The 230686-nt window shown below is 62.7% G+C and carries 188 protein-coding genes and 2 tRNA genes (2 of these 190 running past the window's edge); 72 read left to right on the plus strand and 118 right to left on the minus strand.

Annotated features, from left to right (window positions below):
* Window positions 1-2396 carry the 5' portion of a GNVR domain-containing protein gene (locus AC4PTT_RS17170; protein WP_492161732.1) on the minus strand. 214 nt of this gene lie to the left of the window's left edge, so 2396 of the gene's 2610 nt are visible here — the first part of the coding sequence; the start codon lies at window positions 2394-2396; the stop codon falls past the left edge of the window.
* Between the two features lie 251 nt (window positions 2397-2647).
* Between AC4PTT_RS17170 and AC4PTT_RS17175 the strand changes: the two genes are divergently transcribed.
* Window positions 2648-3868, plus strand: coding sequence for a lipopolysaccharide biosynthesis protein (locus AC4PTT_RS17175; protein WP_492161733.1), 1221 nt, complete (start codon window positions 2648-2650; stop codon window positions 3866-3868).
* 8 nt (window positions 3869-3876) lie between these two features.
* Here AC4PTT_RS17175 and AC4PTT_RS17180 read toward each other — a convergent pair whose 3' ends face one another.
* From AC4PTT_RS17180 to AC4PTT_RS17190, 3 genes are read right to left on the minus strand one after another with little or no spacing between them, the layout of a single operon-like run.
* Window positions 3877-4749, minus strand: coding sequence for a DUF6492 family protein (locus AC4PTT_RS17180; protein ID WP_492161734.1), 873 nt, complete (start codon window positions 4747-4749; stop codon window positions 3877-3879).
* 2 nt (window positions 4750-4751) lie between these two features.
* The gene (locus tag AC4PTT_RS17185) at window positions 4752-5534 is read right to left on the minus strand and encodes a WecB/TagA/CpsF family glycosyltransferase (RefSeq protein ID WP_299938722.1); all 783 of its coding nucleotides are present in this window, start codon (window positions 5532-5534) and stop codon (window positions 4752-4754) included.
* Entirely contained in the window at window positions 5531-6706 is a 1176-nt protein-coding gene (locus tag AC4PTT_RS17190; protein ID WP_492161735.1) for a glycosyltransferase, read from the minus strand. The genes AC4PTT_RS17185 and AC4PTT_RS17190 overlap by 4 nt, the downstream gene beginning before the upstream one ends.
* 183 nt (window positions 6707-6889) lie before the next feature.
* Between AC4PTT_RS17190 and AC4PTT_RS17195 the strand changes: the two genes are divergently transcribed.
* The 3 genes from AC4PTT_RS17195 to proC all read left to right on the plus strand — a co-directional run bounded on the left by AC4PTT_RS17195 (window position 6890) and on the right by proC (window position 10167).
* Window positions 6890-7888, plus strand: a complete 999-nt coding sequence (locus AC4PTT_RS17195; RefSeq protein ID WP_492161736.1) for a glycosyltransferase family 2 protein — start codon at window positions 6890-6892, stop codon at window positions 7886-7888.
* Window positions 7889-7994: 106 nt separating this feature from the next.
* Window positions 7995-9254 carry an Hsp70 family protein gene (locus AC4PTT_RS17200; protein ID WP_206554757.1) on the plus strand — a complete coding sequence of 420 codons (1260 nt, stop codon included), beginning with the start codon at window positions 7995-7997 and terminating at the stop codon, window positions 9252-9254.
* A gap of 106 nt (window positions 9255-9360) precedes the next feature.
* Window positions 9361-10167 (plus strand): pyrroline-5-carboxylate reductase, encoded by an 807-nt coding sequence (proC, locus tag AC4PTT_RS17205; RefSeq protein ID WP_206544623.1) that lies wholly within the window; start codon window positions 9361-9363, stop codon window positions 10165-10167.
* A gap of 254 nt (window positions 10168-10421) precedes the next feature.
* On the opposite strand, the gene AC4PTT_RS17210 is transcribed toward proC, so the two are convergent.
* Window positions 10422-11741, minus strand: coding sequence for an NAD(P)H-dependent oxidoreductase (locus tag AC4PTT_RS17210; protein WP_492161737.1), 1320 nt, complete (start codon window positions 11739-11741; stop codon window positions 10422-10424).
* 52 nt (window positions 11742-11793) lie between these two features.
* Entirely contained in the window at window positions 11794-12273 is a 480-nt protein-coding gene (locus AC4PTT_RS17215; protein WP_113154206.1) for an Lrp/AsnC family transcriptional regulator, read from the minus strand.
* A gap of 142 nt (window positions 12274-12415) precedes the next feature.
* Between AC4PTT_RS17215 and AC4PTT_RS17220 the strand changes: the two genes are divergently transcribed.
* The 5 genes from AC4PTT_RS17220 to AC4PTT_RS17240 all read left to right on the plus strand — a co-directional run bounded on the left by AC4PTT_RS17220 (window position 12416) and on the right by AC4PTT_RS17240 (window position 19821).
* A complete protein-coding gene (locus AC4PTT_RS17220; RefSeq protein ID WP_492161738.1) occupies window positions 12416-15835 on the plus strand; it encodes an indolepyruvate ferredoxin oxidoreductase family protein in 3420 nt (1139 codons plus the stop codon).
* Window positions 15836-16923: 1088 nt separating this feature from the next.
* A complete protein-coding gene (locus tag AC4PTT_RS17225; protein ID WP_297564143.1) occupies window positions 16924-17943 on the plus strand; it encodes an ABC transporter substrate-binding protein in 1020 nt (339 codons plus the stop codon).
* 43 nt (window positions 17944-17986) lie between these two features.
* Complete coding sequence (locus tag AC4PTT_RS17230; RefSeq protein ID WP_206544619.1) at window positions 17987-18757, plus strand: ABC transporter ATP-binding protein; 771 nt, start codon at window positions 17987-17989, stop codon at window positions 18755-18757.
* A complete protein-coding gene (locus AC4PTT_RS17235; RefSeq protein WP_206554754.1) occupies window positions 18747-19592 on the plus strand; it encodes an ABC transporter permease in 846 nt (281 codons plus the stop codon). Before AC4PTT_RS17230 ends, AC4PTT_RS17235 begins: the two co-directional genes overlap by 11 nt.
* A gap of 153 nt (window positions 19593-19745) precedes the next feature.
* Window positions 19746-19821, plus strand: a tRNA-Phe gene (locus AC4PTT_RS17240).
* 78 nt (window positions 19822-19899) lie between these two features.
* Here the strand turns inward: AC4PTT_RS17240 and nikR are convergent.
* From nikR to crcB, 17 genes are all read right to left on the minus strand, one after another.
* Window positions 19900-20310: a nickel-responsive transcriptional regulator NikR gene (nikR, locus tag AC4PTT_RS17245; RefSeq protein WP_113154182.1), complete on the minus strand. Its 411-nt coding sequence runs from the start codon at window positions 20308-20310 to the stop codon at window positions 19900-19902.
* Between the two features lie 60 nt (window positions 20311-20370).
* Window positions 20371-20958: an ABC transporter ATP-binding protein gene (locus tag AC4PTT_RS17250; RefSeq protein WP_492161739.1), complete on the minus strand. Its 588-nt coding sequence runs from the start codon at window positions 20956-20958 to the stop codon at window positions 20371-20373.
* Window positions 20951-21748: an ATP-binding cassette domain-containing protein gene (locus tag AC4PTT_RS17255; RefSeq protein ID WP_492161740.1), complete on the minus strand. Its 798-nt coding sequence runs from the start codon at window positions 21746-21748 to the stop codon at window positions 20951-20953. Before AC4PTT_RS17255 ends, AC4PTT_RS17250 begins: the two co-directional genes overlap by 8 nt.
* Window positions 21745-22611, minus strand: coding sequence for an ABC transporter permease (locus AC4PTT_RS17260; RefSeq protein WP_492161741.1), 867 nt, complete (start codon window positions 22609-22611; stop codon window positions 21745-21747). The genes AC4PTT_RS17255 and AC4PTT_RS17260 overlap by 4 nt, the downstream gene beginning before the upstream one ends.
* On the minus strand, window positions 22604-23623 hold the full coding sequence (locus tag AC4PTT_RS17265) for an ABC transporter permease (RefSeq protein ID WP_224873272.1): 1020 nt from the start codon (window positions 23621-23623) through the stop codon (window positions 22604-22606). The genes AC4PTT_RS17260 and AC4PTT_RS17265 overlap by 8 nt, the downstream gene beginning before the upstream one ends.
* Window positions 23616-25190: an ABC transporter substrate-binding protein gene (locus tag AC4PTT_RS17270; RefSeq protein WP_492161742.1), complete on the minus strand. Its 1575-nt coding sequence runs from the start codon at window positions 25188-25190 to the stop codon at window positions 23616-23618. Before AC4PTT_RS17270 ends, AC4PTT_RS17265 begins: the two co-directional genes overlap by 8 nt.
* Window positions 25191-25445: 255 nt before the next feature.
* Window positions 25446-26795, minus strand: coding sequence for a H(+)/Cl(-) exchange transporter ClcA (gene clcA, locus AC4PTT_RS17275; protein ID WP_492161743.1), 1350 nt, complete (start codon window positions 26793-26795; stop codon window positions 25446-25448).
* Window positions 26796-26867: 72 nt separating this feature from the next.
* Window positions 26868-28112 (minus strand): ArsB/NhaD family transporter, encoded by a 1245-nt coding sequence (locus tag AC4PTT_RS17280; RefSeq protein ID WP_492161744.1) that lies wholly within the window; start codon window positions 28110-28112, stop codon window positions 26868-26870.
* Between the two features lie 167 nt (window positions 28113-28279).
* Window positions 28280-29278, minus strand: a complete 999-nt coding sequence (gene yut / locus AC4PTT_RS17285; protein WP_297562047.1) for an urea transporter — start codon at window positions 29276-29278, stop codon at window positions 28280-28282.
* A gap of 21 nt (window positions 29279-29299) precedes the next feature.
* On the minus strand, window positions 29300-30235 hold the full coding sequence (locus tag AC4PTT_RS17290) for an urease accessory protein UreD (protein ID WP_113154175.1): 936 nt from the start codon (window positions 30233-30235) through the stop codon (window positions 29300-29302).
* A gap of 4 nt (window positions 30236-30239) precedes the next feature.
* Window positions 30240-30890 (minus strand): urease accessory protein UreG, encoded by a 651-nt coding sequence (ureG, locus tag AC4PTT_RS17295; protein WP_113154174.1) that lies wholly within the window; start codon window positions 30888-30890, stop codon window positions 30240-30242.
* 27 nt (window positions 30891-30917) lie between these two features.
* Entirely contained in the window at window positions 30918-31598 is a 681-nt protein-coding gene (locus tag AC4PTT_RS17300; protein ID WP_206554348.1) for an urease accessory UreF family protein, read from the minus strand.
* A 48-nt stretch (window positions 31599-31646) separates the two neighbouring features.
* Complete coding sequence (locus AC4PTT_RS17305) at window positions 31647-32216, minus strand: urease accessory protein UreE (protein WP_113154173.1); 570 nt, start codon at window positions 32214-32216, stop codon at window positions 31647-31649.
* Window positions 32217-32386: 170 nt separating this feature from the next.
* The gene (locus tag AC4PTT_RS17310; RefSeq protein WP_113154172.1) at window positions 32387-34105 is read right to left on the minus strand and encodes an urease subunit alpha; all 1719 of its coding nucleotides are present in this window, start codon (window positions 34103-34105) and stop codon (window positions 32387-32389) included.
* Between the two features lie 37 nt (window positions 34106-34142).
* Window positions 34143-34550: an urease subunit beta gene (locus AC4PTT_RS17315; protein WP_113154171.1), complete on the minus strand. Its 408-nt coding sequence runs from the start codon at window positions 34548-34550 to the stop codon at window positions 34143-34145.
* Between the two features lie 26 nt (window positions 34551-34576).
* Complete coding sequence (locus AC4PTT_RS17320) at window positions 34577-34879, minus strand: urease subunit gamma (protein WP_113154170.1); 303 nt, start codon at window positions 34877-34879, stop codon at window positions 34577-34579.
* Between the two features lie 352 nt (window positions 34880-35231).
* Window positions 35232-35636 (minus strand): fluoride efflux transporter CrcB, encoded by a 405-nt coding sequence (gene crcB / locus AC4PTT_RS17325; RefSeq protein WP_113154169.1) that lies wholly within the window; start codon window positions 35634-35636, stop codon window positions 35232-35234.
* A 450-nt stretch (window positions 35637-36086) separates the two neighbouring features.
* Between crcB and AC4PTT_RS17330 the strand changes: the two genes are divergently transcribed.
* Window positions 36087-37547, plus strand: a complete 1461-nt coding sequence (locus tag AC4PTT_RS17330; RefSeq protein ID WP_492161745.1) for a sensor histidine kinase — start codon at window positions 36087-36089, stop codon at window positions 37545-37547.
* A complete protein-coding gene (locus AC4PTT_RS17335; protein ID WP_113154167.1) occupies window positions 37544-38251 on the plus strand; it encodes a response regulator transcription factor in 708 nt (235 codons plus the stop codon). Before AC4PTT_RS17330 ends, AC4PTT_RS17335 begins: the two co-directional genes overlap by 4 nt.
* 29 nt (window positions 38252-38280) lie before the next feature.
* Here the strand turns inward: AC4PTT_RS17335 and AC4PTT_RS17340 are convergent, their stop codons facing one another.
* Complete coding sequence (locus AC4PTT_RS17340; protein WP_492161746.1) at window positions 38281-39411, minus strand: transporter substrate-binding domain-containing protein; 1131 nt, start codon at window positions 39409-39411, stop codon at window positions 38281-38283.
* Window positions 39412-39441: 30 nt separating this feature from the next.
* Window positions 39442-40533, minus strand: coding sequence for a calcium:cation antiporter (locus tag AC4PTT_RS17345; protein ID WP_206544609.1), 1092 nt, complete (start codon window positions 40531-40533; stop codon window positions 39442-39444).
* 545 nt (window positions 40534-41078) lie between these two features.
* Here AC4PTT_RS17345 and AC4PTT_RS17350 point away from each other — a divergent pair.
* The 10 genes from AC4PTT_RS17350 (at window position 41079) to AC4PTT_RS17395 (ending at window position 52913) form a co-directional block, all read left to right on the plus strand.
* Complete coding sequence (locus AC4PTT_RS17350) at window positions 41079-42518, plus strand: TolC family protein (RefSeq protein ID WP_283800170.1); 1440 nt, start codon at window positions 41079-41081, stop codon at window positions 42516-42518.
* A 50-nt stretch (window positions 42519-42568) separates the two neighbouring features.
* On the plus strand, window positions 42569-44026 hold the full coding sequence (locus AC4PTT_RS17355) for a metal-dependent hydrolase family protein (protein ID WP_113156173.1): 1458 nt from the start codon (window positions 42569-42571) through the stop codon (window positions 44024-44026).
* 2 nt (window positions 44027-44028) lie between these two features.
* The gene (locus tag AC4PTT_RS17360) at window positions 44029-44844 is read left to right on the plus strand and encodes a DUF481 domain-containing protein (protein WP_492161747.1); all 816 of its coding nucleotides are present in this window, start codon (window positions 44029-44031) and stop codon (window positions 44842-44844) included.
* Window positions 44845-44942: 98 nt separating this feature from the next.
* A complete protein-coding gene (locus AC4PTT_RS17365; protein ID WP_492161748.1) occupies window positions 44943-45239 on the plus strand; it encodes a YtcA family lipoprotein in 297 nt (98 codons plus the stop codon).
* 3 nt (window positions 45240-45242) lie between these two features.
* Window positions 45243-46292 carry a multidrug transporter subunit MdtN gene (gene mdtN, locus AC4PTT_RS17370; protein ID WP_206546949.1) on the plus strand — a complete coding sequence of 350 codons (1050 nt, stop codon included), beginning with the start codon at window positions 45243-45245 and terminating at the stop codon, window positions 46290-46292.
* A complete protein-coding gene (locus AC4PTT_RS17375; protein WP_492161749.1) occupies window positions 46279-48003 on the plus strand; it encodes an FUSC family protein in 1725 nt (574 codons plus the stop codon). Before mdtN ends, AC4PTT_RS17375 begins: the two co-directional genes overlap by 14 nt.
* Before the next feature lie 166 nt (window positions 48004-48169).
* A complete protein-coding gene (locus AC4PTT_RS17380) occupies window positions 48170-49285 on the plus strand; it encodes a linear amide C-N hydrolase (RefSeq protein ID WP_492161750.1) in 1116 nt (371 codons plus the stop codon).
* A 126-nt stretch (window positions 49286-49411) separates the two neighbouring features.
* Window positions 49412-50791, plus strand: a complete 1380-nt coding sequence (gene gad / locus AC4PTT_RS17385; RefSeq protein ID WP_297562013.1) for a glutamate decarboxylase — start codon at window positions 49412-49414, stop codon at window positions 50789-50791.
* Window positions 50792-50828: 37 nt separating this feature from the next.
* A complete protein-coding gene (locus tag AC4PTT_RS17390) occupies window positions 50829-51707 on the plus strand; it encodes a hypothetical protein (RefSeq protein ID WP_492161751.1) in 879 nt (292 codons plus the stop codon).
* A gap of 135 nt (window positions 51708-51842) precedes the next feature.
* Window positions 51843-52913, plus strand: a complete 1071-nt coding sequence (locus AC4PTT_RS17395; protein WP_492161752.1) for a siderophore-interacting protein — start codon at window positions 51843-51845, stop codon at window positions 52911-52913.
* Between the two features lie 90 nt (window positions 52914-53003).
* Here the strand turns inward: AC4PTT_RS17395 and AC4PTT_RS17400 are convergent, their stop codons facing one another.
* From AC4PTT_RS17400 to AC4PTT_RS17430, 7 genes are all read right to left on the minus strand, one after another.
* A complete protein-coding gene (locus AC4PTT_RS17400; protein ID WP_492161753.1) occupies window positions 53004-53732 on the minus strand; it encodes a histidine phosphatase family protein in 729 nt (242 codons plus the stop codon).
* Window positions 53725-54849: an ABC transporter ATP-binding protein gene (locus AC4PTT_RS17405; protein ID WP_492161754.1), complete on the minus strand. Its 1125-nt coding sequence runs from the start codon at window positions 54847-54849 to the stop codon at window positions 53725-53727. Before AC4PTT_RS17405 ends, AC4PTT_RS17400 begins: the two co-directional genes overlap by 8 nt.
* A 1-nt stretch (window position 54850) precedes the next feature.
* Complete coding sequence (locus tag AC4PTT_RS17410; RefSeq protein WP_113154157.1) at window positions 54851-56578, minus strand: ABC transporter permease; 1728 nt, start codon at window positions 56576-56578, stop codon at window positions 54851-54853.
* Between the two features lie 136 nt (window positions 56579-56714).
* Complete coding sequence (locus AC4PTT_RS17415; RefSeq protein ID WP_492161755.1) at window positions 56715-58070, minus strand: extracellular solute-binding protein; 1356 nt, start codon at window positions 58068-58070, stop codon at window positions 56715-56717.
* A gap of 172 nt (window positions 58071-58242) precedes the next feature.
* Window positions 58243-59604 carry a sigma-54-dependent transcriptional regulator gene (locus AC4PTT_RS17420; RefSeq protein WP_492161756.1) on the minus strand — a complete coding sequence of 454 codons (1362 nt, stop codon included), beginning with the start codon at window positions 59602-59604 and terminating at the stop codon, window positions 58243-58245.
* A complete protein-coding gene (locus AC4PTT_RS17425) occupies window positions 59601-61604 on the minus strand; it encodes an ATP-binding protein (protein WP_113154155.1) in 2004 nt (667 codons plus the stop codon). The genes AC4PTT_RS17420 and AC4PTT_RS17425 overlap by 4 nt, the downstream gene beginning before the upstream one ends.
* Window positions 61601-62923: an ABC transporter substrate-binding protein gene (locus AC4PTT_RS17430; RefSeq protein ID WP_317089451.1), complete on the minus strand. Its 1323-nt coding sequence runs from the start codon at window positions 62921-62923 to the stop codon at window positions 61601-61603. The genes AC4PTT_RS17425 and AC4PTT_RS17430 overlap by 4 nt, the downstream gene beginning before the upstream one ends.
* A 261-nt stretch (window positions 62924-63184) precedes the next feature.
* Between AC4PTT_RS17430 and AC4PTT_RS17435 the strand changes: the two genes are divergently transcribed.
* Window positions 63185-63610 (plus strand): acyl-CoA thioesterase, encoded by a 426-nt coding sequence (locus AC4PTT_RS17435; protein WP_206544598.1) that lies wholly within the window; start codon window positions 63185-63187, stop codon window positions 63608-63610.
* A gap of 4 nt (window positions 63611-63614) precedes the next feature.
* On the opposite strand, the gene AC4PTT_RS17440 is transcribed toward AC4PTT_RS17435, so the two are convergent.
* Window positions 63615-64574 (minus strand): LysR family transcriptional regulator, encoded by a 960-nt coding sequence (locus AC4PTT_RS17440; RefSeq protein ID WP_206544597.1) that lies wholly within the window; start codon window positions 64572-64574, stop codon window positions 63615-63617.
* A 129-nt stretch (window positions 64575-64703) separates the two neighbouring features.
* Between AC4PTT_RS17440 and AC4PTT_RS17445 the strand changes: the two genes are divergently transcribed.
* The 9 genes from AC4PTT_RS17445 to AC4PTT_RS17485 all read left to right on the plus strand — a co-directional run bounded on the left by AC4PTT_RS17445 (window position 64704) and on the right by AC4PTT_RS17485 (window position 73204).
* Window positions 64704-65486: an ABC transporter substrate-binding protein gene (locus AC4PTT_RS17445; protein WP_113154151.1), complete on the plus strand. Its 783-nt coding sequence runs from the start codon at window positions 64704-64706 to the stop codon at window positions 65484-65486.
* A 71-nt stretch (window positions 65487-65557) separates the two neighbouring features.
* Window positions 65558-66205: an amino acid ABC transporter permease gene (locus AC4PTT_RS17450; RefSeq protein WP_113154150.1), complete on the plus strand. Its 648-nt coding sequence runs from the start codon at window positions 65558-65560 to the stop codon at window positions 66203-66205.
* An 11-nt stretch (window positions 66206-66216) separates the two neighbouring features.
* Window positions 66217-66876 (plus strand): amino acid ABC transporter permease, encoded by a 660-nt coding sequence (locus tag AC4PTT_RS17455; RefSeq protein WP_065815904.1) that lies wholly within the window; start codon window positions 66217-66219, stop codon window positions 66874-66876.
* Entirely contained in the window at window positions 66873-67637 is a 765-nt protein-coding gene (locus AC4PTT_RS17460; RefSeq protein ID WP_281431869.1) for an amino acid ABC transporter ATP-binding protein, read from the plus strand. Before AC4PTT_RS17455 ends, AC4PTT_RS17460 begins: the two co-directional genes overlap by 4 nt.
* 4 nt (window positions 67638-67641) lie before the next feature.
* Window positions 67642-69279 carry a N,N-dimethylformamidase beta subunit family domain-containing protein gene (locus AC4PTT_RS17465; RefSeq protein ID WP_492161757.1) on the plus strand — a complete coding sequence of 546 codons (1638 nt, stop codon included), beginning with the start codon at window positions 67642-67644 and terminating at the stop codon, window positions 69277-69279.
* 12 nt (window positions 69280-69291) lie between these two features.
* The gene (locus AC4PTT_RS17470; RefSeq protein WP_206544594.1) at window positions 69292-70656 is read left to right on the plus strand and encodes an aminotransferase family protein; all 1365 of its coding nucleotides are present in this window, start codon (window positions 69292-69294) and stop codon (window positions 70654-70656) included.
* An 8-nt stretch (window positions 70657-70664) separates the two neighbouring features.
* On the plus strand, window positions 70665-71633 hold the full coding sequence (gene kce, locus AC4PTT_RS17475; protein WP_162742241.1) for a 3,5-dioxohexanoate:acetyl-CoA acetone transferase: 969 nt from the start codon (window positions 70665-70667) through the stop codon (window positions 71631-71633).
* Between the two features lie 30 nt (window positions 71634-71663).
* Entirely contained in the window at window positions 71664-72182 is a 519-nt protein-coding gene (locus AC4PTT_RS17480) for a GNAT family N-acetyltransferase (RefSeq protein ID WP_206546940.1), read from the plus strand.
* Between the two features lie 2 nt (window positions 72183-72184).
* Window positions 72185-73204, plus strand: coding sequence for a histone deacetylase family protein (locus AC4PTT_RS17485; protein WP_113156166.1), 1020 nt, complete (start codon window positions 72185-72187; stop codon window positions 73202-73204).
* 46 nt (window positions 73205-73250) lie between these two features.
* Here the strand turns inward: AC4PTT_RS17485 and AC4PTT_RS17490 are convergent, their stop codons facing one another.
* Both AC4PTT_RS17490 and AC4PTT_RS17495 read right to left on the minus strand, forming a co-directional pair.
* On the minus strand, window positions 73251-73970 hold the full coding sequence (locus tag AC4PTT_RS17490; RefSeq protein ID WP_492161758.1) for a copper homeostasis protein CutC: 720 nt from the start codon (window positions 73968-73970) through the stop codon (window positions 73251-73253).
* Window positions 73954-74856, minus strand: a complete 903-nt coding sequence (locus AC4PTT_RS17495; RefSeq protein WP_492161759.1) for an ROK family protein — start codon at window positions 74854-74856, stop codon at window positions 73954-73956. Before AC4PTT_RS17495 ends, AC4PTT_RS17490 begins: the two co-directional genes overlap by 17 nt.
* Before the next feature lie 70 nt (window positions 74857-74926).
* On the opposite strand from AC4PTT_RS17495, the gene AC4PTT_RS17500 reads away from it, so the two are divergent.
* Entirely contained in the window at window positions 74927-75928 is a 1002-nt protein-coding gene (locus AC4PTT_RS17500) for a LacI family DNA-binding transcriptional regulator (protein WP_065815699.1), read from the plus strand.
* A gap of 65 nt (window positions 75929-75993) precedes the next feature.
* On the opposite strand, the gene AC4PTT_RS17505 is transcribed toward AC4PTT_RS17500, so the two are convergent.
* The 9 genes from AC4PTT_RS17505 to AC4PTT_RS17545 form a co-directional block, all read right to left on the minus strand.
* Window positions 75994-76788, minus strand: coding sequence for a transporter substrate-binding domain-containing protein (locus tag AC4PTT_RS17505; RefSeq protein WP_113154146.1), 795 nt, complete (start codon window positions 76786-76788; stop codon window positions 75994-75996).
* Window positions 76789-76807: 19 nt separating this feature from the next.
* Entirely contained in the window at window positions 76808-77725 is a 918-nt protein-coding gene (locus AC4PTT_RS17510) for an isoaspartyl peptidase/L-asparaginase (RefSeq protein ID WP_492161760.1), read from the minus strand.
* A gap of 3 nt (window positions 77726-77728) precedes the next feature.
* Window positions 77729-78463 (minus strand): amino acid ABC transporter ATP-binding protein, encoded by a 735-nt coding sequence (locus AC4PTT_RS17515; protein WP_492161761.1) that lies wholly within the window; start codon window positions 78461-78463, stop codon window positions 77729-77731.
* A gap of 1 nt (window position 78464) precedes the next feature.
* On the minus strand, window positions 78465-79136 hold the full coding sequence (locus tag AC4PTT_RS17520; RefSeq protein WP_206546935.1) for an ABC transporter permease subunit: 672 nt from the start codon (window positions 79134-79136) through the stop codon (window positions 78465-78467).
* A complete protein-coding gene (locus tag AC4PTT_RS17525; RefSeq protein WP_222473790.1) occupies window positions 79133-79807 on the minus strand; it encodes an amino acid ABC transporter permease in 675 nt (224 codons plus the stop codon). The genes AC4PTT_RS17520 and AC4PTT_RS17525 overlap by 4 nt, the downstream gene beginning before the upstream one ends.
* Before the next feature lie 351 nt (window positions 79808-80158).
* Window positions 80159-80965: an amino acid ABC transporter ATP-binding protein gene (locus AC4PTT_RS17530; protein ID WP_113154141.1), complete on the minus strand. Its 807-nt coding sequence runs from the start codon at window positions 80963-80965 to the stop codon at window positions 80159-80161.
* Entirely contained in the window at window positions 80962-81909 is a 948-nt protein-coding gene (locus tag AC4PTT_RS17535; RefSeq protein WP_206544586.1) for an amino acid ABC transporter permease, read from the minus strand. The genes AC4PTT_RS17530 and AC4PTT_RS17535 overlap by 4 nt, the downstream gene beginning before the upstream one ends.
* A 38-nt stretch (window positions 81910-81947) precedes the next feature.
* A complete protein-coding gene (locus tag AC4PTT_RS17540; protein WP_475080470.1) occupies window positions 81948-82805 on the minus strand; it encodes an ABC transporter substrate-binding protein in 858 nt (285 codons plus the stop codon).
* 111 nt (window positions 82806-82916) lie between these two features.
* Complete coding sequence (locus AC4PTT_RS17545) at window positions 82917-83933, minus strand: isopenicillin N synthase family dioxygenase (protein ID WP_206544584.1); 1017 nt, start codon at window positions 83931-83933, stop codon at window positions 82917-82919.
* 97 nt (window positions 83934-84030) lie between these two features.
* Here AC4PTT_RS17545 and AC4PTT_RS17550 point away from each other — a divergent pair, with 97 nt between their 5' ends.
* The 6 genes from AC4PTT_RS17550 to AC4PTT_RS17575 all read left to right on the plus strand — a co-directional run bounded on the left by AC4PTT_RS17550 (window position 84031) and on the right by AC4PTT_RS17575 (window position 89432).
* A complete protein-coding gene (locus AC4PTT_RS17550) occupies window positions 84031-84975 on the plus strand; it encodes a nucleoside hydrolase (RefSeq protein WP_113156163.1) in 945 nt (314 codons plus the stop codon).
* A 176-nt stretch (window positions 84976-85151) separates the two neighbouring features.
* Window positions 85152-85802: a TetR/AcrR family transcriptional regulator gene (locus tag AC4PTT_RS17555; protein WP_113156162.1), complete on the plus strand. Its 651-nt coding sequence runs from the start codon at window positions 85152-85154 to the stop codon at window positions 85800-85802.
* Between the two features lie 164 nt (window positions 85803-85966).
* Entirely contained in the window at window positions 85967-86164 is a 198-nt protein-coding gene (locus tag AC4PTT_RS17560; RefSeq protein WP_113154138.1) for a hypothetical protein, read from the plus strand.
* Between the two features lie 174 nt (window positions 86165-86338).
* Window positions 86339-87301: a helix-turn-helix domain-containing protein gene (locus tag AC4PTT_RS17565; protein WP_206554304.1), complete on the plus strand. Its 963-nt coding sequence runs from the start codon at window positions 86339-86341 to the stop codon at window positions 87299-87301.
* A 148-nt stretch (window positions 87302-87449) separates the two neighbouring features.
* Window positions 87450-88967, plus strand: a complete 1518-nt coding sequence (gene adh, locus AC4PTT_RS17570) for an aldehyde dehydrogenase (RefSeq protein ID WP_492161762.1) — start codon at window positions 87450-87452, stop codon at window positions 88965-88967.
* Between the two features lie 105 nt (window positions 88968-89072).
* Window positions 89073-89432, plus strand: coding sequence for a DUF779 domain-containing protein (locus tag AC4PTT_RS17575; protein ID WP_113156161.1), 360 nt, complete (start codon window positions 89073-89075; stop codon window positions 89430-89432).
* Window positions 89433-89435: 3 nt separating this feature from the next.
* Here the strand turns inward: AC4PTT_RS17575 and metH are convergent, their stop codons facing one another.
* The 8 genes from metH to AC4PTT_RS17615 form a co-directional block, all read right to left on the minus strand.
* The gene (metH, locus tag AC4PTT_RS17580; protein ID WP_492161763.1) at window positions 89436-93218 is read right to left on the minus strand and encodes a methionine synthase; all 3783 of its coding nucleotides are present in this window, start codon (window positions 93216-93218) and stop codon (window positions 89436-89438) included.
* A 147-nt stretch (window positions 93219-93365) separates the two neighbouring features.
* On the minus strand, window positions 93366-96407 hold the full coding sequence (locus AC4PTT_RS17585; RefSeq protein ID WP_492161764.1) for an aminotransferase class III-fold pyridoxal phosphate-dependent enzyme: 3042 nt from the start codon (window positions 96405-96407) through the stop codon (window positions 93366-93368).
* A 166-nt stretch (window positions 96408-96573) separates the two neighbouring features.
* Window positions 96574-97221 carry a cysteine hydrolase family protein gene (locus AC4PTT_RS17590; protein WP_113154133.1) on the minus strand — a complete coding sequence of 216 codons (648 nt, stop codon included), beginning with the start codon at window positions 97219-97221 and terminating at the stop codon, window positions 96574-96576.
* Window positions 97212-98006 (minus strand): N-formylglutamate amidohydrolase, encoded by a 795-nt coding sequence (locus AC4PTT_RS17595; protein WP_492161765.1) that lies wholly within the window; start codon window positions 98004-98006, stop codon window positions 97212-97214. Before AC4PTT_RS17595 ends, AC4PTT_RS17590 begins: the two co-directional genes overlap by 10 nt.
* Window positions 98003-98896, minus strand: coding sequence for a branched-chain amino acid ABC transporter permease (locus tag AC4PTT_RS17600; RefSeq protein ID WP_113154131.1), 894 nt, complete (start codon window positions 98894-98896; stop codon window positions 98003-98005). Before AC4PTT_RS17600 ends, AC4PTT_RS17595 begins: the two co-directional genes overlap by 4 nt.
* A complete protein-coding gene (locus AC4PTT_RS17605; protein ID WP_492162622.1) occupies window positions 98896-99603 on the minus strand; it encodes an ABC transporter ATP-binding protein in 708 nt (235 codons plus the stop codon). The genes AC4PTT_RS17600 and AC4PTT_RS17605 overlap by 1 nt, the downstream gene beginning before the upstream one ends.
* Window positions 99604-99622: 19 nt before the next feature.
* Entirely contained in the window at window positions 99623-100777 is a 1155-nt protein-coding gene (locus tag AC4PTT_RS17610; RefSeq protein ID WP_113154129.1) for an ABC transporter substrate-binding protein, read from the minus strand.
* Between the two features lie 35 nt (window positions 100778-100812).
* Window positions 100813-102594: a branched-chain amino acid ABC transporter ATP-binding protein/permease gene (locus AC4PTT_RS17615; RefSeq protein ID WP_113154128.1), complete on the minus strand. Its 1782-nt coding sequence runs from the start codon at window positions 102592-102594 to the stop codon at window positions 100813-100815.
* Window positions 102595-102711: 117 nt separating this feature from the next.
* On the opposite strand from AC4PTT_RS17615, the gene AC4PTT_RS17620 reads away from it, so the two are divergent.
* The 3 genes from AC4PTT_RS17620 to AC4PTT_RS17630 are packed head-to-tail and all read left to right on the plus strand — an operon-like array spanning window position 102712 to window position 106238.
* Window positions 102712-103566: a MurR/RpiR family transcriptional regulator gene (locus tag AC4PTT_RS17620; protein ID WP_113154127.1), complete on the plus strand. Its 855-nt coding sequence runs from the start codon at window positions 102712-102714 to the stop codon at window positions 103564-103566.
* Window positions 103556-104869, plus strand: a complete 1314-nt coding sequence (locus tag AC4PTT_RS17625; protein WP_245447748.1) for a glutamine synthetase family protein — start codon at window positions 103556-103558, stop codon at window positions 104867-104869. The genes AC4PTT_RS17620 and AC4PTT_RS17625 overlap by 11 nt, the downstream gene beginning before the upstream one ends.
* A gap of 52 nt (window positions 104870-104921) precedes the next feature.
* Entirely contained in the window at window positions 104922-106238 is a 1317-nt protein-coding gene (locus AC4PTT_RS17630) for an aspartate aminotransferase family protein (RefSeq protein ID WP_492161766.1), read from the plus strand.
* A 20-nt stretch (window positions 106239-106258) separates the two neighbouring features.
* Here the strand turns inward: AC4PTT_RS17630 and AC4PTT_RS17635 are convergent, their stop codons facing one another.
* The 11 genes from AC4PTT_RS17635 to AC4PTT_RS17685 all read right to left on the minus strand — a co-directional run bounded on the left by AC4PTT_RS17635 (window position 106259) and on the right by AC4PTT_RS17685 (window position 117788).
* The gene (locus AC4PTT_RS17635; RefSeq protein WP_492161767.1) at window positions 106259-107680 is read right to left on the minus strand and encodes a hypothetical protein; all 1422 of its coding nucleotides are present in this window, start codon (window positions 107678-107680) and stop codon (window positions 106259-106261) included.
* Between the two features lie 7 nt (window positions 107681-107687).
* Window positions 107688-109295, minus strand: coding sequence for a GMC oxidoreductase (locus AC4PTT_RS17640; RefSeq protein ID WP_492161768.1), 1608 nt, complete (start codon window positions 109293-109295; stop codon window positions 107688-107690).
* Complete coding sequence (locus AC4PTT_RS17645; protein WP_206544573.1) at window positions 109292-109720, minus strand: hypothetical protein; 429 nt, start codon at window positions 109718-109720, stop codon at window positions 109292-109294. Before AC4PTT_RS17645 ends, AC4PTT_RS17640 begins: the two co-directional genes overlap by 4 nt.
* A gap of 50 nt (window positions 109721-109770) precedes the next feature.
* Window positions 109771-110466, minus strand: a complete 696-nt coding sequence (locus AC4PTT_RS17650) for a phytochelatin synthase family protein (protein WP_113154121.1) — start codon at window positions 110464-110466, stop codon at window positions 109771-109773.
* Window positions 110448-110750 carry a c-type cytochrome gene (locus AC4PTT_RS17655; protein ID WP_113154120.1) on the minus strand — a complete coding sequence of 101 codons (303 nt, stop codon included), beginning with the start codon at window positions 110748-110750 and terminating at the stop codon, window positions 110448-110450. Before AC4PTT_RS17655 ends, AC4PTT_RS17650 begins: the two co-directional genes overlap by 19 nt.
* A complete protein-coding gene (locus AC4PTT_RS17660) occupies window positions 110731-112269 on the minus strand; it encodes a multicopper oxidase family protein (protein ID WP_492161769.1) in 1539 nt (512 codons plus the stop codon). The genes AC4PTT_RS17655 and AC4PTT_RS17660 overlap by 20 nt, the downstream gene beginning before the upstream one ends.
* A 77-nt stretch (window positions 112270-112346) precedes the next feature.
* Window positions 112347-113858, minus strand: a complete 1512-nt coding sequence (locus AC4PTT_RS17665; RefSeq protein WP_113154119.1) for a hypothetical protein — start codon at window positions 113856-113858, stop codon at window positions 112347-112349.
* A gap of 272 nt (window positions 113859-114130) precedes the next feature.
* A complete protein-coding gene (locus AC4PTT_RS17670; protein WP_432515892.1) occupies window positions 114131-114889 on the minus strand; it encodes an iron ABC transporter ATP-binding protein in 759 nt (252 codons plus the stop codon).
* Window positions 114886-115854 (minus strand): iron chelate uptake ABC transporter family permease subunit, encoded by a 969-nt coding sequence (locus AC4PTT_RS17675; RefSeq protein ID WP_420507142.1) that lies wholly within the window; start codon window positions 115852-115854, stop codon window positions 114886-114888. Before AC4PTT_RS17675 ends, AC4PTT_RS17670 begins: the two co-directional genes overlap by 4 nt.
* Window positions 115847-116830, minus strand: coding sequence for an ABC transporter permease (locus AC4PTT_RS17680; protein ID WP_245447746.1), 984 nt, complete (start codon window positions 116828-116830; stop codon window positions 115847-115849). The genes AC4PTT_RS17675 and AC4PTT_RS17680 overlap by 8 nt, the downstream gene beginning before the upstream one ends.
* A 25-nt stretch (window positions 116831-116855) precedes the next feature.
* Window positions 116856-117788 (minus strand): siderophore ABC transporter substrate-binding protein, encoded by a 933-nt coding sequence (locus AC4PTT_RS17685; RefSeq protein WP_206544568.1) that lies wholly within the window; start codon window positions 117786-117788, stop codon window positions 116856-116858.
* A gap of 175 nt (window positions 117789-117963) precedes the next feature.
* Here AC4PTT_RS17685 and AC4PTT_RS17690 point away from each other — a divergent pair, with 175 nt between their 5' ends.
* A complete protein-coding gene (locus AC4PTT_RS17690) occupies window positions 117964-118245 on the plus strand; it encodes a DUF2218 domain-containing protein (RefSeq protein WP_113154114.1) in 282 nt (93 codons plus the stop codon).
* A 101-nt stretch (window positions 118246-118346) separates the two neighbouring features.
* Here the strand turns inward: AC4PTT_RS17690 and AC4PTT_RS17695 are convergent, their stop codons facing one another.
* The 5 genes from AC4PTT_RS17695 to AC4PTT_RS17715 form a co-directional block, all read right to left on the minus strand.
* The gene (locus tag AC4PTT_RS17695) at window positions 118347-120485 is read right to left on the minus strand and encodes a TonB-dependent receptor domain-containing protein (protein WP_492161770.1); all 2139 of its coding nucleotides are present in this window, start codon (window positions 120483-120485) and stop codon (window positions 118347-118349) included.
* Window positions 120486-120748: 263 nt separating this feature from the next.
* Entirely contained in the window at window positions 120749-123892 is a 3144-nt protein-coding gene (locus AC4PTT_RS17700; protein ID WP_492161771.1) for an efflux RND transporter permease subunit, read from the minus strand.
* A gap of 12 nt (window positions 123893-123904) precedes the next feature.
* Window positions 123905-124981 (minus strand): efflux RND transporter periplasmic adaptor subunit, encoded by a 1077-nt coding sequence (locus tag AC4PTT_RS17705; protein WP_492161772.1) that lies wholly within the window; start codon window positions 124979-124981, stop codon window positions 123905-123907.
* A gap of 116 nt (window positions 124982-125097) precedes the next feature.
* A complete protein-coding gene (locus tag AC4PTT_RS17710) occupies window positions 125098-125712 on the minus strand; it encodes a TetR/AcrR family transcriptional regulator (RefSeq protein WP_475080434.1) in 615 nt (204 codons plus the stop codon).
* Window positions 125713-125914: 202 nt separating this feature from the next.
* Window positions 125915-127513: a GMC family oxidoreductase gene (locus tag AC4PTT_RS17715; protein WP_492161773.1), complete on the minus strand. Its 1599-nt coding sequence runs from the start codon at window positions 127511-127513 to the stop codon at window positions 125915-125917.
* A 290-nt stretch (window positions 127514-127803) separates the two neighbouring features.
* Here AC4PTT_RS17715 and AC4PTT_RS17720 point away from each other — a divergent pair, with 290 nt between their 5' ends.
* Complete coding sequence (locus AC4PTT_RS17720; RefSeq protein ID WP_206544563.1) at window positions 127804-128229, plus strand: DUF983 domain-containing protein; 426 nt, start codon at window positions 127804-127806, stop codon at window positions 128227-128229.
* A 4-nt stretch (window positions 128230-128233) separates the two neighbouring features.
* Here the strand turns inward: AC4PTT_RS17720 and AC4PTT_RS17725 are convergent, their stop codons facing one another.
* The 6 genes from AC4PTT_RS17725 to AC4PTT_RS17750 all read right to left on the minus strand — a co-directional run bounded on the left by AC4PTT_RS17725 (window position 128234) and on the right by AC4PTT_RS17750 (window position 136598).
* Window positions 128234-129985: a M14 family metallopeptidase gene (locus AC4PTT_RS17725; RefSeq protein WP_492161774.1), complete on the minus strand. Its 1752-nt coding sequence runs from the start codon at window positions 129983-129985 to the stop codon at window positions 128234-128236.
* Window positions 129982-130830 (minus strand): ABC transporter permease, encoded by an 849-nt coding sequence (locus AC4PTT_RS17730; RefSeq protein WP_113154109.1) that lies wholly within the window; start codon window positions 130828-130830, stop codon window positions 129982-129984. Before AC4PTT_RS17730 ends, AC4PTT_RS17725 begins: the two co-directional genes overlap by 4 nt.
* A gap of 14 nt (window positions 130831-130844) precedes the next feature.
* Window positions 130845-131768, minus strand: a complete 924-nt coding sequence (locus AC4PTT_RS17735; protein WP_206544561.1) for an ABC transporter permease — start codon at window positions 131766-131768, stop codon at window positions 130845-130847.
* A 171-nt stretch (window positions 131769-131939) separates the two neighbouring features.
* The gene (locus AC4PTT_RS17740) at window positions 131940-133469 is read right to left on the minus strand and encodes an ABC transporter substrate-binding protein (RefSeq protein ID WP_492161775.1); all 1530 of its coding nucleotides are present in this window, start codon (window positions 133467-133469) and stop codon (window positions 131940-131942) included.
* A 40-nt stretch (window positions 133470-133509) separates the two neighbouring features.
* The gene (locus AC4PTT_RS17745) at window positions 133510-135348 is read right to left on the minus strand and encodes an ABC transporter ATP-binding protein (RefSeq protein WP_222473784.1); all 1839 of its coding nucleotides are present in this window, start codon (window positions 135346-135348) and stop codon (window positions 133510-133512) included.
* Window positions 135349-135845: 497 nt separating this feature from the next.
* Window positions 135846-136598, minus strand: coding sequence for a sulfite exporter TauE/SafE family protein (locus AC4PTT_RS17750; RefSeq protein ID WP_432515886.1), 753 nt, complete (start codon window positions 136596-136598; stop codon window positions 135846-135848).
* Window positions 136599-136887: 289 nt separating this feature from the next.
* On the opposite strand from AC4PTT_RS17750, the gene AC4PTT_RS17755 reads away from it, so the two are divergent.
* A complete protein-coding gene (locus tag AC4PTT_RS17755) occupies window positions 136888-138111 on the plus strand; it encodes a GGDEF domain-containing protein (RefSeq protein ID WP_492161776.1) in 1224 nt (407 codons plus the stop codon).
* A 64-nt stretch (window positions 138112-138175) separates the two neighbouring features.
* On the opposite strand, the gene AC4PTT_RS17760 is transcribed toward AC4PTT_RS17755, so the two are convergent.
* The 6 genes from AC4PTT_RS17760 to AC4PTT_RS17785 form a co-directional block, all read right to left on the minus strand.
* On the minus strand, window positions 138176-138967 hold the full coding sequence (locus AC4PTT_RS17760) for an FAD binding domain-containing protein (protein ID WP_492161777.1): 792 nt from the start codon (window positions 138965-138967) through the stop codon (window positions 138176-138178).
* Window positions 138968-138978: 11 nt separating this feature from the next.
* Entirely contained in the window at window positions 138979-141342 is a 2364-nt protein-coding gene (locus AC4PTT_RS17765) for a xanthine dehydrogenase family protein molybdopterin-binding subunit (RefSeq protein WP_206546890.1), read from the minus strand.
* Between the two features lie 12 nt (window positions 141343-141354).
* A complete protein-coding gene (locus tag AC4PTT_RS17770; RefSeq protein ID WP_113154102.1) occupies window positions 141355-141834 on the minus strand; it encodes a (2Fe-2S)-binding protein in 480 nt (159 codons plus the stop codon).
* A gap of 515 nt (window positions 141835-142349) precedes the next feature.
* Window positions 142350-143432: an ABC transporter substrate-binding protein gene (locus tag AC4PTT_RS17775; protein WP_206554278.1), complete on the minus strand. Its 1083-nt coding sequence runs from the start codon at window positions 143430-143432 to the stop codon at window positions 142350-142352.
* Window positions 143433-143610: 178 nt separating this feature from the next.
* On the minus strand, window positions 143611-143967 hold the full coding sequence (locus AC4PTT_RS17780; RefSeq protein ID WP_113152804.1) for a hypothetical protein: 357 nt from the start codon (window positions 143965-143967) through the stop codon (window positions 143611-143613).
* Between the two features lie 122 nt (window positions 143968-144089).
* A complete protein-coding gene (locus AC4PTT_RS17785; protein ID WP_492161778.1) occupies window positions 144090-156845 on the minus strand; it encodes a DUF5801 repeats-in-toxin domain-containing protein in 12756 nt (4251 codons plus the stop codon).
* A gap of 357 nt (window positions 156846-157202) precedes the next feature.
* Here AC4PTT_RS17785 and AC4PTT_RS17790 point away from each other — a divergent pair, with 357 nt between their 5' ends.
* Window positions 157203-158186 (plus strand): transglutaminase-like cysteine peptidase, encoded by a 984-nt coding sequence (locus tag AC4PTT_RS17790; protein ID WP_492161779.1) that lies wholly within the window; start codon window positions 157203-157205, stop codon window positions 158184-158186.
* Between the two features lie 2 nt (window positions 158187-158188).
* Here AC4PTT_RS17790 and AC4PTT_RS17795 read toward each other — a convergent pair whose 3' ends face one another.
* The 7 genes from AC4PTT_RS17795 to AC4PTT_RS17825 form a co-directional block, all read right to left on the minus strand.
* Window positions 158189-158803, minus strand: a complete 615-nt coding sequence (locus AC4PTT_RS17795; protein WP_113154100.1) for a ribbon-helix-helix domain-containing protein — start codon at window positions 158801-158803, stop codon at window positions 158189-158191.
* A 5-nt stretch (window positions 158804-158808) separates the two neighbouring features.
* Window positions 158809-160086 carry an HlyD family type I secretion periplasmic adaptor subunit gene (locus tag AC4PTT_RS17800; protein ID WP_113154099.1) on the minus strand — a complete coding sequence of 426 codons (1278 nt, stop codon included), beginning with the start codon at window positions 160084-160086 and terminating at the stop codon, window positions 158809-158811.
* Between the two features lie 60 nt (window positions 160087-160146).
* Entirely contained in the window at window positions 160147-162321 is a 2175-nt protein-coding gene (locus tag AC4PTT_RS17805) for a type I secretion system permease/ATPase (RefSeq protein ID WP_297561082.1), read from the minus strand.
* A 29-nt stretch (window positions 162322-162350) separates the two neighbouring features.
* Window positions 162351-163796: a TolC family outer membrane protein gene (locus tag AC4PTT_RS17810; protein ID WP_492161780.1), complete on the minus strand. Its 1446-nt coding sequence runs from the start codon at window positions 163794-163796 to the stop codon at window positions 162351-162353.
* A gap of 245 nt (window positions 163797-164041) precedes the next feature.
* Window positions 164042-164713 (minus strand): L,D-transpeptidase, encoded by a 672-nt coding sequence (locus AC4PTT_RS17815; RefSeq protein ID WP_492161781.1) that lies wholly within the window; start codon window positions 164711-164713, stop codon window positions 164042-164044.
* On the minus strand, window positions 164710-165216 hold the full coding sequence (locus tag AC4PTT_RS17820) for a hypothetical protein (protein WP_113154096.1): 507 nt from the start codon (window positions 165214-165216) through the stop codon (window positions 164710-164712). Before AC4PTT_RS17820 ends, AC4PTT_RS17815 begins: the two co-directional genes overlap by 4 nt.
* 165 nt (window positions 165217-165381) lie before the next feature.
* Window positions 165382-166173: a GGDEF domain-containing protein gene (locus AC4PTT_RS17825; RefSeq protein WP_206546882.1), complete on the minus strand. Its 792-nt coding sequence runs from the start codon at window positions 166171-166173 to the stop codon at window positions 165382-165384.
* 374 nt (window positions 166174-166547) lie between these two features.
* Here AC4PTT_RS17825 and AC4PTT_RS17830 point away from each other — a divergent pair, with 374 nt between their 5' ends.
* Entirely contained in the window at window positions 166548-166766 is a 219-nt protein-coding gene (locus AC4PTT_RS17830) for a hypothetical protein (protein WP_113154094.1), read from the plus strand.
* 23 nt (window positions 166767-166789) lie between these two features.
* On the opposite strand, the gene AC4PTT_RS17835 is transcribed toward AC4PTT_RS17830, so the two are convergent.
* A complete protein-coding gene (locus AC4PTT_RS17835) occupies window positions 166790-167113 on the minus strand; it encodes a hypothetical protein (protein WP_224873493.1) in 324 nt (107 codons plus the stop codon).
* A 406-nt stretch (window positions 167114-167519) separates the two neighbouring features.
* On the opposite strand from AC4PTT_RS17835, the gene AC4PTT_RS17840 reads away from it, so the two are divergent.
* The 6 genes from AC4PTT_RS17840 (at window position 167520) to AC4PTT_RS17865 (ending at window position 174416) form a co-directional block, all read left to right on the plus strand.
* Window positions 167520-168542, plus strand: coding sequence for an ABC transporter substrate-binding protein (locus AC4PTT_RS17840; protein ID WP_113154093.1), 1023 nt, complete (start codon window positions 167520-167522; stop codon window positions 168540-168542).
* A gap of 157 nt (window positions 168543-168699) precedes the next feature.
* A complete protein-coding gene (locus AC4PTT_RS17845; RefSeq protein ID WP_492161782.1) occupies window positions 168700-170205 on the plus strand; it encodes a sugar ABC transporter ATP-binding protein in 1506 nt (501 codons plus the stop codon).
* Window positions 170202-171194 (plus strand): ABC transporter permease, encoded by a 993-nt coding sequence (locus AC4PTT_RS17850; RefSeq protein ID WP_390881186.1) that lies wholly within the window; start codon window positions 170202-170204, stop codon window positions 171192-171194. The genes AC4PTT_RS17845 and AC4PTT_RS17850 overlap by 4 nt, the downstream gene beginning before the upstream one ends.
* On the plus strand, window positions 171191-172147 hold the full coding sequence (locus AC4PTT_RS17855) for an ABC transporter permease (protein ID WP_113154090.1): 957 nt from the start codon (window positions 171191-171193) through the stop codon (window positions 172145-172147). The genes AC4PTT_RS17850 and AC4PTT_RS17855 overlap by 4 nt, the downstream gene beginning before the upstream one ends.
* The gene (locus tag AC4PTT_RS17860) at window positions 172144-173163 is read left to right on the plus strand and encodes a LacI family DNA-binding transcriptional regulator (RefSeq protein ID WP_492161783.1); all 1020 of its coding nucleotides are present in this window, start codon (window positions 172144-172146) and stop codon (window positions 173161-173163) included. Before AC4PTT_RS17855 ends, AC4PTT_RS17860 begins: the two co-directional genes overlap by 4 nt.
* A gap of 14 nt (window positions 173164-173177) precedes the next feature.
* The gene (locus AC4PTT_RS17865; protein WP_113154088.1) at window positions 173178-174416 is read left to right on the plus strand and encodes a Gfo/Idh/MocA family protein; all 1239 of its coding nucleotides are present in this window, start codon (window positions 173178-173180) and stop codon (window positions 174414-174416) included.
* Between the two features lie 52 nt (window positions 174417-174468).
* Here AC4PTT_RS17865 and ampC read toward each other — a convergent pair whose 3' ends face one another.
* From ampC to fmdA, 4 genes are all read right to left on the minus strand, one after another.
* Entirely contained in the window at window positions 174469-175668 is a 1200-nt protein-coding gene (gene ampC / locus AC4PTT_RS17870) for a class C beta-lactamase (protein ID WP_492161784.1), read from the minus strand.
* A 196-nt stretch (window positions 175669-175864) separates the two neighbouring features.
* The gene (locus AC4PTT_RS17875) at window positions 175865-176170 is read right to left on the minus strand and encodes an FmdB family zinc ribbon protein (RefSeq protein ID WP_007007627.1); all 306 of its coding nucleotides are present in this window, start codon (window positions 176168-176170) and stop codon (window positions 175865-175867) included.
* Window positions 176171-176232: 62 nt separating this feature from the next.
* Complete coding sequence (locus tag AC4PTT_RS17880; protein ID WP_206544545.1) at window positions 176233-176745, minus strand: AmiS/UreI family transporter; 513 nt, start codon at window positions 176743-176745, stop codon at window positions 176233-176235.
* 139 nt (window positions 176746-176884) lie between these two features.
* Window positions 176885-178111 carry a formamidase gene (gene fmdA / locus AC4PTT_RS17885; RefSeq protein ID WP_007007629.1) on the minus strand — a complete coding sequence of 409 codons (1227 nt, stop codon included), beginning with the start codon at window positions 178109-178111 and terminating at the stop codon, window positions 176885-176887.
* Window positions 178112-178487: 376 nt separating this feature from the next.
* Between fmdA and AC4PTT_RS17890 the strand changes: the two genes are divergently transcribed.
* Window positions 178488-179225: a response regulator gene (locus AC4PTT_RS17890; protein WP_297561097.1), complete on the plus strand. Its 738-nt coding sequence runs from the start codon at window positions 178488-178490 to the stop codon at window positions 179223-179225.
* Here AC4PTT_RS17890 and AC4PTT_RS17895 read toward each other — a convergent pair.
* Window positions 179210-180409: a sensor histidine kinase gene (locus tag AC4PTT_RS17895; RefSeq protein ID WP_206554266.1), complete on the minus strand. Its 1200-nt coding sequence runs from the start codon at window positions 180407-180409 to the stop codon at window positions 179210-179212. The two genes, AC4PTT_RS17890 and AC4PTT_RS17895, sit on opposite strands and share 16 nt — an antisense overlap.
* Window positions 180406-183036, minus strand: coding sequence for an ATP-binding protein (locus AC4PTT_RS17900; protein WP_492161785.1), 2631 nt, complete (start codon window positions 183034-183036; stop codon window positions 180406-180408). The genes AC4PTT_RS17895 and AC4PTT_RS17900 overlap by 4 nt, the downstream gene beginning before the upstream one ends.
* A gap of 392 nt (window positions 183037-183428) precedes the next feature.
* On the opposite strand from AC4PTT_RS17900, the gene AC4PTT_RS17905 reads away from it, so the two are divergent.
* Window positions 183429-184535: an NAD(P)/FAD-dependent oxidoreductase gene (locus AC4PTT_RS17905; protein ID WP_317088852.1), complete on the plus strand. Its 1107-nt coding sequence runs from the start codon at window positions 183429-183431 to the stop codon at window positions 184533-184535.
* An 11-nt stretch (window positions 184536-184546) separates the two neighbouring features.
* The gene (locus AC4PTT_RS17910; protein ID WP_113154081.1) at window positions 184547-184897 is read left to right on the plus strand and encodes a RidA family protein; all 351 of its coding nucleotides are present in this window, start codon (window positions 184547-184549) and stop codon (window positions 184895-184897) included.
* Here AC4PTT_RS17910 and AC4PTT_RS17915 read toward each other — a convergent pair whose 3' ends face one another.
* Both AC4PTT_RS17915 and AC4PTT_RS17920 read right to left on the minus strand, forming a co-directional pair.
* Entirely contained in the window at window positions 184898-186121 is a 1224-nt protein-coding gene (locus AC4PTT_RS17915) for a multidrug effflux MFS transporter (protein WP_492161786.1), read from the minus strand.
* Between the two features lie 32 nt (window positions 186122-186153).
* Complete coding sequence (locus tag AC4PTT_RS17920; protein WP_492161787.1) at window positions 186154-186615, minus strand: Lrp/AsnC family transcriptional regulator; 462 nt, start codon at window positions 186613-186615, stop codon at window positions 186154-186156.
* Window positions 186616-186723: 108 nt separating this feature from the next.
* On the opposite strand from AC4PTT_RS17920, the gene AC4PTT_RS17925 reads away from it, so the two are divergent.
* Entirely contained in the window at window positions 186724-188181 is a 1458-nt protein-coding gene (locus AC4PTT_RS17925) for an aminotransferase class V-fold PLP-dependent enzyme (RefSeq protein ID WP_492161788.1), read from the plus strand.
* A gap of 207 nt (window positions 188182-188388) precedes the next feature.
* On the opposite strand, the gene AC4PTT_RS17930 is transcribed toward AC4PTT_RS17925, so the two are convergent.
* From AC4PTT_RS17930 to AC4PTT_RS17940, 3 genes are read right to left on the minus strand one after another with little or no spacing between them, the layout of a single operon-like run.
* A complete protein-coding gene (locus tag AC4PTT_RS17930) occupies window positions 188389-189546 on the minus strand; it encodes an osmoprotectant NAGGN system M42 family peptidase (RefSeq protein ID WP_206544538.1) in 1158 nt (385 codons plus the stop codon).
* A 57-nt stretch (window positions 189547-189603) separates the two neighbouring features.
* The gene (ngg, locus tag AC4PTT_RS17935; protein WP_492161789.1) at window positions 189604-191418 is read right to left on the minus strand and encodes an N-acetylglutaminylglutamine synthetase; all 1815 of its coding nucleotides are present in this window, start codon (window positions 191416-191418) and stop codon (window positions 189604-189606) included.
* A 3-nt stretch (window positions 191419-191421) separates the two neighbouring features.
* The gene (locus AC4PTT_RS17940; RefSeq protein ID WP_492161790.1) at window positions 191422-193197 is read right to left on the minus strand and encodes an N-acetylglutaminylglutamine amidotransferase; all 1776 of its coding nucleotides are present in this window, start codon (window positions 193195-193197) and stop codon (window positions 191422-191424) included.
* Window positions 193198-193287: 90 nt separating this feature from the next.
* Here AC4PTT_RS17940 and AC4PTT_RS17945 point away from each other — a divergent pair, with 90 nt between their 5' ends.
* Together AC4PTT_RS17945 and hemA are read left to right on the plus strand one after the other, a co-directional pair.
* Window positions 193288-193806, plus strand: a complete 519-nt coding sequence (locus AC4PTT_RS17945; RefSeq protein WP_206546869.1) for a MarR family winged helix-turn-helix transcriptional regulator — start codon at window positions 193288-193290, stop codon at window positions 193804-193806.
* A 163-nt stretch (window positions 193807-193969) separates the two neighbouring features.
* Window positions 193970-195247, plus strand: a complete 1278-nt coding sequence (gene hemA / locus AC4PTT_RS17950; RefSeq protein WP_206544534.1) for a 5-aminolevulinate synthase — start codon at window positions 193970-193972, stop codon at window positions 195245-195247.
* Between the two features lie 99 nt (window positions 195248-195346).
* Here the strand turns inward: hemA and mscL are convergent, their stop codons facing one another.
* Complete coding sequence (gene mscL / locus AC4PTT_RS17955) at window positions 195347-195766, minus strand: large conductance mechanosensitive channel protein MscL (protein WP_206544533.1); 420 nt, start codon at window positions 195764-195766, stop codon at window positions 195347-195349.
* Window positions 195767-195970: 204 nt separating this feature from the next.
* Between mscL and AC4PTT_RS17960 the strand changes: the two genes are divergently transcribed.
* Window positions 195971-199459 (plus strand): PAS domain-containing hybrid sensor histidine kinase/response regulator, encoded by a 3489-nt coding sequence (locus tag AC4PTT_RS17960; protein WP_492161791.1) that lies wholly within the window; start codon window positions 195971-195973, stop codon window positions 199457-199459.
* Between the two features lie 11 nt (window positions 199460-199470).
* Here AC4PTT_RS17960 and AC4PTT_RS17965 read toward each other — a convergent pair whose 3' ends face one another.
* Window positions 199471-200148 carry a response regulator transcription factor gene (locus tag AC4PTT_RS17965; protein ID WP_222473776.1) on the minus strand — a complete coding sequence of 226 codons (678 nt, stop codon included), beginning with the start codon at window positions 200146-200148 and terminating at the stop codon, window positions 199471-199473.
* A 228-nt stretch (window positions 200149-200376) separates the two neighbouring features.
* On the opposite strand from AC4PTT_RS17965, the gene AC4PTT_RS17970 reads away from it, so the two are divergent.
* Window positions 200377-200706 (plus strand): hypothetical protein, encoded by a 330-nt coding sequence (locus AC4PTT_RS17970; RefSeq protein ID WP_283801611.1) that lies wholly within the window; start codon window positions 200377-200379, stop codon window positions 200704-200706.
* Between the two features lie 40 nt (window positions 200707-200746).
* Here the strand turns inward: AC4PTT_RS17970 and AC4PTT_RS17975 are convergent, their stop codons facing one another.
* Window positions 200747-201184 carry a hypothetical protein gene (locus AC4PTT_RS17975; RefSeq protein ID WP_492161792.1) on the minus strand — a complete coding sequence of 146 codons (438 nt, stop codon included), beginning with the start codon at window positions 201182-201184 and terminating at the stop codon, window positions 200747-200749.
* Window positions 201185-201320: 136 nt separating this feature from the next.
* On the opposite strand from AC4PTT_RS17975, the gene AC4PTT_RS17980 reads away from it, so the two are divergent.
* Window positions 201321-201668 carry a DUF952 domain-containing protein gene (locus tag AC4PTT_RS17980; RefSeq protein ID WP_113154070.1) on the plus strand — a complete coding sequence of 116 codons (348 nt, stop codon included), beginning with the start codon at window positions 201321-201323 and terminating at the stop codon, window positions 201666-201668.
* Window positions 201665-202756: a quinone-dependent dihydroorotate dehydrogenase gene (locus AC4PTT_RS17985; protein WP_492161793.1), complete on the plus strand. Its 1092-nt coding sequence runs from the start codon at window positions 201665-201667 to the stop codon at window positions 202754-202756. Before AC4PTT_RS17980 ends, AC4PTT_RS17985 begins: the two co-directional genes overlap by 4 nt.
* A 125-nt stretch (window positions 202757-202881) precedes the next feature.
* On the opposite strand, the gene AC4PTT_RS17990 is transcribed toward AC4PTT_RS17985, so the two are convergent.
* The 4 genes from AC4PTT_RS17990 to AC4PTT_RS18005 form a co-directional block, all read right to left on the minus strand.
* Window positions 202882-204225: an MATE family efflux transporter gene (locus tag AC4PTT_RS17990; RefSeq protein WP_492161794.1), complete on the minus strand. Its 1344-nt coding sequence runs from the start codon at window positions 204223-204225 to the stop codon at window positions 202882-202884.
* 10 nt (window positions 204226-204235) lie between these two features.
* The gene (locus tag AC4PTT_RS17995; protein ID WP_492161795.1) at window positions 204236-204499 is read right to left on the minus strand and encodes a DUF6460 domain-containing protein; all 264 of its coding nucleotides are present in this window, start codon (window positions 204497-204499) and stop codon (window positions 204236-204238) included.
* A gap of 98 nt (window positions 204500-204597) precedes the next feature.
* Window positions 204598-204671: transfer RNA gene (locus AC4PTT_RS18000), tRNA-Gly, on the minus strand.
* Between the two features lie 289 nt (window positions 204672-204960).
* Window positions 204961-205842: a LysR substrate-binding domain-containing protein gene (locus AC4PTT_RS18005; RefSeq protein WP_113154037.1), complete on the minus strand. Its 882-nt coding sequence runs from the start codon at window positions 205840-205842 to the stop codon at window positions 204961-204963.
* Between the two features lie 209 nt (window positions 205843-206051).
* Between AC4PTT_RS18005 and AC4PTT_RS18010 the strand changes: the two genes are divergently transcribed.
* The 6 genes from AC4PTT_RS18010 to AC4PTT_RS18035 all read left to right on the plus strand — a co-directional run bounded on the left by AC4PTT_RS18010 (window position 206052) and on the right by AC4PTT_RS18035 (window position 212936).
* Window positions 206052-206843: an HAD-IIA family hydrolase gene (locus tag AC4PTT_RS18010; RefSeq protein ID WP_492161796.1), complete on the plus strand. Its 792-nt coding sequence runs from the start codon at window positions 206052-206054 to the stop codon at window positions 206841-206843.
* Complete coding sequence (locus AC4PTT_RS18015) at window positions 206837-207763, plus strand: ABC transporter permease (RefSeq protein ID WP_492161797.1); 927 nt, start codon at window positions 206837-206839, stop codon at window positions 207761-207763. The genes AC4PTT_RS18010 and AC4PTT_RS18015 overlap by 7 nt, the downstream gene beginning before the upstream one ends.
* Window positions 207764-207766: 3 nt before the next feature.
* The gene (locus tag AC4PTT_RS18020) at window positions 207767-208666 is read left to right on the plus strand and encodes an ABC transporter permease (RefSeq protein ID WP_492161798.1); all 900 of its coding nucleotides are present in this window, start codon (window positions 207767-207769) and stop codon (window positions 208664-208666) included.
* Window positions 208667-208731: 65 nt separating this feature from the next.
* The gene (locus AC4PTT_RS18025) at window positions 208732-210285 is read left to right on the plus strand and encodes an ABC transporter substrate-binding protein (protein WP_113154033.1); all 1554 of its coding nucleotides are present in this window, start codon (window positions 208732-208734) and stop codon (window positions 210283-210285) included.
* Between the two features lie 60 nt (window positions 210286-210345).
* Complete coding sequence (locus tag AC4PTT_RS18030) at window positions 210346-211221, plus strand: metallophosphoesterase family protein (RefSeq protein WP_206544521.1); 876 nt, start codon at window positions 210346-210348, stop codon at window positions 211219-211221.
* A complete protein-coding gene (locus AC4PTT_RS18035; RefSeq protein WP_492161799.1) occupies window positions 211218-212936 on the plus strand; it encodes an ABC transporter ATP-binding protein in 1719 nt (572 codons plus the stop codon). The genes AC4PTT_RS18030 and AC4PTT_RS18035 overlap by 4 nt, the downstream gene beginning before the upstream one ends.
* A gap of 278 nt (window positions 212937-213214) precedes the next feature.
* On the opposite strand, the gene AC4PTT_RS18040 is transcribed toward AC4PTT_RS18035, so the two are convergent.
* Window positions 213215-213658 (minus strand): cupin domain-containing protein, encoded by a 444-nt coding sequence (locus AC4PTT_RS18040; protein ID WP_492161800.1) that lies wholly within the window; start codon window positions 213656-213658, stop codon window positions 213215-213217.
* Between the two features lie 322 nt (window positions 213659-213980).
* The gene (locus AC4PTT_RS18045) at window positions 213981-214502 is read right to left on the minus strand and encodes a hypothetical protein (RefSeq protein WP_297561123.1); all 522 of its coding nucleotides are present in this window, start codon (window positions 214500-214502) and stop codon (window positions 213981-213983) included.
* 166 nt (window positions 214503-214668) lie between these two features.
* Here AC4PTT_RS18045 and AC4PTT_RS18050 point away from each other — a divergent pair, with 166 nt between their 5' ends.
* Complete coding sequence (locus AC4PTT_RS18050; protein WP_492161801.1) at window positions 214669-215712, plus strand: helix-turn-helix domain-containing protein; 1044 nt, start codon at window positions 214669-214671, stop codon at window positions 215710-215712.
* A 187-nt stretch (window positions 215713-215899) separates the two neighbouring features.
* Here AC4PTT_RS18050 and AC4PTT_RS18055 read toward each other — a convergent pair whose 3' ends face one another.
* The 7 genes from AC4PTT_RS18055 to AC4PTT_RS18085 form a co-directional block, all read right to left on the minus strand.
* Window positions 215900-216262 (minus strand): hypothetical protein, encoded by a 363-nt coding sequence (locus tag AC4PTT_RS18055; RefSeq protein WP_492161802.1) that lies wholly within the window; start codon window positions 216260-216262, stop codon window positions 215900-215902.
* Window positions 216263-216695: 433 nt separating this feature from the next.
* Window positions 216696-217787: an ABC transporter ATP-binding protein gene (locus tag AC4PTT_RS18060; RefSeq protein ID WP_492161803.1), complete on the minus strand. Its 1092-nt coding sequence runs from the start codon at window positions 217785-217787 to the stop codon at window positions 216696-216698.
* On the minus strand, window positions 217787-218839 hold the full coding sequence (locus AC4PTT_RS18065; protein WP_299940563.1) for an ABC transporter ATP-binding protein: 1053 nt from the start codon (window positions 218837-218839) through the stop codon (window positions 217787-217789). The genes AC4PTT_RS18060 and AC4PTT_RS18065 overlap by 1 nt, the downstream gene beginning before the upstream one ends.
* Window positions 218840-218847: 8 nt before the next feature.
* The gene (locus AC4PTT_RS18070; RefSeq protein ID WP_492161804.1) at window positions 218848-219693 is read right to left on the minus strand and encodes a carbohydrate ABC transporter permease; all 846 of its coding nucleotides are present in this window, start codon (window positions 219691-219693) and stop codon (window positions 218848-218850) included.
* A gap of 1 nt (window position 219694) precedes the next feature.
* The gene (locus AC4PTT_RS18075) at window positions 219695-220561 is read right to left on the minus strand and encodes a carbohydrate ABC transporter permease (RefSeq protein WP_299940559.1); all 867 of its coding nucleotides are present in this window, start codon (window positions 220559-220561) and stop codon (window positions 219695-219697) included.
* 62 nt (window positions 220562-220623) lie between these two features.
* On the minus strand, window positions 220624-222162 hold the full coding sequence (locus tag AC4PTT_RS18080; protein WP_299940558.1) for an ABC transporter substrate-binding protein: 1539 nt from the start codon (window positions 222160-222162) through the stop codon (window positions 220624-220626).
* Between the two features lie 27 nt (window positions 222163-222189).
* Window positions 222190-223242: an NAD(P)-dependent alcohol dehydrogenase gene (locus AC4PTT_RS18085; RefSeq protein ID WP_299940556.1), complete on the minus strand. Its 1053-nt coding sequence runs from the start codon at window positions 223240-223242 to the stop codon at window positions 222190-222192.
* Between the two features lie 197 nt (window positions 223243-223439).
* Between AC4PTT_RS18085 and AC4PTT_RS18090 the strand changes: the two genes are divergently transcribed.
* The gene (locus tag AC4PTT_RS18090) at window positions 223440-225278 is read left to right on the plus strand and encodes a sigma-54-dependent Fis family transcriptional regulator (protein ID WP_492161805.1); all 1839 of its coding nucleotides are present in this window, start codon (window positions 223440-223442) and stop codon (window positions 225276-225278) included.
* Between the two features lie 76 nt (window positions 225279-225354).
* Here AC4PTT_RS18090 and AC4PTT_RS18095 read toward each other — a convergent pair whose 3' ends face one another.
* Window positions 225355-225828, minus strand: coding sequence for a hypothetical protein (locus tag AC4PTT_RS18095; protein WP_492161806.1), 474 nt, complete (start codon window positions 225826-225828; stop codon window positions 225355-225357).
* A 375-nt stretch (window positions 225829-226203) separates the two neighbouring features.
* On the opposite strand from AC4PTT_RS18095, the gene AC4PTT_RS18100 reads away from it, so the two are divergent.
* The gene (locus AC4PTT_RS18100; RefSeq protein ID WP_492161807.1) at window positions 226204-226638 is read left to right on the plus strand and encodes an HPP family protein; all 435 of its coding nucleotides are present in this window, start codon (window positions 226204-226206) and stop codon (window positions 226636-226638) included.
* Complete coding sequence (locus AC4PTT_RS18105) at window positions 226638-227219, plus strand: TetR/AcrR family transcriptional regulator (protein ID WP_492161808.1); 582 nt, start codon at window positions 226638-226640, stop codon at window positions 227217-227219. The genes AC4PTT_RS18100 and AC4PTT_RS18105 overlap by 1 nt, the downstream gene beginning before the upstream one ends.
* 229 nt (window positions 227220-227448) lie before the next feature.
* Here the strand turns inward: AC4PTT_RS18105 and AC4PTT_RS18110 are convergent, their stop codons facing one another.
* Both AC4PTT_RS18110 and AC4PTT_RS18115 read right to left on the minus strand, forming a co-directional pair.
* Window positions 227449-230583: an efflux RND transporter permease subunit gene (locus AC4PTT_RS18110; RefSeq protein WP_492161809.1), complete on the minus strand. Its 3135-nt coding sequence runs from the start codon at window positions 230581-230583 to the stop codon at window positions 227449-227451.
* A gap of 3 nt (window positions 230584-230586) precedes the next feature.
* Window positions 230587-230686, minus strand: the 3' end of a protein-coding gene (locus AC4PTT_RS18115; RefSeq protein ID WP_492161810.1) for an efflux RND transporter periplasmic adaptor subunit. The gene runs 1055 nt beyond the window's last position; the window shows 100 of its 1155 coding nt (coding positions 1056-1155); its start codon lies beyond the right edge, outside the window; its stop codon occupies window positions 230587-230589.

Raw genomic sequence — 230686 nt, forward strand, 5'->3', positions numbered from 1 at the left:
ATTCCCGGCTGTCCCATCCCCGACTGGCCCATCACTGGCTGAAACGGCGCCATTGCAGGCATCATGCCGGGCTGCATCGCAAGCTGTGGCGTCTGCCACATCTGCTGCGGCGCATATTGCGGCTGTGGCTGGGGCTGGGGCTGAACCTGGGGCTGCGAAGCTGCCGACACCCGCACGCGATGCCGTGGCTCCGCATACCGATCGGCAAGATCATCGATCTCATCGTCCATATGCGCCGTAAACGCATGGTCGAGATCATCTTCATCCTCACGCGCGTCCACACCGGCCATTGCATAGCGCTCACCCGAACGCGGACGCCATTCGCCAGAATGCCGGTCTGATGCAGCATCCCGCAGCCGGTCGTCGGACGCGTGCCGCCAGGATCCGCCACCGGGCGGTGTCGGGTCAGGCTCCGGGTCATAATCGTCATAACCCTGGCTGCCTTCGCCGCCTTCGTCTTCCTCGGCCTGACGCTCGGCCATGTTTTCGCGCAGGCTCTGGATCGCCCCGCCGGCAGCGCCAATGCCCACGCCGAACAGGAAGCCAAGGATCATGCCCGCCATCGCGATCGACGAACGCGACGGGCCGATCGGATCGAGCGGCGGCACGGCCTGCGAAATCACGCTCACATTGGCGGTGTTCAGGCGTTCCTGCTGTCCGGTCTCACGGGCGCGCAGGAGCAGCGATTCGTACACCGAGCGCTTCGCATTCGCCTCGCGCTCAAGCTCGCGAAGCGTCACCTGCTCCGATGCCAGATTGCCCTTCTGCACCTTCAGCCGCGCGAGCTGGCCGGCCAGATCCTGCTCAAGCTGAACGGCGCGCTGCAATTCCACCTGGTTGGATGCCGTCACCCGCCGCAATTCGCGTGCGATCTCCTCACGCGCGCCGGAGAGTTCCGCTTCCACGGCAAGCCGCTCCGGATGACGCGGGCCGAAGCGCACGGCCAGCCTGCCCGCCTGCTGCCGCAGGCTCGCATACTGCGCCAGAAGCTCGGTCATGACGGGCGAGGAGATCTGCTCCGGCAGTGCGCCGCCCAGAACCTCGTCCACGTTCAGCTCACGCGCGGCCGCTGCACGCGCATTCAGCTCCGATGTGCGCGCCTTGGCGTTCGAAAGCTGGTCGTTGAGACGCAGGATCTCCTCATCGGTGATCAGACGCCCCTGCGCATCCACGATGTCATTCTTCGCCTTGAAATCGGCCACGGCCCGTTCGGCCTCTTCCACTTCGGCCCGAAGCGAGGTGAGCTGCTCGGTGATCTCGCGATTGGCGCGGCCCGCCGTTGCAGACTGAAGCTCGCCAAAGGTGGACAGGAACACATCGCGCGTGGTCGTCGCGATCAGCGAGGATTTCTCGGGATCCTCCGTCTCGGCGCCAATGGTGATGATGAAGGTCTTGGCGTTACGGCTCACATCCAGTGCATCTGCGAGGTTCTCGACCGCAATGGAGTGCCGCGCCGTGCCGCCATCCTCATCGCCGCTGCTGAGCAGCGCCGAGATGAGCGCGCGCGGGCTCAACAGCAGGCTCACAATGGAACTGCCACCCGAACCGTTGAATTCCGGGTCATCCGCCAGATCCAGTTCGTCCACCACCCGCGCCAGCACATTGCCGGAGGTCATGATGGCCACCTGGTTTTCGATAAGCGCCAGCGTCGCATCCGAGGGCAGACCGCCCGGCGTCAGATCGCGTTCCACCAGCTGCAGATTGCGCGGATCGAAAATGAGCTGCGTTGCCGCGTAATACATTTTCGGCGTCGACAGCGCGACCATCACGCCAAGAACCGCACCGATGATCGTCGTCAGAAGAATGAGCCACTTGGCGCGAAAAATCCCGCTGATCACGCGCACGGGATCGATCAATGGCCGCCAGAGCCGCTCATCCGCATCACGATTTCCGGTCTGCCTGCGCCGGTGCTGCATGGGCTCGCGACAGGCTTCGGGCTCTTCGTCAATCACGGTTCGCCGCACGGCCACATCGCGCTCGTCGCGCATCGGCGCACGCGCGGGCTCTGCGGTCTGCGCCCCGCGCTGCGGGGCCTCCGGCAGCGGAAACATCCTGTCGAGCAGGCGCTTGTGGAGCGGGGCCTTTTTCGGTGCGGTGCGCGCTTTCCGTACCGGCTCCTCGACCCGGCGCGCAGGCTGTGTGCGCTTCGGGGAAACGTCGTCCCGCGCGCGGTCACCCGCCTCGGCACGACGCAGATAGGCATCCGCCGAGGCTGCCCGCTCCCGGCGCGCCTCGCGCATTTCCGCATCCCTGTCAGAGCGCGTCAATGACGAACGGTCGGCAAGATCTTCCTGCGTTGTCGCACGATCATCACGCGGCGGCTGCATCGACAAAAGCGAGCGCGGGCGCCCGTCTTCCCTTGACCGTTTCCTGTTGGGATTTTCGGCGTCGAACATCGTGTGTGCAGCTTCCGCAAATGATGATGAAGCGGGCACATCAGCCCGCGATTATGTTAACCCAAGCTAAAGAGGCACAGGTAACAAACAGTTAACGGTAAGCTCTGCGTAAGTGTTTTTTGCCCCTGCGTCAGCCAGCAGAACAGCGCATTAAGTTTTATTGCTTATGCTCGCCGCAGAACCGGCATTTCAGGCTCAGAATTCAGGGGCGCCCCATCTCGCTACGCGACATCATCACCAGCCAGCGCCAGGTGCTGCGGGACTACCTCGCCACGATCAGCGGATCGGCGGGCAGGCTCGTCTTTTCGCTCGCCTATTTCGTGATTCTGGCCAACAGCCTGTCCATCGCCGATTTCGGTCTTTTCGCCACCGCCTCCGCCGCTGGCGTGATGGTCGGTCGCATTCTGGCGCTTGGCTTCACCGCCACGCTCTACCGCATCGCCACCGTCAAGCCGCGCCTGCTCGGCACATACGCAGCCGGTTTCCTCGTGCTGACGGTCGCTTCCCTGCCGCTCATCGCACTGGCGAGCGTGGCGCTCTATCTGGTGTTCTTTGCGGGCGACATGAAGGTTCTGCCCTTTGCGCTCGTCATCGCGTCCGACGCCATTGCCTGGCGGCTCACCGAAACGGTGATCGTGGTCAACAATGGCCTCAACCGTTTCGGCCGCGCCGCCGTCATTCTCATCGTCAGCGTCGGCATCCGCGCGCTGGCGGCCCTCCTGTTCACATTCCACGCGAGCAGCGACCTCCTCACCTGGACCGTTTTCTATCTCGCGGCAAACAGCGCGGCGCTCGTCTTCGCGCTCCTGTTCTACTGCCCCCGCCAGCGCCTGCGCCTGCAGAGCGCGCTCTACTGGCGTCGTCTTCCCGACGCGCTCTACGTGGCTGGCGCAGAAGTGCTGTTCTATCTGCAGATGGAGCTCGACAAGCTTCTGGTTCTTGCCCTCGGCAACCCGCAACTTGCCGGCATCTACGCCATCATCATGCGGCTGGTGGACCTGACCGCGATCCCCATCCGCTCCTTCTCCATGCTGCTCGTCCAGCGCATGATGCGCGCACCGGAAATGCTCAACCGCTGGAAACTGCGTCTTGGCATTGAGGGCGCGGTCTTCGCCGTGTCCACGCTGGCGCTGGCGTCGCTGGCGGTGATTCTGCTGTTTTACCCCACGCTGCTGGGGCGCAATGTGGCCGAGGCAGCACCTCTGGTCATTCTGGCGCTTGCGGTTCCGGGCCTGCGCAACCTGACCGAATATCAGGCGGACCTGCTCTTTGCCCGCGGCCAGACCTTCATTCGTGCGGTCAATCTCGGCGTTCTGGCCCTGGGCAAGGCTGCACTTCTCTCGCTGGTTCTGAAAAACTTCACCGAGACACGGGACATCATTCTGTCGCTCAACGCGGTCTTCGCGGTGCTTTACGTGCTGTCGATGGTACTCACCTATCGCGCTCTGGCCAGACCGGCCAAACGCGTCTGATACTGACCCTAACCGATCACACGGCGCAGCGGTTCCAGGCTCGTCTCGGTGAAGGACTGAATGCCGATGGCCACCTGATAGGGCTCCATCCCGGCAATGAAACGCTCAATGCCGGTTTCATCCAGCTCCGGCCCCAGCCAGTAGATGTGGCAGAGCGCGCGGTCGTCGTGGAAGTGTCCTTCCCCGTTCAAAACCTCATCCACATAGCGGCCATAGAGAATGCACTCCGAGAAACGGCGGTCGCTCGCCACCACATTGATCCACGGCCTGCCGTGAACCGTCTCGATACGCCTGAGCATGTCCAGCACGGTTTCGCGCCGCCAGGCGATCAGTGTGGTGATGTAGTCATGCTCGCTGGTCTGCCCGGCAGGAAGGTCAAGCGCCCTGCCCGCATTGGCCAGCCAGTCGCGGTGCCCCATGTCCATCAGCGAATGCATGCCGCCGCTTTTGCGGTATAGCCGCATCTGGCCATCGCGCCAGAAATCGCCACAGTCGAACGGCTTCAGGAACACGACGTCGGAATCGCAATAGACAAGCGCGTCTTCCGTCGCCTTTTCGGCAAAGGCGATGCGCCGCAATTGCTGCACATGCCATCCGCGCAGCGGCGCAAGCCGCGTGCTCAACCAGACATGGCGGCGAAAAAGACTGGTCGGATCGCGCACCGCATGCAGCCAGGATGGCAAGAGATCGCGCTCGTCAACCACCACCCGGCGGTCCGTTTCCAGTGCGCGAAAACGCTCGACATCATGACTGGCGACAAGCAGGTAATGGCGTGTGTAGCCGGTCACATACCGGTCCATACTCTCACACAACAGCCTGCATCGCTCGAAATCACCGGCATAGCTGGGCGTAACGATTGCGGCGTTCTGCTGCGCTCCCATGCCTAGCCTCCGCCTGCCTTGCCGCTCAGCTTCTGACCAAGCACCCGCAGGAGAAACAGCGGATTGCCCACCACATAGCGCCGCCACAGACGACGCGGCTCAAGCCCCAGCCGGAACAGCCATTCAAGCCGCATCCGGCGCATCCACAGGGGCGCGCGCGGCACCGCGCCGCTCAGAAAATCAAGAAGCGCGCCCACGGCAATCGGCACGGTGCAATGCTCGCCCCCAAGCTTCCCGGCAATCCACAATTCCTGACGCGGGACGCCCATGGCCACAAGCAGCACGTCCGGGCGGATTTCCTCCAGCCTGTCGAGGATGGCCTTCTCTTCCGCACCGTCAAAGTAACCGTCATGCAGGAAGACGAATGCGTGTTGCGGCGCATGCTCTGCAAGCTTCTCGGCTGCGGCAAGCGCGTTGTCGCGCCGCGCGCCAAGCAGGCCGACCGTCAGCCGGTCCTTCTGCCGCCTGAGGAATTCCGGCACGAAATCAGTGCCGTTCAGATTGTCGGGAAACGGCTCGCCGTAGAGCATCTTTGAAGCGATATCGACACCAACGCCATCCGCCAGCACCAGAAAGTCCGGCAGGACCTGGCGAAAGCGCGCGTCCGCAACGGCCACATTGGCGTTGTGCGCATTGAGGAACGTCACCTGCGTGAAGCGCCGTTCGGCAATGCTTTCGGCCAGCATCGCAATTGCCGCGTCACGGCCAATTGCCGTCACATCCGTTCCCAGAATGTCGCGCCGCTCGGGCACCGGTGTGATCTTGTTCGGCGCATCCACGTTCATGCGGCCTCGTTCTGCCGGCCAAAGCCAGACTGCTGAAGCCCGTGAAGCACGGCCTTGTCGAGCGCATTGCGCTGCTCCTCATGGAATGTCCGCCCGTCAAGATCGACAGGCGATCCGGCGGCACGCACCAGCGCCTCTGCAAAGGCGCGCGGCTCGTCGGCAAGGGTGCAGTTCTCCGGCTTGTAGGATATGCCGCGCAGTGCGCTCTGCGTGGCAACGCTCGGCAGGCCCAGTTCAAAGGTCTCGATCGTCTTCAGCTGCACGCCGGTTCCGGCACGGCTGATAAGCGGGACCACCTTGCCCGACCGCACAAACTCCACCGCGTCGGGAACACGCCCGACAAAGGCGATGCGGGGGTGTTCCTGCGCCAGGCTCGCCGGCGCGTCACCGGCCACCGCAATGCGAAAATCGTCAGGCAGGTGCGGCACAACCTGTTCCAGAAACCAGTCGAGCCCGATGCGATTGGGCGCCCAGCTCCACGTGCCGATCAGCGCCGCGTCGTAATCCGTCCTGCGTTCATCGCCCGTCACCTCAACCGGCGCATGCGCCACCAGCGGCAGAACTGCCGAGCGCCGGTCATCCGCCACGCCCAGAACCTGCCGGTCATCCTCGGAAAGCGTGTAGATGAAATGCGCATCGGCGCACAATTGCGCTTCCAGCGTTTTCAAAAGCGTCGCCTCACGGCCAAACATGAAACGCGCAATGGGGCTGCGTGCGGCGCGCGCGCTCTGCTCGGCGGAAACATACTCCACATTGTGCGCCACATAGATGTTCGGCAAATGGGCGAAGATCTCGCGGAATGCGCCTGCAAACTGCACGGAATTGAAGATGACGCCATCCACCGGACCAAGGCCGTCGAGTGCGGCGCGAACATGCGCCGGCGAGGCAAGCAGCATCTTGGCGGACGAGAACGTCATGTTGCGCGTCATTGCACGGGCAAGCCATCGCAGCTTCTGAAGACCCCCCGCCGCTTCGGTGCGCGGGTCCATTTCACCCAGAACGACCGTATCGTCGGCAATGTTGCGCGCCTCACGTCCCTGCCAGGCAAAGCCCATGACGGAGACCCGGCACCCCGCGCGCGACAGCGCGCCGAGGATTGCCGCATTGGCAATCTCGTAGCCACTCTTGGGCGTCCCGTCGGAAACGATGGATGTCGCAAAGACCAGATGCATGCACTTTTCCTGTTTGGAACGTTCTGTCAAACAGCAATGAACTCTTCATTAAGGGAGAAGCCGGGGAAACACTTTTGGCGGGCATAACACCATTTCCCTGCCGCAAAAACCTGCCGCACTTAACGCCGCCTTAATTGCCGCCACCGCTTATAGAGCGCGAAACAAGGGGGCATTGGCGGGATCGTGACGCAGGACAGGGCAGACAAGTCGGTTTCAACCGTCGCGCGAACGCCGTCGCTGAGCGTGCAGGACATCGAGTGCGTTGTCACCGTTCCCACCTTCAAGCGCCCCGATCAGCTTCTCGACACGCTCCATTCGCTTGCCGCCCAGAATACCGCGCGCCCCTTTGCCATCATCGTGATGGAAAACGAGGCCGAAGCACATAAAGGCGCAGACGCAGCCGCGCCGCTCTTTGCCGACGGCACGTTCAACGGCCTCGTCATCATCGCCCACCAGCGCGGCAATTGCTGCGCCTACAATGCCGGCTGGGAAACCGCGCTGGCTGAATTTCCGGCCTTTCGCTATCTCGCCGTCATTGACGATGACGAACTCGCCTCTCCGCACTGGCTTGAAAACCTCTGCGCCACGGCGGAGAAATTCGACGCCGATATCGTTGGCGGCCCGCAGGTTCCGGCCTTTGAAAAGCCTGCGCATGAGCGCTGGGCGACCCACCCGGTCTTCGCCCCGCCCTATGATGAAACAGGCCCCGTTGCAGCGCTCTATTCCTCCGGCAATCTTCTTGTGACGCGCCGCGTTCTGGAAGCAATGCCGCGCCCCTTCCTCGATCTTCGATTCAACTTCATGGGCGGCGGCGATTCCGATTTTCTCAGCCGTACGCGCCAGAAAGGCTTTCGCCTTGCATGGTCGGCGGAGGCGGAAACGCAGGAGATCGTGCCGGCGCGCCGGGTCGAACGCGACTGGATCCGCGCCCGTGCGCTGCGCAACGGCGTCATCTCCACACTGGTGGAAAAGAAGAAACGGTCGAACGAAGGCTTCGGCCGGCTGCGTGTCTTCGCCAAGAGCCTCGCGCTTCTGGCCCTCTCCCCGCTGCGTGGAGCCGCCCGGCTTGCAAAGACCGGCTCCATCTCCACCGCCATGTATCCCGTCTATGTCGGTCTTGGCCGCGTCATGGCCGAATTCGGCTACGCGAACGAGCAGTATCGCGAGCCGGAAAAGAACTGACGGCCTTTGCCGCCAACAAAACGCTTCGCCGCTGTCGACTTCCCTTCGGTGATTGTGTATCGGTCCCGCTCCCCTGACCGATCCACATCCCCCAAGGACATAAGCTATGCGAGCGCTGAGCGGCGGCATCGACTTCGGCACGTCGAATTCAACAGCCGGTTTCATGGAAAACGGCCAGCCACGGCTCATCGAGCTGGAGCGTGGCGAGGTCACCATGCCGAGCGCGGTGTTCTTCAATTTCGAGGACAACCGCACCTATTTCGGCCGTAGCGCCATTTCCTGCTACACGGAAAATGCCGAAGGCCGGCTTCTGCGCGCCCTGAAAAGCGTTCTCGGATCGTCGCTGATCCACGAGAAAACGCGCATCAAGGCGCATTCCATCGCCTTTTCCGACATTATCGGCTCGTTCCTGCACTTTCTGAAGGACAGCCTCGAAACCAATCTCGGCGGACCGGTCGACAACATCGTGCTCGGCCGACCGGTGCAGTTCGTCGATGACAATCCGGAAGCCGACCGCCGCGCGCAGGACGAGCTTGAAAAAGCGGCCCAGCGGCGTGGCTTCAAACACATCGAGTTTCAGTTCGAACCCATCGCCGCCGCACTCGATTACGAGCAGCAGGTCAGCGGCGAGGAACTGGCGCTGATCGTCGATATCGGCGGCGGCACGTCCGACTTTTCCGTCGTGCGCGTCTCCTCGGAACGCGCGAAGCAGTCCGACCGCAAGGACGACATTCTTGCCAGCCACGGCGTGCATATCGGCGGCACGGATTTCGACCGCCTCCTGAGCATCGCCCATCTGATGCCGGAACTCGGCTACCGCACGCTCACCAAGGACGGCAAGCGCCAGCTCCCCGCCGGATATTACATCGACCTTGCCACCTGGCAGCGCATCCACATGCTCTACACCAACAAGGCGATGACCGATCTCAGGCAGATCCGCTACGAAGCGGCCCAGCCCGAACTGGTGGAGCGCATGATCGACGTGGTTTCCAACCGGCAGGGCCATGCGGCCGTGGCCGAGGTGGAACGGGCGAAGATCGCGCTGACCGACCTGACGGAGAGCGCCATCGAGCTTCCGCTCACCGAGGAGAAGCTGCATCTGCCCGTTACGCGCGACGAGCTGAACGACGCCATTCGCGTCACCGTCGAGCGCGTTCAGAAGGCCGTCAGCGAAACCCTCGTCAATGCCGGTATCGGGCCTGAGCGGATCACCGCGCTGTTCCTCACCGGCGGTTCGTCTGCCATCCCGCTCCTGCGCGAAAGCGTTCTGGGCATGCTGCCGGCCGCTTCCGTGGTCGAGGGCGACATGTTCGGTTCCGTCGGACGCGGCCTGGCCCTGGACGCCGGGCGCAGGTTCGGCGCCTGAGCCCACTCGTTCGGACCGGGGCGCCAAAACGCCCCGGCCCACATCCTTCTGTTGCATTCGCCGTCCGCACGCGGCATTCCTCTCCCATCATCAAGGGAGAAGTTTCATGGGCAAATCGGTCATTCTCGTCGGCTGCGGAAACATGGGTTACGCCATGCTGAAAGGCTGGATCGCGGCAGGCAAGCTCGCCTCCGGCGACGCCACCGTGATCGAGCCGAATGCGGACCTGCGCGCCCGCGCCGCAGCACTCGGCGTGACGGTTACCGACAGCGTCGACACGCTGGAGCAAGGCGCAGACATGATCGTGTTCGCCGTCAAGCCGCAGGTCATTCGCGACATCGCCCCCGCCTATGCCCGCTTCGCCGACAAGGCCACCTTCGTCAGCGTTCTCGCCGGCACCGGAACGGCCACATTCGAGGAAATTCTCGGCCGTCATGCCGCGGTTATGCGCTGCATGCCCAACACGCCCGCCGCCATCGGCAAGGGCATGATGGTGCTGTTCTCCAACCGCAATGTGAGCGACGGGGCAAAAGCCTTCGCCGGGGAACTGCTTGCCACCAGCGGCGCGGTCACCACCATCGACAATGAAGAGCTGATGGACGCCGTCACCGCCGTTTCCGGCTCCGGCCCGGCCTATATCTTCCACTTCATCGAATGCCTGACGGCTGCCGGCGAGAAGGCCGGCCTGCCGAAGGAAACCGCAAAGCTTCTCGCCATGCAGACAGTCTATGGCGCGGCCTGCCTTGCCAAAGAAAGCGATGACGAGCCCGGCAAGCTGCGCGAGCAGGTGACAAGCCCGAACGGCACCACCGCCGCCGCGCTCTCCGTCTTCATGGATGAGAACCGCCTTCTCGACCTGGTAAGCGACGCCGTCGACGCCGCCAAGAAGCGCTCCATCGAACTGGGAAAGTAGAGGATCGGCGCAGGCCCCTCATCCGCCTGTCGGCACCTTCTCCCCGCGTGCGGGGAGAAGAAAGAAAATCGGAAAGGGAAGCGCCAGCTTCAAGCCCCTCAAGCAACCCGCAAGGCACCGCCTCACCTTCTCACCTCAACCGAGGAGAAGGGAACATTGAAGGTGACGCGCCTTCCGGTTACGACGCGCTTCCTTCTCCCCGCACGCGGGGAGAAGGTGCCGGCAGGCGGATGAGGGGCGAGCACCCCACGCCATCACCCTTCGCCGAACACCATCGCATCCTGCCGCGCCCTGAGCGCCACCAGCCGCGAAGCCGCGTCGGGCGCAACATTCGCATAGGTCAGAAGCGCGCCCTTCTTCACCGGGGCCGTCACCGTGCCGCCCTCAAGCAGCCCGCATGGCACGGCCTTCGCCGTGCGCGCCTCTTCCGCCGTCATGATCCACGAGCGGTAGGAATATTCGCCGATGGCGTCTAGCCGGTCGCCGGGCTTCAGATCCTTCTTCGCCACCGCACAGACTTCCGCAACCGGCCTGTCGAGCGGCACCATGTCCGCCTTGTTGTTGAGCACGGCGCGCGCGCAGGTGAGCGGCACTTCCAGCGAGGTCAGGTGATAGGGCCGGAAGAAGGTGTAATACGGCCCCTCCCCGAGCTTCAGATCGTTCATGCGCTCGCGCAGGCGCGGGTGGTCCATCTCCGCCACCACGAACACGCCCGGCGCAACACCCTTGCCCACCGTGAAGTCGACACAGCCCTTCTTCGAGAGCACGCCGCCATCGGCAATCGGGCAGAGAACGCTGGAAAGCTCCTCGCGGCTCGCCGCCGGGCCATGCATGCCCGGCTTGTCCGGCACGAGGCCCGTGGCATTGGCGATGGCCGCCATCTCCACCATCGTCTTGGAGCCGTCGACGAACTCGACCAGCATGCGCACATTCATGTTGCGCCGTTCCGCTTCCTCGGCGTAGTCGTCCGGCACCGCGTCGATGTTGAGCGGATTGTTCTTGCCCTTGCCGGCGGCAACGATGTCGTGCCCCATGGCCGAGACGAACTCGATCAGCTCCATGCAGGAAGACGGCTCGTCGCCCGCGCCCAGCGAATAGGTCACGCCCAGCCGCGCCGCCTCACGCTTCAGATAAGCGCCGATGGTCACGTCGGCCTCGACATTCATCATGACGAGATGCTTGCCCGCCTCCATGGCCGAAAGCCCGATCTCCGCGCCCACTGCCGGCTTGCCCGTGGCGTCGATCACCACGTCCACCAGATCGTTTTCGGAAACCAGCCGGGAATCGCCCGAAAGCGCCGTCTTGCCGGCGCGGATCGCGTCGCTGATCGCGCCCGCCGTTTCAGCCTCCACCGCGCTCCCGGCAGCGCGTCCGGCAATCTCGATGGCCTTTGCCGCGCGTTCGGGCCGCGTGTCGGCAATGGCCGCCACCTCGATGCCCTTCATGCGCGCCACCTGCGTGACGATGTCCGTGCCCATCTCGCCGCAGCCGATCAGGCCGATGCGCACCGGCCGCCCCTCTTCCGCCCGCTGCTCAAGATCGCGCGCGAGACCCGTAAGCGCCACATTCGTCATCCGATGTCCTCCTCGTTTGGCGACCGAGATAGAAGCGGCCCGGCGCGGTATGTCAACCGCTCTTCACCTGCACCGGAACCGGACTGTTTTTCTTGATATCTTTCAGAACGAGGTTGGTGCGCACATTGGCGATGCCCGGCAGGCGAAACAGGAAATCCTCCAGAAACCGGTTATAGGCCGCCAGGTCCCGGCACACGACGCGCAGATGGTAATCCGCCTCTCCCGTCGTGGAGTAGCAGTCGAGCACTTCGGGCCGCCGCCGCGTCTCGGCGATGAACGTGTCCACATGCCGGTGGTCATGCCGCGTCAGCGACACATGCACGATGGCCTGAAAACCGAGCCCCGCCTTCTCCACGTCCAGCAGAGCCGCATATTGCGTGATCAGCCCCGCCTCCTCCAGCGCCTTCACCCGCCGCCAGCAGGCCGAAGCCGACATGCCGGCCCGCTCCGCCAGCTCCTGGTTCGAGAGCCGGCAATTGGCCTGAAGTGCGTCCAGAAGCCTCTTGTCCTGTTCACTCAGCTTTTCGGGCATAGGTCCAAATCCTGAAAAATTCTCCGATACATCCGTATATATCGGACAATTCTTCCAGAAACCAAATTCCAACCGCCAAATCTGGCACAAAATTCCACCTCTGCCGGTTTAGAATTCTTCCAGTCTGCACTGGAGGAATTGCATGACCGTCCAACCCAAGGCCGGCGAACTCGCGCGCTATCAGCTCGAGGACCGCTACACCCAGGAAAAGGGCCGCGTCTTCATGACCGGCACGCAGGCGCTCGTGCGCGCCGTGCTCGATCAGGCGCGCCGCGACCGCGCGAGCGGCCTCAACACGGCAGGTTTCATCTCCGGCTATCGCGGATCGCCGCTGGGCGCGCTCGACCTTGAGTTATGGAAGGCGAAGGACCGGCTCGACGCCGCCCGCATCGAATTCCTCCCCGCCGTCAACGAGGATCTCGCCGCCACCGCTGTGCTCGGCAGCCAGCAGGTGGAGACCAATCCGAAGCGCGAGGTCGAGGGCGTTTTCGGCCTCTGGTATGGCAAAGGCCCCGGCGTCGACCGCTCGGGCGATGCGCTGAAGCATGGCAACGCCTATGGCTCTTCGCCCCATGGCGGCGTGCTGGTGGTTGCCGGCGACGATCATGGCTGCGTCTCCTCCTCCATGCCGCACCAGTCGGACGTCGCCTTCATGTCGTGGTTCATGCCCACGCTCAATCCGGCCAGCGTGTCGGAATATCTGGCCTTCGCAGAATATGGCTACGCCCTGTCGCGCTTCTCGGGCATGTGGGTCGGCTTCAAGGCCATTTCGGAAACGGTGGAATCGGCAGCCTCCGTCGACATTCCCGCCCCCCGCGCGTTCGAGACACCCGATTTCACACCGCCTCCCGGCGGGCTCCACTATCGCTGGCCGGATCTTCCCGGCCCGCAGATCGAGGAGCGCATGGAGGCGAAGAAGCACGCCGTTCTGGCGTTTGCCGAAGCCAATCCCATCGACCGCCACATCTATGACGTGAAGGATGCCCGTTTCGGCATCGTCACCACCGGCAAGGCCCATCTCGACCTGATGGAGGCGCTGCGCCTTCTGGGCATCGGCGAGGCCGAGTGCCGGAAGCTCGGCATCGACATCTACAAGGTCGGCATGGTGTGGCCGCTCGCCCGCCGCGCAGCACTCGACTTCGTGAAAGACAAGCAGGAAGTCCTCGTCATTGAGGAAAAGCGCGGCATCGTCGAAAGCCAGTTCAAGGAATATTTCTACGACTGGCCCGGCCACAAGCCGCACGCCATGGTGGGCAAGCGCGACGAGGATGGCGAACGCCTCGTGCCGTGGACCGGCGAGCTTTCGCCACGCCTGCTTCTGCCCGTCGTCGCCCGGCGGCTCGAAGGCATCTTCCCCGGCAGCGGCTTCATCGCCCGCGCTGAAAAGATCCTCGCCGCACCGGCCATCACCCTGCAGGTGGAAGGCGCGACCCGCACTCCGTATTTCTGCTCCGGCTGCCCGCACAACACCTCGACCAAAGTGCCCGAGGGGTCCGAAGCGCTGGCCGGCATCGGCTGCCATTTCATGGCGAGCTGGATGGACCGCAACACCACCTCGCTGATCCAGATGGGCGGCGAGGGCGTGAACTGGGCAGCCTCCTCGCTCTTTACCGGCAAGAACCACGTCTTCCAGAATCTCGGCGAAGGCACCTGGTATCACTCCGGCTCCATGGCCGTGCGGCAGGCGATTGCCGCAAAGGCCAACATCACCTTCAAGATCCTCTACAACGACGCCGTCGCCATGACCGGCGGCCAGCCGGTGGACGGCCCCGTCAGCGTTCAGGCGATTGCCCACGCCTCGCGCGCCGAGGGTGTGGAGCGCATCGCACTCGTCTCCGATCACCCGGACAAGTACCAGCCCGGCGAACTGCCGGCCGCCACCACCATCCATCACCGCCGCGAACTCGACGCCGTCCAGCGCGAGCTGCGCGAGGTGAAGGGCGTGTCCATTCTCATCTACGAACAGACCTGCGCCACCGAGAAGCGCCGCCGCCGCAAGCGCGGCCAGATGGAAGACCCGAAGAAATTCGTCGTCATCAACGACCTCGTCTGCGAGGGCTGCGGCGACTGCTCGGTGGAATCCAACTGCCTCTCCGTCGAACCGCTCGAAACCGAGTTCGGCACCAAGCGCAAGATCAACCAGTCGTCCTGCAACAAGGACTTCTCCTGCGTGAACGGCTTCTGCCCGAGCTTCGTCACCGTCGAGGGCGCAACCCGCAAAAAACGCTCCGGCATGGAGTTCGATCTGACGCGGCTTGCCGGCGATCTCCCCGATCCGGAGCCTGCAGCGCTCGACAGGCCCTTCGACCTGATGATCACCGGCGTCGGCGGCACCGGCGTCGTCACCGTTGGCGCGCTCATCACCATGGCCGCGCATCTGGAGGGCAAGGGCTCCAGCGTGCTCGACTTCACGGGCTTTGCCCAAAAGTTCGGGCCGGTGCTTTCCTATGTCCGGCTGGCGTCTGCACCCGACGCCATCCATCAGGTGCGCATCGACCGTGGTGCAGCGGATGCGCTGATCGGCTGCGACATCGTCGTGTCGTCCTCACCCAAGGCGTCGGCCAGCTACCGCCCCGGCATGCGCGCCGTGGTGAACCTTGCCGAGATGCCCACCGGCGATATCGTGCGCAAGCGCGATGCGAGCCTTCACGTGGACCAGCGGCTTGCAGCCATCGAAGGCGTGACGGGCAAGGATGCGCTTGCCGCCATGGACGCCAACCGCCTCTCTGAAAAGCTCATGGGCGACACGGTGTTCGCCAATGTGATGATGCTCGGTTTCGCCTGGCAGAAGGGCCTCGTGCCCGTCTCGCTCAACGCGCTTACCCAGGCCATCGTGCTGAACGGCGTCGCCATTGAGAAGAACCACCGCGCCTTCCTCATCGGCCGTCTGGCGGCGGAAAAGCCCGACGCACTGAAGGGCCTGCTCGACCCGAAGCCGCAGGCCGACGGAACGCTCGACGAGATCGTCACCCGCCGCGAGGCCTTCCTGACCGACTATCAGAACGCGGCCTATGCCGCGCGCTACCGCCATCTGGTGGATCGCGTTCGCGCCGCCGAAGCGCCGTTCGGCAGCGACGCCGTCAGCCGGGCCGTTGCCCGCTCCCTGTTCAAGCTGATGGCCTACAAGGATGAATACGAGGTCGCCCGCCTGCACACGCAAACGGGCTTTTCCGCCCGCATCGCAGAAGAGTTCGAGGGCGACTATCGCATCGTCCATCACCTCGCCCCGCCCTTCCTCGCTTCCGGCACGGATGCGCGCGGACGTCCACTCAAGCGCGAATTCGGCCCCTGGGTGCGCCTGCCGTTCCGCATGCTCGCCCGCATGAAGCGCCTGCGCGGCACCGCCTTCGACCCGTTCGGCCGCACCGCCGAGCGGCGCATGGAGCGCGAACTGATCGGCTGGTACGAAGCGCATGTCGAAAAAGCGCTTGCGCAGCTCGACACCGGCAATGCCGCAACGCTTGCCGAAACCCTGGCGCTGCCCATGCAGATACGCGGCTACGGCCCGGTGAAAGAAGAGGCCGCAAAGCGCATCCGCACCGAGATGGCTGCGCGTCTGTAGACACAGCCTGAAGACCGCACCTCTCTCTTGGGCTCTCCGCTCCTTCGGCAGGCGGAGGAGCCCCCCTTTCCCACCCTCTCCCTCGTCATCCTATGGTCTAGCCATAGGATGACGAGGGAGAGGGTTGGCGCGCTCTCATTCACGCCCCCCCTCATTCCTCTCCGCTCCCTGCGGCAAACCAGGCAGGGGGAAGACGGGCGCTTCCCAATTCACACTCCTTCATCTCTCCCGCCCTCCCTTCGACAAACTCAGAAGGAAGAGAACCCACCCCCACCCGCTCCTTCGTCATCCTCGGGCCTGACCCGAGGATCCATGCCGGAACGCCGAACACAAAGCCCAGCCCCTCAAAGCAAGCCCATCGCTTCCCACGCCGGTGCCGTCGCCACCGCAACGGCATGGATCCTATGGTCAAGCCATAGGATGACGAGGGAGAGGGTTGGCGTGCTCTCATTCACGCCCCCCCCTCATTCCTCTCCGCTCCCTGCGGCAAACCAGGCAGGGGGAAGACGGACGCTTCCCAATTCACACTCCTTCATCTCTCCCGCCCTCCCTTCGACAAACTCAGAAGGAAGAGAACCCACCCCCACCCGCTCCTTCGTCGTCCTCGGGCCTGACCCGAGGATGACGAGGGAGAGGGTCGGCGCGCTCTCATTCACGCTCCCCCCCTCATTCCTCTCCACCCCCTGCGGCAAACCAGGAAGGGAGAAGACGGGCGCTTACCAATTCACGCTCCTTCATCTCTCCTGCCCTCCCTTCGACAAACTCAGAAGGAAGAGAACCCACCCCCACCCGCTCCTTCGTCATCCTCGGGCCTGACCCGAGGATCCATGCCGGAACGCCGAACATAAAGCCCAGCCTCTAAAAGCAAGCCCATCGTTTTCCGCACCTGCGCAGTCGCCACCGCAACGGCATGGATCCTATGGTCAAGCCATAGGATGACGGGGGAGAGGGTCGGCGCCTTGCATGCCAACCAGAGGGCGTGCAGCGCAAACGCGCATGATGCGCGCCATGCTCCTGGCATCCCAATCCCTTGCTCCCGCTTCCTGCGTATGCAAATAGCATTGGTCAAACAGCCAAGGAGGAACCCCATGACCGCCATCACCCGTCGCACGCTCTGCGCGCTAGCCCTCACCACCGCAGTGGCCGGCTTCGCGCTGCCCTCCGCCGCCGCCGACAAGATCAATGTCGGCATTCTGTCGCTCACCTCGCATTCGCCGAGCATCATCGCCGAAGCAAAGGGCTATTTCGACGCGCAGGATATCGATGTCGAGTTCGTGTCCTTCCAGGCTGCGCAGCCCATGGCCGTCGCCATTGCCTCGGGCGATGTCGATTTCGGCATGACGGCCATTTCCGGCGGTCTCATCAGCCTTGCAGACAAGGGCGTGATCAAGGTCATCGGCGGCGCGCTGCAGGAAACGCCCGAGATCGACGGCCAGAAGATCCTCGCCTCCAAGGCTGCGTTCGACGCCGGCGTTAAAACGCCTGCCGACCTCAAGGACCACAGCTTCGGCATCACCACCACCGGCTCCTCCTTCCACTACATGGCGCACAAGATCGCCGACAAGGAAGGCTTTGACCGTTCCGAAATCCACGTGAAGCCGCTGCAGAAGGTGCCGGCCATCATCGCGTCGCTCAAGAGCGGCCAGATCGATGCCTGGTCCATCGTGCCGAACATTGCAGGCGCACTCACCAAGGGGCCTGAAGTCGTCGAGATCGGCAAGATTTCCGACTATGTCGACGATTACCAGGTCACCACGGTCTTCACCTCCACCAAAAATGCGACCGAAAAGAAGGATCTCGTCGAGCGCTTCCTGGCCGGCCTCTCCGAGGGCATCAGCGACTACAACGCCGCCCTGGTCGACAAGACCATGAGCGAGGAAGACACAGCGGCAATCGTCGGGATGATCCACAAATACGTCTATTCCGACCAGCCGCTCGACAAGGCCGATCCGCGCATCCGCGCCGGCGCCATGCGCATCAACGAAGGTGCGGCGCTGAGCGTGGCAAGCGTCGAGGACCAGCTTGAGTGGTTCAAGTCGGAAGGCCTCGTGCCCGATGGCGTGACGATGGAAAAGCTGGTCGACACCAGCTTCGTGGAAACCCGCTAACAGCGAAGCCGCCCCGGCCTGCCGGGGCGGCGTTTTTGGACCGATGCAGCTTCTTCTTCAGAACATCACCCACCACTATGGCGGCACGACCGTCCTCGATGACATCTCGCTTACGGTGGATGACGGCGAAATCGTCTGCATTGTCGGCCCCTCGGGCTGCGGCAAGTCCACGCTTTTGCGCATTGCCGGCGGACTGGAAAAGCCCGATCAGGGTCAGGCGCTTCTTGCCGGACCTGAGCCGGAAGGCTCGCTCAACCCCCTCACCTACATCTTTCAGGATTTCGCCCTGCTCCCCTGGCGCAGCGTGGAAGGCAATGTGAGCCTGGTTCTGGAAGATCACGGCATCGCGGCAGCCGAGCGCAGGGCGATCATCGCCGATGTGCTCGCCCGCACCAATCTTTCCGATTTCGCCAAGGCGCTCCCGCGCCAGCTCTCCGGCGGCATGAAGCAGCGCGTGGCCATTGCCCGCGCGCTCGCCGTCAAGCCGGCCATCATGCTGATGGACGAACCGCTCTCCGCACTCGACAGCCAGACCCGCGAACTCCTGATGGACGATCTGGTTGCGCTGTGGACCCGCGAGCGGTTTTCCGCCTGCTACGTGACGCACAATCTCAACGAGGCCGTGCGCCTTGGCCGCCGCATCATCGTGCTTTCCCGCCGCCCCGGCCGCATCCGCGACGTGGTCGAGATCGACATGCCCCTTGCCGAGCGCGCCGACCGGCTGGCCGAGCTGGAAACCCTGCAGCGCCGCGTCTGGGAAATCATGCGCGAGGAAGCCCGCGAAGCCGACAGGGAGATTTCCGATGTCGCATGACGCCACGCACGAACAACCCGCCGCCAATGCAGCAACAGCCAATGAGAGCGGCCAGCGCCCGGTTCCCTTCCGTGGCGGCGGCTTCGTTCACCGTTCGCTCGGTCCCGTCGCCCCGCTTGTTTTCCTCGCCATTCTGGCGGTCTGGGAGCTGGGCTCGCGTTCGGGCTTCATCAGCCCCATTGCGCTGCCAGCCCCGTCAGAGGCGTTTGGCGCGCTTGTCGATCTTTTTCAGACCGGCATGCTCTGGAAGCATCTCGGCGCGAGCCTCTACCGTCTTGTCGTCGGCTGGACGCTGGGCAGTCTGCTGGGCATCGCCGTCGGCCTGTTCATCGGCCTGTTCTCGCTTGCCCGCGCCGGGCTTCTGCCGCTCGTCTCGGCCCTGTTCCCGGTGCCGAAAATCGCGCTCCTGCCGCTCTTCATCATCTGGTTCGGCATCGGCGAAGGCTCCAAGGTGGCTACGATCCTGTTCGGCACCTTCTTCCCGACCGTGATCGCCACCTATGGCGGCGTCGACAATGTGGACCGCAATCTGATTCGCATGGGCCAGTCCTTCGGCATGTCGTGGCTCTCCATCGTGCGCAAGATCATCCTGCCAGGCGCAATGCCGGCCATCCTGTCCGGCTTCCGCATCTCCGCCTCCATCGCCATCGTGCTTCTGGTCGCCGCCGAGATGATCGGCGCGGAATTCGGCGTCGGGGCCTATATCCTCATGGCCGGCGCGCTTTTCGCGCTGGATCAGCTCATTGCGGGCGTGGCGCTCCTGTCGCTCATCGGCCTCATCATTGCGTGGCTGATCGGCAAGCTGGAGAAGCGTCTGCTTTCGTGGAGAACCTGAGCCTTTTTGCCGCTTGTGAAAAAACTCTTCGCAAATCGACAGAAGGGCGCTTGCCAGCAAAAAATCTCGTGCTATAAACCACGCGCTTCCGGCGGAAACCAACACCGCCTCGCCTTGTAGAAATATCTGCACCGGCACCGTGAAGCAGGGTTTGCCCAGATAGCTCAGTTGGTAGAGCAGCGGATTGAAAATCCGCGTGTCCGTGGTTCGAATCCGCGTCTGGGCACCACTCCCCTTCAGCGTCTCCAATCATCGCAAAGCAACGCACACTTCTCGCAAAGAAGCCGTCCGTCAGCTCTGAAACACCTCAGTCTTCTGATGAATTCGGAATGAGGCTGAGCTTTCCATGCATGACATGCCGTTCGGCGATCACATGCTCTGCAAGCCGCTTAACATCGTCCGGCAGCCCCTTGAGGATGCTGATTTCAAGGCATCGGTCATGGTCGAGATGCACATGCATGCTCGCGACCGAGAGTTCGTGGGCATGATGAAACGCATTGGTCAGCCGCTTCGCCAGATCCCGCGCCTCATGGTCATAGACATAGCTCAGAACGCCGATGCAGCTTTTCTGCGACCCCGTTTTCAAAAGGGTCTGCTGCATGCCCTGCCGTGTCAGGTCGCGAATCGCCTCCGAGCGATTCTGATAACCGCGCTCACGCACGACCTGATCGAGCTCATCCATCAGGTCGTCATCCAGCGTAACGGTTATGCGTCGCATTGCTCGCCCTCATTCACGGTAAAGCCGCCATGCCGGAAAAGGCTGACGGGCGGAAGAAAATCACAGGTCGAGAATGCGGCCTGCGATGCGGCGAAGCAAGGGCCTGTCATGGCTGATAACAAGCATCCCAAGCCCGTTTTTCTGCGCATGCGCTAGCAGGGCCATCCAGATCTGCGCCTGCGTGAGGGGATCGAGCGGTGCGGATATCTCATCGGCAACGAGATAGCGCGTGCCAGGCGCAAGCGCGCGCAGCACGGCGACCCGCTGCAGCTCCCCGCCGGAGATCTCATGCGGATAGCGGTCATACCACGCCTCTGAGACGCCGAAGGCGCGCAGCATGGCTTCGTCAGGACGCCAGGCCTCGCTGATGACCCTGCCGACAGTCCAGCGCGGATCAACCGAGAAGGCCGGCGACTGAGAAAGATACTGAACCGGATTGAACCCGCGCGCATGCGGCTCACCGTCGATGATGACCCGCCCGGACAACGGCCGATAGTGACCTGCGAGAATGCGCCCCAGTGTCGATTTGCCGACCCCGGACCTGCCCGTGAGGCCGACCACCTCGCCGGGGCGAACCGCAAGGCTCACATGATCGAGCACGCGCCCTGCCACGCCGTAGGAGAAACAGACATCCCTTGCTTCAAGCATGTTGCGCCACCTGAAAGCCGTTCTGTGGCAGGGCCTGCCACAGGGCGCGGGCGTATGCGCTGCGCAAGCCCTCTCCCGCGCCATCAAACGCGCAGGCCGCTTCCTCGCCCTCCATCCTTCCATTGCGGATGAGACATACCCGGTCGGCATAGGGCAACGCGGCAGCCAGCGAATGCGTTATCAGAAGCACGCCCTTCTCCTGATCCGCCAGCCCCCGCAGTTTCGACAGCACGATTTCGGCGTTCTCGTCATCCAGCCCGCTGGTCGGCTCATCGGCGATGAGCAGATCCGCGTCGCCAACCGTCGCGATGGCCATCATCATGCGGCGCGCCATGCCGCCGGAAAGCTGGTGAGGGAAGGCTTTTGCCGCATCTCCATCCAGCCCGAAAGCCTCAAGATGGCGCGCAAGCGTCTCCCTGTCGGTGGGCCGCCCCGCCCGCCGCGCCGCCCAGCGCAACTGCTTCGCGCATCGCGCCAGCGGCTCCAGATGGCTGATGGACTGCGGCACGAGCGCCATGCGCCGGCCACGCAATGCGGGGAGAGTGCGCTCGTCCACCGGCTGGCCGTCCAGACAAATGCTCCCATGCATGCGGGCATTGGGCGGAAGAATGCCGAAGGCCGCATGTGCGATCAGGCTTTTGCCGCTGCCGGACGCACCGACAAGCGCCACCACCTCCCCGCGCCCGATGGTGAAGGCAATGTCGTTGAGAACCGGCGTCTCGCAGGAGGCGAGAAGCCCATGATAGCGCCGAAACGACAGGCCGAAGCCGCTGAAGGAAAGAAGCGTCATGTCTGCGCCGTCCTCGGGTCGAAGATCAGCCGCAACCCGTTGCCCACCGTATCGAAGCACAGAACGAACAGAAGCAGGCACAACCCCGGAAACAGGCCAAGCCACCATTTTCCGGCAGTCAGATAGCGCATGGAATCGGCCAGCATCACGCCGATGGCCGGCGAGGTCGGCTCAAGGCCGAAGCCGAGAAAGGTCAGGCTTGCCTCATGCAGGATCGCATGGGGAACCATCAGGACGAACCCCACCAGCATCTGCGGCACCAGCTGCGGCAGAACATGGCCCACTGCGATGGCCGCCCACGACTTTCCGAAATGGCGGGCCGAAATGATGTAATCCGCCTGCTTTATCTGCATGACCTCCGCACGCAGGATGCGCGCAAGGCGCGGCCAGTGCGTCAGCGCCAGGGCGAGCGTCACCGCGAAAGGCCCGCCGCCCAGCGCAAAGCAGATCAGGATCAGCAGCACCAGATGCGGAAGGCCGATCGTGGCGTCGATTGCAAGCGACACCAGCGCATCCATCCAGCGGCCGGACGCGGCTGAAACCAGAACCATCACAACCGCGATGAGAACGGAGCAGGCCGATGCGAACAGGCCGACCCAGAGGCTGGTCGTCAGCGCCTTGGCGGTGCGCGCAAACATGTCGCGCCCCATCTGGTCCGTACCGAACCAGAGGGCCCAGTCCGGCGGGACAAGGCGTGCCGTGAAGTCCGGCGCGACGCCCGCACTTCCAGCCATGAGCGCTGCCACCGGGATCAACAGGATCAAAAGCAGGCACACCGCGGCGGCGGCGAATGAGCGGACACGGTTGTCCATGCGCGGAAGAATCAGCGGTTCAAGGTTCTGCCGCTCACCGAGCTCAGCCATGATCGCCCCCCGTCAAAAGGTCGCCATCGCGAATGCGCGGGTCGACGAGGCGGTACAGCATGTCGGCAATCATGTTGCCCACGGAAACGAACAGCGTCAGGCAAAGCGTGATCGCCAGAAGCAGCGGCACGTCTCCCTTGATGCCGGCGGCAACCGTCGCCTGGCCGAGCCCTGGATAGGAGAAGACCTGCTCCGCCAGAATGGAGCCGCCAAACAACTCTCCCAGCGAGGCAAACAGGATGGTCACGGCGGGAAGCGCGGCATTGCGCAGCCCGTGCCTCAGAACGATGTCCAGCTTCGTCGCGCCCTGTGCGCGGGCATAGAGCGCGGCATCGAGGTTGAGGATCTCGATCATCTTGGCGCGCGTGTGCAGCGCCACCTGCGAAACGCCGAAAACGGTCAGCGCCGCCAGCGGCAGGGCGAGGTGGCGCAGCCGGTCTGAGAAGGTGACGTCCTCCGGCACGACACCGATTGGCCCCGCGCAACACACCGGCGCCCATCCAAGAAAGACAGCAAAGGCGAGCAGCAGAAGGATCGCGATCCAGAAGGTCGGCGCGCAGGAAAGAACATAGGCATAGACGCGGATCACCCGGTCGATCCACGACCCGGAATTCGCGCCGGCCACGACACCCAGCGCAAACCCCAGAATGCCGGACAGAAGCCACGCCAGCCCGACGAGCGGAAGCGAGGTCCAGAAGCGGCTGGCGATCACCTCCGAAACCGGGGCGTTGTAGATCATCGAATAGCCGAGATCGCCCCGGAGGATGTTCTGCGCCCATCGGACGAACTGCGTCAGCGGGGCCTCGTTCAGGCCCCACCGCTCCGCAATCAGCGCCTTCTGTTCCGGCCCGACCCGCGCAATGTCATCGCCGAGATAAGCGTTGACCGGGTCGATGGGAGAGATTTTCGCCAGCGAAAACGCCACTGCCGCGACCAGCAGCAGGACGACGGCAAGCCGCCCCAGCCTGTAGGCCAGCCCGACAGCGAGAGATTGCGCTAAAGGCCTAGTCACACGTCCAGGCCCACTGATCGATCATGGATGTGATCGGCCAGCCATGCCCGTGTGGCTCAATCTGCGTCTTGCCGATATCGAGACACTCATTCGTGAAATAGATGTGGTCCAGATTGACGAGCCACGCCCAGCCGGCAAGGCCGCGCGCCGAAAACCCGGTCTCGCCATCCCACTCCGCCGCCTGCCAGTGGGGATAGGACGCCTCCAGCGTCGCCGCCTGCTGGGCGGCGGCCAGATGCGCGTCCACGACCGTGTCGGAGAAATAGCCCGGATTGTAGAAACCCACGCCGCCCCAGTCGGAATTGTAGAGGCTGTAGACTTCCAGCGGGCTGTGGCTGCCCCATCCCAGCATCACCGGTTCCTGATGGGCGAAACGCTCGATCTGCTCCCAGGACGCGCCGGTGGGCTGCGCGTTGATTCCGAGCGCCTTGAGCTGCTCGGCCACCACGACGGTCAGCGCCTGACGCACCGCATCGGACGCCGGGTAATAGATCTTGAAACCCGCCTTCACGCCATCCTTCGCGCGAAAGCCGTCATCGCCCACCAGCCAGCCGGCCGCATCCAGCATCGCCCGCGCTTCGTCGGGAGCGTATGTCACGGCGGCATCGGCGTTCGACCACGGCATGCCATCGGCCGGTCCGGCTGCGGGCCTGCCGAAACCATTCAGCACCACCTCGACAAGCTGCTCACGATCCACACCGAGATTGATCGCCCGGCGAATGGCGGGATCGGAGGTCACCGCATTGCCCACGGCCTCTCCCTGTGCATTCACCTCGCCCGGCGCCTGCATCGGGAAGGTCAGTCCGCGATTGTCAACGGACATCACCTGGAGGCGCTTGAAGCCGTCGATCATGTCATCGGCCATGAGGGCGGGAACAGACACCATGTCCACCTGACCGGCGCGCGCTGCGGCAAGCCCGGCATCCTCTCCGGTGAAGACGAATGTAAGCCGCTCGAACGGTGATTTCGGGCCGTAATAATCGGGATTGGCTTCAACGATGAGCTGTTCGCCCTCGGTCCACGAAACCAGCCTGTAGGGACCGGACCCGACCGGGTTACGGGCATAGCCCTGCCCGTAACTGTCTGACGGGACGATGCCCAGCGAATAGAAGTTTTCCGAGAACGTCACCCAGGGGCGCTTCAGTTCGATCCTGACGGTCAGATCGTCAACCGCCTCGGCCTTTTCCATCACCGTCAGGTCAAGTGCGCCGCCAGCCGAAGCAGCCTCATTGAACGTGAACGCGACGTCTTCCGCCGTGAGCGGCGTGCCATCGGAAAAGACCACGCCCGGACGCAGGGTCACGGTCCAGACCAGCCGGTCGTCGGACAGTTTCCATTCGGTCGCCAGATCAGGGACCGTGTTCAGATCCGCATCGCGGCGCAAGAGGGTCGACTGGAACAGCGGATGGCCATAACGGCCCCAGCCAAGAAGCGGGTCGTAGCCCGTGTCCGGCTCGCCGCCGATTGCCAGAACAAGATCATTCTTGGCGAATGCCGGAGCGCCGGCAATCAGGGAGCTTGTTGAAAAGAATAAAAGACCGGCCCAGCCCGCGAAACTGCGATTCATCTACAAATGCCCCTCAAATCAATTTCATGCCGGCCTGCAAGCTACCAACAGAAAGTATGACGTCAATAGAAAAACATCATACTTTCTGAATTCGTTTCACGGCGCGTTTTGTTCAGATTTTCATCCATTCCGAGAATTCAGAAAAACGGCTCAAAACGCGCGTAAAAATCAGAAAATCGACAGCGAAATTGGGAATTTTTCTGATTTTTCCGGAATTTCCGATGCGGGTTCATTTCTCAGAAAATCAATTAACCATCACGCCAGACCGGTGCTGTCTTCCCCCTTCTTTCTCGGGTCGATGCCGGCCTGCATGAGTGTCTTTTCAAGAAGCAGATCATAGATCGGCCGCCCGCCAATCCACTGCGCCACCATATTGGCCGTCACGCAGGTGGCGATCAGCGGCATCACCATCGTGTAAGAGCCGGTCAGTTCCAGCGTCAGCGCCACGCCGACGACAGGCGCCCGCACGGAGGCGGAGAACAGCCCGCCCATGGCGGCGATGCCGAAGGCCAGCGGAACCATCGCGTCATGCGGCACGGCGAATGTCATGACCTCACCAAAGGCGAGACCGACACACATGGAAAGCGCCAGCATGGGAGCGAAGATGCCGCCCGGCGTTCCCGCCGAATAGCTGGTAACCATGGTCACGAAACGCAGCACCGCCAGCATCAGCAGGATTTTCAGACCTGCACCGTCTGCCGCCAGCGACTTGATGACACTGTCGCCGCCGGTCACGGCCATCGGCATCACGATGAACAGCGCGCCAATGGCCAGCCCAACGATTGCGGGAAAGAGATAGGATGCGCGGGCATTGACGCGCGCTGCAAACGCGCTGGTCCATAACAGGCCCGCATTGAGCGTGACGCCCAGGACGCCGAGCAGACAGCCGAGCAAAACGAAGGCAGGCAGCATCCAGACCGCCGGGCTGTCGACCAGCATGGACAGGTCCGGCGCGGTGCCGCCGATGATCTGCGTCATGACGGTGGCCAGGAAGGCCGCGACGATCACGCCCATATAGGTGCGGAACGTGTAGGGAAACTGCCGGCGCGTCTCTTCCACGATGAAGAGAACAGCCGCGAGAGGCGCGTCGAACGCGCATGCAAGACCTGCCGCGGCACCTGCGCCCAGCATGCCCCGCCGCTCGATCTCGCTGACCTTGAAGAAATCCGTTATGGCCGCCGAGAACGATGCGCCGATATGGATCGTCGGCCCCTCGCGGCCCAGCACCAGTCCAGAGCCGACCGCAGCAATGCCGGCGAAGAACTTGACCGGCAGAACCCGACGCCAGCGCACGACCCGCAGGCCCTGCATCGCCCCCTCGATTTCCTGCACGCCACTGCCGCCCGCCTCGGGCGCATAGCGGCGCACGACATAAACCGCCAGAAGCGTGATGCACATGGTTATGAGCGCAGCCGCGACCACGAGCGACGCGCCGTCCACATATGCCGAAAGCAGATGAGGCCAGGTCTGCAGCCTGTCGATCATCAGGTGGAACACGGAGCCGACCGCGCCTGTCAGGACGCCTGTCAGGCTTGCCAGAGCGATGTAGCGCATCTGCGCGCCCCGGTGTCCCGGCCGGTCCAGTGTTGCGATTGGGTTATCCATGGCTGCGACTTTGACTCATGTGACTTTTGGCGGCGTTGTTCATCGACGGTTGGAGATGCTGTGTCGTTCCACTCATGTCAGGATTGCGATCCAGATGAGTGCAAGGGCGATACACAGGATCGAGACCGGAATGCCCGCCCGGCAGAATTCCCGCATGCTGATCTTGATGCCAGCAGCGGCTGCGCGCTCCACGACGATAATACCGGCGAGGCTTCCAAACACGATCAGGTTGCTCGAAAAGCCGGTGCCAAGCGCCAGCGCCGCGCCGAGGGCATCCGATTCTCCCGAATGCGGAATGAACGGCACCAGAAGCATGACGGCCGGATTGTTGCCAACCACATTGCTCAGGCCCGTTATGACCAGAAAGAGGGTCGCCGGATCGGAGAAGTCGATGCCGGCTGCCTGCAATTCGTGAATGACCTTTTCCGGCAGCCCCGTCGCCGTCAAAGCGGCGTTCACGACGAACAGCCCGGTGAGGAGCAGCATCAGATTGCCGTCCACGGTTCCCAGAACGTCCTTCGACGCCACACGACGATTGACGAGCATGACCGCTGCCGCCGACATCGCCACCATTTCGCGCGGCCAGTCGGTGAAGACGAAAGCCGCGATGATGGCGACGGTGATCACCGCTGCCTTCAGCGTTTCGAGGCGGTCGAGCGGCGGGTTCTCGACGGGGGCTGTGGTAGGGGTAGCGGGGCCGGCGGACACCGTGTCCAGCGTCCAGCGATTGCGGTAAAGCCACGAGACGGTCGCCCACACAACCGGCAGGGAGATGAGCGCAGGCACGAGCGCGATCTTCATGAAGCCCGTGAAGGAAAGGTTCAGCGTCTGAGCCGCGATCATGTTCTGCGGGCTGCCGAGGATCGTGGCGACGGACCCGGTGTTGACGGCAAAGCAAAAGCCCAGAAGAAACGGGATCGGATTGAGCCCGCGCGACAGCGTGATCGCGACCAGAAGCGGCGTCATGGCCACCACGACCACATCCTTGGTGAGAACCGAGGAAAGCGCGCCGCCCGTGACGATCAGAATGGCCAGCAGGGCTGGCGGCGACACCTGCAGTGAGGCGACCTTTGCCGCCACCCAGGGGTAGAAACCCGAAACCGTATAGGCCCCCGACACGATCATCAGACCGAACAGAAGCCCCAGCGTCTGGTAGTCGATGGCCGCCCACGCGGCCTCCGGCGAAATCCGTCCGAAACCGATCATGGCGAGCGCGCCAATCACCGCCGCACCTGTGCGATCGACGCGAAAGCCCGGAAGATAGCCGAGCATGAGCGCCAGATAGACCAGCAGGAAGATGATGACGGTGATATCCACGATTTCCCCCTGTGGCCCGCCGACGGAAACAAGCCATGGCAGGCAAAAGGACTTGCAGTTTTGAAACAGGACGATGGCCTGACAATCCATCAACCGTCAGGCCATCAACCATCAGGCCATCGCGCCTGATGCTTCGTTGCTGGCGCGGTGCGCCAGACAGGTTTTCTCTACTTCGCCGGTGCGTCCGCCGCCTTGCCGACCAGATGCTCGCGCACACGCTTGTGCGGATGCGGGGCCAGAAGCTTCTTTGGCACGATGAAGAGATAGAGCGTCAGAACATAAGGGGCCGTGAAAGACGGCAGCCCGAGCGGCGACATGAGCACATCATAGGCCCCCTGCAGGAAGACCGTCACAATCGTCGCCAGAAGCGCATAGGCAATGACCTTCGGCGATGTCTTGAGGAACACCACGCCGATCGCCATGGCGGTGAGCACCGCACTGAAACCAAAGAGCCCCTGGCTGACCGATGACGGGTCTGCCCGCAGGACAATGGCGGCGATCATGGCAATCAGAGAGCCAAGCACTGCCGCGATGCCCGCAGGCCGCGAGGCGATGAGAATACCGACGAGGATAATGACGCCACTGATCTCGTTGCCAAGCAGGAAGACCTGACCGATGTTCCGGAAGAAAATCTGAACGAGCTCGACCGAAGACGGGATCATCTCCGCGCCCTGCACATAGTCGGAGACCAGTTTTGGCTGTTCGCTGGCAATGTCGAGCGCACCGAACGCATAGGCGCCCGCCATGAGCAGCCAGCCCGTCAGGACAAACGGCCCCGTCGATCCGGGAATGCCCCAGCTCTTGGTGATGGTCGCGCCCATGGCGGCGGTCACGACCGTGCTCATGGCCGCCCCGACAATCACATAGAACCAGAGTTCCGGCGATGCGGTGATGAAGGTCGGCATGGCGATGCCGATGAGGATGCCGTTAAAGCCAAACAGGCCGGACGTGATGGAGGCTTCGTCGCACTCAAGCAGCCTTGCCGTGAGTGTTGCCACCACCAGACCGACAAGCGCGCCGATGGTCGTCGCCCAGTCTCCGCCCGCGAAGCTCGCATAGGCAATCGCCACCAGAAACAACAGACCCGTCAGCGCGTTCTCCATGAAGAACACCTGCCCTGCACCACGCAGGCACTGAAATAAAAAGCCTTGCCGATTTTCGTTCACAGCAGCCCCCTCACGGATTGATTAGCGCCAAAGGAACTCTTCGGGCAGTGTGCGCCCGCGAGCCTCTTCCCGTACGACTTTCCAGAAACGCCTGACCTCGCGGCGCACATCGTAGCTTTCGATGCCGACGGCGCGCAGCATCAGCCCCGCCCCGTTGGGCAGCGCGGAAACGCCGGAGATTGCGCGCGGATTCTCATCCGGCCAGTTCGTGTCCATGCGCGCCTTGATGCGCTCGGCCGTTTCGGGCGGCGTCAGGCACATGATGTTTGCAAACGCGTCGAAGCCGCGCATCACGGCGGCGAAGTCGCCGGTGTTGTTGCCCTTTTCGATCAGCACCTTCTCGGTGAAGAGCTTGCGCCCGTCCGGGCGGCGCACATTGACCGACATGGAGAGGAGATCGAGGCCGAAACGCTCGCTTGCATGGTGATGCTTGCGGCCGGTCATCATCATCTCGCCATAGATCACCGTGGCGCTCTCATCGACGATCAGGTCCGTGTCGTTGATGAAGCGGGAATCCCGGTAGGGAATAGTGACGTCCGGCAGATATTCCAGATACGCGTCCGCGCCGACGACAACCTCCTGATGCTGCGAAGCATAGTTGGCGTCCATCTGGTGAATGCGGTTCGCGCCCTGCGAGGTGACCTGCGCGCAGGCCCCCTCGCCGACCGAAATGTCGATCGTGTAGCGGTCGCCCTGCAGGATGCCGCCGCCGACCGAGATGATCGCGCATATCGGCAATTCCGGCATGGCCTCATCCCAGTAGAGCGCCTGCTGCACGAGCAGCGGGGCCACGCGGTAGAGGTCCGAGAGGACCGACCGGTCGCCGCGCCTGGTGAACCCCAGACGCAGCTCCCCGATCTTTCCCGGGCCGGCAGCACGCATCTGCGCAGGTTCGGTCTTGAAGCCACTGAGCTCCCGATAATCGTCGAGCCTTCGCAGGCGTTCGTGCAATGCCATGGCGTTACGCTACCGTGTCTTCAGCCTTGGCTGCCGGCTTCACGTCGAACAGCGCCATATCCATGATGAGCTGCATCAGCTCGTCGACGCCTTCACCGGTCTTGCAGTTGGTGAAGACAAACGGCTTCTTGCCGCGCATGAGCTTGGAATCGCGGTCCATCACGCCAAGGTCCGCGCCCACATGGGGAGCCAGGTCCGTCTTGTTGATGACCAGAATGTCGGACTGGCAGACACCGGCGCCATTCTTGCGCGGGATCTTGTCGCCTGCGGCCACGTCGATGACGTAGATGTAGAAGTCGGCAAGCGCCGGGCTGAAGGTCAGCGTCAGGTTGTCACCGCCCGACTCGATCAGGATCACGTCGCTGTCGGGATACTTCTCTTCCATCTCCTCGACGGCGGCGATGTTCATCGAGGGGTCTTCGCGCACTGCCGTGTGCGGGCACGCGCCGGTTTCAACACCGACGATCTTTTCCTCGACGAGAATGCCCTTGAGCGTGCGGCGAACCTGCTTCGCATCTTCGGTCGTCACGACGTCGTTGGTGATGATCAGCGGCTTCACGCCGAGATCAAGCAAACGCGGCGTGATGGTCTCGATCACGGCCGTCTTGCCGGAGCCAACCGGACCGCCAATGCCAATGCGTGTGATTTTCTTCATTTTGCCAATCCTGCTTCAGCCAGCCGCTCAGTTCATGAACAGCCGGACATGTGTTGTCGTGTGATGCGCCACCAGAACGTCGAAGACGGGCGCGAAACTGGACATCTCTTCCAGCTCCAGGCCGCAGACGCTCGCATATTCGTCCTCGACGCTTTCCTGCGCCGCAAAGAGAATGCGCTGGGTATCGAGGTGGTCGATCCGCATGAGGCGCACTGCCGCGCTCATGATCATCGCGGCGACGCCATATTGATGAACGACGAAAGCCTGCTTCTCGTCCGCGCCGAGCTGCGCAAAAGCCATGGCCTGACCGATCGGGAAACAGCCGGGCGTTTCGCCTGCCTTGATCCCGGCCAGCCAGCGCTCGAGATGCGGAAACGCACTGATCTTCAGCGACAGTTCGGCAAGCTTGCGGCCCATGCGGGCGAGCATGAGCTGCTGCTCTTCGCCGACACGCCGGTTCCACAATGCCTGGTCTGCCGCCAGAACGCCGTCATAGTCGCCCGCGGTGATGGCCCGGTACGCGTGCAGCAGGGCGATCCCGTCCATGTGGGCCGCCTGCCGCAGAACGACCTCGACGAAGCGCTGGAGGCTGTCAGCATCGGTGACAACCTCGGTCTGCAGCGCCGATTCCAGGCCATTCGAAAACGCGAACGAACCAACCGGAAGCGTCGAGTCGGAGAATTGCAGCAGCCGCGACAGAAGCAGCATGTCATTCTTCGGGCGTTTCGCCCCCTTCTTTCGATCCGCCATCGGCCTTCAGTGTTCGTGCACGTGGTGGTGGTGATGGTGCGGCGTTGCGTCGGCGCCGGCAAACAGCATGCGCACTTCGCTTGCGTCCAGTTTGGCGGCGATTTCCTCGCCCGGCGCAAAATGGCTTTTCACGCCTTCGATGGCGTGGGTCTTCATCACCGAAGCCATGACCTTCTGGTCGACGGAGAGCGGCACGTAGACCGTGCTTCCCTTGATCACGGCAGGCCAGTGCTGGTTGCCGAGCGCATGGCCAAGCTGGAAGCAGATGTTCAGGATTTCCTGCGGCGTGCGGCTCTCGAGGCTCTCAAGCTCGATCACCATCACTTCCTTGAGCGCGATGCGGGCCACGACGATGAGGTTCTTCGCCTCGTCATGGTGGAGGATGTCGCCATTGTGCAGGTGCTGCGAACGCGGCAGCGAAATCGCGATCTCGACACCGCCTTCGCTCATCTTGCGCAGACGGCTTTTGGGGGCTTCCCACTGTTCAAGCGCCAGATAATCCACCTGCAGGTCTTTGGCCTTCTCCTGCCAGACCGGATCGTTCAGGTTTCCAAGAGCATTTTCGACAAGAATCATTTTCTATCCCTGGATGCTGTAGCGGTTGCGCCAAAATTCGTCCGCCATGCCCGCGAAACCGCCGGGCTGCGGCGGAAACTGCATCGGCGTTTCTCCGAAACAGACTTCTGTGAAGGGTATTGAGACGCCCGCGCAGAAAAGCCGAAGCTCCTGCGCGGGCGTCATGTCTCTTAGCTGAAGAAGTGGAGCTGGTTCAGCGGCAGGCTGGTTGCCGGCTCAATGGTTGCATGCTTGCCATTGACGGTGACCGCGAAGGTTTCGGGGTTCACCTCGATCACCGGCAGCGCGCTGTTGCGAACCATCGAGTCCTTGCTGATCGTGCGCGTTCCGTGGACCGGAATCACGTGCGACTTGAGCTCGTAATGGTCGACAATGCCGTCTTCGTAAGCCGCCTGCGACGTGAAGGTGACGCGCGTCTTCGGCAGCGCCGAACCGAACGAACCATACATCGGGCGGTAACGAACCGGCTGCGGCGTCGGCAGCGATGCGTTCGGATCGCCCATCAGCGCCCAGGAGACGAAACCGCCCTTGATGACCATCTTCGGCTTCGCGCCGAAGAATGCCGGCTCCCAGAGAACCAGATCGGCCATCTTGCCCACTTCAATCGAGCCCACCACATGGCTGACGCCCTGTGCGATGGCCGGGTTGATGGTGACCTTGGAGACAAAGCGCAGCACGCGCTGATTGTCGTTGCCGGACGTATCGCCTTCGTAGGCTCCCATGCGCTTCTTCATGAGATCTGCGGTCTGGATCGCGCGGACCCAGTTTTCGCCGACACGGCCCATGGCCTGGCTGTCACTGGACAGGATGGAGATCGCACCGAGATCGTGCAGCACGTTCTCTGCGGCGATGGTTTCCGGGCGAACACGGCTCTCCGCGAACGAAACGTCGGTCGGGATCTTCGGGCTGAGGTTGTGGCAGATCATTGTCATGTCGAACAATTCTGCCTGCGAGTTGATGCCGTAGGGCAGCGTCGGGTTGGTCGAGCTCGGAATGACGTTCGACTGCCCGGCAACGCGGATGATGTCCGGCGCGTGACCGCCACCCGCACCTTCCGTGTGGTAGGTGTGGATCGTGCGGCCCTCGAAAGCGGCGATCGTGTTTTCCACGAAGCCGGCTTCGTTCAGCGTATCGGTGTGGATGCAAACCTGGATGTCGAAATCGTCTGCGACACCGAGCGCGGTGCGGATCGCTTCCGGCGTGCTGCCCCAGTCCTCATGGATCTTGAGGCCCATGACGCCGGCGCGCAGCTGCTCTTCCATCGGCAGACGGGTCGAGCAGTTGCCCTTGCCCAGAACGCCTGCGTTGACCGGCCAGCCGTCGAACGAGCGGAGCATCATCTCCACGTTCCACGTGCCGGGCGTGATGGTCGTGCCATTGGTGCCGTCGGTGGGGCCGATGCCGCCGCCAAACAGCGAAGTCACGCCATTGCTGAGCGCGGCCTCGGCCTGCTGCGGGGAGATGAAGTGGACGTGCGCATCGATGCCGCCGGCCGTGAGGATCAGGTGCTCGCCGGAGATTGCATCGGTGCCCGGTCCAAGCGCGAGACCGGCCGTGACGCCCGACATGATCGCCGGGTTGCCGGCCTTGCCGATGGCGCAGACCAGACCGTTCTTGATGCCGACATCGGCCTTGATAACGCCCTGCACCGCGTCAACGATGGTGACGTTGGTGATGACGAGGTCGGGCGCGCCGGCGGCGCTGGTCAACTCATTGTCGAAGCCCATGCCGTCGCGCAGCGTCTTGCCGCCGCCATAGACGGCCTCTTCACCGTAGACGCGCAGGTCTTCCTCGATCTCGATGTAGAGATCGGTATCACCGAGGCGGATCTTGTCGCCGGTCGTCGGTCCGTAAAGGTCGGAATACTGCTGCCTGGAAATCTTTGCCATTTCATAAGTCCTGTAAAACGAGATTGCGCCCGGGCGATTATTTTTCCGTCTTGAAGCCGTACCGCTCGACGCGCTCCATGGCATCGGCGAGACGCGGACGGGAATCGTCGTAGCTCTCGTCGCCGACCCAGCCATTGACGAGGCCGTTGAAGCCGATGGCGCGCTGCTTGCCCTGATACGGGACCAGCGTGACTTCCTTTTCATCGCCCGGCTCGAAGCGCAGGGCTGTCGTGGCAGGGATGTTCAGGCGTTTTCCGAAGGCCTGCTCGCGGTCGAATTCCAGAGCAGCGTTCACTTCGAAGAAATGAAAGTGGGAACCAACCTGGATCGGACGGTCGCCCGTGTTGCGCACCTTCAGGTCCGTGGTCGGGTAGCCGGCATTGATTTCAATGTCGCCTTCGCCAAGCACCAGTCCGCCGACTGGCGTTTTTTTCTGTTCGGTCATTTAAGAAGCTCCCTTCGCGGCACGCACTACTGGATAGGATCGTGGATCGTCACAAGCCGGCTACCATCGGTGAACACGGCTTCCACCTGCACGAAAGGAATCATCTCGACGACGCCTTCCATCACATCGTCGCGGGTGATCTCCTTGCGGGCGATCTCCATCACTTCCTCGACGGTCTTGCCGGCGCGCGCGCCGTTGAGAGCGGCCACGGAAATGAGCGAAACGGTCTCGGGGTGATTGAGCTTCAGCCCCTGATCCTTCCGCTGCTGAGCGACCTGCGCAAGCGTGTAAATCAGAAGCTTGTCGATCTCTCTTGGTGTAAAGTGCATGTACTTCTTCCCTGTCAGAATGGATAAACTTGCACGTCGCGCAGGTCGGTGGGGCACCGACATGCAGACAATCCCTGCCAGCCGCAGATCCAGAAAAAGCGCAACGCCTCCGGATCAGAGCTGTTTGACGACGATTTAGCGACACACCTCCCAAATGCTTTTATCGCTCAAAGCAGACAAAACAGCCCGCTTGATTGTAAAAACACCCAAGGCGAACGTCGCGCCGCCACGTAAAAGCCACCCTCCTTCAAAAACCCTCTAATACCTGCCATGGAATACAAAATGCATACAAGCGTTTTTCATTTTTTTATTGATTAACCATAGGTTAACGCAGAAAAACGCCATACATATACTAAAACGCTTGCACTCCGTTGAAATACAACTTGGCGGCGTGCACGCCAATGAACGCAAATCCGAACGAAACGACGATCGTGATGAAGACGTAGTAGAAGGCGGCAAGGCTTTCGCCCTTGTCGATCAACTGGATCGTATCAAGCGAGAACGAGGAGAATGTCGTGAAGCCGCCCAGAACCCCGGTAACGACAAGGGCCCGCCACTCTGCAGAACTGACGGCGGCGCGCGATATGATCTCGACAGCAACACCGATCACGAAAGAACCGATGATGTTGACGATCATCGTACCCCAGGGAAAAGCATCGCCCCAGATGCGGTTGGCGAGAAGCCCGACCGACCAGCGCCCAACCGAACCAACGGCTCCGCCGAAAGCAACAAGAAGCGCAAGAGAAAAGTAATTCATCGCCCCAGCAAGCCCCACTGAAATCCTTTGCCTATGCAAACCATTAATACACCGGACTCACACGCGCAATGAATTCATGTGGAATTTTGAATATACTTGATCACCCAAATAAAACTTGAAAATATACAATTAAACAACCGGTTAATATAAACCGATATATGTCGACTGGTCTATTCTCAAAAACTGGTATCCATACGTATTGACAGCGTCGCATTCCAAAAAGCGTAAGCGACTCACACACTCCACCCGCCCCTCCAGGCCGTCGAGAAGGCGCCCAAGGATGCACAAGCCGACTTCGGGGCCATGTCCGGCCAGCGAATTCCTGCAAATTCTGACGAATACTGACCAAATCTTACAGGTATCGCCGCTTTTTAGCCGCTTCACGAGAAATGACGGTTTTCACCGGCCTTGCCTTCTTGCACCGGCCCAAAGCTTGCGTCATCAAAGGTCATGCTCGACCTCAAGACGCTGCTGCTGCTGGAATTCTGCACGACGACACTCCAGGCAATCGCCTGGGTTCTCGTGTGGATGTCCTGGCGTCATCTCTATGAGCTGAAAGTCATCGCCGCCGGCTTCGTGGCCATCGCGCTCGGCCTGCTTCTCCTGCTTCAGCGTGGTCAGGAGGCTTCGGCGCTGCGCATCGTGCTCGACAACATGATGATCAAGATCGGGCTGGTTCTGCTTGCCGATGGCATGGCCCGGTTTCTCGGCCAGCCAAGATGCCTGAGGATCGGCGTTTTTTGCCTGGCCGCGCATCTCGTTTTCTGGGGCATGGCGGTGGCGCTTGCGCCCGAGCGCCTCGAACTGCGCATTCATGCCTCCACGGCTTTCACCGTCGTCATGATGGGGGTCATGATCAAGACCCTCTACATGGACCGCACCCAGCCGCCCTTCCTGCGCTGGATCACCATCGCTTTGCTGGGGGAATATGTCGGCGCAAGCCTCCTGCAGAGTTTCCTGCTCTACTGGTACCCGGACACTTTCGCCCATGGCGCGCTGCTGAGCGATGTGAACGCCTGGTACTTTTTCCAGGGCCATCTGTTCATTGTCGGCTTTTTCATCTGCCTTCTGTTCATGGTCGGCATGCGCCTTTCAAACGACCTGCGCGACAGGAACTCGGCGCTCGCCCGTGAGGTTGCCGAACGGCGGCGGCTTGAAGGCGAACTTTCCGCCAGCCTTGATGCGGAAAAGGCCGCGCGCGAAGAGCAGCGACAGCTCATTCGCATGGTGAGCCACGAATTCCGCACCCCGCTGGCCGGCATCCGCTATGCCAGCGAGATGCTCGAGATGATGCTCAAGCGCCGCTCGGAGGCCGTCACCAAGCGCCTCAGGAGCATTGATGACGCCGTCTCCCGGATGACCATGCTCATCGACCGTTTTTTATCGACCGAACGACAGGTCGAGGGCGTGCTCAAGGTCGAGCAGCTGGACATCGGCGAACTGACACAGGACATCCAGCGGCATTTCGATCAGGTTGGTCTTGGCGACCGACTGCACTTCACGACCGTCGAGGCGGTTTCCGATTACTGGGCGGATGTCGAGATGCTGCGCACCGTAATCGTCAACCTGATCGACAACGCGCTCAAATATTCAGCCGATGACAAACCGGTCGAGATCGCCATTTCCGCGCGCAACAAACTTCTCATCATGGAGGTGTCCGATCGCGGCATCGGCATTCCCGAAGGGGCGCTCAGCCATGTGGGACGACGCTTCTTTCGCGCCCCAAACACGGGGAAGACGGCGGGCAACGGACTTGGGCTTCACACATGCCGGCAATTGCTTGGCTACCACCGCGGCGCGGTAAACCTGAAGGCGCGCAGCGGCGGCGGCACTGTCGCAACCGTCATGCTGCCGATGCCCGGCCTGGTGCCGATGAACGATACGGAGCGGTGGGAGGAGAAAACCGCATGAGCCGGATACTGATTGTCGAAGATGAAGACGCCCTCAGGGGCGACCTGATCGACTACATGCACCTGCAGGGGTTTGACGCAGCCGGCGTTGGAACGGCCGGTGAGCTGAAAAAAGCCCTTGAAGTGCAGGCACGGCCCGACGTTGTGATCCTCGACATAACCCTGCCGGACGGCGACGGCTTCCATCTGGCGGAGATGATCCGGGCAAGGCTCGATTGCGGCATCATCATGCTGACTGCGCATGGCGACACGGAAAGCCGGGTGCGCGGCTTTGACAGCGGCGCGGATATCTATCTCGTCAAGCACAGCAGCCTGCGCGAGATCACCGCAGCGGTTCACAGCCTGCTGCGCCGCCTGCCCCAGAACCAGGCACATGACGGGCAGACAGGAACCTGGGTGCTCGATACGGTGAGCTGGACCCTGCTTTCTCCCGATGGCAGTTCGGTAAAGCTCACCGCGACCGAGAATTCCTTCATCGGCGCACTGATCGAGAATTCCGGTACGCCACGCTCCCGCGAGGAACTGGCCCGGATCCTCTCCCGGCGGCAGACCCAGTTCGACAACCGCCATCTCGACGCGGTGGTGAGCCGCTTACGACGCAAGATCCTCGACCAGACCGACATCGACCCGCCGATAAAATCCGTCTACGGCGTCGGCTATTCCTTCAGCGCAGCCGGAAAGATCGGGAGCCCCGACCTGAGCTAGGGTCAGGACCTCAACCGTTCTCATGCCCTTCAGGGATTGCTCCCGAAATACTGCACCGCAAGCTCGCGGATCGTCCCGTCCTCCCGGGCCCCGATCACCTCGACGGTGAGCGGCTTGCGCAGCGGGCTCTGCGGCGGCAGGCCGAAGCCGTATTTGTCGGGATTGAAAACCGCGCCGACAACCGAGAAAGGCGCTGCCGGGTGGTTGTTGGCGAAATACTCCAGCACCGGCTTGTCGCCGATGATCGCATCCACATGCCCCCTGAGCAGAGCGTCGGCGGAGCGGGAGATATTCGGGAACGGCACCACGGCCAGTCCCGCAGCCTGCGCGAATTCCTCGGCCGTGCTCCCGTCCGTAACCGCGATAACGCGGCCACCGAGATCGGCAACGCTGTGAATTTCGCCACGCAGGGACAGGGTGGTCATCACGCTGGTTACCGAAGAGGTCACGAATGCGACGACAATCACACCGAAGACGAGCCACAGGCCCTGCCAGACACGCCCGAACCAGCCAAACAGGTTCTTGCGCGCAGGCGGCTTGCCCGAGGTGGCAATCGTCATGACAGAGTAAAAGCTCTCCGCCAGCCCGTCGCGCCAGCGTTTGGGAAATGATGTGTCGAAATGCCGGTCAAAGAGCGTGTAGCCAAACGTGGCGGCGAGAACGACGAAACCAAGCCATGCATAGGCTGTGAGGAAGCCTGAATCCCGCAGGCCCCGCAGCAGGTCCCACAAGCCGTTCGAACCACTGTCATTGACCATGATGCGCAGACCGGAATCGAACCATGGCTGCGTGAATTCGATGCGTTCGGCGCGCGTCTCGGTGATCGTGAGATTGGTGACGGCGACATCCAACTCGCCTGCGGCCGTTGCATTGACCATCTCGCTGACGGTGTCGAACGGCACGTAACGATATTCCAGCTCCAGTTCTTTGGCCAGATACTCCCAGAGATCGATGGCCATGCCGGAGAAGCGCCCTTCCTCTTCGGAAACGAAGGGCGGGCTTTCGTGAACCCCGACGATCAAAGGTTCGTCCTGTGCGGCGGCGGGTGCCGCGACACCCAGGGGCATGGCGCAGATGACAGCCAGCGCCAGACGCTGAAACCAGATGGCGGAAAAGCGAAGAAGGCCGCGATTACGAGGTGGCGTTTGCTGGTTCGTCATGGTGGCGTGCACGGAAAATCAGGGGGAAAATCAGGGAAGGATCGAGATGGTGATAAAGGCGGCGAAGATCACCAGGTGAATGCCGCCCTGCATGATCGTGGTTCGCCCGGTCGCCAGCGACAGCGTGCTGGTGAAGAGCGTCAGCACGAGAAGCACCATGTGCTCGGACGCCAGACCGAGGATCAGCGTCTTGCCCTGAAAAACCGAAATCAACGCAACGGTCGGAATGGTCAGACAGAGGCTGGCGAGCGCCGAACCGAGCGCCAGATTGAGGCTGGTCTGGAGACGGTTCTGTGCAGCCGCGCGGATGGACGCAATGCCTTCGGGCATGAGCACCATCAGGGCGATGACCACGCCAACCAGTGCGTCGGGCAGGCCGGCCTGTTCGATCTTCTCCCCCACGGGATCGGCCAGGATTTCCGCGAGCATGACAACGGCGACAAGCGACACAGGCAGCGCCAGAAGCGAGGATATGAGCATACGGCGCGGCGGAGGCTCATGCGCATGATCGTGCCCATGTCCCTGGGGCTCTCCTATATCGAGAAAGTCGTCGCGATGGCTGAACATCTGGACGAACAGGAACAGCGCATAAAGGCTGAGCGAAACGACGGCGACGAAGATAAGCTGTGCCGGCGCATAAACCGGCCCCGGCTCGCCGACCGTGAAGTTCGGCAGCACAAGACCGAGCACGGCCAGCGTGCCCAGAACGCCCAGAGCCGCCGTGGCGCTGCGCCCCTGAAAGCCCTGCTCGTGATAGCGAATGCCGCCGACCAGCAGGCAGACGCCGACAATGCCGTTCAACACGATCATGATGGCTGCAAAAACGGTATCGCGGGCCACCGGGCTGTCGCCCGCAGGATCGGCCAGAAGAACGGACACGATCAGCGACACTTCGATAATCGTCACGGCCAGCGCCAGAAGGATCGAACCGAAGGGCTGGCCAACCCGATGGGCAATCACCTCGGCATGATGGACTGCGGAAAAAACCGACAGAAACAGAAACGGCGCAGCGAGGAGTAACAGAAAGACTGAAGTCGTTTCACCGGCCTGATGTTCGATGAAGAACGATAAGCCAAGTGCCACAATGGGCGCTGCGAGTGTCCAGGCTGGATTACGAATCATTTCGCCAATCTTCCAAGCAATAAATATCGAAGCGTATGTGAGGGGCCTGACGCCAAACGGTTAGCCATATTACGATTATGCGCATCGAAGCATTATCCTGCGCCCTGCGGGAATGAAACCCGCGCATTTTTTAAAGCTGTTCACAGGAAACATGGTTCTTCGGGCTGTTCATTCGAATTCGGCCTGTTTTTTCGCAAGTTTTCAGCGAATCCAGCACATGGCCACCCCATGGCCACGTATTTTGCGAGCGCCGCCAAACGACTAAACGCGTGAGAAGAAGTAAAATGGCGGTCTTGACCTTGCCTTCCAGAAACGAAAGAACTCCAATAGATGCTATTGGCGCCGACACGTTTTTTGCAGGAACGCTGTAATCTTGGTGTCGAATTGGTGACCTAAGTCTGGAAGCAAGTGCAGCGCGACCGCTGCGGGTTTGAGTAGCAATGGGGCGTTGTGTGTCGCGAACAACAAGAGTCACTGTTTCCCGTCTCCCCAGGCTTGCCCTGCTACTGGCCCTGAGCGCCTTACCGGCAGCCTGTGTATCCGAGATGTCCGAGCTGACCTCGCCCGCGCCCGACCAGGCGTGGAATGCTGAAGGCAAGAGCGGCGACTATTCTGTGCCGGCAAATATGGAGGCGGCTTCCCCCATCTCCAGCGCCGACCAACGTTCTCCCGCATCGTCCACCCCGCAGATCCGCAGGGACCACGCCTACACGCTGCCCGAGCTGATCGACATGGGGCAGCGGCTGAACCCTGCGACGCGCGTTGCATGGGAGCAGGCGCGGCAGGCGGCCACCGCCGTGGGCATGGTCGAGGCCACCTTCCTGCCCGTCATCACGGCCAACATCATCGCCGGTCAGCAGGAGGTGACAACGCCGATCCCCACGCTGACAGGCGGCACAGCCTATCTCGACACGACCGTCAGCGGCGCGGTTCCGAGCGTCACCCTGCAATGGCTGATCTTCGATTTCGGCGAACGACAGGCATGGCGCGACGCCGCCAAGCAGAACGCCTATGCAGCCAGCGTGAGTTTCAACGGCACGCATCAGGCGCTGATCTACAACATCACGCGCGCCTATTATCAGTATGGCGCGGCCAGCAGGAACCTGCAGATCGCGCGGCAGACGCTGACCAACAGCCGGCGTCTGCAGGATGCCGCCAACACACGCTACAAGAACGGTGTCGGCACCACGATCGAAACCGCACAGGCGAAACAGATCGTCGCCCAGTCCGGTTTCCGCCTCGTGCAGGCCGAAGACACGGCGCGCGATTCCTATCAGGATCTGCTTGGCGCAGTTGGCCTCTCGCCCCACACCAACATCAAGATTGCCAGCGATGCGGCGCGTCGTCTGCCGCGCCCCCGCGCCCTGCCGACAGAGGAACTGGTCAGGACCGCGCTCGCCCGCCGGCCCGACGTTCTGGCAAGCTACGCAGCGGTGAAGGCCAGCGAGGCCAATGCCCGCGCCGCCGACGCCGCCTTCATGCCAAAAGTCTATCTCGGCGCGATGGCAGCCGCGAACAATGGCCGCATTCAGGCCGGCAGCCTGCCGGGCCTCGGGCTTCAGAACACCTCGACCGGCATCGTCGTCGGCGCTTCGGTGCCGATCTATGATGGCGGCCTGCGCGCCAACCAGCGCCGTCAGGCACAGTCGGTAACGAGGGCGGCCATCGCCACCCATGAGCAGGTACGCACCGCAGCCATCCGCGAGATTGTCGTCGCCTCCGACACGCTGCGCTCGGCGCTGGCTTCGCACAGCGCTGCGAGCGAACTCGTCAATGCGGCCGGCGTCACCTACAACGCGTCGTTCGAGGCCTTCAAGAACGGGCTCGTGCCGATCACCGATGTGACGACGGCGGAGACCGGGCTTCTGGACGCGCGACAGGCGCAGGCCGACGCCCATGCCGCCTCGCTGATCGCGGCCTCCACGCTCGCCTTCTCGCTCGGGAACATGACCTCCAAGAACGCACCGTCACAGGCGGTTCGCTAGTTCCGGTCATTGTTGCGCCGGAACACAATCCATTCGCCCAGGAGAATATGATGCGGCTTCGTTTGGGAAAGAAATACGGGCACCTGGTTCACGGCCTGAACTGTGCCTGCCACAGTCCTGAAGCGCTCAGCCTTTTTCAGCGTGTCGACAAGGGCCTGTCGCGCCGTTCGGTCCTGCGCGGCATCGCGGCAACACTGGCCGCGCCCGCTCTTGGCGTTGCCTCGCCAAGCTTCGCGCAGCCGGCTCCAAAGCCGATCCTGCTCAAGAATGTGCGTATTTTCGATGGCCGTTCGGCGCAGCTCATCGATGGCAAATCCATCCTGATCGAAGGCGCGCGCATCGCAGCCCTGCCGGCACAGGACGATACCGTGAGCGATGCCGAAATCATCGATTGCGGCGGACGCACGATCATGCCCGGCATGATCGACGCGCACTGGCACACAATGCTTGCCGGCATTTCCCAGGTGACCGCGATGACAGCGCAGGTGCCCTATGTGCATCTCGTTGCGGCCGAAGAGGCGGAGCGCACCGTCATGCGCGGCTTCACCTCGGTTCGCGATGCGGGCGGCCCCTCCTTCTCCGTCAAGCGTGCGATTGATGAAAGCCGCATCCCCGGCCCGCGCATCTATCCGTGCGGCGCCATGGTGTCACAGACTTCGGGCCATGGCGACTTCCGCCCGCTCTACGAGCTGCCGCGTTCGCCCCAGACCAATCTGAGCCATGCGGAAGAAGCCGGCATTTCGGCGATCGCCGATGGCGTGCCGGAAGTTCTGCGCCGGGTGCGCGAACAGCTCATGCTCGGAGCGAGCCAGATCAAGATCATGGCGGGCGGCGGCGTTGCCTCCGCTTACGATCCGCTCGACAGCCTTCAGTTCACCGAGGAAGAAATCCGCATGGCCGTGACGGCCGCTGAAGACTGGGGCACCTATGTGTGCGCCCATGTCTACACCTCGAATGGCATCAAGCGCGCCCTGGCCGGCGGCGTCCGCTCCATCGAGCACGGGCAGCTTGCCGATGAAGAGGCAGCGCGCCAGATGGCCGACATGGGCGCGTGGTGGTCCATTCAGCCATTCCTCGCCGATGAAGATTCCAACATGTATCCCAATCCGCTGCAGCGCGAGCAGCAGAAGCTGATTGCCGAAGGCACGGTGCGCGCCGTGGAGCTGGGCAAGAAGTTCGACGTCAAGATGGCGCTGGGCACCGACATCCTGTTCAACCCGCAGGCGACCGCCAGCCAGGGCAAGCAGCTGACCAAGTTCGCCCGCTGGTATGACAATGCCGACGTTCTGCGGATGCTGACGAGCGGCAATGCCGACCTGCTGGCGATGTCGGGACCGCGCAACCCCTATTCCGGCAAGCTCGGCGTCGTTGAAGCCGACGCCTTTGCCGATCTTCTGCTGCTCGACGGCAATCCGCTGGAAAACATCGACCTGATCGCCGATCCCGAGACCAGCATGAAGCTGATCATCAAGGATGGCCGCATCCAGAAAAACACATTGGGAGCATAGGAATGCGTGCATCACTGGCTGTTCTGGCTGCCGCCACCCTTACAGCGACTGCACTTGGCGCGAAGGCCTCGGACCTTCCTGTTCCCGCAGAGAACGAGGGCGAAACCGAGCGCCCGTGGGTGCTACAGATCACGCCCTATGTGTGGGGCACGGGCCTCAGCGGCGATGTATCGCCGTTTCGCCGCAGCCCGACAATCGGCATCAAAAAGAGCTTCTCCGACGTGATTGAGGATCTCGACTTTGCCGGCTTCGTGAATGTCTGGGGCCGGTATGAGCGCTTCGTGTTTTCAGCCGACATGCTCTACGTCTCGACCACGGACAGCAAGGTCGTCCACGGCACGATCCCGCGCCCGCCCCTCTCCGTGCGGCTTGATGCATCGATCGACACCAGGCAGTTCACCTCGACGCTGCAGGCCGGCTACCGTGTGATCGAAACGCCTGACTTCACATTCGACGTGCTCGGCGGCGTGCGCTTCTGGCACATCTCGAATGATGTCGATCTGGACGTCGAGGTCGCCAGCCAGAAGCGCAGGATCAGCTATGGCGAGGATTTCGGCTGGGTCGATCCGGTCATCGGCGCGCGCGCGTTTCTGCGCATGACGGAGAAGCTCTCGCTTCAGGCACAGGCCGATGTCGGCGGGTTTGGCGGTGGATCGAACTCCACCTGGTCGGTTCTGGCCACGGCGAATTACACAATGACGGATCACCTGTCCGTGTCAGCCGGCTACAAATATCTCGACATCAATTACGAAGATGACGGGCACGTGTTCGACACGACCATGAGCGGGCCGGTTATCGGTCTTACCTATCGCTTCTGACCAATCGGCATAACGGTTTCGGGCATGCATGGCCCGAAACCGCCCCGAACCCGCAGTGTCGTCCGGCTCGACGACCGACAGACGAAAAGGAGGTTACCGTGCGAAGACAATCCAGCCCCCGCACCGGTGGCCGTTTTAGGCTCCTCTTGCCGCTGGCAGCCCTTCTGGCCACCAGTGCGTCCGCCCATGCGGCGGCACCCTCGGTGCCAATGTTCGGCAGCTTTTTTCCCTACTGGCTGCTCAGCCTTTTTGCCGGCGTCATTCTGACGGTCGTTCTGCGGCTGGTTTTCGTCCTGATCGGCCTCGATGACATCCTGCGCTGGCGTGTCCCTGTCTATATGAGCATGGCTCTGGGGCTCACCTTCATCATCTCTTTCCTGGCATTTGGGCGCTAGAAAATGAAGCACTCCCCTTCCCGTCGCGTTCTCGCCGTCCTCGGTGGTGCAATCAGTCTGGCGATCATCGCCGGCGCAGGCGCGCTCGCCTATCGCAGCCATCTGGAGACACAGGCCAATCCGCTATCCGACGATGCATCGCTCGATGCCGAAACGGTGAGCATCGCCGCCGGCGTTGCCGGGCGCATCAAGGCCCTGCATGTGAGCGAAAACGCCATGGTCCGCGAGGGCGACATTCTTGTCGAGCTGGACGATTCCGCATACCGGATGGCCGTGGAGCAGACCCGTGCGGATCTGGAGATCGCAACGGCCGCAGCCCACGACCAGACGCGCAACATCCAGGCCGAGCGCGCCAATGCGCAGATCGCTGCGGAGCAGGTTGCGCGCGCCACGGCCAATCTCGAGCTGGCGACCCAGACGCTCGACCGCCTGCTTCCGATGCAGTCCAAGGGCTATGTCTCCGCGCAGCAGATCGATGACGCCAGGACCGTCAAGCGCGATGCGGAAGTCAGCCTGAACGAGGCGCTGCGTCAGCAGGAAGCCGCCGAGGCGCTGGTGGGCGATGAAGAAGGCGTCGAAGCGCTGATCCGCGCCCGTCAGGCCGCCCTCGCCATCGCCGAACATGAGCTGGCCGGCACGGTGATCCGCGCGCCCGCCGATGGGCGCGTGGTCGATCTGACGGTCGGCAAGGGCGGATATGTGCTGCCCGCGCAGTCCATGTTCACCCTGATCAAGACCGATGCGTGGTTTGCCTCCGCCGCCTATGTCGAAACCGTTCTCCCCGGCATTTCCGTTGGCGACTGCGCCACGGTCTACGCGCTTGCCGACCGCAAGCGGGCGATCAAGGGAACCGTGGAGAGCATCGGCTGGGGCGTTTCGTCAAAGGATTTCATCACCCTGCCGGTGGGCCTGCCGATCGTTCCGAAGTCTCTCGACTGGGTGCGCGTTCAGCAGCGCTTTCCGGTGCGCATCCGGCTGGTCGATCCCCCGGAAGATCTCATGAGAGTGGGCGCATCCGCCGTTTCGGTGATCCACCGCGATGACTCCTGCTAGCTCACCCCTTTCGCGCCTGCTCGGCCAGGCCTGGGCCGACCTGCAGCCTTTTGCCGGCCGCTTCGGGCTGACCTGGCGGGTCGCGCTTCTGTGCGCGATCGTCACCGCTGCGGCGATGATGTTCAAGATTCCGGAAGCGTCGATCAGCTGCTACCTGATCATCTTCCTGATGAAGGAAGACGCCGTTCAGAACTGCCTGATGGGTTTCGGCCTGATCCTGCTGGCCACGCTGGTGGTCGTGCTCATGATCCCGGTGATCAATATGAGCATCGACAGCCCGGCCATGCGGCTGGCGATCATGTTCGGCGTCTCCTATGTCTTCCTGTTTTTGAGCTCGACCACACCGCTCGGAGAGCAGGCCGCCATTGTCGGCCTCATCGTCGCTTTCATCATGACGCTGGTGACGGATGTGCCGATTGGCCAGATCGGCAATCAGGGGCTTCTCGCGGCCTGGAAAATGGCCTGCATGCCCATGGCCCTGATGATCCTGTTCAATCTGGTCCTCGGCATTCCCGCACAGACACTGGTGCGCAACAGGATCGTGCGCCGCCTGCGCGCCAGTGCGGACGTGCTGGAGCACCCTGACGCAGGCGAAGAACTGCAGGAGCTGCTGGCCGAAGGCAACGACCTTTCCCTGCAGCAGATGCTGACGGTGAAGCTGCTTCACCTGATCTCCAAAGAGAAATCGACATGGCTGAACGGCGCTGTCGAGACCAGCTATCGCGTCATGCTTGCGTCGCTCGCACCTGCGGGCAGCATTGCCCCGGAACGCGCCCGCGCACTGGCAGGTGAACTCCGGCAGGCTGCCGATGAGATCGCCTCGGGCAACACCCCGGCTGCCCCTGCACCTGAAAACGCGACCGCTGACAGTGCTGCTGCACGCAAACTGTCCGAGGCGCTTGCAGCGCTTTCAAAGCCCGATGGCGGCGCGTCGCCGAAGCCCGCCCCGCAGCGGCTTCTGTCGGCTGACGCCTTCACCAACCCCGATCACCAGCGCTATGCGCTGAAAACCTCGCTGGCCGCGATCATCTGTTACCTGATCTACACCGGCATTCAGTGGGACGGCATCCACACGGCCCTGATCACCTGTTATGTGGCCGCGCTCGGCACGACGGGTGAAACCGTACGCAAGCTCACGCTGCGCATCGTGGGCTGCCTCATCGGCGCTGCCATGGGCGTTGGCGCACTCCTGTTCATCATGCCCCACCTCACCAGCATTGGCGGGCTGATGATCCTCGTCTTCGCCGGCACGCTGGTGGGCGCGTGGGTCTCCTCCGGGAACGAGCGCATCTCCTATAGCGGCGTCCAGATCGCCCTCGCCTTCCTGCTGACCACGCTGAACGGATTTGGCCCCAGCTTCGAGTTTTCGCAGGCTGGCGACAGGATCATGGGCATTTTCGTCGGCATCTTCGTGATCTACGTCATTTTCACGCAGTTCTGGCCGAAAAGCGTCGTCAACGAGGTGCGCGACACGCTCGACCGCGTCAGGGGCGATCTCAAATCTCTGGCTGGCGAAACCAAGGATCGGCGCGACAGCGATCTGGCGATTTCCATGCGTGCCTTTGGCGATCTGGAACACGCTGACGAGATGCTGGACATGGCCTATTTCGAGCCCCGCAGCGAGCGCGCGCCCAATGAGCAGCTTGATGGGTATCGCGTGACGCTGGAGGAAATGCGCAGCCGGCTCTGTGGCCTTCAGGCCAGGGCATAAAGCCGTGCTCCAGAGACCGAAACAGCGTGGTTAACAAAGAGTTCAAAGCTCAGATTGGAGAAGATTACAAATTTGTAATCGCAAACACCGAACTCATGTCACGTTAATGGACAAGTATTGTTCGCCAGCTTAGTGTTTCCCTGAATCGCATTGAGGAATATCGTATATGTGCACATCTCTTATTTACCGCGACGTCTCCGACAACGTTTATTTCGGGCGGACACTGGAGCTTACGACCGACTTGCCATACCAGGTCGTCTATTTCCCGGCCGGTGTTCCGTTTTCCTCAGAAAGTGAAGGTCACCCGGCCCTCAAGTTTACAGGTAAATACGGATTTGTCGCCGTAACCATGCCCGGCCGCCTGCCGACGGCAGAGGCCCCGCTGGGCTTTCAGGATCTCAAGCCGCTGGAAGGCATGAACGAAAACGGGCTGACCTTCAGCCTCCTCTCCTACCCCGCTGCCGGTGGCGCCCAGAAGGCCGTCGCTGCAACGCAGGCCGTGCTTTCGGCCACGGATCTGGGTTCGTGGGCGCTCAGCCAGTTCGCCACTGTGGCCGAGGTCAAACAGGCCCTCGGCGAGCAGCCGGTGCTTCTGGAAGCGCTGGCGCTTCTGGGGGGCGTTGAATCGCCGTTCCACTACGTCGTTCACGACGCATCGGGCGCCTGCCTGGTGATCGAGTTCAACAAGGGTGAGATGAAGCTCTATGACAACCCCGTCGGCGTGATGACCAACGGGCCGGAGTTCAGCTGGCACCTGACCAATCTCGACAATTACACGTTCCTCAGCAATGTCGACAAGACGAGCGCGACCTTCGGAAGCTACAAGGCGGTGCAGCCGGATTCAGGGATCGCCACGGCCGGTCTTCCCGCCTCAAACACCTCGGTGGGACGCTTTGTCCGGGCCGCCTACTACGCCCAGTACACCGAGAAGGCGAAGACCGCCGATCAGGCCGTGCAGACGCTGGCGCATGTCATGAACAATTTCGACCGCCCGCGCGGCGTGACCATTGACTATCCGAGCGAGGATGGCGGCCATCTGGAGGTCGCAGGCCTCTCAAATTCGAGCAGCGAAGCCTATGCGACGGAGTTCACCTGCTGGACGAACCTGTCGGATCTGGCCCGCCGCCGCTTCTACCTGCGCACCTATCGCAGCCTGAACTACACCTGCTTCGACCTCAATGAACTGGCTGGTTCGAAAGAGGTCTTCGTGCTGCAGATGGAAAAGTTCGACGGTCTTTCCGCAGACGCGACCGACCTTCTCAAGCAGGCCAAGGCCGCCTGATCACGAAACGACGTCATGCGGCCGGTAAAACGCTTGCCGCCGCATGATGCTCCTCCCTGCCCCAACCGAATTCGATAACCGACGGGCTGGTGCAACACCCCCGTCCGCCACGCGATGGAGAGCCCCATGAGCAAACATCGAAACGACAATCTGGACGAAGTCTACGGCGCCGGCGATCTGGCGCAGGCGCTGCCCAAGTCGCAGTTCCCCGGCACCGAGCGCGATGCGCGCCATGTCTATTCCGCCCTGCGCGACGAGCTGATGCTCGATGGCAATGCGCGCCAGAACCTGGCCACCTTCTGCCAGACCTGGGAAGAGCCGGAAATCCATCAGCTGATGGATGACTGCATCGACAAGAACATGATCGACAAGGACGAGTATCCGCAGACCGCGGAGATCGAAATGCGCTGCGTGCGCATGCTTGCCGATCTCTGGCACGCGCCGGAAGGCCCTGCCACCGGCTGCTCCACCACCGGTTCGAGCGAGGCTGCCATGCTCGGCGGTCTGGCCATGAAGCGCCGCTGGGAAGCCAAACGCAAGGCCGAAGGCAAGCCCACCGACAAGCCCAACATCATCACCGGCCCGGTGCAGATCTGCTGGCACAAATTCACCCGCTACTGGGACATCGAGCACCGCGAGATTCCCATGGAGAACGGCCGCCTGCTGATGACGCCCGAAGAGGTGCTGAAGCTGTGCGACGAGAACACGATCGGCGTCGTGCCGACGCTCGGCGTCACCTTCACCGGCGAGTACGAGCCGGTCAAGGCTGTCAGCGACGCGCTCGACAAGCTGCAGGCCGAAACCGGCCTCGACATTCCGATCCATGTCGACGGCGCAAGCGGCGGCTTCCTCGCTCCGTTCTGCGCACCGGAGCTGGAATGGGACTTCCGCCTGCCGCGCGTTCGCTCCATCAATGCGTCGGGCCACAAATTCGGCCTCTCGCCGCTGGGTGTGGGCTGGGTCATGTGGCGCGAAGAAGCCGACCTGCCCGAAGAGATGATCTTTTGGGTCAATTATCTCGGCGGCAACATGCGCGACATCGCCCTGAACTTCTCGCGTCCGGGCGGCCAGATCGTCTGCCAGTACTACAACTTCCTGCGTCTTGGCCGTGAAGGCTACGCCAAGGTTCACAACGCCTGCTACAAGAGCGCCAAGTATCTGGCTGACGAGATCGCCAGGCTGGGCCCGTTCGAGATCGTGTTCGACGGCGACAAAGCGCGTGGCATTCCGGCCGTGTCCTGGAAGATCAAGGACGGCACGGAGCCGGGCTTCACCCTGTTCGATCTGGCGGACCGTCTGCGCGTGCGCGGCTGGCAGGTGCCGGCCTACACGCTGCCGGCCAATTGCCAGGACCATGCGGTGCAGCGCATTCTCGTGCGCAACGGCGTGAGCCTCGACCTCTGCTCGCTCCTGATCGAGGACATGAAGGCCGCGCTCGAGCATCTCGAAGCGCACCCGAAGAAGACGCCGCTCGGCAGCGAAGACTTCTCCGGTTTCCACCATTGAGCGCGGCCGCACGGCTGCCCTCCAACCGGGACACGCGATGAGCACGCTGTCTGATACCGAGAACAAGGGGGCCACGCACGCTCGTGGCCCCTGGCCTTTCATCACCCTGCGGAGCTTCGTGCTGCACGGCCAGCACATCGTTCTGAAATCGCGTGAGCGGCGCAAGGGGCTGATCCGCTTCCTGCAGCACGATGATGCGCCTGCCTGGCGGCAACCCGCCTACAATTGGTGGATGGGTCTCATCTTCGCCTGTGGCGCTTCGCTTTTCATGCTCGGCGCGGCGCTCTCCCTCGTGCATACCTCGCTGGCGAACTGGCAGATCGGCCTCGTCTTCTTTCTGGGGTCCATCCCCTTCACCACCGCTGCCTTCATGCAGAACCTGCAGGCCGCAAATGCGCCCGACGACGCCCCTCCGAAGGCAAGCGCGGCTCCACAGCCCTTCCGGGTGATCGGCTGGCGGCCGGGCAATCTGGGCTGGCTGAGCACGATCACGCAGTTCGTCGGCACCATTGCCTTCAACTTCAACACGCTCGACGCCATCCATCCGCTGCCGGGCTGGTATGCGCAGGATCTGACCATCTGGCTGCCCGGCATTGTCGGCTCCACCCTGTTCATGATCTCCGGCTATCTGGCCTTCATGGAAATCAGCCATGGCTACTGGTCATACAGCTCGCGCGACATCGACTGGTGGATCGCCTTTTCCAACCTGTTGGGCTGCATCTTCTTTCTGACGGCCGGCGTTCTGGCCTTCGTTCCCAGGGGGCCTGAACCGGGCTGGATCGCGGATGTTGCCAACATCCATCTGTTCCTTGGAGCCACGGGCTTTCTGGTGGGCGCAGTGCTGATGATGCGCGAAAGCAGGCAGGTCGAAACAATCGACAACGCCCGCAGAACTGCTTCACAGGCGGCAACATAGTTTTCCGGATGGGCGCAGAACGCCCGTCCATGGATGCCCCGCCTCAGGCAAAAGCCCTGCGGCGACGATTGCAACAATCATAAATTAGACTATAAGACTCAAGTTTAATTTCAACGGTTGCAGCAGGGTGCATTCATGACGATGCCAGGTTCTTTTCGCGCGCAGTTGCGTCTCCCGCAGATGGCCGGTTCGCGATTAACGGATGCGCTGATCAAGGGCATGGGCGCAGAGCCTCTCGAAGAGACGACGCAGGGCACGCGGCTCGCGCACACATTCGGCCGCATCGCCGTCGAGACGCAGGCATCGGGCCTTGATATCAGCCTCGATGCGGATGACCGTACGTCGCTTGCCTATCTGCAGCTCAGCATCAGCCACCGCCTGCAATCGCTCGAAAAGGGCATTGAGCTTCCATGGGACAGCGACAACAGGCCCGGCATGCTGCTCCCCTATTTCCGCAAGATGCAGGTGGTCTCCACACACAACCTCACGCCCTCCATGCGGCGTGTCCGGCTTGCCGGTGAGGATCTGGAACGGTTCTCCCGCAACGGGCTTCACATGCGGCTTCTGTTTCCGCCCGCCGGCAGCGCCTCCCCTTCATGGCCGCAGATCGGCAGGAATGGCGACGCCGTCTGGCCCGACGATGAAAACCGCCCGGTCGCACGCGTGTACACGATCCGCACGATTGACGTGGCCGCCGGGCTGATCGACGTGGACATGGTTCTCCATGAGGGTGACGCCTATCCCGGCGCAGGCTGGGCGGCGCGTGCAAAGCCGGGCCACATCGTCGGCATGACGGGACCGGGCGGCGGCGAAGCCCCGCACACCGCCACGCTGGTGCTTCTGGGCGATGAAACCGCCCTGCCCGCCATCGGTCGCATTCTGGAAGGACTGCCGAAGGAGACGAACGCCATCGTGCGCATCGAGATCGCCAGTGAGGAGGAGAAGCAGCTGCTTTCCACCCGCGCGACACTCGATCTGGAATGGCTCGTGCGCGGCAATGCAGAGGCTGGAACGACGACGCTTCTGGTAGAGGCGGCAAAAGCTCTGGATCTCAAGGGAGACGATCCCGATCTCTTCGTCTGGGCTGGATGCGAGTTCTCCGCCTTCAAATCCATCCGCAGTCATCTGCGCAAGGAGCAGCGGCTGCCCAACCGGCAGCATCTGGTCGTGTCCTACTGGCGGCGCGGCGTGGCCGGCGTTCACTAGAGAAGTCTCAGGAAAGTGGGAACCGGTTTTCCGTCCCCGGACACGCGATTGCGCACCGGGCCGGATTTCAATCCGGCCCGGCTTCAAGGCTCAGATTTCCACCGTGCGGCCGGAGCCGCCGACGCCGAAAGCCTGTAGCAGCGCCGCCGGCGGTGCGACTTCCCGCTCACTGCCCGACTGAAGCAGGAAAGCCGTGGTCTGCGGCTCGCGATAGGCTTCCGTCGCCGCGCGCGATGCGCCCGTGCACAGGGCGCGAATGGCGCGAAAGCAGCCGCTATGGGTGACGACCACATGCGCCTGATGACGGTCGAGCCCATCGAGCCAGCCTTCGATCCGCGCGAAAAGCTCATCCTTGCTTTCGCCCCCGGGCACCCGGTAGCCCCATGGATCGGCTGCATGCTGTCTGAATTCCTCGGGCCGGTCGGTCTCCACGTCACTGAGCGTGCTTCCTTCCCAGGCGCCATAGGCGCGCTCGGCGATGTCGGGCGCTTCGATGAAACGGTCAAAGCCGATCTGCCAGCAATCCGCCAGAATGGACGCCGTCTGCCGGGCGCGGCCCAATGGGCTGACCCAGAAGCACACATCCCCGGGCAGGGTTCGCATATGCGCATCGACCGTTGCGGCGACGGCAAGACACTGCCGCATGCCATTGAGCGTCAGGGGCGCGTCCCTGCGCCCCTGCAATCGCCCCTGCCGGTTCCACTGGGTCTCCCCGTGCCGGATGAGCAGGATGGGCGGATAAAGGCCGGGCTCCCGGCCCGACGCCTCACATGCGTCACCGGCATGACCCGCTTCACGGGCAAGCATCTCGTCAGTCATGGATCAGAACGCCCTCCTGATGGCGCACGTCGAGACTGACCGCCTCACCGGCCTGCCGCCGCCCGCTGCCACGGTTATGGACTTCGTCCACGAGGAGCGTCTGGCCGGAGACCTCGACCGCGTAGCGGATCATGCCGCCAAGGAACTCGGCGGATTGAACCGTGCCGGTGAGGCTCCCGTCCCCATTCTGCGCAAAGGAAATGCTCTGCGGCCGCAGAACGAGCTTGCCCGCGCCGGGTCTTGCATCCGCCGCGCAGTGAATGGCGATGCCGGACGGCAGCACGAATGCGTTTCCGTCCGTCCGCTGTTCCACCACGCCTTCCAGCACATTGGCCGTGCCGAGGAATTTTGCCACGAAGGCGTTGGCCGGCGTGTCGTACACCTCGTCGGGCCGCCCCACCTGCTGCACGACGCCATCGGCCATGACCGCGATGCGATCGCAGATCGTGTTGGCCTCCTCCTGATCGTGCGTGACGAAGATGGTCGTGATACCGAGCCGCCTTTGCAGTTTCAGGAGATCCTGCCGCATCTGTACGCGCAAATTCGCATCCAGATTGGAAAGCGGCTCATCGAGCAACAGAACACGCGGCTCCACGACGATGGTGCGGGCAAGCGCAACACGCTGCTGCTGGCCGCCGGAAAGCTGCGAGGGATAACGCTCGGCATACTGGCTCATGCCGACCATCTCCAGCGCCGCACTGACGCGCTTTGCAGTCTCCGCCTTCGGCACACGGCGTTCATCGAGCCCGAAGGCCACGTTGCGCGCGACCGTCATGTGGGGCCAGAGCGCGTAGCTCTGGAACACCATGCCGACATTGCGCTTCCACGGCGCGGTGCCGACAACATCCTGCCCGCCAAGCAGGATCTGCCCTTTGGGCGTCGGTCCGAAACCGGCAATCGCGCGCAGCAATGTGGACTTGCCGGAGCCCGAGGGACCGAGGAAGGCGAAGAACTCGCCGGGCTCGATCTTCAGGTCGATGCCTTTAAGCACCTCCGTCCTGCCAAAGGAAAGCGAGACGTTGCGAATGTCGATCTCGACCGGCTCCACCCGGCCTGCGCCTTTGTCTGCGGTTTCAGCGGGGCCGTCGCCCGTCATGGATTTCATGGGCATGTTCATCTCAATGTCCTCCCCCTGGGGCGCTGGCTGCAGCCTGGTTGCGGCGGGCGTTCTCGACCAGACGATGCGACAGGTAGGTCGCCAGCCCGACGATCACGACCGCCATGATGCCCAGCGCTGCGCCGGGGCCGCGGCCTGCCGCCGATTGCATGAAAAGATAAAGTCCGTAGGCCAGCGGCGCGTCTTTCTCGCTGGAGACCAGCATGATCGTGGCCGAAAGCTCCACTGCTGCGGTTGCGAAACTGGTCACGAAACCGGCCACCAGACCGCTCACCATGAGCGGTACGACGACACGCCGGACCGTGCGCAGTTTCGATGCGCCGAGGTTCTCGGCCGCTTCTTCGAGTGCCGGTGAAATCTGCTGCAACGCGGCGGTGCATGAGCGCAGCGCATAGGGCAGACGCCGGACCGCGAGCGCGATCACGATGATGCCCCACCAGGTTGCCAGAGGCTGGCCGGTGAGCGGCATCTCCACACCGTAATAGACACGCAGATAGCCGATGCCCAGCACCACGCCGGGAACGGCGAGTGCGGAGACCGCCATATAGTCCAGCCATTTGCGCCCGATGATGTTTGTGCGCAGAACCAGATAGGCGATGGCCGTGCCGATGATGATGTCGATCAGGCCCGCGAGCCCGGCATAGAGAAGCGTGTTCTGGATGAAGCCCCAGGCCGAGGTGAGCGCTGTCTCATAGTGCGCGAGCGTGAACCCGTCGGGCAGGACGCCGAACGACCAGACCGTGCCGAAGGACAGAAGCAGGAGCCCCAGATGCGGCGCAAGCACCAGCGCCAGGATCAACAGAACGACGATGTAGCAGAGCACCGCCTCGCGCCGCGTCAGATCGCGCCTGGAAAGTCCGCCACCGCCCTTCTGCGTGGTCGAATAATCCTTGCCGCGCATGCCGAGGAACGACACCCACATCGCGAAGATCGAGAACACGATCAGGATGCACGAGATCACGTAGCCCATCGGATCGGAGATGCCGACCGAGGAGATGCGCAGATAGGCCTGCGGGGCGAGCATGGTGTTGACGTTGAGCAGAAGCGGCGTGCCCAGATCGTCGAACACCTTGACGAAGACCAGCGATGCGCCGGCGATATAGCCGGGCATGGCCAGCGGAAACACGATGCGCCGGAACATGCGCACGCCGCTGGAGCCAAGCATCTGGGCCGCTTCTTCCATGGAGCGGTCGATGTTGCGCAGGCTGGCCGAAAGATTGATCAGGATGAACGGGAAATAGTGCAGGCTCTGCACGAAAATGACGCCGTTCAGCCCCTTCATGAAGGGGATCGTGATGCCGAAATATTCACGCAAAAGCAGGTTCACGCTGCCATTCGCGCCAAACAGAAGCTGCATCGCCACCGCGCCGATGAAGGGCGGCATGATGAGCGGCACGAAGGCCAGCGTCTGGATGATGACCGAGCCGGAGAAGTTGAACCGCGTGGTGAAATAGGCCAGCGGCAGAGCGATGGCGGATGCGATGACCACCGACATGCCCGCCACATAGACGGAATTGTAGAAAGACTGGCGAAACAGCGTGCTGGCGAAAAAGTCCTGGAAATTCACCAGGGTGAACGCGCCGCTGGAGGGATCCTGAAAGGCGACCTGGATGACTTTCAGGACCGGGACAACCAGAAATGCGCCGAGAAACAGGACGACGATGCCAGCCGCCAGATAGGGTCCGACAGACACGTTGAGCGCCGGCCGCCGAAGGGCTGCAGTGGGCATGGAAATGCTCCGTGGGAACAGGAAATCTTGAATGGCCAAACCGGCCCTGGAGCATCGGACCGGGAACCGGTCGCGGCCCGATGCTCAATCAATGGATCAGATCGTTCCTTGAGCGTCCGAATGGACGCCGGACGACCTAAAGCAGAGACTTGGCCTTCTCGGCCAGTTCAGTGGCCTTGCGGTAGTTCTCGACCACCATGGCGTCCCACTGCTGCTCGATCTCGGCCTGACGGCCTTCGACCTTGGTGTCGGCCTCTTTGCGCTTCACCGTGAAGATCGCATTGAAGTCCGGATCGGCGGCTTCTTCGGCGGAGACCGGAAGCGCGTTGATGAGGGCCTTTGCTTCCTCGATCAGCTTGGCGGCCTCGGCATTGCCGGAGCCGGCTTCGGCGAGCGCAGTGTCCGCCGCCTGCACGGCAGCCGTGGCGTTGCGCAGATCGTCAAGCCGGTAGGTGATCATCACGTCGAACAGCGAATTGATCACATTGTAGCGCTGCTCCGACACGTCGCTGTCGAAGTTCACCTTGGTTTCGATCGAACCGTCGAACGGGTTGGGCAGACCTTCCGGCGCTCCCGAATAGGCGTTCTTGTTCACCGGCAGACGCATGATCTTCGGATCGAAGAGCAGTGCCTGGCCCTTTTCCGACAGAAGGAAGTCGATGAACTTCTGCGCCGGCCCCTCATTGGGCGCATTGGCGACAACGCCGATATTGGCCGGCACCAGCGCCGTCACGCTCGGATAATGGAACTCGACCGGGAAGCCGGAGGCCTTGGACGAGAACCCGAAGAAGTCGATCACGATACCGACGCCGAAGGAACCGCTGTTGACGCCGTCCGGCACGCCGAAGCTGCGCTCGGTGATCGTCTTCGCATTGCCGGAAATCGCCTTCAGCGTCTTCCAGCCTTCCTCCCAGCCTTCACCCTGGAGAATGGTCTCGATGGTCAGGTGCGTGGTGCCGGAACGCGATGGCGAGGAAATGCCGACATGGCCGTGATAGACCGGCTTTTCGAGGTCGTCCCATTCCTTCGGCGCGGGCAGTTCGTAGGCGTCCATGTAGCGGGTGTTCCACATAAAGCCGTAGCCCGAGAGGGCGAAGCCCAGATACTGTCCGTCCGGATCGTTGATCGGATAGCCGTTGAGATCGGCCGGGATGCCATCGACCTCTTTGGAGTAGCTGCCGAGAAGCTCTTCGCCCTTCAGCACTTCGAACGCATCCGGCGCGGAAGCCCAGAAAATGTCGGACTGGTTGTTCTGCGCCGTCTCGATCAGATATTTCACGCCCGAAGACGTGCTCTTGTTCACCACCTCAACGGCAATCGAGGGGTTCTCCTTCATGAAGGCGGTCTTGAAAACATCCGTCAGATCGGAGGGAAAGGACGTTACGATGACGAGCTTGTCGTCGGCCGCATAAAGTGGCGACGCCGCCAGCAAGGCCGCGGCCGCGACCCCCAGTCCCAGCGTGCGATACGGCTTGCGTTTGATGTCAGGCATAAAATTCCTCCCAGAAATATACCGCGATCTTTTTCATCGCGAACAATCAGGAGCAACCGGCGTGCCAGTTTGCGCACCGCCCGGAATTTTTCGACAATCCATTGATGTTCATGGGAAATTCAGGACGCGGAACTGACCAGCGAACGGGTCGTTTTTGACCCATCCGCCTTAATCACGTGTCACTTTCGACACGCTCATCGTCCACGAAATCCTCCCGAACGAGGCCGTGGCGCTGCATTCTGAGATAGAGCTTCTTGCGCGGGATCCGCAGATGATCAGCGGCCATCTGCACCCGTCCGCCAGTCCGGCGCAGCGCTGCGGCAAGAACGCGTTTTTCGAATGCGTCAAGCTGGTCGGCAAGGCCGGGTTCCGCTCCGCCCATGGCGCTGCCCTGCGTCTCGCCGTCAATACCCAGCGCATGACGCTCTGCGACATTGATCAATTCGCGGACATTGCCCTTCCATGGCCGCCGGCTCAGCTCTTCCAGCAGGTTCTGGTCCGGCTCGACAAAGCCGCGCTGAATGCGCCGGCCCGCCTGCTGTACATAGTGCATGAAAAGAAGCGGCACATCTTCCGGGCGCTCCCTGAGCGGCGGAATGGAAAGCGTCGCGACGGCGATGCGATAGTAGAGATCGGCGCGGAACGTGCCTTCCTCGGACGCCTCTTCGAGATCCTTCTTCGCGGCTGCAACCACCCGCACATCGATGCCGATCTCGTCCTTGCCGCCAAGCCGCGTGATGGCCTGCGACTGGAGCGCGCGCAGAAGCTGGGTCTGATGCGCAAGCGGCATGCTCTCGATCTCATCGAGAAACAGCGTTCCTCCGCTCGCCTGTTCCAGCCTGCCGATGCGCCGGCGATCTGCCCCGGTAAACGCGCCCGGCTCGTGGCCGAACAGTTCGCTGGCGATCAGCGTGTCCGGCAGCGCGCCGCAATTGAGCGCGACAAAGGGGCCGTCGCTGCGCTGGCCGAGCGAATGCAGCGCATTGGCCACCACTTCCTTGCCCGACCCGGTTTCGCCATAGACGACGGTGTTGACGTCGGCCAGCGCAACGGCGGCGATGCGCTTGCGCAAGCGCTGAATGGCCTCGCTGTTGCCGATGAGCTGCTTTTCCAGCGCGTAGGGCGCGCCCGCACCGCTGAGCAACTGGCGGTTCTGAAGGATGAGTTGGCGCATTCTGGCGCCGCGTTCCACCGCCGCCAGAAGCACCTCCGGCTCCGCCGGTTTCTCGATAAAATCATAGGCCCCGTTGCGAACCGCCGACACCGCCATGGGCACATCGCCATGACCGGTGATGATGATGACGGGGATATCGCGGTCGATCTCCTGAACGGCCTCCAGAAGGGCAATGCCATCCATGCCGGGCATTCTGAGATCCGAGACGACGACGCCCGGCCAGTTCCGGTCAAGCACGCGCAGCGCCTCGCGCCCATCGGCGAAGGTGAACGGTTCATAGACCTCCAGCGCCAGCGTCTCCGCCCAGGCGTCACGGATTTCCATGTCGTCATCCACCAGAATCACCGGTATCGCATTCATGTCTTGAACAGCTCCACGGTTGCGATCACGCCGCCTTCCTCCCTGCGTTTCAGTTCCAGACGGCCACCCAGATCGCGAATGACATTGTACGATATGGAGAGGCCGAGCCCGAGCCCTTCGCCCGGCGGCTTTGTCGTGAAGAACGGGTCGAACAGCTTTCCTTCAAGCCCCTCGGCAATGCCCTCGCCATTGTCCTCCACCTCGATGCGCGCCAGCATTTCGGTCTCGCTGATGCGGATGGTGAGCCGTGCCGGGTGAACCGGCTCGGTGGCGTCGAGCGCATTGGAAACGAGATTGACGAGCACCTGCTCCAGAAGTGCCGGCTCCGTCATCACGTGAACCGGGTGCGGCGGGTGCTCCATGACAAGCGCGACCCCCTGCCGCTCGATCCGCTCCTTGAACAGGGTCAGCGCGTTCGCGACCACCTCCGTCACATCGTTGCGCACCAGGACATCCTGCGGCCTGCGGGCGAAGGTCTTCAGATGATTGGAGGTTTTCGCCAGCCGCTTGATCAGCCGTTCGATGTCGCCCAGCTTCTCCCTGCCCTTGTCGATGTCGCCGCGCTCCAGATAGCGCAGCGCATTGTGCGTATAGGACCCCATCGCCGTCAGCGGCTGGTTGAACTCATGCGCAATACCCGCCGAAAGCTGCCCAAGCGCGGCAAGCTTTGCCGCCTGCACCAGTTCTGCCTGCGTTTCGCGCAGTTCGGTCTCCACCTGTCTGCGCCGCTCGATCTCCGATGTCAGGCTGACATTGGCCTGCCGCAGCTCGCGCGCGCGCTGGTCGAGCGCTTCGGACTTGTCGCGGAAAAGGCGAACCGCATCCGCAAGCTGGCCGATTTCGTCGGAACCCGATACGCCCACCTGAATGCCCTTCTCGCCACTCGCAATGCGGCCCATCGCCTCCAGCACCTTCATCAGACGCTGGAACAGGTGCCCGCGCACGAAGAAGTAGGAGAAGGCGAGCAGAAGGAGCAGAAGAATGGCGGTGCTGAACGCGTTGAACACCCGCCAGCCCGACAGGACATCGTTGATTTCCGCAGACGCCAGGCTCGACCGAAGGCCGCTTTCGCGCACCGCGCCGGCAACCACATTGCCAAGCTCTTCAAGCAGCGAGGCGTTCATTTCCTGTAACTGCGCGCTTTCAGCCAGAAGCCCGCTTTCGTTCAACCGGCGATCCAGAAGGTTGTCGGGCTCGGTGGCGAACAGGGCGATGTCGTCCCAGATCTGGCGCAGCGTGATGGCGCTTGCATTGCTCGCGATCAGCGCCGCATTGGCGTTGCCCTCATCGACCGTTTCCGCAAGCCGCCCCTGCAACTGTTCGATCAGGCGGAAATCGGTCTCGCTCGCGCCGCGCAGGATCATCCCCACCGCCAGATTGGCGCTGGCGTGCAGACGGCCAAGCGCCTCCGTCAGACGCACCTCGCGCTCGACGAGACTGCGCCGCGCATTGTCGGCGAGGCCTTCGCCCGCCCGCGCCTCGAGCGCCGATTCCACATTGAACTTGGCGTCCACCAGAAGCGGATCGACCTCCAGCAGAAAATCGCCGTGCAGGCGGTTGAGACGCGCCGTCTCCTCCTCCCGCTGTTTGGCGAGAACGAAGCGCCGCGCCACATTGCGGTCGAGCGCCAGCACATTGGCCTCCACCTCGGCCAGAACGCCGCCCAGCCCGCTGAACGCCTCATCCTTTCCCATGCCCGTCGCCAGAAGCTGGCGAAGGTGCCCGAAATGGTCCTCGAGCCGCTCCAGCGCGGATTCCCGTTCGAACCGTGTGCGCGCACTGCCAAGCATGGGCACATCGACACGAATGGCCTGACCGATTTCGGCCAGCCGGGCGCTGGCCGCCGCCGTCTTGAGATTGTCCGACGCCAGATTGGAAATGGTGTTGCCGACATTGCCCAGCGTGAAATTCGCCACCAGCATCGCCACGATGGCGAAGCCGGCAATCGTCGCCATGGCGACCAGAAGCTTGCTGCGCAGGGAGGTGGAATGACCGTTCACGGCGCGCGCCCGGATGTGAGTTCGGCCAGCCGGGCGTCTCCGCGCGCGATCAGTTCGCGGGCACGGCTGAAGCGGCCTGAAAAGTCGCGCGACCAGCTGTCCCGCAATGTGCCTTCGCCATCGGCGGAAAGATCGACCAGATCGCTTCCTTCGAGCTGCGAAATCAGCTCTGCGGCATCCGACATGAAGGAGGCGACCGGCACGGTCTCCACCCGGTCGCGCGCCTCGGCGATGAGATTGCGCAATTGCGGATCGTCAGCGGCTTCCGGGGCCGCCACGAGGCGGTCGATGCCGGCCCGGATCTCGGCGAGTTCCAGATAACGATAGGTGATCATCTCGTCGAACAGCGCATTGACGATGGGAAGGCGGCGCGCGGCAAGGGCCGCATCGAAGGCCGCGCCTGCGCTGTGTTCAGGCTCGAAGCCCACCTGCCCCCAGAGGTCCGGATTGACGGGGATGCGCGCAATGGCGGGGCGCAAGAGCAGGTTCTGCCCCGTGTCGGAGCGCAGGAACTCAACGAAATCCACCGCCAGCGGGTTCTCCGCGCCGGTGCGGGCAATGCCGACACTGGCCGGGAAGACCGCACTGTCGCGCAGCGGCGCAAAAGCGATGGGCGGCTGCGTCTCATTGGCCGCCTTGGCCAGAAAGTCGATGCCAATGCCCAGCTCGAACCGGTTTCGGGCGATGCCCTCGCGCACGCCGAAACTGCGCGCCGTGACAGTGGCCAGATTGCTGCCGATACGCGAAAGGAGCGCCCACCCTTCATCCCAGCCCAGGTTCTGCAGGACAGTCTCGACGAACAGATGCGTGGTGCCGCTGCGCGCCGGCGATGTCATGCCGATGCGGTTGCGATAGCGGTCCTGCGCCAGAAGCTCCACCTCGGCGGTTGGCCCTATCGTCTCGCCATCGGGCTTCCACATCAGGCCGATCTGCGACAGCGCGAAGCCGAAACGCGCGCCGCTTGCATCATCCACCACCAGCCCGCCGAAATGCGACGGATCGGAAGAAAGCTCCGGCCGGTGATCGAGCAGGCCGTCGGCATCGAGCGCAGCAAAGGCAACGGGCGAGCTTGTCCAGACCACATCGGCGACCGGGCGGCGACCTTCACGCATGTGCCGCATCAGCGCGATCGTGTTCTTGTTGGTCACGCAGGCGCGGCCATAATCGCTGGAGAACCGCTCAACAAAAGGCCGGTAAAAGCTTTCGGGGTAGGAGGTGATGATCTGGAGCCGGCATCCCGTGTCGGCGGCCTGTGCAAACGCCGCCCCCGACAGCCAGACGCAGGCCGACACCACCCAGCAATGTAACAATCTGCGCAAAGGCTCTCCTCCCAGGGAGGCCAGGCCGCACGGCATCGCCGCGCCTCCTCGGCGCATCAACCTCCCCCTGTCACGATAGCGCACCCCTCCGGGCCCCGCCACTTCGCCAGTTCCGGCGCGACATCCCAACTTCGCGCCAGCGCCATTCCTGCCTTACCCGGGCAAAGCACGTCAACATGCGAGATGCGCCTGGTGGACTATTGCGTCAGGCCGCGTAGATTGCACCGGTCAATCGACCACCCGCAGACCAAGAGGCGCATCATGGCATCTTCCCGGCTCACAACCCTCGTCAGCGTGGCGCATCCATGGATGTGCGACACGATGGGGCACATGAATGTGCGCCACTATGCGGCGATGTTCGATGACGCCAGCTTTCAGCTGCTCGGCCACCTGGCCGGCCCCGAGGCCATCGACAACCACGACCTTGGCTGGGCCGATGTGCGCAGCGAAACCGAATACAAGCACGAGACCGAAGCCGGCGCGCTTTTGACGATCCACTCCCATGTGACGCGTCTGGGGCGCTCGTCGGTGAGTTTCGAGCAGGTCATGACCGGCAGCATCGATGGCGTCGTGCGCGCCGTGAACCGCACCACCACGGTGCGCTTCGATCTCAAGGCGCGCCGCTCCGCGGAACTCGAAACCGGCCTGCGCGCCCGCGGCGAAGCGCTGCTCGTCGCTTCGGACTGACGCCTCAGCGGTCGTAGACGCGTTCCTCGAACGGGGTTTCGGCGATCAGCGTCTGGAGCCCGGAGATCAACGCCTTCTCCGCCCGGTTCAGAACCTTTTCCGGATTGGTCAGCATGAAGATGTCGATCTGTGGCGGCCGGTCATAGGGCGGCAGACGCCACAGCAGCCCGTCATTGACGTCGCGCCGCGCCACATGCAGCGGCAGCGGGCCGATGCCGAGCCCGGCAAGGATCATGCGCCGCACCTCCTCAAGGCTTGAGGAAACGCCAACCACGCTGCTGTCCAGCTTGGCCTCGCTGCGCAACAGCGCCACCGGACGCAGCGAATCCGAGATGTGGTCCGTGTGGAAGGAAACGGAGGTCTCGCCCTTCAGATCGGAAAGCTTCAGCCCGTGATGCCCAAACAGCCGGTGTTCAGGGCCGCAAAAGAAACCGAAGAACTCGCGATAGACCATCGTGTAATCCAGCGCCGGGTCGCGCTGGCTGACAAGGCAGATGCCGAACGAGGCCCGGCGCTCGCGCACCTGCCTGGCCACATCGATGCTCGTTAACACGTTCAGCGTGATGCTGGCGCGCGGATAGTTTTTGTGAAATTCCGCAAGCGCGCGGTCGAACAGGGGCGATTCCACATGGCTTGCGAGCGCGATGGTCACATGCCCCGTCACCTCGTCGCTGATGCCGCGCATCAGGAGCGGCAGCTGCGAGATCGCGCCGAACGCCTCGATGCTCTGCTCGTAGAGGAGCTCGCCCACCTCGGTCAGTTCGAAGCGCGTTGCGTCGCGCTCGACCAGCCGCCGTCCGATGCGGTCTTCCAGCCGCTTCAGCGCGTTGCTCACTGAGGGCTGTTTGAGGTTCAGCTGGTCGGCCGCGCCGGTGATGCTCTTCACCTCGGCGATCACCACAAAGGTGCGCAGAAGGTTCCAGTCGAGGTCCCAGACGAGCCTGTCGGTGCGCTGATTCATCATTCACCAAATCTATGACTTCTATTCCCATTATCTATTTGCGTAATGCATTGGCAAACGCAATCATGAACACGAATGACCTGCAAAAAATCAGAACAGCATTCACCCAGAGGAACGGAGGAACCCAATCTCATGACCAAGATTCTGTCTCGCCTGATGGCCGTCTCGCTCGGCCTCGCAGCCTCGTTTGGCGCGTTTTCCGCCGGGGCCAACGAACTGGAAGCGATCAAGGAAGCCGGCGAGATGAAAATCGCCATGTCGGGCCAGTATCCGCCCTTCAACTTCGTCAACGACCAGAACCAGGTGGTTGGCTTCGATGCGTCCATCGGCATGGAAATCGCAAAGCGTCTGGGCGTCGAGGGCGAGATCGTCACCACCGCCTGGGACGGCATCATCGCCGGCCTTCTGGCCAGCAAATACGACACCATCGTCGGCTCCATGACCATCACGCCGGAGCGCGAGAAGGTCGTGGATTTCGTCGGCCCGTACTACCATGCCGGCCGCGCCGTGTTCGTGATGGAAGATTCCGAGGTTCAGGCGCTTGACGATCTGAAGGACAAGACCCTCGGCGTGACGCTCGGCGAGACCCATGAGAAGTGGGCGCGCGAAAAGGGCGGTTGGGACATCCGTACCTACAAGGGCCTGCCCGAGCTGCTGCTTGAGCTGAAGTCCGGCCGCATCGACGCCATCGTTGTCGACAACATCCCCGTGCGCGTGGCCGTGAAGGAAACCGGCGACAAGGTGCGCATGCTCGAGACCCCGGACATCGAGGGCGGCGCAGTGGCCATCGGCATCGCCATCCGCAAGAACAGCCCCGAGTTGAAAGCCGCCATGCAGGAAGCGCTCGACGCGATGATGGAAGACGGCACCTACGAGAAGATCTCGATGGAATGGGTCGGCAGCGACATCCGCTGATCCCGCAATGACCATCCGGCCGGCGCGTTCCAGCGCCGGTCGCCCCGCCTGCCCCTTTCCGGAGCTTCCGTATGGATTTCTCCCTGATGGTGCGCGTCTTCCCGTTTTTTCTGGAAGCCGCACTGGTCACCGTTCAGATTTCCGCGCTGGCGCTCGTTCTCGGCCTTGCCGCCGGTTCGCTTGCCGCCGCCGCCAAACTGTCGCGCTCGCGCATCATTCGCACGATCGGCACGGTTTATGTCAGCATCTTTCGCGGCACGCCCTGCCTGATCCAGCTCTTCATTCTCTATTTCGGCGGTCCGCAGATCGGCATCCATCTCGACGCCTTTGCCGCTGGCGTCATCGGTCTTGGCCTCAACATCGGCGCCTATATGGCTGAATCGATCCGTGGCGCGATCCTCTCCGTGGACAAGGGCCAGACGGAAGCCGCGCGCACCATCGGCTTCGGCCGGGCGCAGACCATGCGCAAGGTGGTGCTGCCGCAGGCCGCCCGTCTGATGATCCGCCCGCTCGGCGTCAACACGGTCGCGCTGGTGAAGGGCTCCGCCCTGGTCTCGACCATCTCCGTGGTGGAACTCACCTATACCGCACAGCGCTTCATCGGCTCCACCTACAAGCCGTTCGAGATCTTCGGCGTCGCCGCCCTTCTCTACATGATCATCGTCTATGCCGTTGCGCGTGTCGTCGACCTGCTCGACCGCCGCTACGCGCTGAGCTGAGGGAGCGACCCATGCAAGGTTTGGATTTCAGCGTTGTCACTCCCTATCTCGGCCTCCTGTGGATGGGTGTCTGGTGGACCATCGTTCTCACCGTCACATCGTCCATACTGAGCTTCTTCAGCGGCATTCTGTTTGCCGTCGCCGTGCTCTACGCTCCGGCGGTCATCGCCTATCCCGTGCGCTTCTTCATGTGGCTGTTCATGGGCACGCCGCTGCTCCTGCAGCTCTTCCTGATCTATTTCGGCCTCGTGCAGATCGGCATCGACATTCCCGCACTTGGCGCAGGCATTATCGGTCTTGGCCTGCACTTCGCCGTCTACAACGCCGACATTCTGCGCGCCGGCATCACCGCCGTCGATCCGGGGCAGTCCGAGGGCGCGCGCAGCATCGGCTTCGGCCGCTGGCAGACGCTGCGCTATGTCGTCATCCCGCAGGCCGTGCGCAACACCGCGCCGCCCATCGGCAACAACATGATCGCCCTCTTGAAGGAATCCTCGCTGGTCTCGGTCATCGGCATCGCCGAACTGGTCCACGCCGCCCAGCTCGCCATCAGCGAAACCTTCCGTCCGTTCGAATTCTACATCACGGCCGCCGCGCTCTACTACATCCTGAACCTCGTTCTGGAAGCGGGCCTGCGGCAGGTCGAAAAGAAAGTGGAGGTCTCTCGATGAGCACCCGCAACCCCATGGTCGAGGTCAAGGACGCCCGCAAGGCCTATGGCTCCTTCGAGGTTCTGAAAGGCATCGACCTTTCCGTCGAGCGCGGCCAGATCGTCGCCATCATCGGCCCCAGCGGCTCCGGCAAGAGCACGCTCCTGCGTTCCATCAACCACCTTGAAACGCTCAATGGCGGCGAGGTCTGGCTCGATGGCGTTCAGGTCAACCAGCCGCTCACCGGACGCGCCTTCGAGCGCCACATCAATGCGGTGCGCCAGCAGATGGGCATGGTGTTCCAGCACTTCAACCTGTTCCCGCACCTCACCGTGCACGACAACATCGCCATGGGTCCGGTCATCCTCAAGGGGATGAGCAAGGCCGCAGCGCGCGAACTCACGCTGGAGCTTCTTTCCAAGGTCGGCCTCGCCGACAAGATCGACGCCTATCCTTCCCGCCTGTCGGGCGGCCAGAAGCAGCGCGTGGCCATCGCCCGCGCGCTGGCCATGCAGCCCAAGGTGATGCTCTTCGATGAAGCCACCTCCGCGCTCGATCCCGAGCTGGTCGACGAGGTGAACATGGTGATGAAGCAGCTCGCCGCCGAGCACATGACCATGCTGATCGTCACCCATGAAATGCGCTTTGCCGGCGAGGTCGCCGACCGCGTCCTGTTCATGGATGGCGGCGTCGTGGTGGAGGAAGGCCCGCCCGGCGAGATCTTCACCGCCCCCAAGCAGGAGCGCACCCGCTCCTTCCTCAAGAAGTATCTTGCCGCCTGAGACCATGCATATCATCGAAACCGAATTCCCCGATTTCGGGCTGACGCCGGAGCAACGCCGCGAGGCGGTTCTGGGCCACTATTACGAAATTCCCGGCATGGACGGCGCACGCGGCGAAATCTGGTGCTACACCGATGCCTATGCCTATCCGCCCGGCGCGACGGTCAATCTGCATGTCAGCGCGACCGCTTCCCGATACCGGCTGGAGATCGTGCGCGACGGCGCTACCGAAACCCCTGTCCTGTCGCAGGACGGCCTTGCCGCCGCCTGGCAGGACACGCCCGACCAGTGCTCCGTCATGGGTTGCGGCTGGTCCGTCTCCCACGCGTTCCGCGTCGGTGAGGACTGGCCGTCGGGCGCTTATCGCATCACGCTGACGGCAGAGGGCCGCGACGGTGACCCCATCACCTGCCACCATGTGTTCATCGTGCGCCCGCTTGCCGGTCGCAAGCCCGGCCGCGTTCTGCAGGTCGCCGCCACCGGCACCTGGACGGCCTACAACACCTGGGGCGGCTCCAACCACTATCAGGGCATCACCGGCCCCGGACGCAATCAGTATGCGCCCATGGTCAGCACCGAGCGCCCGTTCTGCCGTGGCTTCGCCGTTCTGCCGGAGAGTGCGCCACGCGTGCCGCTGGAGATCTACACCCCGCCGGCTGCACCCCCGCGCTATCCGCATATGGAATGGGCCTATGCCAATGGCTATTCCAAGAAATACGCCTCCGCCGGCTGGGCGAGCTATGACAGCCACTTCTTCCGCTGGGCGGAACGCACCGGCTACGCGGTCGACCTGGCGAGCCAGCACGAGCTGCACTTCACGCCGGAAATCCTCGACGGCTATGACTGCGTGGTCTTCGTCGGCCATGACGAATACTGGACATGGGAGATGCGCGACGCTGTCGACAACTATGTCGAGAATGGCGGCAGGGCTGCCCGTTTCGCCGGCAACTTCATGTGGCAGACGCGGTTTGAAGACGATGGCAAGAAGCAGGTCTGCTACAAATACCGCGCCCGCGCGGAAGACCCGGTCTACCAGTCGGAAGACAAACGCCGCACCTCCGGCTGCTGGGAAGCTGAGGAGACTGGACGGCCAGCCGCAGGGACATTCGGCCTCAACGCCCTGCGCGGCCTTTATGTGGGCTGGGGTGGCTGCGCGCCGCGCGGCGTGCGCGGGTTCCCCGTCTACCGGCCCGAGCACTGGGCCTTCGCCGGAACCGGCATCTATTACGGCGACCTGCTGGGCGCGGATGGTCACGCCTTCGGCTATGAAGTGGACGGGCTCGACTATGTGATCCGCGGCGGTCTGCCGGAACCAACGGAGGATTCCGGAGCGCCCGAAGGGCTCGAAATTCTGGCGCTCGGCATGTCCTCCCTCAAGGAGGAGAGCGCCGACATTCCCGCCGACGACCAGTTTCTCTCCGACGCCGACGCAAAATTCGTCGCCGAAACGCTTGTCGGCAACCAGTCCGACGAGGCCGTGAACCGCATCAAGCGCGGCTCGGGCATGATCGTCAATTTCCCGCGCGGCCGTGGCGAGGTGTTCCACGCCGGAAGCTGCGAATGGGTGGCCGCGCTGAAACGCGGTGACGCGATGGTCGAACGCGTCACATCGAATGTCCTCGACCGTTACCTCTCCCGCTGAGCGAGACACGCCATGCAGAATGAAACTTCGACACAACGCCCCCCGTCTCACCTCTTCTACCAGTCGCGCCTGCGCCGGCCGCTGGTGGACCGCGCCGAGGGCATTTATCTGTGGGATCAGGAAGGCCGCCGGATGATCGACGGGTCGAGCGGCGCAATGGTCGTCAATATCGGCCACGGCAACCGCAACGTGCTCGACGCGATGAAGCGCCAGATGGACCGCGTGACCTTCGCCTATCGCCTGCACTTCGAGAACGAGCCGGCAGAAGACCTGGCCCGTATGGCGGCGGAGCGCCTGCCGGAAGGCATGGACCGCATCTTCTTCGTTTCCGGTGGTTCCGAAGCGGTGGAATCCTGCATCAAGCTTGCCCGCCAGTGGGCGCTTGCCGTGGGCCAGAGCGAACGCTGGAAAGTGATCTCGCGCTTCCCCTCCTATCATGGCGGAACGCTGGGCGCGCTTGGCGTGACCGGCTATGCGGCGCTCAGCGACCCGTTCTCGCCGATGATGCGCGAGATGCCGAAAATCCCGGCTCCCACCGCCTATCTCGACCGTGACAATCTCACGATGGAGCAGCGCGGCATCAAATATGCCGACATGCTGGAGGAGAAGATTCTGGCCGAAGGCCCGGAGAGCGTGCTCGCCTTCATCATGGAGCCCATCGGCGGCGCTTCGACCGGCGCGCTGGTTGCGCCCGACAGCTATTTCCCGCGCATCCGCGAGATCTGCGACCGCTACGGCATTCTCCTCATCCATGACGAGGTGATGAGCGGCGTGGGGCGCACGGGCAAATTCCTCGGCGGCGACCACTGGAACTGCAAGCCGGACCTGATCGCGCTCTCCAAGGGCTTTGCCTCCGGCTATTGTCCGCTTGGCGCGATGGCCGCTCCCTCCCGCCTCGTGAAGCCCGTTCTCGATGCCGGCGGTTTCCAGCACGGTTTCACCTATGCGGGCAATCCGCTCGCCTGCGCGGCCGGTGTCGCAGTGCTCAACGAGATCGACCGTCTCGGCCTGATCGACAATGCAGCCCGGATGGGCGAGGTGCTGAAGGGCGAGCTTGAACGCCTCTCCGAGCGCTTCCCCTTCATTGGCGACGTGCGCGGCAAGGGGCTTCTGCTCGCTGCCGAATTCGTCTCCGACCGCGAGACGATGAAGCCCCTGCCCAAGGAGCTCAACGCGCATCAGCGCATGGTCGACATGGCCTATGAGCGCGGGCTCATCATCTATTCCAGGCGCACCCGCGGCGGAGTCGAGGGCGATCACTTCCTCGTCTGCCCGCCCATGATCGTCACACGCGAAGAAATCGGGTCCATCACGGCCATTCTGGGCGACACGCTCGAGGCACTGGCCGCCGAACTCGATCTTCCCGTCAACCGCTGAGCTGCACCATGACCAAAGACACAAAGACCGATGGCATGAAGAAAAAGCCGAACCGCAAGGTCGTCGTGACCTGCGCGGTCACCGGCTCCGTGCACACGCCCTCCATGTCGCCTCACCTGCCGATCACGCCTGACCAGATCGCCTCCGAGGCCATCGCGGCGGCAGAGGCCGGCGCGTCGATCCTGCATCTGCATGCCCGCGATCCCGAGGATGGCCGTCCCTCCGCCGATCCGGCGCTGTTCATGCAGTTTCTCCCGCGCATCAAGCAGTCAACCGATGCGGTGGTGAACATCTCCACCGGCGGCTCCTCGCTGATGAAGCTGGAAGACCGCATCGCCGCAGCCCTGCGCGCCGAGCCCGAAATGTGCTCGCTCAACATGGGCTCGATGAATTTCGGCCTCTTTCCGGCGCTGGAAAAGAAGACCGACTGGCAGCACGAATGGGAGCCGCAGCTTCTTGAGGCAACGCGCAGCTCCATCTTCCAGAACACTTTCGCCGACATGGAGAACATCCTGACCCGGCTCGGACAGGGCTGCGGCACGCGGTTCGAGTTCGAGTGCTACGATGTCGGCCACCTCTATTCGCTGGCCTATTTCCGCGATCGCGGGCTGGTCTCCGGTCACCTCTTCATCCAGTTCGTGTTCGGCGTGCTGGGCGGCATTGGCCCGGACCCGGAGAACCTCACGCATATGAAGCGCATTGCCGACAAGCTTTTCGGCGACGATTACAGCTTCTCGGTTCTGGCCGCCGGCCGGCACCAGATGCCGATGATCACCATGTCGGCAGCCATGGGCGGCAATGTGCGTGTCGGGCTGGAAGACAGCCTGTACAATGGACGCGGCGAACTGGCGCGCTCCAATGCGGATCAGGTAAAACGCATCCGAACCGTTCTGGAGGCCCTCTCGCTGGAGATCGCCTCTCCTGCCGAGGCGCGCGATCTGCTGGGCCTCAAGGGAGGCGACCGGGTCGCATTCTAGAACAAGTGAGAACGCCCCGGGGAAGATCCCATGCCGAACCACGCCGTTGCCGACACCGGCTTTTCGATCCGCCCCGCGACGGCGGATGACGCGCAGACCATCCACCGCGCCATCATGGATCTTGCCGCCTATCTGGGCGAACAGGACCGCGCGGTCTCGCAGGTGGAGGATTTCCGCCGCTTCGGCTTCGGGCCGGACGCCGCCTTCTCCTGCCTGATCGCAGAGGCCGACGGGGCGTTTGCAGGCCTCAGCCTCTTCTTCCCCGTGTTCTCCACCTGGCTCGGCAAACCCGGCGTCTACGTGCAGGATCTCTACGTCTCGCCAGCGGCGCGCGGGCGCGGCGTGGGCGAGGCCCTGCTGGCCGCCACGGCGGCCTGGTCACAGGCGCGCGGCGGAGCCTATCTGCGGCTTTCGGTCGATGCCGAAAACCGCAACGCAAAAGCATTCTACGCCCGGCTGGGCATTGGCTGGAACGAAAACGAGCACGCGCATGCCGCCTATGAGGCAACATTCGAGGCGCTGGCCAGCCGTCAGACAAGACAGGAGTGATGATGAAAGCCTTCTACGCCGTAGAGCAGAAACAGCACAATCCGAAAGCCTTCCTCTCCAGCGGTGCGCCGCAGCCGAACCCGGAACAGCCCGAGCGGACAGAGCGTCTTCTTCTGGGCGCGAAAGCCGCCGGCTGCGCCATCGAGCGTCCCCGCGAACACGGGCGCGGTCCCATCGCAGCCATCCATACGCCGGAATATCTGGACTTTCTGGAGCACATCTACACGCGCTGGCAGCGCATCGAGGGCGCATCCGAAGAGGTGATCCCGAACATTCACCCGCTTGGCCGCAATGGCCGCTACCCGGCTTCTGCCGTGGGACAGGCCGGCTACCACATGGCCGACACCGCCTGCCCCATCTCGGCCGAGACCTGGGACAGCGCCTGCTGGAGCGCGTGGAGTGCTGTGGAAGCCGCCGAAGCCGTGATGAGCGGTGCGCCCGCCGCCTATGCGCTTTCGCGCCCGCCCGGCCACCACGCCTTTGCCGATGCCGCCGGCGGCTTCTGCTTCTTCAACAATTCGGCAATCGCCGCGCAGCATCTTCGCAAACAGGCTGCCCGCGTCGCCATTCTCGATGTCGACCTGCACCACGGCAATGGCACGCAGGGCATTTTCTATGCCCGGCCCGACGTGCTCACCGTCTCCATCCATGCCGACCCGGTGCGCTTCTACCCCTTCTTCTGGGGGCACGCCGACGAGCGTGGCGAAGGACCGGGCCTTGGCTACAATCTCAACCTGCCGCTGCCGCGCAAATCGGGTGATGAAGCCTTTCTGGAAGCGCTTCAGCCTGCCTTCCGCCGCATCCGCGCCTTTGCGCCGGACGCGCTGGTCGTGGCGCTCGGCCTTGATGCATTCGAGGGCGACCCCTTCGGCGGACTGTCCGTCAGCACGCCGGGCTTCGCCCGCATGGCGGAGGCGATCTCCAGCCTCGGCCTGCCAAGCGTCATCGTGCAGGAAGGCGGCTATCTGTGTGACGCGCTGTCAGACAATCTGACTTCGTTCCTCACGGGCTACGCCTCCTGATCCGGCCACCAGGCGGTTCATCGTTTCCACAAATCGATGAACCGCTCTAAAGGCTTTCAAGCACCGTCTTCATCTGCCGGATTTTCTCCGCCGAGGTCCGGCGTTCGGTCTGTGGCGCAAAGCCGAATGCGGCAAGCCGCTCATCGGTCGGCACAGAAATTCCACAAGACGCATGAAACGCGCTGATGCCCGTCCGCTCGAAAATCGCTGCGGCATTCTCCGGGGCGACACCGGACCCGACCATGATCTCGATGCGCTCGCCGGCATGCGCCTGCATGTCTTTGAGTGCCGAGAGCCCGTCAATGGCCGCCAATGCGCCGCCTGACGTGAGAATTCTCTCAAAACCAAGCGCAATGGCCGTGTCGATCGCCGCCAGCCGGTCTTCCACCGTGTCGATCACGCGGTGCAGGGTGCGCCCCATGCCCTCGCTGGCCGCGCAGAGCACCGAAAGCACGGCTTCGTCGAGATGGCCATCAGCGGTGGCCGCCCCCAGAACCACGCCGGCAAGGCCCGCACCCCGCGCCGCCGCAATGTCATCCACCATCAGCGCAACCTCACGCGCGCCAAAGCAGAAATCGCCCTGGCGCGGCCGGATCATGGCATAGGCCGGCACGCCGCACCCTGCCGCCGCCCGCATCAGGCCAAGCGATGGCGTCAGCCCGCCAAGCGGCAGCGCCGAGCACAGTTCGATCCTGTCCGCCCCGCCTTCGACGCAGGTTTCCACGCCTTCAAGCGTGTCCACGCAAACCTCAAGCGTTGCCCGCATTGTGTGCCTCCCTTGCAAAGATTGCAGCGCCCACCAGCGCCTTTTCCGCACCGCCCTGAACCGGGACAAGCAGCCGTTCGCTACGCTCGATCAGGCAGCGCTGACGCACCTCTCTATCAAGCGCTTCAATGAGTGTTTCATCCTGCGCCAGCCCGCCGCTGACCGGGATGATGGACGGATCGACCATGTTGACGATGTTGGCCAGCGCGCCGCCGACAATGTCGAGAAAGACATCGACGGTGCGTGTCGCCCATTCCTCGCCGGCATGCCATTGCGCAAGGATCGTCACGCTGTCGCTCTCGATGCCATGCAGGTGCCGGTGCAGCCGCTCGATGCCGCGCGCAGCCCCCAGCGTATCGACACAGCCCACCTGGCCGCAGCCGCATTCAATCGCAGGCAGTACGGTGCCCGTGCGCATGGCGCTTGCCGGGCCGTGACCCCATTCGCCCGCATTGCCGGTCGCGCCCGTCATCACCCGGCCATCGATCACCACCGCGCCGCCAATGCCCGTTCCGATGATTGCGGCGAGCACCTGCCGGTGTCCGACGCCCACGCCCGTCTGCGCTTCGGCTAGCGCAAAAGCGTTTGCATCGTTGATGACATAGACCGGGCGCGAGAGTGTTTCGCGCAGATCCTCCGCCACGTTGCGGCCGGTGATGCAGGGAATGTTGGCGCTGCGCGCAAGCCCGGTCACGGGATCGATCACCGCCGCGATGGAGATGCCCACCGGCGCATCGCCCTCGCCTGCCATCGCCTTCACCGTTTCGCGAAAAGCGTCGTAATCACGCGCGAGCGTCGCCTGCCTGCCGCGAATGACGGGCCTGTTGTCCGATCCCGTGTCGGCAACGATGGCTTTGGACCCGCCGATGTCAAAACAACATATCATTTCAATTCTTTCGTGTTTGATGGCATAAGGCCGCGAAGGCCAGAACATTACAAGAAGACCGGAAAAATCCATGCCCGAAGACAAACCCGCGCGACGCAAAAGGCCGACGATTGCCGATGTCGCAAAGCGGGCGGGCGTGGCGCCGGCGATTGTCTCCCGTGCGCTCTCGCCGGAGCGCCGTCCGGTCTCGCGCGAGAAGCGCGAGCGTGTTCTGAAGGCCGCCGCGGAGCTTGGCTACAACCAGAACCCGCTGGCGCGCGGCCTGGCCACCAATTCGCTCGACATGGTGGCGGTCATCGTCAACCACATCACCGATCTTTCCGACCTCGACCTGTTCGACCCGCTGCTCGAAGCGATCCAGGCGCTCGGCAAGCAGGCCGTCATCATCCGTGTCGGCAACACCGAGAAGATCGAGGACTTTCTGCGCAACAGCGCCGCGTTTCATGTTCATGCGGCGCTGGTCTTTTCCGACTTCGCCGACGCCGAAGGCGTGCGCACGCTGTTCCACAGCGACAATGTTCTGATGCTCAACGGGCGCTTCGACGCCAAATCCGCCTACATCACCATCGACGAGGCGGCAGGCATTCGCGAGGCCGTGACGCGCGCGCTGGAACGCGGGGCGAAGACCGGCGCGCTGGTCACCGGCCGTCAGACCTCGCTCATCGAGCAGGCCCGCATTCAGGCCTATCGCGACATCTGCGCCGGGGCAGGTCTCGATCTCGTTCAGGAGCTGCAGGGCGATTATTCCTATGCGTCGGGGCTCAGCCTTGCCGGCCGCATCGACGGCGCAAGCCTTCCCGATGCGATTTTCTGCACCTCGGACGCCATGGCCATGGGCATGATGGACGGGCTGAGGGCGCGTGATCTTCTGCCGCCGCGCGACTATCGTCTTTACGGGTTCGACGCCGTGGTGAACGCCAATTTCAACGCCTTCGACATTTCCTCGATCGGCTTTGACAAGGCGGAACTGATCCATGGCATTTCGATGTTTCTGAAGGATCCCGCCGGCTATCGCGACCACCCGGAAGTGCATGAACTGCGCACCCGTTTCGTCGAGCGCAGCACCGGCTGACAAACCGACATTCGATCAATGAGAATGCCCGCCGGCAAGGTTGCTCGCCAGCGGGCCGTTCGGGTTTACCAGAGCGGGTTCAGCTCCGGCGGGTTGGCGTCTTCGCCCCACCACTTCTTGTAGTTCGCCTCATAGGCGCCGGACTGGATGTAGTCCGAGACGAACATGTCGAGCCAGCGCACGAAGTCCGGATCGCCCTTGGCGACGGCGATGCCGATCGGATCGTTGGAATAGAGACCCGGCACCGTGACCAGACCTTCTTCCTGTGCTGCGAGATAGTCGAGCATGGAGGAATCCTCGATGCCGGCGTCAACGCGCTTCTGACGCAGCAGCAGAACGCCATCCGGCGAGAACGTGTCGGTATAGACCAGCTCCGCACCCGGCACTTCACGCTTCAGGAAGGCTTCGCCCGTGGTGCCGCGCCCCACAACGACGCGCTTGCCGTCGAGATCGGCGAGGGTCTTGATCCCTGCATCGGTCTGGGCAATCACGCGCAGGCCGGCGCGGTTGTAGGGGATCGAGAAGCTCACCGCCTTGGCGCGGGGCAGCGTTGCAGACGTGTTTGCGACCACGATGTCGAGCTGGCCGGAAACCAGCATCGAAACGCGCGCATCGCCCGAAACGTCGGTGAACTCCACCGGCACGCCGATCTTCTCGGCAAGCAGGGTGGCCACGTCCACGTCGTAGCCGACGGGGTTGTTCTTGTCGTCGCGGAAGCCGATGGGCTCGCCGCCCAGCGACACGCCGATGCGCACCTTGCCGCGCTCGATGATGTCATCCAGCATGCCGGCTGCCGCCGGTCCGGCGAGCGCGGCACAGGCCGCCAGCGCCACGATGGTCTTCTTCACGAGAGATTTCATTGAACTCCTCCTTCTTAAATCAGATCGGTTGCGATTGCCGCTTTTCCGGAGCGGCCATGGAAGGCTCCCAGAACCAGTAGGCAACGGTGCCCTGGCCATGGAGATTGACGACACGGTGATTGCCGTGCGTGTCGAGCGCGTGGATCACCACTTCGCCGATGAAACCGGTGTCGAGCGCGAGCAGATCGTCGGCTGCACTCTGGATCGCGTCATCGAGAGACAGACCGCATTTCATGCCGTGCACGATTGCGTGCGCCGTCGCCGAACGCATGGTCATCTCGCCGGTATGCGTGCACGCCGCCGCGCCATAGCGGCTGTCGGCGTAAAAGCCTGCGCCGGGGATCGGGCTGTCGCCCACGCGGCCCGGATATTTCCACGCCCAGCCAGAAGTCGAGGTAACGGTCGCGATCCCGCCGGTCTGGTCCTGCCCCAGAAACACGGTCGTGTCGCGCACCCGCTCGGGGTCGGTGATCGCGCCCAGAAGCCCCGCCAGCGGGGTGTCGGGGAAAGCACCCTTCTGTTCCTCGGTCATCAGGCCGTCGAGCTTTTCCCACCAGACGCGCTTGCTGTCCGGATAGAGCATGTCATCGGCCGTGAAACCGATTTCATCTGCAAACCTGCGCGCGCCCTCTCCGGTCAGCATCACATGGGGCAGCCGGCGCATCACCTCGCAGGCGAGCGCGGCCACATGCAGCGTGCGTGGCACGGCGGCCACCGTGCCCACGGCGCGGGTCGTCCCGTCCATCACACCAGCGTCGCATTCCATCACGCCCAGCATGTTGGGCCAGCCGCCATAGCCGACGCTGCGCACCTTCGGATCGGCCTCCACGAAGCCGATGCCGCGCACCAGCGCATCCACGGCGGGTTTCCCGTTCTTCAGGTCGGCAATGGATTCGGAAAATCCGGCTTCGGCCTCGCAATTGGCAAGAAGTATCACGCGTCAGTCTTTCTTCATCTTGGTCAGGAACTGGCGGATGCGCGGCACGGCAAAGCCGCCATCCTCCGCAAAGAAACGTTCGGTGGGCATGTCGACGATGAGCTCGCCCTGCTCCAGAAAAACGATGCGGCTGGAGATGCGCCGCGCAAACTCGACCTCGTGGGTCACGAACAGCATCGTCGTGCCGCCACGCGCAAGCTCGGCCAGAATGTCCAGAACCTCGCCCGTCATCTCCGGATCGAGCGCGCTCGTCACCTCGTCCAGCAGCAGGTAACGCGGGTCCATCGCAAGCGCCCGGCAGATGCCCACGCGCTGACGCTGGCCGCCCGAAAGACGCTGCGGATAGGCCGATGCAAGATCGGCGAGCCCCACCAGCTTCAGGAGTTCGCGCGCCCGCGCCTCGGCTTCCGCGCGCGGTTTCTTCAAAACGTTGATCGGCGCCAGCGTGATGTTCTCCAGCGCCGTCATGTGCGGGTAGAGATTGAACAGCTGGAACACCGTCGCCGAGCGCCGCCGCGCCGCCGCGAGCCCCGCCTTGGTGGACACATCATTGCCATCGACGGTGATCCGCCCGCCAGAGAGGACCTCCAGCCCGTTGATGCAGCGGATCAGCGTCGACTTGCCCGAACCGCTCGAGCCCAGAATGGTCACCACCTCTCCCGGCTCGATGGTCAGGTTGATGCGCTTCAGGACCGTCGTTTCGCCAAAGCGCTTTTCGACGTTTTCAATGACAATCATGTCAGATTCCTTCCCAGACGACCGACCTGCGCAGCCGCTTTTCAATGCGTGCGCCCACACTCGCCAGAAGCTTTGCCAGCGCGTAGTAGAGGAGCCCCACCACGGTCCACACGATGAATGGCTCGAGCGTGCGCAGATTGAGAATGTTGCCGATCTTGGTCAGATCGAACACGCCGATGACCGAGATCAGCGATGTGACCTGAAGCTGGTTCACCAGAAGGCCGACCAGCGGTCCGATGGAGAACGCGGCAGCCTGCGGCAGAAGCACGAAGCGCAGGATCTGCCAGCGCGAATGCCCATAGACCTTTGCCGCCGCCACCTGCTCCGCCTCCACCGCATCGATGCCCGAGCGGAAGATCACGAATGCAAACGCCGCCGTGTTCAGGCTGATGGTGAGCGATGCCGCCACGAATGGCGTCATGTTGATGTGAAAGAAGGCCGGCAGCCCGAAGAACACCAGAAAGAGCTGAACCAGAACCGGCGAGTTCTTGAGCGCTTCACTGACCGTGACAATCACCTGCCGCAGCACCGGCACGCGGTAATAATCCACCAGGGTGAAAAGCGCCGCGATCAGAAGCCCGACAAGCGTGGTGAGCGTGAAGAGCCCCACCGTGACGCCCAGCCCCTGCGCAAGCAGCACCAGATCGTAGGGCGTGAAGTCTGCATACCTCATGCCGCGCCTCCCGTATCCATCGCCCGGTTGAGCCGCCGGTGAACCGTGTTGATCAGAAGCGACAGCGCATAGGTGAGCGAGGCGTAGAGAACGAGCAGCACGAGATAGACCTCGAAGGGCTTGAAGGTGGTCGAAGCCACGATCTTGGCGGTGCCCGTCAGTTCATTGATCGTGATCGTCGACAGGATCGAAGAGGTCAGAACCATGTTGATCAGCACCGAGCCCATCGGGCGCACGGAGGTGCGCAGCGCAATTGGTAGAACGATTTTGGTAAAAATGGTCCAGCGGCTGAGGCCACTCACCTTCGCCGCCTCGATCACTCCCTGATCCACCGCCAGAATGCCCGAGCGGATGACATCGGAAACAAACGCGCCGCCGATGATCGACAGGGCGATCACCCCGGTCTCGAACGCGCCGATATAGATGCCGATTTCCGGCAGGCCGTAGAAGAAGAAAAAAAGCTGAACGATGAACGGCGTGTTGCGGAACACGTCGCTATAGGCGAACGCAACCCCGCGCACGATCCGGTTTCCGGACGTGCGAAGCGACGCCATCAATGCCCCGATGAGAACCGCCCCGATGATCGCCAGCGTACAGGCGAACACGGTGAGCAGAAACCCGTCGAGCATGAAGGGCAGGTGCGGCCGAAGCGTAACCCAGAGCTGATTCAACGTCCCCCCTCTCCTCAAAAGTGAAAGCGCTTTCATTTAATGAGACAGTCGCCGCCCGTGTCAAGGCCGCAGGCGCGGATTCATACCGCCCGTCCATGGAAAGCATGTTGATTGTGGAAGAGGCATGACGCCCGTGAGATCTGCTCAACGGCGCGACTGGAGCAATTCCAGGAAAAGTGGGAACCGGTTTTCCGTCCGGAATTGCGCAAGAGCAATGAATGAGGGCGTTTTTGCAATTCCAGGAAAAGGGGGAGCACTCTAACCCCGAAAAATCAAAAAGCTGACCCCGCCTTCCGGCAGAACGGGAGACGGGGTCGAAAGCGCTGGAAATTAATCTACCGGCAAACCGGATCAGAGCACCTTGGAGAGGAACTCTTTCGTGCGCGGCGACTGCGGATTGGCAATCATTTCGCGCGGGTTGCCCTCTTCGACGATCACGCCGCCATCCATGAAGATCAGCTGGTCACCGATCTCGCGGGCAAAGCCGATTTCATGGGTCACCACCACCATGGTCATGCCGGTTTCGGCAAGATCGCGCATGACCTGCAGAACCTCGCCCACAAGCTCGGGATCGAGCGCGGAAGTGGGTTCGTCAAAAAGCAGAACCTTGGGCTTCATCGCCATGGCGCGGGCAATGGCCACGCGCTGCTGCTGGCCACCGGAGAGTTCGCGCGGATAGCTGTCGACTTTCTCGGACAGGCCGACACGGGCGAGCAGCTCCAGCGCCTCGCTCTTGGCCTGCTCCACCGGCACGCGGCGCACATGCACCGGCGCTTCGATCAGGTTCTCCATCACCGTCATGTGCGAGAACAGGTTGAATGACTGAAACAGCATGCCGATCTCGGCGCGCCGCTGGCAAAGCTCGTTGTCCTTCACCTCATAGAGCCTGTCCTTGCGCAGATCGTAGCCAACGAATGCGCCGTCGACGAGCAGAATGCCGCCGGTCAGCTTTTCCAGATGGTTGATGCAGCGCAGGAACGTGCTCTTGCCGGAGCCGGAAGGCCCGATGATGCAGGCGACCGAGCCCTTCGGAACGTCGATGTCCACGCCCTTCAGAACGTCCAGCGTTCCGAAGGATTTGCGCACGCCGCGCGCGAACACCATGGAGTCTTCCGGCACGCCGAAGCGGGCGCGGTTTTCAGATGGAGTGTTGCTCATGTCGCCGCTCCCTTTGCGCGTGTTCCGAAGGCATTGCGCAGGAAGCGCGTGGTCAGGGACTGGCTGCGGGTTTCACTGCGGCCGAAATGGCGTTCCAGGAAATGCTGCCCCACCGACATGATCGAGACCACGGCGAGATACCAGACGGCCACCACGATGAGCAGCGGAATGGTCTCGAAGGTGCGCGCATAGATCGACTGCGCCGAATAGAACAGGTCGTCCACGGCGATGAAGGTCACCAGCGAGGTCAGCTTCAGAAGATTGATTGCCTCATTGCCCGTCGGCGGCACGACGAAACGCATGGCCTGCGGCAGCACGATGCGCTTCAGGATGTTGCGGTAGGGCATGCCCAGTGCGCTTGCCGCTTCCGACTGGCCGGTCGGCACCGACTTAATGCCGGCGCGGATGATCTCTGCCATGTAGCCCGCCTCGCAAAGCGAGAGCGCCACAACGGCGGAGAAGAAAGGCGTCATGAAATCATTGGTGCGGATCGAGAAGATTTCGCCGACGAAAGGAAGCGTCAGCGAGAATTCGCGCACCAGCAGCGCCAGGTTGAACCAGAAGATCAGCTGGATCAGCGCCGGCACGCCGCGGAAGAACCACACATAGGCGCCCGCAAAGCTGCGCAGCACCGGGCTCGGCGACACACGCATCACCGCGACGATGGTGCCAATGACGATCGCCAGGAACATGATGACGACCGTCAGCACGAGCGTGGTCATGAGACCGCTCATGATCGACGGATGGAAGAGGTAGCCGGCGGCTGTCTCCCATCCGAAGGCCGGATTAACGGCAAAGGCGCGCAGGATGAAGTACGATAGCACCAGGGTGAACGCCGTCCCGATCCAGATGCCGTAATTGCGGCGCGGCACGACGACGAGACGGTCGACCTCCTCCACCACGGATGGCTGGGGCCGAGCCTTGCTCGTATCAACCTTGCTCATCGTTTCTCCAAACTCGCTGCAGTGGGACTACAGGCCGATTACTCGGCCCGCAGCGCTTCCATGGTGTCGACGAAATAGGGTTCCTTGATCGCGTAGGCGCCCATTCCATACTTGTCGAGGATCGACTGATAGGTGCCGTTCTCGAACAGTTCGGCGAGTGCCGCGACCATCATGTCGGCGGTTGCCTGATCGCCCTTCGCAATGGCGAGGCCAAGCGGCGCGACGTCATAAAGCGTCGGCAGAACGACGAGCTTGCCATTGCTGGTGACCTCGAAATAGCTCGATGCGGTCGCGTCATCCACGCGGGCGTCGATGCGGTCGGCGAGCACGGCCTGAATGATGTCCGTCGACGTGTTGAACACCGACTTGTCGATCGCTTCCTTGCCATTCTCGGTGCATTCGGCGCTCAGCTTGTCGACCAGGAAGTCGGAACCGCTGCCCGCCGACACGCCCACGCGCTTGCCGCAAAGCGGCATGTCGCCGGCGAAGTCGTCCTTCTTCTCCGGCGATGTCGAAGCCGCGATGCCGGCCTTGATGAACATCACGAAGTCGACCTGCTCCAGGCGCTCGGGCTTGGCCGAAAAGGTCTCCCAGGCAATCTTGAAGCGACCGGCCGCCAGGCCGGGGATCATCGAGGGGAACGGGGTGCGCTGCACATCAAGCTCGGCATCCACCAGCTTGGCGACTTCGCCGGCCAGTTCGATGATGATGCCGGTCGGCTTGCCGTCTGCATCAAGATACTCGAAAGGCGCGAAATCGATCGTGTTGGCGACCGACAGCTTGCCGCTTTCCGTGACTTCCGGCGCAACCGGAATGTCGGAAGCCGATGCCGAAGCGCTCAGCCCCATCAGTGCGGCAAGGCCGAGGCCCGCCATCTGCGAAACATGTTTGTTCATACCCGTTCTCCTCTGGACTTATCCATATATGCCTCAGCCCCCGAGGCATAATCCCTTTGAAAACGGCCCTGGCGTCCTTCGGGACGATCAAGGCCGTTTCAAGCGCGAAGATCAGTTCGCCGCAGCTTCTTCAGCGGCTTTCTTCTTGCGGTAATGATAGTTCTTGTCGATGCGCTCCATCAGGTAATCCCCATAGAGCACCGGCTCGTATTTCGGTGCAGCGCCCTCGGGCACGCAGGCCGGCAGCGCTTCGATCTGCGCTTCCATCGACGGATCGAAGAAGAAGGGCTGCGAGTAACGCTCACGGCCCGACCGGTTGATCACCCGGTGCGGCGTGGAGACGAACACGTCGTTCGACCAGCGGGCGAGGATGTCGCCCACATTCATGACGAAGGAGTTCGGGATCGGCGGAGCCGGCACCCAGTCGCCACCCTTGTTCTTGACCTCGAGACCGCCGACATCGTCCTGCGCGAGCAGGGTGATGAAACCGTAATCGGTGTGCGGTGCGGAGCCGAACAGCCCCTCTTCCGCCGGCTGCGTGGGATAGTGCAGAAGGCGCAGGAAGGTGGTCGGATCGTCGAAATGGCTGTTCAGCTCGTCCGGCGACAGGCCGAGCGAGATGGAGATCGCGCCAACCATCTTGCGGGCCAGCGTGTTCATCTGGTCCACATAGCGCTCGATGGTCTCGCGAAACTCCGGCAGCATCACTGCGTCCGGCCACTGGTTCGGCCCCTGAAGCGGCTTGTCGGCAGCCACGCGCGGATCATCAGCGTCGACCTCATGCATGAAGAAGAGCGACTCGCTCTGGTTCGGCTTGCTCACGGTCGCAACCGACGAGGTGACGATGGTGGAGCCGGCGAACGGCAGATAACCGCGGAAGTTCTTGTCGATCCGCAGTTTCAGCTTTTCTTCTTCGGGCAGAGCGAAGAACTGCCGGCTCGCCTCGCGTACGGCCTCGATGTCCTCCTGCGCGATCTGGTGACCGACAATGTAGAGGAAGCCGATGTTTTCCAGATAGCCGCGCAGCGTCGACGCGACTGCGCGTACGGCGTCCTCGTCGCCGCCATAAAGACCCGAGACGTCGAGAACCGGAATCTCCGAAAAATCGCCGCGTTCACTCGTTGACATGACCACCATCCCAGCTTGAAGATACTATACAGTACTGTATTTATGCATATCGGATTGTGCTCGGCAATAGCCGAATCAGACGGAAATGGGAACCGACATGGCGCCACGTAAGATCATCATCGATACCGACCCGGGGCAGGACGACGCCTTCGCGATCCTGTTCGCCCTGGGTTCCCCGGAAGAACTCGAAGTGGTTGGCATCACGACCGTTGGCGGCAATGTGCCCCTTTCGCTCACCACCAAGAACGCGCTCAAAGTTGTGGAACTTGCAGGCCGCCCCGACGTGCCGGTCTTCGCAGGCTGCCCCGGACCGATGGTGAAGCCTCTGATGACGGCGGAATATGTCCACGGTGAAACCGGGCTGGACGGCGCCGAACTCCCCGAGCCGACGACGCCGGTGCAGGACGAGCACGCCGTCAACTGGATGGTTCGCACGATCATGGACGCGCCCGAAGGCGAGATCACCGTCTGCACGCTCGGGCCGATGACGAACCTCGCCATGGCCATGACCATGGAGCCGCGCATCATCCCCCGCATCCGCGAAGTCGTGCTGATGGGCGGCGGCTTCTTCGAGGGCGGCAACGCCACGCCGGCAGCCGAGTTCAACATCTTCGTCGACCCGCATGCGGCCCACAAGGTGTTCCACTCGGGCGCACCCGTCACCATGGCCCCCATCGACTGCACCTACACCGCACAGATGACGCCGGAATGGCTCGAAACGCTGGGCGCCACCGGCAGCCGCGCCGCACTCGAGGCCGCCAACATGGCCGGTTTCTTCTGCCAGTATGGCGATCACAAATTCCCGACCAAGGCGCGGCCGATCCACGATGCCTGCGTCACCGGCTATCTGCTCGTTCCGCAGGCCTATGAGCAGCGCGAGTGCTATGTCACGGTCGACATCTCCTCGTCCGAGACCATTGGCATGACGGTGGTCGACTGGTGGCACGTCACCGGCAAGCCGAAAAACGTCAATGTGCTGCGTCGGATCGATCCGGCTCCGTTCTTCGACCTCATGCTGGAGCGCATCAGCGCCCTGCCCTGACGCAATTGCGGCAATGCACGATGGCGCTGCGCACCCAACGGGGTGCGCAGACCACTTTAGAGTTTACGGATGACCGGCCCCGCAACTTCTGTTAGCGAAAGCCGTTCGACAGGAAAGAGACCAGCAGGTTCCCAGAACAACAGCGCGTGAATGCGCACCAGAAGTGGAGGCAGCCCGTGGCGCAGAAGAAGGCATCGAAATCCGCAAAGGACAAGAAGACGTCATCGCGCCAGACGCTGTCCCGTGAAGCCTGGGCCAGGGCGGCGCGCAAGGTTCTGGAAAAGCGGGGCATAGCCGAGGTCAAGATCGACCGCCTCGCCCGCCACTTCAAGGTCACGCGCGGCAGCTTCTATTTCCACTTTTCCAGCCTAAAGGATCTCCACGAAGAGCTTTTGAACGAATGGCGTCGCGCCAATTGCGCGCCCTTCGAGGCCAAGCGCGACATCACCGATGTCGACGGGCTGCAGTTCTTCACGGAGATCGTTCACATCTGGGTGGATGAAGACCCTTTCAGCCCGCTTCTGGATCTCGCCGTGCGTGACTGGTCGCGCACCTCGAAAGCGCTCGGTCAGGAAGTCGCCCGCATGGACGACCTGCGCATCACGCTCCTGCAACGCGCCTTTCGCGCCATGGGATACGGGCCGGAGGAGAGCCTTGTGCGCGCCCGGCTGACCTATTTCCACCAGATCGGGCAATACGCGCTCTCCTTCAAGGAAGATCCCGACCAGCGCAAACGCCATGCGCCCATTTACGGAAAAGTGCTGCTCGCGCCGCTGGTCCAGGAGCCCAACCTGCCAAAAGACTGGCAGGACGGGGAAGACCGTTAAACGGCAACCAGTTATCGCGTTTAAAGGCTTCACGACCGGCAAGAAGCGCGAAATCAGTGCATTTCTGCAACTATTTCGAGCCGGCTAAGAATAAACCGTTGACGAAAGAAAATTTCTAAATAGGTTGCCGCTACGTAATTTCGGGTGGGGGCCCTATGGGACGAGTGATCGAGATCATCGCAATCGCGGTGATCTGTTGGGGTGTGTTGTTTTCATTTTTCTGGGTGGTGAACACCGCGTTTTTTTGCCCGCGCTATTCCAATGCGCAGGCTGCAATTCATATTGCGGAAGCTGTCGGCCTCTGCGTCATCATCATCTTTCTTTTGGACTTATTTATCGCCCGGGTCAGCCAGAGGAAGTAGCGGTTCGAGTATTCAGCATCGCCCGCACCGCATCTCATCCAATGGTCTATTGACAGATCCGCTCCAGCAAAGAGACTGACTGAAAGACACTGTCAGACGGCCCGGGAGGCCGGGAGCCAAGACAGCGTGGAGGCGCTGGCTGGCAGTGGCAGGCAAACCATGGGGAGGAAAGCCATGGATGGACGCAGTCTGTCGTATCATGCGGACAGGGTTCTGGCGGCGGTCGATTCCAATCGCTCGGCCAAGTCCGCGCTCGTGGCGTCGTGGCAGCGCTCCTGCCGGCTCCATCGGCTCGACCCGGCCGAACGCCGCAACCCGGAACGCATTTCCGATGCTGAACTGGCGGCCGCCCGCGCACGGCTCGAACCGCTTCTCCGCTCCGCGCAAACCCCGCTCGACCAGCTTTTCCTCGCCGTCGGCAGCTCCGGCTGCTGTGTGGTTCTGGCCGACCGGCAGGGCATTCTGATGGAACGGCGCGGCACGCCGGGCGATGACGAGACCTTCCGCCAGTGGGGGCTTTGGACCGGCACGGTCTGGAGCGAGCAAAGCGAAGGCACCAATGGCATCGGCACCTGCCTCGTGGAGCGCCGCACGCTGACAATCCACCGCGACCAGCACTTCCACTCCCGCAACACGCTTCTCTCCTGCACCACCGCGCCGGTCTACGATCATGAGGGCCATCTGGCGGGCGCGCTCGACGTTTCTTCCTGCCGCGCCGACTTGACCGACGGCTTTGTCAGTCTCATCGCCACCGCGGCCAGCGATGCCGCCCGCCGCATCGAGGCGGAAGCGTTTCGCCTCGCCTATCCTCAGGCGCGCATCATGCTCCTGCCGGCGGCGGACCCGTCCGCCCTCATCGCGGTCGACGGCGACGATCTGGTGATCGGTGCAACCCGCACGGCCCGCGCGCTTCTCGACCTCCCGCCCGGCCCGCTTGCCAATCCACTGCCCGCATGCGACGTGCTGGGCGGCCCGCAGACCGCGTCGCCCGGCCTTGCCGGGGCCGAGCGCAGCGCCCTTCAGCGCGCGCTTGTCAGCGCCGGCGGCAATGTTTCCGAGGCTGCGCGCCAGCTCGGCATTTCCCGCGCCACCATGCATCGCAAGATGGCCAGGCTCGGCGTCGGCCGCACCCATTAGCGCCTTCCGGGATGTTTTGATGCGTCACCTGTCGCAGATCTGAGACAGGTGACGCACGCCCCCGCTCTTCCCCCTCTGCCGCACCGGAAAACCCGCGCCTACCCTTCCCTTCATGCCGCATGACGCGGTTTGAATTCGGGAGGATTTCATGAACAAGGTTGAATTCGCACGCAGCGCGAAAGCGCCCTTCGCAAAGCGTTATGACAATTTCATCGGCGGCGCATGGGTCGCGCCGAAATCCGGGCGCTATTTCGAAAACACCTCGCCGGTCACCGGCCAGCCGCTGGGCGAAATCGCCCGCTCCGACGCAGCCGACGTGGAGCTGGCGCTCGACGCCGCCCACAAGGCCAAGGACGCCTGGGGCCGCACCAGCCCGGCAGAACGCGCCCTCATGCTCAACCGCATCGCCGACCGGATGGAAGAAAACCTCGAGCTTCTGGCGCGCGCGGAAACCTGGGACAATGGCAAGCCGATCCGCGAAACGACCGCAGCCGACGTACCGCTCGCCATCGATCATTTCCGCTACTTTGCCGGCGTCCTTCGCAGCCAGGAAGGCTCCATCTCGCAGATCGACGACGATACCGTCGCCTATCATTTCCATGAGCCGCTGGGCGTGGTCGGCCAGATCATCCCGTGGAACTTCCCGCTTCTCATGGCCTGCTGGAAGCTCGCGCCTGCGCTCGCCGCCGGCAATTGCGTGGTGCTGAAGCCCGCCGAGCAGACCCCGGCCTCGATCATGCTGTGGGCCGATCTCATCGGCGACATTCTGCCGGAAGGCGTTCTGAACATCGTCAACGGTTTCGGCCTTGAAGCCGGCAAACCGCTCGCATCCTCCAACCGCATCGCCAAGATCGCCTTCACCGGCGAAACCACGACCGGCCGGCTCATCATGCAGTATGCCAGCCAGAACCTGATCCCGGTCACGCTGGAGCTTGGCGGCAAGTCGCCCAACATCTTCTTCAAGGATGTCACCGCCGAGGATGACGACTTCTTCGACAAGGCCATCGAGGGCTTCGTCATGTTCGCGCTCAACCAGGGCGAGGTCTGCACCTGCCCGAGCCGCGCCCTCATCCACGAGGAGATCTATGACGCGTTCATGGAGCGCGCCCTGAAGCGCGTGGAGCAGATCGTGCAGGGCGACCCGCTCGACCCGGCCACCATGATCGGCGCGCAGGCATCCTCCGAGCAGCTTGAGAAGATCCTGAGCTACATCGACATCGGCAGGCAGGAAGGCGCGGAAGTGCTGACCGGCGGCGAGCAGGCGCATCTGCCCGGCGATCTGGCCGGCGGCTACTACGTCAAGCCGACGGTCTTCAAGGGCCACAACAAGATGCGCGTCTTCCAGGAAGAGATTTTTGGCCCCGTCGTTTCGGTCACGACCTTCAAGGACGATGCCGAGGCCATGGAAATCGCCAATGACACGCTCTACGGCCTGGGCGCAGGCATCTGGAGCCGAGACGCAAACCGTCTCTACCGCTTTGGCCGGGGCATTCAGGCGGGCCGCGTGTGGACCAATTGCTACCACGCCTATCCGGCCCATGCGGCCTTCGGCGGCTACAAACAGTCCGGCATCGGCCGCGAAACGCACAAGATGATGCTCGACCACTACCAGCAGACCAAGAACATGCTGGTCAGCTACAGCCCCCAAAAGCTGGGCTTCTTCTGATAAAAGGAAAGCCGGCTTTCGCCGGCGTCAGACTGGCCTTTCCCCGTTCGCGGGGGAAGGCATCCGCTTCGATGGAGCTTCCCCATGTGCAACAGCGCCAGACCCATGTCCAACAAAGCCAGACATGACAAGGTTTCTGCAACGCCCGAAGCGCGTGCGCTTCTGGACGAGATCATCGCCGATCACGGCCCCGTCCTCTTTCACCAGTCGGGCGGCTGCTGCGATGGATCTTCACCCATGTGCTACCCGCGCGGCGATTTCATCGTCGGCGATCAGGACGTGCTTCTGGGCCATATCGGCGACACGCCGGTGTTCATCAGCGCATCGCAGTTCGAGGCGTGGAAACACACCGACCTGATCATCGACGTGGTGCCGGGGCGCGGCGGCATGTTTTCGCTCGATAACGGGCGCGAAAAACGCTTTCTCACCCGCTCGCGCGTCTGCGCCGCACCCGTCCGCGAATAGGCCCTATTCGGCGGCTTCCGTGTAGGAGGCCGGCAGATAGTTGAGAACCGGCCCGAGCCAGCGCTCCACATCCCCCACGGCCATGCCCTTGCGCGCGGCATAGTCTTCCACCTGGTCGCGCTCGACCTTGGCAACGCCGAAATAATAGCTTTCGGGATGCGACAGGTAGAGGCCCGAGACCGACGAGCCCGGCCACATGGCCATGCTTTCGGTCAGTTGCACACCCGAATTCTTCTCCGCATCCAGAAGCCTGAACAGCGTCACCTTCTCGGTGTGGTCGGGTTGCGCCGGGTAGCCCGGAGCCGGGCGGATGCCGAGATACGGCTCGGCAATCAGCTCTTCAGGCGTGTAGTTTTCGTCGCCCGCATAACCCCAGAACTCCTTGCGCACCTTCTCATGCATGCGCTCGGCAAAGGCTTCCGCAAACCGGTCGGCCAGCGCCTTCACGAGGATCGAGTTGTAGTCGTCATTTGCCCGCTCGAAGCGCTCGGCAATCGCCACTTCCTCGATGCCCGCCGTCACGACGAACCCGCCGATCCAGTCCGGCTTGCCGCTGTCCACCGGCGCAACGAAGTCCGACAGCGCGACATTCGGCTTGCCGCCGCGCTTGGTAAGCTGCTGGCGCAGGGTGAAGAAGGTCTCAAGCTCTTCTTCGCGGGTTTCATCCGTGAAGAGCCGCACATCATCGCCAACCGCATTGGCCGGCCAGAAGCCCACCACTGCGCGCGGTGCGAACCACTTCTCGTCGATGATCTTCTTCAGCATGGCCTGCGCATCGGCAAAGAGCTGCCGCGCCGCCTCGCCCTGCTTCTCGTCCTCGAGAATTTTGGGGTAACGCCCCTTCAGTTCCCAGGTCTGGAAGAACGGCGTCCAGTCGATGTAGCGCGCCAGCTCCTCAAGATCCCAGCTTTCGAACACTTTCGTGCCGGTGAAGGCGGGCTGCGGCGGCGTGTAGTCCGCCCAGTCGATCCGGTGCGGATTGGCGCGCGCCCTTGCGATCGGCAGACGCTGCTTCTCGCGCTCGGAGCGCTCATGCGCCTCGGTCACCTTGCGATATTCCTCGCGCACGCCATCGATATAGCCGCCACGCGCGTCCGGCGAAAGCAGGTTCGAGACCACGCCCACCGCACGGCTCGCATCGTTCACGTGAACCGCCTGCCCGCGATCATAGCTCGGATGGATCTTCACCGCCGTGTGAACACGGCTGGTCGTCGCACCGCCGATCAGAAGCGGGATGTCGAACCCTTCGCGCTCCATTTCGGCTGCCACATGCACCATCTCGTCAAGCGACGGGGTGATCAGGCCGGAAAGCCCGATAATGTCGACCTTCTCTTCGCGCGCGGTCTCGAGGATCTTTGCCGCCGGCACCATCACGCCGAGATCGACGATCTCGTAATTGTTGCAGGCGAGAACCACGCCGACGATGTTCTTGCCGATGTCGTGCACATCGCCCTTCACCGTGGCCATCAGGATCTTGCCGGCGCTCTGGCGTTCGCCGCCGCCATTGGCCTTCTTCTCCTCCTCCATATAGGGGAGCAGAACGGCCACGGCCTGCTTCATCACGCGGGCGGATTTCACCACCTGCGGCAGGAACATCTTGCCTGCGCCGAACAGGTCGCCGACCACGTTCATGCCGGCCATCAGCGGCCCTTCGATCACGTGCAGCGGGCGCTCGGCGTTCAGCCGCGCTTCCTCGGTGTCCGCGTCAATATATTCTGTTATGCCGTTGACCAGCGCATGTTCCAGCCGCTTCTCGACCGGCAGCTCACGCCAGGAAAGGTCCTTTTCCTTGGCCTCGCGCCCGCCAGTGCCGCGAAAACGCTCGGCAATCTCCAGCATGCGCTCCGTCGCCGTGCCGCCGGCCTTCGGCGTGCGGTTCAGAACCACATCCTCACAGGCCTCGCGCAGCTCGGCATCGATGGCATCGTAGACAGCCAGCTGACCGGCATTGACGATGCCCATATCCATGCCCGCCTGAATGGCGTGATAGAGGAACACCGCGTGCATTGCCTCGCGCACGGGCTCGTTGCCGCGGAACGAGAAGGAAAGGTTCGACACGCCGCCCGAGATATGGACATGCGGCAGGGTGCGAATGATCTCGCGCGTCGCCTCGATGAAGTCGACACCGTAATTGTCGTGCTCCTCGATACCGGTCGCGATCGCGAACACATTCGGATCGAAGATGATGTCTTCGGGAGCGACACCGGCCTTCTCGGTCAGAAGCCTGTAGGCGCGGGTGCAGATTTCCACCTTGCGCGCTTCCGTGTCGGCCTGACCGGTTTCGTCAAAGGCCATCACGACCATCGCCGCGCCATACATGCGGCACAGATTGGCCTGATGCAGGAACGACTCCTCGCCTTCCTTGAGCGAGATGGAGTTCACCACGGCCTTGCCCTGCACGCATTTCAGGCCAGCCTCGATCACCTCCCATTTGGAGGAGTCGATCATCACCGGCACACGCGCGATATCGGGTTCGGCCGCCACCAGGTTGAGGAACTCGATCATCGCCTTCTTGGAGTCGATCAGGCCCTCATCCATGTTGATGTCGATGATCTGCGCGCCGCCTTCCACCTGGTTGCGCGCGACATCCAGAGCGGTCGCGTAATCACCGGCGGTGATGAGCTTGCGGAACTTTGCCGAGCCCGTGACATTGGTGCGCTCGCCCACATTGACGAAGGGAATGTCGTCGGTCAGCGTGAAGGGCTCGAGCCCCGAAAGGCGCATCTGCGGCGCACGTTCGGGTATGCTGCGCGGCGCGTGCCTGGCCACCGCGTCGCGGATTGCGGCAATGTGCTCCGGCGTCGAGCCACAGCAGCCGCCGACCACGTTGATCAGCCCCTCGCGCGCAAACTCCTCGACCTGCGCAGCCATGGTCTCCGGGCTTTCGTCATACTGGCCGAAGGCGTTCGGAAGACCGGCGTTCGGATAGGCGCAGATCAGCGTGTCGGCCACGCCCGAAAGCTCCGCCAGATGCGGGCGCATGGCCGCAGCGCCCAGCGCGCAGTTCAGACCGATGGTGAGCGGCTTGGCGTGCCGCACCGAATGCCAGAAGGCCGTCGGCGTCTGGCCGGAAAGCGTGCGTCCGGAAAGGTCGGTGATCGTGCCGGAGATCATCACCGGCAAGCGCACGCCGCGCTCTGCGAAGATTTCCTCGCATGCGAAGATCGCCGCCTTGGCGTTCAGCGTGTCAAAGATGGTTTCGATCAGCACGATGTCCGTGCCGCCATCGAGCAGCCCGCGCAGCTGTTCGCCATAGGCGACGCGCAGATCGTCGAAAGTCACGGCGCGGTAGCCGGGATTGTTGACGTCCGGCGAGATGGAGGCGGTGCGGTTGGTCGGCCCGAGCGCACCGGCCACGAAGCGGCGCACGCCGTCCTTCTGCTCGGCGCGGATCGCCGCGCGGCGGGCAAGCCGCGCACCGTCGCGGTTCAGCTCATAGACCATGTCTTCCATGCCGTAATCGGCCTGGGCGATGGTCGTGGAAGAAAAGGTGTTCGTCTCGAGAATGTCCGCGCCCGCCATCGCATAGCGGAAGTGCTCTTCCTCGATGGCCTTGGGCTGCGTCAGGTTGAGCAGATCATTGTTGCCCTGCTGGTGGCAGGCGCAGCCGGTGAAGCGGTCGCCGCGGAAATGATCCTCGTTGAAACCCAGGCCCTGGATCTGCGTGCCCATCGCGCCGTCGAGGATGAGAATGCGCTCGCGCGCGGCCTTGTTCAGCGCGGCGAAGATTTCCGATCCGTCCGGCTTTTCGCCGACCGGCCCAAACAGTTCATCGATAGACGGCATGTGCGACGCTTTTCATCCTTGATACGACAATGGACCTGCATCACATAAAGATATCTTTATGTCAACATGCAGGTCCGTTGATCATATCGCGGTCCAGCGTCGCATCCATGCCTTTTCGCAGGCCCTGTCAGGCCCGGTCAGACCCGGTCAGATCTTGGCCACCGCCTCGAAACTTTCTTCCAGAACGCCGAGCAGATGGTCCGCATTGGCCCTGGAGAAGATCATCGAGGGGCGCATCTTCAGCACATTGTCATGCGGCCCTTCGGTGCCCATCAGAACGCCCCGCGCCCGCGCCTCGTTGCAGATGGCGCGCGCCGTCGCCGTGGCCGGAACCTTGCTCTCACGGTCTTCCACCAGTTCGATGCCGAGGAACAGGCCCATGCCGCGCACATCGCCGATCACGGGGTAACGCGTCTGGAGTTCGGCAAAGCCGGCTTTCAGATAATCGCCGATTGCCGCCGCGTTCTCCCGCAGGCCGTCGCGCTCGATCGTGTCGATCACCGCAAGCCCCACCGCGCAGGAAACCGGGTTGCCGCCGAACGTATTGAAATACTCCATGCCGTTCTGGAAGGATTCCGCGATCTCCCGGCGCACCACCAGCGCGCCCATGGGGTGACCATTGCCAATGGGCTTGCCCACCGTTGCGATGTCCGGCACCACGCCCTGCGTCTCGAATGCCCACCAGTGGCTGCCGATGCGTCCAAAGCCCACCTGCACCTCGTCGGCAATGCAGATGCCGCCTGCCGCGCGCACCATGCTGTACACCTCGTCCAGATAGCCTTCCGGCATGAACACCTGCCCGGCAACGCTCGGGATGGATTCGGCAATGAAGAAGCCCGGAGCCTCGCCCTTGGCCGCCATGGCGTCGATCTGCTCGCCCACGCTGGCGGCAAAGCGCTTCGCCAGCTCCTCCTGCGGCCAGTCGGCCGGCGCGCGATAGGCGTCCGGCAGGTCGGCCACGTGAACATGCGGCCTGGGGCCATGCCCGCCCTTGCGGCGGAACTTGTAGGGGCTGAGATCGATCAGCTCCTGCGTCGTGCCGTGATAGGACCAGTCGAGAACGATGGCGTTCTCCCGGCCCGTATGCGCCCGCATCATGCGCAGCGCCAGACTGTTTGCCTCCGAGCCCGAATTCACGAAGGCCGCAATGCCCAGCTCCTTCGGCATGGTCGCCGTCAGCCGCTCCGCATAGGCGACGATGTTGTCGTGCAGATAGCGCGTATTGGTGTTCAGCGTCGCCGCCTGTGTGGCGAGCGCCTCCACCACCGCCGGGTGGCAGTGGCCCAGATGGCAGACATTGTTGAAGCAATCGAGATAGGCGCGGCCCCGGTCATCGATCAGCCACACGCCCTCGCCCTTCACGAACTTGATCGGCTCCTCATAGGAAATCGACAGGTTCGGCAGGAGCAGCGACTGACGCTTCTCCACGATCTCGGCCTTGGAAAGCCGCCCCGCATCAACCGCCACAAGCCCGGCAAAGTCGCTGGCGTCGGGGAACAGTTCCCCCCACGTTTCCAGATAGCGCGTCTCGCCGACGCCCAGAATGTCGTCGGCGCTCATCGTCGTGTCGCAGGAAATCTGCAGGTGCAGATGGGGCATCCAGCCGCCATTTTCCTTCGGCCCGCCCATATGGGCCAGAAACGCGCCGGCCTCGACCCGGTCGCCCACCTTCAGACGGTCCGCAACCTCATGGGCAAGATGCCCCCACAGCGACAGGAAGGCCGGGCCGTCTTCCGGCTCATGCTCCAGCACCATCACCGCGCCATAGCCAAGCCGCGCGGCCTCCACGCCCACTTCCTTCACCGTGCCGGCAAGCGGCGCATAAAGCGCGGCTCCCGCCGGCAGGAAAAGATCGAGCCCCAGATGGCGCCTGCGGCGCTCGCCGGCGATCAGGCGGGATTCGAAAATCTCGCTGGTGTAGACGCCGCGCTCCTCGCCCCATGGGCCGATGCCCAGAATGCGCGTCGCGTCGCCCACCGCGTCTTCCCAGAGCGCCTGCGCCTCGTCCGGCCGCTCTTCAGCCGAGGCGATGGCAATTGGGTCGCTCTGATCGCCAAGCGGCACATGGGCGGTCGGATAGCTCGCCGCCGCGCGCACCAGCACCGGCGCGAAATTGCGGCGGTTGTCCGCCAGCCAGCCCTTCACCGCGCGCGCGCCGGGCATCGCCTCGAAGCCGCAGGCATTGCGCAGAATGGCCGTGGCGAAACGCGGGTCCATTGCGCCGAGCCGGCGCAGCAGGTCCCATGCGGGCTTTTCGCTCACCGCGAGATAGGGATTGTCGGCCACTTCCGACTGGCGGCTGGCCGAAATCGTCACCGAGGTGACGAGCCGCATGGCGACAAGATCGAACAAAAGGTCGACCTCTTCTTCACGCAGCGGATACTGCGCATGGAAACCGGCCGCCAGCGCGCCGATGGCCCCCAGCGGGTCGTCGCAGTCAAGCGCGCCGTATGCGCCGGCAATGGCCACTTCGCAGATCAGCGCGCTGTAGAGCGCATCGCCGAAATCGATCAGGCCGCAGATCTTCGTGTGATCCGCCGGATCGACCAGCACATTCCAGTCATTGGCGTCGTTGTGGATCACCCCGCCGCGCAGGCAGGAGAGCCGTGGCAGAACATCGGCTTCGAAACGGTCGATGAAGCGCTCTGCCAGCGCGCGGTCATCCGCATCCCGGATCTTGTCCAGCCGCGCGCGGCTGTTGCCGGCAAGGCGCAGATCCCAGTCCAGCGGGCGCACCGCGCCGGGATGCATGAAACCGTTGAGCGCATTGTTGAACCGGCCGAGCAGTTCGCCGAGGCTCTCCATGGCCGCCTCGCTGCGCGGCGCCTCGGCAAGCGGCATGCCCTCGATCCAGCTGACAAGCCGCAGCCGGTGCGTTCCGCCACTGGCGGAAACCGCCTCGCCAAGCGCCTCGCCTTTCAAGGTCGGCAGGAGCGCCGGCACGGGCAGGTCGGGCGCGTGCCGGGCCATGTGCTGCAGGAGCGCCGTCTGGAAATCGCTTTCCAGGGCGGGTTCAGCCGCATTGATGATCTTGAAGATGAACGCGCCTTCCGGCGTCTTCACCCGGACATTCTGGTCCCGCTCGCTTTCCAGCGCCGAAAGCGCGCCTTCGATGCCATACACATCCAGCAGAAGCCGGCGCACCTCTTCCTCGGAAAAGCGCGGAACCGTGTCGAGAATTGCAGTCATTCGCCCTAATCTCCCAAGCGCAGCTCTGGATCGTCCTGCATCCACCCGGACGCACAGGAACGATCTGGACCGGGCGGCAGACCTGTCATCCACCCATGCCTGCCCGGCCCGATGCCGCTATCCGTTTCACGATGCGGCCCCGTTCGCAAGCCGCCCGGGCGAAACGTCACACAGCTTTCGACTTCAGTTCCGCGATCAGCTCCGCCGTCGTCACCTGCCGGCAATAGCCCTTGATGGTGCGCAGCGAATTGTCGTGCCGCTCCTGGCTGTAGGTCAGGCAGGCATCCGTCACCTGCGTCACCAGATAGCCCAGATCGCAGGCGTCGCGAATGGCGCTCTCCACGCACTGATCGGTGATCAGCCCGCAGATGATGAGCTGCTTCACGCCAAGATTGCGCAAAATGTAGTCGATATGGGTCGAGACGAAGACCGACGAAGAGGATTTCGGCAAGACGATCTCGTCTTCGCCCGGCGCGATCTGGTCGATCACCTTGCCGTCCCAGGAGCCCTTGGCCACGTTGAAGCCGGTGATCTTGTAGTCGAGGCTGCGGTCGCGCCCGTCCAGCGTCAGGCTTTCGATGGTGGTGTACATCACCTCCACGCCGGCGCTGCGGCAGGCCGCCTGCAGCTCCTGCATGCGCGGGATCACGTCTGCGTCGAGCCGGTCGAAATACCAGCGGTATTTTTCCTCAAACGTCTTCTCGTCGAGATCGGCGAATTCCGCCCCTTTCCTGTGGGCGCTGAAATTCTGCACATCCACATAGAGGATCGCTGCCTGGCCCGGCTCGATGGGAACGTTGCGCGTCAGTTCCATTCCTGTAACTCCGTTACGAAGCGATGCACGACGGCGGTCATGAGCTTTGCCCACTGCGCCTGTCCGACGGCATCTGAGATGAGATCATTGCGAATTTCAATCAGGCTGTGCGGCAGACCGCTCAGCTCGCCATGGCGCGGTACGAACCAGTCCGACTCGTCGTCAATCGTGTAGGGCTCGTTCATGCCCACCGTCATGTCCGGCGCGTTTTCCAGAACGAGCTGGCGCAGGCGCTCGGAAGTGTGCACGTCCTTGCGATAGAGAAAGCTGATTTCCCAGGGGCGCGGCACGCCATCCTGAAGCTGCGGGTTGAAACTGTGGATCGACAGGATCGCCCGGCAGTGCGGCGCTTCGCGCATCATCGTCACCGCCGCATTGAACGGCTCGAAAATCTCGCGCGTGCGGTGGGCGCGCGCCTCATCGCTCAAGGAGCGGTTGCCCGGCACGATCACGCCATCGCTTACCTCCGGCATCGCGTCGGGCGCTTCCGGCGGGCGGTTGCAGTCGATCACCAGCCGGCTGTAGCTCTGAAACACTGCCGGCGCGCCGAGCTGTTCGGCCATCAGCCGCGTAACGGCGGCCGCACCGATGTCCCAGCCGATATGCGCCTCGCGCGCATCGTCCGAGAGGCCGAGCCCGTTCAGGGCTGCCGGCACCGTCTTGCCCGCATGCTCGCAGACCAGCAGCACCGGAAAGCTGCTTTCCTGATTGATAATGGTGACCGGGTTCGGGTCGAGCGACGACAGAAGCCGACCGCTCTCTCCGACAGATGTGTGAAGGCTCATACTTTCTCCGCCTTGAGGGCTGGCGAGGGGATAAGGCCGTTCGGGCGGAAGATCAGCACGAGAACGACCAGGCAAAGGGCGATCGGATCACGGAACTCCTGCATGCCGGCAGGCAGGTAGGCAGCCAGGTAGATCTCGATGAAGCCCAGAAGGAAACCGCCGGCCACCGCACCGCGCAGCGAGCCGAGGCCGCCCAGAATGGCCGCGATGAAGGCCTTGAGAACGGGCGTGAAGCCCATCAGCGGATCGACCGAAGCGCGCTGGCTCACCCACAGCACGGCGGCAACGCCGGCCAGGAAGCCCGACAGCGCGAACGCGCCGGCAATCACCGTGTTGGCGCGGATGCCCATGAGGCGCGCCACCGAGAAATCCTCGGCTGCCGCCCGCATGGCGATGCCGATGCGGTGATGCTTCATGAAGCGGTCGAGGAAGATCAGCATGACGATGGTGGTGGCGATGGCCGCAATCTTGTTGACGCCGATCACCAGCCCTCCGAAGCGCACGCTTTCAGACAGGATTTCCGGCACCAGAACGGCCTGCGAGCGGGCGGAAATGAAGTTCTGGAACAGAACCTGCAGGATCATCGAGACCGCGAAACTGGTTACCAGCATGGTCGCGCCGGAGGCGTTTCTGACCGGCCGGAAGGCAATGCGCTCCATCACCACGGCGGCCAGCACCGCCGCCGCAATCGCCAGCAGAATGGAGAAGGCGAACGGAACGCCGGCCAGCCCGCAGGCCATCAGGATATAGCCGGCGATGGTCATCAGCTCGCCATGGGCGAAGTTGATCAGCCCCATGGTCGAGAAGACCATGGCAAGGCCCAGCGCCAGCAGCGCATAGGTACCGCCCAATGCAAAGGCATTGACGGTTTGCTGTAGAAACAGATCCATTACTCGGCCCCCAGATAGGCAGCTTGCAGCGTTTCGGAATCGCGCAGTTCCGCAGCGGTGCCGGAAGCAGCGATGCGGCCGCTGGCCATCACGTATCCACGATCCGCGATTTCGAGCGCCATCGACACATTCTGTTCGACGACCATCAGCGTCACGCCCTGCTTGCGCAGAACGGTGATCAACTCGAAAATCTGCTCGACAATCTTCGGCGCGAGCCCCAGCGACGGTTCGTCAAGCAATAGAAGACGCGGATTGCTCATCAACGCGCGGCCAACGGCCAGCATCTGCTGCTGGCCGCCTGACAGCGTTCCAGCAAACTGCTCACGGCGCTCATGCAGGATCGGGAACAGATCGAAGACCCGCTCCCAGGCGGCTTTCACCGCCGCCTTGTCCCGCATCGAATAAGCGCCCATGAGCAGGTTCTCCTGCACGCTCAGCGTGCCGAAGACGCGCCGCCCCTCGGGCGACAGCGTCATGCCCAGCGAGGTGAAACGCTCCGGCGCGCTGCCGGTCACGTCCTGCCCCGAAAAGACAATCTTGCCCCCGCTCGCCGGCGCAAGGCCGACCAGCGCGTTGAGCGTGGAGGACTTGCCCGCGCCATTGGCGCCCAGAAGCGCGATGATTTCACCTTCATGCACATCCAGGTCGATACCGCGCACCGCCTGAACGGCGCCGTATTGCACCTGGAGTGACTGGACGGACAACAGCGCAGACACGAGCCCTACCTCACTGAACGCGGGGTTCGGGGATGAGCGAAGCATCCGGCGTCGGCTGGCCGATAAGCTCACGCTCACCGTCCTTGACGCGGATCAGGCTCACCGAGCGCAGCGGCATGCCGTTGGTGCCCTTGTAGGTGATCGTGCTGGTCGCGCCCTGCACGTTCTCCAGATTGGCAATGGCGTCACGCAGCGTGTTCGCATCGGTGGAACCGTCTGCCGCGATCACGGCCGCTTCCAGCACCTTCACCAGATCGTAGCCAACCGCGTTGAACACGGTCTGCGGGGCCTCGCCGTTCACCTCTTCGAACTTCTTGTTGAAGGCTTCCAGCTCGCTGCCCTCGGTCGGGTGACCAGCCGTGGTGAAGACGAGGCCTTCGGCCACCGCGCCAAGCGAGAAAGTGGTCGGGCTGTCGATGCCGTCGGAACCGATCATCTGGCTTTCCACGCCGGCTGCGCGCAGCGCCTTCAGCATGGAGGGGAAGTCCGGCTCATAGGTCGAGGTCATGATGACATCGGGTTGCGGGTCGAGCGCCGCGATACGCGTTGCAATCGCTGAAAAATCCTGCTGGCCGATCGTGTGCGTGTCCTCGCCCAGCATCTTGCCGCCGAGCTTCTCGAACACTTCCGCGAAATAGAGCGGCATGGTCGTGTACTGCGTGTCGGGCGAATAGATGATGTAGGCGCTGCGGTGGCCCTCGTCATAGGCCCATTTGGCCGAAACGGTCGCCTGCACATTGTCGCCGGGGAAGTTGGCGAACATGTAGTCGCCGCCGATCTGCGGCAGCGTCGGCGAGGATGCGCAGGTGGAGATCGCCGGGATCTGCGCATCGGTCACGACGCCGATGGCCGCCAGCGACGGGTCGGCGTCACACGGCAGCACGATCACGGAGACACCCTCATCCACCAGTTCCTGGGTGGCGATGGAGGTCTGCGCGGCGTCGGAGCGCACGTCCTTTTCCAGAAGCTCGATCTTGATCTTGCCGTCAATGCCGCCAGCAGCGTTGATCTCGTCGACCGCGATGTGAATGCCGTCGATCACCGGCGTGTCGAACGGCGCGAGCGCACCGGTCTGCGCCGTGGCGACGCCAACGCGCAGCGTTTCGGCAGCCGCCGGAAGCGCCATGGCGCTGGCGAGAAGCGTGGATATGAGCAGCTTGTTCATGTCAGTTCCCTTTTTTCTTTTTTCGTTCGTTTCGATCAGGCGGTCTTGCCCGGCCCCAGATAAGCTTCGATGACCGCCGGATTTTCGCGGATTTCCGCTGGCGCGCCATCCGCGATGAGCCGGCCTTCGTTGAGCACGACGATGCGGTCGCACAATTCGTTGATCAGCTTGAGGTCGTGATCCACCAGCACCACGCCGAGCCCCAGATCCGCCGACAGCACTTTCAGCCGGTCGATCAGATCGTCGGTCTCTTCGCGGTTCATGCCGGCAGCCGGTTCATCGAGCAGAAGCAGCGTCGGCTCACAGGCCAGCGCCCGGGCAATTTCCACCCGGCGCTGCTCGCCATAGGACAGCGTTCCCGCATCCTCGCCGGCGCGCTCATCGATGCCCAGCCGCGCCAGTGCCGCGCCCGTGCGCTCTTCCGCATTCTTTCCGCCATGGGTGGAAAGCGCTGCCGCAAGCACGTTCTGGTAAACGGTCAGCGTCGGGAACAGGCGAATGTTCTGGAACGTGCGCGCAATGCCGTAATCGGCGATCTTCTCCGGGGCCACGCCTGTGATCGAGCGGTCACCCAGAACGACATCTCCCTCGGTCGGTTTCAACACGCCGGAGATGATGTTCAGGAGCGTCGTCTTGCCAGAACCGTTCGGCCCGATCAGGCCGAGAATCTCGCCCGGATTGACGGCAATGCTCACATCGTCGACCGCGCGCAGACCACCGAACTGCATCGCCACATGGTCGACTTTCAGCCGGTCGTCGCTGTGGCGTTTTGCAAGCGCCTCGGCCCTGCCGCGCTTCGGCTTGTAGGGGAAGACGCGCTCCTCCCACTCCTTCAGCCCCATCACGCCTTCCGACATGCGGAACATGGCGAACAGGATGAGCAGGCCGATGCCGATCTGCGTCGTGCCGAACACCGCCGGCAGTTCGAAACCGCCAATGCTCATGCCGCTTTCAAAGCGCCGCAGGATCTCGGTGATGACCGTGATCAGAATGGTGCCGGAGATCGCACCGGTCACCGTCGTCATGCCGCCGACGATCAGCATCGCCAGAAGCAGGAACGTGTCGTGGAAATAGAATTTCTTGGGGCTGAACGCACCGAGAAAATGGGCGATCAGCGCGCCCGAAAGCGCCATGATTGCGGCACTCAGAACCCATGCGATGAGCCGCTCGCGCTGCACGTTGATGCCGACGGCCTTGGCCGCAATCGCGTTCTCGCGACCGGCTCTCAGGCGCAGACCAGACAGGGAGTCGCGATACCAGCGCGCCGCGATCAGCGCGATCACGCAGGCCACCGCCGCCACCAGAAGCGTGGTGTCGCGCGGCACGCCGAAGAAGGACTGCGCGCCCCGCGTCACGTCGCGCCAGCCGATGATCACGCCATGCACGATCACCAGAAGGCCAAGCGTTGCGATGGACGCCGCCGAGCCTTCCAGCCGGCCGATGGCGATGCCAATCAGAAGCGCGATGATCGCCGTTACCAGAACGGCGACGATGATGGCCGGAACAAGCGAGAGTTCGGTTGCCGCGAGCCAGTCGGGCAGCCCGCGCAGCGTCGCCATTTTCAGCCCCGCCGGCAGCGTCAAAAGGCCCGACACATAAGCGCCGATGCCCATGAAGGCCAAATGGCCGAAACTCAGGATACCGCTGTTTCCGCTGTAGACGCCAATGCCCGTAACGGCGATGAGCGAGATGAAGAAAACCGTGAGCACGCGCTCAGCGGCAGCGCCGAAAAGACCGGCGATCACAACGCCCGCCACCGCCAGAACAACGATGGCGAGAGCGGCGGCAATGAAGTGCTGGCGCGATGACGTGAACATGAACTCCCCTCTTGCTCCCCTGCCCTTTAGCTTTGATATTATTTTTTCACAGTCAACCAAAAATTTTCATATTGACTTATGATTTTCAAAATCGTCTGTTCGCCTTGGAGGAGATCAATGCAAGTCAGACAACGGTTGGAGAACCTGTCGAGCGAGCTCACGGCGACCGAACGGAAGCTGTGCACCGCGCTGTTGCTCGACTACCCCTATGCGGGCCTCGACACGATCCAGGACCTGGCGAAGAAGACCAAGACGTCTCCGCCATCCATCTCGCGTTTCGTCACGAAACTGGGCTTTCACGGCTATCAGGATTTCCAGCGTCATCTGATCGACGAGATCCGGCAGTCGAACCGCTCGCCGCTGGATCTGCATGTGGGCGACCGCGCCATACAGGGCGACTTTCTGGAAGATTTCGTGGCCCGCGCGGTCAATCTCATTTCCGCCTCGGCATCGGCCACGACAAGCGCCCAGTTCGAGCGCGTCTGTGCGCTTCTGGGCGATGAAAAGCGCAACATCTACCTCATCGGCGGACGCATCAGCGATGCAATCGCGCTCTATGTGTCACGCCATCTCCGCCAGGTCAGAAGCGGCGTCTTCCACCTGCCGGCAGACCCGGAAGTGTGGCCGGAATATCTGCTGCGCATGCGCTCGAAAGACGTGCTGTTCGTGGTCGATTTCCGCCGCTACCAGCGCAAGCTTTCAGAGCTGGCGCGCCTTGCCCGCGAAGAGAGCGGCGTCCAGATCGTCGTCCTCACCGACAAGTGGATGTCACCCGCCGCCAACCACGCCAACGAAGTTTTCGCCACGCCCATCGAAAGCGGCACTGTCTGGGACAGCTACGCCGGCGCGATGGTGCTGATGGAGGCCATGCTCACCCGCATCGCCGAAACCAACTGGGACAAAACCCGCAAACGCATCGAAGCCTGGGACTCGCTCCGCTTCGATCATGGAGCACGCGACGATGATCAGTAATCCTCTCATGTTCGCCGCCACTTCGGACTTCTCCGGCGTGACGCGCGGCAAGGCGTTCCCCCTGAAGGAAATGGAAAAGCGCTTCCGGCAGGGTGTCGGCTGGACGCCCACCAATGTGCAGATCACCTGTTTCGACGCCATCGCCGACAGCCCCTTCGGCTCCTTCGGCGACCTGATCCTCGTGCCCGATGCAGACACTGCCGTGACGCTTGATCTGGAAGATGGCGGCCCGGTGGAACGCTTCGTTCTGGGCGACATTCTCGACCTTGAAGGCACGCCCTGGAGCTGCTGCACGCGCTCGATCCTGAAACAGGCCCTCAAGCGGCTCGAAGATGTCTCGGGGCTCCGCCTCATCGCCGCGTTCGAGCATGAATTCCAGACCCGCGAAACGCCGCCCGGCCCCGGCGAAGCCTTCGGCCTTGCCAGCTTCGCCAATCACCGCGCCTTCGGCGAAACCGTCATGGCCGCGCTGGAGCTGGCGGGCGTCAAGCCCGACACGTTCCTGAAAGAGTATGGCGCAGACCAGTTCGAGGTCACCAACGGTCCCGATCTCGGCGTCACCGCCGCCGACACGGCCATCAAGGTGCGCGCCGTCACCCGCCTCGTCGCCGAGCGCATGGGCCACCCGGTCACCTTCGCGCCGATCTGCGATCCCGCCGGCGTCGGCAATGGCGTCCATGTGCATATGAGCTTCATCGACGAGAACGGCGCGCCCGCCACCTACGACCCCGATGCGCAATGGGGCATGTCGGAAAAGACCGGCTCCTTCATCGCCGGCATCCTGAAATACATGGACAGCATCATCGCGCTCACCGCGCCGTCTGCCATCTCCTATCTGCGCCTCACGCCGCATCGCTGGAGCGCGGCCTTCAACAATCTGGGCTATCACGACCGCGAGGCCGCCGTGCGCATCTGCCCGGTCACGAGCGCCAGCCCCGACAGCGCCGCAAAACAGTACAATTTCGAGTATCGCGCAGCCGATGCCGCAGCCTCCCCCTATCTGGTGCTCGCCGCCCTCGCCCATGCGGGTGCACAGGGCATCGAGGAAGGCCTCGCCGCCCCGCAGGTCACCGAAGAAGACCTGTCCCTCCTTTCCCCCGACGCGCTGTCAAAGCGCGGCTTCGTGCGCCTGCCGCAGTCGCTCGACGAGGCGCTTGACCGGCTTTCCGCCAATGAGCTGGTCGCGCAGTGGCTCGGCAGCGAGGCGGTGGAAACCTATGTGAAGCACAAGCGCGGCGAGATCGACCAGACGGCTGATCTCGATCAGGCAGAGCGCTGCGCCCGTTACAAGGCCGTCTACTGACGGCCTTTGGGGGCAACACCCGACACACGGAAACACAACAGGGAAAGCAGGCATGAACGGACTGTACGACCGCGAAAGCCGCAGCGTTTCAACGCTCGCCCATCTGCGTTTCTTTCCGCAGGCCGTGACCGGCGGAAAGGGCAGTCTCCTGCGTGGCGATGACGGGCGCGACCTTCTCGATTTCGCCGCTTCCTGGGGCGCGGCCAGCCTCGGCCACGGCCACCCGGCCCTTGCCGAAGCCGTCAACCGCGCGCTGACCGATCAGGCGGGCGCGAGCTACCTTTCCACCGCCAACGAGCCCTGCGTTCTTCTGGCCGAGAAACTGCTCTCCATCGTGCCGGAGCGCGCCGCTGGCCGTGTCTGGTTCGGCCATTCCGGTTCGGACGCCAACGAGACCGTCGCCCGCGCCGTGGTCGCCGCGACGGGCCGCAAACGCATCCTGTCCTTCAAGGGCGCTTATCATGGCGGCACGGTGGGGTCGGTGGCCATTTCCGGCCACCCCGCGCAGGGCGGCATCGACAAGGCATCGGGCCTGAGCCTCGTTCCCTATCCCGATGCCTACGCCGCCGGCAGCCCCGAGGCGGCCGCCAGCGCAGCACTTGCGCATCTCGAAGAGCTTTTCGCTACCACCGTCCCGCCGGAGGAAGTGGCGGCCTTCTTCATCGAACCGATCCAGTCCGATGGCGGCATGCTGGTGCCCCCGCCCGGCTATTTCCGGGAAATCCAGGCGCTCTGCCGCAAACATGGCATTCTGCTGGTCTGCGATGAGGTGAAGGTGGGGCTCGGACGCACCGGGCGGCTTCACGCCTTCGAGCACAGTGACATCGAGCCCGACATCATTGTTTTCGGCAAGGGGCTCGGCGGCGGCCTGCCCATATCGGCGGCGGTCGGCCCCGAGGCGATCATGAACCACGCCTCCGCCTTCTCCTTCCAGACGCTTCACGGCAATCCCGTCTGCGCGGCGGCGGGCCTCGCCGTTCTCGACACGATCGAGCGTGAAAACCTCGTCGCCAATGCAGCCAGCGTGGGCGACACGATGCTCACGGCGCTGCGCGATCTTCAGGAAAGGCACGAACTTATCGGCAATGTGCGCGGCCACGGTCTTGCGCTGGGTGTCGAGCTGGTCAGCGACCGTAACGCCCGCACACCGGCCATCGAGCAGACCGCGCTTGTCGTCTACCGCGCCTTCCAGCTCGGCCTCGTCATCTACTATGTGGGCATCAACTCCAATGTTCTGGAGTTCACCCCGCCCCTCACCATGAGCGAGGACGAGGCGCTGCGCGGCATCGCCATTCTCGATCAGGCGCTGGGCGATGTGGAGGCCGGACGGGTGGACCCGCAGCTTCTGGAGCACTTCGCCGGCTGGTAGCCCCCCCCCCCGCGCCGCGCTCATTGCTGCGCGGTCGGGCTTTTCGCACCTTCCGCCGCAATGGCGTCGGGCGATGCCTCTTTCGCAAAAAGGAACGGCATCGCCACCACCACCAGAACGGCCTGCAACACGAAAACGCTGGAATAGACCGCATCCGGCGCAAAGCTCAGCATCTCCATCACCTGTATCAGGATCTCGAAGAGTTCCAGCCCCACTTCCGTCCCCACGATGATCACGAAGGCGATGAAGAGCGACAGATGCGCGTTCTTGCCTGCCGCGCCGGTGACCGCAAAAACGGCAGCCGTCGTCAGCAGCCCCGTGCCAAAACCGGTGAGCGCCTTCGACCCCAGATAGACCTCGTAATAGGGATAGCCGAAATACAGCATGTAGGAGCCGAGGCCCGCCGCCGTGATCACCGCGCCGGCGAGCATCAGCGCCCGCTGGATCGGCATGCGCGCTAGGATCGCCGTCGCTCCCATGGCCGCCACCACCTGCGCCAGCGCGCCAATCGTTGCCCGGTCGGCAATCAGCGTGTTGGAGCACATGTGCTTCACCAGATAGGCGGTGTCGTAAAAGCCCGTGGTCGCCACATTGACGAAAAAGAGGAAGGCGAACACGCCAAGCGTCGCCCCTTCGACGGGCGCTCGCGGAGCCTGTTCCGCAGCCCTTCCCCGCCGCGCCCGCACAACGAGATAGGCAAGGCTCGCCGCGAACAACCCGGCTGCAATCTGCGTTTCCGGCGCACTGATGCCCGAGAGCGACACCAGCGTTGTCACCGCCTCGAAGGTGATCAACACGGCAAGAACCGGAAGAAGCGCGAAGCTGGCGGCCTTCTCTTCCCCTGCCTCGCCCGCCGTTTCCTTCACGGGTTCGCGCACCATCCAGAGGCCCAGCATCAGCAGGAAAGGCACCATGGCGAAGCCGGCAAAGAAGATGTCCAGCCCATAGCGCGGCGCAATCACCCGGACGAGTTGCGGCGTGACCAGAAACGCCGCCGGCATGGCCACCGCCCACACACCCGTCAAAAGCTTGGAATGCCGCTCGCCGCCCCACACGGTCATCATTTGTGCAATGGGCGCGAGCGCCGCCAGCGAAAAGCCGATCAGTGGAAACAGCACCACCACCAGCGCCTCACGCGTTGCGACCGGCGGCGCAACCCAGAAAAGCACCGCCAGCCCAAGGCTGGAGACCCCCGCGATGAGACACATCGCAGCCGCCAGCGGCCGTGCCGGAAAGCGCTGGATCAGCCGTGGCGTGATCAGAAGCGACAGAAGCACCGCGCCCAGAAGCAGCTCGATGATCACCGAGGTCTTGTTGACGGAAATTTTCAGAAAGCTCGCAAACGTCCCTTCCGAGACGAACACGGTGGAGCTGACCACCGAACGCAGCCCGTTGCCGAGCAGCACCAGGAGAAGCAGCAACGGCAGCGCGGCCTTGTTCATGCAGGTTTCAGCCCTTGTTCAGGTGCTCGGCCAGCCGGATGCCCATGGCGGCGATGGTCAGCGACGGCGCGTTGACCGGCGCGCTCACATGGGTCGAGGTGCCGAGAATATAGAGGTTCGGGTGCTGGTGCGTCTTCAGATCCGGCCCCACGACCGAACGCTTCGGGTCGGTTCCCATGCGTGTGGTGCCGGCGATGATGGCGTTGGAGAGATAGGGCGTATCTTCCTTGATGTCCTTCGCCCCCATCAGGCCGAGCACCTTCTGGTTCACCTCCCGCGCCACAGTGATGCCAGCCTGCGTGTAATCATCGACCGTGAAGTTGATGCGCGGGCGCGGCACACCGGACGTGTCCATCTTGTCTGAAAGCGTAACGCGGTTCTCCGGCACGCCCAGCGTTTCCGCCGAGGAGTTCAGCCGCACATGGCGCGAAATCTGCGCGTTGAGCGTGTTGACCAGCTCCGCCCCGCGCATACCCTTGCCGATCAGATCGCGCGACAGTTTCTCCGCATCCGAATTGCCGCTCCAGCCATTGTTCATGAACGATGTGCCGAAGGCCGCATATTCCTTGCGGAAATCGCCGTCGCGATACTCGATGATGCCGGAGGTCTGCTGCGGCCCGCGATAGGGATAGACCGGATCCGTCACCGTGCCGGACACGTCGATATTGTACTGCGACAGGAGGTAACGCCCGACCTGGTCATGCGCGTTGCCAACCCCGTCAGGCGCAGTTTCCTGCTTGGAATTCAGCATGAGGCGCGGGTTCTCGATGGCGTGCCCGCCCAGAACGAAGATATTGCCGGTCACCTTCTGCGTCGCGCCGTCCGGGCGGCGGATCGTCAGCGACACGACCTTCTGGTCGGCCCCGATTTCAATGAAGGTCACAAGCGCGCGCAGTTCAATGCGTGCGCCAGCCGCCACCGCCTTGTCCATGTCGAACGAGGCGTCGTATTTCGCCCCGATGGGGCAGATCGGCACGCAGGTATTGTTGCCGCAGCAGGCTGGCCGGTTGTCGAAGATCACCGAGTTGCGCGCATGCGAGAAGCGCTTGGAGGTGAGCCCCATCTGATCCAGCGCCTTCTGGATCTGTAAATCCATATAGGAGGCGGGAATGGGCGGCATCGTGTAGCCTTCGCCCGGCTTGCGCGGCGCGCCCCATGTGAAGTCCGGGTCGCCCGACACACCCCAGCGCGCTTCCGCCTGCTCGTAATAGGGGATCAGCTCGTCATAGGTGATCGGCCAGTCCGCGCCCCGGCCATAAAGCGTGGCGCTCTTGAAGTCATTGGGCCGCAACCGGTCGGCAAAGCCCGTCCAGTGCCACGTCGTGCCGCCATAGATGCGCAGATACGCACCGACGAAACGCACCGGCCCCGCCTGATCGTAAAACGCGTCGTAATCCGTATCGGTCGGGTGCGGCGCCCAGTCCTGGCTTGGATAGGGGGCCTGCGGACCCTTCACCGGATTGGCGTAGAAATCGGCGAGATATTCCGAACGCGGCTTGCTGTCGCCGGCTTCCAGAACAAGAACGTCGCGTCCCGCTTCAGCGAGGCTGCGCGAAAGATGCGCCCCCGCCATGCCGGACCCGACGATCACGATATCGGCGTGCAGGTCGCTCATGCTGCCTCCCACGGATTGAGCCAATAGCCGAACTCCGGCCCCGAGCACAGGCCCGGCGCTTTGGCAAAGCTCAGCGACTTCCATCCCAGCGCGTATGGATAATTGATCATCGGCGCGTCCTTGTCGGCGGGGTCGGCCGAGCCGGTGAACAGATAGGCGGCGATCCAGCGCACCTGCTCTTCCCGGTCCCCCTCCTGCGCATCAAGCACCGTGGCGATGCCCGCGCGGCCGAAATGGGTCACCAGATCCTGCCGCGCCGGCACGCCGAACGTCTTGGTGAAATCGCGCTTCAGCGCATCGCGCAGGATCTGCGGCGTCTTCACCGGGCCAGCAATGGCCGAGACCAGCCCCTCCCAGACCGTATCGTCATAGGCGGAGCCCAGACGCGCCGCCTGCGCCACGGGCGCCACGGGCGTAAGCGCCATGGCGCTGCAGCTTCCGACGAGGAAGGCGCGGCGGGAAAGGCGCGGCCCCGTCACTGGACCGACACCTTGACGAAACCGCGCGAGCGATTGGACCCCTCGTCCACCATCATCATCGCCGCATGCAGCTTCTCGACGCTGATCCAGACCGGCGGATATTTGTATTTCGCCACATCAAGGATCAGAACGCTGTCGGTCTCCTCGTCATAAGCGCCGATGGGCGAAATGTGCCCGTCGCCTTCCTGGGGCAGTGCCTTGCGCGAATAGTTTGCGATGAAGCGCGCATCGCGGTCCTCAAGCGTTTCCCGGATCGCCGTGCGCAGTTCATCAACGGATGTCTCGTCGGCAAAATGGTGTTCCGCCGCAAGCCCCGTATTCTCGATGAACGTGTCGAGTTCGGCCAGCGTCAGCCCCTCATGCTCCACCATCGCATAGGGCTTGAGTTTCTGGTTGGCCTCGTTGAACAGCGTGTCCTGTGTGAAGAGCGTCCACGGATAGAGCCGGTCGGGCGAAGGCCGCGGAATGCCCAGCGCATTGGCCACCGCCGCCACGGTCGCCGGCCCGCAGAAGGTCAGGATCTGCTCGCTCTCCACATAGGTGGCGAGGCTGAAATAGTCGCGGTTGAGGTCGGCGTCGAGCAGGCGCTCCTCGCCCTGCTCGCTCGTCAGGTAGAGGAGGTCTTCAGCGGCAAGTGTCGGCGTTGCGCAGAGCGCGGCAACGGCCAGCGCGATCAGTTTTGTGCGAACCATTCCGAAATCTCCTTGATGTCCTCGTCGCTCAGTTCCTTGGTGTAGAAGCGCATCACATCGGCCGGCCCGCCGGTGCGGCGGCCCTCGCGATAGGCCTTGAGGGCGGCCTCCAGATAGTCGGACCGCTGGCCCGAAAGGATCGGGACACCTTCCACCAGCGGATTTCCATCCGCCGAATGACACGAGACGCAGCCCGACGCCTGTTTCGGAACGGCGTTGTCCTGCGCCTGGGCAGCGAACGGCATCAGGAGCAGTGCTGCGAGGCTAAGCCTTGATATTGACATTGAGCATCATCCCCAGGTCTTCGTGTGGAAGGATATGGCAGTGCATGACGAAGCGGCCGTCGAACTCGGTGAAGCGCATGCGCACCGTGGCCGACCCCGCAGCCGGCACGGCAATCGTGTCCTGCCAGTGCTTGTAAGCCAGCTCTTCGCCATTGATGTGCGTCACCTGCATCGGGTTCACATGCACATGGATCGGGTGCGGGAACGGGGTCGTGTTGACGAACTCCCACTCTTCCGCCGTCCCCAGACTGGCCACGATGTCGTCGCGCGAGGGATCGAATGGCTTTCCGTTGAGCGTGAACACCGTGTCCTTGTACATGCCGGGCGTGTCGGTCACGCCGAGCACGATCTGCTGGCGTTTTGAGATTTCCTCATCGGTGATGTCGGTCAGGATCTTGTTGTCGGGCAGCTCTTCCTCGGGAATGCGCGTGCCCATCTTCACGTCCGGCCCGATCCGGTCCGTATCCGCCGGCAGCACCACGACCTGCGCCATGCGCACTTCCGGAAGCGCCGTCTTGCCCTGCGAGAAGGCAGGGCGGATCAGCTCGTAGACGCCCACTTTCGGCGCCCGCACCATCACGTTCGACCTGTTGCCCGGCGCGATGAAGATGCGGTCGGTTTTCCGCGCGAAATCATAAGGGTTGCCGTCGAAACCGATCTCGAACAGGTCCAGACCGTCCAGCGTCATCGGCAGGAACTGCTCGTCGCCCGCATTCAGCCAGCGCCAGTGCTGCACCTCGCCTTCGCGCATATAGATGCGCGGCTGATATTCGCCATTCACCAGCCAGTAGCGTTCCGAATCCAGGTTCCAGATCGTGTCAAAGCTGTCGAGCTCGCCGCTTGACGGGTCCACCACCGGGCACTGGAACACCATCACCCGCTCGATGGCTTCAGCCACCTCCGGCACGTCATCCAGCGTGCCGCGCACGATCATCATGCCGCCGCAGCCAGAGGCCACCTGCACCGCCACAGAGCCATGCCTGTGCGGGTGATACCAGTAATTGCCCGCCGGATGATCCTCCGGAAGCTGAACCAGATAATTGAAGCTCTCGCCCGGATTGATCTGCAGATAGACGTTGTCGCTGTTGCCCTTGGGGCTCACATGGAAACCGTGGAAATGCAGATTGGTCGAGTTGAACTGGTTCGGCGTGTTGGTCACCGGGTCGTGGTCGCGGTTGGGCGGCATCCGGTTGTGAAGGGCGATCTCCATCTCGTCGCCCGGCGACACGCGAAAGGTCGGTCCCGGGATCTCCCCTTCATAAAGCCTGAGCTCCGCGCTCGCATAAGGCAGATCCTGCCGGGTGATGTTCATCGTCAGGTCCGTCTGGAAACGCCCGTCGACGGAGTGGATTTCGCGCGGGTTCTTCAGATCGCCTTCCATGCCGAGCGGCGAGCGCGCCGGCACGAGCCGCGGATCGTCCTTGCCCTCGGCCACTGCCGCATGGTCCGGCCGCAACACGGCCAGCGCCGCCACGGTCGCCAGAGCCGTGGAACCGAAAAGGAGGGCACGCCGGTTCATCTGCATGTGCAACATCCTGCCTTGCTTCAATCAGTTCGTATGTTTCTTGCCGCCAGCGCGCAGACCGCGCGCCGCTTTCAGTCTTTCTTTGCGCAGCGGTGCGGGCCCTGTGCGCCCACCTCGATCGGGCAGGCATTGCGGAATCCCCAGACGAAATCCGTCTGAACCGCCACCAGCCCCGGCGCCAGAACCTGGTCGCCGACACCGTAATAGGCGCTGGTGGTGAACCAGCTCGGCGCCGGCACGCCATTGGTGCTTTTGGGCAGGCCGGCGTCACTCAGATCGCTCACGAAGATCGATAAGTTCGGTAACCCCTTCTCGGTCACCGATGCGCGCGCATGGCAGCTGATGCAGGAGCTGGAATTGGTGAAGCCGGCTTCCGTCACCGAATTGCCGAGTTGCGTCGGCCGGCCCGTGGGCGTCACGAAATTCGTCTGGCTGCCCTTGAGGCGATAGTTCCGCCAGGCCGGATCGGCGGGCCTCGGCGTGCCGCTCTCATTGGCGGCTCCGGTTCCGATGCCGAGCGTCCTGAACACCGCCGCCAGCCCGTCGCGCATCTCGCTGTCGGCGTCATAGGTCCGGGCAAGATCGAATGCGACCACGGCCCCGTCCGCCATTTCCAGCTGGTTCGGCGACACGTAATTGTCTGCCGGCTCGGGCAGATCATCCCGCGCGGTCGGCCCCTCGCTCACCCGCGCCACATAACCGAAACTGTCATTGCAGCCGATCCAGTCGCAGCGGCCCTGATTGTCCACATGCTCGAACGTGGTCCAGAACCAGTTGGGCAGATCCTTCGAGGAGATGTGAAAGGACAGAAGGATATAAGTGCCGGTCTCCGGCGTGTTGCCGCCCTTCGGCAAATCGAGCGTGATGTAGTCGGCGTTCTTTTCAAGATCGATGCCCAGCTCTTTCGCCTTGCGGATGTCGAGCAGGTTCGCCTTGAGCATGAGCGAGCGGATCGGCAGGTCGATCTGGCTGAGAGGTCCCGTGCCGGCCACGCCATTGTATGGCGCATAGTGCTCCATGACGCCTGCACGTGTCTGAAAAACCCGGCCAAGCCCGTCCGTGTGATAGAGCCCGTTTGCGAAGATGTAATCGGTCATAGGCCGGTTGTGATAAACCAGCTCCACCTGCTCCGCGCCGATCACTGCGGTCTTGAGTTCCGGCGGCACGTCATCCCAGTCGATGCTGCCGTCACCATCCCGGTCGGTCTTGGCCGCATCCTCCATCGACACCTGATGCGCCTTGCTCGGCTCATGCGGTGTGTGTGCCGGCATGCCCAGCGCCGGGTCGGGGCGCACGGGGCAGTGTTCGGGATCGGGATTGTTGGAAACTTCGACCGTGCTGCAGCAGTTTTCCGTCTGGCCGGGCTCGCACACCGGCCATGGCGCGGTCGGCCACATCTGCACATCGGTCGTCCAGCGCGACCAGAATTCGCCGCGCACCGCCTCGGTGAAAATCTTCCAGGCGAAAGCATCCGGACAGCTCATGGACGGATTGCTTATCTCCGGCCCGAAGTCGAAGCGCCCTTCCCCGTCCACCGTAACTGCGCATTCCGGCGAATCACGCAGGTCCGCCAGATACTGCATCGCAAAATCAATGGAATTCGGATTGGCCGATACGGCCGAAACTGAAAGCGAAGTACTTATAAACGCTAAGAAAAAAGCCCTTTTTGCGACCCTCGCCTGATCGCAAAAAACGCGAGCCACGCGTTTTGATTGCCTCTGGTGCGCCAAAAGCCTTGTGCCCCCTCACAAGTTAGTTTTGCACCAGTGTTTATCACAAACCTTGACGGTTAGTTGAGAATAAATTCCGCAATTGAACGGTTTCTCCACTCCGCAGGCTCTGCAGATGCCGGGCTCTACAGATAATGCAGCCCCAGAAGATGCCCCTCCACCTCGCGCACCTGCACGACGGTGTCATAGATGTCCTCAAGCACCGCTTCCTGCATCAGGTCACCGGCCTCGCCCTGCAGCACCACGCGTCCGTCGCGCATCGCCACCACGTGATCGGCATAGATCGAGGCGAAGTTGATGTCGTGGATCACCACGGTAATCGACTTCTTAAGGTCGTCCGCCGTGCGCCGTAACAGCTTCATCATCGCCGCCGCGTGTTTCATGTCGAGGCTGTTGAGCGGCTCGTCCAGCAGCACATATTTGGTGTCCTGCGCCAGAACCATTGCCACGAAGGCGCGCTGGCGCTGACCGCCTGAAAGCTCGTCCAGAAACCGCCCGCGCAGGGCGTCGAGTCCCAGATAGGAAATCGCCTCGCCGATATGGCGCTCGTCTTCCACGGTCGGTCGCCCGCCCGAATGCGGAAACCGGCCAAACGCCACCAGCTCGCTCACCGTCAGGCGCATGCCCACCTGGTTGTTCTGCTTCAGGATCGCCAGCCGCTTGGCCAGCACCGCGCCCGGCGTGTCCTGCACATCCAGACCATCCACCAGAACCCGCCCCGAAGTCGGCGCGATCAGGCGCGCAACCATGGAAAGAAGCGTCGACTTGCCCGCCCCGTTCGGGCCGACAATCGCGGTGATGCCGCTCTCGGGAAGCGACAGGCTGACATCATCAACCACCGTCGCATCGTCATAGGTCTTGGTGAGGTTGTGGATGTCGATCATCGCCTGAGGTTCCGATAAAGCAGCAGCATGAAGGCAATGCCGCCGGTGAATTCGATGATGATGCTGAGCGCCGTGTCGAAACCGAACACGCGCTCCAGCACGGTCTGCCCGCCCACGAGCGCAATGATGGCAAGCAGCGTCGCCGCCGGCAGCGTGTATTTGTGCCGGTCCGTGCCCACGGCCTGATAGGCGAGATTGGCGACCAGCAGACCGAAGAAGGTGATCGGGCCGACAAGCGCCGTCGAGACGGAGACCAGAACCGCGATCATGGCGAACAGCAGCAGCACCACGCGCTGATAATCAATGCCCAGATTGATCGCCACGTCGCGGCCAAGCGCCAGCACGTCGAGCTTCGTCAGGAGCCGCCGGCTCACAAAGGCGGTCGCCAGAACAATCACCGCCGACACCGCCAGCAATTGCTGGTCGATGCTGTTGAAGCTGGCGAACAGCATGTCCTGAAGCGCGATGAACTCGTTGGGATCGAGAATGCGCTGCATCATGTGCGCCAGGCTGCGGAAGAAGACGCCGCACACCACACCGGCGAGCACGACGAGATGCAGGCTGCGCTGGCGGCTGAGAAACAGCCAGTAGAAGAGCGCCATGGACATGCCCACCATGAGCAGCGTCTCCAGAACGAAACGCAGCCGCATGTCCACGCTGGCGAGATCGCGCGTGCCCAGAAAGAACACCAGCGCCGTCTGCAGGGCCACATAGAGGGAATCGAAGCCCATCACCGCGGGCGTCAGAATGCGGTTCTGCGTCACCGTCTGAAACAGCACCGTCGCCGTCGCCACCGCATAGGCCACCAGCACGAGGCCGAGCAGCTTGGCGCTGCGAAACGGCAGCACGAAATCCCAGTTGCCCTTCACGCCAATGGTCATGAAGGCCAGTGCCGCCGCAATGGCGCCAAACGCCAGAACGACAAGCGCCACGCGGGGCCGCCGCCATGTCGGTTTTTTAGCCAAAACGCGCCCGCCGCCGCAAAAGGAGATAAAGGAAAATGCCCGAACCGAGCACGCCTGCCACCGTTCCCACCGGGATCTCATAGGGAAACCGCAGCGTGCGGCCGACAATGTCGCAGGCAAGCAGGAAGCCCGCGCCCGACACCGCCACCCAGGGCAGCGCACGGCGCAGATTGTCGCCCACCGTCATGCTCACCACATTGGCGACGATCAGCCCCAGAAAGGGCACCGTACCCGCCGTCACCACTGCCGTCGCCGAAACCATGGAAACGATGACGAGGCCGAAGGCGAGAATGCGCCCGTAATTCAGACCGAGATTGCGCGTAAAACTTTCGCCAAGCCCGGCGACCGTGAACCGGTCCGCCGCCACATAGGCAAGCAGCGCCAGCCCGCCCGCGATCCACAACAGTTCGTAGCGCCCCCGCAGCACGCTCGAAAAATCGCCATTCGTCCAGGCGGAAAGCGATTGCAGAAGATCATAGCGATAGGCGACGAAGGTGGTCATGGCGTTGATCACGCCGCCGAACATCAGGCCCAGAAGCGGTACGACGAGGCTGGAGCTTGCCGGGATCTTCGACACAAGCCGCAGGAACAGGAAGGTTGCGGTCAGCGCGAAAACCGATGCCACCGCCATCTTGGAGAGCATCGGCAGGCCGGGCGCGAACAGCGCCACCGCCAGAAGACCAAGGCTCGCAGCCTCGACCGTGCCGGTCGTCGTCGGTTCAACGAAACGGTTGCGAAACAGCATCTGCATGATCAGCGCCGCAACGCCCATCGCCATGCCCGAAAGCACGAGCGCCAGGGTGCGCGGAATGCGGCTGACGAGCAGAAGCTGGATGGCCTGCGCGTTGCCGTCACCGCTCAAAAGATCGCCGAGCGGCATGTCGGCCACGCCGATGAAAAGGCTGATTGCAGCGAGAACGATCACCACGCCCACCGCCAGCACGAGGCCGGCGGCGGGGTAGATACGTTGGGGCATGCTGGCGGCAGCTTGCATAGCCTTGTCAGTCGACTGGTGTGAGCGCCTTGGAGAGCGCGTCGACTTCTGCCTGGAGGGCAGTCATGCCGCCGCCGACCAGATACCAGCGCACGGAATCGGCATAGTAGATATTGCCTTCCTTCGCGGCCGTGGTCGCTGCGACGAGTTCATTGTCCAGCGTCTGCTTTGCCGACTGGCCTTCGCTGCCGATGGCCGAATCCCGGTCCACCACGAACAGCCAGTCCGGATTTGTCTTCAGGAGAAATTCGAACGAAACCGCCTCGCCATGGGTCGCCTCCTGCACATTCTCGACAGCAGGGATCACGCCGAGATCGTCATGCAGCCAGCCGAAGCGCGAGCCCGGACCATAGGCCGAAACCTTGCCGCCATTGGTGAGGATGATCAGGCCCTTGCCGGCATCCTTCGCCGTCTCGCGCAGCGCTGCAACGGAGGTGTTGAGCTTCTCGATCAGTTCCTCGGCCTTCTCTTCACGGTCGAAGATCACGCCCAGCTTGCGCGCATTGTCTTCCGCGCTGTTGAGGAAGTCATCCTGTGCGACCGTCAGGTCGATGGTCGGCGCAATCTTGGAAAGCGCCTCATACTGCTTGGCCGAGCGGCCCGCGACGATGATCAGGTCGGGCCTGGCGGCATTCACCACCTCGAAGTCCGGCTCGAACAGCGAGCCGACCTTGGCGTAATCGTCGCTCTTGTATTTCGACAGATAGTCGGGAAGCAGCGCGTTGGGCACGCCGGCCACGTCGACGCCCAGCGTGTCGAGCGTGTCGAGCGTGGCGAAATCGAAGGTCAGAACCGTCTTGGGCGTGTCCGGCAGAACCGTTTCGCCCTGCGCATGTTTGACGGTGATTTCGTCGGCATTGGCGTAGCCCGGCAGGAACGCCGCAAGCGCGATGGCCGAAGCCAGAAAGCGCGCGGTCAGGGAGTTCGTTCTTGTGATCATCGACATGCTCCAAATGTCAGGGATGACGGGTGGACGCCGCCTGCCGGTTTCCGTTTTGCGCGGTCGGCAACGCCCTTGTCTGGATTTCGGTTAGCAAATATGATTTCTACAATCAACTTTTCTGTGCGGACATTCCAACACTCAGTTTCAACCGCCGCTTTTCTGGAGATTTCCCATGCTGCAATCCAAAGCCGTCATCGCCACCGAGCATGCCTCGAAATATCTGCAGCAGCTCTGCAAGCATTTCGCGCACAAGGTTTCGGTCGATTACGACGCCTCGCAGGGCAAGGTTGATTTCCCCTTCGGCGACTGCCTCATGCGCGCCGATGAAACCTCGCTGACGATCGAGTGCGCCGCCAAAACGGACGAGGAACTCGCCCGCGCCCAGCACGTGATCGACGATCATCTGGCCCGCTTCGCATGGCGCGAGAAGCCGCAGATCGCCTGGAACGTGTGACGGCTTTCGGACCCTGAAAGTCCGCAGATGACGGTTTGCCCCTCCCGCCACCGAAGCGGTGATGGCGGGAGCGCTGGATGTCAGCGAGAAGGTCATGAGGCTCAGAAAGTGGAGGTCATGCCCACCCACACACGGCGTCCTTCGACAACCGTGTTGATGTCGTCCACGTCAATGCGCTTGTCGAACACATTGTAGACCGCCGCCTTCAGGGTCACATTGTCGTTCAGCGCATAGTTCGCTCCGAAATCGACCGTGGTGTAGGCATCGTATTTGCGCGCCAGAACTTTCGAACCGTCGCTCGAAAAGATCGGCTTGCCTTTGGAACCGATACGCAGGCCCGCATTCACCTCCGACCCGTGATAGCTGACCTCACCCCACGCGCTCAGCCCCTCGACCGGCGTGGTCCAGTCGGCGCGCAGGCTGGCCATATGCTGCGGCGTGCGCATCAGCGGGAAGCCTGCATAATCGCCGGTCTTCTGCCTTGAATGGGTGTAGGTGTAGCTGCCCCGCAGGATCAGATCGTCACGCACATCCCATTCGCCCGTCAGCTCCACGCCCTGCGTGATGGCCCGGCCGATGTTGAAGAAGCGCCAGAGGCGGTAATTCGGATCCTCGTCCCAGCGGGCATGCGACCCATCGGGATTGTAGATCATCGCATTGCTGATCTTGTCCTTGAAGTCGTTGCGGAAATAGGTCGCGCCCAGCCGCACGCCGCCGAGACTGTCCCAGAGACCGCCGATCTCGATGCTGGTGCTTTTCTCGGCTTCAAGATCCGGATTGCCGATGATCACGCCACAGGTGCCGTCCGGTCCATAGCTGCAACCGCGCCCGCCCGTCACATAGGCGTAGCCCGGTGCAATCGCGCGAATGACCGGAGCCTTGAACCCCGTCGAGACACCGCCCTTCAGCGTCAGCTGCGGCGTCGCATGCCACACCGCATAGGCGCGCGGGCTGAACTGCGCGCCATAGATCCCGTGATTGTCCATGCGAATGCCGCCGGTCAGCGCGAAATCCGGCGTGATCCACCATTCGTCCTCGGCAAACAGCGCCCATTGCGAAACGCCGAATTTCTCGTCGCGCCCCGTGCGGCGGCCAGGGTTCTGGTCGGTCAGCAGCGCATCCAGATACTGCCCGCCCAGCACCAGCGTATGCGCCCCGTGAAAATCGAGCGGCGTGGTCGTCTTCACGTCGAGAACCGTGTTGCGAACCAGCGGCGAGCGCGGATCTTCCGCATATCGTCCGGTTCCCGCATCGCGCATGAAGCGGGTGCGCTCGGCCCATTCCTGCGAGAGGGAAACCTCCGATGTCGTCCAGTCCCAGCGCCCCGTATGGCTCAGCGACCAGTGCCTGCGGTCCAGCCGGTCGTAATTGTCCCGGCGCGTGCTGGTTCTGTCCTCGGTGTGCGTGCGCAACAGCCGCGTCCTGCCCGCATCAAGAACCAGCTCATGATCCTCGTTCGGGGTGAAGGTCAGACGGCCGGCGAGATCGAGATCCTTCTTTTCCGGCAAACCGCCCTTGTTCCGGTCTTCGCCCCGCAGGAGGCCGCGCCCCCAGACCTGCAGGCCCAGCATGTCGCGCACCAACGGCCCGCTCGCATAGAACGACGCATTGCCTGCATCGCCATGGTCGGTGTGCTGCTGCAGCGTTCCGTCGACGGAGACCGTCCCGGTCCACTTGTCGGCCACCTTGCGCGTGATGACATTGATGACACCGCCCATCGCATCGGAACCGTAGAGCGCCGACATCGGGCCACGCACCACCTCGATCCGCTCGATGGCGGACACCGGCGGCAGGAAGCTCTGCTCGAAACCGGAATTGCCATTGGAGCGCGACTCGCGCGTGTTCTGCCGCTTTCCATCCACCAGGATCAGCGTGTACGCGCCCGGCAGACCGCGGATGGAAATGTCTTCCCGCCCCGGCGACCCCGTCACCGCCACGCCCTGCACATGGCGAAGCGCGTCGGTCAGGTCGCGGTAAACGCCCTTTTCCAGCGCCTCGCGCGGCACCACGGTTATGCTCGCCGGCGCATCCACCACGCTCTGCTCGAAGCCGGTCGCCGTCACGACCAGTGTGTCAAGAAGCGTGACCTTCTGGTTTTCCGCCTGTGCCAGCGCGCCCTCCACCGGCAGGGCGACACAGCCCAGAAAAGCCAGTGCAAGCCGACCGGAAGAAGAAACGGCGCCGCGCAAACCGGCACACGCCGGGCTGCGCGGAACCGCATCGAAAAAGCTATAAGTCATTATTAATTCTCAATAAAATTACATGCTTGAAATACGGGCGACTTACCTCCCGTTAAAAGATGATGTCAACACTCATCTTTTAGAGCGCTTCCAGATTGCCCCGCGCAGACATGCCCCAGCGGCACAAAGCCTTTTCAGGCCATGCACGCTGCGGGATCGGCAACCGGTCGATGAAGCTGTGGAAAAGCGGGCAGCGGAATCCTGCCCGAAAAGGGGTCAGGAGAAGCGGCGGGACGCGAGCAATTGAATCCCGCCGCCTCTGCTCACTCGGCCGCCTGTGGCAGCGCGAGCTGTTCGTTGTCCTGCATGGCCGCATCCGTTTTTGCAGGTGCGCCCGCCTCCGGCCGCTTCACGCGGTAGAAGGCGGCATAGAGCGCCGGCACGAACAGAATGGTCAGCACGGTCGCCACCGTCAGGCCGCCCATGATGGCGAAGGCCATCGGCCCCCAGAACACATTGGTCGAGAGCGGCACCATGGCGAAGATGGCGGCCGCCGCCGTCAGAACCACGGGCCGCGTACGCCGCACGGTGGCCTCGATAATGGCGTCCCATTCCGCATGGCCAGCTTCCAGATCGGCTCCGATCTGGTCGACCAGGATCACCGTGTTGCGCATGATCATGCCGGCCAGCGCGATCAGGCCGAGCAGCGCAACGAAGCCGAAGGGCTGGTTGAAGATCAAAAGCCCCAGCGTTGCCCCGATCAGGCCGAGCGGCGCTGTCGCGAAGACCAGTGCAAGGCGCGAGAAGCTCTGAAGCTGGATCATCAGGATCGTCAGCATCGCCAGCAACATGATCGGAAACACGTCGAACAGCGCCGCATTCGCCTTGGCGCTTTCCTCGATGGCCCCGCCAAGCTCGATGCGATAGCCGACCGGCAGATCCTCGATCAGCGGCTGCAGCGTCGGCCAGATCTGCGACGACACATCCGGCGCCTGCACGCCCGCCGGCACATCGGCCCGCACGGTGATCATCATGTCGCGGTTCTGCCGCCACAGGATCGGCTCCTCATGGCCATAGACCACCTTCGCCACCTGCGAGAGCGGCACCGGCTGGCCGCCGCGCGTGGCAATCGTCAGATCGCCCAGATGCGCCACGTCGAGCCGTTCGCTTTCCACCGCGCGCGCCACGACATTGACGGTCTCGATGCCGTCGCGCACCGCCGTCACCGTGTAGCCGGAAAGCAGCGTCTGCAGCGTGCGGCCAATGTCCTGCGGGGTCAGGCCAAGCGCCCGCGCCCGGTCCTGATCCACTTCCAGCCGGATCGACTTCGCCTGCTCGTTCCAGTCCAGATTGGGGTCGAGCGCATTCGGGTTCTGCGCCATCACATCGCGCACATCATAGGCGATGCGACGCACTTCCAGCGGATCGGGGCCAACCACGCGGAACTGCACGGGAAAGCCCACCGGCGGGCCGAACACGAGTTCGGTCACGCGCACCCGCGCCTCCGGCAGACCGCCGTCTGCGATGTAGTCCTGCAACCGCGCCTTCACCCGGTCGCGGGCTTCCGCGTCCTTCGTGTACATCTCGATGGTCGCGAAATTCGGCTTCGGCAGCTCCGGATTGGAAGCGAGGAACCAGCGCGGCGCGCCAGCGCCCACATAGGTGGCGTAGGTCAGAACCTCTTCATCCGCCGCGACCACCGCTTCCATGGTGCGGGCGGAGGCCTCCGTCGCCTTGATCGGCGCGCCTTCCGGCAGACGGATTTCCACCATCAGCTCCGGTCGCGGCGAGGTCGGGAAGAACTGCTGCTGCACGAAACCGAATGTCCAGATGGAAGCAGCAAACAGGCCGATCACCGAGGCGATCACCACCCAGCGCCAGGAGACGCACCAGTTCACCACCCGGCGCAGAACGTTGTAGAGCCGCGTGTCATAGATGTCGTGATGCTGCCCGCCCTCGGCCACCGCACCAGTGTGCTTGTGGAAGTCCGGCAACAGCTTGACGCCGATATAGGGCGTGAAGATCACCGCCACGAACCACGACGCCACCAGCGCAATGGTCACCACCCAGAAGATACCGCCGGCATATTCGCCCGCCGTCGACTTGGCGAACCCGACAGGCAGAAAGCCCGCCGCCGTCACCAGCGTTCCGGTGAGCATGGGAAAGGCCGTTGATGTCCAGGCAAAGGTCGCCGCCTTCAGCCGGTCATAGCCCTGCTCCATCTTCACCACCATCATCTCGACGGCGATGATCGCATCGTCCACCATCAGGCCAAGCGCGATGATGAGCGCGCCAAGCGTGATGCGTTCAAGGCTCATGCCCAGCATGTCGAGCGCGATCATCACGATGGCCAGAACCAGCGGCACGGCCAGCGCCACAACGATGCCCGTGCGCCAGCCGAGCGACAGGAAGCTCACCGCCAGCACCACGGCCAGCGCTTCCAGAAACACCTTGATGAACTCGCCGACCGAATCCTGCACCACTTCGGGCTGGTTGGCGATCATCTCGAGTTCCAGCCCCACCGGCATGTCGGCCCTGATTTCACTCATGGCCGCATCGAGGTTTTCGCCGAGCTTCAGAATGTTCGCGCCCTCGGCCATGACCACACCAATGGCCAGCGCCTGATGCCCGTCATGGCGGGCAAGGAAGGCCGGCGGGTCTTCATAGCCGCGCCGCACATCCGCAATGTCACCCAGCCGGAACACGGTTCCGTTCGCCGCAATTGGCACCGACGCGACCGCGTCCACGCCTTTGAGCGCGCCTTCAACACGCAGGAACACCCGGTCAGAGGCCGTTTCGATCTCGCCTGCCGGCGTCACCGCGTTCTGCGCCGCGATGGAGTTGAAGATCACCTGCGGGTCGATGCCCAGCGTCGCAAGCTTTGAATGCGAGAACTCGACGAAGATGCGCTCATCCTGTGCGCCGTAGAAGCGCACCTTCTCCACATCGGGAACACGCAGAAGCCGCTGGCGTATGTCTTCCGCCGCGTCCTTCAGGTCGCGCATGGTCGCGCCTTCGCCGCTCAGCATGTAGAGCGCGCTGTCCACATCGCCGAACTCGTCGTTGAAGAACGGCCCGATCACGCCTTGCGGCAGCTGCGCGCGAATGTCGCCCACCCGCTTGCGCACCTGATACCAGAGTTCCTCCACCTCACCCGGCGGCGTGGTGTCCTGAAGCTGCACCTGCATGAAGGTGGAGCCGGGCTTGGAATAGGTGCGCACCTTGTCGAAATAAGGCACTTCCTGAAGCGTCTTTTCGATGGGATCGGCGACCTGCCGCTGCACTTCCTCGGCGGTGGCGCCCGGCCAGACCGCGTTCACAACCATCACCTTGATGGTGAAGCTCGGGTCTTCCGCCCGGCCAAGCCGCGCGTAGGAATAGGCCCCGCCAAGCGACAGGACGATGATCAGAAACAGTACGAGCGTCTGGTGGGTGACGGCCCACTGCGAAAGGTTGAAGCGTTGCATCTGAGCCCCCGGTCAGTCGGCGCTGGCGGACTGGATTTCGGCGAGCCGGACACGCTCCCCGTCGCGGAGCTTCTGCACTCCGAGCGTCACGATCTTGTCGCCGTCTTCAAGCCCCTCGGCGATGATCGCGTTCTCTGTCTGGTAGGCCTCGACGACGACCGGCCGGCGTTGGAGTTCGTGCGAGGGGGGATCGACAACGAACACGACCGGGCCCCGGCCGTCGTCAAGAACCGCCGTCATCGGTATGCGAGCAACCGGTGACGGATCTCCTTTGGTGAGTGAAACGGTGGCGGTCATGCCAAGCCGGACATTCTCGTCCGCCTCCGGCACGGAAAACCGCACGGGATAGGTTCGGCTCGTGCCATTGGCCTCCGGCGCGATCTCGCGCACCGTCGCCGCATAGCGCCCGTCGCCGGCCCACAGGGTCACTTCGGCGGTGGAGCCTTCCAGATCGGCGAGCCGGCTTTCCGGGATCGAAACCACGACCTCCTTCTGATCGAGCCGCGCAACGCTCACCACCATCTGACCGGGCGAGACCACCTGCCCGGCCTCGACGCCCGTGGCGCTCACCACGCCATCGGCAGAGGCCGTCAGTTCCGCATAGCCCATCTGGTTGGTGGCGAGTGCAACCGCGCGTTCGGCCTGATCGAAGCGCGAGCGCGCCTCATCCACGGCCAGCAACTGCGCATCGAGCGCGGCCTCGGTCACATGCCCGCGCTTGAACAGCGTGCGGGCGCGCTCCAGATCGGACTGTGCCTTGGTGAGGCTCGCCTGCGCCGCTGTCAGCGCGGCGCGCTGCTGTTCAAGCTGCAGGTTCAGATCCACCGGGTCGAGCTGCGCCAGCGTCTGCCCTGCTTTCACCCGGTCGCCCACATCCACAAGCCGGGCCGCCACCTTGCCGCCGACGCGAAACGCCTCGGCCACTTCCGTGCGCGGCATCACGGTTCCGGTGTAGGTGCGGGTCTCGGCAAGCGGCGCAAGGCGCACCGTCGCCACGCGCACCACCGGGTCTGGCCGTTCGGCCACTTCCTCATCCTGGCAGGCGACAAGCGCCAGCGCCATTGCGCTCAAAAGAACGGTCCGTTTCATCGTCGCCCGGGGCATGAAAGCCTTACCTTATAAACGTTGTTAACTGATGATTCTCAATAATCATCACTCTTTAGGCGCACGAAACAGACTTTGGCTCCCGGTTTCCCGGTAACGCCCTAGTTTCGCTTGCCCAGCCCTCTCAGAATAAAGCGAAGCTGCTCGCGCAGCCCCTCTTCGGTGTCTTCACCATGCAGGATGCAGTGTTCGATCATCTGCGGGTGCAGAAACGTCATGAACGCCGTTTTGACACAGCGCGATGCTTCTGCAGGATCGTCCACGTCGAAATCGCCAGCCGCGACGCCCTCGCGAATGATCCCCTCAATGATGGTCGTCATGCGTTCGATGTGCGACTTGATGATCGCCCAGTTCTCATGCATCGCAGCTGCCACCATCTCATGCGTGCGGCGCTCCTTCATCAGGGTCGCCTTGTTGTGCTCATGGATGGCGATCAGCAGCTTTGTCAGCTTCTCCGGCGCAGGCGCGTCAGTCCGCGCGATGGTAAAGGCGATATCGGCCACCTCTTCCACGATGCGCCCGCAGATGCACTCATTGATCGCACCCTTGGAGGGGAAGAAGCGGTAGATATTGGCCGGGCTCATGCGCAGTTCCGCAGCGATATCAGCGACCGAGGTCTTCTGATAACCGATGCTGCGAAAGAAGTTCTCCGCAACCTCCAGAATGCGGGAGCGGGTCTCTTCAGGATCTGTGCGCGTGCGTGAAACTGGCTTCATCATCTAATTCCTGATGATTTTTAATAATCATCACTATTCATTGAGTCAAGCGTTGAAACGCGTTCTACCACGTCCCGCCGGCAGGCTACAGGCCCGGCCGGCCGCAGACGTGGGGCTTTGCCCGGCGCTGGCGACCGGACAACACCATGAATCCCTTATAAGAGCGGCAATCGCAAGGCGCAAAAGCCTGAAACACCTTACTTCAGCGCGCATCCTCAAGGATCATCGCAGCCGCTTTCTCCGCGATCATCAGCGTCGGTGAATTGGTGTTGCCCGATGTGATCACCGGCATGACCGAGGCGTCGGCGATGCGCAGCCCCCGAAGCCCGCGCATGCGAAGCCGCGGGTCCACCACCGCCCCTTCATCCGCGCCCATGCGGCAGGTGCCGACGGGATGGAAGATTGTCGTGCCCACCTGCCCCGCCGCCTCCACCAGTTCTTCTTCGCTCTGGTACTGCGGCCCCGGCTTGAACTCTTCGGGGCTGTATCGCTGCAAGGCCGGCTGCGCGACGATGCGGCGTGTCAGCCGGATCGCATCGACAGCCACCTGCCGGTCGCTCTCGGTCGAAAGGTAATTGGGCCGGATTGCCGGCTGCCGGCGGAAATCGTCAGACGTCAAATGCACCGAGCCGCGACTGTCCGGCCTCAGATTGCACACGCTCGCCGTGAAGGCAGGAAACGGATGAACCGGCTCGCCGAACCTGTCGAGCGAGAGCGGCTGCACGTGATATTGCAGGTTCGGCGTCTCGCGCGCCTCATCCGAACGGGTGAAGAGGCCGAGCTGGCTTGGGGCCATCGACATCGGTCCCGAACGTTTCAGGAAATATTCCAGCGCAATCGCCGCCTTGCCTGTCAGGCTGCTCGCCTGCTCGTTCAGCGTGCGGATGCCCGACACTTTGTAAGCGCAGCGCAATTGCAGATGGTCCTGAAGATTTTCGCCCACGCCATTCTGCTCGAACTCAACGGGAATGCCTGCCCCCTGAAGCACATCACCGCGCCCGATGCCTGACAGTTCCAGAATGTGCGGTGAGCCTATCGCGCCTGCCGCAAGCACCGTCTCGCGGCGGCATCTGGCCTCGCGCGCCTCGCCGTTCTGGTCATAGGCAACGCCCGTCACACGCCCCTCTTCCAGAAGCAGGCGGCGCACATGCGCGCCCGTTTCCACGCGCAGATTCTTCCGGTGGCGCACCGGTTTCAGAAAGGCCTTCGACGCATTCCAGCGCACGCCGCCGCGCTGGTTCACCCGGAAATAGGACGACCCCTCATTGTCGCCCCGGTTGAAGTCATCGACCCTTGGAATGCCTAGCCCTTCGGCAGCTTCCTGAAACGCGTCGAGAATGTCCCAGCGCACCCGCGCCTCTTCCACGCGCCATTCGCCGCCCGCGCCATGCATCTCGTCGGCGCCCCGGTAATAATCCTCGGGCTTCTTGAAGAATGGGAGCACGTCATCCCATGCCCATCCCGTGCAGCCCATCTGCCGCCAGCGGTCATAGTCGCGCGCCTGACCGCGCATGTAGATCATGCCATTGATGGACGAGCAGCCGCCCAGCACCTTGCCGCGCGGATAGGCGAGCGAGCGCCCGCCGAGCCCCGGCTCGCTTTCGGTCGCAAAACACCAGTCGGTGCGCGGATTGGAGATGCAGTAGAGATAGCCGACCGGAATGTGGATCCAGGCGTAATTGTCCCGCCCGCCCGCTTCGAGAAGCAGAACGGAGACATTCGGATCGGCGGAAAGCCGGTTGGCCAGCAGGCATCCTGCCGTTCCCGCACCGACGACGATGTAGTCGAACGTCTCCGCCATGGCCGTCAGCCCCACTCACCGGCAGGCGGAAGAAGATCCGCCCTGCGCGCCTCCATGGTCAAGGCTACGATGCGGCAGGTTGTTTTCGCAAGATCAGAACTGCGCGATTACGGCACTGCTTTGGGAGCATTTCTTTTTCGGAAAAAGCGCCTGGTTTTCCCGAAAAAGCCCGTCGTTTTTCTGGAAAATCGCCGTTTTGGAGAATTTCAGGCAATATTGTCGCAAGCGCAATTGTCACATGGTCAAGCGATTTGCTTTGCCCGACACTGCGCGCCCCAATGGAGGCCGAGATGAAGAACGCCGAATACACACCGACTGACAATCCCATGCTGACCGGCGCGCTCGGCCGCTGCCCGCAGTGCCAGAAGGGGCATATCTTCAAGGGTTATCTGCAGATCGCTGAAAACTGCGACGTGTGCGGTCTCGACTTTTCCTTCGCCGACCCGGCGGACGGCCCGGCCTTCTTCGCGATGACGATTGCCGCCGTTCCGGCCCTTGCCTTTGGCGTCTGGTTCCAGATGGCGTTCGAACTGCCGCTCTGGGTTCACGTCTTCACCACCGTGCCGCTGACGATCCTGAGCTGCATGGCGCTTCTGCGCCCGCTGAAGGGCTGGCTGGTCTGCTCGCAATACTTCCACAAGGCGGCTGAAGGCTCCATCGACTACGCCTGGCACGAACAGGCGGCCGAAGCGCAGAAGCAGGCCGACAAGGCCTGATTTCTCAGACCTCCAGCGCCGTCTCCATCATGATTTCCTGAAGCGCGTCGTAGGCGGCGACAACCGTCTGCGCCTGCGCTTCATGCGCGAGCCGGAAGGCATCGCCATAAATCGTCTCGTCGGGATATTCCGTGATGAGCATCATCGGCGCTTCGTGACGATCATCTTCGGAGATCGTGATCGGGAAGCCGTTCAGAACCTCGAATTGCAGCGTGCCCGCATGGATCTCGTAAAGCCGGATCTGGCGCGCGTTGAATTCGACCAGCCCCGGCACTTTTGCCAGTTCCGTCGTGACCTTTTCCAGAAGCCGGCGCGTGCGCTCTCCCCAGCCCGCCTTGTGGCGGACGATCAGGAAGAAGCCCTTGGGCACTGTCCACATCTCGAAACCGCGCGGAATGTAGCCGGTCAGCGGCCGCGTCCACTCATGGGCGGGATAGCCGTGCAGATTGATGTGAAGGGCCGCCTTTGTGCGCTCGAAGCACAGACGCCGGATGCCCTTTTCATAAAGCGGCTCGGCCTCGCGATATTCGAGATCGTCGCCCAGCGCGGTGTAGCGGGCGGCGTGATGCATGTGATGCGGTTGGCTCTGGCAGAGATGCCAGTGCAGCGCATAGCCATCCGGGTTCTCCAGCGGCGAGACGGTGAAATGCGCGCCTGTGCGCTCTGAGAGCATCGTCGCGCCGCGCAGTGCGCCGGCGACGCCGGAAATCTCGTTTGGGTGCTGCCCGCCGCTCAGCATGATCGGATGATCGCTTCCGCTGACATAGCGCCCTGCCACCGCGCGGCCCGCGCGCGAGTTGACCGCAAACGCCTCGCCACCGATCCGCTCCAGCGTCTCGTTGACGGCGGCGACCGAAAACGGTCCCGTTGCCTCGTGCAGCGGCTGTGCTGGCCATGCGGCAGGCTCGGTGGTGAGCGGACGCGTTTCGACCCTGACGGTGAGCGGCCCCTCGCCGGCCGCGATCACCGGAATGATCTGACCGGGCTGAAGCCCGCGCGAACCGAGCGGACGACCGGATTTCTTCTGGAAGAGTTCAAGCAGCGAGAAATAGAAATCCTCGTGCAGCGCCTCATGCAGGCTGATCGCTTCCTCGCCAACCGGGAGGCGTGCGTCCGCGCCGGGCATGGACACGGCAATGTGCAGCGCCTCGAAGAAGGGTTCGCTGTCGCCCCAGGGATGCGCATCGATGGCCTGTACCGTTTCGTGGAACAGACGCTCGAAATCGGTTTCCAGCGACTCATCGACGCTGCGGCCATCGGGATGGCGCACACGCAGCCAGCCGCAGGGCGAGAGAAGCTCTTTGCCAATGTGATCTTCGGCAAGCCGGTTGGGCGCGAACACCGCATGGCGCGAGACAGCGCCATCCGCCGCCGTGATCTCGACGCCATATTCGAGCGCGCCGCCGGCCTCGGCCGGGGTGAAGGCGATTTCCGCCGCGCCCACCATGCCGGCAAGCGGATAGGCCTCCAGAAGGAAACGCTGCCCGGGCGCAGCCGGGCTCACCGGGTAGGTGATGGCGATGCGGCTTGCGCCGGCTGCCGCATCCTCGGTGAAGAAATGAACCAGCGGCTTGTAGGCGCTGTGCAGCCGGGCGGTGACGCCCGCTGCCGCAAAGCGCTTCTCGGCGGCGCGGCGCGCCGCCTCATCCTCGAAAAGCCAGGCCTCCAGCTCCGCGCCGCGCCATGCCTCACTGGCATAGTCGGCGATCAGACGGTCGAGCGTTCGGTCAAAGGTCTTTTCGAAGATCGCGGTCATGTTTCTGTCCGTCCTGTTGGATCGAGGAGATCGCGCAGCCAGTCGCCAAGCAGGTTCAGGCCGAGCACGGTGAAGAGAATGGCAAGTCCCGGGAAGACGCTGACCCACCATGCGTTCTGCATATAGGTGCGCCCGTCGGCCAGCATGCCGCCCCAGCTCGGGATGGTCGGATCGACGCCGAGGCCGAGGAAGGTGAGCGAGCTTTCCAGAAGGATGTTGGTGGCGACGTTGAGCGTCATCAGAACGATGACCGGGCCGGCCAGGTTCGGCAGAAGGTGCTGGAACAGGATCTTGAAATCCGGCACGCCGATGGCCTTGGCCGCATGGATGAACTCGCGGTCGTTGAGCGACAGGACGGAGCCGCGCACAAGGCGCGCATACTGCACCCACTGCGACACGATGAGCAGGATGATCGTGTTGGTGATGCCGCCGCCCACAATGGCGATGAAGGTGATGGCGAGCAGGATGAAGGGCAGTGCGAGCTGCACATCGGCAAAGCGCATCACCAGCACATCCCAGAAGCCGCGATAATAGCCCGAAATCAGGCCCATCACGACGCCCACGACCACCGCGCCGGCAACCGAGGTGAAGCCGACGAGCAGCGAGATCTTGCCGCCGGAGATGACACGCGCAAGCACATCGCGCCCCAGCGGATCAGTGCCGAGAATGTGCGCCCAGTCGGTGAATGGTTTGGTCAGGCGGGCGGCAAGATTGATCTGCTCGCCACCATCGGGGAAGAGAAGCGGCGAGAGAAGCACCGCCAGCGTCATCGTGCCGGCGAGCAGGATGCCGAGGATGAACTCGATGTTCTTGAAGTGACGCAAACGCGAAACAGCCTGTGCCATGATTGCGTCCTTTCCTAGCGGTTGCGGATGCGCGGATCGACCAGCCCGTAGGCGATGTCGACCAGCAGGTTGATGCCGATGATGAGCAGCGACAGAACGGTGATGACCGCCTGAAGGACCGGATAGTCACGACCGGCCACCGCATCGAAGGCCAGCGTGCCGAGGCCCGGCCAGTTGAACACGCGCTCGATGACGACGATGCCGCCCAGAAGGCCGCCGAACTGGAGGCCGAAATAGGTGATGAGCGGAATGGCGCAGTTTCTGAGCGCGTGCTTGTAGAGCACCTTGGTCTCGCTCAGCCCCTTGGCCCGCGCCACCTGAATGTATTGCGAGCGCAGCGTCTCAAGCATGGCCGTGCGCACCAGCCGCACATTGGTGGCCGTGAGAATGACGCCCATGGTGACCGCCGGCATGATGTAGCTTGCAAAGCCGCCCATGCCCGAAGGCGGCAGCCATTGCAGCATCACCGAGAACACCAGCACCAGCATGATGGCGAGCCAGAAATTCGGGAAGGAAAGACCGACCAGCGACAGGATGCGGATCACCTGATCGGCGGTCTTGCCCTTGTTGACCGCGGCGTGAACGCCAAGCGGAATGGAGATCGCGATGGACACGAACATGGACGAGAAGGCCAGCGCCAGCGTGGCCGGCAGGGCCTTGGAAATGAGCATGGAAACCGAGGTTCCACCAAGGAAGCTGCGGCCGAAATCGCCAACGAACAGCCCTTTGATGAAATCCCAGTACTGGGTGATGAAGGGCTCGTTGAGGCCGAGCGCCTGGCGGATGTTCGCCAGATCCTCTTCCGTGACGCTGCCCGCGCCCTGGGACAGCATGAGCGCCGGGTCGCCGGTCAGCCGGATGGCGAACGACACCGTGAGGGTGACGACGAAAACGACGAACACCGCCTGCAGGATGCGTTTGAGAAGAAAACTGGCCACCAGAGCCTCCGGGATAAATTCGTTGCGCGCCGCGTGATCCTTTTGCGGTGCGCGATGTTCAAGGGGCCGGGGGCGACACGGGCCGCCCCCGACATGCAAGTCGCAGTCCTTTGACCTTCACATTTGTGCCTGGTCGGCTGAGATCACCCGACCGCACAATGCTGAGGAGGACTATTCGACCTCAACCTCGTTGAGACGCATGCGGCTGTCCGGCGGCGCGATGAAGTTCTTCACCCGCTTGTTGACGCCGTAGAGCGCATTGAGGTTGTAGAGCGGCATTTCGAGAGCGCGGTTGGCTGCGTAGGCTGCGATTTCCTGCAGCACCTTCTCACGTGCATCGACATCGATCATCGGGCGCTGCGATTCCAGAAGCGCATCCAGCTCCGCGTCGCTGTCATACGGGTTCCAGCGCTCGCCCGTGTGGTACATCAGGTAAGCGGTGTTGTCGTAGTCGAGCGTCCAGCCGCCCCAGCTCTGCTGGAACATCTCGCCGGTCTTGCCCTGCGGGATGATGTCGTTGAGCAGAACGTTGGTCTCATACGGCTTGATGGTGGCGTTGAGGCCGGCCATCTGCAGGTAGCTGGCAACCGCCTGGGTGACTTCACCGAAGGTGGCGTCATTGCCGCGAATGTCGATCTGCACAGCCGTGCCGGGCGCAACGCCGGCTTCCTTCAGCAGTTCCTTGGCCTTGGCCTGATCGAACGGCAGCGGCTCCATCTCCGGGTCGTAACCGAAGGACAGTTCCGACTGGAACGATGCGATCTGCTTGGCCTGACCGCCGAGAACGGCGTCGATGATGGCCTCGCGATCCACGGCCATGATCATGGCCTTGCGCACGCGCTCATCGGCGGTGATGCCATTGCCGGTGTTAAAGCGCAGGGCATAGACCGTCGGGCTGGTGACGGAAACGATTTCGAGCTTGTCGTCGGCCTCGATGGTGGGAACCATGGAGATCGGGATGGTCGGCGGAATGACGATGTCGACACGGCCGGCCTGCAGCTCGGCAACGGCGGTGGCCGGCTCCGAGATGAAGCGGTACTCGACGGCGTCGAGCTTCGGTGCGCCGCCCCAGTGATCGGCGAAGGCTTCAAGCTTCACGCCGACCTTCGGCTCGTAGGAGGCCATCTTGAACGGACCGGTGCCAACGGGATTTGCGTTGACGAAGTCTTCTTCGTTCTCGGTGACGTATTTCGGCGGCACGATCATCGCGCCATAGCCGGCGAGCTTGGTGATCAGCACCGGATCGGGCTGGGTGAGGATCAGATCGACGGTGAAATCGTCGATGACGTCGACCTTCTCGATCACGGCGTAGTTGGAACGCTGCGGGCCCTTCTTGCCTTCTTCGCCGAGCAGGCGGTCGAAGGTGAACTTCACGGCGTCGGCGTTGAAATCCTCGCCATTGTGGAACTTGACGCCTTCACGCAGCTTGAAGCGGAGACGCTTGCCCTCGTCGAGCACTTCCCACTCGGTGGCGAGGCCGGGGACGATCTTCGTGTCGGGACCGCGATAGACCAGGCCATCATAGATGTTGGTGGCGACGGACGACCAGTTCACCAGGAAGGTGTCGATCGGGTCCCAGCTGCCCGGGTCCTGCGGGGAAGAGATGGTGAGCGTGCCTGCGGCCTGCGCCGGCATGACGCCGAACGGCAGAGCCGCCAGCACGGCGGCGAGTAACGCGCCGCGTGTATTGCCCAGTTTCATGTCAAAGTCCTCCGTTTCATCTGCGTTTGTGTTCCAGCAATCAGCCTGCGGCGTTCTGCGCGACCAGATGGTCGGGCGCGATCTCCACCAGAGGCTGAATTTCGGGCTCGTCGCCGACCCTGCGCACAGGGCTCGGGATTTCGCCTTCGAGCATGGGCCGGTCGGGCCGCTTTGTCGGGTCGGCGATGGGAACCGCCGAGAGCAGTTTCTTCGTGTAGGGATGCGTGGCGCGCTCGAACACGGCCTCGCGCGACCCCGCCTCCACGATCTGCCCCAGATAGAGCACGGCGACTCGGTGGCTGACCTTCTCGACCACGGCCATGTCGTGGCTGATGAACAGGTAGGACAGGCCCTCGTCAGCCTGCAGCTCCATCAAGAGATTGATGATCTGCGCCTGCACCGACACGTCGAGCGCCGACAGCGCCTCATCGGCGATGATGAGCTTGGGCCGCGAGGCAAGCGCGCGGGCGATGCAGATGCGCTGGCGCTGGCCGCCGGAGAATTCATGCGGGTAGCGCCGCGCATGCTCGGCCTTGAGGCCGACGCGCTCAAGCAGTTCATCCACACGCTTCTGCCGGGCGGCGGCGCCTTCGATCAGGCCATGCGTGACAATGGGCTCTGCGATGGAGAAGCCGACCGTGCGGCGCGGATCAAGCGAGGCGAACGGGTCCTGAAAGACATACTGCACCTTCTGGCGCAGGCTGTGACGCTCGGCCGACGACATGGCGGAAATGGCCTTGCCCTCGAAGAAGATCTCGCCGCCGGTCGCTTCCTGAAGCTGCTGGATGGTGCGGCCGATGGTGGACTTGCCGGAACCGGACTCGCCGACCAGCGAAAGGGTCTCGCCCGGCCAGATGTCGAGGCTGACCTTTTCAACCGCGTGAACGCGATGGGTGACGCCGCCGAAGAAACCCTTCTTGATATCGAAACGGGTTTCCAGGTTCTTCAGCGTGAGGATCGGAGATTGATCGTAGCGCGCGGTGTCCTGAAGATGCTCCTCGCCCACGAGACGGGGCGTTTCGCCATCCATGACGGCAACCGGCAGGCGCTTGGGATATTTCTCGCCGGCCATGGAGCCAAGGGTGGGAACGGCGGACAGAAGGGTCTGCGTGTAGGCATGCTGCGGATTGGCGAAGATCTGGTCGACCGGGCCTTCCTCGACCTTCTGGCCGCGCCACATGACGACCACCTCGTCGGCCACCTCGGCCACCACGCCCATGTCGTGCGTGATGAAGATGACCGCCATGCCGAGCTTTTCCTGCAGGTCGCGGATGATGGAGAGGATCTGCGCCTGAATGGTCACGTCGAGCGCGGTGGTGGGCTCGTCGGCGATCAGGAGTTTTGGCTTGCAGGCAAGCGCCATGGCGATCATGACGCGCTGGCGCATGCCGCCGGAAAGCTGGTGCGGATAGCGCGACAGCAGCGCGCGGGCATCCGGCAGGCGCACCATCTCCAGAAGGTCGCCGGCCTGACGCAGCGCCTCTTTTCTGGAAACGCTTTCATGCAGCATCAGCACTTCGGTGATCTGGTCGCCGATGGTGAAGACCGGGTTGAGCGAGGTCATCGGCTCCTGGAAGATCATGGCGATGTCCTTGCCACGAACCTTGCGCATGGTTTCGACCGGGGCCTTGGCGAGATCGACCGGACCGTCACCGCCATTAAACAGGATCTCGCCCTTGGCGATGGTTCCGTTCATGTGATCGATCAGCCGCATGATGGAGAGCGAGGTGACCGATTTGCCGGAACCGGACTCACCCACAATGGCCAGCGTGCGCCCCGGCGCGACCCTGAAGCTCAGATCGTCCACGACCCGGTTCGAGCCGAATTCGACGGCGAGTGAACGAATTTCCAGTAACGTGTCCTGTCCGAGCTGCGGCATAGGTGCTCCCATTTGAAGGGTAGGCCGAGATGTCTCATTGAACCCGGCTGCATCTGGCCCCAACTGTTAGTCCAGTTTGACGACAGACGCATGTTTTCCGCGCGTTATGAGCGGCCTCCCAATCAAAAGAAAACATTTCCAGATATTTTGTCAATAAATTATCATTGAAGGACGCCGATTTCCTCATAGCCGCCTATCTATCGGGGCTTTTCCAACACAACTGACGTCGCGAGAGACAATCCTCTCGACACGCCCTTGACAGCTTCGTTTCGCGAGATAGGCTTAAGACCTAATAAGATTTTGGCATCTGGGCCTCGCCGGGAATATTGTTGTTCCCGTCGGGGCCTTTTGCGTTTTAGGGAACCCAATGTGAGCGTCTATCCGGTCGGAGTTTTGTTTTCGCGTAGCGGCGGCTATAGCCGGCCGGCCGAGCAGGGTTACTTCGGCGCGCTGGCGGCGGGCACGTGGTGTGGGAAGCGGCAGGGCGATAAGTCGGCTTAAAAGAGCCTGACAAAGAAGACCAGGCTCATCACCGTTCCGACCAGAATGACCACCGCGCGCACCACGGCAGGCGGCAGCGCGCGAGCCAGCGGCGCACCTGCATAGCCGCCAATGGTGGCGGCTGCCATCATCACCAGCGCCTGCGGCCATGCAACGATGCCGGCAAGCGCGAAAGTGGCGACCGAGATGGCCGAGAGGATGAAGGACAGACCGTTCTTCAGGCCGTTCATCGTGTTGAGGTCACGCATGCCCCAGAGCGAAAACAGGGCGAGCAGGACAATGCCCAGACCGCCATTGAAATAGCCGCCATAGATGGAGACGACGAGGGTGCTGATCCGCCCCTCACCTGCCTCGCCACCGCCCGAACCGTGGCGGCGCGCCCAGGTTTGAATGCGGGCGCCGAAGGCGAAGATGAGCGTGGCGGCTGCCAGCAGGAAAGGCACCACCATCGAGAACGCTTCGTTGGAAGACACCAGCAGCAGGAGCGAGCCGATCAGCCCGCCAATGGCCGTGAGGCCGGCAATGCGCAGAAGCCTGGACCGGTCGAAAGCCGCGAGCTCCGAACGGAAGCCCAGCGCGCCGCCCAGATAGCCGGGAAACACGGCGACGGCGCTTGTCGCGTTTGCCGCAACGACGGGCACGCCCGTATAGACCAGCGCCGGGAAGGTGAGAAACGTGCCCCCGCCTGCGACCGTGTTGAGCGTGCCGGCAAAGAACGCCGCGACCGCCAGGATCAAATACTCTTCCATGCGTCCCCCACGCTCTGAAAAACCGGACTTGCATCAACCGCCTGGATCGCGGCGGATCCGAATGAACCACGGCGATCCAGAGCCACTTATCCGATCCGCGCGAAAAGGGCCAATGGCCTGCGCCGGCGGAGCATTGGCACAGACGGGTGCGCGCGCACGGAAACAACGTGGGATAGTATGAAAAGAAGGCCTTCAGGCTTTGTTATGAATGTGACATTAGGGAAGTTCTCTGGAGACTTCGAACGTTTCGCCCCTGCGAAACCCTTTCGCGACACGCCTGGAAAGCATGATGGAGAACACCCCTGCGATCAACATGACCGGCTTTGTCGGTCCTGCGATCATGCTCCTTTTCGCCCTCGGCTTCGTCTGGGTGTGGCTCGTGGACCGGCGGCAGCTGAATTCCGCCATTCTTGCAGCCGCCTGCGCCTTTCTGAGCGTGGGCATGACCTTGCAGCTTCTGGAATGGCCGGCGGGGCCTGGTCCGAATGTGCTGTTTTCCGGCTTTTTCTATACGCTGGCCGTGTTGCTGGCGAGCGACGGCATGTTACGACGCGCCGGCAAACGGCTCAGCCTGTTAGCCGGCATCGCTCTGATGATCGCCATCATGGCGCCGCTCTGGTATTTCTCCTATGTCGAGCCAAGCCTGCTGATGCGCATCTATGTGCAGAATTTCGGCTACGGCGCCATTCTGCTCGTCAACGCCCTGCGCCTGCGGCCGGCAAAGGGCGCAGGTGCTGCGGACCGGGTGCTCTTCTGGGTGCTGCTGGTCTTCGCCATTCACTTCTTTCCGCGCACGCTTTTCACCACCGGCCCCGCGATAGCGCATGACGGCATTGCGCCGGATGGATCACTGTTCTGGCAGACGCTCCAGCTCTCGCTCTCGGTGCTGGGGGCCATGCTGGCGCTGGCCGTGCTCGCCACCATTCTGACCGACATGATGGAAGACCTGCGGCGCGATCGCGACCGTGACGGGCTGACGGGCATTCTGAACCGCCGTGGTTTCGAGGAACGCGCCAACAGGCTTGTGAATTCGCGGCGCAGAGCAGCCATGTCGCTCATCGTGTGCGATCTCGACCACTTCAAGCTCCTGAACGACACCCATGGCCACAGTGCCGGTGATGCGGCGCTGAAGGTCTTCGGCGCGATGCTTCTGGAGACGGCGCGGTCCACCGACATTGTGGGTCGGATCGGCGGCGAGGAATTCGCGCTGCTCCTGCCCAACACCGACCTCGCCGGCGCACGCGACATGGCCGAACGCCTGCGCCGGAACCTTGCAGCCGACGACTTTCCGCTGACGCAGAAGGGCATCGACCTTTCCGCAAGCTTCGGCGTGGCGGAGAAGGCTCCGCAGGACACGCTTGGCACGCTGTTCAAGCGGGCCGATGGCTATCTGTATGAGGCCAAAAACGACGGACGCGACCGCACCGTTGCGCGGGAGGTTTCCGAAGCCGCGCCGCCACCTGCAGGGGACTCCCAGTCCGGGCAGACGGGCTCTCAGACACATAACGGCTGAACACTTACAACGAAAAAGGCCGGGCGCGAGACGTCCGGCCTTTTTTTGCATCTCGTGATCCCGGTCAGGCGAGCGCGCGTTTGGCCATGGCCTTGATGAGATTGGCGCGATAGGCGGCATCGCAATGGATGTCGGACATGAGGCCATCGGCGGAGACGGACACGCCATCCACGGCGGCAGAAGACCAGTCTTTCGAAAGAGCCTGCTCAAGCCCCTCATGGCGGAAGACGCCATCCGAGCCTGCGCCGGTGACCGCCACACGCACCGCGCCGTCACCGCCTTTCGCGACGAAAACGCCCGTCATCGCATAGCGCGAGGCCGGGTTCGGGAATTTCGCGTAGCCGCAGGTTTCCGGCGCGTCGAAGCTGACCGCCGTGACGATCTCACCCTCATCGAGCGCGGTGGAGAACAGCCCGGTGAAGAAATCATCCGCAGCGATCTCGCGCCGGTTGGTGTGGATCGTCGCGCCAAGCGCCATGAGGCCTGCCGGATAGTCCGCCGCAGGATCATTGTTGGCGATGGAGCCGCCAATCGTGCCCTGATGGCGCACCGCCGGATCGCCGATGCCGCCGGCGAGCTTGACGATGGCCGGGCAGAGCTTTGCGAGCTCAGCATTCTCGGCGACGGCCGCATGCGTGGTCATCGCGCCGATGGTGACGCTGCGACCGGACACGCGGACGCCCACGAGATCGGCAATGCCGCGCAGGTCGATCAGGTCTGAAGGAGCCGCCAGCCGATGCTTCATGGTGGGGAGCAGGGTCTGCCCGCCGGCAAGAAGCTGCCCGTCGGAGGCTGCGGCGAATTTCTCCGCTGCATCGTCGACACTGGTGGCGCGGTGATAGGTTACGTCATACATGGCAGGCCTCCCTATTCTGCAGCGATCTTGGTTGAGGCAGCCTGCAACGCCGCCCACACGCGCGGCGGCGTGGCCGGCATCTGGAGATCGTTGTTGCCGATTGCATCGGTGATGGCGTTGATGACCGCCGGCGGCGTGCCGATGGCCCCGGCCTCGCCGCAGCCCTTCATGCCGAGCGGGTTGGACGGGCTCTTGGTGGAATGATGGTGGATGACGAAGCTCGGCACATTGTCGGCGCGCGGCATGGTGTAGTCCATGTAGCTGGCCGAAAGGAGCTGGCCTTCTTCGTCGTAGACCACGGTTTCAAGCATGGCCTGGCCAACGCCCTGGGCGATGCCGCCATGCACCTGGCCTTCCACGATCATCGGGTTGATGATGGTGCCGAAATCATCGGACGCGACGAACTGGATGATTTTCGTCTCGCCGGTTTCCGGGTCGACTTCCACCTCGCAGACATAGGTTCCTGCCGGGAAAGTAAAGTTTTCCGGATCGTAGAACGCGCCCTCCTTGAGCCCCGGCTCCATGCCGGCGGGCAGATTGTGCGCCGTGTAGGCGGCAAGGCCAACCTCGTGCCAGGCCATGGCGCGGTCCGTGCCGGCGACCTTCACCTCGCCATTCTCAACGACCAGATCGTCTTCGGAAACTTCCAGCACATGGGCGGCGATCTTCTTGACCTTGGCCTCGACCTTGTCGAGCGCCTTGACGATGGCCGAAAGGCCAACCGGACCGGACCGCGAACCATAGGTGCCCATGCCGAACTGCACCTTGTCGGTGTCGCCATGAACGATCTGGATGTTCTCGATGGGCAGGCCGAAACGCTCGGCCACCACCTGGGCAAAAGTGGTCTCATGTCCCTGCCCGTGGCTGTGGCTGCCGGTGAGAACCTCGATCGTGCCCACGGGATTGACCCGCACTTCCGCACTTTCCCAAAGGCCGACGCCCGCACCCAGCGAGCCGACGGCTGCCGAAGGGGCAATGCCGCAGGCCTCGATATAGGAGGCGAGCCCGATGCCGCGCAGCTTTCCGCGCTTGGCCGCTTCTTCGCGACGGGCGGGGAAGCCCTTGTAATCCGCGGCCTCCAGCGCCTGATCGAGATTGGCGGCGAAGTCGCCCGCATCATAGGTCATGATGACGGGCGTCTGGTGCGGGAACGCCTTGATGAAATTGGCGCGCCGCAGCTCTGACGGATCGACGCCCAGCTCCCGCGCCGCCGTTTCCATGATCCGCTCCACGAGGAAGCACGCCTCCGGGCGGCCAGCGCCGCGATAGGCATCCACCGGCGCGGTGTTGGTGTAGACCGTGCGCACATTGCAGTAGATGTTGGCGATGTCGTACTGGCCCGAAAGCAGCGTCGCGTAGAGATAGGTCGGCACCGCCGAGGAGAACAGCGACATGTAAGCGCCGAGATTGGCGACCGTATCGACCTTGAGGCCGACAATGCGGTTGTTCTCGTCAAAGCCGATGCGCGCGGTGGAGACATGGTCGCGGCCATGCGCATCCGTCAGGAACGCCTCGGAACGGCTCGATGTCCATTTGACCGAGCGCTTCGTCTTCATGGACGCCCAGAGGCAGGCGATCTCTTCGGGATAGATGTAGATCTTGGAGCCGAAGCCGCCGCCCACATCCGGCGCGATGACCCGGAGCTTGTGCTCCGGCGCAACCTGATAGAAGGCCGACAGCACCAGCCGCGCCACATGCGGGTTCTGGCTGGTGGTGTAAAGCGTGTAGTGATCCTCCGCCTCGTCATAGGTGGCGATGGCCGAGCGCGGTTCCATCGGATTGGGCGACAGGCGGTTGTTGACGATCTCAAGCTCGGTAACGTGGGCTGCGCCCGAAAGCGCCTTGTCGACCGCTGCCTCCTCGCCGATGCCCCAGTCGAAGATCAAATTGCCGGGCGCATTCTCATGCACCTGCGGCGCGCCGTCCTTCAGCGCGTCGACCGCGTGGACGACTGCCGGCAGCTCCTCGTAATCAACGACCACCGCTTCCGCCGCCGCACGGGCGGCCGCCTGCGTTTCGGCCACCACGAGGACAACCGCATCGCCCACATAGCGCACCTTGTCGGTGGCGAGCGCCGACCAGGCGCCCATGTTCATGGGGCTGCCATCCTTGGAATTGACGGCCCAGCCGCAGATGAGATTGCCGATGCCATCACCGGTGAGCTGCTTGCCGTTGAGGACCGCGATCACGCCGTCCATCTTCTCCGCCTCGGCACTGTCGATGCCGGTGACCTTCGCGTGGGCGTGGGGGCTGCGCACGAAGGCTGCATAGGCCTGCCGCTCATTGCGGATATCGTCGGTGTAACGGCCCTTGCCGGTGATGAAGCGCTTGTCTTCCTTGCGCAGGACGCGCGCGCCAATGCCTTGTTCCGTCATGTCTATCCTCCCTCAGCCTGCGGCCATCTTCGCCGCGCCATCCTGAATGGCCCGAACGATGTTGTGATAGCCGGTGCAGCGGCAGATATTGCCTTCCAGCTCGTGGCGGATCGCCTCTTCGGTCAGTTCCTTGCCGGCGGCCTGATAGCGGGCAACCATGTCGGTTGCCGACATGATCATGCCGGGCGTGCAGAAGCCGCACTGCAGACCGTGATTTTCCTTGAAAGCCGCCTGCATGGGATGAAGCTCGCCATTGGCCAGCCCCTCGATTGTGGTGACCTCGGCCCCTTCGGCCGACGCAGCGAGCGTGGTGCAGCTCTTCACCGCGCGCCCGTTGACATGAACGACACAGGCCCCGCACTGGCTGGTGTCGCAGCCCACATGCGTGCCCGTGAGACGCAGATGCTCGCGCAGGAAATCCACCAAAAGCGTATTGTCCGGCACAGAGGCGCGCGCCGCCTTGCCGTTCACCGTCATCGAGACTTCGGTCATATATTCCTCCCTTGCCTTGGGCCGCGCCCGCGCCTGCGGGCCGGAATCCTAGGTTACGATCCGTCCTGCTCCTTCACATGGATCAACGAGATGGCAGGACAATCCATTGGCGCCATTGGCGCGTCCGGCAAATTGGCGTGCCCGGCGGTCTGCTTCGGCATGAAGCGCCGGGACGACACCGGAAAACCGGATGAAATGTGCTGAACGCTTCTGTGGCTGCGCCGGGCGCACAGCAAAGATGCGGCATGCATGCGCATAGCGGCTGCCCTCACCGTTTCATGGAAACGGGGAAACGCCCACTCATCTTGATTTGTGGCAGGTCCAGAGGGGAGATTTTCCTCCATCTTCCCTGAAACCGCGCCAGCAATGCAATTCGCCAAACGAGGCCTCCCGCGCCCGATTGTGGCCGCGCAACGCGACCGAATGCATTTTCCAGTTCACTCCCGGAAATCATTTAAGCGGCGTTTTACTCGAATGCCAAGGCCCCTTTGGTATAGGGCAAGAAAAGGCCAAGATCAGAAGCCGTTGGGCGCAGGATCATGCATTTTGAAGGCATTGCCCTCCACCCGGTAGATGGAGCAGTTGCGCTCGACCGCGCCCGATGACGAGAAGCGGAACGAGCCAAGCACGCCCCGGAAACCGGAGCGCGAGGTGAGCGTGCCGCTTGTCAGCCCGGCAGCCCCTCTGGCGCGGGCGATGCCGATGGCGAGGGCTGCGGCATCGAAACCATAGGCCGCATCCCGCGACATGGCCCTGCCGAATTCGGTGCGGAAGCGCTCGGTAATCTCGCCGACGGCCAGCTGGTCGACACGGCACATGAGAACGCCTGCGCCTGCGGGACCGGGCGGAAAGTCGGGCGTGGCGAGGATGAGCGCGCTGGCCGGCAATGCGCCGGTGGCGCGAAGCCCCGCCAGCGTGGCTGCCGGCGAACGCAGACCGGGGGCAAGAACGATGGCCTGCGCCCCCTGAAGCTGCGCGGCTCTGGATGCAAGCTCGCTCGTGGAGTTTGCCGAGACCGGAATGTCTGCGATGACCGTGCCGCCTTTGGCAGAAATACCGGAACGCAGGCGCGCAAGACTGGCCTGATCTGCATCAGCAGCATGAACGATCACGATCTTCTTGCGGCCCGCGCCAATGGCGTAGGCCGCAGCCTCGATGCTGCTGTCGACCGCATCCGACAGGAAGGCGAAGACGCCGTTCTTGCGCTGAGCGCCATTGGTGACGAACGCCACCACAGGCGGATTGCCGCCCGATGGAACGGCGTTCAGAAGACCGGCCTGCGCCGGGCCGATGATGATCTTCGCGCCGCGTTCGACGAGCGCATCAACCGCAGTTTTCGTGCCTGAGGCATTGGCTTGCGCGTTGTAGATGGCGAGCGTGACCGCATCTCCGCCAAGCTGCTGCGCGGCGAGCTTCGCGCCATCGCGGTAATCGCGTTCGGAGGCGCGCGCGGCGCCTGCAAGCCCGGTGACCATGCCGATTGTCACGGGCCCGGAGCCAACGGTCTCGAGCCCGGCTGCGGAGGATGCAACCTTGCTGTCTTCGACATTGAGCGTGTCTTCGACGCCGGATGACTGGCAGGCGGCGAGAGCCAGCATGGCGCAGACCGCAAGAGGCCGCGTCAGACGCGCGAGCGAAAACGCGCGATCACCAGAGCGCTTTTGAGCAATTCCGGACGGAAAACCGGTTTCCACTTGTCCTGAAATTGCTTCAGGGCGCAGCAACGGCTCGGAAGACACTCTCATCGGGACACCAGGCACCCGGATCTACGGCAGATCAATACATGTACCGAACCATGCGCGAGTGGAAACACTCGCACTTGTTCAGATAGTCCTCATCCCGGTAGGCGGACTGGAGATAGCCATAGGCCTTGCCGCAGGCGACCTTGGCCTCGGAGGCCCAGACGAAGGCGGGGCGACCCGAGTTGATCCATTGCGGGCTGTCGGCAACGGCGACGGCCTCATCCATGAGGCGGACGACCTCATTGGTGAGGGTGGCGTTGTTTTCGATGGTGAGAAGTTTGGCATTCCCGGCCACCGGGCAATAATCGCCGGTGGAGAGATCGGCAGATTGCGCCCCGCCGGCCAGAATGGTCCCGACAACGACAGCAAGCCCCAAAGTAAGCTTCTTCATAAGTCCCCCGTGGCGTTGCCGCCTGTGGTGTGTTGTGTTCCCTGGCCGGGAAATTACACGGTTCCCGGCGGTTTATCAAACATGCGGCCGCGCAATGGCGACCGCATGTCGTGTCATTTCACTCAGACTGTGCCCGAAGTGTCACTGCCATCATCGTCATAGAGGATCTTGATGGAGGCCGGGGTCTGCGGCACGTCGAAGGTGGCGACTGTCACCCAGTCATCACCGCCAGCGGTTCCGTCCGCATCCACCTGCAGTTCCTTGCCGTCGCCGGGGTTGAGCCGGACGAAATCACCGACATTTTCACCGGACGTGGTCGAGAGCGAAACCAGTTCGGTGAGGTCCACGACGTCCTCGGAGCTGAAGCCGATGATCTCGTCCGGGTTCATGCCTGTGAGCGCGGAAGGATCGAGCACCACCGTGTCTATGGCACCATCGGTATCGGTGAGATCGTAGGTGTTCTGCCCTTCGCCGCCGATCAGCACGTCTGCGCCGTCGCCGCCGATGAGGAGATCGTCACCTTCGCCGCCATCCAGCAGATCGGCTGCATCGCCACCGACGAGTGAATCGTCGCCGCCCATGCCGAGCAGTGTCGAACCGCTGTCATTGCCAACGAGAACTTCGTCCGCATCCGTTCCGGTGATGGTGCTGCCCGAGACGCCGGTAACGCTGACATGGGCGTCATCAGTGAAGCCACTGCCATCGGAGACCGAGTAATCGAACCCGCCGCTGGTGAAGGATGGCGTCGGCGTGTACTCGACGCTGACATTGTCGAAGTAGACATCGGCGAATTCGCCGCTTGCCGTCTTCTGAGTCAGCAGGCCGCCCAGCGCCAGAGTGTGATCACCGGCAGACAGATCAATGGTGGTGGTAAAGGTTTTCCAGCCGGTCACGGCGTCGCCGCCACCGCTGCCGGATGCACCCAGAAGCTCATCAACGACGCCGCCCGATCCGAATGCTTCGCCATCGACACCGGCCAGAACGCGGACATCTTCGCCCACATCCGTTTCGGCCGTCAGCATTGCGTAATAATCGAACGTGATCGTCACGGTCGCTGCCGATGCAAGGTTGAAGGCTCGCGTGAACGCGCCATTCACATTGTAACGGTCGCTCCAGCCGCCATCGCCGAGTTCGATCTTCAGCGCACCACCGCTGGCAGGTCCAGACGAGGTTTGGAAGCCATGGGCTTCCGAACCCGTGCCCGGATAATAGGCGTCACGGTAGACGAATGAGCCTTCACCGCTGCTGAAGTCCTCATCCACGAACTCCACCGGCGTGCTGGACGGCGTGAAGGTGACATCACCGGCCAGGCTTACACCGCCATTTTGCGGATTGCTCGCCCCGTCGACACTGAGCGGGCTCGTCGGAGCCGGAGCCGGGTCATTGTGCAGCAGCGCTGCCGTCGGGATATCGATCGCCGAGTAATCGGTGATGTTTGTCAGCACCACGTCATCCGTTGCGCCCGGAGGCGGCAGGATGTCGATTGTCAGCGATGCACCGCTGGTGTCGCCGTCATTGTCGACCAGAACATAGTCGAAGCTCTCGGTGCCGGGCGTTGTGTCACCATCGGCCTGATAGCTCCACGCACCGGTCTCGAAGTTGAACGAGAGTTCGCCGCCAAGCGAACCGTCCACGACAAGGCTCGACCCGCTGATGGCCGGCTGGCTGCCATCGTTGAAGATCTTATCCGGGCCTTCCTGATAGGTGTAAGTGACGCCATCCACCGTGATGGAGAGAATGCGACCATCGTCTGCGCCGAGGATGTCGTCGTCACCACCGCCCACGGCATTGTCGTTGCCGAGCAGGACATTGCCGGAGACATCCACCTGATTGGTGAGATCGAGCAATGCGGTGACCAGACCATCAAAGTTCGAAACCGACACCACCACATCGCTGCCGTCGGCCTCGTCGACATCCTGAAGCTGTTCGACATCGATGTTGTTGCCGATGCCGACCGTCTGCACGGTCACGTCATTGTTCTGGACGAAGTTGTTCCAGGCCGTCTGCGTGCTGCCGTAGAGCGAATGTCCTCCAGCGCCAATCTGCTCGTTCGGATTGCCATCGCTCAGGAAGAAGACCTGATTGTTGTGATCCGAAAGCGGCGTGTAGGCATCCATGGTTTCTTCAATGGCCGCCGTGAAGTCGGTGCCGCCATTATAGGGGCGGGAACCGCCTTCCGCCGGGTTCCAGCCATCGATCTGTGCTGCGAAGGACGCATAGTCGGTGAACGGCCCTGCAGCACTGGCGCTCGAAGAGAACGCGACCAGTTCGATCTGCACATTGCCCGAGGTTCCATCGAAGAAGGACTGACCGGCCACCTTGACCGCATCGAGCATTGCATCCAGTTCGCTGTTGCTGACACTGCCGCTGAAATCGAGAACGAAAGCGATGTTGAAGTTCTCTGTGCCGAGCGTCAGGCTTGCATTGTCGGCAACGGCCTCCGGTGCATCGTCGAGCACATTGACCTTCAGCGTATCGACGGCCGAATAGTCGCCATCATTGTCCTTTGCACGAACATTGAAACGTTCCGCCACACCTTCGGGCGTGCCCTTGCCGGGCCGCACATTGTGGTCGAGCGAGTTCTGGTTGAGCTGATAGGAGCTGGAGTAACCGCCACTGCCATTCGCCGTGACCGTCAGCAGGCCGAACTTGCCCTGCACCGTGCCGCCGCCCGTGACATCGACCCAGTTGCCATTGGCGTCGCTGACCTCAAACGTGTCGAGCGTGTCGCCCGATGCGAGTGCAATGCTGATAGTACCCGTATCCACCGTGCTCGCCGTGCCCTCTTCAGAGCCGCCTGCAAGACCGGCCTCGTTGACCTCGGCGGTGAACGCGCTGATCGTGGGGGCTGCGTCGGGCTGCAGCGTGAGGTCGATCTCGGCAGGAGCCGTATCGCCATCTCCATCAACGATCTCGATGGGCAGAGTGAAGTCCACCGGATCCGTGCTCACCACGGAGGTGCCGAACCCGGTCATGGCGAAGTCGTCACCCGAGATGTAGAGCACTTCGAGGCTGTTATAGCCATCCGCCGTGAAGCTGGTGATCGTGACCTGCGTGTCCAGCACGCCCGTGACCTGCGCCACGCGGGCGCCGCCCACCATGACGAAATCGACGGTGTAGCTGCGGTCGGCAAGACCACCCGGGCTGCCAACAGTGACCGTGGTCGGGTAAGTGTCCAGCGGATCATAGGTGATGACCTGGTTTTCACCGTCATAGGCGATCACGATGCTCGTGATATCGTCGCCGGTTCCGTCTCCAACCGTGGTGTTGCCGTCCGGGTCATCGAAAGCGCTCAGTTGGATGGTGGTGTCTGTCGAGCCATCTCCGAAGGTAACGGCTGCGCCATTCACCGTGTAGTGGCCATCGAACAGATGATCCTGCTGGGCGGGATTGCCCTGATAATCCGCCGGCGAGCCGGCTGGGTCGCCCGTGAGATCCTGAACAAAGTCCAGACGGATGCCTTCACCGGCGCCGATGTTCTGGCCACCGGAACCGCCGCCGACACCCGCCGAAGCGGCATTGCCGTTGATTGAGGAGCCGCTAGCGCCGATCGGCGTCAACAGCAGGTCACGGGAATTGTCGTCCACCGGCGAGCCGCCAGGCGAATTCCCGTCCTGTCCATTGGGCACGAAACCGGCCCAAGGATCGTTGCCGCCGACGAAATCATAGATGCCCGGATCGAAGTCGACCTGGGTGAAGGCATCGACCGGACGATCCATATCCACCGTGTAGGTGCCGTCTGCAGGATCAAGCGTGACCGTGAAGACCGTCGTGCCCCCTGCCCCGCCGACCTTGGCGGTCAGAACCGTTCCGCCGGCAGACAGGTGGTAGGTGACCGGCTGGCCGCCTGAAGTGAGGCCGCTGTCCTGCCCGTCCGTCACGGTAAAGCGCACCGTACCTGCGCCATCGGCGCCGTAATTGTCGGTGACCATGCCATCGACGTCCAGATCGAACTCCTGCGGTGCGCCCGCGGAATTGCTGAGAACGGCATCCTCTGGAACGATAACGGTCGGACCGTCATCCTCAAAGGTGATGCCAAGCGCATTGGCGCTGGTGGCAGACGCGGTGTCGCCATCGCCATCCGTCACCGTCTGGACGACAGAGATCGCCGCAGCGCCAGACAACGCAAGCGCGTCGTCATGGGCTGCGCCCGAACCACCGTCAGTCGTGTGTTCCAGCGTCTCGTGCTGGGTCACCGTCACCGCGCCGGTCGCGCCGTCGATGCTGATGGTGAAGGCCGGCGTGCCGCCGGCGCCGCCCGCGACGCCCTGGTACTCGGTGTCGGACACTTTCACCAGAATGATCTCGTCGCCCGGAAGGCTCTCACCCGTCAGCCAAAGGCCCGTCTGTGCGCCATCGGTCGCCGACAGCGTGTAGGCAACGGAGCCCATGCCATCTGCGCCATAGGCGGGGGCAGCGAACAGACTTTGAATGTCTGCACCCGGGATGGTGCCGGGATTGACGCCATCCGCGCCCGAGCCCGTGCCATCGGATTCGTCCAGAAGGACAGACGCCGTCATACCCGCTACGGCACCGACTGCAGGTCCGTCATCCTCGATCACGAACACCCCGGCCGACAGATCGAGATCCGCCGTCACGCTGTCGCCGTCCTGATCCGTCACCGTCTGCTGCACAACAAGCGTACCCGCTGCAAGCGACAGCACCTCGGCGTCATCCGCATCGCCGGCGTCGCCATGCCAGATGTTGTTCAGCTGCGTGAACGTCACCGTGCCCGTGTCATCAACCGCGATCGTGAAGTAATCCACGCCATCGGCCGAGCCGGTGATCGTCTGGCCGTCCGCGCTCAGGCTGAGCGTGATCTCCGTGCCCTGCGTGAACGTGCCATCGACGCTGTTCAGCGCATGAAGGCCGGAGGCTGTGCCATCGACTGTGGCCGCAAAGCCATAGGTGGTCGTGCCGGCACCATCCGTCCCGTAGTTCACCGCGGCGAAGTTGCCGGCAAGCGCAAGCGTCTGGATTGCAACGCCATCGCCAGCACCTGGAAGCGGGCTCTCATCCAGCGTCAGGGCGCCGGCCGCAACAGCCGTCACTTCGCCAAGAACAGGACCATCATCCTCGATCACGAACACCCCGGCCGACAGATCGAGATCCGCCGTCACGCTGTCGCCGTCCTGATCCGTCACCGTCTGCTGCACAACAAGCGTACCCGCTGCAAGCGACAGCACCTCGGCGTCATCCGCATCGCCGGCGTCGCCATGCCAGATGTTGTTCAGCTGCGTGAACGTCACCGTGCCCGTGTCATCAACCGCGATCGTGAAGTAATCCACGCCATCGGCCGAGCCGGTGATCGTCTGGCCGTCCGCGCTCAGGCTGAGCGTGATCTCCGTGCCCTGCGTGAACGTGCCATCGACGCTGTTCAGCGCATGAAGGCCGGAGGCTGTGCCATCGACTGTAGCCGCAAAGCCATAGGTGGTCGTGCCGGCACCATCCGTCCCGTAGTTCACCGCGGCGAAGTTGCCGGCAAGCGCAAGCGTCTGGATTGCAACGCCATCGCCAGCACCTGGAAGCGGGCTCTCATCCAGCGTCAGGGCGCCGGCCGCAACAGCCGTCACTTCGCCAAGAACAGGACCATCATCCTCGATCACGAACACCCCGGCCGACAGATCGAGATCCGCCGTCACGCTGTCGCCGTCCTGATCCGTCACCGTCTGCTGCACAACAAGCGTGCCCGCTGCAAGCGACAGCACCTCAGCGTCATCCGCATCGCCGGCGTCGCCATGCCAGATGTTGTTCAGCTGCGTGAACGTCACCGTGCCCGTGTCATCAACCGCGATCGTGAAGTAATCCACGCCATCGGCCGAGCCGGTGATCGTCTGGCCGTCCGCGCTCAGGCTGAGCGTGATCTCCGTGCCCTGCGTGAACGTGCCATCGACGCTGTTCAGCGCATGAAGGCCGGAGGCTGTGCCATCGACTGTGGCCGCAAAGCCATAGGTGGTCGTGCCGGCACCATCCGTCCCGTAGTTCACCGCGGCGAAGTTGCCGGCAAGCGCAAGCGTCTGGCTTGCAACGCCATCGCCAGCACCTGGAAGCGGGCTCTCATCCAGCGTCAGGGCGCCGGCCGCAACAGCCGTCACTTCGCCAAGAACAGGACCATCATCCTCGATCACGAACACCCCGGCCGACAGATCGAGATCCGCCGTCACGCTGTCGCCGTCCTGATCCGTCACCGTCTGCTGCACAACAAGCGTACCCGCTGCAAGCGACAGCACCTCGGCGTCATCCGCATCGCCGGCGTCGCCATGCCAGATGTTGTTCAGCTGCGTGAACGTCACCGTGCCCGTGTCATCAACCGCGATCGTGAAGTAATCCACGCCATCGGCCGAGCCGGTGATCGTCTGGCCGTCCGCGCTCAGGCTGAGCGTGATCTCCGTGCCCTGCGTGAACGTGCCATCGACGCTGTTCAGCGCATGAAGGCCGGAGGCTGTGCCATCGACTGTGGCCGCAAAGCCATAGGTGGTCGTGCCGGCACCATCCGTCCCGTAGTTCACCGCGGCGAAGTTGCCGGCAAGCGCAAGCGTCTGGATTGCAACGCCATCGCCAGCACCTGGAAGCGGGCTCTCATCCAGCGTCAGGGCGCCGGCCGCAACAGCCGTCACTTCGCCAAGAACAGGACCGTCATCCTCGATCACGAACACCCCGGCCGACAGATCGAGATCCGCCGTCACGCTGTCGCCGTCCTGATCCGTCACCGTCTGCTGCACAACAAGCGTGCCCGCTGCAAGCGACAGCACCTCGGCGTCATCCGCATCGCCGGCGTCGCCATGCCAGATGTTGTTCAGCTGCGTGAACGTCACCGTGCCCGTGTCATCAACCGCGATCGTGAAGTAATCCACGCCATCGGCCGAGCCGGTGATCGTCTGGCCGTCCGCGCTCAGGCTGAGCGTGATCTCCGTGCCCTGCGTGAACGTGCCATCGACGCTGTTCAGCGCATGAAGGCCGGAGGCTGTGCCATCGACTGTGGCCGCAAAGCCATAGGTGGTCGTGCCGGCACCATCCGTCCCGTAGTTCACCGCGGCGAAGTTGCCGGCAAGCGCAAGCGTCTGGCTTGCAACGCCATCGCCAGCACCTGGAAGCGGGCTCTCATCCAGCGTCAGGGCACCGGCCGCAACAGCCGTCACTTCGCCAAGAACAGGACCATCATCCTCGATCACGAACACCCCGGCCGACAGATCGAGATCCGCCGTCACGCTGTCACCGTCCTGATCCGTCACCGTCTGCTGCACAACAAGCGTGCCCGCTGCAAGCGACAGCACCTCGGCGTCATCCGCATCGCCGGCGTCGCCATGCCAGATGTTGTTCAGCTGCGTGAACGTCACCGTGCCCGTGTCATCAACCGCGATCGTGAAGTAATCCACGCCATCGGCCGAGCCGGTGATCGTCTGGCCGTCCGCGCTCAGGCTGAGCGTGATCTCCGTGCCCTGCGTGAACGTGCCATCGACGCTGTTCAGCGCATGAAGGCCGGAGGCTGTGCCATCGACTGTGGCCGCAAAGCCATAGGTGGTCGTGCCGGCACCATCCGTCCCGTAGTTCACCGCGGCGAAGTTGCCGGCAAGCGCAAGCGTCTGGATTGCAACGCCATCGCCAGCACCTGGAAGCGGGCTCTCATCCAGCGTCAGGGCGCCGGCCGCAACAGCCGTCACTTCGCCAAGAACAGGACCATCATCCTCGATCACGAACACCCCGGCCGACAGATCGAGATCCGCCGTCACGCTGTCACCGTCCTGATCCGTCACCGTCTGCTGCACAACAAGCGTGCCCGCTGCAAGCGACAGCACCTCGGCGTCATCCGCATCGCCGGCGTCGCCATGCCAGATGTTGTTCAGCTGCGTGAACGTCACCGTGCCCGTGTCATCAACCGCGATCGTGAAGTAATCCACGCCATCGGCCGAGCCGGTGATCGTCTGGCCGTCCGCGCTCAGGCTGAGCGTGATCTCCGTGCCCTGCGTGAACGTGCCATCGACGCTGTTCAGCGCATGAAGGCCGGAGGCTGTGCCATCGACTGTGGCCGCAAAGCCATAGGTGGTCGTGCCGGCACCATCCGTCCCGTAGTTCACCGCGGCGAAGTTGCCGGCAAGCGCAAGCGTCTGGCTTGCAACGCCATCGCCAGCACCTGGAAGCGGGCTCTCATCCAGCGTCAGGGCACCGGCCGCAACAGCCGTCACTTCGCCAAGAACAGGACCATCATCCTCGATCACGAACACCCCGGCCGACAGATCGAGATCCGCCGTCACGCTGTCACCGTCCTGATCCGTCACCGTCTGCTGCACAACAAGCGTGCCCGCTGCAAGCGACAGCACCTCGGCGTCATCCGCATCGCCGGCGTCGCCATGCCAGATGTTGTTCAGCTGCGTGAACGTCACCGTGCCCGTGTCATCAACCGCGATCGTGAAGTAATCCACGCCATCGGCCGAGCCGGTGATCGTCTGGCCGTCCGCGCTCAGGCTGAGCGTGATCTCCGTGCCCTGCGTGAACGTGCCATCGACGCTGTTCAGCGCATGAAGGCCGGAGGCTGTGCCATCGACTGTGGCCGCAAAGCCATAGGTGGTCGTGCCGGCACCATCCGTCCCGTAGTTCACCGCGGCGAAGTTGCCGGCAAGCGCAAGCGTCTGGATTGCAACGCCATCGCCAGCACCTGGAAGCGGGCTCTCATCCAGCGTCAGGGCGCCGGCCGCAACAGCCGTCACTTCGCCAAGAACAGGACCATCATCCTCGATCACGAACACCCCGGCCGACAGATCGAGATCCGCCGTCACGCTGTCACCGTCCTGATCCGTCACCGTCTGCTGCACAACAAGCGTGCCCGCTGCAAGCGACAGCACCTCGGCGTCATCCGCATCGCCGGCGTCGCCATGCCAGATGTTGTTCAGCTGCGTGAACGTCACCGTGCCCGTGTCATCAACCGCGATCGTGAAGTAATCCACGCCATCGGCCGAGCCGGTGATCGTCTGGCCGTCCGCGCTCAGGCTGAGCGTGATCTCCGTGCCCTGCGTGAACGTGCCATCGACGCTGTTCAGCGCATGAAGGCCGGAGGCTGTGCCATCGACTGTGGCCGCAAAGCCATAGGTGGTCGTGCCGGCACCATCCGTCCCGTAGTTCACCGCGGCGAAGTTGCCGGCAAGCGCAAGCGTCTGGATTGCAACGCCATCGCCAGCACCTGGAAGCGGGCTCTCATCCAGCGTCAGGGCGCCGGCCGCAACAGCCGTCACTTCGCCAAGAACAGGACCGTCATCCTCGATCACGAACACCCCACCCGACAGATCGAGATCCGCCGTCACGCTGTCGCCGTCCTGATCCGTCACCGTCTGCTGCACAACAAGCGTGCCCGCTGCAAGCGACAGCACCTCGGCGTCATCCGCATCGCCGGCGTCGCCATGCCAGATGTTGTTCAGCTGCGTGAACGTCACCGTGCCCGTGTCATCAACCGCGATCGTGAAGTAATCCACGCCATCGGCCGAGCCGGTGATCGTCTGGCCGTCCGCGCTCAGGCTGAGCGTGATCTCCGTGCCCTGCGTGAACGTGCCATCGACGCTGTTCAGCGCATGAAGGCCGGAGGCTGTGCCATCGACTGTGGCCGCAAAGCCATAGGTGGTCGTGCCGGCACCATCCGTCCCGTAGTTCACCGCGGCGAAGTTGCCGGCAAGCGCAAGCGTCTGGCTTGCAACGCCATCGCCAGCACCTGGAAGCGGGCTCTCATCCAGCGTCAGGGCACCGGCCGCAACAGCCGTCACTTCGCCAAGAACAGGACCATCATCCTCGATCACGAACACCCCGGCCGACAGATCGAGATCCGCCGTCACGCTGTCACCGTCCTGATCCGTCACCGTCTGCTGCACAACAAGCGTGCCCGCTGCAAGCGACAGCACCTCAGCGTCATCCGCATCGCCGGCGTCGCCATGCCAGATGTTGTTCAGCTGCGTGAACGTCACCGTGCCCGTGTCATCAACCGCGATCGTGAAGTAATCCACGCCATCGGCCGAGCCGGTGATCGTCTGGCCGTCCGCGCTCAGGCTGAGCGTGATCTCCGTGCCCTGCGTGAACGTGCCATCGACGCTGTTCAGCGCATGAAGGCCGGAGGCTGTGCCATCGACTGTGGCCGCAAAGCCATAGGTGGTCGTGCCGGCACCATCCGTCCCGTAGTTCACCGCGGCGAAGTTGCCGGCAAGCGCAAGCGTCTGGCTTGCAACGCCATCGCCAGCACCTGGAAGCGGGCTCTCATCCAGCGTCAGGGCGCCGGCCGCAACAGCCGTCACTTCGCCAAGAACAGGACCATCATCCTCGATCACGAACACCCCGGCCGACAGATCGAGATCCGCCGTCACGCTGTCGCCGTCCTGATCCGTCACCGTCTGCTGCACAACAAGCGTACCCGCTGCAAGCGACAGCACCTCGGCGTCATCCGCATCGCCGGCGTCGCCATGCCAGATGTTGTTCAGCTGCGTGAACGTCACCGTGCCCGTGTCATCAACCGCGATCGTGAAGTAATCCACGCCATCGGCCGAGCCGGTGATCGTCTGGCCGTCCGCGCTCAGGCTGAGCGTGATCTCCGTGCCCTGCGTGAACGTGCCATCGACGCTGTTCAGCGCATGAAGGCCGGAGGCTGTGCCATCGACTGTGGCCGCAAAGCCATAGGTGGTCGTGCCGGCACCATCCGTCCCGTAGTTCACCGCGGCGAAGTTGCCGGCAAGCGCAAGCGTCTGGCTTGCAACGCCATCGCCAGCACCTGGAAGCGGGCTCTCATCCAGCGTCAGGGCACCGGCCGCAACAGCCGTCACTTCGCCAAGAACAGGACCATCATCCTCGATCACGAACACCCCGGCCGACAGATCGAGATCCGCCGTCACGCTGTCACCGTCCTGATCCGTCACCGTCTGCTGCACAACAAGCGTGCCCGCTGCAAGCGACAGCACCTCGGCGTCATCCGCATCGCCGGCGTCGCCATGCCAGATGTTGTTCAGCTGCGTGAACGTCACCGTGCCCGTGTCATCAACCGCGATCGTGAAGTAATCCACGCCATCGGCCGAGCCGGTGATCGTCTGGCCGTCCGCGCTCAGGCTGAGCGTGATCTCCGTGCCCTGCGTGAACGTGCCATCGACGCTGTTCAGCGCATGAAGGCCGGAGGCTGTGCCATCGACTGTGGCCGCAAAGCCATAGGTGGTCGTGCCGGCACCATCCGTCCCGTAGTTCACCGCGGCGAAGTTGCCGGCAAGCGCAAGCGTCTGGATTGCAACGCCATCGCCAGCACCTGGAAGCGGGCTCTCATCCAGCGTCAGGGCGCCGGCCGCAACAGCCGTCACTTCGCCAAGAACAGGACCATCATCCTGAAACTTGATCAGCGCGCCGAGTTCGGCCGTGTCGCTGGCGGTGTCGCCATCGCCATCGGTCAGAACAACGTTCAGCGAAACGAGGCCGCTGTTCATCACCTCCGGCGTCAGGCTTTCGTCGTGAGCTTCAGCGTCCGAACCGGGGTTCTGGTCGTGGAAAAGCGCACGCGACTGGGAAACGGTGATGTCGCCCGTGTTTGCATCCACGCTGATGCGGAATACCTCGTCACCGCCGGTTTCCGTGCGGCCAACGATCGCGCCGCCTTCCTCGCTCAGAACGACCGGCTCACCCGAGAGCGTGTCGGTCAGGCCGGTCGCGCCGGCGTTCAGGACCAGCGAGTAGACCTTCGACTGTTCACCATCGGCACCCGGCGTCGCCGTTTCCGTGAAAAGAGCAGAGCCGGGAACGGTGAGGTCAGCCAGAAGGCCGCCCACATCGCCGTCGTCGGCATCATTGTCCGTTTCATCAAGGACAATCTCGCTTTCTTCCGCAGGTGCGAGGTCGATCGCCGGCCCGTCATCAGTGATGGTGACGGTCAGTTCGTCGGACGCCGTGTCGCCATTGCCATCGGTGACGACGAAATCGAACGTGTCGGTGACCACATCGTCTGCGCCGGTCTGGCCGGCATTGGCGTGATCGATGGTGTTGGTGGTCAGCACATATTCGAAACTGTAAGTGCCATCGCCATTCGGCGTGACGATCAGCTCGCCATAGACACCCTGAATGCTGCCGCCATTGGTCACGTCGACGCTGACGCCGGACGCATTTGTGACGACAAGCGAGCCAAGGCCATCATCGCCCGGATCGACAAGGATATTGCCCAGCGTGCTGGTGGTGCCGCCGCCGGATCCGCTGGCAAGCGCGCTCTCATTGACCTGTCCGGGCGGCGCTCCCAGGCTCACAATGCTGAGCTCGGGGAAATCGTTTTCACGGATCGAGGGGAACAGCTCACGCCGCTCCAGCGTGCCGAACTGCAATGCAGTGGGCGGCAGCAGATCGATCACGGGGCCGGCATCGCCGATATCGCCATTGGGGGTGTTGAAGCCGCCGCCGCCGCTCTGGGACGCGGCGGACACCACGGTCAGCGCGCCATCGGGACCCGCCGCGACGTCGATGCCGTTGGCCTGAAGAGCGGCAGCAAGCGCGAGCTCGGGGATTTCCACATCGCCAATCAGGAAGGTGGGCACCTTGAGAGCGGCGTTGAGGATGGTGACGGTGGAGCCGTCGGGCTGCACGAGAACCAGATTGTTCCCGTCGAGCCTGATCTCGTCGATCGAGACCCCCTGCGGAAGGCGGACAACATTGTCGGCATCGGGCGTGATCGTTTCCGGCACATCCGGCACGGCTGCCTGAGAGGTTGGCTCCGCGACCGGCTGACCGGTCGCCGGATCGACGGGCGTCGGCTCGGCGGCAGTCTCGTTCTGCGCAAACTGGAGAGCGTTCTGCTCTGCCTGGCTCAGGCGCGTGCTGGTTGAAGACTGTTCAGCGGCAGTTGCGCGCTCGTCGGTGGTATTCGTGCGGTCATTGTTGGCCATGGGAACCCCCAGAAACAGATGTTCCCAGGAGCCAGACACGCCGTTTTAGTCGGCACAATATGAACTGAGCATCATTGATATATCATCATATTCCGAACGGGCGAAAATTTCCCGTTGGTTAATGCTTGAATATAAGCAATTATACATTTGCCTATAATTATCCCTTTTTGACAGCCTGCGCCGGCTGCTCTCGCCGGCCATTCTGCCCAGAGACCTGAATGGTAAACAGAGATGAAATAGACAAAATCCCATTTTAAATAAATTGAACAACATATCTAAGTATAAAATAATCCAAACAACTTAATCGGCATTTCATCTGCGCCTCTTATCGTCATTGCAAGATCAGGGGACGATCAAATGAAAAACTCCAGAGGCCTATACATAGGTGCAAGCCTTGCGCTTGCCATCTCGGCATCCGCCTCACTTGCCATGCAGAAAGAAGCGCAGGCGGGGGCTTATGCGCCATCGCCGGTGCAGGTTTCCTTCATCTCCAGCATGAGCGCCATGTCGGCGGCCGCGACAATGACGGCGGCGACCCGGGGGCTTGCCGAACTGAAGATGCAGTGGGAACGGGCGGCTTCGCGCGCCGCTCCCCAAAATGCGCGCTTTGCGGCAGGCGCCGGCAAAAGGCCCGCCGGAGAACGCAGGCAGGCGGGCAATGCCGCCACGGGCGTTTTCGGCTCCGTGGCCATTCCCTTTCGCGCCCTGCCATCCAGCGCCAGCTGGAAAGCCGTGTACCCATCCATAGCGCGCGCCGATTTCGCCGCCTGCACGGAGGCCGGAGACTGCGCGCCACGGGCGAAAGACCTGGCGCAGCTTGTGCGTGACGTCAAAGCAGGCCCCTTCTCGCGCAAGCTTGCGGAGATCAACCGGGCGGTCAACCGCAGGATTGCCTATGTCTCGGACCGGAACAATTATCGCCAGCTGGATCTTTGGGCAAAACCCCGGGACATTCTCCAGCGCGGCAAGGGCGATTGCGAGGACTATGCCATCCTGAAGATGGCGGCGCTCAACGCTGCGGGCATTCCGCTCGGCAGCATGTCGATCGTGGTGCTTCAGGACCAGCGGCGATCCCTGTTTCACGCCGTTCTCACGGTTTCCACGAGCCAGGGGCACTATGTGCTCGACAATCTGCACGACCGCGTGATGAAGGACACCGCCTTTGGCGACTACCTGCCGCTTTACTCGCTGAGCGCAGACCGCTCCTGGATCCACGGAAGAAAGCGCGACGGCTCCATGGTCGCAACGCTTGAAGGACTGCCCTCGGATCTTTCTCCGGGAGAAGGCTTCGACAATGCGGCGGCGCCTCAGAACCGGGTGACCGGCGTGAATGGCGGTTAGGGTCAGTTCGGCAGGATGAAACCGACAATCGCGTCAAGCCCGGCCAGCGGCGCAAGGATGGCGTTGAGACGACCACGGATAAGCTGACGGTCCACACCGATCACAAAGCCCACCATTGCCGGTCCGCTGCCCTTCATCTTCAGCTTCTCGATCAGCTCTGAAAACTGGATATCGAGCGACAGGCGCACACCCCGCGCCGTGGCATCCGACGGCAGGCTGGACAGCCGCGACTGCACAAAGGCGATGAAAGGCGGATTGTGGGCCATCAACTGCCGGTCACCGGCAAGGGCGAAACAGGGCGACGGGCAGGCCATGACCATGTTGCGCACGGCCTGTCTGCCGGTTCTGGCCCGCATCAGATCGAGCTCGCCTTGCAGATGGGAGACGGTTTCCACCCTGAGGGCCGATGTGAGGTTTGAGCCCTGTTCAAGCCGGTTCTCGCAGGCCTCGATCACATCGCCGACACTGCAGTCCTTCTCATCCGCGATCTCCTGCAGGGACGACCAGAATATCTCTTCCAGCCGAATGCCGCGCCGCGCGGCCCCGACCCTGAGGACGCGAAACCGGGGCTGGAAGGCCCAGTTTTCTTCACCGTGCGTTTCAACCGCTTTGTCCATGGCTGTCACCGCTCGCGCAGCGCTTCGGTGCGCGCCTTGTTAATCGGCTTCATCAGATAGGCGAGGATCGTCTTCTTGCCCGTCATGATGTCGGCAGTCGCGATCATGCCGGGAATGATCTTGTGGCTCCTGCCATCCCGAACCAGCTCGGCCTGATCGGTCTTGACCCGCACCTGATAGAAGGTTTCGCCCGTATTCTGATCCACGAGGCTGTCGGCGGAGATGTTCTCCACCTCGCCCTCAAGCCCGCCATAGATGGAAAAATCATAGGCGGAAACCTTGATCAGCGCAGGCTGACCCGGCCGCACGAACGCGACATCGCGCGGCGATATCCGCGCTTCCACGAGCAGCGTGTCGGATGTGGGCACCACGCCGGCCACCACGGTGCCGGGCTCCACATAGGCCCCGATCGTGTTCACCTCGAGCGTGTTGATGATGCCATCGACCGGCGAGCGGATATCGGTGCGCGCAACCCGGTCGGTTGCCCCGCGAATGGTCTCTTCAATGACCGACAGTTCCGCCAGCGCCTGTGTCTTTTCCACCAGCGCTTCCTGCTGAACCTGAAGCGCCAGCTCCTCGATCTGCAGCGTGGCCTCCTTGATGGAGGCTTCGATGCGCTCGACCGACTCGCGCGTGGATTCAAGCTGGCCCCGCGTCTCGGATAGTTCCTTCTGCACCCGCAGAAGCTCGGTCTGCGCCACCAGCTTGCGCTTGACCATGGGCTCCAGAAGATCGGCCTCACGCTGGGCGAGCGACAGGTTTTCTTCCAGCCGGGAGATGTTCGCGTTTGCCTCGTCGAGCTCATTCATGCGCTGCGTGCGCCGTTCGATCAGCACCGAGCGTTTGTTCTTGATGTTGTCGGCGCGGGCGCGCAGCAGGCGCGCTTCGTTCTGGCAGATGCCGGGCGCAACCTCCTGCAGCGATTCCGGGCAGATATATTCGGCTTCGAGATCGCCCTTCTCTTCCAGCTCAAGTCTGGCGATCTGGGCGCGCAGCGCGCGGGCGCGGGCGGCGGACTCGCCGAGCGACGATGCCGTGACCGTATCATCAAGCTGAAGGATGAGGTCGCCTTTGCTGACGGTCTGGCCGATCGTGACAGCGATTTCCTGCACGACACCGGCCTCGCTCGACTGAATGATCTGCGTCTTCGAGATCGGAATGATCTTGCCTTCGCCGCGCGCAATTTCCTGCACCTCGGCGATGGACGCCCAGCCAACGAAGGTCATCAAGAGGGCTGCAATAACGACTAACCCCAATCGCGCAGCCAGTGGTGGACGGTCCATTTTCAATCCGCCTTTCGTCTTTTTATGTAAGGTCGCGCGCCACGCGGGCAACGCCTGGAGCTATTGCCCCCTTCCCGAACGCCCACCCGCGGCGTTCTTTTGCAGTTCTGCGATTACCCTCTCCTTTGGTCCGTCGGCGATGACACGGCCCTGATCGATGACCACCAGCCGGTCGACGAGTTGAAGCATGCTGTGCCGGTGCGTGGAGATCACCAGCGTCACATCATCCCGGAAGGCGGATTTGAGCCGCGCGATGAGTTCGCGCTCGCTTGCCAGATCCATTGCGCCAGACGGTTCGTCCATGAACACGATCTTCGGGTCGCTCAGGAGAATGCGCGCAATCGCGACCGCCTGTCGCTGACCGCCCGAAAGCTGACTGCCACGCTCGCCCACCGGCATGTCATAGCCCCTGGGATGACGGGCGACGAATGCATCGACACCGGCAGCCTTTGCGGCTTCGACCAGCTCGTCATCAGTCGCGCCGGGCTTGGCCATCAGGAGGTTTTCCTTCACCGACCCGGAAAAGAGGTCTGCCGCCTGCGACGCGAAGACGACGGCGGAGCGTACCACGGAAGGGTGATACTGGCGGATATCCACCCCATCGATGAGCAGATTGCCGCTCGACGGCGGATAGAGCCCGGCAAGCAGACGGCCAGCCGTGGTTTTGCCGGAGCCAATGCGCCCGATGATGCCGACGCGCTCACCACCCTTGATGGCGAGGTTGAAATCGTTGAGCGCGGGGCTGGCGGCCCCCGGATAGGTGAACCCGACATTGCGGAAGGCAACATCGCCGGTGCGGATTTCGCGGTTCACGAAGCCCGTGCTCTCCGGCCGGTCTTCGGGCTGCTCCATGATGGCGTTCAGAATGCGCAGCGACAGAAGCGCCTGGCGCATGCGCGACAGGGTCATGGCGATCTGGCCGAGCGGCGCGACGGCGCGGCCCGACAGCATGACCGTGGCGATGATCGCGCCCGTCGAGATATTACCCTCGGAGAACTCGTAGGCGCCCGCAACGACAAGCGCCACGGTGACCAGCTGCTGCACGAACTGCGTCATGTTCGACGCCCAGGAGGACAGCTGCTTGATGCCCTCGGAGGTGCGCGAGGCATTCTTGGCAAGCTCGCTCCACCGGCGCAGCAATGTGCGCTCGGCGCGCAGCGACTTGACCGTTTCGATTGTCGCAATGGTTTCCACGAGAAGCGACTGGCGCTGCGATGCCTCATTGTTTGCGGCGGCGACACGGCGGCCGATGCGCGCCTGCGCAATGAGCCCGATGATCAACGCGAGCGCGAAGGCGGTTGCCGGGATCAGCGCCAGCCAGCCGGCAACGCTGTAGATGACCAGCAGGAAGACGAAAACGAAGACGCTGTCGATCAGCGTGCTGATCGTGTTCGAGGTGAAGAACTCGCGCACGAATTCATACTGCGTAACGCGGCTCGCATATTCGCCGGTCGACATGGGACGCGACGCCATGGTGGCGTGCAGCACTTTTTCGAAAAGCAGATAGGAAAGCTTCAGATCCGCTTTCCGGCCGGCGTAATCGATAAGGGCTGCGCGAACGCTTTTCAAAAGCAGGTCGAACAGGATTGCCCCGGCGACGCCGAGCGCCAGAACCCACAGCGTGGCGGTTGCCTGATTGGGCAACACCCGGTCGTAGACATTCATGACGAAGAGCGGTGATGCGAGCGCCAGAAGGTTCACGAACAGCGCGGCTATCGCCACCTGCGCATAGGACCGCCAGAACGGCGCAAGCGTGGTGGTGAGCCAGTGGCGCTTTTCCATCTGCTGAGGTAGACCGGCATCCGCGCTTTCGGACTTGTTCTCATAGATGATGCTGAAGGAGACGATCAGCCCGGTTTTTCTGGACAGGACATCCTTGAGCGTGACGCCTTCTTCCGCGATGGGATCGGGCAGAAGCGTGGTGCGCAGGCGGTCTCCATCGAGCGGCTCCAGAAGAGCCTGCGCCGTGCCATCCGCATAGACGACAAGCACCGGCAGATCGATGGATCCGCTGGCGAGATCGCGCCGGCTGTGCTGCTCCACTTCCAGACCGATACGCGCGGCGAGCCGCTCGATATCTTCCAGCGACGGATTGCTCTCGTCGAAGGGCGTATCGGAAAAGAGGACGGTTTCGGAACTCGGGCGCGCGAGAAACTGCGCGACCTCCCGAAAGGCAAACCTGAAACTGTCTGCCAGGAGCGGCGTGTCGGCTGTAGGGTTGCGAAGCTGTTCCACCTTGCGCCCTTGCCTGCTGCCCCGACCGGCTATTGAGACCGGATCGGAGCGAGGAGATCGAGCGGCAGATCGTTGGTCTGCCGCGATGGCAGTCTCTTATACGTCTCCGTCGGCGCCGTTTCAGGCACGTTGAACTCTGCCCGCGCGTAGGCCTCCGACTGTTTCGCACTGGAGAGGTTCATCGTGTCGAGAAGCGTGCCGGTGGCCGCCAGAATGCGATACTCGGCAAAACGCGCCGCATATTGCGCGGTCTTGGACAGGACATTCACGCTGAAGCGTGTGTTCTGCGCGCCGAGAACATCAAGCAGCGAACGCTGGCCAACCACGAGCTGCTCGCGGTAGGAACTGACCAGCTGGGCATTCGTCTGCGCCTGCTGACGCAGGGTCTGCGACAGATCGATCTGCCGCTGGCGGCGATCCCAGGAAATGCGGACCGCTTCCTCGACCTCACGATAGGCCTGATGAAGGACCAGACGCTGCTCGCTTGCGCGGCGGATCTGCTCCTGCTCGTTGGCGACGTCGATGCCGCCGCGATAGAGGTTCCACTTGGCGACGACGCGCGCCTGCAGATCGTTGGTGCGGCCGTCCGAACCATCAATGTCGTAACCGGCGCGGGCGCGGCCCTCGGCGCTGATCTCGGGCAGCATGTTCGAGAGCGCGGCATCGACCAGCGCATCGGCTGCATCGATATCGGCATTGGCGACCTTGATGCGCGGGTTGTTGGCGCGCGCAATGCCGATGGCCTTGTCGAGCGAGGCCGGCAGCGCGGATGCCACGGAACCCGGCATGGAGGGATTGCTGAGCGGTTTGCCGACGAGCTTGTAGAAACGGATCTTCGCCGCTTCCAGCTCTTCCTCGGCTTCCTTGAGACGCGCCTTGGCGGACAGCGAACGCTCCTGCGCCTGCTGACGGTCAGCCTCGGTGAGTGCGCCGCCGGAAATCAGCGAGCCGATATCGCCCAGCATCGACTGGTGGAAGCTCACATTCTTGCGCGCTTCATTAACGATCTCGACCTGAAGCAGATATTCGAGATATTCGCGCACCACCTGAAGGGCGATTGTTTCCGAACGCTCGAGCACGCGGAAGGAAGCGGAATCCACACGCGCGGCCTGACGATCAAGCTCGGCGCGGCGTCCACCGCCATCAAACAGCTTTTGCGTGATGGAGAGACCGATCTCCGCCGGGTAGAGCGGATCGTCCTCAATGCCGGTGCCACGGCGCGAGGGATTGTCGAGGCGACGCGCGCCGACCGACGCTTCAAGATCGACACTCGGGAGATAAAGCCCCCGCGCCTGCCGCAACTCGAACTCGATGGCTTCGCGATTTTCGATCGCCTGCCCGATCTCGGGATTGGATTCCAGAGCGACCGCCATCGCTTCCTTTACGGAAAGGGCGTTTGCGGCAGTCGAAAACACAACGGCGCCACTCATAAGAGCGGCTGCCAGAACGCGCGTAATGCGTGGCTTAAGCGTCATTATCCCCCCTTTGACCGCGCGTTCCCTGCGCAGCAAATGGAAAACCCGATCCCACATCGGGTCTCAATATGATGTTATGCTAGGACAACCATTCACGACTGGCTATCTCCCAAGTCGCGCTCCTACCCATTTTGGAGTAGTTTAGTCGCCTCATTTAAATAGAGGTGTTGCGCCGGCGCAACAAAATCCACTTCCTGTTAAGCATTTCAACCCTGAAATGCAGGAATTCAGTCAGCCTTACTGCTCTATTTCACGACGACGAGAGCGCCAATTTTGACGTTGTTATAAAGGGTTATAACATCATCATTGGTCATGCGGATGCAGCCGGAAGAGACGGCCTGCCCGATTGTCCAGGGCTGGTTCGTTCCGTGAATTCTAAACAGGGTTGAGCCCAGATAGAGCGCGCGGGCGCCCAACGGATTTTCCGGACCGCCTTCCACGAGGGTCGGCAGGATGCGCCCCTCATTTGCCTCACGACGGATCATTTCGGCGGGTGGACGCCAGTCCGGCCATTTCGCCTTTCTGGTGATGCGTTCACGGCCGCGCCAGGCGAAACCCTCGCGTCCGACGCCGATCCCGTAACGCACCGCGGTGCCGTCGCCACGCAGATGATAGAGGCGGCGCTCGCCCGTATCGATCACAATGGAGCCGGCAGGCAGGTTCTCGGAATAAGGCACGACCGCCGGCTTGACGGCGGCGTCGCCCCACGGCGCCTTGAAGGAGAGCGTGCGCTCACGGCGGACCCAGCGGCCCGTTGCCGGATCGAACTGGCGCACGGTGACCGTCTCTTCGGCGACTGCGCCACCAATCAGCCCCGGCAACACCGGGAGCATGAAAGCCAGCAAGAGCAGAAGCCGACAGAGCGCAGACATCATCCACGTCCTGTCACGAACGCGGTCCATTCCTGAAATGCTCATTCAGCCTCCTGCCCGGCCAGTTCAAATGTCTCGTCTTCTATGCGGATGGTGGTGGCGTTGGGCGCCGAGATGGATCTTTTGCGCCCATCCGCGCAGATCAGCGTCGGCCATTCCCCGACCTTGCAACCGACTTCCGCATAGAGGTTTGCCAGTGGCGCACCGCGCGCGATCACAAGCGCCCCGTCAGCAAGCCGGATGACATGCTGATCCTGCGGACCAACAAACGCCCAGACACCGCCATCCCCGGACGCTGCGTCAAAGCCACGGCCATAGATAGCATCGCCATTTCGGCCGACCAGCATGTGTCGATTGGCGGACATCGCCCAGGCATAGCGTTCCAGAACGCCGGGCTGGCCATTGTAGAGCGTGGTGATGTCGGTTTGCGCAGCGTTGTCGAGGGGCATGGCCGGCTGAAACACCCGAGCCCCGGGTTCATCCGCGCTGCCGGCCCCGCAGCCAAGCAGGAAAACGGCGACCAGCAGAAAACTTCGCATACGGTTCATTGCCGCCCCTTGCAGCACCGCCGCGCCCCCGACGGGAAAGCGCCGATGCCGTCAGCAAAAGCTGCGCCGCCCATGCAACCTGCTGCATGGGCGGTGCACTTGCGATCATTCTGAGGCTAAACAATCTTTGAGTCCAGCGCCCATAGCGGGCGGGCCGGAGCGCTTCTATTCGTGGCTCTCGCCGTTTTCGCGCGTTCCCATCGCATTGATCGCGCTGAGGCGGAACCGGTCACTGTCGCTCTGGCGCGCCATTTCGAGCTGCTCCGACGCGATGCGCATCAGACCGCGGAACTCGATCTGGTCTTCAAAGATCACGCCGCCGATATCGACGCCGAGTTCCACGGGCTCGCCTTCCGCCAGGAAGCGCGATTTGGTGATGGCGGTGCGAATGCGCTCTCCCACATCGCGGGCCTGTTCAACCGTCGCGCCGGGAAGGAAGACGCCGAACTCGCTGTCGTTCAGACGACCGACCACATCGCTGCGGCGCACATTGGCGCGGATCACCGATGCGATCTGGCGCATCGACTCTTCACCCCAGCTGAAACCGTAATCGATGGCGATGTCGCGCACATTCTCGGCTTCGAGGATCAACAGCGCGCCAAAGGTGCGCCCTGCCTCGGAAACCGTCGCGGCGCGGCGGCGCTCCACCAGCGTTGTGAACATCTCGCCGTTGAACACCTCGGTCGAGGGATCATGAGCGGCGGAGAAATTCCGGTCCCGCTTGAAGCGGCGCAGCTGCTCGCTTGCCTGCCCTATATAGAGAAGCAGCGGCGTGGCGATGACCACCGGCAGAATGAGCGCGGCAGCAAGGCTGCGCTGATAGGGATTGATCTCTTCGCCGAAGAAGAGGAGGTAGTGGACAAGGAACGAAAGCCCGACCGCTGCCAGTGTGCCAAGCAGCGTAAAGGCAATGAGCCATGTCCAGCGCGGTTTGCGTTGCAAGAGCGACTTGTCCATATGCTTTCAACGTCCCCAGTGTGACTGATCCCGTTGGTAACCGGCAAACTTCTAATAAAAGTTGACGGGACCCTTCGTCTTTTAACGATTCGCATAAGACGCTTCCGACCACAACACGCTTAAGCCGATGAAAAACAGGAATATTATTCCTTAATTCCGGCTCTGACGCGGCAGAAGAAAACAATCTCCCCACAAGCAATGGCAAGCTTCAGGGTCGGACCTTCCCAACCAGCGTGCAAGATTAAATCGGGTTTTCCAAAGAGAATGCGCCGGGAGAGCGCCGGTCGTTAAAATGCCATGGATCGTGTTTGTTTGCCGGTTACAATTTTCTGCGCATGGTCCTGCCATACCGGGGGCACCGAAAAAGGAACACCATGCCGACAGATTTTGCGTCCGTGCACGCCCACCTCGAAAACGCACAGGCCGAACTGACCGGTTCCGATCCGGCGACGCACCAGTTGCGCGAAGCCATCGGACTGTTGCTCGATGCCGCGCTCAAGGCCGAATTCTCGGCAAAGCCGGAAGCAGACAATGTGGTCCGCTTCCCCCGCGTGGCGCGCGCCCGACCCGGCCAGAACTCGCGCCACGGTTAGATCGCCATGCGAAAATTGCTGCGTCAGGCCTGAGCGGCAAGCGCGCGGTTGCGGGCCTTCTCGGCCTCACGCGCAATCGCGCGGTCGCTTTCGGCTGCGCCCTCCACATGCGTGGTGGTTCCTGTACGGTCCAGGAAGACGAGCGCCACATCGGCGTCCGCGCCGACCATCACGGCCGCGACCCGCTGATACTGCGGATCGCCATCAAGCCTGTGGTTGAAAAGAATCTGCCCGTCCACATCGTCCAGCACCGACAGAAGCGCGGCCTCGAAGCCCTGCGCGATCAGGTCGGCGAGGTCGAGCAGAAGCTCCAGCTGGACAACCTCAAGCGACGGTTCATTGTGCACGGCGATGTTACTCGAATCATTACTCACTTCGAAGAAGTTAGCCGAGTGAATGAAATGCGGGCAACGCAGGCATGTGAACAGATTGTGTCGTTTTGAAACAATTTCACTTCCTCAAAAACCACGCCTTCTCTCCAGCACGTCTCTCAGCCACGCCTTCTGATTGCATAAGTAAAATCGGGCGCTTGCAGCTTCTTTGAGGCATCAGGGCGGCAATCCACAAAATTACGTACAAAATTACGCCCCAAATTACATATTGAAATCGATTACATTTGCCATACAATCGATTTCATTGACGTGGCGGAAGATACCTTTCGCGGAGGACACGTCATGGAGGAGGAGTGCCGCACGATCGGCGAAAAGGCCTTGGCTGCCTGCGCCGTTGGTGCATTTCACCAGGGAGGAGTTCATGAAAAAACTGGCAATTGCTGCCGTAACCGCCGCTGCCCTTGCGGGCACTGCGCTTTCGGCTTTGGCCGAAGACTTCAAGATCGGTCTGTCGAACGGCTGGGTGGGCAGCGAATGGCGCACCCAGATGATCGAGGAGGCCGAGGAAGCCGCCGCCGCCTGGAAGGACAAGGGCGTGAATGTCGAAGTGGTCGCCCAGAGCGCCAATGTCGACGTGCCCGGCCAGATCGCGCATGTGCGCAACTTCATCAGCCAGGGCGTTGACGCCATCATCATCAACCCCAACAGCCCGACCGCCTTTGACCCGGTGTTCGCGCAGGCCAAGGAAGCCGGCATTCTGGTAATCGCCACCGATGCCGAAGTCTCTTCGCCCGACGCCCTTTACGTGGGCATCGACCAGAAGGGCTGGGCCATGGAAAGCGCCAAATGGCTGGCCGACACGCTGAACGGCGAAGGCAAGGTCGTCGCCATCAACGGCGTTGCCGGGCACCCGGCCAACGAGATGCGCGTTGCGGGCTACCGCGAAGTGTTCGGCGAGCATGACGGTATCGAGATCGTCAATGAAGTGAACGCAAACTGGGATCAGGCGCAGGGCCAGCAGGCCATGCAGAACCTGCTCGCGACCTATCCCGACATTGACGGCGTTTGGGTGCAGGACGGCATGGCCGCCGGCGCATGGCGCTCCATCATGGACGCCGACAAGGCTGGCGACATCGCCGCAACCGGCGAAATCCGCAAGGACTTCATCGACATCTGGACCGAGAACAAGCTGAACTCCGGCGCTTCGGTGAACCCGCCCGGCGTGATGGCAAGCGCGCTCAATGTGGCCGTGCTGATGCTGCAGGGACGTGAACTGAAGGAGCCGGCCAAGGCCGGGCAGTATGAGAACGCGCTCTATCTGCCGATCCCGTTCATCAGTTCGGACAATCTGGAAGAAGTGGCCGCCTCCGTTGACGGAAAGCCGGGCTACTATTCCTACACGAGCTCGCTTTCCATCGACGACGCGGAAGCGCTGTTCAAATAGGACGAAGCCGGCAAAGGCCCCTCGCCCTCACCCTCTCCCCACATGCGGGGAGAGGGAGACATCCACGCCACGGCCATTCTCCTTCGCGACGTTGACGGGAGAAGGCGCGGCCGGCGGATGAGGGACTGACGCCGACCTTTCAGCGATTGATGTAGACATGACCAAACTGAAGCTCAGCGGTGTAAGCAAGGCTTACGGCGCCACGCTGGCGCTACGCCGTGGCGACCTTGAACTGGACACCGGCGAAGTGCATGTGCTGATCGGCGCCAATGGCTCCGGCAAAAGCACGCTTTGCAAGATCGTGGCCGGCAGCGTGCGCCCGGATGCCGGCGATGTGCTGCTCGACGGGCGCGCGGTGACCGTGAGCGGGCCGCGTGCGGCGCAGGCGCTGGGCATCGGCATTTTCTATCAGGAACTGAGCCTCGCCGATCATCGCAGCGTGGCCGAAAACATCTGCCTGCCCGACCTGCCGAAGCAGAGCGGGTTCTTCATCGACCGGGCGGCATTGCGCGAAAAGGCCGAACGCTACATCGCGCTGTTCGAGGCCGTGGCCGGTGCGGAACTCAGGGCCGACACGAATGTGGGCGATCTGCGCGCCGACCAGCGGCAATTGGTGGAGATCATGAAAGCGCTGGCGACGGAAGCGCCGGTTCTGATCTTCGACGAACCCACCTCTGCCCTCGACCGCGCGCAGGTGGACCGCTTCTTCGAAATCCTGCGTGGCCTCAGGAATGACGGCCGCAGCATCGTCTTCATCTCGCACCGCATGGACGAGATCTTCGCCATCGGCGACCGCGTGACCGTGATCCGCGATGGCGAGACCATCGGCACGATGGCCATTGCGGAAACGACCCCGGAGGCCGTGATCCACATGATGGTGGGCGAGCAGGAAGAGCTTGCCGCCCCAGAGCAAGCTGCGCCACCCGCACAGGCAGCATCCACCGATGCGGCGCTGACGGTTGAGAACCTCACCGGCGCGGGCTTTCGCGATGTGAGCTTTACGGTCAGACGGGGCGAAATCCTCGGCCTCGGCGGCCTGCACGGACAGGGCCAGTCCGCTCTCCTGAAGGCGCTTTTCGGCGCGCAGCCGCCCAGTGCCGGCGAAGCGCGGATAGCACGAGAGCGGCTTCGCACCGACAGCCCGCGCAGCGCCATCGCCCAGGGCGTGGCCTATGTTTCCGGCGATCGGAGCCGCGACGGGGTGATCACCGGACGTCCGATCCTCGAAAATGTCACGCCCATCCATGCGCTGCGCAACAGGCTCGTGCTGGCGCGCCCGGGGCGGCTCGCTGAAAAGGCGCTGCCGGCGCTCAAGGCGCTCAACACGAAATTCGCCGGGCTTTCCCATTCCATCGGCTCGCTGTCGGGTGGCAACCAGCAGAAGATCGTGATCGCCCGCTGGCTGATCGACAAGCCCGACATTCTGCTGCTCGACGACCCGACCAAGGGCATCGATCTTTCGGCCAAGACAGACCTTTTCGCGCTGATCCGCAGGCTGGCCGAAGAAGGGCTCGCCATCGTGCTCTATTCGTCGGAAGACACCGAGCTCCTGAACAATGCCGACCGCATTCTCGTGTTCAACGGCGGCGCGGTGAGCCGGGAGCTGAGCGGCGCGGAGCGCACCCGCTACAATCTCTACCAGGCAGCCTACGAGGCGGCATGATGACGACCAACGCTTCTCTCACAAAACAGGATGGCGGCGGTTTCGGCACGCTTTTGAGGCGCTTTCCGTTCCTGCCTGCCCTTCTCATTTTCGCGGTGCTTCTGGTGCTGAACGGCATCTTCGAGCCCAACAGTTTGAGTTTTCGCTCGCTGACGGGCCTCGTGCGCACCTATATGGCGCTGATGCTTCTGGCGGTTGCCCAGACCTATGTGGTCTATGCCGCCGACATCGACCTTTCGGTCGGCGCCATCGCCTCGCTGGTCAATGTGACGATCATCGTGTTGATGCAGCATATGGGCGGTGGGGGGCTCTCGGTGCTGGCCGCGCTCGGCGTGGGTGTTCTCGTCGGACTGGCCTGCGGCCTCGTCAACGGCTTCGTGGTCGCGGCGCTGCGCCTGCAGGCCATCGTCGCCACCTTCGCCACAAGCATCTTCTTCACCGGGCTGGCGCTGGTGATCCTGCCGGTGGCCGGCATGCCCGCACCGACCGTTTTCTGGCGCACTTATGGCGGCAGTTTCTTCGGCATTCCCTTTGTCTTCTATGCCGCTGTGGCGCTTGCAATCCTGCTTTATCTATTGGCCCGCACCCGGCTTGCCACACAGCTTCTGGCGGTGGGCGACGGGCAGCAGGCGGCCTTCCAGAGCGGGCTCCCCGTCACCGCGATCCGCATTGGCGGCTATGCGCTGTGTGGCGTGTTCGCTGCCCTTGCCGCCTTCTGCATCACCGGTGACACGGCAAGTGGCGACCCGCTGGTCGGCGCGAAGATGACGCTGTTCAGCGTTGCCGCCGTGGTGCTTGGGGGCAGCGCGCTTTCCGGCGGGTTTGGCACGGTTGCAGGCTCCGTCATCGCGGCGCTGATCATCGGGCTCATCAATTCGCTCGTCTTCTTCGCGGGCACCCCCTCGCACTGGCAGAACCTGGTGCAGGGGCTCGCCATTCTCGCCGCGCTGATGGTGGGTGTTCTCGTCAGCCGCAGGGGGCGCGCATGAACCGGCTGCTCGACATTGCCAAAAACCCGCTCACCATCGCACTGGTGCTGATCGCGGCACTTCTGTTTCTCGGCAACACGCTTTCGCCGGGCTTTGCCTCGGGCGGGCAGATCCTGCGGCTCCTCATCGTGGCAGCGCTGCTGGGCATTGTCGCGGCCGGCCAGAACCTCGTCATTCTGGGCGGGCGCGAGGGCATCGACCTGTCCGTCGGCGGCGTGGTTTCGCTTTCGGCCATTGTGGCCGGCAATGTGATGAACGGCATGGATGGCGGCATCCCGCTGGCCATTCTGGCCTGCGTGGCGACCGGCGCGCTGTTCGGCCTGTTCAACGGGCTCGGCGTGACGTTGCTGCGCATTCCCCCGCTGGTGATGACGCTTGGCATGCTGGGTGTGCTTCAGGGGCTTCTGGTGGTGATCCGGCAGGGCATTCCCTCCGGTCGCGCAGCCCCGGCCCTTTCGGAATTCGTGACCAGGCCATTCCTGCTGGGCCTGCCGGGCATCATCTGGCTGTGGATCGGGGTTGGCCTGCTGATGGCCTTCATCCTGCACCGCACCGTGTTCGGCCAGCGCATCTACGCCATCGGCTCCAACGAGCAGGCGGCTTTCATGGCCGGTGTGCCCGTGCGGCGCACGCGCATCGCTCTCTTCATGCTGTCGGGCGTGTTCGCCGCCATTGCCGGGCTCTGCCTGCTTGGTTATTCCGGCTCCTCTTTCGCAAATGTAGGGGAGCAATACATGTTGCCATCGATCATCGCCGTGGTGTTTGGCGGAACCCCGCTTTCCGGCGGCAAGGGCGGCTATACCGGCACCATGGCCGGCGCGGTTCTGCTGGTGGTGCTGCAAAGCATCCTGACCACGATCAATATCGATGAATCCGGACGGCAGATGGTGTTTGGCGCCACGCTTCTGGTGCTGATGCTGTTCTATGGCCGCGGTCGGGGGCTGCGCGCATGAACCGTCGACCCAAGATCAAGGACATTGCCGAGGCGCTGGGCGTTTCGTCCGCCACCGTGTCGCGCGCGCTGAGCGGCAGCGATCTGGTGACGGAGGAGACGCGCGCGCGGGTGCGCGAAACAGCGGACGCCCTGCACTATCGGCCAAACGCCAGCGCCCGCAGCCTGCGCACCGCCCGCTCCATGGCGGTGCTTATGGTGGTGCGCGATGTGGGCAACCCGTTCTATCTCGACATTCTGAAGAGCGTGGAGGCCACCGCGCGCGCCGCCGGCTACTCGGTGCTGATGGGCAATACCGAGAACGATCCCGAGCGCGAGATCGAGTATTTCGACATGCTGCGCGATGGTCATGCCGACGGCATGATCCTGATGACGGGCAAGCTGCCGGCGCAGGAGGGCGCGCGCAACAGGCTGCCGCCCAATGCGCCCATCGTGGTGGCGCTGGAAACCATTGAAGGGTCCGGCTTTCCGCATGTGCAGATCGACAATGTGGCCGCCTCCTGCGAAGCGGTGGAGCATCTGATCGGGCTTGGCCACCGCCGCATCGCCCATATTTCCGGGCCGGTTCCCGAAGTGATGAGCCTTCGCCGACAGGAGGGCTATCGCCACGCCATGCGCAATGCCGGCCTTGCGATTGCCGAAGGCTATGAGCAGCGCGGCGACTACCTGCTGCATGGCGGGGCTGCGGCCTGCAAGGCGCTTTTCGAACTCGCCGAACCGCCGACGGCGATCTTCGTGGCCAATGACGAAATGGCCTTCGGCGCGGTTCATCACCTGCGCGAGATCGGGCGCGACGTGCCCGGCGATGTGTCCGTCGTCGGCTTCGACGATCTCTATCTGAGCGAAGCGTTCTACCCGCCGCTGACCACGGTGCGCCAGCCGCGCACCGAGATCGGCCGGCAGGCCATGGGCATGCTGCTCGAAATGCTTTCAGGGGCCGCCGTGCCCAGGGAACCCGTGGTGCTGCCAGCCACGCTGCGCGTGCGCGGCACCACCGCACCACCGAAAACAGAATGAAAGGGGAAACAACCATGTCCGCACAGCCCGGAAAACGCCTGCGCATCGGCCTTGTCGGCACCGGCTTCATTGCCGAATTCCATCTGCGGTCCATGCTCGGCGTGCGCCATGTCGACGTGACCGGCGTCTACAGCCGCAAGGCGGAGAACCGCGAACGCATCGTGAAGCTGGTGGCGGAACTGGGGCTGGGCGACTGCAAGAGCCATGACAGCCTGGCATCCATGCTGCAGGCCGACGATGTGGACGCGGTCTGGATTCTCTCCCCCAACGACACGCGCCTCGAGACAATGCGCACCATCCATGACGAAGTCGTTTCCGGGCGCAGCAAAGTGTTTGCGGTGGCCTGCGAAAAGCCGCTTGCCCGCACTCTGTCCGATGCGCGTGAGATGCTGCGGCTCGTGGAAGACGCCGGGCTGAACCACGGTTATCTGGAAAACCAGGTCTTCGCCCAGCCGGTTCTGCGCGGCAAGGAGATCATCTGGCGGCGCGCCGCCTCCACCACCGGACGCCCCTATCTGGCGCGCGCGGCAGAAGAGCATTCCGGCCCGCACGAGCCGTGGTTCTGGCAGGGCGACAAGCAGGGCGGCGGCGTTCTGCTCGACATGATGTGCCACAGCGTTGAAGTGGCCCGGCACCTTCTGACGGAACCCGGCAGGAAGCGGGATTCCCTGAAACTGAAGGCCGTGCACGGCACCGTGGCCAACCTCAAATGGACACGCCCGCGCTATATCGAAGACCTGAAGAACCGCTTCGGCCCGGAAGTGGATTACGCCAACCGCCCCTCCGAGGACTTTGCGCGCGGCAATGTGATACTGGAGGACGAGGACGGCAACGAGCTGATGATCGAGACGACAACCTCCTGGGCCTATGTGGGGGCGGGTCTGCGCATCCAGCTGGAACTGCTTGGGCCGGAATACGCCATGGAGTTCAACTCGCTCGGCACCGGCCTGAAAATCTTCATGTCGCGCGAGGTGAAGGGCGAGGAAGGCGAGGATCTGGTCGAGAAGCAGAATGCCGAACAGGGCCTGATGCCGGTGCTGGAAGACGAGGCCGGGATCTATGGCTACACGGATGAAAACCGGCACATGGTGGAGTGCTTCCGCAAGGGCGAGGAGCCGCTGGAAACCTTTGCCGACGGCGTTGCCGTGCTGGAAATCCTGATGGGGCTCTACCTGTCGTCGGAGACCGGCGACACGGTGCGTTTCCCGAACCCGGACCTGGAAAACTACGTGCCTCTGGTGGCGCGTCGATAACCCACCAATCGTTCGCCGGCGGGCCTCTCCCGCCTGCCGGCGAATGGCCCTGTCACGGCTGTGCCTGCTTCAGGGCTGCAAGAATGCGATACCCTGCCCGCACCCGGTCACGCACCGACACATTCCTGTTGGCCAGAATGGCCACGCCGATCCTGCGCCCCGGCACAAACGCCACATAGGCCGAGAAGCCCCTCGTGGAACCGGTCTTGTTGACGAGCACCTTACGGCGCGGCGGGAATGGCGGCTTCAGATGCATGGCAGGAACATCGTCGCGCGCCATTCTTCTGGAATTGCCATCGAGCAGACGCTTCAGGCTGACCGGATAGGCATATTGCTCCCAGACCAGATCCTGCGTGATGGCGTCGGCCTTGTAATAGCCGGTGAGCGCCTGACCGATGGCGCTTTGCATATCCGGCTCCAGATCGCCGCTTTGCATATGCGCCTCGACATAGCGGATGAGATCTGTCGCCGTTGTCTTGACGCCGTAGGGTGCAGAGGCCAGCGCATTGTCTGACAGGCGGGCGGGTTCGTTCTCCGTCGTATAGCCCTGCGCATAGTCCCTGATCCGGTGAGGCGGAACCTGCGTGTAGGTGTTTGCGAGCCCCAGCTTCGGCAGGAGCAGATTTGCGAGGGCATCGTCATAGTCCCGCTGCAGGGCGTCGGCCGCGATGGAACCGAGAAGCGCGATGCCGATATTGGAATAGGTGCGCTCCGTACCCGGCGAATAGCGACGCTCCCAGCCCCTGCAATAGGCGACAAGCGCGTCCTGACTGTCCACGACCGGCGGCAGGAAGAGTTCGAGCCCGCTCGTATGGGTCGCCAGTTCCAGAATGCGCACGGCATCGAAAGCGCTGCCCTCAAGCGCCGGCACGCGCGAACTGACCTCGTCGAAAAGCGAGAGCTTTCCCTGCACATGCGCGTAGGCCGCAAGCAGACCGGTGAAGGTCTTGCTGATCGAGCCGATCTCGAACAGCGTGTCGTCATCCACCGCCGCACCGCTTTCACGCGAAGCGACGCCGTAGTTGAAGATGCGATGTTCCCCCCCGACCGTGACCGCGATTGCAAGACCGGGAAGATCGTGGTCCTGCATGAGCCGCTGCGCTTCGGCTTCGATTGTCGCGACTGGCTCTGCCAACTGACTGACATCCGCAGCCCGCGCGGGCGAATGGGGCTCAAGAGCAAAAAGAACCGGTGCAGCGACAACCGCCAGAATGCTGAAAGACGCCGCGCGACGCCAAAGCTTATGAATCATAAAATTACTCTAAAATATCAATAACTTGCCCCTTGTAGAAGGAATTACGCCAATTTGCAGAAATCATAAAGCGCACCGTTTCAACAAATCTGGCGACAAAATGAAACAGGCGGACGGCGCCCCCGGAATGCGGGGGCGCCGTCTGCCTGAAAAGCACCCTGAATCGGCCTGAAAGCCTGTGTCCGCAAGCGCGAACTCAGCAGTGGCCGATCATCCATTTCTTGCGTGGAGAAGGCGGGCCCTTCTTGCCGATATTGCACAGCGAACAGCCGCAACCGGCCAGATGTTCCTTCTTGACCACGCGCGGCTCGCTGCCGCTTTTTTCCGAGCGCGCCAGCGCGCGCCGGAGCGTGCCGTTCATGAGGCTGAGGCTTGGCGCGGCCACATCGCGACTGCTCGGCGTCTGGCAGCTCGGGCAGGCGCATGCATTGCCTGCATCAGCCATGGACGTCCACTCATCGAAAGGTCCGCAATCTTCGCAAACATAATTGTAAAGCGGCATGTTGGTCTCCGAAAATTCTGTCTCGCATGGTGCGGCGGCCTGACGCCGCCGCACGAAAAAGCTCAGAGCATTCCCTGAAGCAGCAGGAACCCCGGCAGCCAGCCGGTGATGATGCCCGTGAGGAGCGTGACGACCGCAGTGGCCTGCAGGATCGGACGCTTGAGGGCAAGCAGCAGGAAATACATGAACCAGAGCACCGCCCAGATGGCCCAGTTGAGGCCGAGCCAGGTGTCGGTGAAGGTCTGCGCGCCGGCCAGTCCTTCAATCGCGATGGGCACGACGGTGATCGCCACGAACAGGCTGAACCAGCCGAGCCCGCGGCCATCGACCGCGACCACGCGGTTGTAGGCGACCCAGAGATAGGTGGTGGTGAACAGCAGCGTCAGCGCCGCAGACTTGATCGACGCGGCATCCGCCGCAGCGCCGAAAGCCGAAGCCAGCGCGACGCAGAGCGTGACGAAGCCGGACACCACATTGATGACGACAATTTCCTTGTCGTCGATCTTTCCCATCAGCCACAGCCCGTTGAGAAACAGGACGGCGCCGACGTAAAGCAAGGCAAACCCGAGCAGCATGGCAGCTCTTCCTCCCGAAAGGCGGGTTCAGCCGGGTCCCACCCCGGCTGTCCCACTCGTTTCTTTTGAAAACGGCTCGACGGAGCATCGGAACAACCGGGAGGCGGTCTGCGCCTCCCGGCCCGATGCTCCAGGCCACTCAGCTTGTTCGCGCGACATCCACGCCGGAGACCTGTTTGGTCGGCCCGGTCGAGTTCGGATTGATGTCGAAGTCGAAAATCGCTGTCGGAATGGCCAGCGTGGCGCACACATTCGGTATGTCCACAATGCCGGCTATTCGGCCCTCCACCGGCGCTGTGCCGAGGATACTGTAGGCCTGTTCGCCCGTGTAACCGAACTTCTTCAGATACTCGATGGCGTTGAGACAGGCCCGGCGATAGGCCACATGCGCGTCCAGATAATACTGTTCGCCCGTGTGCTCATCGACCGAGATGCCCTCGAAGATCAGGTAATCATCGAAATGCGGATCGATCGGGCTCGGCTTGAAGATCGGGTTGACGACACCGTATTTCGCCATGCCGCCCTTGATGACATCGACGCTGATGTCGATCCAGCCAGCCATTTCGATGGCGCCGCAGAAGGTGATTTCGCCATCGCCCTGCGAGAAGTGGATGTCGCCCATGGAGAGACCGCCACCCTTCACATAGACAGGGAAATAGACCTTGGAGCCACGCGACAGGTTCTTGATGTCGCAATTGCCGCCATGTTCGCGCGGCGGCACGGTGCGCCACGCTTCTTCCGCCGCCTTGCGTGCTGCATCACCCGACATCTGGCCCATGAGCGCCGTGTCGGAATAAGGCAGTGCGGCCAGCGGTGGCACCCGGTTCGGGTCGGTCGAAACCAGTTCCTCCTCACGGCGGTTCGCTTCGGCCAGAAGCGCATGATCGGGCAGACAGCCGATCAGGCCCGGGTGAATGATGCCCGGATAGCGCACGCCCGGAATGTGGCGCGAGGTCGTGTAAATGCCCTGGAAATCCCAGCACGACTTGGTTGCGTTCGGATAGTGCTCCGTCAGGAAGCCGCCGCCATTTTCCTTGGCGAACAGGCCGTTGAAGCCCCATTCGGATTCAGGCATTGCGCCGATATCGAGAATGTCGACGACCAGCAGATCTCCTGGCTCTGCGCCCTCGAAACCGAACGGACCGCTCAGATAGTGAACGCGGGTCAGGTCGACATCGCGCACATCGTTGGCGCTGTCATTGTTGCCGATCTGACCACCGGTCCAGTCGTAGCACTCGACGCGGAACACTTCACCGCGCTTGAAGGTCTCAACCATCGGAATGTCGGGATGCCAGCGATTGTGCGTCTTGATCGCTTGATCCTCAGGCGCCTTGTTGAGATCGACTGAAAACACTGTTTTAGGCATAGGTCTCCTCCTCTTGAACGGCCAGTCGGAGGTTCCAGTGTCGAGCCCCCCGTCATTTTTGCGCCCGCCCGCAAGATGCGACCGGACGAAACCGTGCCGGAGAAGATTAGGTCTGGACTGTAAGCCGATTGGCTCTGGAGAACGCCCGCTTTGTAATTTTTTGTAACCGCCCGGGGACATTCCGGAGAATTCGTTTTCGCTTGAACAGCCTGAAATAAGCTCTGAATTTCAGTCATTTGCCGTGGGCGCATCCAGAGCCGCCAGCGCCTTGCCCGCCCCGGTTACCTTTGGCCGGATACAAAACGCGCATTTTCCAAAAGACCGGAGCAAACTCCCTTCTCGACCGATGCAACCGTTTGCGACTATCGTATGAGCCATGGGGATCACGGACGAAAAACATCGCGTACTTGTTGTCGATGATGATCAGCGTCTTCGGCGCTTTCTTCAGCGTTTCCTCACGAGCGAAGGCTATGCCGTAACAAGCGCCGAGGATGGCCGCTCCATGCGCCGCGCAATGGCGGATGAGGACTTCGATCTCGTCATTCTCGATCTGACCTTCCCGGTCGGCGAAGACGGTGTCTCGCTTGCGCGCGGCCTGCGCGCCCAGCACGACCTGCCGCTGATCATGCTTTCAGGCAAGAACAACACGATAGACAAGGTGGTCTGCCTGGAGCTGGGGGCAGACGATTACGTGACCAAGCCGTTCGAGCCGCGCGAACTTCTGGCCCGCATCCGCACCGTCATGCGCCGCTTCGCCAAGCGCATCAGCATGCCGGAACCGCAGGAGAAAAGCCGCTCGCCGATCATGTGCTTTGCCGGCTGGCAACTTGATCCCGCACGGCATCAGCTTTCCTCGCCCCGGGGAGAATCGGTGCGTTTGACGAGCCAGGAATTCCAGCTTCTGGCGGCGCTGGTGGAGCGGCGCGGGCGTGTTCTTTCGCGCGAGCAGATCCTCGACATCGTCGCCAACCGCAACTGGAACCCCTATGATCGCAGCATCGACGTGATGATCGGCAAGATCCGCCGCAAGCTGCGTGACAATGCCCGCGACACCCAGTTGATCAAGACCATTCGCGGTGTCGGTTACATGTTCGCGCCTCAGTCCGAGGAATAGTGCGCCGGCAAATAAAGATTGACGCTGGTGCCCTTGCCCGGCGTGCTGAGAATGCCGAGACGGCCACCGGCCTGCCGCACGAAACCATCCACCATCGACAGGCCAAGACCGCTGCCCTGCCCCGGCGGCTTGGTGGTGAACATGGGCTGGAGCGCGCGGCGGCGCACCGCCACCGGCATGCCATGACCGGTATCGCGCACCGACAGGAGCACATAGCGCCCCGGTAACAGCCCCGAAGCGACGCGCGCATCCTCCGGGCGAACGATCACATTCGACGCGTCGAAATGCAGGCTCCCGCCGCCCGGCATCGCATCGCGCGCATTGAGCGCCAGATTGACGAGGCTCGGCTCCAGCTGACCGGCGGGAATGAGCACGCTGTTCAACCCGTCTGCGACATTGAGCGAAACGGACACCGTATCCCCCAGCGTGCGCCCCAGAACCCGCATCAGGGGCGGAAGCGCCTCGCCAAGCTGCACCACGGCAATGTCTTTCGCGCGCTGGCGGCCAAAGCGCAGCAGGCGGTCGGTGAGTTCGGAACCCGACCTGGTGGCCTCGAGCGCATCGGTGACCAGTTCGGCCAGTTCCGGCTGGTCGGCCAGCCGCTCCTCCAGCCAGCGCAGATTGCTCAGGAGAACGGCGAGGATGTTGTTGAAGTCATGCGCAATGCCACTGGTGAGCTGGCCCATCGCCTCCATGCGCTGCTTCTGCCCGAGCCGCTCGGCCGCCAGCCGCTTTTCTTCCAGAAGCCGGATGCGCTCGAAGCAGCGGGCGAGCGTGGCAAGCAGGTCTTCGCTGTGAAACGGCTTGCAGAGATAGTCATAGGCACCCGCCTGCAACGCCTCGACGGCAGTGTCGATGGAAGCGTAGGCGGTGACCATCACGCACACCACGTCCGGTTCGCGCTGGCGGATCTGGCGCACCAGATCGACGCCATTGCCGGTGCCGAGCCGCACATCGACCAGGGCGACCGCGATCCGCGCGTCTTCGAGGAAGGCGAGTGCTGCCTGCGGATCGTGGGCAACCACGATCCTGTAGCCTTCGAGTTTCAGGAGGCCCGACAGGCTGGCGGCGAAATCCTCGTCATCGTCGACGATAAGCACGCAATGGTCTTCCGCCGGTGTGGTTTCACGCAACGGATGTTCGCCGATGACTTCTGCGGGGAGGTCGAGTTCACGATCAGTCATGCCTTGCGCGCTCCCGCACATGGCAGAACGAGCGATACGGTGGTGCCGACACCCTTCTGGCTTTCGATGAGCACATCGCCGCCATGCTGCTCCATGATGCGCTTGACGAGCGGCATGCCGAGCCCGACGCCAAACGCCTTGGTGCTGAACAGCGGCTCGAACACGCGCTCGGCCACATCCTGAGACATGCCGCCGCCATTATCGGACACCGACAGGTAGACGCGGTCGCGCAGGCGCTGCGTGGAGATGATGATCTGACCGCTTTGCTTCCCGCGTTCCTCGCAGGCCTGCGCCGCATTCTGCAGAACATTGGAGAAGGCCTGCCGCAGACGCTCTGCATCGGCAAGCACGTCGCACCCGGCATCAAGCCTGAGCGTGATGAGATGCGCGATCTCCTGATCCTCTTCGCTCAATTGCTGCTTGACCCAGCGGTCGATGGCGACGGGCGACATGACGGGCGCATGCTTGCGCGAGAAGTCCAGAAGATCCTCGATGATGCGCACGCAGCGCCAGGCATTGCGTTGCAGGCGCTGCAATTCGCCGGTGACGGGCTCATCCGCATTCTTGAGCGAGCGGCGCAGAATATCGGCGGAGGTGACCATGGTGCCCAGCGGATTGCGCAGCTCATGGCTGACCGTGGCGGTGATCTGACCGATTGCCGCCAGACGCTCATTGGAGGCGAGTTCCTGCTGCGCCTGCCGAAGCTTTTCAAGCGATGTCACCAGATCGCGCTCCGCAAGCTCGCGGCTTTCATGCGAAAGAACGATCCACCACGCGCCGATGGCGAGCAGCGGCAGGAGCGCCAGAAACACCCGCAGGAGAAGTGCGCCGCTTTCCACATGCGGCTGAAGCGCGGTCGGCTCGATCAAGCGGTAGGTCAGCAGAAAGACGGCAGCCGTCATCACCGCCAGCGAGAACAGAACGCCGCTCACCTTGAGCAGGCGCTGCGTCATGCGTGGCGCGATCTTGCTGCGCAGGGCGCGGCCCAGATAATGCGGCGCTTCCAGATTTGCGTCGGGAACCTTGCAGGCATCGTGGCAGTGGGAATCGAGACTGCAGCAGAGCGAGCAGATCGGACGCCGGTAGAAAGTGCAGTGCACCATGTCCGGCCGCTCATATTCCAGTTCGCAGATTTCGCAGCGCACCACCGGCTTGTCCGGCTCGGCAAGCGGCACGCGCGGGCGGGCGAGATAATAGCGGCCGCGTGTCGCCACGCCGATCAGCACCGCGCTTGAAAGCGCGGTGAAGAAGGCGATGGGGGCGGCATAGGCTTCCGCCAGATCGCCGAAACTGCCGATGAAGCAGATGATCGCGAACAGCGAGGCAAACGCCATCGACCCGCAGCCGACCGGATTGAAATCGTAGAGATAGGCGCGCTTGAACTCGGTGAAGGGCGGGCTGACGCCCATCGGCTTCAAGATGGCGAGATCGGCGAAGATGGAGCCGATCCAGGCGGCGGCGATGACCGAATAGACCGCCAGCACCAGCTCAAGCGTCTGGAAGATGCCGAGCAGCATCAGAAGCAGCGAGATCAGGATGTTGAAGATCAGCCAGACCACGCGGCCGGGGTGATAATGGGTGACGCGCGAGAAGAAATTGGACCAGGCGAGCGAGCCGGCATAGGCGTTCGTCACATTGATCTTGACCTGCGAAATGAGAACGAAGATCGCCGCCAGCGCCAGCACGGTGCGCGGATCGTCGCTCACATATTCATAGGCCTTGATATACATGTGGATCGGTTCGAGCGCCGTCGATGGCGAGAGGCCGGCCGAGACCGCAAGCACGGCCAGAAGACTGCCGCACAGGATCTTGAAACCGCCGACCACGATCCAGCCGGGACCGGCGGAGATGACCGCCGCCCACCAGCGCCAGCGGTTTTCGCGCGTCTTGTCGGGCAGGAAGCGCAGATAATCCACCTGCTCGCCAATCTGGATGGAGAGCGCGCACAGAACACCGATGGCCGAACCGAAGGCGAGCACATCGAACCCGCCATCCGGCGTTTCGCTGCCGGCAAAGGCCATCCACTGATCGAGCGTTTCGGGATGGCCGACCGCGATGTAGATGAAGGGCGCAAGCAGCATTGCGATCCAGATGGGCTGGGTGACCATCTGCAACTTGCTGATCATCGTCACGCCCATGAAGGTGATCGGAATGATGACGAGCGATGAGATGATGTAGCCCAGCACCAGCGGCACATCCGCGAACAGCTTCAGCGCCTGCGCCATGATCGCGCCTTCGAGCGCGAAAAAGATGAAGGTGAAGGTCGCATAGATCAGCGACGTGATGGTGGAGCCGATATAGCCGAACCCTGCTCCGCGCGTGAGCAGATCCATGTCGATGTTGTAGCGGCTCGAATAATAGGCGATGGGCAGGTTCGTCACGAAGACGAACAGGCAGGTGATCAAAACGGCGGGAAATGCATTGGCGAACCCGTAGCTGAGCGTGATCGCCCCGCCGATGGCCTCCAGAGCCAGAAACGAGATGCCGCCGAGCGCTGTGTTGGCGATGACGAATGGAGACCAGCGCCGGAACGACCGCGCCGCATAGCGTAGCGAATAGTCCTCCAGCGTCTCATTGGCGATCCATGAATGATAGGATCGTAAGGCAGGCGATTGCGGTGTTTCCACTAACCCGCGCTCCGCCCTGCACACCGCCAGTCAGGCGAAGCCTGTGCTTTACGCATCTTGTTGAGGTTCTCCCATTCTCCCCGGTAAATGATCACACAAAGCCGGCTTCGAGACCAGTCCCCGCAGCACGGGGGAACGGCGTTCTTCCCCACCCGGTTTGTGTGTGAAAGACGGGTCGCGCCGGCGCAGTGCCATAATGCGCCGACCGCGTTGAGCCTATTGCTTTCGCTTCATGCCCGTTATCTGTGTGCCGTCGCTAAATCGCCCAACCGGCAGCGTTTGAGTTGACAAAATCTCCCCGCGCCCTCAGACGCACGGGGCAATCATGTGTCCGCAGAGGCACAGGCACATTCGGACGTCGCGAGCGGCGGCAAAACAGCTTGAGGGGAAGCATGAGCGAGACATCCGACATCATCGTCATCGGCGGTGGCATTGCAGGCATCGGCGCGGGCGCGCGCATGGCGGCGGACGCCAGCGTGACCGTTCTGGAGACGGAAGAGGCCATCGGCTATCACGCCACCGGCCGTTCGGCTGCGATCTACATCCGCAATTACGGCAACGACACCCTGCGCGCCCTCAATGCGGCTGCCGAACCGGTGTTCAAGGAGCCGGAAGGCATTTCTGACGAAAGCCTGCTCACTCCGCGCGGCCTGCTTTATGTGGCGACCGAGGAACATGTCGGCGCGCTGGACAAGATCCTCGAAGGCGCGACGGGCATGGAGCGGCTCGACGCGGACGCTGCGGTTGCGCGCGTGCCCATTCTGCGCCGCGAGAACATCGTGGCGGCGGCCATCGAGGAAGGCGCGCAGGATATCGACGTCGACCGTCTGCTGCAGGGCTTTGCGAAGATGCTGCGCCATCAGGACGGCCGCATCGTCAACAAGGCCCCCGTCACCGCCATTTCGCGTGCCAACGGCGTGTGGACGCTTGAAACCCCGCAGGGCTCGTTCTCCGCACCCATCATCGTCAACGCCGCAGGCGCATGGGCTGACGAGGTCGCGAAGCTTGCCGGTGTGCAGCCGCTCGGCCTGACGCCGATGCGCCGCTCGGCCGTGATCCTGCCCGCACCCGAGGGGCACGACGTGACGCGCTGGCCGCTTTTCGCCTGCGCGGGCGAAGGCTGGTACGCCAAGCCCGATGCAGGCAAGCTGATGGTTTCGCCGGCTGACGAAGATCCGTCAGAGCCGTTCGACGCCTGGCCCGACGACATGGTGCTGGCCGAGGGCCTGCATCGCTTCGAACAGGCCGTCACCGTGCCTGTGACACGCATTGAACGGAGCTGGGCGGGCCTGCGCAGCTTCTTCCCCGATCGCACCCCCGCTGTCGGCTTTGCGCCGGATGCGGAGGGCTTTTTCTGGCTGGCCGGCCAGGGCGGCTATGGCGTACAGACCTCGCCTGCCCTTTCCGCGCTCGCAGCCGACCTGTGCGCCGGACGCAAGTCCGGCCTCGCTGAAACCGTGGTGCAGGCACTTGCGCCACACCGCCTCATCAAGACCTGAAAGGAAAAAACATGTCCGATATCAAACGCGTCGACACCGGCACCCGCATGAGCCAGGCCGTCGTTCACAACGGCACCATCTACCTGGCTGGCCAGGTCGGTACGCCAGGCGCAAGCGTCGCCACGCAGACCAAGGACATTCTGGCCAAGATCGACGCCCTTCTCGAGCAGAACGGCTCCGACAAGTCGCGCATCCTGCAGGCGACCATTTGGCTCGCTTCGATGAACGACTTTGCCGAGATGAACGACGTGTGGGACGCATGGGTTGCTCCCGGCCACGCACCGGCGCGCGCCTGCGGCGAGTCCGCACTGGCAACGCCCGAATACACGGTCGAGATCATCGTCGTCGCGGCAGCCGGCTGATCAGGCCTTGCGCTTGACCGGTACCACCGGTTCCCGGCTCGCCCGCGCGGCGAGCCGGACCAGCATCAGGCCCACAATGCCCGTGACGAGAAAGCCTGAGGCAAGCGGGATGGTCGTCTCGTTGTAGAATGCGCCGAAGGCCACGGCGAAGACCACCGCCACAAGGCTCGATCCCGATGCGATCAGCGATGCGCCGAGCCCGGCCAACTGGCCGAGAGACTGCATCGCCATGGCATTCAGATTGCCAAACAGAAATCCGATGCAGAAGAAGATGGCAAAGCCCAGCGCCATGAAGGCGGGCAGTGGCGGATGCCCTTCCCACACAAGGGAAAGGGCAAGCAGGCAAAGCCCGAACGCCACGAGACCGCAAAGCGCATATTCGCACATGGCCTGCATGCCGAAGCGACGCACCACCTGTGCGTTGACCATGGAGGCCAGACCGATGCTGGCGGCGAAGGCTGCGAAATAGGCCGGGAACAGACTGCCGATCCCGTAAACATCGAAGAAGATATCGGCTGCGGTGCTCAAATATTGCAGATGCGCGCCGAACACGAAGCCCGTGGCCACGATCAGAAGCGAAACGCGCCGGTTGCGCAGAACGCGCGAACCGTTTTGCAGGAGCGTGACCGGGTGAAAGCGGATGCGGTTTTGCGGGGCCAGCGTCTCGGGTTGGCGCATGACAAGCCAGATGCAGAGCAGGATCGAGAGCGCCAGATAGACCGCGAAAATGGCGCGCCAGCCGGCGAATGCCAGCACCGCCTGCCCCATGGCGGGCGCGATCATCGGCACCAGAATGAACAGCACGAACATGAAGGACATGATCCGCGCCATGGCCTCACCCTCGAACTGGTCGCGGACCAGCGCGCGCGTCGCGATCTTGGGGCCGGCGACGCCGATGCCCTGCAGGATGCGGCCGAGCACGATCATTTCCACCGAGGTGGAGAGCATCGCCACCACGGTTCCGGCCATGTAGAGCGCGAGCCCGCCGACCAGCGCCCGCTTGCGGCCGATGGCGTCGGCAATGGGGCCAATCACCAGTTCGCCAAACACCATGCCGAAGATGAACAGCGACACGATGTGCTGCGTGGACAGGGGCGGCTCCACATGCAGATCGCTCTCGATCAGGCGCAGCGCCGGAAGCACTGCGTCGATGCTGAGCGCAGTCAGCGATGTGAGGAACGCATAAAGCGCGATGCGCTCGAAGGAGATTGTCCGTTTTTCCATCGGCTCATGTTTATCAGATTGGCAGAGGCGCGTCAGATTGGAAGGGGACGCCGTTCCTCGATGGCCTCCATGGCGAAATAGGAGGTGACCGATTCCAGCTCCACCTTCTGGATCAGGCGCTGGTAGACGGAATCGAAGCTCTGCATGTCCGTTGTCACGATGCGCAGCATGTAATCGTAATCGCCGCCAATGCGAAAGAAGTCGACCACTTCCGGAATGCTGGACACGTGCTGGCGGAAGGTCTGCAGCCAGGTTGTCGAGTGATGGCGCGTCTTGACCATCACGAATACCACCAGCCCGAGCCCCAGCCTGTTGCGGTCGACATTGAGCGTGCGCCCGCGAATGACGCCGCGCTCCTCCAGCGATTTCAGCCGGCGCCAGCAGGCATTCTGCGACAGCCCGACCTTCTCTGCCAGGTCGCGTTGCGACAGGCCGGCGTCACGCTGCAGCTCGCGCAATATTCTTCTATCAAACTGATCGGTTTTTTCACTCATATTCGATCATATGACCCAATTTTGAGAGTTTTGCCATCACTTTGTGTGGGAATGATCGCTCATCATTGTGCGATCTTTGCGCATTGATCAACTTCCCGGACCGCCGCCATGCCCAGTGACCTTCTCAAAGCCTTTGCCGACAATCTCAAGCGCACAGACCTCGACGCCTATCTGCGTGACGGGCTGATCGGCGAGAATGCCGTAATCGACGGTCCTTTCGGCAAGAAGACGCTGGTCTATGCCGACTATGTGGCGTCAGGCCGGGCGCTGGCGCAGGTGGAGGATTTCATCCGTGATGAAGTGCTTCCCTATTATGCGAACAGCCATACGGAAGCCTCCTATTGCGGTTCCTTCTGCACCCGCCTGCGTCAGGCGGCGCGCGCGGAAATTCACCGGATCGTCAACGCCGACGACAAGACCAGCGTCGTCTTTTCAGGCGCTGGCGCGACCGCCGGCATCAACCGGCTGGTGCGGCTTTTGCAGATATCCGAGGCCGTGGCCGCAGGGGCGCGCGTCGTGGTTTTCACCGGGCCTTACGAGCATCACTCCAACATTCTGCCCTGGCGTGAAAGCGGCGCGGAGATCATCGCCATTCCCGAAGCAGCGACCGGCGGCCCGGACCTGGGCGCGCTTGCCACGGCCCTTGAAGCAAATGCCGACGCGGCGCTGAAGGTCGGCACGTTTTCCGCCGCCTCCAACGTGACCGGCATCACCACCGACACGGACGCGGTGACCCGGCTTTTGAAGGCCTATGGCGCGCTCGCCATCTGGGACTATGCCGGTGGTGCGCCCTATCTGGAAATCGACATGAAGCCCGGCACGGACTGCGCCAAGGATGCAGTGGTGCTTTCGCCCCACAAATTCCCCGGCGGACCGGGCGCATCGGGTCTTCTGGTCCTGCGCAACGAAATCGCCCGCACCGCCTGCCCCTCCATGCCCGGCGGCGGCTCGGTGAGCTTCGTTTCGCCCTGGGGCCACGAATACTCGACCTCGCTTTCAGCGCGCGAAGAAGCCGGCACACCCGATGTTCTGGGCGACATCCGCGCGGCCCTCGTGCTCATCATCAAGGAAGCGCTTGGACAGGACTTCATCGACCGGCGGCATGAAGAGCTGCATCAGCGCGCAATCGCCGTGTGGTCGAAGAACCCGTGCCTGCAGATGCTCGGCAATCCGGCTGCCCGGCGTCTGCCGATCTACTCCTTCCGCATTCTGTGCCCGGAGAACGGCACGGTGCACCACCAGCTTTTCACCCGCATGCTGAGCGATCTTCACGGCATTCAGGTGCGCGGCGGCTGCGCCTGCGCCGGCCCCTATGCGCACCAGCTTCTGGAGATCGACGAGCCCACCTCGAAAGCGCTGCTGCAGAGCATTCGCGACGGGCAGGAGATGGAAAAGCCGGGCTGGGTGCGGCTCAATCTGAGCTATCTGATGACGGACGAGAAAGCGGACTTCATCATCGAGACCGTCGACCGGCTGGCGCGCGAGGCGCAGCGGCATGCCGGCGCTTACGACTTCGATCCGCGCACGGCCCGCTTCCGCCACAAGACGCTGGCCATGGCCGGCTAGAGCATCAAGCCGTGAGGGTCGGCGTAGTGCGTGGTTCGACAAGCTCACCATGAGGGAGGGCTTTGGCTACCAAAGCCGTCACTACGCCTTTGGCCAAGGTTCTCCGCCAGGAGGGGATTGCTCCTCTCATGGCGAGCCCCTGAGCCTGTCATAGGGCTAACCACGCACCGCCTTAATGCAATGCCCCATCCTGCACGGGGGTTTGCCCTACTCCTGCTTCGGCAGGTTGTTGGCGCGCCGCGCCATCTCGGCTTCATTGGTGGGCTGCTCGGTGAAGCCCTCGATGTCGGACACCTCTTCCACATCGCGCTCGATTGCCAGCGGGCTTGCCACATAGGCGGTGGCCAGCTCGGCCACCGAACGCAGCGCATGCACATGGATGCGCTCATAGCCGTGAGAGGCATCCACACCGAAGGCGATCAGCGCCGTGCGAACGTCATGCCCGGCCTCGATGGCCGATGCGGAATCGGAGCGGTAGTAACGGAAAACATCCTTCTGGTAGCGAATGTCCTCCTCGCGGCACAGATCCACCATCTTCTTCGTCAGGTGATAGTCGAACGGCCCCGCCTGGTCCGCCATGGCGATGGTAACGCCGAACTCTGCCGAATTCTGCCCCGGCGCGGTGGTGCCATTGTCGATGGTGACCATGGAGGCAATCTCGGGCGTGACGATGGACGCCGCGCCCACCCCCACCTCTTCCGCGATGGTGAAAAGCCAGTGCGTGTCGACCGGCAGCGTCACCTCGTGGCGCAGCAGTGATTCCAGCGCGGCAAGCGCGATGGCGACGCCCGCCTTGTCATCGAGATGGCGTGAAACGATGAAGCCGTTTTCCAGGAATTCCGGCTGCGGGTCGATGGCGACGAAGTCGCCCACATCGATACCAAGATTGTGCGCGTCGCTGCGGCTCCAGCACATGGCGTCGATGCGCAGCTCCACGTAATCCCAGCCGACGGGCATCTCGTCGACGCCGTCATTATAGGTGTGGCCCGAAGCCTTGAGCGGCAGGATGGTGCCGCGATAGCTGCCCTTCTCGGTGTAGATCGTCACCCGCGCGCCTTCGGCAAACCGCGCGGACCAGTGACCGATTGGCACCATCTCGAAACGGCCATTGTCCTTGATGTATTTGACCTGCGCGCCGAGCGTGTCGAGATGGGTGATGATGGCGCGCGCGCCCTGACGCCGGCCGCCGCGCACCACCGCGCGGATCGCGCCGCGCCGCGTCAGCTCCGGCTCGAGGCCAAGCCGCTCCAGCTCTGCCGTGACATGGCGGACAATGGTGTCGGTGTAGCCCGTCGGACTGTCAATCGACAGAAGCGCCTTGAGCTGCGCGACAAGATAGGAAACGTCGATTTTCAGTCGCGACATGCAATTCTCGTCATTTCAGCGGGCCTCGTCATTTCAGCTTGTGCCGTCGGCCACGGATCAGGCTTTCGGCGTCAGCGCACGTTCAGCGGATTTTGCACCGGAGCGCGGAAAGAGCAGGTCGACGAAGCGCTCGGCGGTCGGTTGCGGTTCATGGTTCGCCAGCCCCGGCCGTTCATTGGCTTCGATGAAGACATAGTCCGGCTGGTCGGGCGACTTGACCATAAGGTCGATGCCGACAACGGGTATGTCAATGGCGCGCGCGGCGGCACAGGCCGCTTCCACCAAATCCGGATGCACGTTTTCCGTCACATCGTGAATGGAACCGCCCGTGTGCAGATTGGCCGTCTTGCGCACCTCCACTTCCTCGCCCTTGGGCAGGATGCTGGAAAGCGCATAGCCAAGACCGGCAATGCAGCGTCGCGTCTCGTCATCGACGGGGATGCGGCTCTCACCGCCCGTGGCGGCCGCCCGGCGGCGCGACTGATGCTCGATCAGCTCTTCGATGGTCCGCTGCCCGTCTCCCACCACGCGCGGCGCACGGCGCACCGCGGCGGCAACCAGGCGATAGTCGATGACGACCAGACGCAGATCTTCGCCCTCGAAACAGGCTTCGACCAGAACCCGGTCAGAAATCTCGCGGGCGGCGCGGATGGCGTTTTTCGTCTCGTCCAGCGTTTCAAGACCGACGGCAACGCCCTTGCCCTGCTCGCCACGGGCCGGCTTAACCACCACGCGGCCATGCTTCTCGATGAAGGCGCTGAGCGCCGTGTCGTCATCGCCCGCCTCCATCTGCTCGGGCACGGTCAGCCCTGCGCGCTCCACCACGCGGCGCGTGACCGCCTTGTCGTCGCAGATCGACATGGCGACGGCAGATGTGAGCTCCGAAAGGCTCTCGCGACACTGGATCGAACGGCCGCCGAAGGACAGGCGGAAGAAGCCGCCCTCGGCATCGGTGACATCCACCGCAACGCCGCGCCGGTGCGCCTCATCCACGATCAGGCGCGCATAGGGGTTGAGCCGGTCGAACTCTTCCGGCGGATGGGTGAACAGTTTCTCGTTGATCGGGTTCTTGCGCTTGACCGCAAACACCGGAACCCTGTGAAAGCCGAGCTTCTCGTAAAGCGCAATGGCCTGTTCGTTGTCGTGCATCACGGACAGATCCATGAAGCTTGCCCCGCGCGCGGCGAAATGCTCCGCCAGCCGCCGCACCAGCATCTCGCCAACCCCGGCATGCCGGCACTGCGGATCGACCGCAAGGCACCAGAGAGACGTTCCGTTCTCGGCATCCTGAAACACGCGGCGATGATCGACGCCCGTGACCGTGCCCAGAATGTCGCCGGTCTGGTCATCCTCGGCGACGAAATAGGTGACGGCGCGGCTGTCGCGATTGGTCCAGAAAAAGTCCGGGCGCACGGTTACCATGCCCCGGCTCTGATAGATCGCGTTGACGGCGTTGGCGTCCGCCTCGGATGTCAGCCGCCGGATGAAGAAGCCGCGCGGCTGCCGCCGGCTCGGGCGGTAGGTGGCCAGATCAAGCCGATAGGTGTGCGACGGATCGAGGAAAAGCTCCTGCGGCGCCATGGACAGGAGCACATGCGGGTCGCGAATGTAGAAGGCGATGTCGCGGCGGGCGGGGCCTTCGTCGCGCAATGCGGCGGCCAGCTCATCATTGGTCTCAAACGTCTGGGCAAACAGAAGCCTGCCCCAGCCAAGTTCGAGCGAGACGTGTTTTTCCTGCCGCGCGGCTTCTTCATCCGGCGGCGCGTGGGTCGGCTTCATCGTCTCGCTTCGCAGGCGCTTCAGACGGTAGCCGAGCGCCTTGTCGCTGCGCCCGCGTGAAGCGCGCAAAGCCACGTCCTCTTTCTTGGCCATCGGTCACACCCCGTGGGTTTGCAGCCAGAGTTCGAGCAGCCCGACCTGCCAGAGTTCCGACCCGCGCAGCGGCGTGATGTGGTCGGCGGGCGCGGCGTAAAGCCTGTCCAGATAGTCCTGTCGAAACAGTCCGCGTTCGCGCGCCGGCTGCGAAGACAGCGCATCGCGCACCATGTCGAGATAGGGGCCATCGACATATTTGAGCTGTGGTACAGGGAAATAACCCTTCTTGCGGTCGATCACCTCATGCGGGACCACCTGCCGGGCGACTTCCTTCAAGACGCCCTTGCCGCCCTGTTTGAGCTTTTCCTCCGGCGGAATGCGGGCGGCCAGTTCGACCAGTTCGTGATCGAGGAACGGAACACGCGCCTCCAGCCCCCAGGCCATGGTCATGTTGTCGACCCGCTTCACCGGGTCATCGACCAGCATGACAGTGGAATCGAGCCGCAGCGCCGCATCCACCGGCGTGTCTGCGCCGGCCCGCGTCAGATGGGCCGCGACCAGATCGCGGCTTGCATCCGTATCGGCGATCCAGTCGGGCGAAAGCTGCTCTTTCAGAACCGCGTGCGAGCGGTCGAAGAAGACGTTCGCATAATCGCCCACCACATCGTTTGAGTTCATCAGCGGCGGATACCAGTGATAACCGCCGAAAATTTCGTCTGCGCCCTGCCCCGACTGCACGACCTTGATGTGTTTCGAAACCTCCTTGGAGAGAAGGTAGAAGCCCACATTGTCGTAGGAGACCATCGGCTCCGACATGGCGGCGAACGTGCCGGGGAGCGCGTCCATCAGATCGGCTGACGGCACGAAGATCTTGTGATGATCGGTACCGAATTCTTTCGCGATCAGATCGGAATAGACGAACTCGTCGCCCTTCTCGCCATTGGCCTCTTCAAAGCCGACGGAGAAGGACATCAGATCCTTCTGTCCCGCCTCGGCGAGCAGGCCGACGATCAGGCTGGAATCGACACCGCCCGACAGAAGGACGCCGACCGGCACATCGGCCACCATGCGGCGTTTGACGGCAAGGCGCAGCGCCTCCAGCGTGCGGTCGCGCCATTCGTCGGGTGACAGCATTGCCGTTTCGGGATGGCGCGCAAACGGCGGGTCCCAGTAGACCCGGTCGCGCTGGCTGCCATCCGGCTCGATCACGCGGATCGTCGCGGGCGGAAGCTTCTTCACGCCGTTCAGAATGGTGCGCGGCGGCGGCACCACAGCGTGGAACGTCATGTAATTGTGCAGCGCATGGCGGTCGATGGATGTGTCGACATCGCCCGCCGCCAGCAGCGCCGGCAGGGTGGACGCGAAGCGGATGCGGCCCGGCGTCTCGGCCAGATAAAGCGGCTTGATGCCGAACCGGTCGCGCGCCATGGCGACGCGGCCCGTGTCGCGCTCACGCAGCATGAAGGCGAACATGCCGTGAAACCGGTTCACGCATTCCTCGCCCCAGGCATGCCAGGCCTTGAGGATGACTTCCGTGTCGCCGGTGGAGAAGAAGCGGTAGCCCTTGCCCTCCAGCTCGGCGCGCAGCTCCGGATAATTGTAGATGCAGCCATTGAACGCGATGGTGAGCCCCAGCTCCGGGTCTTCCATCGGCTGGCGCGCCTTTTCCGACAGGTCGATGATCTTCAGCCGGCGATGTCCGAAGGCGGCATTGCCGTGCACGACCGCGCCCGCGCCATCAGGGCCGCGCGGGGCCAGGCAGTCCATCATTTTCGAAAGAGCGACAGGTGAGGCAGGGCGGCCGTCGAGCCGCAGTTCTCCGCAGATTCCGCACATGGATAGAGATCTGATCCTTTGTTTGTCATTGCTTCGGAGCGCACTTTAGTTATAGTTATGATTATTAGATGTCAAATGAATGGCGTCCGCATGAGTTCCGACAAGACAACTGACAAAGCCGCCGACTGGTTCCGCAATGAAGAGTTACGCGCGGTCGAAAAATCCATTCGCCGCATCGTTCGCGCAAACGATGTGCAGTCCAAGGCGCTCGCCAAGCAGATCGGGCTGACCGCAGCGCAGCTTGTGATCCTGAAGGCCACCGCCGCCCTTGGCGAGGTCACCACCACCGTGCTTTCGGCACATGTGGACCTGAGCCCGGCAACCGTCATCACCATTCTCGACAATCTGGAAAGCCGCCATCTGGTGGAGCGCTATCGCTCGCGCCATGACCGCCGTGTGGTGCACACGCGGCTCACGCCCGAGGGCGAGGCGCTGGTGCGGCGCGCGCCCGAACCCATGGGAGACGCCTTCGCGCATCGTCTGGCCGCACTCGATGAGGAACGACGCAACCAGTTGATCGCAGCGCTGGCCACCATTGCCGACATGATGGCGCCGCCCGGCGGTGCGCCCGCTTCGGCCGGTCGCGCGAAGACCACTCTGTCGCATTGAAATGCACGCTAACGCGCAGTAAATCCTGAGAGATCACGCGCATTCGACCGCGATTTGATCGAGCGCAAGGCGACGGCAGGCAAACGTGTCAATTTGCCCGCAACGCACAATGGACGCGGGAAAGGTCGGACACTATGATCGCGCCGCACAGCAGGAAGGTCCAATGAATTACCAGCGTTTTTTCTCCGAAGCGATCGATCAACTGCACGCCGAGCGCCGCTACCGCGTTTTCGCCGATCTCGAGCGGATCGTCGGCGCGTTTCCGCGCGCGCTCTGGCGCTCTGATGAAGAAGCGCGCGAGATCACCGTGTGGTGCTCGAACGACTATCTGGGCATGGGCCAGCATGAGAGCGTGATCTCCGCCATGCAGGACGCAGCCGGCGCCATGGGCGCGGGCGCAGGCGGCACGCGCAACATCTCCGGCAACAACCATCCGCTGGTAGAACTCGAAGCCGAGCTTGCCGATCTGCATGGCAAGCAGGCCGGTCTGGTCTTCACCTCCGGCTTCATCTCCAACGAAGCGTCCATCTCCACCATCGCCCGCCTGCTGCCGAACTGCCTGGTGCTTTCGGACGAATTAAACCATGCCTCGATGATCGAGGGCGTGCGCCGCTCGGGCGCAGAGAAGAAGATCTTCCGCCACAACGACGTCGAGCATCTGGAAAGCCTGCTCAAGGCAGCTGGCCCGGAACGCGCCAAGCTGATCGTGTTCGAATCCGTCTACTCCATGGATGGCGACATTGCGCCGATCGAGGCGATTGCCGATCTGGCCGACAAGTACAACGCCATGACCTATATCGATGAGGTTCACGCCGTTGGCATGTATGGCGCGCGTGGCGGCGGCATCACCGAGCGTGACGGCCTTGCCCACCGCATCGACATCATCGAAGGCACGCTCGCCAAGGGCTTTGGCGTGATCGGCGGCTACATCACCGGCTCCACCGCCGTGATCGACGCCGTGCGCTCCTACGCTTCCGGCTTCATTTTCACCACCGCGCTGCCGCCGGCAATCGCAGCAGCGGCCACCGCCTCGATCCGCCACCTCAAGGCGTCTTCGGTCGAGCGCGACGCGCAGCAGCGCCAGGCGCAGCAGACCAAGGACAAGCTCTCGGCGGCCGGCCTGCCGGTCATGCCCTCGCAGACGCACATCGTGCCGCTTCTCGTGGGCGACCCGGAACTGTGCAAGCAGGCAACCGACCGGCTGCTCGAGAAGCACGGCATCTACATCCAGCCGATCAACTATCCGACCGTGCCGCGCGGCACGGAGCGTCTGCGCATCACGCCGACGCCGTTCCATGACGATGCGCTGATCGACACGCTGCGCGACGCGCTTCTGGAAACCTGGGAAGCGCTCGGCATTCCCTTCAACGAAGCCGACCAGCCGCAGCAGGCCAAGTCCGACCGCGTGGTGTCGCTTCTGGTGCCAAAGTCCGGCGGCTGACCCAGCCCGAAAATCCAAAAATGAAAACGCCGCCGGAATTGCTTCCGGCGGCGTTTTTCGTGGATGGCCGCCGCTTCCCTTGAAGAAAGCGGAAGCTGATTATTTCTGCTTGGACAGAAGGTCACGGATTTCCGTAAGCAGCTGAACATCGGCAGGCGGCGCGGCAGGCTCGGCCGGCTTTTCAGCTTCCTTGCGGCGCATCGAATTCACGCCCTTGACCATGAGGAAAATGATCCAGGCGAGGATCAGGAAGTTCACGACCACGGTGAGGAAGTTGCCATAGGCAAACACAGCGCCCTGTTCGCGCGCCGCATCCAGCGTCGTCGCCGTGACGGCGGACGAGAGCGGCACGAAGTAATCCGAAAAATCGAACCCGCCGAAGATTGCGCCAACAATCGGCATGATGATGTCATCGGTGAGCGACCTGACGATCAGACCGAAGGCCCCGCCGATGATCACACCGACCGCAAGGTCCATCACATTGCCGCGCGCAATGAATTCCCGAAATTCCTTCATCATAAGGGCTTCTCCCCAATCTAGCTGCACCCCCGGCGACTCAAACGCCGCCAGCTCCGGCTACATAACAATGATGCAAGCAAAAAGTGCAACAAAAACTGCATTTTCGGCTATGAGACAGTACCATTCGCCGAAAGAAGCATTGGACAGGTTCCCGTGGCTGTGTTTGCCTTCCGGGTGGCCTTCAGAGGAGGAGTTGGCACACAAGTGCAGGGCTGGGTTATCGCCATCATCGCCGTCGCCTATGTGACGCTGCTCTTCTTCATCGCAAGCGTCGGCGACAATCGCGCCTCGCGAAAGGCCGGACTTGGCTCGCGCCCCTTCATCTACGCGCTGAGCCTGGCGATCTATTGCACGTCCTGGACCTTTTTCGGCTCCGTTGGCCTTGCGTCGGAGCGCGGGCTGGAATTCCTGGCGATCTATATCGGTCCGGTTCTGGTTTTCCTGTTCGGCTTCCCGATCCTGAAACGCATCATCCGGCTGGCGAAGTCCGAGAAGATCACCTCCATCGCCGACTTTCTGGCAGCCCGCTACGGCAAGAGCTTTGCCGTCGCCTCCGTCGCCACGCTGATCGCCACCTTCGGCACGGTTCCCTATATCGCCCTGCAGTTGAAGGCGATCTCGGATTCCGTCAGCCTCATGGTAACGCATTACGATGGCGCGCCGCCGACCATGGACTTCTTCGTCGGCGACATGGCGCTGATCGTGACCTTCCTTCTGGCGATCTTCGCCGTTCTGTTCGGCACGCGCCATGCGGACGCGACCGAGCATCAGGAAGGGCTGATCCTGGCCGTGGCCGTGGAGACGGTGGTGAAGCTCGCCGCCTTTCTGGCGGTCGGTGTGGCCATCACCTTCTTCTTCTTTGAAGGGCCGGTGGAACTGGCGCGCACGGTCAGCACCCTGCCCCAGGTGCAGGAGGCCTATACCTATCCGACCTCGCTCGCCACCTGGATCGTGATGACCACGCTGAGCGCATTTGCGATCATCATGCTGCCGCGCCAGTTCTACGTAACCATCGTGGAAAACCGCAGCACGGCCGAACTGGAAACGGCGAGCTGGCTCTTTCCGCTCTATCTCATCCTCATCAATCTCTTCGTGCTGCCCATCGCATTTGCGGGGCTGGCGATGGTCGGTGATGCGGCGAATTCCGACCTCTACGTGCTGGCGCTACCGCTTCTTGCCGGGCACGATGCCCTGGCGCTGATCGCCTTCATCGGCGGTCTTTCCGCCGCCACGGCGATGGTCATCGTGGCCAGTGTGGCGCTGTCGATCATGATCTCCAACGATCTGGTGATCCCGCTCTTCCTGCGCCGGCTGCTCAGAACCGACCACCGCGAAAAGGATGACTGGTCGACCATCATTCTGAACATCCGCCGTGCGGCCATCTTCATCATCCTGTTTGTGGCCTTTCTCTATTATCGGGAAACCACCCACAACACGCGGCTCGCCGCCATCGGCCTGATCTCGTTTGCGGCCATCGCACAGTTCGCGCCGGCCTTCTTCGGCGGGCTGATCTGGCGCGGCGCAAATGCGCGCGGCGCGCTGCTGGGCATGGGCGCAGGCTTCACGATCTGGGCCTACACGCTGCTTTTCCCGTCGCTCGCGCCTCAGGACACCGGCATCATCATCGACGGGCTCTTCGGCCTGCCGGCGCTGAGGCCGCAGGCGCTTTTCGGCACCGTGGCCGAGCCCCTCAACCATGGCGTCCTGTGGAGCCTTGCGGTCAACACGCTGTTCTTCGTGCTGGGTTCGCTCTCGCGCGCCGCCCAGCCGCTGGAGCGCATTCAGGCCGCCATCTTCGTGCCGCGCGACACGGGGCCCATACCGACCCTGCGCCGCTTCCGCACGGTGGTCACCGTCAACGATCTCAAGGACACGATCTCGCGCTATCTGGGAGCCGAACGCACCGAGCGCTCCTTCGCCACCTTCGAGGCGACCCATGGCGTGCGGCTCAACGGCAACGACCAGACAGGCATCGCGCTCGTGCGCTTTTCCGAGCAGCTTCTGGCCAGCGCCGTCGGCTCCTCCTCCTCGCGGCTTATCCTGTCGCTCCTGTTTCAGCGCAACGACCGCTCGCCCCGTGACGCCCTGCGGCTGCTTGATGACGCCTCCATGGCGCTCCAGCACAACCGCGACCTGCTGCAGACCGCCCTCGACCAGATGGAGGAAGGCGTCACCGTTTTCGACCGGGATTTCCAGCTGATCTGCTGGAACAGGCAATACCGCCTGCTCTTCAATCTGCCCGACGAGATGGGTCAGGTCGGTGTTTCGCTCGACCGGTTCGTCAATCTGCTGGTGGTGCGCGGCGAGCTGCCCGTCGACGCCTACACGATGACGCTCAACCGGTTTACCGATTTCGGCATGCCGTGGGAGATCCGCCTGCGCAAGAGCGGCCGCATCATCGAGATGCGCACCAACCCGATGCCCGATGGCGGCATCGTCGCCACCTACACCGACATCACGCCGCGCGTGGAGGCCGATGTGGCGCTGAAACGCGTGAACGAAACACTGGAGCAGCGGGTGGCCGACCGCACGGCGGAGCTGATCCGGTTGAATGAAGAGCTGGCGCAGGCGCAGGTGATCGCCGAGGAAGCCAATCTCGGAAAGACGCGCTTTCTGGCCGCCGCCGGCCACGACATTCTGCAACCGCTCAATGCCGCGCGGCTCTACTGCTCGTCGCTTCTGGAGCGCGCAAAGGCCGGCGAGACGCGGGAATATGTCAGCAACATTGAATCCTCGCTCGATTCCGTGGAGGCGATCCTCGGCGCAGTGCTGGACATCTCGCGGCTGGATACGGGCGCGCTGAAGCCTGCTCCCAGCGTTTTCCAGCTGGATGGCCTCCTGCGCCAGATCAGCACAGACTTCATGCCGCTGGCCGATGAGAAAGGGCTGGACCTGACCATTGTGCCCTCAACACTGACGGTGAACACGGACCGCAACCTGCTGCGCCGGCTGGTGCAGAACCTCGTTTCCAATGCGATCAAATACACGCCGAGCGGCCGTGTTCTGGTGGGGGTGCGCCGCCGCGGCAGCCTGCTTGAGCTACAGGTGATCGACACCGGCATCGGCATCGCCACCGACAAGCTGAACACCGTGTTCCGCGAATTCACCCGGCTGGAGGAAGGCGTGCGGCAGGCGCAGGGGCTGGGACTTGGCCTCTCCATCGTCGACCGCATCGCGCGCGTGCTCAATCTTGAAATCCGGCTGGATTCGGAGAGCCAGCAGGGCACCCGCTTCTCGGTCATCATCCCCGTGAGCGCGACGCCGGCCAAACCCGCCGAACAGCCAAAACCGTCGGCTGCCGTGCCGCAGGCAATTCTGGAGGGCCTGCGCGTTCTGTGCATCGACAATGACCCGCGCATTCTGGATGGCATGCGCAGGCTGCTAGAGGGCTGGGGCTGCACCGTGCTGACGGCGACCGGATCGGCCACCCTGCCCGACCTTTCGCACACACAGCCCAACATCATCCTCGCCGATTACCATCTGGACAATGAAGTCGGGCTCGACGTGATCGCAGCCCTGCGGGCGCGTTACGGCGATGCGATACCGGCGATCCTGATCACCGCCGACCGCTCGAACGAGGTGCGCGCGCAGGCCGAAGCGCTGACCGCCATGGTGCTGAGCAAGCCGTTACGTCCCGCATCGCTGCGCACACTGCTCACGCGCTGCCGTCAGATGCTTGCCGCCGCCGAATAGGCAGCAATGCCTCAGTCCTCGGTTGCGATCGTGTCTGCGCCGATCTTCGAAAGGCGGATCACCGCCTGCGTGCGGCTGTCGACATCCAGCTTCTGCAGAACCGCCGAGACATGCGCCTTGATCGTCGCTTCGGAGACGTTCAGCTCATAGGCGATCTGCTTGTTCAGAAGCCCTTCGGCCAGCATGCTCAAAACCCGCGTCTGCTGGGGTGTGAGCGTCTGGAGGCGCTGGATGAGATCGGCGACCTCCGGATCGCCCTCGGCACCGAGATCGATGTCCGCCGGCGTGTAGATATCGCCATTGAGCACGGCCTGAACCGCCGTGCGGATCTCGTCCATGCCAGAGGATTTGGAGATGAAACCCGATGCGCCAAGTTCCAGAGCGCGCCGGATGGTCTCGGGGCTGTCATGCGCGGAAACGACGACAATGGGCAGGGCGGGGTTCATGCCGCGCAGCGCAATCAGCCCGGAAAGACCACTTACGCCCGGCATGGTGAGGTCGAGAAGGACCAGATCGACGCTGTCATCGACAAGCGCCTTCGCCCCCTCGAAATCGCCCGCTTCCAGTATCTCGCATGCACTGTCCAATCCAGAAAGTGCGCCTTTCAGCGCTCCCCTGAACAGAGGATGGTCGTCGGCGACCAGAAATCTATAGCCAGATACCAAATATCCCTCCCGCGCCCGCAGCATTATTGTCGTGTTCTTCCGCTACGGCTCCTCCACCGCGATTATGCGGGGAATAGCCGCATTTTCAAGCTCGACGGTGGCAAAGGGCTGCCGCCACGGGGCCGGAACTCGCAGAAGTTTTACTTGTCTGCCCATAACCTATGCCACAGACTGGTAAAGGGGTGACAACCCCGCAGGCTGATCATGGAGAAAATCCACAGGGTAGCGACATTCTGCATCGGACGAGCGGTCATGTTCGGTGCGCTCGCCATTGGTCTGGTGATGCTCAGCTTTTCGTTTGATCTGGTCGTTGCCTTCAGCGCCGGCGCGCTGATGACCCTGATCATGTCGGAAATTCTGATCCTGAAGGCCTACGCAACCGCGCGGCAGAACCCCCGGAAAACCGAGACCTGGCTCTATCTCAGCCCCGACGCCCGACCGGCGGGGCGGTCGGGAGCCAGGGTGTTCATTTCGATATTGAAGGACATCTATCTGCGTTTCGCCGCCTTGAGCCTCAAGGTCGGCTGCGGCTTCTTCATATTCTCGATGATGCTGCGCCTCATGCGCGCAGCCGCGGTCTGAAACACGGTCAGGGGCGTTTGCAGCCCCTGCTCAGATGCGATCAGGTGCGATCAGGCGCCGGTGTGTTCGGCGTGGTCGTGGTTTCTTCTTCCTCGAAGTCCTTCACGATGCCCATGAAGCGACGGAAAAAGCGTTCCATGAGCCCGAGCGTCTGCTCGAATTCCTCTTCCGACGGCAATTCGGAAGCGGCCTGCGGATTTGCATTTTCAAGCGCGGCAAGGCGCTCTTCCAGCGCATCGAGCCGGTCCTGCAGAGCCGTGATGTCTTCCTCATAGGCCGTGCGCTCGTCGGCGGCCGGAGAGCAGACCAGCTGGCCGGAACGTTCGCGGCAGATCGACATGGAGCCGGTGCGGGTGTCCATCTGCACATAGCCTTCTTCCGTGCGCTCCAGCCGGAACCGCTCGGCATCCTGCGCCATGGCGCCCGATGTCATGGACAGGACGATCAGCGCCCCGGTGGCCGCAATGGTCTTGCGCATTGGTCCGCTCCGCTTTCATGCAATTGGTGATGGGATCATGAGCAAGGAATGCGCCATAAATGGGATCGGGCGCAATCCCCCGAAAACACCTTTTCGACCCTTTCGCTGAACCCGCATTACAAGTATAGCCGCAGGCATGGCTGACATGATCTATAAAATCGCACCCCGCACGCTCTGGCAGGAAGCCGAAGAGGCGGGGGTGTTTCATGGCGCACCTGTCGACCTTGCCGATGGGTATATTCACTTCTCGACCGCCGGGCAGGCTGCGGAAACGGCGGCCAAACATTTCGCCGGTCAGGACGACTTGCTTCTCGTTGCCGTCGACGCCGACGCGCTGGGCGACGCCCTGAAATTTGAAGTGTCACGCGGCGGGGCGCTTTTCCCGCATCTCTATGCTCCGCTTTCGCTTGATGCGGTTTCCTGGGTTCGCCCGCTGCCGCTTGGCGCGGATGGAGCCCACGTCTTTCCAGAGCTTGCCAAATGAAGTCCCTGCTCGACAAGATTGCGCGCCAGGCCCTCTTCCGGATGGATTCCGAGCGCGCTCACAACCTTGCAATCATGGCCCTGAAGAGCGGCATGCCCCTCGCCCGTCCTCCGCAGATCAGCAAACGCCTCAAGACGATTGTCGGCGGCATGGTGTTTCCCAATCCGCTTGGCATGGCGGCTGGCTTTGACAAGAACGCCGAGGCTGCGGACGGTCTGCTGCGCCTTGGTTTCGGCTTTGTCGAATGCGGCACCGTGACTCCGAAGCCGCAGGCCGGCAATCCGAAGCCCCGCCTCTTCCGGCTTGAAGAGGACGCCGCGCTGATCAACCGGCTCGGTTTCAACAATGACGGCCTCGTCGCCGTGCGCGAGCGCATCAAAGAGCGCGCCGGGCGTGGCGGCATCGTTGGCGTCAACATCGGCGCCAACAGGGACAGCGAAGACCGCATCGCCGACTATGAGACGGGCGTGCGCGCCTTTGGCGACATCGCCTCCTATCTCACCGTCAACATCTCCTCGCCCAACACCGCCGGCCTGCGCGCGTTGCAGGACCGGGAAAACCTCTCCGAGCTTCTGGCCCGCGTTCTGGCGACACGCGACGAGGTGGCCAAGCGCCGCCGCTCGCCGGTGCCGCTTTTCCTCAAGATCGCACCCGATCTGACGGAAGAGGCAATGTCCGACATCGCCGCCGAGGTGCTGGACAAGCGCATTGACGGCCTGATCGTCAGCAACACCACGCTCTCCAGAACCGGCGCAACCAGCCGGCTTGCGCATGAGAAGGGTGGCCTTTCGGGCCAGCCGCTGTTTGAGCGTTCGACCATCGTGCTTGCGCGCATGCGCCTTCTGGTGGGCCCGGCCATGCCGCTGATCGGCGTTGGCGGGGTGGACTCGGCCGAAACTGCGCTTGAGAAGATCCGCGCCGGTGCCGACCTTGTGCAGATGTATAGCGGCATGATCTTCGGCGGCACCTGCCTGCCCGGAAAGGTCCTCGAAGAGATGAGCGCCTACGCCCAGCGCGAGAACCTCGCCTCGCTGCGCCAGATCCGCGATACGCGGGTGGATGAGTGGGCCGCGCGCGCCCTGAACTGACGCGCGCCCGCAAACCTGACGGCAAAAGACGCTACGGCATTTTCGCTGAACCGCGAGAACGCCCCGACGCATTGTTTTTCGCAGTTCCGGAAGGAAAACCGGTTCCCGCTTTTCCCGGAACTGCTTTAACTCCCGAAGGTCTGCCGTGCGCGCGCTGGCAGGATGGCTGCCAGACTGATGCCGCGCACGATCAGGAAGATGTGCAGCGTCGCCCAGAGGCCGTAATTGCCGAAAGCGCGCGTCAGGAAGAACAGGCAAACGAGATAGACGGCGAGCGACAGCAGCATCATGTTGCGCATGTCGCGCGACCAGGTCGCGCCGATGAACACCCCATCCATCTGAAATGCCAGCACGCCGGAGACCGCAATCAGCGCCGCCCATGGCAGGAACACGCTGGCGATCTCGCGCACATCCTCGGCTTTCGCAATGAAAGCGACGAGATCGTCGCCAAACAGCATGAAAACACCGGCCAGCGCCAGTGCGAGACCAAAGCCCCAGACGATGGTGAGCCACACGGCCTGCCGGAACGCCGGCCGATAGCGCGCGCCCACCGCCCGCCCGGCAAGCTGCTCGGCCGCAGTCGCCATGCCATCGAGAAAATAGCCGGCGATCAGGAAGAAATTCATCAGCACCGCATTGGCCGCCAGCGTGACCGTGCCGAACTGCGCGCCCTGCCGCGTGAACAGCGCAAAGGCTGCCAGAAGCGAGAAGGAGCGGATCATGATGTCGCGGTTCATCGCCACCATGCGCATGATTTCCGGGAAATCGAACACCCGCGCCAATGAAACACGCGGGCCGTTTCTGAACCGCCATGCCAGAAGACCAAAGCCCGCCAGCGCCCCCAGCGCCTCGCCGCCCACCGTGCCCCAGGCCACGCCCTCGATGCCCCAGCCCAGCGAAAGACCGAGGAAGACCGATAACGCGATGTTTGCGCCGTTGAGGATCACCTGAAGGCCAAGGCCGAGCCCCCCTTCCCCGCGTCCCAGCACATAGCCAAGGATGGCATAGTTGATCAGCGACAGGGGCGCGCCAAGAATGCGGATCGCCACATAGGCATGCATGGCCTCGGCAACACGCGGATCGGGGTTCATGAACCGGACGCCTGCGGCATTGACCAGAGGCCCGAGCGCGACCACCAGAAGCCCGCAGGCGAGCGCAATCGCCAGAGCGCGCCACAACACCGCCTGCTCTTCCAGCACATCGTCGCGGCCGAACGCCTGCGCGACCAGACCGGTGGTTCCCGAACGCAAGAAGTTGAACGTGGTGAACACCACGTCGAAGACGATGGCGCCCGCCGCCAGCCCGCCCAGAAGGGCGGCGTCGCCATATTGCCCGATGACGGCCGTGTCGGTGATGCCGAGCAGCGGCGTGGTCAGATAGGCGAGCGTCATCGGCACGGCGATCGACAGGACCAGCCGGTTGGTGACCTCGAACGGGCGCGCGGCCCGCGTCGGCGTGGAAACGTTCATTCCCGCCGGCCTAGCGGCGATAGCTGAGAAGACGCAGGACCAGGAACGCCGGCACGACGATGGCTGCACCCAGCAGGATGTAGCTTGCAAAGCGGCCGAGCGCATCAAAGCCCATGTTCCACAGATGCACGACCGTGTCGCGCAGCGCATAGAAGATATCGAACGGCGACCAGTTGAAGGCGCTCATGACGAAGCCGACGATGAGCGACACGATCAGCAGTTTGATGATGACGCGCAGCGGGCTGTCGCCCAGAAATCTGGTCAGTGCCGACACCGGAATGCTCCTTGATCTTGACCGCAAAGAGATACGCACCCGCTGGCGCGGGCGCAAGCTTGCGCGCTGCGAAAAAGGAAATACCGGCTGAGCGGGACTGGAGCGGGTAGCGGGAATCGAACCCGCGCGTTCAGCTTGGGAAGCTGACAGGCTACCATTACATCATACCCGCGCAGCGCGCATTAATCCGCGACCCGCGGCCCGGCGTCAAGCGGGTTTGTGAGAGGGCGGTGCGGTTGTTGCTGATTTTGGGGCGAGCAGGTCCCAAGGTCTGGACGCTTCGTCAGCGAAGTCGCCACCCCATTTCGAAATCAAACATTCAGGCTCAGCATCTTTCTGAGCAACGTGCTGAGCTGCCGGGTTTCTTCCTCGGTCAATCGCGCCGCAATCCGTTCCTGATAGGACTGGGTAAGCTGGAATGTCTCCATTATCGCGGCTCTCCGCCCTCGTGATGAGGAAGTTCAGGCCTGCGGCTGCTCTCTGAAAGCCCGCACAGCGGCCATGAAGGCATCGACGATCACCGCGCGTTCATCGGCGAGCGTGAAAGCCACCTCATCATACATGCGGCTCATCTCATGCACGGGTATGCGCCGCACGGCATCCGTACGGCCCGTGCCGTGCCGCCACATGAACCCGACACCCAGATCGTTGGCCACCGCCTCATAGGCGGCGTCGCGCGTGTCGAGCAGCAGCAGCGGCGATGGTTCGAAACCGGCGTTGCGAAAGGCGCGGTCGACCACACGCTGGGTGGAAGACCCGCGCGTGCGGAAGATCAACGGCGCATCCATCAGCGCGGCGCAGGTGAAGGTGCGCACACGCGCCAGCGGGTTGTCGGCATGAACCACCGCAACCACATCCTGCCGCACCAGAAGCTCGGTCCGGAACCGGCCATCGACCGGAACATCCGGCAGCACGCCCACATCCACCTCGCGCGCCAGCACCGCCTTGACGATCTTCTCAAACGATCCCGTTTCCACCGCCACCGATACGCTGGGATGCCGCTTGCGGAAAAGGGCGATGACGGCCATGCCGGGCATCGAGTTTCCAAGCCCCACGGAGAGGCGGCCATCGAGCAGGGTCGTGTGGCGGGTAAGGATGCGTTCGGCCTCGCGCTCCTCCTCGCTCATCCGCTCGGCGATGTCGCATAACTGCTCGCAGACGGGCGTCGGATGCAGCACGCCGTTCCGGCGCAGAAACAGCCGCACCCCGTATTCCGCTTCCACATCGCGCACATGCTGCGAGACAGCCGGCTGCGAGATGCCAAGCTGCCGGCCGGCGGCTGCGTAGGAGCCGCCATGCGCCACGGCGTTGATCGCGCGAATGCGCGAGAGCGTTATCGGCATGTTTCAACACCCAAGGAGTTTCTTTGCCCGGACCAAGGAATATCCTCGGTTTGTTACAGCAGTGTCACAGAGCCCGCGCAGGGTGACGGCAGAACAGAACTGCAACCAGCTTCATCGCCAGGCAGCACCAGGGTCAGGACCCGGGCGACTCCGGTCACCACCGGCGCGCCCTGCCGCGTGAAGCCGGCTCAGAAGGATACTGCCGTTTCATGCACCCGGTCTCTTCCATGGCCAGCCTCTCGCAGCAGCCGCTCGACCACTACGAAGCCATCCTGTGCGATCTCGACGGCTGCCTGATCAGCGGCGCGCACGTCTATGAAGGCGCACGGGAGTTCGTGCGCCGCAATCGCGACCGTCTGTGGATCGTCTCCAACAATTCTTCCGACACGGCAGAGACACTGGCGAAGCGGCTCGCCGGCCTCGGCTTCGACATTGATGCCCGCCACATCGTTCTCGCCGGCGAACAGACCCTGCGCAGGCTCGCCCGCAGCGCCCCCGGCGCACGGGTCGCGGTCTATGCCGATGCGCCGCTCGCCGAACTGGCTGTCGCGCTCGGCCTCACCCTCGATACGGATGCACCGCAGGTGACCGTTCTGGCGCGCCAGACGCGGTTTGATCTTGGATGCCTGACCCGGCTTGCCCGGCAGGTCGATGCCGGCGCGGCGCTGCATGTGACAAATCTCGACAGAACACACCCCGGCCCCGACGGAGAGCCGGTGCCGGAAACCGGCGCGCTTCTGGCAGCGCTGCGGACCTGCTGCCCGGGCATCGCCTTCCGCTCGCTCGGCAAACCCTCGGCCGAACTGCTGGACATCGTTCTGGATGACGCCGGGGTCGACGCCGGCCACGCTGTCTTCATTGGCGACAACCCGGACACCGATGGTCTGGCGGCACAGGCCGCCGGGATGGTGTTCCTGCGCATAGAGCAGCCCGCACCAAAGCCTGCGGCAACCGCGTCCATCCGCAAACCCGCCACCGAAAACGGGAGAGCATCATGCTGACCTACCTCGCCCGAACGATCATCAAGCTTGCGGTGACGTTCTTCGCCATCGTGACGCTCGTTTTCTTCGCCACACGCCTGTCCGGCAGCCCCATCGACTTCGTCATCGGCGAAGGCATCACCCAGGAAGACCGCGCTCTGCTGATCAGCTATTACGGCCTCGACCAACCGGTCTGGTCGCAGTACCACGCCTTCCTCACCTCCTTCTTCGACGGGCAGTTCGGCCTCTCCTTCGTGGAGCGGCGGCCGGTGGCGGAGATCGTCGCCGAACGCGTCTGGCCATCCCTGCAACTGCTTTTGAGCAGCGTCGCGCTCACACTGGCCGTCGCGCTTCCGCTGGGCATTCTCGGTGCGGTCTATCGCAAATCCTGGATCGGCAGCGCGGTGATGATGCTCGCCTTTCTTGGCTACGCCGTTCCCAACTTCGTGCTCGCCACCTTCATGATCCTCGTGTTCGCCTACTGGCTGAACTGGCTTCCGGTGGTGGGCAATGGGAGCTTCTGGCACTTCATCATGCCGACCATCACCATGTCGGGCGTTCTGATCGCCGGACTGACGCGCTTCACCCGCAACGCGATGCTTGATGTGCTCGGCCAGGATTACATGCGCACAGCCCGCGCCAAGGGCCTCTCGGAATCCGACGTCATCTTCAAACACGGCCTGCGCAACGCCTCGATCACCATCCTCTCGGTGGTGGGGCTTCAGATCGCCGGGCTCGCCGCTGCTGGCAGCGTGGTCGTTGAAGCGATCTTCGCCTGGCCCGGCATTGGAGACCTTTTGGTCCGTTCGGCCATCATGCGCGACTACCCGGTTCTGCAATTCGGCGTCATCGCCGTCTCCATCGCCGTCCTCTTCATCAATGCCGCCGTCGACATCGCCTACGCCTATGCCGACCCGCGCATCCGTCTTGGAAAGGCCTGATCGATGGCCGACATCACCGCCTCCCCCTCCTCTCCCGCACGCAACCGCCTCGAAGGTCTCGTTGCGCTCTGGCAGGATGCGGACGCCATCCAGCGCATGGCGATGGTTCTGGCCATCCTCCTCGTGGCCGCTGCAATTCTGGCCCCCCTGCTCGCGCCCTTTGCGCCTGAGCATCAGAGCCTGATCGCACGACTGCGCCCGCCCATCGGCTTCGAGCGCTACAGGGACGGCTACCTGCTCGGCACGGACGAGCTCGGCCGCGACGTTCTCTCCCGCTCGCTCTATGGCCTGCGCCTGACGCTGACGCTCGCGCTGCTCGGATCGACCATCGGCCTGGTGATCGGTGCCGTTCTCGGTGTTCTTGCGGGCCTGATCGGCGGTGTGTTCGAGGATCTCGTCATGGGGCTGGTGGACACGCAGATCGCCATTCCCTTCACCCTGATCGCCCTTCTGCTTCTGTCCGTCTTCGGCTCGAGCCTTCAGATCATGGTTCTGGTGCTCGGCATCCACGGCTGGGAACAGTCGGCGCGCATTGTGCGCGGCGAGGTGCGCAAGCTCACGCAGATGCCCTTCATCGAAGCCGCCCGTTCGGCGGGCGCCACCGACGCGCGGATCGCCTTCCGGCACATATTGCCAAACGTGGTCTCTCCGCTCGTGGTGCAGTTCACCCTGTCCTTTTCCAACATCGTCCTGCTGGAATCGACGCTTTCCTTCCTCGGGCTCGGCGTTCAGCCGCCAACCGCCACGCTCGGTGCGATGGTCGGCATCGGCCGCGATTACATGCCGACCGCTCCGTGGATCGTCGTCGTTCCGGCCCTGATGATCCTGCTTGTCACCTTCGCGGTGCAAATCCTTGGCGACTGGCTGCGTGACCGGGCGGATGTCCGCCTGCGCGCCCGCTAGTCGCCCTGAAAAGAGGCCGGCAAGGCCCGAACAGTCAACCAGCCACCCAAATCCTGGAGCCAGACATGAAACGACTTCTCGCAACCACCGCCATCGCGGCGCTGTTCGCAGCGCCCGCCTTCGCGGTCGAACTCACCGTCGGTGCGGCCAATGTCGCCCCCTATCTCGACCCCGGCCGCGACCACTCCAATGTCGGCTCGCAGTTCTACCACAACGCCTTCGACACGCTGATCGCCAAGACCGTTGTTGACGGTGAGACCGTGTGGAAGCCCGCCCTCGCCACCGAGTGGACACTGATCGAACCGACCGTGATGGAGCTTAAGCTGCGCGAAGGCGTCAAGTTCCACAATGGCGAAGACATGACGGCCGACGATGTCGTGTTCTCGCTGAACCGCATGTATCAGGCGACCTTCCCGCCCTATCAGGTGCGCTCGCGTGACCGGCTCAGCAATTTCGCGAAAGCCGAGAAGATCGACGACCACACGATCCGCATCCACGCCAAGCGTGAAGAGCCCCTGTGGGAGACGCTCCTGAACCTCCAGCAGGTCATGATCATTCCCGAGGATTACACCAAGGGGCTCACCGGCGATCCGGCCGTTGCCGAGAATGACGACTTCGAGGCGTTTTCCCTAAAACCGGTCGGCACCGGTCCCTACAGGATCGCCACCTTCTCGCCCGGCGAAGAATTGGTCTATGAGCGTTTCGCCGATTTCTGGGGCGACAGCGCGCCGCTTGATCGCGTCACCGTCAAGCGCATGCCCGAAACCGCCTCGCGCATGACCGCGCTCAAGACCGGCGAAGCTGACATCATCACCAATGTCGCTCCCGACCAGCTTGCGCTGATCGAAAGCGACCCGGCGCTGAAGACCGTCGGCGCGCCGACCGCCCTCTTCCACGTGATGATCATGAACATGAATCATCCCAGGCTTGAGGACCCGCGCATCCGCCAGGCCATGAGCCTCGCCATCGACCGCGACATGCTCAACGAAGCGCTCTGGCTCGGCAAGGCGGTCGTTCCTTCCTCGCACACGATGGAAGAGTTCGGCCCGCTCTACATGCCGGAGCTGAAGACCTTCGAATACGACCCGGAGAAAGCAAAGGCGCTGCTTGAGGAAGCTGGCTATGACGGCTTCGAGATCACCTTCGACACCGCTCCGACCTACTACACCAATGGCCTTCTCGCCGCGCAGGCGATCATGGAAATGTGGGCCGAAGTCGGCATCAACGGCAAGGTGCAGGTGGGCGACAAATGGACCGGCAACGCGCCGGAGATGATGGCCCGCAACTGGTCGAACCCGATGTACTTTTCCGACCCGTTCGGCTCCTTCGGCGTCATGTGGGCTCCCAATGGGCCTTCCGAATCCGAAGGCCGCTTCAACACCGATGAAGACTATGCGGAGATCTGGGAGCGGTTCCGCTTCTCCGACGACGTGGAAACGCGCAAGGCGGCCTATGCCGAGCTGATGGACCGTATCAAGGCCAATCCGCCCGTGCTGCCGCTCTACCGCCCCTACGAATCCTGGGCGATGCGTCAGGACGTGAACTGGGCTCCGCAGCCCGGCAACATCCCCTACGTGCTCGACTTCCGCGCCGGCGCGATCGACTTCGCCAGCAACTGACGTTCCGGCCCGCGCCGCCAGACCGGCGCGGGCCCTCCTTCACAATTCGAGGAACCAACCATGTCGACCCGTATCTGCCTCGTCGCCGACATTCACCACGGCAAGCCGTCCCTGACCAAGCGCGGCGACACCGCGCTGGAGCTGATGGACGACTTCGCCCGCTTCACCAATGATGCCCGTCCCGATCTCGTGATCGATCTGGGCGACCGCATATCCGATCAGGACCGCGACACGGACCTCGTTCTGGAACGCGAGGTGGCCGAGGCCTTCAAGGCCGTCGAAGCCCCGGTCTGCCACATCAACGGCAACCATGACCGCGACCATCTGGAAGTTGCCGACAACGAGGACATTCTCGGTCAGGCGCTGGGCCACCAGACGCTCGACATCGGCGACTGGCGCATCGCCCTCTGGCGCGCCGACACCTTCATCCGTCGCGGGCCGGATGTGAGCGGCTTCCAGCTTGGCGAGCCCGACATCCTGTGGCTCTCGCGCACCGTTCAGAACGCCGACCGCCCACTGCTGGTGCTGAGCCATGTGCCCGTCTCCGGCCATTCGCAGATCGGCAATTACTATTTCGAGTCCAATCCGGGCGTCTCCACCTACCCGCAGGCGGCCCGCGCCCGCGCAGCGCTCGCTCAGGCGCGCGTTCCCGTTGTCTGCGTCGCCGGCCATGTCCACTGGAACACCATCACCCGCGTTGACGGCATCACCCACCTCACCCAGCAGTCGCTGACCGAGAGCTTCACCACGCAGGGCGACCCGGCCGGCGCCATGGGAATGCTCGAGCTGGACGGCACCAGCGTGCGCTGGCGCGTGGAGGGCAAGGACCCCATCGATCACGCTTTCACCGCGACCGCCACACGCTGGACACCGCCGGTGCCGCCGTTCCACGAACTCCCGGACGTCGTCGCACGCAAGCGCGGAGAGCCGGCATGAGCACGCCCGTCCTCTCGGTCGAAAACCTCCACGTCGCCTTCGGCAACCACGCTGCCGTGAAGGATCTTTCCTTCAGCGTAGCAGCGCGCGAAACGGTTGCCCTGGTGGGAGAGTCAGGCTCTGGAAAGTCGGCGACCGCCCTTTCCATCATGCGCCTGATCGAACGGGAGGGCGGGCGCATCACCTCCGGCGCGATACGGCTGATGGGCGACGAGCCCACAGACATCGCAGCCCTTTCAGACAATGCCATGCGTGCGCTGCGGGGCCGGCAGGTCTCGATGGTCTTTCAGGAACCCATGACCTCGCTCAATCCGGTTCTGACCATCGGTGAGCAGATCTGCGAGGTGTTTATCCGGCACAACAAAATGTCGCGCCTGGCGGCCACTCAGGCAGCCACCGAAGCGCTCGACAAAGTGCGCATTCCCGAACCCGCGCGCCGCCTCAAACAGTATCCCCACGAATTGTCCGGCGGCCTGCGCCAGCGCGTGATGATCGCCATGGCGCTTGCCTGCCGACCACGCCTCCTGATCGCAGACGAACCGACCACCGCGCTCGATGTCACCACGCAGGCGGAGATCCTTTCGCTGATCCGTCAGTTGCAGGAAGAGATCGGCATGGCTGTCCTGTTCATCACGCACGACATGGGCGTGGTGGCCGAGGTGGCCGACCGCGTCGTCGTCATGCGTCACGGCGTGAAGGAAGAGGAGGCCGGGGTCGAAGACCTGTTCGCCCGGCCGCAGGCTGCCTATTCACGCCAGCTCATGGAAGCCACACCGAGGCTCGGCGCTGGCGCGCCCCGGCTTCAGGGCGTTCGCAACACCATCCTCGAAGTGAACGGCCTCACCACCCGCTTTGCCGGCAAACGCAGCATTCTTGGGCGGAGCGGAAAGGCGTTCACCGCCGTCAACAATGCGTCCCTCACCCTGCGCGCTGGCGAAACCCTTGGGCTGGTGGGCGAATCCGGTTGTGGCAAGTCGACCCTCGCCCGTTCGATCCTGCGTCTGGTGGAGCCCGTTGAGGGGACAGTCAGAATTGCCGGCCATGACATGATGCAGCTCGACCGGCAGGGCCTGCGCGCCGCCCGCCGGGATGCCCAGATGGTCTTTCAGGACCCCTATGCCAGCCTCAACCCGCGCCTTCCGGTTCATGAGCTGATCACCGAGCCGGCCCGCATTCACGGCATGGTTCGGCCATCGGACTGCCGTGACATGGCTGTCAGCCTTGTGGAGAGGGTCGGGCTGGAAGCCGATGCAGTCGACCGCTTCCCGCACCAGTTTTCCGGCGGCCAGCGCCAGCGCCTGTGCATTGCCCGCGCCCTGTCGGTCAAGCCAAGACTGATCGTCGCCGACGAGGCCGTGTCGGCGCTCGACGTCTCCATCGCCCGGCAGGTGACCGACCTGATGCTCGACCTGCAGAGAAGCGACGGCCTCGCCTTTCTCTTCATCAGCCACGACATTGCAGTGGTGGAGCGTGTGAGCCATCGTGTTGCTGTCATGTTCGCTGGCGAGATCGTCGAGACGGGGCTGACCGACGACGTGCTTTCAAACCCGCAGCACGCCTACACCAAGCGCCTGCTTTCCGCCGTTCCCCGCGCCGATCCGTCTCTCCGGAAAAACCGCCGCACCGCATCCGACACCGGCTCTCTGCTCCCAGCGGATAACCTTCCCATGGCCGTGCAACGGGGTGACATGAGCGCCCAACGCGAAATGGCTTAAACGCTGACGGAGGGCAACCGTTGGGTGCGCATAAATCCGCGCCCCGCGGCCTGACGTCAAGCGGGTTTGTGAGTGGTTGGTGCGGTTGTTGCCGGTTTTGGGGCGGAGAGGTCCCAAGGTCTGGGCGCTTCGTCAACGCAGTCGTCTGACGCGCGCACTGCAGATCAGATACAGGGCACAGAGCGCCGTGGCTGACAGCGTCATGGCAAGGAAGGGCACCGCGCCCCGGTTCACGCCCGGGAACATGAAGAAGACGATGCCAGTGCCGATGATCGCAGTCAGGTAATTGGCGGAGACCAGTCCGGCGGGGCCATCTCGAACGAGGTGAACTCGAACCCGGGAGCGACCGTGCAACTGACCAGCGTGAACGCGCCCGTGCTCTCGGCCGATTGCCAACATCCGGCCGGCACCACGCATTGGGGACGTTCCCCAGCAGCGATATGGGGACCGAGCAGAAATTCGACGGCCGGCTCCCCCGGTTCCGCAATACCGAGCTTCAACGGAGCGCCGGCATGAAAGAGCCAGATCTCAGATGCATCGGTGACGCGATGCCAATGGGATCTCTCACCCTTCTGCAGCAGATAATAGATCGCGGTCTGCGCGGCCCGGCCATTGATTTCACGATCGCGGAATGTTTCGACATAGTGGCCGCCTTCGGGATGAGGCTGCATGCCGAGTGCCGAAATGATGTCAGCTGCCGAGGTGACCGTGCTCCGGCTCATCTCAAAAATCTCCCTTCATTTTCCCGAGGCGGGCATTGGAAGCAGATATTCATGACCGCAATAGATCATAGTGTTATCGGGCACACCCGCCAGCCGCATAAGCTCCCCCGAACACACCGAAGCGAAAGGCCCCAAAAACCTTAAAGCGATCTCCACGCTGACGGCTTTTGTCGATTTCTGTGGCAACGGACAATTTGTTTTCTCGGACATTCAACTGTTGGGAGGAATGCACTCCACAGGAGCATAAGCGAATAAATGATGGAGGATTGAAGGTCTGGAAAACCTCACGGGGCGAAGGTTTTTTTCGCTCAGGTTTGCACCTTCACCGGCTCAAGACTTCATCACAGCGCGAGAGACTGAACGCGCCACCCGTATCCGCAAGCCTCTGCAGCGAGGTGATGACGCCGTTCGTGTCTGTTGAAATGGACAACTCGCAATAAAGGCGCTCATCGCGGTAGGCAGGCTTCTGCGCATTGAGGATACCGGCGACATTGATGTTGAATGACGCACTGCTCGAACGTGTTCTTGTTCTGGTCGTGTTTGCATCGGGCCGTGAAACCTTTTTGCTTGAGCGTGAGTAAGATTTCCCGAACCCATTGCCGGGTTGCGTCCCAACCGAACTGTCAAGTGAGCGACGTATGGATGTTTCTCCACCACGCCATCTATATATCTTGCCGCCGTCATCGCGCTCAAAGCTGCTGTACGGGGCGCCGTGGATCGCGAAGAACTGGTCGCTGCTGCTTCCCACCCACCTCACGGCTGTTTGCTGGGTAGCCTCCCTGGCCGTGGTGCATCCGGAAATTCCGGCACAAAGCGCCAATCCGAACAAAAACTTCTCGATCATTCCGACCTCCCTGACTGACCTATATGGCTATTGGCACAAGCTGCGACACTCAACAGGGGGGCGATTGCAGATTATCCATAATGGTTTGCGTTTCGTCCGAAAATTGGTTTTCTTCGACGCTACTGGAGACTGAAACACTATCATGAGATAGATAATCCGGCTGGACATGGTTTCGATTGATACGCGGCTGCCGCATTCCAAATTCGACGTAAACGGACTCCCGGACGCTGAAAAATTCGCTGCCTGGCGCGAGAGCATATCGACCGTTTTTGAGGTGGAGGCGGACAAGCAGACGCGTAACAACGGGTCGTTTTACGCGTCACTTTCGGCATTCATGCATGGCGGCCACATGCTGGTGCAAACATCTTCAGTGACGCAACACTGGAAGCGAAGCGACGAGATCATCGGTCGCGACGGAATGGATCATTACATGATCCAGCTCTACCAGTATGGGTCCATGCGCTACACCCACCGCAACGTCCAGCGAGAGGTAAACGCAGGCGATCTGATCATATTCGACAACGCCCAGTCCATGAGCATTGCGACATCGGATATGACAACACTGACCCTGATTGTGCTGAGGGCCGATCTCGCCCCACTGCTGAACAAACCCGACGACCAGCACCTGCGTCACATCACCATGAACGAGCCAGCTGCCCTCATGCTGAGGAATCATCTTCTGCTCATGCATGAATTGTCAGCCAGTTTTACGTTGAGTCAGGCCGTTTCTCTAAACCCTGCATCGCTCGCCCTGGTTGCAGCATGCCTTAATGCGCCGGATGAGACACCTGGAGAGAACAGCGCAATTCGGGTTGCCAAGGCAGTGGTGGTCAGGCGGTTCGTCATTCAAAATCTGAGCAATCCATTGCTTTCTCCCGAGTTCATTGTCCAGTCCTTGGGAATGTCGCGATCAACACTGTACAAACTGTTCGAAGAACTGGGAGGGGTTGCGAAGTTCATTCGCGATCAGCGCCTTCGGCGAGTCAGAATGATCCTGGCGGACCCAACCCATGATCACAAGCAGATGAAAGAGATTTGCAAGGAGCTCGGTTTCTCAAACGATTCTGCTTTCTCCAGGCGTTTCAAACAGCGCTATGGGATGAGCGCCTCCGACTACCGACGTGATGGGCGCAATACGTTTCCGGATAAATCGATAAGAGAAGGCATGGATCGTCGATGGAAGGACTGGGTGCGCATCCTGAGTGATTGATGCGCCTGGCTGGGCGTGACGTGTTGTTGCTATATTCATGATGTCCCAGAGACATTAAATCTTGGAGAAATTTCTGAAGAAGCCTTCCCAAAGCAGCCCCTTCGTTGCGTGAAGGTGAGCTTCGCTCATGCGCATCTCGGATTTGAGTTGAGATTTCGAAGACCGTCCCACGCCAGTGCCATTTTTATCAGCGGAGTCTTCTCACGCGGGCACTGCGGATCAGATACAGGGCACAGAGCGCCGTGGCTGACAGCGTCATGGCAAGGAAGGGCAACGCGCCCCGGTTCATGCCCGGGAACATGAAGAAGACGATGGCTGCACCGATGACCGCAGTCAGGCTGAGCGCGTTGCGCAATGTCAGCCGTCTCAGGAATACAATGGTCAGAGCGCCCTGAATGCAGACGAACAGGAAGGCATACTGCATCGTGATGCCGTAACTCACGCCGCGAGGGTGCCATCCCGCCCAGATGGTTCCGGCGTGCGCGACGAGCGCCAATAAAAGCACGTAACCGGAGAAAAGAAGAATGCTAACGAGAACGGTGCGGATCATCTCTCGCCCGACGGTAAGCTGATTGATGCACATCGCAGGGGAAACATTGAACGGGATCCGGTGGTTTGATGTGAGAGTGCAGAGCCCGCCTCCAAACGGGCCTGCACCTTCTTTCTGACCCGTTTTACGACCTCAAGCAATTGCAGCCTGATGTTTTCTGGGGCGGCTTCAGCGTCGAAGGCGAGAGAAGTGGCTTTATCGGCACCACGCAAATCTGGAGCGGCGAGTGCCGTTTGGCGCGAGTTTTCCGAACGCTGCCGGATCAGGTCATTGAGTTCACAGGCAACCTGTGTGCCGAACGAAACGTGCCCCTTTGAGAGCCTGGCATCCGCAGCTGAGCTAGCCGGTCACAGCCAGAACACGGAACCGGCAAACAGGCTTTTGAGAGCGTGGTGCGGTGATTTGGGCGCAGCTGGCTTCCTCACGGATAAACTCACCGGCAAACGAGCTGACCGTCGCTGAACACCAGCAGATCAGCGTCATTCACCGACAATCCTGTCTCCGCCCCCGGCCTCAGGCTGTGATGCCAGCGTGACTTCACCTTCAACGTTTCATTGGTGCGGGTGCGAAGCGTGAAGATGCGCTCGATCCCGAGATTCTCGACCCTTTCGACCCTGGCGCGGGGCAATTCAGGCCGGCCTTCGACAAGGTGAACATGTTCAGGGCGCACACCGAATTTCGCGCCGTCATCCTGCCCGCTGCCCTGCCCCCGGCCTCGCATTGTGACCGACAGGCCGAGCGCCGGACAATGAAGCGCGCCATTGCTCGTTTCAGCCGTGAGCAGGTTGAGTGGCGGAGAGCCAATGAAATAACCGACAAACTCATTCTGTGGCCTTGTGAACAGCTGTTCCGGCGGGCCCGATTGCTGCACCCTGCCATCCTTCATCACAACCACCTCGTCGGCAAAGGACATGGCTTCGCTTTGATCATGCGTGACAAGGATCATCGTAATGCCGGTGGCCCGGTTGATCTCGCGCAGCTTTCTGCGCAGACCGAACTTCATCTGCGGATCAATGACGGTCAGGGGCTCGTCGAGAAGGACAGCGCTGACATCGTCCCGCACAAGGCCGCGGCCAAGCGAGATAAGCTGTTTCTGATCGGCGCTCAGACGCCTGGCCGGTTCGCCCAAAATGTCCGTCAGATCGAGAAGCTCGGCGATATGGGAGACGCGTTTCGCGATCCTCGCAGCGTCCCAGTTTCGACATTCCAGTGGAAAGGCCAGGTTCTGCCGAACGCTTTTCGTCGTGTAGATGACCGGGAACTGGAAGACCTGCGCAATGTTGCGTTCAGCCGTGCTGGCCCGCGTCATATCCTTGCCGTCGAACAGGAGCTGGCCGTCGGACGGCGATAAAAGGCCGGAGATGATGTTGAGCATCGTCGTCTTGCCGCAACCGGACGGCCCGAGAAGCGCATAGGTCTTGCCGTCTTCCCATGTCAAATTGACGGGCTTCAATGCGTAGTCCGCGTCCGATATTGCCTCAGCCTGATAGGAATGCCCCAGTCCCTTTAGAACGATCTCCGCCATCACTCTTCACCTTCGATCAAGATTTCACCGGCCTCGGAAAAGAGGAGCAGGGTGCGCGCATCAAGGGACACGCCGAACGCATCGCCGCTGTGATACTCGTGAATGCCATCAACGAGCATCACGGCTTCGCCGAAGGGCAGATGCAGATGCACGATCGTGTCCGAGCCTGAAAATTCGGCAAGCTTGACGCGTGCGGGGATGTCCCCGCCAACGGTTATGGCGTCAGGCCGGATGCCTATGCGCACGGGACGGTCTTCGCCGAGCCTGCGACCCGTTTCACCGGCAGGCGAACCCTCGTGAAAACAAAGCGCATTGCCTGAAATATACCCCGCGCAGATGGAAATCGGCGGATCACTGATTACCTGCGCAACATCGACGCTCGGCGGCTTTTCGAACAATTCACCGGGGTCACCCTGCGCAACGATCCTGCCCTCATGCATCACGATCAGCTCGTCGCCGAGTTGCATCGCCTCGCCGGACTCGGTTGTCGTGTAGATGATGATCCCTTCCGCATTCGCATGAAGGAGCCGAGGAAATTCTTCACGCAGCTGCTCCCGCAGCTTGTAGTCGAGATTGGCGAGAGGTTCGTCCATCAGCAGGATGCGTGCCTGACGGACAATGGCGCGCGCCAGCGCAACTCGCTGCTGCTGCCCGCCCGAGAGCTCGGCGGGCATGCGCTCCTCAAACCCCTCCAGACCGACAAGGCCGAGCGCCTTTCGCGCACGGGTTTCGGCAGAGGCCCGGTCCACCTTCTGTCGACGCAGCGGGAAGACCACATTGCCCAGAACATTCAGATGCGGATAGTTGATGAACTGCTGGTACACCATCGCCATCTGGCGCGACCGGACGGGCGTGCGGGCAAGGTCCCGTCCATCCAGTTCAATCGCCCCCTCGCAGATCGGGTCGAGCCCGATCAGCGCGCGCAAAAGCTCCGTCTTGCCAGCCCCGGTGCGCCCGAGAACCGTATAGATTTTCCCCGGCCGGAACGTGGCGTTGAGCCCGGCAAGCGGCAATCTGGGATCGGCTGTTGTCAGCTTGTGAAGTGTCAGCATGGTCTTGACTACCGAAAGGCTCCTGCAAGAGATCCGCGGGACATGAAGCGCTCCACCACAATGGCAACCAGCGCCAGCGGCGTTACCGAAATCAGCGCGAAGGCCGACAGCGACCACCACGGGGTCACGGATGAGTTCAACGAAACGATCGCTACGGGCAGAAGCTGGGTCTTGGTGAAGGTCAGGGTGAAAGCGAAGAAGAAGTCGTTCCATCCGAAAATCAGACAGAACATGCCGGCCACCACCAGCCCCGCCATGGAATTGGGCAAAATGACGCGAAAGAACGCGCCAACCGGTGTGCAGCCATCAATCATGGCCATTTCGTCGAGTTCTCTGGGGATTGAGCCAAAGAAATCGATCATCACCCAGACAGCGATCGGCAAGAGAAGCGCGATGTAGACAATGACCAGGCCGACAATGGTGTCGAGCGCGCCAATCTCCTTCAGCATCAGAAAGAACGGGATGGCCAGAACGATCGGCGGCATGATGCGCTGGGAGATGAAGAAGAACGTGATGTCAGCGTTCTTCACGAAGCCCGCGCGGAATTGATATCGGCTGAGCCCGTATGCGGCGAGCGTGCCCAGTGCGAGGCTGATGATGCTGGCCGTCAGGGTGACGGTAGCGGAGTTGATGAAGGGTGTGACGATGTTGATGCCCCTGCTGCCGGAGGCAAACAGCGAGGCCCAGCCCTGCGCCGAAGGTTCGAACTCAAGCCATGGGATGTAGCGAGCGCCGCTGGTGACGGCGTTGGCGTCCTTGAACGACGTGCTCAGCGCCCACAGGAACGGGAAGACCACGAAGATCGACCAGGCGACCAGGCAGAGATATTTGATGGTGTGATAGGTCCGACTCATATCATGCGTCCTTTCCGACCAGGGAGCGCATCAGAAGCTTGGCGATGATCGTCAGCGTGATGATCATGAGGACGAGGTATGTCAGCGAGAGCGCTGCGGAATAACCGACCTGAAAATCGCGCAGGCCCCGGATGTAGATGTAATATGACGGGGTCTCGGTCGCCGTGCCCGGCCCGCCTGACGTCAGCACATAGACCGTGTCCATGATCTTGGACGCTTCGATCAGGCGGATGATGATCGCGCCGATTGAGATTGGAGCCATCAACGGAAAGGTGACCTGCCAGAAGGTGCGCCAGGGCCCCGCGCCATCGATGGCCGCCGCCAGATAGGGCTCACGCGGCAGCGACACGAGCCCGGCCAGCATGAGCAGGAACATGAACGGCGTCCATTGCCACACCTCGACAATGATAACGCTGATAAATGCGCCCGCCGCACTCGACAGCCACGGCACAGGCCCAAAGCCGAACACCGAGAGGATATCGTTCACGGGGCCGAGGCTCTCATGAAGCATGGTGCGCCAGATGACCGACATGACCACCGGCGTTGTCATCATCGGCACGAGAAAGAGAACGCGAAAGATGCGTCCGCCCTTCAGCTGTTTCCACACGGCAAGCGCCAGCGCGAAGCCCAGAGCGTATTGCAGCGTGACGGTGATAAGGCTCATCGCCGAGAGCCGCAGCAGGCTTTCCCAGAACCGCGCATCTTCGAAAACGCGCAGGTAATTCCGCCCGCCGATATAGTCGAGCCCGGCCTGATACACGTCCCAGCTTGAGAAGCTGACGCGGACCGTGAAGATCAGCGGAAAGATGATGATTGCCACGAGCGTCAAGAGCGCGGGCAACAGGAAGAAATGCTTGGACTTGAGCATCTGGACACACCGGCATTCTGGAAAAGAGGGGCGAGCTGCGCCCGCCCCTCATGTGATGGCGATCAGTCTTCGTTGTCTTCGAGGCGCACAACGTTGGCATAGGCTTCGCGCAGGCGATCTTCGCCAATGCGATCAACGATTGCGCTCCACTCCTCGGCGACTGCATCGAGAGCCTCCTGGGCCGTCTTCTGACCGGCCAGGGCCTCGGCAACGCCGTTGGCCATCGAGGACATGAACTGGCCGACACCCGGCACCCGCAGGTCATAGACGCGGTTGCTGCTCAGCTCCATTTCAGAGAGCGTCTTTACGTAGCTGTCGGCCACATCTTCCTCCCAGCCGAGCCCCTGCCAGAAGCCACTGTCGAAATGGCTCGTGCGGTAGGGATTAACGCCGAAACGCCCGATCTGAAGGTCGTGGAATGTGTTGGCCTCGTTGGAGAAGAAGCAGAGATAGTCGAACGCCATCTCTTTCTCCTCCGACAGTGCCGACACCGCCGAGGACCAGCCCCAGGTCATGTAGGGCGCCCGGCTGGGCTCCTCGAAACTGTCCCACTGGCCGGTATCGCGGTTCCAGACCTCGTTCGCACCGGGAAGCGGCGCGGCGCCAACCTTGTTGCGGATACGGCTGTCTTCCTGCTGAGCCTGTACGAAGGCGTCGTCCCAGGAATAACTCATCAGCGTCTGACCACCGCCAAACGAGAAGATCTCGTCGCCAAGACCGAAATTGGTTCCTCCTGGCGGGAAGGCTTTTTGCGCTTCCACGAAAAGCTCAAGACCGCGAACGAAGCCGGGCGTATTGATCAAAGGCTCCATGGTCTCGAGGTCGAAAAAGAAGCCACCCTTCACATCCGGGTGCTTGGCGTAGGGCGCGGCGCGACTGATGAATGCCGAGAACATCAGATCATCGCGTTTGGCCACCTCTGCGGAGCCAAAATTCGGCTCGCCATCGCCATCCCAGTCAAACCCGGAAAAGAAGATTGCGACCTCGTTGTACTCTTCCCACGTTGCCGGAACAGTGAGTTCCCGGCCCGTCGCCTCCTGGAACCTGGCCTTCAGTTCGTCATTCTCAAAGACGTCAGTACGGAACTTGAGATAGTGCCGGTCGCCGTCCATCGGGTACTGGATCATCTGCCGGTTCCAGGTCGCCACACCCTTGAAGCTGTCGGTCACATCCGACATCCCCGTGGACTCCAGATATGCAGCCGGGATCGGCTCAAGGAACCGGTTGAAATCGCCGATCCAGAGCGAGCCATAGAACAGAACGTCATAAGCATTCTGCCCACTCTGGAACGGGATCATGATCCGCTGGAACAGGTCACCGAAGGGGACATGCACCACATTGACTTCAGCGCCCGTCAACTCCGCAAACTGCTCGGCATGAAGGGCCGTTGGCTCGCCGATCACCGGGATGGCGTGTGTGATGACGTTCAGCGTGCGCCCTGAATAGTCCTTGGCATCAATGGCCGCGTAATTGCAGGTGCCCGGAAGATCCTTTTCGATTCCAAACTTGCTGTAGTCCTGCGCTTGCGCCACCGGCGCGCCCGCCATGCCGGTGGCGGCAATTGCAATGGCCGATAACGACCCGAGAAGTTGCTTCTTCATGTTTTCCTCCCAGAAATGAATGAGCTGTTACGGGATCAGCACGGCGCGGCCCTTGATCTTGCCGTGATGAAGACTCTGAAGCGCGGCATTGGCGTCTTCGAGTTTGAACTCGTGGGTTTCGAGCTGAACCAGCCCGCGATGCGCCAGCTCCATGAGCTCGGTCAGCTCCGCCCAGGTACCGACCAGATTGCCGATGATGTTCTTTTCGGTGATCACCAGATCGACGGTGGGAACCTGAACGTCTTCCCCGTAGCCAACCACGTAGTAGCTGCCGGCATTGCGCGTCATCGCAATGCCTTTGGCCGTGGTGCCTTTCTCGCCCACGAAGTCCAGAACGGCCTCGGCCCCGTGTCCCTTGGTCAGTGACAGAACCGCATCCACCTCACCGCCATCCGCCTTGATCAGGTGGTCGGCGCCACACTCCTGCGCCAGCCGGAGCGAGGCATCGGACGTGTCCACCACGGTGATTTCGGCAGCGCACATCGCCCGAAGAACCTGAATGGCGATGTGGCCCAGACCGCCTGCGCCGATGACCACGCAGTGTTCGCCCGGCAACAGGTGGCGCGTTGCCTTCTTTGCCGCGCGATAAGCGGTCAGACCCGCATCCGAGTAAGGCGCAACATCCTTGGGGGCGAGCGTCTTGGGCAACGCCACGATGTTGCGTGCGGAGGTTACCAGCGCTTCCGCATAGCCACCATTGCTGTCGAGCCCGGGAAAGGGACCGTCTCCGTGCATGTCCTGACCGCGACGGCAGGCCAGGCAGGTGCCGTTCGAGATCTTTGGATGAACAATGACGGGATCACCCTTTTTCAGCCCCTCCACCTCCGGACCCACTTCTTCGATCCAGCCGGCGTTCTCGTGACCGAGGATCAGCGGCAGCAGCTCCGTGCCGGTTGGGTCCATATGCGGACGCCAGACGCCTTCGATAACGTGCAGATCGGTGCGGCACACACCGGCGCCGCCGATCCTGACGATCACGTCCGAACCCTTCGAAAGGACAGGATCCGGCACATCCTCATAGCTAACCCAGGAAGGTGCTGTCAGGGCGTCGTCGTATTTGTGAAGCACTTGGGCTTTCATGCTTTTCTCCCAGTAAAGTCGGTGCGCCATTTCTGTGGCCACCTTCTTCAAAGGAGAGCGGATTGTCCGGGCCGAGAGTGTTCAGAATCCAGATCGAGAGGGGCAATCAGTGTGCAGAAATTGAGCATGCGACTTGATCTCCCGCGCCCGTACTGGCCTTAATGGCCGATCATTTCTGCCAACGCTGGGAGGACGTTGTGCAATCTGTATTCATGAAGGCGCGCGCATCGCTTGAGGCGAAGGGCGTGTTTGCGCATGGCGCTGTTCCCGAAGCGATTGCCGATAGCTGGCATCGCTGCCTTTCGAGTGGGCTCAATCCACTGGGAGACCCGGTGAACGCCGTTCTCTCCTATCAGGAGCTGCGTGAAACACGGCAGCGAAACGAAAGACTGATCGCGCTTGTCCGGCCGGAGCTTGAGCTTCTGAGCAACCAGATCGCCGGCACCAATTACATGACCGCTCTCGCCGACGGCGACGGCGTCGTGCTGGATGCGATCATGGACAGCGAGTTCGATGCATCCGAGTGCTCCAGCAGCATTCGGGTCGGGTCCATCTGGCGCGAGGATCTGCGCGGCACGAATGCGCTCGGACTGGCGCTGCACACCGGCGAGACAAGCATGGTCACCGGCGGCGAACACTTCTTTGCCAAGCATGGGAAAGTATCCTGCGTTTCCGCTCCGATTTTCGACAGTCAGGGGCAGATCGTCGGCCTCCTCGACGCCTCGTCCGAAGTTGCCGCGCGGCAGTTTCATACCCAGGCGCTCGTCTCCCTTGCGGCCACGAACATCGAAAACCGGCTGTTCGTCGACGAGCATCGCGGCGATCACATCATTCAGTTTCATCCACGCGAAGAGTATCTGACGACGCAGAGTGTCGGCATGATCAGCGCCGATGACGACGGCAGGATCACCGGGGTTAACCGCCGCGCCGGAGAAATTCTGCAGGGCCTGGAGCTTGGCACGGTGAATGCCTTTGCAGACCTCTTCCGGGGCGGCTTCGGTGCGGCTCTAAAGCCGATGGCCAGTGGTGAAGTGATCCGGCTCGTGGACTGGCTGAACTCGACCTATTTTGCGCGGATCAGAATGACCCGCCGGCACTCTGGCGCATCAGGCGCGAAACGCGCCATCGCGCTCTCCGTACCGGCCGTCTTCAGCATGACCAACGTGTCCGACGCACCGGTGTTTCGCGATGATCAGGTTCACAACAGCCTGCGTCTGGCGGTTCGATCCGCACGACTTGGCTCACCGTTCTCCATTGTCGGCGCTCCGGGTACGGGCAGAACGACCCTCGCCCAGACGGTTCACGACGAGTTCCACAAGGACCGGCCATTGATCGTGGTCGACTGCCGCACGGCAAATGCGCTGGGCGAGGCCGAACGTCTCATGGCCGATATTCTCGGCAATGGCGACAGCGACGCGCAGACATTCTCCGTGCGGTCCGGTGGCACATTGCTGCTTGAGCAGCTTGCGCTGATCCACGGTGGCGCGGCGGAAAAACTCGCACAGGTCACCAATCGCCTGCTTCAGCTCAAGAACGGGCCGGGCTGGGTGATCATCTCCACTGCCGATGCCGGCGCAGCCAGACAGGGAGACTGGCCGTCTCATGTAAAGATGGCGTTTTCCCACCTCACCCAGATGGCGGTCCATCTGCCGGCGTTGTCCGACCGGACTGATTTCGCCCAGATCGCCTCGTTTATCCTGGCCGGAATCTCCCCGGGGCACCGATTGTCGAACACTGCACTCGAAGCCCTGAAGAAGTTCAAACGCCCCCAGAACCTCAAAGACCTGACGAACCAGCTTCGTGTTCTGGCGGTGCAGTGCCCTGTGGGGGTTATTCGCGAGGAGCATGTCGAGCGCCACCTCGGACAATCCGAGATCGATGGGCAGGCCTGTTCACGCTGTAACGGAAACCCGGCGCGCGAAGCGAAATGTCAGGAAATCAATCGCGTGTTTCGGCAATGCAATTCGAACGTCGCGCTCGCTGCACGCAAGCTGGGCGTATCCCGAAACACGGTCTACTCACATATCCCGGATTAGGGTCAGGCCCCTAGGCAGAAGCACCGAACTTCCTGTCGGGGACCACCATCAGGAACGCCCCATTGCAAACGGGCCTCTATGAGTTTTCCGGCGCACGCGCCAGCTTGAGGTTCTTTGCGGCCTGCATCATCGCTTCGATGGCATCCCGCGAGGGGCTTTTCGCACAAACACTCGTTATTTCAGCGTAAAATTCAGAATGAATTTTCGGCGTCGAAACAGACGGAGAATGGAAAAATGGCCTGGATAAATCGAGGCCCATTAAATCATTATCCTGAATCACCTTTTTCATCAAAATGATGAATGGCAAAACATCTTCTTCTGGAAGTCCGACCCCGCCCTCAAATGAACCCGCTCTTTTAAATTCTTCAATTGAAGCATCATGATATGCGAATATAATTTCTTCGTTCTTCTCAGAAATTTCCGCGCAACTCAGCCCTACGAGCTCACTCTCTGTGTAGTGCCTTATTTCGTGGGGGCGGGCCCAAGCGTATAGAGCCACCGCAGAAGCGGAGACGAAAAGAAAACCGCATATAATTACAAATATTTTCATCCGTCCAAATACGCCGCATCAAGCCTCCCTGTCAAAGCTCTCAAGCGTGTGTGTGGGGGGGGGGGCGCGCGTCTGCCCTGATGGCCGAAGTGCGGATCGGCGAGCGATCTTCCTGCTGGACGACGGATCGGGGTGGTGATCGCTCATCGACCGCCAGCGCGCCCAAAAGACCTTGGCCCTTTGCATTACGGGCCGGTGCGGCGTCGGCTGGAAGAGGCCGACGGAAAGATCGAGGAAATTGCCAACATAGGCCCTTGGCAAACCACGCGACTCTCTGTACTGAACGGTACAGACAATACCTATCATTACAGTGAAGTGACTATGCTTACATTTTTTACGCGTCATCAACCCGCTCAACCCGCCAAGGCCGTCATAATGGCCGGGATCGGCGGGCTTCTGGCCATTGGCGCGGTGGGCGCGCTCAGTGTCTATGCGAATGCCCCGCTCATCATGGCCCCGTTCGGCGCAAGCTGTGTCCTTCTGTTTTCGGTGCCGGCGAGCCCGCTGTCGCAGCCGATCAACGTTATCGGCGGACATGTACTCTCGACCATGGTGGGGCTGGCTCTGAGGATGGCGTTTCCGAACGAGTGGTGGGCGGCCGCAATTTCAGTGGGGCTTGCAATTGCGGTCATGGCCGCATTGCGGGTTACGCATCCGCCGGCAGGCGCAGATCCGCTGGTGGTATTTTCCAGCGATCCCGAATGGGACTTCCTTTTCATGCCGACCCTTGCCGGGGCCGCCATGCTGGTGGGCGCGGCCACGCTGTTCCACCGGGCGAACGGCACGCCCTATCCCATGGAGAAGAACTGATGGCCCGACTGGTGGCTGAGCGAAGCGATGTCATTCCGGTGCTGGCGGAAGTGTTTCGGCGCTACGGATATGACGGCGCGAGCGTTGCCCGCATCACCGAGCACACAAAGCTCGGCAAGGGAAGCCTCTATCACTTCTTCCCCGGCGGGAAAGAAGAAATGGCGACGGCGGTGCTGGCGGATGTTCATGGCTGGTTCGAGAACAACATCTTCCTTCCGCTGGAAGAAGAGGATCCAGAGACCGCACTGGCCAGCATGTTCGCTGCGGTTGAGGATTATTTCGATTCAGGCCGGCGCATATGCCTGGTGGGCGCGTTCGCGCTGGAAGAAACACGCGACCGCTTTGCCAGCGAGGTCAAAACCTATTTTGCCAGATGGATTGAAGCTCTTCGCAGGGCGCTTGAAGGCGTCGGCTTCGATGCAGAGGAGGCAGATCGCAGGGCGAACGGCATAATCGCCGGCATTCAGGGCGCCATCATTCTGGCCAGAGCGCTTGACGATGCGGAGAGCTTTTCGGGTTCACTCGGTCAGCTAAAGGGGATGACCGTGCGGGACAGAGCCATTCCGCAGGAGCCTGCGTAATGGAAGCCTCGGCGGGAACCAGCTTCCCACGCCGGTGCGATTTCCCTTGAACGCCTGATGCTGGCGGAGACCCGGCCTCCGTCGGCACAGGCCGTTCAACAGGGCACGCATGTCGGGCGTTTCCGCTTCTCGTTGAAACGCGCAAACGCTCTAATGTATCGTTTGCGCAATTCCGGGCGGAAAGCCGGTTTCCACTTTTCCTGGAATTGTTCGAATCCGGAGACGCATGTCAGGATGCCTCACGCTTCGAACGCGAAACCCGCTTGACCTTCTCGCGAATGGTCTGAAAGACGACATAGAGAGCGGGAATGACGAAGATGCCAACGGCTGCCGCCGCAAGCATTCCACCGGCCACCCCGGTTCCCACGGCGCGGCGGCTGAGCATTGACGCACCTTCCGCCGTTACCAGCGGGATCAGGCCGGCGATGAAGGCGAAGCTCGTCATCATCACCGCACGGAACCGCGCGCCTGCCCCTTCAATCGCGGCATCAAGGATGCTCGCACCCTGCTCCCTGCGATCCTTCGCGAACTCGACGATCAGGATGGCGTTCTTGGCAGCCAGCGCGAGGAGCACGATCAAGCCGATCTGCGCATACACGTTGAACGGCAGCCCAGCCAGAAGCAGAGAGATTACCGCGCCAAGCACGCCAAACACGACGGACAGCAGAACAGGCACCGGAATGGTCCAGCTCTCATAAAGCGCGACCAGGAACAGGTAGGCGAAAAGGACAGCCATGGCGAGGATGACGGCCGTCTGTCCGGATGCCTGTTTCTCCTGCAACGCGGTTCCCGTCCATTCATACCCGTAACCGGCGGGCAGTGAACTGGCGGCCACCTCTTCCATCGCCGCAAGAGCGTCACCAGTGGAGTAACCCGGTGCGGGGTTTCCGCTGATCTTGGCCGCCCGCAGATTGTTATACCGGCTCAGGACCAGCGGCCCGACCGTATAGCTCACTTTGGAAAAGGCTCCGATTGGCACCATCTCGCCCGTGGATGAGCGCACCTGAATGCGCGCAATGTCATCGACCGAGTTTCGGTTCTCCTCGATGGCGGAGACCTGCACCTGCCAGGAGCGGCCAAACAGATTGAAGTCGTTCACATAGGCGCTGCTCAGCGTGGCCTGCAGCGCGGCGAATACATCGCTCACGCGGATGCCCAGCGAATAGGCCCGCTCCCTGTCAATATCCAGGAAGAGCTGCGGGCTCTCGGCAGAGAAGGTCGTGTAGACCTGCGACAGGGCCGGATGCTGGTTGGCCGCAACGGATACGGCCCGCGCAACAGCCGCCAGATCAGCGGGCGAGCGCCCCTGCGTATCCGTAATCTGCAGCTCAAATCCAGAGCCCGACCCGAGCCCCATGATGGGCGGAAGATTGAACGCGAGCACCTGCGCTTCACGTTCGGAAAGCCCATAGAGATTGGCCGCGTCGATCGCGCTGAACACGGTCGTTTCTGCCGTCGTCCTGTCCTCGAAAGGCTCCATCGAGACCAGCGCAAAGGCCGCATTGGATTTGGCCGCGCCATCCAGGATCGAGAAACCGACAACACTCGTTACGCTTTCGACACCCGGCAGCCCCTTCAGCATGTCCTCCACGCGGCGCTGGGCAGCGGCCGTGCGATTGACGGAAGCCGCCTCCTGCAACCGCGTTTCAACGAGGAACGAGCCCTGATCCTCGGCAGGAAGAAAGCCGGTCGGCGTCTTGTTGAACAGGTAGCCGGTCAAAAGAGCGGCCGCCACCAGAAGCACGATCCCCAGAACCGCGCGCCGGGCGATTGCACCGGCGACCCGGGCATAGCCATTCCGGGTCGTGTCGATCTGCCTGGACAGCCAGCCCATGACGCCGCGCTTTGGCCCGTGATGCGGCTTCAGGATGATGGCGCACAGCGCGGGAGACAGCGTGAGCGCGTTCACGGCCGAAATCACCATCGAAACGGAAACTGCAACCGCGAACTGCTGGAACAACTGCCCCGAAATACCGGGGATGAATGCGACCGGAACGAAGACCGACAGAAGCACCAGGGTGATCGCGACGATTGCGCCCGTGATCTGCCCCATGGCAGCCCGCGCCGCATCCGCCGGCGACATTTCCGGGTTCTCCTCCATCTTGGCTTCGACGGCTTCCACAACCACGATAGCGTCGTCGACCACGATGCCAATCGCGAGAACAAGCGCAAGAAGCGAAACCGTGTTCAGGGAGAAACCCATTGCCAGCATGACAGAGAACGTGCCGACAAGAGCGACGGGAACCGCCACCAGAGGAATGATGGTGGCCCTGAAGCTGCCAAGGAAGACAAACACCACGATGATGACGAGTATGAAGGCCTCGATCAGTGTGTGCTCAACAGCCGTGATGCTGTCCTGAACGAACTCCGAGCTATCGCCAATGATGTCGTATTTGATGCCATCGGGGAAATCGGCTGCGGCCTCTTCCAGGATCACCTTGATGTTGTTGGCAGCGTTGAGCGCATTGCCGCCGGGGGCGAGATAAATGCCGATCATCGTCGCAGCCACGCCATTGTAGCTGGCCGAAACATCGGAATTCTGCGCGCCAAGCTGGACATCGGCGACATCACCGACCCGGACGACCGAGCCATCCGGATTGGAGCGAATGATGATCCTCGAGAACTCCTCCGCATCGCTCAGTCTGCCGGTCGTGGTGACATTCAGCTGCAGACTGGGATCGTCCGTCATCGGCTGCCCGCCGACCCTGCCGGCAGCAGCCTGAACATTCTGGGTGCGAAGGGCAGCGATGATATCCGCCGGCACAAGCCCCAGCGCAGCCAGCCTGTCGACATCGAGATTGACCCGCATGGAGAACTGGTTAAGCGCAAATAGAGACGCATCGCCGATGCCCGGAACGCGCTTCAGACGATCAATCAGATTGATGCGGGCATAGTTGGTCAGCGTTTCGCCGGTGACCTGATCGTCGCTTGCATAAAGCGTTATGCCCATCAGCAGGGACGTCGACTTCGCGGCAACGCGCACGCCGATCTGATTGACTTCCGCCGGCAGAAGCGGCTCTGCCAGAGCCACGCGGTTCTGCACGTTGACGGTGGCGATATCCGGATCCGTGCCGACCTCGAAGCTCACGGACAGGATGTACGTCCCGTCCGCGCCAGACGTCGACTGCATGTAGATCATGTCGTCGACACCGGTGACCTTGTCTTCGATGATCTGCGCAACCGTTTGCTCGGTCACTTCCGCGCCCGCCCCAGGATAGCTGGCGATCACGGAAACCTGCGGCGGAACGATATCGGGAAACTGCTCGACGGGCATGCGCGCCAGAGCGAGCAGACCGCTCAGGAAAAGTACGATCGATATGACCGCAGCGAGGCGCGGCCGGGAGATGAATACATTGGCAATCATGGATCAGCTCCCCGAAGCTAAAGCTGCATCCACCACAATTCCTGGCCGAACCTTGTTCAGACCATCCGTGATCACATTCTCACCCTCTGTGACCCCCGTTCTG

This window comes from Nitratireductor sp. WH36-1 (genome assembly GCF_058725515.1).

What these genes read in the sequence shown, in the direction of transcription:
- AC4PTT_RS17305 (WP_113154173.1), bottom strand. Translation starts at nt 32,216, where the DNA reads ATGATTCTTGTCGAAAATGCTCTTGGAAACCTGAACGATCCGGTCTGG.
- AC4PTT_RS17860 (WP_492161783.1), top strand. Translation starts at nt 172,144, where the DNA reads ATGAACCGTCGACCCAAGATCAAGGACATTGCCGAGGCGCTGGGCGTT.
- AC4PTT_RS17930 (WP_206544538.1), bottom strand. Translation starts at nt 189,546, where the DNA reads ATGTCGCGACTGAAAATCGACGTTTCCTATCTTGTCGCGCAGCTCAAG.
- AC4PTT_RS17640 (WP_492161768.1), bottom strand. Translation starts at nt 109,295, where the DNA reads ATGAGCGACCTGCACGCCGATATCGTGATCGTCGGGTCCGGCATGGCG.
- AC4PTT_RS17910 (WP_113154081.1), top strand. Translation starts at nt 184,547, where the DNA reads ATGTCCGATATCAAACGCGTCGACACCGGCACCCGCATGAGCCAGGCC.
- AC4PTT_RS17465 (WP_492161757.1), top strand. Translation starts at nt 67,642, where the DNA reads ATGCATATCATCGAAACCGAATTCCCCGATTTCGGGCTGACGCCGGAG.
- AC4PTT_RS17725 (WP_492161774.1), bottom strand. Translation starts at nt 129,985, where the DNA reads ATGACCGCGATCTTCGAAAAGACCTTTGACCGAACGCTCGACCGTCTG.
- AC4PTT_RS17855 (WP_113154090.1), top strand. Translation starts at nt 171,191, where the DNA reads ATGAACCGGCTGCTCGACATTGCCAAAAACCCGCTCACCATCGCACTG.
- AC4PTT_RS17825 (WP_206546882.1), bottom strand. Translation starts at nt 166,173, where the DNA reads ATGGACAAGTCGCTCTTGCAACGCAAACCGCGCTGGACATGGCTCATT.
- AC4PTT_RS17880 (WP_206544545.1), bottom strand. Translation starts at nt 176,745, where the DNA reads ATGCTGCTCGGGTTTGCCTTGCTTTACGTCGGCGCCGTCCTGTTTCTC.
- AC4PTT_RS17785 (WP_492161778.1), bottom strand. Translation starts at nt 156,845, where the DNA reads ATGGCCAACAATGACCGCACGAATACCACCGACGAGCGCGCAACTGCC.
- AC4PTT_RS17655 (WP_113154120.1), bottom strand. Translation starts at nt 110,750, where the DNA reads ATGTCAATATCAAGGCTTAGCCTCGCAGCACTGCTCCTGATGCCGTTC.
- AC4PTT_RS17375 (WP_492161749.1), top strand. Translation starts at nt 46,279, where the DNA reads ATGACTCCTGCTAGCTCACCCCTTTCGCGCCTGCTCGGCCAGGCCTGG.
- AC4PTT_RS17635 (WP_492161767.1), bottom strand. Translation starts at nt 107,680, where the DNA reads ATGAACAAGGCCGCGCTGCCGTTGCTGCTTCTCCTGGTGCTGCTCGGC.
- AC4PTT_RS18055 (WP_492161802.1), bottom strand. Translation starts at nt 216,262, where the DNA reads ATGATCCGCACCGTTCTCGTTAGCATTCTTCTTTTCTCCGGTTACGTG.
- AC4PTT_RS17845 (WP_492161782.1), top strand. Translation starts at nt 168,700, where the DNA reads ATGACCAAACTGAAGCTCAGCGGTGTAAGCAAGGCTTACGGCGCCACG.
- AC4PTT_RS17290 (WP_113154175.1), bottom strand. Translation starts at nt 30,235, where the DNA reads ATGGCATTGCACGAACGCCTGCGAAGGCTCGACGATTATCGGGAGCTC.
- AC4PTT_RS17710 (WP_475080434.1), bottom strand. Translation starts at nt 125,712, where the DNA reads ATGAAGCCAGTTTCACGCACGCGCACAGATCCTGAAGAGACCCGCTCC.
- mdtN (WP_206546949.1), top strand. Translation starts at nt 45,243, where the DNA reads ATGAAGCACTCCCCTTCCCGTCGCGTTCTCGCCGTCCTCGGTGGTGCA.
- AC4PTT_RS17850 (WP_390881186.1), top strand. Translation starts at nt 170,202, where the DNA reads ATGATGACGACCAACGCTTCTCTCACAAAACAGGATGGCGGCGGTTTC.
- AC4PTT_RS17535 (WP_206544586.1), bottom strand. Translation starts at nt 81,909, where the DNA reads ATGAGCAAGGTTGATACGAGCAAGGCTCGGCCCCAGCCATCCGTGGTG.
- AC4PTT_RS18060 (WP_492161803.1), bottom strand. Translation starts at nt 217,787, where the DNA reads ATGGCGGAGATCGTTCTAAAGGGACTGGGGCATTCCTATCAGGCTGAG.
- hemA (WP_206544534.1), top strand. Translation starts at nt 193,970, where the DNA reads ATGAATTACCAGCGTTTTTTCTCCGAAGCGATCGATCAACTGCACGCC.
- AC4PTT_RS17180 (WP_492161734.1), bottom strand. Translation starts at nt 4,749, where the DNA reads ATGGGAGCGCAGCAGAACGCCGCAATCGTTACGCCCAGCTATGCCGGT.
- AC4PTT_RS17650 (WP_113154121.1), bottom strand. Translation starts at nt 110,466, where the DNA reads ATGGTTCGCACAAAACTGATCGCGCTGGCCGTTGCCGCGCTCTGCGCA.
- AC4PTT_RS17515 (WP_492161761.1), bottom strand. Translation starts at nt 78,463, where the DNA reads ATGATTGTCATTGAAAACGTCGAAAAGCGCTTTGGCGAAACGACGGTC.
- AC4PTT_RS17985 (WP_492161793.1), top strand. Translation starts at nt 201,665, where the DNA reads ATGAAGTCCCTGCTCGACAAGATTGCGCGCCAGGCCCTCTTCCGGATG.
- AC4PTT_RS17315 (WP_113154171.1), bottom strand. Translation starts at nt 34,550, where the DNA reads ATGACCGAACAGAAAAAAACGCCAGTCGGCGGACTGGTGCTTGGCGAA.
- AC4PTT_RS17705 (WP_492161772.1), bottom strand. Translation starts at nt 124,981, where the DNA reads ATGAAACGGACCGTTCTTTTGAGCGCAATGGCGCTGGCGCTTGTCGCC.
- AC4PTT_RS17700 (WP_492161771.1), bottom strand. Translation starts at nt 123,892, where the DNA reads ATGCAACGCTTCAACCTTTCGCAGTGGGCCGTCACCCACCAGACGCTC.
- AC4PTT_RS17685 (WP_206544568.1), bottom strand. Translation starts at nt 117,788, where the DNA reads ATGATCACAAGAACGAACTCCCTGACCGCGCGCTTTCTGGCTTCGGCC.
- AC4PTT_RS17320 (WP_113154170.1), bottom strand. Translation starts at nt 34,879, where the DNA reads ATGCACTTTACACCAAGAGAGATCGACAAGCTTCTGATTTACACGCTT.
- AC4PTT_RS17420 (WP_492161756.1), bottom strand. Translation starts at nt 59,604, where the DNA reads ATGAATGCGATACCGGTGATTCTGGTGGATGACGACATGGAAATCCGT.
- AC4PTT_RS17810 (WP_492161780.1), bottom strand. Translation starts at nt 163,796, where the DNA reads ATGACGCTTAAGCCACGCATTACGCGCGTTCTGGCAGCCGCTCTTATG.
- AC4PTT_RS17945 (WP_206546869.1), top strand. Translation starts at nt 193,288, where the DNA reads ATGAGTTCCGACAAGACAACTGACAAAGCCGCCGACTGGTTCCGCAAT.
- AC4PTT_RS17990 (WP_492161794.1), bottom strand. Translation starts at nt 204,225, where the DNA reads ATGAACGTTTCCACGCCGACGCGGGCCGCGCGCCCGTTCGAGGTCACC.
- AC4PTT_RS17815 (WP_492161781.1), bottom strand. Translation starts at nt 164,713, where the DNA reads ATGAGCATTTCAGGAATGGACCGCGTTCGTGACAGGACGTGGATGATG.
- metH (WP_492161763.1), bottom strand. Translation starts at nt 93,218, where the DNA reads ATGCCGTCTATCGATGAACTGTTTGGGCCGGTCGGCGAAAAGCCGGAC.
- AC4PTT_RS17890 (WP_297561097.1), top strand. Translation starts at nt 178,488, where the DNA reads ATGGGGATCACGGACGAAAAACATCGCGTACTTGTTGTCGATGATGAT.
- AC4PTT_RS17470 (WP_206544594.1), top strand. Translation starts at nt 69,292, where the DNA reads ATGCAGAATGAAACTTCGACACAACGCCCCCCGTCTCACCTCTTCTAC.
- ureG (WP_113154174.1), bottom strand. Translation starts at nt 30,890, where the DNA reads ATGAAGAAAATCACACGCATTGGCATTGGCGGTCCGGTTGGCTCCGGC.
- AC4PTT_RS17670 (WP_432515892.1), bottom strand. Translation starts at nt 114,889, where the DNA reads ATGATCGACATCCACAACCTCACCAAGACCTATGACGATGCGACGGTG.
- AC4PTT_RS17435 (WP_206544598.1), top strand. Translation starts at nt 63,185, where the DNA reads ATGGCATCTTCCCGGCTCACAACCCTCGTCAGCGTGGCGCATCCATGG.
- AC4PTT_RS17585 (WP_492161764.1), bottom strand. Translation starts at nt 96,407, where the DNA reads ATGACTGCAATTCTCGACACGGTTCCGCGCTTTTCCGAGGAAGAGGTG.
- AC4PTT_RS17330 (WP_492161745.1), top strand. Translation starts at nt 36,087, where the DNA reads ATGCTCGACCTCAAGACGCTGCTGCTGCTGGAATTCTGCACGACGACA.
- AC4PTT_RS18010 (WP_492161796.1), top strand. Translation starts at nt 206,052, where the DNA reads ATGCACCCGGTCTCTTCCATGGCCAGCCTCTCGCAGCAGCCGCTCGAC.
- proC (WP_206544623.1), top strand. Translation starts at nt 9,361, where the DNA reads ATGGGCAAATCGGTCATTCTCGTCGGCTGCGGAAACATGGGTTACGCC.
- AC4PTT_RS17490 (WP_492161758.1), bottom strand. Translation starts at nt 73,970, where the DNA reads ATGCGGGCAACGCTTGAGGTTTGCGTGGACACGCTTGAAGGCGTGGAA.
- AC4PTT_RS17665 (WP_113154119.1), bottom strand. Translation starts at nt 113,858, where the DNA reads ATGCAGTATCTGGCGGACCTGCGTGATTCGCCGGAATGCGCAGTTACG.
- AC4PTT_RS18035 (WP_492161799.1), top strand. Translation starts at nt 211,218, where the DNA reads ATGAGCACGCCCGTCCTCTCGGTCGAAAACCTCCACGTCGCCTTCGGC.
- adh (WP_492161762.1), top strand. Translation starts at nt 87,450, where the DNA reads ATGAACAAGGTTGAATTCGCACGCAGCGCGAAAGCGCCCTTCGCAAAG.
- AC4PTT_RS17965 (WP_222473776.1), bottom strand. Translation starts at nt 200,148, where the DNA reads ATGCTGCGGGCGCGGGAGGGATATTTGGTATCTGGCTATAGATTTCTG.
- AC4PTT_RS17970 (WP_283801611.1), top strand. Translation starts at nt 200,377, where the DNA reads ATGTTCGGTGCGCTCGCCATTGGTCTGGTGATGCTCAGCTTTTCGTTT.
- AC4PTT_RS18100 (WP_492161807.1), top strand. Translation starts at nt 226,204, where the DNA reads ATGGCCGGGATCGGCGGGCTTCTGGCCATTGGCGCGGTGGGCGCGCTC.
- AC4PTT_RS18050 (WP_492161801.1), top strand. Translation starts at nt 214,669, where the DNA reads ATGGTTTCGATTGATACGCGGCTGCCGCATTCCAAATTCGACGTAAAC.
- AC4PTT_RS17495 (WP_492161759.1), bottom strand. Translation starts at nt 74,856, where the DNA reads ATGATATGTTGTTTTGACATCGGCGGGTCCAAAGCCATCGTTGCCGAC.
- nikR (WP_113154182.1), bottom strand. Translation starts at nt 20,310, where the DNA reads ATGCGACGCATAACCGTTACGCTGGATGACGACCTGATGGATGAGCTC.
- AC4PTT_RS17595 (WP_492161765.1), bottom strand. Translation starts at nt 98,006, where the DNA reads ATGAGCCTTCACACATCTGTCGGAGAGAGCGGTCGGCTTCTGTCGTCG.
- AC4PTT_RS17775 (WP_206554278.1), bottom strand. Translation starts at nt 143,432, where the DNA reads ATGCTGGCTCTCGCCGCCTGCCAGTCATCCGGCGTCGAAGACACGCTC.
- AC4PTT_RS17645 (WP_206544573.1), bottom strand. Translation starts at nt 109,720, where the DNA reads ATGGCGCTTACGCCCGTGGCGCCCGTGGCGCAGGCGGCGCGTCTGGGC.
- AC4PTT_RS18075 (WP_299940559.1), bottom strand. Translation starts at nt 220,561, where the DNA reads ATGCTCAAGTCCAAGCATTTCTTCCTGTTGCCCGCGCTCTTGACGCTC.
- AC4PTT_RS17235 (WP_206554754.1), top strand. Translation starts at nt 18,747, where the DNA reads ATGTCGCATGACGCCACGCACGAACAACCCGCCGCCAATGCAGCAACA.
- AC4PTT_RS17335 (WP_113154167.1), top strand. Translation starts at nt 37,544, where the DNA reads ATGAGCCGGATACTGATTGTCGAAGATGAAGACGCCCTCAGGGGCGAC.
- AC4PTT_RS17750 (WP_432515886.1), bottom strand. Translation starts at nt 136,598, where the DNA reads ATGGAAGAGTATTTGATCCTGGCGGTCGCGGCGTTCTTTGCCGGCACG.
- AC4PTT_RS17720 (WP_206544563.1), top strand. Translation starts at nt 127,804, where the DNA reads ATGAAGAACGCCGAATACACACCGACTGACAATCCCATGCTGACCGGC.
- AC4PTT_RS18095 (WP_492161806.1), bottom strand. Translation starts at nt 225,828, where the DNA reads ATGAAAATATTTGTAATTATATGCGGTTTTCTTTTCGTCTCCGCTTCT.
- AC4PTT_RS17225 (WP_297564143.1), top strand. Translation starts at nt 16,924, where the DNA reads ATGACCGCCATCACCCGTCGCACGCTCTGCGCGCTAGCCCTCACCACC.
- AC4PTT_RS17940 (WP_492161790.1), bottom strand. Translation starts at nt 193,197, where the DNA reads ATGTGCGGAATCTGCGGAGAACTGCGGCTCGACGGCCGCCCTGCCTCA.
- AC4PTT_RS17915 (WP_492161786.1), bottom strand. Translation starts at nt 186,121, where the DNA reads ATGGAAAAACGGACAATCTCCTTCGAGCGCATCGCGCTTTATGCGTTC.
- AC4PTT_RS17695 (WP_492161770.1), bottom strand. Translation starts at nt 120,485, where the DNA reads ATGACTTATAGCTTTTTCGATGCGGTTCCGCGCAGCCCGGCGTGTGCC.
- AC4PTT_RS17740 (WP_492161775.1), bottom strand. Translation starts at nt 133,469, where the DNA reads ATGAAACTGGGCAATACACGCGGCGCGTTACTCGCCGCCGTGCTGGCG.
- AC4PTT_RS17925 (WP_492161788.1), top strand. Translation starts at nt 186,724, where the DNA reads ATGCCCAGTGACCTTCTCAAAGCCTTTGCCGACAATCTCAAGCGCACA.
- AC4PTT_RS17780 (WP_113152804.1), bottom strand. Translation starts at nt 143,967, where the DNA reads ATGAAGAAGCTTACTTTGGGGCTTGCTGTCGTTGTCGGGACCATTCTG.
- AC4PTT_RS17545 (WP_206544584.1), bottom strand. Translation starts at nt 83,933, where the DNA reads ATGTCAACGAGTGAACGCGGCGATTTTTCGGAGATTCCGGTTCTCGAC.
- AC4PTT_RS17530 (WP_113154141.1), bottom strand. Translation starts at nt 80,965, where the DNA reads ATGAGCAACACTCCATCTGAAAACCGCGCCCGCTTCGGCGTGCCGGAA.
- AC4PTT_RS17840 (WP_113154093.1), top strand. Translation starts at nt 167,520, where the DNA reads ATGAAAAAACTGGCAATTGCTGCCGTAACCGCCGCTGCCCTTGCGGGC.
- AC4PTT_RS17905 (WP_317088852.1), top strand. Translation starts at nt 183,429, where the DNA reads ATGAGCGAGACATCCGACATCATCGTCATCGGCGGTGGCATTGCAGGC.
- AC4PTT_RS17210 (WP_492161737.1), bottom strand. Translation starts at nt 11,741, where the DNA reads ATGACGAATGTGGCGCTTACGGGTCTCGCGCGCGATCTTGAGCAGCGG.
- AC4PTT_RS18025 (WP_113154033.1), top strand. Translation starts at nt 208,732, where the DNA reads ATGAAACGACTTCTCGCAACCACCGCCATCGCGGCGCTGTTCGCAGCG.
- AC4PTT_RS18040 (WP_492161800.1), bottom strand. Translation starts at nt 213,658, where the DNA reads ATGAGCCGGAGCACGGTCACCTCGGCAGCTGACATCATTTCGGCACTC.
- AC4PTT_RS17795 (WP_113154100.1), bottom strand. Translation starts at nt 158,803, where the DNA reads ATGGACAAAGCGGTTGAAACGCACGGTGAAGAAAACTGGGCCTTCCAG.
- AC4PTT_RS17690 (WP_113154114.1), top strand. Translation starts at nt 117,964, where the DNA reads ATGCTGCAATCCAAAGCCGTCATCGCCACCGAGCATGCCTCGAAATAT.
- AC4PTT_RS17415 (WP_492161755.1), bottom strand. Translation starts at nt 58,070, where the DNA reads ATGCCTGACATCAAACGCAAGCCGTATCGCACGCTGGGACTGGGGGTC.
- AC4PTT_RS18045 (WP_297561123.1), bottom strand. Translation starts at nt 214,502, where the DNA reads ATGATCGAGAAGTTTTTGTTCGGATTGGCGCTTTGTGCCGGAATTTCC.
- AC4PTT_RS17625 (WP_245447748.1), top strand. Translation starts at nt 103,556, where the DNA reads ATGATCAGTAATCCTCTCATGTTCGCCGCCACTTCGGACTTCTCCGGC.
- AC4PTT_RS17600 (WP_113154131.1), bottom strand. Translation starts at nt 98,896, where the DNA reads ATGGATCTGTTTCTACAGCAAACCGTCAATGCCTTTGCATTGGGCGGT.
- AC4PTT_RS18020 (WP_492161798.1), top strand. Translation starts at nt 207,767, where the DNA reads ATGGCCGACATCACCGCCTCCCCCTCCTCTCCCGCACGCAACCGCCTC.
- AC4PTT_RS17460 (WP_281431869.1), top strand. Translation starts at nt 66,873, where the DNA reads ATGAGCACCCGCAACCCCATGGTCGAGGTCAAGGACGCCCGCAAGGCC.
- AC4PTT_RS17410 (WP_113154157.1), bottom strand. Translation starts at nt 56,578, where the DNA reads ATGCCCACTGCAGCCCTTCGGCGGCCGGCGCTCAACGTGTCTGTCGGA.
- AC4PTT_RS17445 (WP_113154151.1), top strand. Translation starts at nt 64,704, where the DNA reads ATGACCAAGATTCTGTCTCGCCTGATGGCCGTCTCGCTCGGCCTCGCA.
- clcA (WP_492161743.1), bottom strand. Translation starts at nt 26,795, where the DNA reads ATGGATAACCCAATCGCAACACTGGACCGGCCGGGACACCGGGGCGCG.
- crcB (WP_113154169.1), bottom strand. Translation starts at nt 35,636, where the DNA reads ATGAATTACTTTTCTCTTGCGCTTCTTGTTGCTTTCGGCGGAGCCGTT.
- AC4PTT_RS17230 (WP_206544619.1), top strand. Translation starts at nt 17,987, where the DNA reads ATGCAGCTTCTTCTTCAGAACATCACCCACCACTATGGCGGCACGACC.
- AC4PTT_RS17390 (WP_492161751.1), top strand. Translation starts at nt 50,829, where the DNA reads ATGAGCACGCTGTCTGATACCGAGAACAAGGGGGCCACGCACGCTCGT.
- AC4PTT_RS17800 (WP_113154099.1), bottom strand. Translation starts at nt 160,086, where the DNA reads ATGGACCGTCCACCACTGGCTGCGCGATTGGGGTTAGTCGTTATTGCA.
- AC4PTT_RS17975 (WP_492161792.1), bottom strand. Translation starts at nt 201,184, where the DNA reads ATGCGCAAGACCATTGCGGCCACCGGGGCGCTGATCGTCCTGTCCATG.
- AC4PTT_RS17895 (WP_206554266.1), bottom strand. Translation starts at nt 180,409, where the DNA reads ATGACTGATCGTGAACTCGACCTCCCCGCAGAAGTCATCGGCGAACAT.
- AC4PTT_RS18065 (WP_299940563.1), bottom strand. Translation starts at nt 218,839, where the DNA reads ATGCTGACACTTCACAAGCTGACAACAGCCGATCCCAGATTGCCGCTT.
- AC4PTT_RS18105 (WP_492161808.1), top strand. Translation starts at nt 226,638, where the DNA reads ATGGCCCGACTGGTGGCTGAGCGAAGCGATGTCATTCCGGTGCTGGCG.
- AC4PTT_RS17405 (WP_492161754.1), bottom strand. Translation starts at nt 54,849, where the DNA reads ATGAACATGCCCATGAAATCCATGACGGGCGACGGCCCCGCTGAAACC.
- AC4PTT_RS17615 (WP_113154128.1), bottom strand. Translation starts at nt 102,594, where the DNA reads ATGTTCACGTCATCGCGCCAGCACTTCATTGCCGCCGCTCTCGCCATC.
- AC4PTT_RS17715 (WP_492161773.1), bottom strand. Translation starts at nt 127,513, where the DNA reads ATGGCGGAGACGTTCGACTACATCGTCGTCGGTGCGGGAACGGCAGGA.
- AC4PTT_RS17540 (WP_475080470.1), bottom strand. Translation starts at nt 82,805, where the DNA reads ATGAACAAACATGTTTCGCAGATGGCGGGCCTCGGCCTTGCCGCACTG.
- AC4PTT_RS17760 (WP_492161777.1), bottom strand. Translation starts at nt 138,967, where the DNA reads ATGTATGACGTAACCTATCACCGCGCCACCAGTGTCGACGATGCAGCG.
- AC4PTT_RS17620 (WP_113154127.1), top strand. Translation starts at nt 102,712, where the DNA reads ATGCAAGTCAGACAACGGTTGGAGAACCTGTCGAGCGAGCTCACGGCG.
- mscL (WP_206544533.1), bottom strand. Translation starts at nt 195,766, where the DNA reads ATGATGAAGGAATTTCGGGAATTCATTGCGCGCGGCAATGTGATGGAC.
- AC4PTT_RS17770 (WP_113154102.1), bottom strand. Translation starts at nt 141,834, where the DNA reads ATGACCGAAGTCTCGATGACGGTGAACGGCAAGGCGGCGCGCGCCTCT.
- AC4PTT_RS18070 (WP_492161804.1), bottom strand. Translation starts at nt 219,693, where the DNA reads ATGAGTCGGACCTATCACACCATCAAATATCTCTGCCTGGTCGCCTGG.
- AC4PTT_RS18005 (WP_113154037.1), bottom strand. Translation starts at nt 205,842, where the DNA reads ATGCCGATAACGCTCTCGCGCATTCGCGCGATCAACGCCGTGGCGCAT.
- AC4PTT_RS17575 (WP_113156161.1), top strand. Translation starts at nt 89,073, where the DNA reads ATGTCCAACAAAGCCAGACATGACAAGGTTTCTGCAACGCCCGAAGCG.
- AC4PTT_RS17485 (WP_113156166.1), top strand. Translation starts at nt 72,185, where the DNA reads ATGAAAGCCTTCTACGCCGTAGAGCAGAAACAGCACAATCCGAAAGCC.
- AC4PTT_RS17730 (WP_113154109.1), bottom strand. Translation starts at nt 130,830, where the DNA reads ATGGCACAGGCTGTTTCGCGTTTGCGTCACTTCAAGAACATCGAGTTC.
- AC4PTT_RS17400 (WP_492161753.1), bottom strand. Translation starts at nt 53,732, where the DNA reads ATGACTGACGAGATGCTTGCCCGTGAAGCGGGTCATGCCGGTGACGCA.
- AC4PTT_RS17920 (WP_492161787.1), bottom strand. Translation starts at nt 186,615, where the DNA reads ATGAGTGAAAAAACCGATCAGTTTGATAGAAGAATATTGCGCGAGCTG.
- AC4PTT_RS17610 (WP_113154129.1), bottom strand. Translation starts at nt 100,777, where the DNA reads ATGAACAAGCTGCTCATATCCACGCTTCTCGCCAGCGCCATGGCGCTT.
- AC4PTT_RS17520 (WP_206546935.1), bottom strand. Translation starts at nt 79,136, where the DNA reads ATGAGGTATGCAGACTTCACGCCCTACGATCTGGTGCTGCTTGCGCAG.
- AC4PTT_RS17830 (WP_113154094.1), top strand. Translation starts at nt 166,548, where the DNA reads ATGCCGACAGATTTTGCGTCCGTGCACGCCCACCTCGAAAACGCACAG.
- AC4PTT_RS18085 (WP_299940556.1), bottom strand. Translation starts at nt 223,242, where the DNA reads ATGAAAGCCCAAGTGCTTCACAAATACGACGACGCCCTGACAGCACCT.
- AC4PTT_RS17340 (WP_492161746.1), bottom strand. Translation starts at nt 39,411, where the DNA reads ATGACGAACCAGCAAACGCCACCTCGTAATCGCGGCCTTCTTCGCTTT.
- AC4PTT_RS17345 (WP_206544609.1), bottom strand. Translation starts at nt 40,533, where the DNA reads ATGATTCGTAATCCAGCCTGGACACTCGCAGCGCCCATTGTGGCACTT.
- fmdA (WP_007007629.1), bottom strand. Translation starts at nt 178,111, where the DNA reads ATGCCTAAAACAGTGTTTTCAGTCGATCTCAACAAGGCGCCTGAGGAT.
- AC4PTT_RS17300 (WP_206554348.1), bottom strand. Translation starts at nt 31,598, where the DNA reads ATGCTGCTTCTGTCGCGGCTGCTGCAATTCTCCGACTCGACGCTTCCG.
- ampC (WP_492161784.1), bottom strand. Translation starts at nt 175,668, where the DNA reads ATGATTCATAAGCTTTGGCGTCGCGCGGCGTCTTTCAGCATTCTGGCG.
- AC4PTT_RS17480 (WP_206546940.1), top strand. Translation starts at nt 71,664, where the DNA reads ATGCCGAACCACGCCGTTGCCGACACCGGCTTTTCGATCCGCCCCGCG.
- AC4PTT_RS17660 (WP_492161769.1), bottom strand. Translation starts at nt 112,269, where the DNA reads ATGAACCGGCGTGCCCTCCTTTTCGGTTCCACGGCTCTGGCGACCGTG.
- AC4PTT_RS17745 (WP_222473784.1), bottom strand. Translation starts at nt 135,348, where the DNA reads ATGCCGCAGCTCGGACAGGACACGTTACTGGAAATTCGTTCACTCGCC.
- AC4PTT_RS17505 (WP_113154146.1), bottom strand. Translation starts at nt 76,788, where the DNA reads ATGAAATCTCTCGTGAAGAAGACCATCGTGGCGCTGGCGGCCTGTGCC.
- AC4PTT_RS17185 (WP_299938722.1), bottom strand. Translation starts at nt 5,534, where the DNA reads ATGAACGTGGATGCGCCGAACAAGATCACACCGGTGCCCGAGCGGCGC.
- AC4PTT_RS17360 (WP_492161747.1), top strand. Translation starts at nt 44,029, where the DNA reads ATGCGTGCATCACTGGCTGTTCTGGCTGCCGCCACCCTTACAGCGACT.
- AC4PTT_RS17550 (WP_113156163.1), top strand. Translation starts at nt 84,031, where the DNA reads ATGGCGCCACGTAAGATCATCATCGATACCGACCCGGGGCAGGACGAC.
- AC4PTT_RS17260 (WP_492161741.1), bottom strand. Translation starts at nt 22,611, where the DNA reads ATGGCTGAGCTCGGTGAGCGGCAGAACCTTGAACCGCTGATTCTTCCG.
- AC4PTT_RS18015 (WP_492161797.1), top strand. Translation starts at nt 206,837, where the DNA reads ATGCTGACCTACCTCGCCCGAACGATCATCAAGCTTGCGGTGACGTTC.
- AC4PTT_RS17220 (WP_492161738.1), top strand. Translation starts at nt 12,416, where the DNA reads ATGACCGTCCAACCCAAGGCCGGCGAACTCGCGCGCTATCAGCTCGAG.
- AC4PTT_RS17440 (WP_206544597.1), bottom strand. Translation starts at nt 64,574, where the DNA reads ATGATGAATCAGCGCACCGACAGGCTCGTCTGGGACCTCGACTGGAAC.
- AC4PTT_RS17455 (WP_065815904.1), top strand. Translation starts at nt 66,217, where the DNA reads ATGCAAGGTTTGGATTTCAGCGTTGTCACTCCCTATCTCGGCCTCCTG.
- AC4PTT_RS17680 (WP_245447746.1), bottom strand. Translation starts at nt 116,830, where the DNA reads ATGCCCCAACGTATCTACCCCGCCGCCGGCCTCGTGCTGGCGGTGGGC.
- AC4PTT_RS17500 (WP_065815699.1), top strand. Translation starts at nt 74,927, where the DNA reads ATGCCCGAAGACAAACCCGCGCGACGCAAAAGGCCGACGATTGCCGAT.
- AC4PTT_RS17380 (WP_492161750.1), top strand. Translation starts at nt 48,170, where the DNA reads ATGTGCACATCTCTTATTTACCGCGACGTCTCCGACAACGTTTATTTC.
- AC4PTT_RS17215 (WP_113154206.1), bottom strand. Translation starts at nt 12,273, where the DNA reads ATGCCCGAAAAGCTGAGTGAACAGGACAAGAGGCTTCTGGACGCACTT.
- AC4PTT_RS17200 (WP_206554757.1), top strand. Translation starts at nt 7,995, where the DNA reads ATGCGAGCGCTGAGCGGCGGCATCGACTTCGGCACGTCGAATTCAACA.
- AC4PTT_RS17820 (WP_113154096.1), bottom strand. Translation starts at nt 165,216, where the DNA reads ATGAACCGTATGCGAAGTTTTCTGCTGGTCGCCGTTTTCCTGCTTGGC.
- AC4PTT_RS17765 (WP_206546890.1), bottom strand. Translation starts at nt 141,342, where the DNA reads ATGACGGAACAAGGCATTGGCGCGCGCGTCCTGCGCAAGGAAGACAAG.
- kce (WP_162742241.1), top strand. Translation starts at nt 70,665, where the DNA reads ATGACCAAAGACACAAAGACCGATGGCATGAAGAAAAAGCCGAACCGC.
- AC4PTT_RS17190 (WP_492161735.1), bottom strand. Translation starts at nt 6,706, where the DNA reads ATGCATCTGGTCTTTGCGACATCCATCGTTTCCGACGGGACGCCCAAG.
- AC4PTT_RS18030 (WP_206544521.1), top strand. Translation starts at nt 210,346, where the DNA reads ATGTCGACCCGTATCTGCCTCGTCGCCGACATTCACCACGGCAAGCCG.
- AC4PTT_RS17565 (WP_206554304.1), top strand. Translation starts at nt 86,339, where the DNA reads ATGGATGGACGCAGTCTGTCGTATCATGCGGACAGGGTTCTGGCGGCG.
- AC4PTT_RS17980 (WP_113154070.1), top strand. Translation starts at nt 201,321, where the DNA reads ATGGCTGACATGATCTATAAAATCGCACCCCGCACGCTCTGGCAGGAA.
- AC4PTT_RS17270 (WP_492161742.1), bottom strand. Translation starts at nt 25,190, where the DNA reads ATGAATCGCAGTTTCGCGGGCTGGGCCGGTCTTTTATTCTTTTCAACA.
- AC4PTT_RS17865 (WP_113154088.1), top strand. Translation starts at nt 173,178, where the DNA reads ATGTCCGCACAGCCCGGAAAACGCCTGCGCATCGGCCTTGTCGGCACC.
- ngg (WP_492161789.1), bottom strand. Translation starts at nt 191,418, where the DNA reads ATGGCCAAGAAAGAGGACGTGGCTTTGCGCGCTTCACGCGGGCGCAGC.
- AC4PTT_RS17755 (WP_492161776.1), top strand. Translation starts at nt 136,888, where the DNA reads ATGGAGAACACCCCTGCGATCAACATGACCGGCTTTGTCGGTCCTGCG.
- AC4PTT_RS17590 (WP_113154133.1), bottom strand. Translation starts at nt 97,221, where the DNA reads ATGGAACTGACGCGCAACGTTCCCATCGAGCCGGGCCAGGCAGCGATC.
- AC4PTT_RS17350 (WP_283800170.1), top strand. Translation starts at nt 41,079, where the DNA reads ATGTCCGAGCTGACCTCGCCCGCGCCCGACCAGGCGTGGAATGCTGAA.
- AC4PTT_RS17355 (WP_113156173.1), top strand. Translation starts at nt 42,569, where the DNA reads ATGCGGCTTCGTTTGGGAAAGAAATACGGGCACCTGGTTCACGGCCTG.
- AC4PTT_RS17255 (WP_492161740.1), bottom strand. Translation starts at nt 21,748, where the DNA reads ATGACGCTTCTTTCCTTCAGCGGCTTCGGCCTGTCGTTTCGGCGCTAT.
- AC4PTT_RS18110 (WP_492161809.1), bottom strand. Translation starts at nt 230,583, where the DNA reads ATGATTGCCAATGTATTCATCTCCCGGCCGCGCCTCGCTGCGGTCATA.
- AC4PTT_RS17630 (WP_492161766.1), top strand. Translation starts at nt 104,922, where the DNA reads ATGAACGGACTGTACGACCGCGAAAGCCGCAGCGTTTCAACGCTCGCC.
- AC4PTT_RS17875 (WP_007007627.1), bottom strand. Translation starts at nt 176,170, where the DNA reads ATGCCGCTTTACAATTATGTTTGCGAAGATTGCGGACCTTTCGATGAG.
- AC4PTT_RS17450 (WP_113154150.1), top strand. Translation starts at nt 65,558, where the DNA reads ATGGATTTCTCCCTGATGGTGCGCGTCTTCCCGTTTTTTCTGGAAGCC.
- AC4PTT_RS17250 (WP_492161739.1), bottom strand. Translation starts at nt 20,958, where the DNA reads ATGCTTGAAGCAAGGGATGTCTGTTTCTCCTACGGCGTGGCAGGGCGC.
- gad (WP_297562013.1), top strand. Translation starts at nt 49,412, where the DNA reads ATGAGCAAACATCGAAACGACAATCTGGACGAAGTCTACGGCGCCGGC.
- AC4PTT_RS17310 (WP_113154172.1), bottom strand. Translation starts at nt 34,105, where the DNA reads ATGGCAAAGATTTCCAGGCAGCAGTATTCCGACCTTTACGGACCGACG.
- AC4PTT_RS18080 (WP_299940558.1), bottom strand. Translation starts at nt 222,162, where the DNA reads ATGAAGAAGCAACTTCTCGGGTCGTTATCGGCCATTGCAATTGCCGCC.
- AC4PTT_RS17395 (WP_492161752.1), top strand. Translation starts at nt 51,843, where the DNA reads ATGACGATGCCAGGTTCTTTTCGCGCGCAGTTGCGTCTCCCGCAGATG.
- AC4PTT_RS17790 (WP_492161779.1), top strand. Translation starts at nt 157,203, where the DNA reads ATGAAAAACTCCAGAGGCCTATACATAGGTGCAAGCCTTGCGCTTGCC.